Source organism: Rhizobium sp. BK538 (genome assembly GCF_014197575.1).
In the GTDB taxonomy this organism is placed as follows: Bacteria; Pseudomonadota; Alphaproteobacteria; order Rhizobiales; family Rhizobiaceae; genus Rhizobium.
In genome coordinates, this window is sequence record NZ_JACIFT010000003.1 from 113,619 (window position 1) to 327,892 (window position 214,274).

A 214,274-nucleotide genomic window follows, 5' to 3' on the forward strand; every position below is an offset into this window, starting at 1 on the left:
TCGTCATCGCATGGCTGGCGTCGTCGCCGGGCGAGATCGTCTCGTGGAACCGTCGCGCGGTCTTGGCGAGATCGGTGAGCGCCAGCCAGCCGTCCGGCGAGAAGCGGTCGCGGATATTGCTGGCGGAATAGACGGCGCTGTCGATGTTGCGCAGCAGTGTGTTTGGCACCGCGTCTTCGGTGTCGATGTCGACGGCCGCCAGATAGGCAGTCACGTCGGCCAGCAGCGGCTGGCTCGGATCGGCGGCTTCCGCAAAGCGGGCGTGCCAGGCGCGCAGGATGCGCAGCGCGCCTTCCGCGCGTTCGATGTAGCGGCCGAGCCAGAACAGGTTGTCGGCGGCGCGGCTCGGCAAACTGCCCGGCATGTTGCGGGTGAAGCTGCCTTCCGCCGGCAGCAGCGTATGGCGTTCAACCGGCTTGTCGCTAACGATCCACACGTCAGCGGCCGCACCGCCCGATTGCATGGCGATGGCTGAAACGTCGTCGCTGCCGCCGATGCGGGCAAAACCGCCCGGCATGATCTGCCAGCCATTGGCCGTGCGGGCGGCAAAGACGCGCAAGGACATCGGCCGCGGCGTCAGCTTGCCGCCGATCCAGGCCGGTGTCGTCGACAGCGTCACGACTTCCTGCCCGACGAGTCTTGCGCCGTCGGAATTCAACCAATCGCCGATCGAGTCCTTGGCGGTAGCGCGCAAGCTCGAGCCGAGCACGGATTCGCCGCTGTCGTCGAAGAAGGGTGCGCGCGAATAGGCGGGGCCGATCACCATTTTCTCGATGTTCTCGGCCACATGCTCGCGCTCATCTTTCTGACCGCACCACCAGGTCGCAATCGAGGGGAGTTTCAGTTCTTCGCCAAACAGCCGGCGACAGATCATCGGCATGAAGGCCAGCAGCGCGCGTGTTTCGATGATGCCGCTGCCGAGCGCATTGACGATTGTCACGCTTTCGGCGCGCAGCGCTTCGACGAGGCCGGGCGTACCGATATGCGAATTCTGGTTCAGTTCGAGCGGGTCGGCATAGGCTGAATCAAGGCGGCGCCATAGCACAGTGATCGGCTTGAGCCCCGAAACGGTGCGGACCATGACCTTGCCGTTGACGACGGTCAGGTCTTCCCCTTCGAGCAGCATGAAGCCGAGATAGCGGGCGATATAGGCGTGCTCGTAGTAGGTTTCGTTGGCGGGGCCGGGCGTCAGGACGGCGATACGGTCGTCGCCGCTGTGCTTCATGCCCTGCAACGAATCGCGGAACGCGCCGAAGAAGGAGGCCAGCCGGTGGACGGGCGTTTCCGCGTAGATGTCGGAGAAGGCGCGGGTCGTCGCGACGCGGTTTTCCAGCGCAAAGCCGGCGCCTGAGGGAGCCTGGGTGCGGTCGGCCAGCACCCACCAGTTGCCGTCAGGGCCGCGGCCGATCTCGAAGGCGCAGAAATGCAGATAATGGCCGCCAGCTGGAGTGACGCCAACGAGCGGACGCTGGTACTCCGGATTGGCGGCGATGAGTGCTGGCGGCAGGACGCCGTCCTCGACGAGCCGATTCTGGCCGTAGATGTCGGCAACGATCGCCTCAAGCAGGTCGGCGCGCTGAACGAGGCCGGCGGATACTGCCTCCCATTCGCGCGCATCGATCAGGACAGGCACATGCGAGAGGGGCCAGGAGCGCTCGGCGCTGCCGGTGCTGCCATAGGCGCGGTAAAAGACACCGGCATCCCGCAGGTAACGGTCGGCCCGGGTGAAGCGCTCGGTCAGATCCTTTTCGGGCATGCCGCTCAGATGCGCGAAGAAACGTTGCCAGACGGGCCGGATGGCGCCGTTTGTGTCGACCATTTCGTCGGCGACGCCAGGCAGAGGGGCATAACCGAGTACCGCATCGTTTCCGGTGCGGCTGCGTGGCTCTTCCCTCAGTTCGGCCGTCGGTTTTTTGCCCATTTTGTCCTAACGTCTAGATTCCCACCGGTCGCCGAAGATCCAGCGTCAGCGGGAATTCCGGTGAAGCTGTCTCGGCATGCGGAATGAATGCACCTGCCGTATGCCCCCACGGCTCGAATCGCGCCAGACGCCTTGCTTCCGCTTCGTTACCATTGACCGGGAAGGTGTCATAGTTACGCCCGCCCGGATGGGCAACATGATAGATGCAGCCGCCGATCGAACGCTTCGACCATGTATCATAAATGTCGAAGGTCAGCGGTGTGTTGACCGGCAAAAGCGGATGCAATCCCGACGCTGGCTGCCAGGCCTTGAAGCGGACGCCGGCGACCGAGACACCCGCGCTGCCGGTCGGCGTCAGCGGCACGGTCCGGCCGTTGCAGGTAACGGTGTAGCGGGAGGCATTGCTGGTCTCGAGGCGCACTTGAAGCCGCTCGACGGAGCTGTCGACATAGCGCACGGTGCCGCCGATTGCGCCTTCCTCGCCCATCACATTCCACGGTTCCAGCGCCTGGCGCAGCTCCAGTTTCGAGCCCTCGTATTCGACCTCGCCGCAGAAGGGGAAGCGGAATTCGAGCTGCGCCTTGAACCATTCCGGGCTGACGTCGAAGCCGTTCTGCTTGAGATCGCCGAGCACGTCGAGGAAATCGGCCCAGACGAAGTGCGGCAGCATGAAGCGGTCGTGCAGCGTCGTGCCCCAGCGGACGAAGCGGCCGTCGGCGGGGTTTTGCCAGAAGCGGGCGATGAGCGCGCGCACCAGCAATTGCTGGGCAAGCGACATGCGGGCATTCGGCGGCATTTCGAAGCCGCGGAACTCGACGAGGCCGAGGCGGCCGGTTGGGCCATCGGGGGAAAACAGCTTGTCGATGCAGATTTCGGCGCGGTGGGTGTTGCCGGTGACGTCGATCAGCGTGTTGCGGAACAGCCGGTCGGTGATCCACGGCAGCGGCGTCGGGCCGCGCCCGGGCGCGGGGATCTGGGCAAGCGCCGTTTCCAGCTCGTAGAGGCTGTCGTGGCGGGCTTCGTCGATGCGCGGCGCCTGGCTGGTCGGGCCGATGAACATGCCAGAGAACATGTAGGAGAGCGAGGGGTGGCGCTGCCAGTGCAGCACCAGGCTCTTCAGAAGATCGGGGCGGCGCAGGAACGGGCTGTCGCCGGGATTGGCGCCGCCGACGACCACGTGGTTGCCGCCGCCGGTGCCGGTGTGGCGGCCGTCGATCATGAACTTGTCGGCGCCGAGGCGGCTTTGCCGGGCTTCCTCGTAGATCGCCGTGGTGATGTCGACGCAATCCTGCCAGTTGGAGGCGGGATGGATGTTGACCTCGATGACACCGGGATCGGGGGCGACGCGGATGACATTGATGCGCTCGTCCTGCGGTGGCGAATAGCCTTCGATGTGGACGGGCAGGCCGAGTTCGGCCGCTGCGTTTTCGGCGGCGGCAATCAGCTCGAGGTAGTCCTCGATGCGCTCGACCGGCGGCATGAACACGCAGAGCCTGCCGTCGCGCGGTTCCACCGAGATCGCGGTGCGCACGGCGCCGCCGATTTCGCCGATCGTCTGCTCGACGCGGTTCTGGCTGCTGTCATCGGTCTGACGGGACGCTTCCGGCATGGCGCGGCCGCTGGGCACGAAGACTTCGGGCAGCGGCTGGCGCGGGATAGAGGGATCGGCGGGATGGATATAGGGAAAGCGGGCCGGTGGCACATAGGGCAAGGTGCCGAGCGGCAGGCGGTAGCCGACGGGGCTGTCGCCGGGCACGAGGAAGATCTTGCCGCGGCGGGTCTTCCATTTCTCGCTGACCCAGCGCCTGCCCGAAGCCCTGGCGTTCCATGCCTGGACGGGCAAGATATAGCCGGTCGGCGTCGTCAGGCCGCGCTCGAAGACGCGGGCGATGCGGCTGCGCTCTTCCGGGTCCTTCAGCTTGGAATTGGACGGATCGACGTTTTCGGGCAGGCTGCCTTCCTTGATGATCCATTCGGCCGGATCCTCGTAGGCGGGCAGCACCATATCGGTCTCGATCGCCAGTTCCCTGGCGATGGCGTTGAGCAGGTTCGAGGCGTCCTCGGCCTTGGCGCCGGTCTCCTTGCCTTCGCCGGCGATCAGATCCGGGTTCTGCCAGATCGGCCTGGCGTCCTTGCGCCAGTAGAGCGAGAAGGTCCAGCGCGGCAGGCTTTCGCCGGGGTACCACTTGCCCTGGCCGTAATGCAGGAAGCCGCCGGGGGCGAAGCGCTCGCGCAGCTTGCGGATCAGCATGTCGGCCTTGTCGCGCTTGGTCGGGCCGACGGCGGCGGTGTTCCATTCCTCGGATTCGAAGTCGTCGATGGAGACGAAGGTTGGCTCACCGCCCATCGTCAGCCGTACGTCCTCGGCTTCGAGGATGCGGTCGACCTTGGCGCCAAGTTCGTTAAGCTCGTGCCAGCTGTCGTCGGAAAAGGGCTTGGTGATACGCGGATGCTCGGCAACGCGCGCGACCTTCATGTCGAAGGCGAACTCGGTGTTGGCCTCGCCGTAGAGCGCGCCGGAGATCGGCGCGGCGTTGCGGTAGTGCGGGGTGGCGGCCAGCGGAATGTGGCTTTCGCCGGTCAGAAGACCCGAAGTCGGGTCGAGGCCAACCCACCCGGCGCCGGGGAGATAGACCTCGCACCAGGCATGCAGGTCGGTGAAGTCGACTTCGGTGCCCGAAGGGCCATCGAGCGCCTTCAGGTCGGGCGTCAGCTGGATGAGATAACCCGAGACGAAGCGGGCGGCGAGGCCGAGATTGCGCAGGATTTCGACCAGCAGCCAGCTGGAATCGCGGCAGGAGCCGAGCGCCAGCTTCAGCGTTTCCTCCGGGGTCTGGACACCCGGTTCCATGCGGATGACGTATTCGATGTCGTTCTTAAGCCGCGCATTGAGGCCGACGATGAAATCCGTGGTGCGAACCGGTGTGCGGTCGATGCCGGCGAGATAGGCGGCCAGCGCCGGCTCCACCGGCTGCGGCTGCATGTAGATCTTCAGGTCGTCCCTGATGTCTTCGGGATAGGAGAAGGGCCACATCTCGGCGCTCTCCTCGATGAAGAAATCGAAGGGATTGTAGACCGTCATGTCGGCGACGAGATCGACCTCGATCTTGAACTCAGTGACCGGGTCGGGGAAGACGTAGCGGGCGAGATAGTTGCCGTAGGGATCCTGCTGCAGGTTGACGAAATGATTGGACGGCGAGACCTTCAGCGCATGGCTGATGACCCGCGTTTTCGAATGCGAGGCGGGCTTGAGGCGGATGATCTGAGGCCCGAGGCGGACCGGCTTGTCGTATTTGTAATGCGTCAGATGATAGATGCTGGCTTTGATCGACATGTATTGCCTTGTCCGCTGCCGTATCGTTGACGGCATTTGCTATTCCCTGATGGCAGTGTGTGCAATGCAGCGAAAGAATGCAAGTCGGTAAGGCAAAGCCGGCTAACCCTTTAGGCAGCCTTCGCAAAAGTCACTGAGGCTTTGAGGCCCTTTCCGTTCGCGCCGGGCTCCAGCGTCAGCGCCGCATTGAAGAGGCCCGCGATCTCCTCGACGATCGGCAGTCCGAGCCCGGCGCCCGGCGCGCCGGAATCGCTGCCACGCGAAAAACGCTGCCGGACGGCGGCAAGCTTATCGGACGGAATGCCGGGGCCATTGTCCTCGACGTCGAGGCAGACGGTGTCATCCGTCTCGGATATCCGGACGGTCACCTCTGCGCCCTTGCCTGCATAGGCGATGGCGTTTCCAGCAAGGTTGCGTAGCAGTTCGCCGATCAGCAAAGGCTCGGCACGGACGAGCGCAGGGCGGTCACCTTCGAAGCCGAGGTCGATGCCGGCCTCGGCGGCGGCCGGGATGAGCTCCCCGGTGATTTCCTGCGCGATGGCCGTCAGGTCGATCGAGGACGCCGTCAGCGCCTCCTTGGCCGTTGCGGCATCGATCTTCGCCATCAGCAGCAATTGCGCGAGGATTCGTTCGGCATGAGCAACGGCCTGATCGCCCTTCAAGGCCGATCCTTGTGCTTCGACCAATGTGCCGGCACGGGCCGATAACGCGAGCTGCGTGCGGATGATCGCAAGCGGGGTACGCAACTGGTGGCTGGCGTTGCCGGTGAAGTTGCGAAGCGCATCGAGCGCCGATTCCAGGCGCACCATGAAGCCGTTGACCGTATCGACCAGCGGCTGCACCTCGCTTGGAACCGATTGTTCGATCGGATGGAGATCGTCGGGGCTGCGCTCGCCAATCGCGTCGCGCAGCTTGTAAAGCGGACGCAGCGCGACGGTGACCGAGATCCAGACGATGACGGCAGCCCCTGCGATCATCAAGGAGAGGCGGAGCGCCGAGCGGAAGAGGATGGCGCGGGCAAGCTGACGGCGGGCAATCGTGGTTTCGGCGACGGTAACGGCGAAGGGCACGGAGCGGATACCTGTCGAGGCCGAGCGCTTGAGCGTTGCGACACGGATCGGCTCGCCACGGAACGTATCATCAGCAAAGGCGGCGGTGTCACCCACGGTTTCGGCAAGGACCGGAAGCGCCTGGTAGCCGGTGATGAATTTTCCGGGCGGCCCGTCGACGCGGTAGAAGACGCGGTCCTGTGCTGCCGAGGTCAGCATCTCCAGCGCGACATAGGGGATATCGACCTCGAGCGTGCCATCTTCCGCGACGACCACGCGTTCGGCGATGGCGAGTGCCGAGCCGGCTAGTACCCGGTCCGATACGATGTTGGAGGTCTGCACGGCCTCGCGGTAGGTGTCCGCAAGCGCGACCATGCCGATGATGGCGGTCGAGATCAGCAGCCAGAACAAGAGCCTTCGTCTGAGCGAATAAGCTGTTGTCATGGGGCCTCGGGCAGCTTGTCGAGATAGTAGCCGATACCGCGTGCCGTCTTCACGGTGAGGCCATAGGGCGACAGCCGCTTCCTCAAACGGCTGACATATTGCTCGATCGCATTGGCCGAAATGTCGTCGTCGAAGGCGGTCAGCGACTGGATGATCGCTTCCTTGGCAACGACCTTTCCTGCGCGCATGAAGAGGATTTCAAGAAGGCCAAGCTCGCGGGCGGGAATGTCCAGCGGTGTCGAGCCGGCGGAGAAGGCGCGCGAATTGAGATCGAGCGAGAGGCCGCCGAAGCTGACGGTCGCCGAATGCAGACCGGCCTGGCGGCGCAGCAGAACGCGAACGCGGGCTTCGAATTCCGAGATGTCGAAGGGCTTGATGAGGTAATCGTCGGCCCCGAGATCAAGGCCCTTGACCCGTTCTTCCGGTGCGCCCCGCGCCGTCAGGATGAGAACGGCCGACCGGTTCTGCCGGGCGCGCATGGCGCGCAGCACCTCCAGGCCGTCCATCTCGGGCAGGTTCAGGTCGAGCACGACGAGATCGAAATTCTCGGCCGCCGTGACAGCGTTAGCAGAGGCACCGTCATGCACGACGTCGACGGCATGGCCGGTGCCGCGCAGGATGGCCGAAAGCCCGTCGGCCAGCGCGATATTGTCCTCCACCAGTAGAATGCGCACGGATGTTCCCTTGATTTTTGAAAAGGATACAGGGTGGGTGCGAAGATGTCATAGCGATTTTTCGGTTTTGGTGGGGGCGCCAAATGGGGCTGACGCGCTGGCTTGCTGGATCGTGGCCGCTCGTGCATTGTCGTGCAATGAGGAGCGTTCTTTTCCTGTTGCTGTGTCTCTGTCCCGGCTTTGCGGCTGCGGACGAGGTGTTCTATCCCGCGCGCTCCGGCAATGCGGAGGCTCCGACGCTTGTCGTTTATTCATCGCTCGACGAGCCTCTGGCGCAGCCGATGATCCATGGGTTCCAGGAGGCGAACCCTGATGTGGCGGTCAGGTACGAAGACATGCTAACGGGGGAAATCTACGACCGCATCGTGCGCGAGACGGATTCCGGCAAGCGTACGGCGGATTTCGCCTTCTCGTCGGCAATGGACCTGCAGGTGAAGCTCTCCAACGACGGCTATGCGCAGGTGAGCAACCTGCCGATGAGCGCGCGCTGGCCGAAATGGGCCAATTGGCGCAATACCGCATACGCGCTGACCTTCGAGCCGGCGGTGTTCGTCTATCACAAGCCGAGCTTCGCCAGTGAGTCGCCGCCGAGTTCGCGCGCCGAATTCGTCGATTACCTCAAGCGCAAGGGCGATGCGGTGCACGGCCGGATCGGTACTTATGACATCGAGCGCTCCGGCGTCGGTTTCCTGTTCATGGCGCGCGACCAGGAGCAGTTCGGGGATATCTGGTCGGTGATCGGTGCCATGGGCGCGGCCGGCGTCAAGCTTTATTCAACGAGCTCGGCCATTCTTGAGCGCGTCTCAGACGGTCGTTTCGTCCTAGGTTACAACATTCTCGGCTCCTACGCCGCTGATTGGGCGAAGCGTCACCCTAATGTCGGGATCGTTTTGCCAAAGGACTATACCGTCGTGATGTCGCGTATCGGCCTTGTCCCGCAGGCGGCTGGTGAGCCCGAGCTGGGACGTCGCTACCTATCCTTCTTCATGTCGAAGGAGGGGCAGACGATCATGGCGCGGGAATTGCAGATCCCGGCCGTCAGTCCTGAGGTCGCGGGGGAAAATACCGCCAATACGATGCAGGAACTCTTGGGCGCACAATTACGGCCCGTTCCCGTCAGCCCCGGATTGATGGTCTATCTGGATCAGGTGAAGCGCGCGCGACTGATCGCGCACTGGAACGAAGTGCTGCGCACGCAATAGGGAGTTCCTCGCGGAATGGGCTACCGGAACAGGCAGGGCCGCTGGGCGTTGGCCAGCAATTCCTGCTTGGTCGCGAAGGATCCGAAAAGCGCGAGGAGACGCTTCTCCTCTTCCTTGTCCAACCGATGACGGCGCGCGAAATCGCGCACGCTCCACACCTGTCGTAAGCCCTCATTTTCGATTTGCTTGGTATCGATGTGAGAACTCATGGCCCAATCCTCCTAGGCCTGCTTAACGCCTGGGCCGCGGACAAGTTCCATCGCGGCCGAATTCTGCGATGTCGCCCGGCCAGGACCAATTGCGGCAAAAAAGTGTCGCTATGGGGTGGATACTTGGCCGGTGTCAGCTAAATGACAGCTTGTTGTGGTCCGCTTTGCAGAACTTCAGCTCCGTGGAGGCGGAGAGGTGAAGTTTCGGGAGGAGCTTGCCGGCCATATCGGACCTTGAAGTCCGTCTGCGGTGTCTTTCCCGATTCCATCGAGAACAACGCGCGGTTCCTCAGCCGCGCCCACGGAGGACATACTCGTGAAGCATACTTTCCTTGCAACCATTTTTGCAGCTGCGATCGCGTTGCCGGCCCATGCGGCCGACTACACCATCATCGCCCCGGCCGCCCCCGGCGGCGGTTGGGATCAGACCGCCCGTTCGCTCCAGACCGTCATGCAGAAGGAAGGCATCTCAGGCAACGTTCAGGTTCAGAACGTTCCTGGCGCCGGCGGCACCATCGGTCTCGCCCAGTTCACCGGCCAGAACAACGGCAACCCGAACGCACTGATCGTTGGCGGCTACGTCATGGTCGGCGCGATACTGACCAACAAGTCGCCAGTCACCCTCAAGGACGTCACGCCGATTGCCCGCCTCACCGGTGAATACGAGGCGATCGTCGTCCCGGCTGCGTCCGACATCAAAACGATGGCCGATCTCGTTGCCAAGCTGAAGCAGGATCCGGGCTCGGTTTCCTGGGGCGGCGGTTCGGCAGGCGGCACCGACCATATCGCAGTCGGTCTGATCGCCAAGGCTGCCGGCGTCGACCCGACGAAGATCAACTATGTCGCCTTCTCCGGTGGTGGTGAAGCTCTGGCTGCTATTCTCGGAGGGCAGGTTACCGCGGGCATTTCCGGCTACGGAGAATTCGAATCGCAGGTGAAGGCCGGGCAGCTCCGGCTTCTGGCTGTTTCCAGCGACAAGCGCATCGAGGGCGTCGACGCGCCGACGCTGAAGGAGTCGGGCCTTGACGTCGCTGTCCAGAACTGGCGCATGGTTGCTGCAGCACCTGGTCTTTCGGCCGAGCAGACGGCTGCGATCACCGCCGATTTCGACAAGCTTTCGAAGTCCGCCGGTTGGCAGGAAATCCTGAAGACCAAGGGCTGGGCTGATACCTACCTCGCCGGCGATGCTTTCAAGGCACAGCTCGACAAGGACGTTTCGGCAACCGAAACCATCCTCAAAGAGATCGGACTTGTTCAATGAGCAGGGGTAACGAACCCTTGGCAACGAAGCGCCGCCCCGACTGGGCGGCGCTGGTCATCGCCATCTGTCTTTTCGTCGTCGCCGCCGTCATGCTTTGGGATGCCTCGCACATGCGCGCCATCGCCCAGTATGACCGTATCGGTCCGGCAACCGCACCCAAGGTCGTGGCCTTCGGGCTGATCGGTCTCGGCATCTGGACCGTTTTCGAAGCCTGGCGCAACGAGTTTCCGGAGCGGGAGCATCAGGAAGTCGCTCCTGTCATCTGGATTGTCGCCGGCCTTGCCGCGCAGATGCTGCTTCTCAAGACAGCAGGCTTTTCGATCGCAACCGGCATTCTCTTTGCGTTCACGGCGGCCGGCTTCGGACGTCGCAAACTTTGGATCTCGATCCCTGCGGGCATCGCCTTCAGCTTCGTCGTCTGGGTGATCTTCGCGAAGCTTTTGCAGCTGACCCTGCCTGCCGGGCCGTTCGAACGAATCTTTTTCTAGGATTGGATGCGATGAGCACCTTCGAATTCCTCTTCCAGGGCATCCTGGTCGCCATGCAGCCGATGAACCTGCTCTATGCGCTCGTCGGCGTTACGCTCGGCACTGCGGTTGGCGTGCTGCCGGGCATCGGCCCGGCGCTGACCGTCGCGCTTCTTCTTCCTGTCACCTACAAGCTCGATCCGGCCGGTTCGCTGATCATGTTCGCCGGCATCTACTACGGCGGCATGTATGGTGGGTCGACGACGTCCATCCTTCTCAATACACCTGGAGAAAGCGCCTCGATCGTCACCGCGCTCGAGGGCAACAAGATGGCGCGGGCGGGACGCGGTGGGCCGGCGCTCGCGACAGCCGCGATCGGCTCGTTCGTCGCGGGACTGATCGCAACGCTCGGCCTTGCTTTCATCGCTCCCTACATCGTCAAGCTTGCGCTGATTTTCGGACCGCGCGAGTATTTCGCCCTCATGGTTCTCGCCTTCGTGACCGTCTCCTCGGCTTTCGGGGATTCGGCTCTGCGGGGCCTGACGTCGCTCTTCATCGGCTTTGCGCTTGCCATGGTCGGCATTGACCAACAGACAGGACAGGCGCGTCTTACGTTTGGCGTTCCCGATCTGCTCGACGGCGTCGAGGTGACGACGCTTGCGGTCGCGATGTTTGCGATCGGCGAGACGCTTTATATCGCTGCCCAGGGCAATCGTGGTGAGGAGAAGGTCGAGGCTGTCAGGGGCTCGCTGTGGATGACGGGGCAGGATTGGGGACGCTCGTGGAAGGCTTGGCTACGCGGCACGTTGATCGGCTTCCCGATCGGCGCGATGCCGGCCGGCGGTGCCGAGATCGGTACGTTCCTCTCCTATGCTACGGAAAAGCGCCTCGCGAAGAACCCGGAAGAGTTCGGCAAGGGAGCCATCGAAGGCGTTGCCGGTCCCGAGGCTGCGAACAATGCGTCGGCGGCCGGAACGCTGGTGCCGCTGCTGACGCTCGGCCTGCCGACCACGGCGACGGCGGCGATCATGCTCGCCGGCTTCCAGCAATACGGTTTGCAGCCGGGTCCGCTGCTGTTTGCGAACAACCCGCAAATCGTCTGGGGTCTGATTGCCAGCCTTCTGATCGCCAATGCGATGCTGCTGGTGCTCAATCTGCCGCTGATCGGTCTCTGGGTTCGCCTGCTGACGATCCCGAAGCCATGGCTCTATGCCGGCATCCTGCTGTTTGCGACGCTCGGCACGATCGGCGCCAACCCATCGGTGTTCGAGCTCGGCATGCTGCTCGCCTTTGGCGTCCTCGGCTACATCATGCGGCTCTTCGGCTATCCGATTGCGCCTGCTGTCGTCGGCCTGATCCTTGGCCCGCTGGCCGAGCAGCAGCTGCGCCGCGCGCTCGCCATCAGCCAGGGCGATGTGACGACGTTGGTGATGTCGCCGATTGCCGCCGGATTGCTGATCGTTGCCGCGGCAGCCTTCATCATCCCGCTGATCCTGCGGTTGCGCGGACGCGGCGAAGTTCTGTCCCAGCTTGCGGCAAACGAGGACTAAAAGAAAAAGACTGCCCGAACCCCTCAATTGCGGCCGGCGATGGAAACATCGCCGGCCTTTTCGTCTGGTGACAAGGGGACAGGTCCTGCCTGGTTTGAGGAGCAGCTCTTTCTTCGAGCCAGCGAAGCCCGCTGATCGCGTGTTCTTGCATGGCAGGGCTGAATTTTCCGTCGCTTGTGGGGCGGCCTGCGCCTCGCCATATCTGAGCTGTCAATCATAAAGCGAAGCGAGAAAGAAAATGTCCTTCCGTAAGTCCGTTCGCGATGGTTTCCTTGGCCGCGCCTTTGCGGTGATCGGTGCCGCAAATGCCGTGAGCGCCAGCATCGAAGCTGGCCGTCGCCCGAAGGCCCGCGACCTGCGCGAGCTCGGCATCGACCCGAGCATGTTCGGCAGAATCAACCACTAAACTTATCTGCGCGTCGGCGTGGTTCTGGCGGTCCGCGATCGCCAGATACAAACAGCCCGCAACCGGATGGTCGCGGGCTTTATTTTTTGTCCAGATGAAGCCGCACCATCGGGTGCGGCCTAGCGGATTCAGGCGTGCAGTTCCTTGTGCGCCTGCGCGCGCTCCTCTGCCTGCTCCTTTCTGTTGTAGCGGATGGAGGACCACAGCGAGATGCCGATCAGGGCCGCGCCGCCAAGGCCGGTGATGACCTCGGGAATATGGAACATCGTCTGGATGTACATGATCACAGAGAGGATCAGGATCGCGTAGAAGGCACCATGCTCGAGGTAGCGGTATTCGGCAAGTGTTCCCTTTTCGACGAGCATGATCGTCATCGAGCGCACGTACATGGCGCCGATGCCGAGGCCGATGGCGATGACGAAGAGGTTCTGCGTCAGCGCGAAGGCGCCGATAACGCCGTCGAAGGAGAAGCTGGCATCCAGCACTTCGAGATAGATGAAGGCACCGAGACCACCCTTGGCGGCGGCGCTCATCGTCTGCTGCGAGGCATCGAGCAGACCGCCGATCACCTCGACCGCCAGGAAGGTCAGAAGGCCATAGATGGCGCAATGCACGAAGGTCGTGGCTTCTTCTTCGCCGAGGAACGACGAGAACACGAGAACCAGCGCCAGAACGAAGGCGATCTCGATACCCTTGATCGTCGCCGAGCGGGCCATGAGCTTTTCAAGCCCGGCGATCCAGTGGACGTCCTTCTCATGGTTGAAGAAGTAGTTGAGGCCGACCATCATCAGGAAGGTGCCACCGAAGGCGGCGATCGGCAGGTGCGCGTCGTTCATGATGCGGGCGTATTCCGCAGGCTCCCGCGCGGCGAGCACCAGGGCTTCCCATGGACCGATCTTGGCGGCGATCGCGACGATTGCCAGCGGAAAGATAATACGCATGCCGAAGACGGCGATGACGATGCCCCAGGTGAGGAAGCGATGCTGCCAGACCGGCGTCATTTCCTTCAGCTTGTTGGCGTTGACAATGGCATTGTCGAAGGAGAGCGAAATCTCTAGCACGGCGAGCACCGTGCAGATGAAGAAGACGGTCGCCATGCCGCCGATGGTGCCGGTCGCTTGCCAGCCAAGGGCTGCCCCCAGGATCAGGCCGAGGCCGGTGAAAATGAAGGCCCAGGTGAAATAGCTGAGCGCTGACTTTTGCGGGGAACTGTTGTTCATGGCCGCACCTCGCAGCCGCGACTGATGTCGAACAGAAAATATGTGCTTGAAAAACGCGACATACCACAAAAGGCATGCGCGTGAGGCATGGTGAGCTGTTTCATCGATGAAAAATCCGCCGGCTAAAGCTGCAGGCGGTACCGACATCACGAGAGCGCCGTAAAAACTCTCGCCAGAGGGGCCCGGCACCAGGTTGACCCATCGGCCGATGTCCGAGGCCGTGGGATAAGGCGAAGGTAGTGAACTTCTCGCGCCAGTCAAGATCGGCGCGATGCGCTTTGTTTTTCTTTGGAACCATCCGGCATCGCGGTCGTTAGTCCCTAGTTCACCAGTGTTATGCGCAATGAAAAAGGAGGCCGACGATGCACCCCTCGACCCACACTCCCGACAAACGTACGGAGAAATCCGACCGAATGAAGCGGGCGCGCCCCAACCGAATGCAGAAGGCGCAAGTGCTGCCTCCACATCAGGTCGACCTGACGCTGCCACACGGCGTTTTCGATGACGTCCACGTTCCCGCACACGTAACCGGCGGCGATCTTTCGAAGGGTGGGCCGAAGCCGGCTGTGGAGGACGATTCCACGGTTGCAAAGCCGACCCGCTGACGTAATTGGTAATTGCAACCCTGACATTTTTACTCGCGACAACCAGTGAGAAAAGATGAAAACAACTTCGGTGCCGCACGACATTTACATGAAGCACGAGATCGAATGGTAAGCGCTTCGGCCGCTGATATTCAGATCGATCTGGAAAGAATCGAGATCATGAATTCGCTGGGCTCTCGTTGGGATCCGCCGACGGGCTTGAGGCCGGACACGGCGTCCCCGGCGGTGTAGCTCTAATGCCTTTTGCCCGCGGTTTTCGTCGGGCGCTCCGAACCATCCTGGATCGTCACTCTGATGATCGGGATCGCTCGAACCGCGGTTCCACTTCCTGCAAGATGAACGGCCCGTAAGTCGCAGCAACGGTGGCTAGGACCGCCACCGGCCAATAGCGGAGTGCAAGCTTGCGCCGGAAAGCCACATGCTGGCCCGGATGGGCGCAGCTGCGACTGAGGGAAATGTCAGCACATCCGCTGCCCCTCGTCTTCCATACGAAAATGAAGAACTGCCAACCTTTCGGAAAGGATTGCCCGGCGATAATCCGTGCGTTCACGGGAATCGGATAGATGGCAAAGACTGCGACCCGCCGCCGCAAATCATCGGCACGATCGAAGGGAAGGGGAGGCGGAAGCGCTCTTCCCTGGACAATCATCGGCGTCATCGCCGTTGGTGGCATTGCGACCTACGACAACTGGAAGAGCGTGAAGCCGATGCTCGCCACACATGCGCCGGCCTCCCTCGTCTCCCGGCCGGCCTTGGTCGCGCGGAGCGAACCTGCACGCGATTCCAGCCCAAGGCAGACCGCCTCGATCACCGCGGCGGCACGCATCATGCCGCCTGCCGCTGTGCCTATTCCGGCCAAGGCACCTGCCGTGCCGGAAAAAGCGATCCCGGCCTCCATCTCGCCCGCGCAGGCGCAGACCGGCAAGGCCGCGTTCGGTTATTGCGGGCAGGGAGAGCACATCAACTGCGTCGCTGATGGAGGCACGTTCTGGTACAAGGGCGAGAAGATCGCCATTGCCGACGTGGTGAGCCCTGGCATTGAGACGGCCCGTTGTGACAACGAGAAGCGCCTGGGCTTCTCTGCCAAGCTGCGGCTCCTGAACATCCTGAACTCCGGATCCTTCTCGATGAACCCGGCCGGGCAGCCGGGCAAGGCCGGCGCGCCGCATGTCGTGTCACGCGACGGCCGGTCGATCGGCGTGCAGATGATCAACGAGGGCTTGGCCCGCAAACCCGGCGCGAATAGCGCCTGGTGCGCCTGAGCCTGGCCCGTAGCCGCAAACGGTGGCCTACTTCTGCTTCGGCGCCTTGCCATTGGTGCGGAAGCTGCCCGCAAAGGCCGTGTCCTTGCTTTCGGCCGTGCATTCGATGGCAACCGGCTTGCCGCCGTAGGGGTTGCCCATCGTGCAGGTGCCGGCAACTTTCACCTGACCCGTCATCTTCTGGCCGACGCCCGTCACCACAAGATTGAGTGGCATGCGGGCGTTGCCGTTGGAGGCGGGCTTGATGGCCGTGCCATCGCCTTGAAAGCCCAGCATCTTGCCGCCCGAGGTGAAGATGAAGGTGACTTGGCCATTCACAAGCGTCACGCTCGCAAGTTCGGCTTCGCAACCCTTCGTCGCGTCGACCTTGCCGACGACGAGCTTGGCGCACTTGCCGGCGAGCGTCAGGGCACCGGGCGCGCCGGGGAAATTCTGCGATGCCGCGTCCGCTGTCGTGGTCAGTGTCGCGGCGATGAGCGAAGCGGCGGCCAAAGTTGCCAGTCTCATGTCTTTACCTCGTAGTTCTTGTCTCAGCAGTGCTGTTTGTCGGCAGCGACTTGCCATTGTTCTGTGTTCGAAATTGGTCGATAGGCCCGACTTTCAATTCTGGCAATCGGCAAAGAAAACCCGAACGAGAACGCCGGATGATCTCCCGGTGTACTTCGCGCTCTATACGGACGTCCTCTGCATGCGGATGGCGCTTGGGCAAAGCGATCGCGAGCGATAGCTGCACACTCGTCTGCCAGCGAGACTGCCAGTCTAGCTAAGATTGAGGGGCTGCCGATTTGTCGGCTCGCGGAAAGCGAGTATAGTCTTTTTTCCGCCATGCACATTCGGGGGAGCGAAATGGGCGCTGCTTCTCGCATTGCCGCCAATACTGCGATCTTAGCTGCTACGCTGGTACTGCCATCGGCCGCGTTCTGCGCAGCGGCACTGAACGTCGATGCGCGCTCTTCAACCTGTAGCCAGATCTCGCAGATCATCCGCCAGAACAAGAAGGTGTTCGTCCGCTCCGGATTCGGCGGCAGCAGCTTTCGCTATCCGCCTGCCAAATGCGGCTTGGGCTATGCGCGCACCACGGCTAGTTTCCGGGATGCGGCGGGCAAACAATGCGTCCTTGACTACGCCTGCGCTTACGACAGCGGATCGTTTTACAATAACCCGTAGCGTGGCGGGAGGCCGGCGCAACGGTTGAGACGTCCATCCGTTTCTTTCCGCTCGTGGGCGCTGCACGCAGTCAATGCTTCGAGCTGCACCGGAACGAAAAAGGGCTTAGCGGTTTCCCGCTAAGCCCTTGAATTCGAATGGTGGGCGTGACAAGGATCGAACTTGTGACCCCTACGATGTCAACGTAGTGCTCTCCCGCTGAGCTACACGCCCATCCGATGGCGGCGCATAGACCACAAACCCTTTTTGCCGTCAATAGGCTTTTTTCGGTTTTGTGACATACGCTGCCGGAAGCCTTACGCGGCAAGCATTTTGTTCACTTCCTCGACGAGGTCGCGCAGGTGGAAAGGCTTGGAAAGAACCTTTGCGTCCTTCGGTGCCTTCGAATCAGGGTTCAGTGCGACAGCCGCGAATCCGGTGATGAACATCACCTTCAGGTCCGGATCGAGCTCGGTCGCGCGGCGCGCCAGTTCGATTCCGTCCATCTCGGGCATGACGATATCGGTCAGGAGCAGCGAGAAGGGTTCTTCGCGAAGCCTGTCATAGGCGCTGGCGCCGTTGTCGTAGGAGAGGACCTTGTAGCCTGCCTTTTCAAGCGCCTTCACAAGGAAGCGGCGCATGTCGTTGTCGTCTTCTGCAAGAAGTATCTTCTGAGTCATTATCCAGACCGCTTATCAGTAATTTATGCGTGGGCTCCAGCCATTTACACTAGAGTTCGGCCAGTAAACAACCAATGAAGAGGTCATCCAAGGCGTCATCCCCATGAGATAGTATGGACTTGCCGTGCGGCAACTGGCAACATGGGCGAAGCAGTGGCCTCCTGGCAGGGTAAAGAGGGAAAAAGGGTGCAGGAAATCCCCGAATACGCACTTTTCGAGGTCCGGGAGCCTTTGTCGCACACCATTCCATTCGTTTACAACTCGCCGCATAGCGGGCGCATCTATCCTCCTGAATTCATCGCTCAGTCCCGGCTCGAGGGCGTTTCGATACGTCGTTCCGAGGACCACTACGTCGATGAACTGTTCGGCGATGCGAGCGCGCTCGGCGCGCCGTTCCTGCTTGCCAACTTTCCGCGCGCCTATCTGGATGTGAACCGCGAGCCCTACGAGCTCGATCCGCGTATGTTCGACGGTCTGCTGCCGCCTTACGCGAACATCAATTCGCTGCGTGTCGCAGGCGGGCTCGGCACCATTCCGCGCATCGTTGCCGAGAACATGGAAATCTATGCGCGTCGGCTGTCGGTGCAGGAAGGGCTCGATCGCATCGAGGCCGTCTATAAGCCGTATCATGCGGCGCTGCGGCGGTTGATCGCCCGCACGCATGTCCAGTTCGGCTTTGGTGTGCTGATCGATTGCCACTCCATGCCGGGCAATGTCCGTGTCGCCGGTACAAATTCGCGGCCGGATTTCATCATCGGCGATCGCTATGGCACCAGCGCTTCGGCGGAACTGTCGCGCGCGGCCGTCGCCATCTTCGAAGAAATGGGCTTCACGGCGATCCGCAACAAGCCCTATGCCGGCGGCTTCATCACCGAGCATTACGGCCGCCCGTCACGCGGGCTGCATGCTCTGCAGATCGAAGTGAACCGGTCGATCTATGTCGACGAAATTACGCTGGAAAAGCGGGCCGACTTCGCTTCGGTTGCCGGAGCGATCACCGCCTTCATGCGCCAATTGGCGGTCTATGTGGCGCAGTTCGCGACAGACTCTGCCCTGGCTGCCGAGTAAGCCTTCAAGATTGTCAAAAAAAGACCGCCTTACGGCGGTCCAAGTCTAGGGAGGAAACACCCAAGGAGGGTATTTACAGTCAGAAGACTGTGAGCAAACGCTACTATTGCGGTGCACAATTGTCAATCAGAATTTTGCGGTGCAAAAAATTTGTGCAGCCGGCTAAATGCTGCCGCTCTCGTTTGCAACCGGCCGCAATTCCGCTATGAAAAGCGCCACTCGCGCGCCACCGATGGATTTCACCATGCTTCCTGATCGCTCGTTCTTCAACCGCCTTGCGGAGGCCGCCAAGGCCGAGACGCTGCCGCGTTTCCGTTCCGGGCTTGACGTGACCAACAAGCTGTCGAGCGGCTTTGACCCGGTCACCGAGGGCGACAGGGCTGCGGAAGTCGCCATTCGCTCGCTGATCGAGAAACACTTTCCAGATCATGGCATTCTTGGTGAAGAGCACGGCAATGTCGGCCTCGACCGCGAATATGTGTGGGTTATCGACCCGATCGATGGTACGCGCGCCTTTATTTCGGGCGTGCCTGTCTGGGGAACGCTGATCGGTCTGCAGCGCGACGGTAGGGCCATTATGGGGATGATCGAGCAGCCCTTTACCGGCGAACGCTACTTCGCGGATGCGAATGGTTCCATCTACAGCGGTCCGGAGGGAGAGCGCCGGCTGCAGGTTCGCGATTGCGGCGCCCTGACGAACGCCATCCTTTTCACCACCTCGCCGCATCTCTTTGTAGGCGTCGAAATGGAGAAATATCGGGAAATCGAAAGCCAGGTGCGGCTGTTCCGCTACGGAACGGATTGCTACGCCTACGCGCTGCTTGCCGCCGGCCACGTTGACCTGGTGATCGAAAACAGCCTGAAGCCCTACGATGTCGGCGGCATCATTCCCGTCATCGAGAATGCCGGCGGGATCATCACGACCTGGGATGGCGGGCGTCCGGAAAACGGCGGTTCGATCATTGCCGCAGGCAGCCGCGCCGTCTACGAACAGGCAATGGCTGTCCTCAATCGATAACAGCAATCGGCACTTCCAGAGGTCACTCGGATAGCGATCGGGCTACGTGCCAAACCCTTCGACTTCCTCGACCGCCTCGGCATCGCTGCCGGGAATGAAGGCGTGAAATGCCGCAAGTGCTGCCTTGCGGTAGACATCGCGCTCCTGCAGCACCTCATGCCGCCCACCATTGATCGGTACGAACTGAGCGGCGCGGAAATAGCGTGAGATTCGCTCCTGCGCGATATAGGGCACGATGGCGTCGCGCGTCGGCGCGATCACGACCGTTGGTATGGTGATCGAAAACAGATGGCTCGGAGAGGTCACGCGGTCGATCGCCCGGAAGGAGTCGTGCAGCCAGCGCGCGGTCGGCGGGCCAAGCGTCAGTTCCGGATGGGCCGCGGCAATGGCGAGGTTGCGCTCGAACCGCGTCTCGTCCGATGTTAGGGGGTTATCGCGGAACGGCTGCTCCTTGAGTTTGCGCGTTAGTGGAAAGGAGCCGAGACCGAGCGAACAGGCGACCCCGGCGAGGGCGCGGATGGTGCCTTCCGAGGCCGCCTGACCTGAGAGGCCGATAAAGGGTGCCGTCAGCACCATCCGCTCGATGCGTGTCGAAAGGTACGGGGCGGCGGACATCGCGATCAGCGCTCCGGTCGAATGCGCGAGAATGAAGAAGGGCAGGCGGGTATCCGGCAGCACGATCTTCTCGAGGAACGTGTCGAGGTCATGCTCGTAATCGATGAAGCGCCGGACATGGCCGTAGGGGCCCTTCTTCAGAAGCCGGTCGGAGCCGCCCTGGCCGCGCAGATCGAAGGTCGCGACCCAGAGCCCCTTGGCCGTCAGGTCGCGGATCGTCTCGAAATACTTCTCGATAAATTCGTTTCGGCCCTGGAGGAGGACGACGGTGCCCTTCGCTACCGGCGCATCAGAGCGGAAGACGGCATAGCGCAGCCGATGGCCATCGTGCGTCTCCAAGTAGCCTTCGGTGCGGTTTTCGGGTGCCGGATTGTCGGGGGTCGAAAAAAGGACCTGTTCCATGGTCGATCGATCGTGTCCTTCGCGGATTCGCCTCTAGAGTAAAGCGGATAGGCGGTCGCGCTGTCAAATCAAAGAAAAAAGCTTCGGTAACGGGCGATGGATGGGACGTTGAATTTGGTCGTTGCCTTGCAAATCCTTGACCCGAACGACCGGCCTTGCCTACTCCCTTTTGGGTAGGTGTTAGCGCTATTCTCCGAAGTTCAATGCAATACAACTTATTATAACATGGGCTGGCGTTACTCTTATCAAAGGAAGCCAGCATGTCATCCACGGAAGATCCGAAGCTGCCACGCAATACCGCACGAAGGCATTTTCTAGGTGTGGCCGCCGCTGCCGGTGCTCGGCTCGCCAGCGTCGCGGCCGCAGCAACGGCAGTTTCCACGTCTCCCGCGAGCGCTATGGGCCGGCGTTGGGGGAGGGGCAACTCCGGTAGAGGCGGGAACGGCTCTGGCGGAGGCGGACACGGCAGTTCCGGCGGCGGTGGTGGCGGTGGCGCGCAGTGCTTCCTGCGTGGGACGGCGATCCTCACGGATTGCGGTGAAAAGCCTGTCGAGGATCTTCGCATCGGCGATCGCGTTTCGCTTCCGGATGGGGATGCCCGCCCGATCAAGTGGGTCGGCCGCCAAGTCTTCAAGAAAAGTGGTGCACGCTGGCATGAAGGCGTGGTGCCGATCCGCGTCTCGCGCCACGCGCTGGATAGCCGAACACCACATTCCGATCTCTACCTATCGCCCGGCCATGCGCTGTTCCTGAATGGCGTTCTGATCCGTGTGAAGGATCTGGTGAACGGCACCACAATCGCACCGGTCGTTCCTGCGGCCGATAAGTCGATCGAGTACTATGCCGTCCTGCTCAATACGCATGAGGTCATCCTTGCCGAGGGCGCTGCAGCCGAAACTTTCCATCCCTCGGACAGCAACCACGAAAACTTCTCTAATTTTGCGGAGTACGAACGTCTTTATGCCGGCGAGGCGCGCACTTCGATGACATCCTATGCGACGGTCCTCGGCGAGGAAGGCGGCTGGAAGCATTTGAAAGCGCTTCTTCTGCTTGGCGCTTCGCATTTGTTGCCGATGCGCGATCCATTCCAGGATGCCTGCAAGAAGATTAACGCGCGCGCCAAAGAGCTATCGGCCTGATTTCCTCGTCTTCGAGCTCGAATCAAAAAAAGACCGGCATGCGGAACTTGAGGGGTTTCGCGATGCCGGCCGGAGATCGGGCTGAAGACGAAGGGACGATACACTCCAGCCATCGGGCCAGTGTCACCCGATGGCACGATTCCTAATCTCCCACTCATGAACGGCTTCCGAACCGGCTATTCATATGCGGTTCACGCAACGTGAGTTCGCTCCTGTGCCAGGGTCTTGAACTGCGCAAAAGCCATCCCCATCTCATTCCTGCAGGCGCCAAACGGGCCTGCAGAACCGTCCCAAAGCTGCCGAATAAGGGGTTTTAGGGGCACCTATCGCAACACGTCGCTTCCTTAAGGAGGACATCATGCGTCACGTAGACTTCTCTCCCCTTTATCGTTCCACCGTCGGTTTCGACCGTCTTTTCACCATGCTCGACAGTCTCGGTCAGCCTGACCAGGGCCAGACCTATCCGCCCTACAATATCGAGCGCACCGGTGAAAACACCTACCGCATTACTATGGCCGTTGCCGGTTTCGATGAGACCGAAATCTCCATCGAGGCACAGGCCCACGCTCTGACCGTCAAGGGTGAAAAGAGCGAAGACAATGCGGAAGGCAGTGAGTTCCTCTATCGCGGCATCGCCAAGCGCGCCTTCGAGCGCCGCTTCCAGCTTGCCGACCATGTGGAGGTTACTGCCGCTTCGCTGAAGAACGGTCTGCTCCACATCGACCTGCTTCGCAGCATTCCGGAAGCCATGAAGCCGCGCAAGATCGCGATTGCGGCTGAGCCGGTCAGCGCGCCGAAGGCCATCGAGGCGCAGGTCGCCAACTAATCGGTCCTCCCAGGCCAATGATGCCGGCGGCGCTCGTTCGAGCGCCGCCTTTTTGTTATCGAGGTCAGGCTGGGCTTGCCGCCTCCTCAACTTCCTCTTCGGTGATGCGGTGCGCGGCCTTCGCCGCATATTTCTGCGCGATCACGGCGCAGACCATCAACTGGATCTGATGGAATAGCATCAGTGGCAGCACGATCGCGCCGACCGATTGCCCGGCAAAGATGACGCTGGCCATCGGCGCGCCGCTGGCGAGGCTCTTCTTCGATCCGCAGAAGGTGATAGTGATCTCGTCGGCCTTGCTAAAGCCGAGGAGGCGGCTGCCAAACATGGTGAAGCACAAGACGAGAGCAAGCAGACTCATGTCGGCGATAATGACCGCTGCAATGTCGGCGATCGAGAACGTGTGCCATAGCCCCTCGACGACCGCCTTGCTGAAGGCAAGATAGACGACCATCAGGATCGAGCCGCGGTCAACCGGCATCAGCAGGGCCTTTTTCGCGCGGATCCAGTTGCCGATCCAGGGCTGGAGCGCCTGGCCGACGACGAAGGGCAGCAGCAGCTGCAGGAGGATCTGTCCGAGGACGTCCCATGAGAAACTGCCATGGCCGCCGACCGAGAAGAGCAGTCCGACGAGCAGCGGCGTCAGGAACATGCCGAAGATGTTCGAGGCCGATGCCGAGCATATGGCAGCCGGCACGTTGCCGCCTGCCATGGACGTGAAGGCGATCGAGGATTGCACCGTCGAAGGCAGGACGCAGAGATAAAGGATGCCGAGATAGAGGGGCTTCGGCAGGATCCATTCCGGCACGAAGCCGAGACCCAGGCCGAGGATGGGAAACAGGCCGAACGTCGTCAATAGGATCGCAAGATGCAGCCGCCAATGCAGCAGGCCGGCGATCACGACGTCACGTGACAGGCGGGCGCCGTGCAGGAAGAAGAGGAGGGCCACCGCCAGGTTTGTCGCGATCCCGAAATAGCCAACAAAGGCGCCTTTGGCGGGCAGCAGCGAGGCGAGGATGACGGTGCAGACCAACAGCATCGTAAAGTTATCGGGTAAAAAACGGCGCATGACGGATACTCATCGAGATCGGTAGATCATTTGTCTTTCTTCCATTATGATACAGGATGCAAGGAATAACAGTTATCGTATTTCTGGATTGCCATGCTTGATCTTACGCAGCTGCGCAGTTTTGTTGCCGTCGAACAGATGGGAAGCTTCACACTGGCAGCCGAAAGGCTCGGCCTCGGCCAATCGACCGTCAGCCAGCACATCCAGCGGCTTGAAAGCGCGGTCGGACGGCGGTTGCTGGCGCGCGACACCCACAAGGTGCAACTGACGACCGACGGCGAGGCGCTGCTTAGCCATGCGCGGGCGATGCTGGCGATCGAGGCACAGGTTCAGTCGCAATTCAGGGGGCAGAGGCTGCGGGGCAATCTCCGGCTCGGCGTGTCGGAAGACTTCGTGACCAGCCAGCTACCGGCAGTGCTCGAGGATTTCGTTCGCTCGCACCCATCGGTCGATTTGGAGCTGACGGTGGCGCTCTCCGGCACGCTCTACGAGATGCAGGATAATGGCGAGATCGACCTCGTGCTGGCGAAGCGCCGGCTCGGCGATGCACGCGGGCGGTTGGTCTATCGCGAGCCACTGGTCTGGCTAGCACGCGATCCCGAGCACGTCTTGAGCGGTGGGCCCCTGCCATTGATCGCCTTCCCGCCGCCGAGCGTGACGCGCAGCATTGCACTCGAAGCGTTGGGGCGCAGCCAGGTCGCGTGGCGGATCGTCTGTACCTGCGGCAGCCTCAGCGGACTGACGGCGGCAGCGCGGGCGGGGATGGGCGTACTGGTGCAGCCACGCAGCATGGCGCCATCGGGGTTGAAGGAGATCGGCAAAGGCAGGCTGCCGGTGCTTGAGGACGTCGAGTTTGTGCTGGTGCCGCGCAAGGGGGCGGACCAGGCACTGGTTTCAGCCCTATCGGACGACATCCTTGGGAAGGTGCGCAGCCTTCGCGCCAACGCATGACGTTGGCTTTCAGCCGCCGGACGAACCGCGAGCCAGTTTCCTAACCTCAGTTATCGAGAAGGCAGCCTTGTCTTTAAGACTTCAGCTTCGCTATCAAGTGGCGTTGAAGCCAGCGTGATAGCTGACTTTGCCCGCAGGCGTGTCGCCGTCGAACGCCAAGCACATGAAATATTCCGCAGGCGCAGCCTCAAAGATCAGATTGACGTCATTCTGGAAGCCGAAGCGCGTATAGTAGCCGGGATCGCCGAGAACGACGCAGCCTTTGGCTCCGATATCGGCGAGTCGCGATAGGCCGTCGCGAATGAGTTTTCCGCCAACCCCCCCTTTTTGACGGTCCGGCCTGACCGAGACCGGTCCGAGTCCATACCAGCCCTTGTCTTCGCCATCGATCGTAACGGGCGAAAACGCGACATGCCCTACAACGGCACCATCCTCGACGGCGACGAGCGAGACGATCAGGGCGTCCGCATTACGCAGAGCGTCGACGATCTCTGCTTCTGTTTGGCTGCTATAGTCCATCGGTGCGAACGCCGCCTTTGTTATCTGACGGATCGCCGCGATGTCGCTTAGCTGTTCAGGACGGATTTCCATTCGGGTCTCTTTCGCCATTTTCCGATTTCAGACCGGTGGCCCGTGACAGCGCGGCTGCGGCAGGGCGGTCAGGGATAGGTAATCAACCACGCCGATCCTGCAACAAAGCTTCATGCCGGCGCAATTCTGGTTCGCCTCTTGCCTCAAATGTTAATGGACTACTTACCATCTTAAGGCGCTTTCAACCCTATGGGTTAGGCATCTGGTTAGGTTCGGGGTCTAGGCTCCCCTGCTGGATGGTCGATCTTCGGGGCAAGGAGAACGGACCGATGACGTATGGGGTACTCTTCGTATCCGGGCTGGTTGCCTGTGTGATGCTGATTGTCGTGGCCGGACACGACGCGAAAACGACGGATAGCGGCAAGCCGCAATCCGCCGTGACGGGGCATCAGAATTGAGCCCTGCGACTCAGCCTGCAAGGCAGCCCAGGAAGCCATCGACGTCTGCCTCATCTGTCGCAAAGCTGGTGACGAGGCGGACCAGCGTCTCACCCGAGCCGACGAGTTCGGGCGTTGCCGGCGACACCGGCCATTCATAGAACTTCGCGCCCTTCTCCTCGGCGGTTTTGGCCGCGCTCTTCGCGATGACGGCAAAGACTTCGTTGGCCGAGGTCGGCCATGCGAGGCGGGCCAGGTTGCTCGCGGTGATGCCGGCGCGCAGACGATCGGACATGCCGTTCGCATGGCGAGCGAGATCGAGCCAGAGATCGTTCTCGAAATAGGCATCGAACTGGGCCGCGATGAAGCGGGACTTCGAGAACAGCTGGGCGGCGCGCTTGCGGATGAACGGCATCTCTTTCGCCTGCTCCGCATTGAAGAAGACGATCGCTTCCGCGCACCAGCAGCCGTTCTTCGTGCCACCGAAGGACAGCATGTCGATGCCGCGCTTCCAGGTCATCTCGGCCGGACTGACATCGAGGGAGACGAGGGCATTGGCAAAGCGTGCTCCGTCCATGTGGAGGGGTAGCTTGTCCCTTTGGGCGATCGCGGCGATTTCGTCGATTTCCGACAGGCTGTAGACCGTACCGGCTTCCGTCGCCTGAGTGATCGTTACAGCCGTTGCGCGTCCGTGTTGCACGGCCGTTTGCGGGTAAGCTGCGACCTTCTCCTTCAGTTTAGTCGGATCGATCTTTCCTTCCGCGCCGGGGACGCCGAGCAGGCGGGCCCCGCTGAAGAAGTCGGGCGCGCCGCATTCGTCCGCAATCACGTGCGCTTCGGAATGGCAGAAGGTGATGCCGCCCGGCCGTTGGACGCTGGCGAGCGACAAGGAGTTCGCTGCCGTCCCGGTGCCGACGAAGAGGACGGCGACCTCGCGCTCGAAGACTTCGGCAAAGCGCCGCTCGACGCGCCGGTCGAGATCGCTCGCGCCATAAGCTGCGGCAAAGCCGTCGGATTCCCGGAGCAGACGTTCGGCTATGGATCGATGGGCGCCGGCCCAGTTGTCGGATGCGAAATACATGGAAGGAAACCGCTTGGGATGGATGAGGATCGGGTTCGGGGCGGGACATTACGCGATCATTCCGGCTGGTCAAAGAGGCGGCGTGGAATCCATCACAAAAATTGACTTCGGCAATCAATAAACAAAATAGTGCGGAAAGGCGTAATTTTATGTCGCATATATGCGTTGTTTCGGCAATATTAGGTCGCAAACTGCCGATTTTTTGAATCTGCACTCTTGCGTAGACAATATGTTTCTGGCATAGATCAGGTGAATTAGGACAGTGTTGCTGTCCTATTTTGGCCGCGATGGCCGAAGAGGCGCCAAAAAACCTTACACTTGTGGGGTTTCACGCTATAGTTCTTCAAAAGCGGGCAAAAGCCCGCGTGCGGAGGCGGATGGCAGGCGCGGGAGCGCACGGTTGCTTTCCCTGGAAAGCCTGCCGCCGGCGACCGGATCTTCGATAATGCAACAGCGCTGTCACGCGCCGAACCTAGGATCAGGGACGGCGCGCGACAAGAAGCCGCCCGCAGCCCCGCGGGCTCTGACAGGAGGGAAAGATGACGAAGACGCCATCCACGGGTTTTGACCAGTTCGCAGCAGCAACGATGCGCGCGACGGCCAATACGCGTAAATTCGCCTCCGGTCTGCCGCGAAAACAGGGGCTTTACGACCCGCGCAACGAGCACGATGCCTGCGGCGTCGGCTTCGTCGCTCATATGAAGGGTCAAAAGTCGCACCAGATCGTCAAGGACGGTCTCTTCATTCTCGAGAACCTGACGCATCGCGGTGCCGTCGGCGCCGATCCGCTGATGGGCGATGGCGCCGGTATTCTCGTGCAGATTCCGGACCGCTTCTTCCGCGAGGAAATGGCCAAGCAGGGTATCACCCTGCCGAAGGTCGGCGAGTACGGCATGGGCCACATTTTCATGCCGCGCGACGAAAAGCAGATCGCGCATTTCAAGAAGGTGATCCAGGACGTCATCACCGAAGAAGGCCAGGTCTTCCTCGGCTTCCGTGACGTGCCGGTCGATAACTCCTCGCTGTCGAAGGCGCCCGATATTGCCGCCACCGAGCCGCACCACGTGCAGGTCTTCATCGGTGCCGGCAAGGACGCTGCGACGAACGACGAGTTCGAGCGTCGCCTGTTCACGCTGCGCAAGGTGATCTCCAACCGCATTTACGACGAGTTCGACGGCGAGGAGAGCAACTTCTATCCGGTCTCGCTGTCGTCGGCGACGGTTGTCTATAAGGGCATGTTCCTGGCCTACCAGGTCGGTGCCTACTACAAGGACCTGTCGGACCCGCGTTTCGAAACCGCGGTCGCCCTCGTCCATCAGCGCTTCTCCACCAACACCTTCCCGTCGTGGAAGCTGGCGCACCCCTATCGCATGGTCGCCCACAACGGCGAGATCAACACGCTGCGCTCCAACGTCAACTGGATGGCGGCGCGTCAGGCCTCTGTTTCCTCGCCGCTCTTCGGTGACGACATCTCCAAGCTCTGGCCGATCTCCTATGAAGGCCAGTCGGACACGGCCTGTTTTGACAACGCGCTCGAGTTCCTCGTGCGCGGCGGCTACTCCATGGCGCACGCCGTGATGATGCTGATCCCGGAAGCCTGGGCCGGCAACCAGTCGATGGCGGCCGAGCGCAAGGCATTCTACGAATATCATGCCGCGCTGATGGAGCCGTGGGACGGACCGGCGGCTGTCGCCTTCACCGACGGCAAGCAGATCGGCGCGACGCTCGACCGCAACGGTCTGCGTCCTGCACGTTATCTCGTCACCAGCGACGACCGCGTCATCCTCGCTTCGGAAGCCGGCACGCTGCCGGTGGCTGAAGAGGATATCGTGCAGAAGTGGCGCCTGCAGCCAGGCAAGATGCTGCTGATCGACATGGAAAGAGGCCGGATCGTTTCCGACGAGGAAGTGAAGTCCGAGCTTGCGACCAAGCATCCCTACCGCAACTGGCTGGATCGCACGCAGCTCATCCTCGAAGACCTGAAGCCGGTCGAGCCGCGCGCGCTGCGCCGCGACGTGTCGCTGCTCAACCGCCAGCAGGCCTTCGGCTACACGACCGAAGACACCAAGATCCTGATGTCGCCGATGGCGACGACGGGGCAGGAAGCCGTCGGCTCGATGGGCACGGATACGCCGATCTCGGCGATGTCGGAGAAGTCGAAGCTGCTCTACACCTACTTCAAGCAGAACTTCGCGCAGGTTACCAACCCGCCGATCGACCCGATCCGCGAAGAGCTCGTCATGAGCCTCGTCTCGTTCATCGGGCCGCGTCCGAACATTCTCGACCATACTGGCATGGCGAACGCCAAGCGCCTGGAAGTGCGCCAGCCGATCCTGACCAATGGCGATCTCGAAAAGATCCGCTCGATCGGTCACACCGAGGACCGCTTCGACACCAAGACGCTCGACTTCACCTATGACGTCGAGCGTGGCGCCGAAGGCATGCCCGAGATGCTCGACCGCCTCTGTGAGCGCGCGGAAGCGGCGGTGAAGGGCGGCTACAACATCATCGTGCTTTCCGACCGCCAGATCGGACCGGACCGAATCGCGATCCCGGCGCTGCTGGCGACCGCTGCTGTCCACCATCACCTTATCCGCAAGGGTCTTCGCACCTCGGTCGGCCTCGTTGTCGAGACCGGCGAGCCGCGCGAAGTGCATCATTTCTGCCTGCTCGCAGGCTATGGCGCCGAAGCGATCAACCCTTATCTTGCCTTCGACACGCTGCTCGACATGCATGCCAAGGGCGAATTCCCGAAGGAAGTGGACGCTAGCGAAGTCGTCTACCGCTACATCAAGGCGGTCGGCAAAGGCATCCTCAAGGTCATGTCGAAGATGGGCATCTCGACCTATCAGTCCTATTGCGGCGGTCAAATCTTCGATGCGATCGGCCTGCAGCAGGAGCTGGTCGACAAGTACTTCTTCGGTACTGCAACGATGATCGAAGGCGTCGATCTCACGGCGATCGCCGAAGAGACCGTTGCTCGTCACACCTCCGCTTTCGGCAAGGATCCGCTGCTGGCGACCACGCTGGATATCGGCGGCGAGTATGCCTTCCGCATGCGCGGCGAAAGCCACGCCTGGACGCCGGATGCGGTCGCGACACTGCAGCATGCCGTTCGCGGCAATGCCGAAGACCGCTATCGCGAGTTTGCCGAGATGGTGAACACCTCGGCGCTGCGCATGAACACGATCCGCGGCCTCTTCAACATCAAGAGCGCCGAACAGCTCGGCCGCGTGCCCGTCTCGGTCGACGAGGTCGAGCCGGCGATCGATATCGTCAAGCGCTTCTCGACCGGTGCCATGTCCTTCGGCTCGATCTCCAGAGAGGCGCATACGACGCTGGCGATCGCCATGAATAGGATCGGCGGCAAGTCCAACACCGGCGAGGGGGGCGAAGAGAGTGATCGCTACATGCCGCTGCCGGACGGTTCGTCGAACCCGGAACGCTCGGCGATCAAGCAGATCGCATCGGGACGCTTCGGTGTGACGACCGAATATCTAGTCAATGCCGACATGCTGCAGATCAAGGTCGCGCAGGGGGCAAAGCCCGGCGAAGGCGGCCAGCTGCCCGGCCACAAGGTCGATGCGACAGTTGCCAAGACCCGTCACTCGACGCCGGGCGTCGGCCTGATTTCGCCGCCACCGCACCACGACATCTACTCGATCGAAGATCTGGCGCAGCTGATCTACGACCTGAAGAACGTCAACCCGACGTCCGATGTCTCGGTAAAGCTCGTCTCGGAAGTCGGCGTCGGCACGGTTGCCGCCGGCGTTGCCAAGGCGCGCGCCGACCACATCACCGTCTCCGGCTTCGACGGCGGCACCGGCGCATCGCCGCTGACCTCGCTGAAGCATGCGGGCAGCCCGTGGGAAATCGGCCTTGCCGAAACCCAGCAGACGCTGGTGCTGAACGGCCTGCGTTCGCGCATAGCCCTGCAGGTCGATGGTGGTCTGAAGACCGGCCGCGACGTCATCATCGGTGCGCTTCTCGGCGCCGACGAGTTCGGCTTCGCGACCGCGCCGCTGATCGCCGCCGGCTGCATCATGATGCGCAAGTGTCACCTGAACACCTGTCCTGTCGGCGTTGCCACGCAGGATCCGGTTCTGCGCAAGCGCTTCAAGGGCACGCCCGAGCACGTCGTCAACTACTTCTTCTTCGTCGCCAACGAAGTGCGCGAAATCCTGGCGTCTCTCGGCTTCACCAAGCTTGATGACATCATCGGCGCTTCGGAGTTGCTCGAGAAGGACGAGATGCTGGCGCACTGGAAGTCCAAGGGTCTCGACTTCAGCCGCATCTTCCACAAGGTCGAGGCGCCGAAGGATGCGACCTACTGGACAACCCGCCAGAAGCACCCGATCGACGACATTCTCGATCGCAAGCTGATCGCGGAGGCCGAGTCGGCATTGTCTTCGAAGACGCCGGTTGCTTTCGAAGTCGATATCAAGAACGTCGACCGTTCGGCGGGCGCGATGTTGTCCGGCGAAGTCGCCAAGCGCTACAACCATCGCGGCCTCAAGGACGACACGATCAACGTGACGCTCAAGGGCACGGCAGGTCAGTCGTTTGGCGCCTTCCTGGCGCGCGGCATCACCTTCAACCTGATCGGTGACGGCAACGACTATGTCGGCAAGGGCCTTTCGGGCGGCAAGATCATCGTCCGGCCGCCGGAGAACTCGAAGATTGTCGCGGAAGAGTCGATCATCGTCGGCAACACCGTGCTCTACGGTGCGACCGAAGGCGAGTGCTACTTCCGCGGCGTCGCGGGCGAGCGCTTTGCGGTCCGTAACTCGGGTGCGATCGCCATCGTCGAAGGCGTGGGTGACCACGGCTGCGAATACATGACGGGCGGTGTCGTTGTCGTGCTCGGCTCGACGGGTCGTAACTTCGCGGCCGGCATGTCCGGCGGCGTCGCCTATGTGCTCGACGAAACGGGCGATTTCGCCAAGCGCTGCAACATGGCAATGGTCGAGCTCGAGCCGGTTCCGGAAGAGGACGACATGCTGGAGAAGCTGCATCATCACGGCGGCGACCTCATGCACAAGGGGCGCGTCGACGTCTCCGGTGACATGACGCGCCACGACGAGGAACGCCTCTACCAGTTGATTTCCAACCATCTGCACTACACGGGTTCTACCCGCGCCAAGCTGATCCTGGACAACTGGGCCGACTACCGTCCGAAGTTCCGCAAGGTCATGCCGGTCGAGTACCGCCGTGCCCTTGAAGAAATGGAACGCGCCCGCATGGGAATTGCGGCGGAGTAATGCTCTTGAATCGCTAGGTCTATAACTGCTCTGACGAGGGGCACGGAGATACCGGAAAGGACGCTGATGAGAAATCGATGGTCGCTGTTCCACCTCTTCACATCCCTGTGCCTCGCCGTCGCAGTTTGCGCCGGGACCTCATATCTCGGCGATGACCTGAGAACGGAATTTGTAGCCCTGGGTGCGGTCATGGGACACGCCTACTGGTACTGGGGACCTCTGGGTCTTGGGCTTTGAGATGATGAGGGACGAAAATATGGGTAAGGTCACAGGGTTTCTGGAAATCGACCGGCAGGTGGCGAAGTATCAGCCTGCCTCGGATCGCATCCGGCATTTCCGCGAATTCACGATCCCGATGTCGGACCAGGAGGTGCAGAAACAGGCAGCCCGCTGCATGGACTGTGGCATTCCCTATTGCCATGGGCCGACTGGTTGTCCTGTCCATAACCAGATTCCGGACTGGAACGACCTCGTCTACAACAACAACTGGGAAGCGGCGATCCAGAACCTGCATTCGACCAACAACTTCCCTGAGTTCACTGGCCGTGTCTGCCCGGCGCCCTGCGAGGAAGCCTGCACGCTGAACCTCGAAGACACGCCGGTTGCGATCAAGACCGTCGAACAGGCGATTGCCGACAAGGCCTACGAGCTCGGCTTCATCCGCCCGCAGCCGGCGACGGTCCATACCGGCAAGAAGGTCGCCATCATCGGCTCCGGCCCGGCCGGCATGGCGGCTGCGCAGCAGCTCGGCCGCGCTGGCCATGAGGTTCACCTCTATGAGCGCGAGTCGAAGCCCGGCGGGCTGCTGCGTTACGGCATCCCTGACTTCAAAATGGAGAAGAACTTCATCGATCGCCGCGTCGAGCAGATGAAGGGCGAGGGCGTCACCTTCCACTGTGGCGTCAATGTCGGGGTCGACGTGAAGGTCGAGCAGCTGCTCGCCGATTACGATGCGGTGCTCTATTGCGGCGGTTCGGAAACGCCCCGCGAAGCGGGTATCCCGGGCATCGAGCTTTCCGGCGTTCATGATGCAATGCCGTACCTCGTGCAGCAGAACAAGCGCGTCGGTCGCGAAAACATCGACAGCGTTGGCTGGGCCTCTGACCCGATCCTCGCGGGCGCCAAGCACGTGGTCGTCGTCGGCGGTGGCGATACTGCGTCTGACTGTGTCGGCACGGCGTTCCGTCAGGGTGCAGTGAAAGTGACCCAGCTCGACATTCGCCCGCAGCCGCCGGAGAAGGAAGACAAGCTCGCCGTCTGGCCGTTCTGGGCGACGAAGATGCGCACCTCGTCCTCGCAGGCGGAAGGCGCGATCCGCGAGTTCCAGGTTGCAACGCTCGAATTCGTCGGCGAAGACGGCGTGCTCACCGGCGTGAAGTGCTGCGAGGTGGACGAGCGCCGCAAGCCGATCGCCGGCACGGAGTTCATCATCAAAGCCGACCTCGCCTTCATCGCGATCGGTTTCAGCGGTCCGTTCAAGGACAGCGTGCTGAAGGAGCTCGACGGCAAGCTGACGCTCAATACCGACCGTCGCGGCTCGACCAACGTTGTTGCCAACGACCGCGACTACAAGACGTCGGTCGACAAGTTCTGGACGGCAGGCGACGTGCGCCGCGGCCAGTCGCTAGTCGTCTGGGCGATCCGCGAGGGCCGCCAGGCCGCCCGCGCCATCGATGAGGCCCTGATGGGCTCGACGGTTCTGCCGCGGTAAGCAAAGCCGTTTGATGAATGGAGTTTGGGCCGCTTCGAGCGGCCCTTTTCATTCCATAGGCTCCAGATCGAGCGTCATCGGCGGCTCTTGCAGGCTTTTCAACCATTCATGGTCGGGGTGGCATGCCGCAAGGCAGGTTTTCAGCCACAGACGTTGCGAAGCGGGCAGTTTCGGCAAGGCTTGCTCGAAGTCGATTTCATCCTTCGCGCGTCTGTATTTCGCCTTGAACAGCAGGACCGCAGCCGGCTTCAAATAGGGAATACCCTCAGCCGTCGTGCCAACCATCTCTGCACGCGGCCGGGAGATGGTCGGATCCCGTTTGTAGACCCAGGTCTCGAACGTTCCCGGCTCGATCATCATGTCGACGCGCCAGCGTCGCTCCGCCATGTCCAAACACCATCTGCGAGATTGCTGCCGGTGGCGCCTCGTCTGCTGGCAGGTACTCAACAACGCCATCTCCCGCCGTATGGAATTCCATGCCCTTCAGGGCGTCGCGAAAGATGCCGAGATCTTCGCGTAGAACCGTCAATTCCAGGTCCTCGTGCTCACGAGTCTGACAGCCATGCCAAAGGTCGAGCGCCCATCCGCCGACAATGCACCAGGGCCTTGAAATGCCACTCAACCGGCCTGCCAGTTCCGCTGGGCTCCAAGCGGACCATGCGCCGTGATCAGTCGGCATTTCTAATTGCATGACGTTTGTCTGCGTCTGCAGTGTCGAGCGGCGGTTGGGGTGAAGGTCTCCGCGCAACGGCAGAGGCAGTGCCTGAGACTGGCGACGGGTTGTCGCTGTAATTGGCCCTGCGAGGAAGCTGCTATTTGATGGAAACCTGTGCCGTGGGCTTCATCGGCGTCATGCGGTAGTCATCGACGCGGCCGGCTGGGGGAGGCGCCATCTCGCCGTCCTGAACCAGCATGTCGCGCGGTGACTTGGTTACGCTGACTGGCAGAGCTCTGCCGCCGAGAAGCTCCGCGCCGCCATCGAGGTTCGGGTCGGAGAGGCTGATCGGTTCCGTGCGGCCGGGCATTGCAACCGCGTCGATCGCCGGCGCATTGCCCGTATCGAGGCGAACGAGGTCGGGGCTTGTTTGAATGCCGAGGATGCGTCGCACGGGCTTTTCGACATAAAAGGCGAGCTTGCGCCGGCCGGCCTCGGTGAGATTGATGCCGTCGGACGTGCGCAGGCGCACCTGCTGGCCGTTGATATCAGAGCCGGTGACGATGAAGTCACCACCTTCGCTGACGAAGCCGTCCCAGATATCGACGAACTCGCCGCCGCCGCTCTCCATCTGCTTGCGGAACAGCTGGTTGAGCTGCACGGCATCGGCGGTCATCGCGGGCGAATCGAAGGCCGGCAGGCCGACCCAGAGCAGTGGGATCTTGCGGCTGGTGACCTGCTTGCCGAAGGCCACGACGCGGCGCTGATATTCTGCATACCAACCGTCGGTCCTGAATTTCTCCTTGCCTACATCCGTTACCATCTGCTGGCGATCATTCGCGCCGAGCATGACGATGACCATGGCGGGCTTTGCCTCGTCCATGAATTTCGTCAACTGTTGCGGCCAGTCATAGTAGTCGTCTCGCACCAGACCGGAGGCGACGTTGCTATGTGTTTCGACGACAATGCCGGGAGAATCCTTGAATGCGGCATCCATGCCGACGCCAAGACCGCCGGCGAGAAAGTCGCCGACGACAAGGATCTTCTGAGCGTTGGCAAGTTTTTCGACCACCTTCTCTTCAACGACCACGGGAGCGGCTGGGCGTGGCGCTGCAGCCGCCTTCGGCGCCGCCTTCCTCTTCGGCGCAGGCTGTCGTTGCGGCGCGTTCTGAGACGGTGCTTGTGGCGGATATTCCTGGATGTAACGACGACCAAGGAAGAAGTCGAGAATGGAGCGGCGATAGTAATAGCGCTCCTGCGCATCGGCCACGTGCACCGGCAGCGCGCTGAAGACAAGCACCAACGTCGCAGTGCCGATCGCACCCCAGCGGAGCGTTGCCCGGTTTACTCGTTTACGCATAGTCAGCAGCCTCGCATCAGCCGGCATTCTCGCATGGAGCGGGAAGGTGCGTCCACACCCCAAAATGCATGTCGCCGATTATTCCGTCTACTTGCGAAGCGCGTTCAAGAGCGGCAGCGATGGCTCGCCGTCCTGCTGCATTCCCATGCGTGCCTGGACCGCCGCAATGGCTGCCTTCGATCCGCTACCGAAGTTGCCGTCGACCTCGCCGTCATAATAGCCGAGCGTCTTCAGGCGGGTCTGCAGTTCGAACTTCTCTTTCATGTCGAGTGTGCCGTCTGGTCGGGGCCAGCGTTGTTTCATGCCGCCGTAGCCGGCGAGCTCGTCCGCGAGCAGCCCGACGCCGATCGCATAGCTGTCCGAGGCGTTGTATCTCTTGATCGTGAAGAAGTTGCTGGTCATCAGGAAGCCGGGGCCGTTGGGACCGGCCGGCATCTTGAGGACGGCGTTGCCGCCGCCGTCGCGGAAACCCTTGCCGTTGGGCCGTGTCAGGCCGAGGGAGGCCCACTGCGCCAGTGTGTGGGTCTTGCCGACCTGCTTGCGTGCGCTCGCCGGCACGACGACCTCATATCCCCAGGTCTTGCCCCTGTCCCAGCCGTTCTTCATCAGCAGGTTCGCGGATGTTGCCAAGGCATCGGGCACGGAGTTCCAGATGTCGCGATGGCCATTGCCGTCCGCGTCGATGGCGTAGAGAAGATAGCTTGTCGGAATGAACTGGGTGTGGCCCATGGCGCCCGCCCAGGAGCCGGTCATGCCGTTCGGGGAAATGTCGCCATTCTGAAGGATTTTCAAAGCCGCGATGAGCTGCTTCTTGGCGAACTTCGCGCGGCGTTCATCGGCATAGGCGAGTGTCGCCAGCGCCCGCGGCACGTAATGCAGGCGGTCGTCCTTGTCCAGAACTGCGCCATAATTGGATTCCATCGACCAGATCGCGAGGAGAATCGATTTGTCGACGCCGAAGCGGCGTTCGATCGCATTCAGCGTCGCGCCATGCTTGGCGGCCATCTGACGGCCGATCTGGACCGTATAGGGATTTACACGGGAATCCACATAGTCCCAAATTTTTGTCGTGAATTCAGGCTGATAGGCAGCCTTCTCGAGCACGGTCGGGTCCGGATCGCTGACGCCTGCGAAGGCTTTGCGATAGGTTGCCTTGCTGATGCCATTTTGAGCGGCAGTTTGATAGAAGTCCGCGATCCACTTCTGGAACTGCTGATCTGCTTTCGCATTGATGGGAGCCAGGCCGGCGGACGCGGTCACGACGAATGCAATAGCAAGACCACGAAGGGAATTTCTGTGATTTTGAGTCATCGGCGGTCATCCGTCCTTTTCGTTTCAGGCACAGCAGAGCGCGAAGTTCCGCTCAGGCCCGAGACTACCCGAACGGAGTCAACAAATTCTTTACCATGACGCAGGAACGCAGTCACCATTTGCAAAACGGTAGCAAATCTCATCTAGTCCAATCAGAAATGCCTTTTATTTCAAGCGGTGTAATCATCGCAGGAGGATTGTGTGGCAGAGCATAAAAAAGTTCGCAAAGCTGTATTTCCGGTTGCAGGTCTCGGGACTCGCTTTCTCCCGGCCACCAAAGCCGTGCCGAAGGAAATGCTGACTGTCGTCGACAAACCCATCATTCAGTATGTCGTCGACGAAGCCCTGGAAGCTGGCATCGAGCATTTCGTTTTCGTCACAGGTCGCAACAAGCACATCATCGAAGACTACTTCGATATTCACTTCGAACTCGAGCAGACGCTGCGCGAGCGCAGCAAGCAGGCGGAAATGACGTTGCTTGCCGGCCAGCTTCCCAAGGCTGGTACGGTCAGCTTCACCCGTCAGCAGGAGCCGCTCGGCCTCGGCCACGCCGTCTGGTGCGCCCGCGAGATCGTCGGCAACGAGCCATTCGCGCTACTGTTGCCCGACATGATCATGAAGAGCGAAGGCAAGGGTTGCATGAAGGGCATGATCGATCTCTATGCCCAGAGCGGCGGCAACATCATCGCCGTCGAGGAGTGCGCCCCCGATCAGGCCCATAAATACGGCATCGTCGGCGTCGGCGAAGCGATCGGTGATGGCTTCCGCATCACCGGCATGGTCGAGAAGCCGGCCAAGGGCACAGCGCCGTCGAACTACTTCATCAATGGCCGCTACATCCTGCAGCCTGAGGTCTTCAAGATCCTGGAAACCCAGGAACGCGGCGCCGGCAACGAAATCCAGTTGACCGACGGCATGCTGAAGCTGCTCAAGGATCAGACCTTCGCGGGCTATCATTTCCGCGGCACGACCTACGACTGCGGCGCCAAGGATGGCTTCATCCTCGCCAACGTGGCATTCGCACTGGAACGTGCGGATATCCGCCCGACGGTCGAGGAAGGCTTCAAGGCGCTGCTGAAGGGCCTCTGAGGCAAGTCTAGATAATTCTTGAATAGATTGATCCGCCTTCAAGTCTCCCACTTGGAGGCGGATTTCGTTTCAGCGCTTCAGTTTAAGGCCGACACCGGCCCGCCACTGTTCGGAGTCAGTGCTCGTCTTGCGAGACGTCAGTTCGTAGCCGATCGTGCTGGTCAGATCGAGGTAGCGGTTGATGTTCCAGGTCAGGCCGGCGCTCGTAGTGTAGACCGTCTCGTCGCTGGTCGGGCTATCGGAGGGGTAGTCGCGGTAGGTGATGCCGCCGAGGACGGTGCCTGTCAGATTGTCACGCAGCTGATGCGTGACGCCCGTCGTCAAGGCATGGGAAACATAGCCGGATTCACCGGCAGCCGTCGACGGGTTGATGCTTGTCAGCAGGCCGATATTGACGTCGGTGCCTCTGAGCGGCGACCAAAGGAGTTGAGCGTCTACCACGGCCGTGTCGATATCCGAAAGGCGCGGATCGTCGAAGGTGGCCGTCTCGTAGCCAACCCCAACCTCCCCGCGAAGCTTTTCGCCCATATCAAGCTCGACGCCGACTTTGGCGCCATAGCTATCCCCCGACCGGCGGAAGCCGGCCGAATCAACTCTCTCGTCATAGACCGTCTTGCCGACATTGGCCTCGATGAAGGGAATGAGTGCGGGAGACAGCTCGTAGCCGATGCGACCGCGGATCGTGCCGCTCGTCTGGTTGCGGTCGCCCAGCGAAACAGTCGTGCCATCAGACAACGTGGCGTCGGAATAGATCGCGCGGTTGAGATCGATGCCGGTACTGCCGCGCAGGATGCCGAAATCGCGTTCAATCGAGGCGCCGGCGCTGAATTCCTGGACATCCGATTGCTGGTCCGCGTTCTGCACGGCATTCGGATCATCAGTGTCTTCGCGGTAGAAATGATAGCCGCCGGTAATGTGCGCCGTCGTATCCTCTGGAAGATCAAGGCGCAGATCGCCGATAATCCTGAAATCCGGCTGTTCTTCACCTTCGCCGCTGACGTTTTTCTGCCAGGCACCGTCGGTCGTCACCAAGAGCTGGTGCAAAGCCCAGTCGGACGTCAGCGTCGTGTGCATGTCCGTTTCGAGAAACGCGCGTGTCTGCTTGACGCCGCCATCCTCCTGCGTCTCGGTGTTGATGCTCTGGGTGATGGTGGGGCGCAGTACGAAGGTGCCGATGTGGATGCCCGGCGTTTCCTCGGTAGCCGGATTCGGCTCCGGCTTGCGGGGCGGCAGCCGCTCGTCGAGCGGCGCCTCGCGCGTGTTGAGGCGCATCATGTCCTCATCAAGGATCGCCCCGGTGGTTTCATCGCTCGGCTTCTGATCGGGCGCTGCGATGGTGGCGGTCGTGGCTCCTTGTGCGGCATTATCGGTCGCTGACGTGGTCCTATTCGGCGTTTCGCGGATATCGCTTTCATCCTCCGGCGCCGCGAAAGCCGGCGCGTTGGATGAGCGTATCGAGGTGTTGGAGACCGGCGTCGACTGCGCAAGTGCGGCTTGGGGAACAAGGAAAGCGCCTACGGTGAGAGCCATGGACACGGCAAAGCCCACCGCGCGGAGCGGCGTGAGACTGCTCGTGTCCTTCCAATGACTCATGTCGATCCTGGCATGCTTCGAAGCGTTACCCGAACGTAAAGGCTTGTGGTTAACCATTCGTTTCCCGGGCATGCCTTGAGGATCAGCCGATGGACTCGGCCGGTGAAAACCGCTAACCCAGTGCCATGATCAAAAGAGCGGTAAATGTCATCGAAGACGGTGTCCTGGAGTCTGCGAAGCGGACGATCGGCACCGAGAGGCGGGCGCTTGAGGCCTTGGAACGTGCTTTTGGCCACGGCCTTGCTGCACCCTTCATGCGGGCGGTCGAGACGATTACCGGGATCACCGGTCGCGTCATCGTTACCGGTGTCGGCAAGAGCGGCCATATCGGGGTGAAAATCGCCGCCACATTGGCTTCGACAGGCACGCCGGCCTTCTTCGTCCACGCTGCCGAGGCGAACCACGGCGATCTCGGGATGATTGGCACGACCGATGTGGTTCTTGCCCTTTCCAAGGGCGGGGAAAGTGCTGAGCTTCGCAGCATCGTTGCCTATACGCGCCGTTTCTCGATCCCACTGATTGCCGTCACTTGTTCCGAGAAATCGTCACTCGCCACTGCCTCCGACATCATCTTGCTGATGCCAAACGAAGAGGAGGCCTGCCCGCATGGGCTTGCGCCGACGACGTCGACGTTGATGCAGCTTGCCATGGGCGATGCGCTGGCAATCGCCCTTTTGGACGCGCGCGGCTTCTCTGCCCGCGATTTTCATGTCTTCCACCCGGGTGGCAAGCTCGGTGCAAGTCTCAGCCACGTCGCCGACATCATGCATACAGGTGATCGCGTGCCATTGGTAGCGAGGGGGACGTCGGTGCCGGAAGCCATCTCGACACTCTCGCGCAAGCATTTCGGCTGCGTCGGGATCGTGGGGGAGGACGGCCGTCTCTGCGGTATCGTCACCGAAGGCGACGTGGCGCGCAACCTGGCGCGCAACCTCTCCGAACTGCTGGTTGACGATATCATGACCCGAACGCCGAAGACGGTGAAGCCGACAGTGCTGGCAACGGCCGCGCTGGCGATGCTCAACCAACACAGTATCGGGGCGTTGATCGTGATCGACGATGACAACCGCCCGATCGGGCTCGTGCACTTCCACGATCTGCTGCGGATCGGCGTCGCCTGATCAGGCCGCTTCCACGGTGAGATCGCGGCCGCTGCTTGCCACTACCTTTACCTTGGTGCCGACCGGCAGATCGGGGCCGCTGACGCGCCAGACCGTATCGTCGAGGCGAATACGGCCGCGCCCTTCGCGAATGGGCTCCGCAAGGGTTGCGGTACGCCCCACGAGGCTTTCGGCCCGCTGATTGAGGAAAGGCTGATCGGTTTCGCCGTGCCGCACGGTCAGTTTGCGGCCGATGAAGGTTGCCACGACGGCAAGCAGCGCAAACAGGATGGCTTGAACTTGCCAGAACCAGAAGCTGCTATCCCAGAACAGAAGCGACAGCATGCCGACGATCAAGGCAGCAAGGCCGATCCAGATGAGGAAGAAGCCCGGGGCGATCAATTCTGCCGCCAACAGTATCAGGCCGGCAATCCACCAGCTCCAGGGCCCGAGTTCCGCGACAAGGCTGGCAATCATGGCTCAGCGCTCCGTTGGCGGGTTGAAGGGGTTGACGGCCGGAGTGGTGCGCGGTGTTGGCTGCGGACGCGGCGCCGGCGGCGTCGGATTGTCGCCAAAGACCTCCTTGGCGATCGCGCCGATACCGCCGAGCGATCCGATGAGGGAGGAAGCCTCGACCGGCATCAGCACGACCTTCGAATTGCCGGCGGTGCCGATCGCGGTCAGTGCCTCGGTATATTTCTGGGCCACGAAATAGTTGATGGCCTGGACGTTGCCTGAGGCAATCGCCTCCGACACCATTTTTGTCGCCTTGGCTTCGGCTTCCGCGAGCCGCTCGCGGGCTTCCGCATTCCGGAATGCCGCCTCGCGCTGGCCCTCGGCCTGAAGGATTGCGGACTGTTTGGCGCCCTCGGCCCGGAGGATCTGCGCATTACGGGAGCCTTCGGCTTCGAGCACCTGCGCGCGCTTCTCGCGTTCTGCCTTCATCTGCCGTGCCATAGCGTCGACCAGGTCGCGCGGCGGCTGGATGTCCTTGATCTCGACGCGCGTCACCTTGATCCCCCACGGCTGCACCGCGTCGTCGACGACGCGCAGCAAGCGGTCGTTGATCGCGTCGCGGTTCGAGAGCAGCTCGTCGAGGTCCATCGAACCCATGACCGAACGGATGTTGGTCATCGTCAGGTTGAGGATGGCGTTTTCGAGGTTTGATACCTGATAGGCGGCCTCGGCGGCGTTGAGAATCTGGTAGAAGGAGACCGCATCGGCAGAGACGGAGGCGTTGTCCTTGGTGATGACCTCCTGTGTCGGCACGTTGAGCACCTGTTCCATGACGTTCATGCGGGCGCCGACGCGCTCGATGAATGGTGTAATCAGGTTGAGGCCGGGCTCGAGGGTGCGGGTGTAGCGGCCGAAACGCTCGATCGTGTAGCGGTAGCCCTGCGGCACCGTCTTGATCCCGGCAAACAGCACCAGGATGACGAAGACGACCAGAGCAATAACGACGATATCAAAGCCGCCCAGAACCATAAAACTCCCCCGCGATAGAATCGACCGTCACAACCTTAAACGAGCCGACCCCAAACGCCAGTAGCTTCGGCCGGCGACGCCGTTCGATCATGGATTCGATATGGGATGTCCGGAGGCTATTCACAACGGGGTCGCTTTGGCATAGAAGTCCCGCAGAAAATACCGGTCGCAGCCCACCCGGTCAAAACAAGGGATCCTCATTATGAAGACTATCGTCATCTGCTCCGGCGGATTGGACTCCATTTCGCTCGCCCATCGCGTGGCGGCGGAGCATCAACTTATCGGCCTGCTTTCCTTCGATTACGGACAGCGCCACCGCAAGGAACTGGACTTTGCCACCGCCTGCGCCAAGCGACTCGGCGTGCCGCACCAGATCATCGATATCCGCACCATCGGCCGGCACCTGACAGGATCGGCGTTGACCGACGATGTCGACGTGCCTGACGGCCACTATGCCGAGGAGACAATGAAGGCGACCGTGGTGCCGAACCGCAATGCTATCATGCTGGCAATCGCCTTCGGCCTCGCCGCGGCCCAGAAGGCGGATGCGGTGGCCGTTGCCGTGCATGGCGGCGACCACTTCATCTATCCCGATTGCCGCCCGGGCTTCATCGATGCCTTCCAGGAAATGCAGAACCAGGCGCTCGACGGCTATGCCAGCGTTTCGCTGCTGGCACCCTACGTCAACATCTCGAAGGCCGACATCGTCACGGATGGCACGAAATACGCGACGCCCTTTGCCGAGACGTGGTCCTGTTACAAGGGCGGCACACGCCACTGCGGGCGGTGCGGCACCTGTGTTGAGCGGCGTGAGGCTTTTCATCTGGCCGGCGTCGCCGATCCGACGGAATACGAGGATCCGGATTTCTGGGTGGCCGCAACGTCAGGCTATTGGGCCAGGGAGGTGAAGTGATGTTTCGCATCACCAAGGAGTTCCACTTCTCTGCATCCCATCAGCTGACGCATCTGCCCGCCGATCATCAATGCGCGCGACTGCACGGGCACAACTATATCGTCGTGGTGGAGTTAGCTGCCGCCGAGCTCGATGAGAACGGCTTTGTGCGCGACTATCACGAGCTTTCGCCGCTGAAGCGCTACATCGACGAGCGCTTCGACCATCGGCATCTGAACGAAGTGTTCGGCCATGATCGCGTGACGTCGGAATATCTCGCCAAGCACTTCTACCACTGGTGCAAGGAGCGACTGCCGGAGACATCGGCGGTGCGCGTCAGCGAGACGCCGAAGACCTGGGCGGAATACCGGCCATGAGCGCGGCTCGCGAGACGCAGATCCGCGTCAGCGAGATCTTCGGGCCGACGATCCAGGGGGAAGGCATACTGATCGGCCTGCCGACCGTCTTCGTCCGCACCGGCGGTTGCGATTATCGCTGTTCGTGGTGCGACAGCCTGCATGCTGTTGATAGCGAGTATCGCGATCAATGGCTGCCCATGACGGTCGATGGCATATGGGCAGAGGTGACGCGGCTCTCCGGCGGCAAGCCGCTCATGGTGTCGCTTTCGGGCGGCAACCCGGCGATCCAGCCGCTTGGCGGTCTCATCGCGCACGGGCATGAGCAGGGCTACAAGTTCGCGCTGGAGACGCAGGGCAGCGTCGCCAAGGAATGGTTTGCCGATCTCGATGTGCTCGTGTTGAGCCCCAAGCCGCCGTCGAGCGGCATGGCGACGGACTGGGATGCCTTCGAGGACTGTCTTCGCAAAGCGGGCAATGGGCCTGCCATCGCCTTGAAGATCGTCGTTTTCGACGATCTCGACTACGCCTATGCCCGGGAGGCGGCGGTGCGTTATCCACATCTGTCCGTCTACCTGCAGCCGGGAAACCACACGCCACCGCCACCCGACGACGACGATGCGCGCGTCGATATCGACGGTATCATGGACAGGATGTTGTGGCTGGTCGACAAGGTGACCGAGGACCGGTGGTTCGAGGCACGCGTGCTGCCCCAGTTGCATGTCCTGATCTGGGGCAACAAGCGCGGCGTCTGATCAGACCCAGCCGAGCAGTTCGCGGCGAACGACCTTTTCCAGCACCCGCATGCCGTCTTCGCTGTCGTTGAGGCAGGGAATGTGGGTGAACTTCTCGCCGCCATTCTCATGGAAAGAATGGGCAGCCTGTTCGGCAATCTCTTCCAGCGTCTCCAGACAGTCGGACACGAAGCCGGGGTTCAGCACGGCGATCCTCCTGACGCCATCCTGCGCCAGCTTCTCGACCGTCTTGTCGGTGTAGGGCTGCAGCCACTCTTCCGGGCCGAAGCGAGACTGGAAGGTCACCATGAATTTCTCCTCCGGCAGTCCCAGCCGTTCGCGCAGCAGCTGACCAGTCTTCTGGCATTGCCAGTGATAGGGGTCGCCCTGCTCGGAGTAGGAGAGCGGAATGCCGTGGAAGGACGCGAGCACCATATCCGGCTGCCAGTCGAGCGTCGCCAGATGGTCGGTCACCGAATTGGCAAGCGCCGCGATATAGGTCTCGTCGTCGTGATAATCCGGGACGGTGCGCAGCGCCGGCTGCCGGCGCATCTTGAGCAGTTGCTGGAAGGCCTTGTCGTTGACGGTCGCGGTCGTTGCGGCGGCATATTGCGGGTAGAGCGGGAAGAGAACGATGCGGTCGCAGCCTTCGTCCTTCAGCGTCAGGATGCGCGAGGGGATCGAGGGCGTCCCGTAGCGCATCGCCCAGTCCACCTTGACATTCGGCAAGTCCTTCAGGCGTTCGGCCATAAGGTCGGACTGGTTGCGCGTGTAGGTGCGCAGGTAGCTCTCATTCCTGTCCTTGTTCCAGATCGTCTCATACGCCTTGCCTACCTTCTGCGGACGGGTGTTGAGAACGATGCCGAACAGGATCGGATACCACTTCCAGGGCGACCACTCGATGACGCGCCTGTCGGTCAGGAATTCCCGGAGGTAACGGCGCATGGAGGCGTAGTCGGTGCCGTCGGGCGTGCCGAGATTGACAAGCAGGACGCCCACCTTGCCTGATTTCACGGGCGGATGGTCCGCCGGACGGTGCGCAGTATCAACAGTCGTCATTTAAACCCCGGTATCGTCTGGTCTGCCGGCTCATACGCAGCCTGGCTTCGATGGTTCACCCTATAGGAACAAAGCCGGTCCGGGAAACCCCGGGCCGGCTTTCAGGATCGAGACAAATCGTCTTACTTCGACGGAATCTGCAGGTCCTTGCCGATCGTCAGGTGGCGTGGCGCCGGCGTGCCGTTGGCCTCGGAGATCTTCTTCCAGAGCGCGCCGTCGCCGTAGAACTGCTCGGCGAGATCCCAGAGCGTATCGCCGGCGGCGATGACGTGGTTGGTCGGCGTATTCGGGGCAAGCGCTGCGGGAGCTTCCGCGGTCGGCGCTGCCGGGACCGCCGACGCTGCCGGTGCCGTCGGGGAGGCAGGCGCAGCGGGCGCGGGTTGCGTCGTCGCCGGTGCTTCGGTTCCGGAGGCCGCGACCTCGGTCACGCGACCGTCGGTGTAGGGCTTGTAGGGCGAGTGCGCGGCAATGTACTCGGCCGTCACGTCGGCTAGGTCGGGGCCGAAGTCGTAGGCGTTCTTGCCTGCTGTCTCGAAGATCGAATAGCCATCGCCACCGGCACGCATGAAGTTGTTGGTGACGACACCATAGGTTTTCGCGTCATCGAGCGGCACGAAGGCGTCGCCCTCCTTGGCCTCGACCGATACGAGACGGTTGCCGGCGGGCTTGGTCCTGTCGAAGGTGTATTTCAGGCCCGACACCTGTGGAAAGCGGCCGGCGCCCTGTTCGATCTGGCTTAGGCCGTTTTCCAAGGCCTTGCGGATTTCGGCGCCCGTCAGCTGGAAAGTCGCCAGCGTGTTCTGGAACGGCAGAACGGTGATCACTTCGCCCTGGGTGACGTCGCCGGCATCGATCGATGCGCGCAGTCCGCCGCCGTTCTGAATGGCGATGGTCATGCCCTGGCTCTTGCCGCGGTCGAGCATGGCGTCGGCAACGAGGTTGCCCATTGAGCATTCCTCGACGCGGCAGACAGTGCGGTCACCTTGGATCGGAGCTTCGCTGGAGCCGATGACCTTCTTGCGCAGTTCCTCGATCGGCTTGGCGAGCTCGGCGATCCGGGCGGTGAGTGTCGGATCGGGGGTGAAGGAAGAATCGATCAGGATCGGGTCGCCCTTGGCTTCCTTGACAACGCCATTGTCATCGAAGGTGACGACGAGGTCGCCGAGATACTTGCTGTAGGACGCGGCCTGGACCACCGGCACCTTGTAGCCGCCGGGATTGTCGACCATCGTCGGGTAGGGGCCTTCCGCTTTCGGGTCGGTATTCGACAGCAGGCTATGCGAATGACCGCCGACGACAACGTCGACATCGGGGATCTTGGCGATGGCCGCGAGGTCGCGCGGATAGCCGACATGGGTCAAAGCGATGATCTTGCTGATACCCTGCTTCTTCAGGTCTTCGACGGCCGCCGTGATGGTCTGCACGTCGTCGGCGATCATCACCTTCGGGCCGGGCGAGGACAGTTCTTCCGTGTCGTTGGTCACGGCGCCGACGATGCCGATCTTCTGGCCACCGACATCGAGCACCAGCGAAGGCTTGATACGGTCGCCGAGCTTGGAGCCGTCGCCGGCCAGGACGTTGGCCGAAATGACGGAAAACTTGACCTTGTCGAGGAAGGTTGCCAGGCCATCCTCGCTGTCGTCGAACTCGTGGTTGCCGACGGTCATCACGTCGAACTTCATCTCATTCAGCACTTCGGCTTCGACTGCGCCCTTGTAGGTGGTGTAGAAAAGCGAGCCTTGGAAATTGTCGCCGGCATTGAGCAGCAGCACGTTCTTGCCGTTCAGGGCATCGCGACGCTGGTCGATCGCGGTCTTCAGGCGGGCTGCACCGCCGAAGCATTCCTTCTTGCCCTCTTCCTCGGCAGAGCAGGTGGAGTCGAACTTGTTGATCGACTCGATGCGCGAATGGAAATCGTTGATGTGAAGAATATTGAGCTCGTAATCGGCAAAAGCGGCGCCGCTCGACAGCGTCAGCATCGACGCGGTCAGCAGACCGAATTGAAATGATTTCGTCATCCTGCTCTCCTGATTTCTGGGCGAAGCCTTTGACCCCTGCGCTCCGCCGTCCCTGCGTGATCGATGTTTTCACCTAGCACTAGCGGCGGCAAGAGAAAAAGCTGTGACAGCCTCGGTGCTTTCCAAGAGCAGTAAACAAAAAAGCTCCCCGAAGGGAGCTTTTGTCGTTCGGTGCTGGCGACCTTACATGCGGCGGGTCAAGGTGAATTGCGACCCGGCGTCCGAGGTGCAGTTTAGCTGGCTCTGGGTCACCAGCGCGCAGTTGACCTTGGATTGCGTCTTGCGCACCAGCGACGTCATATTGATCTCGACCAGCGACGGAGAGGTATTCACATAGGTGCCGGACGCCAGAAGCTGATTGCTGTCGGTCGTGCGGGTGGTGAATGTTCCCGCCTGGAAGGTGGAGATGATGCCGTTCGGATCCGCCCATGAGCCTTCGACGCCAGACGGAGCCGGATTTGCTGCAACCGGCACCGGGCGTGGCGACGACATTGTGCAAGCAGTCAAGGCCGCGGCGGCGCCGACAATGGCAACGAGGGTTCTGATTTTCATAGGCTTCTCCCGGAGATTCGGAGCAAAAACTATCCGTGTGGTTGCAGAAAACATGGCGCGAGCACCCAAGGAAGGCAAGGCTGCGTCGAGATGAGACGGCATTTATACAGCAGGCGTTACAAAAATGCCCGCCTTGCGGCGGGCACCTTGGAATGCGGGTCTGGCTAAGATCAGCGAACGAGGATGTTCTTGAACTGCCAGGGATCCTTGGTGTCGATCTCTTCCGGGAAGAGTCCCGGGCGACCGTCCAGCGGCGTCCAGTCGGTGTAGTGGCCTTCGACGGGTCCGAGGTATTGCGTCTGCACTTCGAGGCAGCGCTTGTAGTCGATCTCGTCGGCTTCGACGATGCCGGCGTCCGGGTTTTCGAGCGCCCAGACCATGCCGGCGAGAACAGCGGAGGTTACCTGTAGGCCGGTGGCGTTCTGATAAGGCGCGATGCGGCGGGTTTCTTCCAGCGACAGGCGCGAGCCGTACCAGTAGGCGTTCTTTTCGTGGCCGTAGAGCAGGACGCCGAGTTCGTCGATGCCGTCCTCCAGTTCGTCCTCATCGAGAACGTGGTGCACCGGCTGCGACGTGCCGCCATTGCCGAACATTTCGTGCAGCGACAGCACGGCGTCGTTGGCCGGATGGTAGGCGTAGTGGCAGGTTGGGCGGAAGGTTACTTCGCCGTCCTTGTCGCGAACCGTGAAGTAATCGGCGATCGAGATCGACTCGTTATGGGTGACGAGGAAGCCGTACTGCGGGCCGGGCGTCGGGCACCAGGTGCGGACGCGCGTGTTGGCGCCAGGCTGCTCCAGGTAGATCGCAGCCTTGCAGCCCTTCTTGTGTTTCTTGCCGTTCTTCGGCATCCAGTTTTCGTGGGTGCCCCAGCCGAGCTCGGCCGGCTGCAGGCCTTCCGAGATGAAGCCTTCGACAGACCAGGTGTTCCAGAAGACGTTGAGCGGCTTCGGATGCTTGGTGCGCTGCGTGTCACGCTCGGCGATGTGGACGCCCTTGACGCCGACCTTCTTCATCAGCTTTGCCCAGCCTTCGCGCTCATGCTGATCCGGCTCCTCGAACTTCAGACCGATATCGTTGGCAAGGTTGACGAGCGCCTTCTTAACGAACCACGAGACCATGCCCGGGTTAGCGCCGCAAGTCGAAACAGCAGTGGCACCGCCTGGGTTCTTCGCCTTTTCCTTGCGCAGGGTTTCGCGCAGCGCGTAGTTGGTGCGGTCGGCGTTCTTCATGCTCTTGTCGAAATAGAAGCCCAGCCAGGGTTCGACAACAGTGTCGATGTAGAGAGCGCCGAGCTTGCGGCAGAGCTTCATCAGGTCGACCGACCCGGTATCGACGGAAAGATTGACGCAGAAACCCTGGCCGCCGCCTTCGGTCAGAAGCGGCTTCAGTAGCTCCTTGTAATTTTCTTTGGTGACATGCGACTTGATGTGCCTCACGCCGTGCTTTGCCATGATTTCGGTGTGATCTGCGTCGTCGCGCGGGTCGATGACTACCATCCGGCTCTTGTCGAACTTGAAGTGGCGCTCGATCAGCGGCAGCGTGCCGCGGCCGATGGAGCCAAAGCCGATCATGACGATCGGGCCGGTAATTTCGGCATATACCGGGTGGGTCTGTTCCGTCATTCTTTTCTCCTGTGGAAGGCGACGAAGGCGATGAGCCTTAAGAATTAGAATTCATCTGAAATGGCGCAGATAATGCGAAGTGACCGGCTCTAACCATAAAACAACGTCACAATAAAGAGCGTTCGGGCCGGGAACACAAATATCAGGCGGGAAAGAGGGCGACTGCGAGTGCCCGAAGCTTGGCGGCGAGCTCCGCCTTCTGCAATGTCAGACCTTTATAGGCCGCCTGATGATCATCGAGACTGTCCAGTTGCACGGCGAAGCTTTCGGCGAGTTTGCCGGCGTTCGGATGATGGGCGATCGCCGCAATTGGATCGACGTGGACGCGGATCGTGAAAAGGATATCGCCCGACCTGGGCAGTCTGCGCAGTGTCTGCCGCTCGACCCGCGCAAAGCGCTCGGCGAGCGTAAACGGTTCGGCAGACGGCGGGCGGCGGTGTTTGGAGACCGGGAGGAAGAGATCGTCCGTGACGTTCACGGACCAATTCAGTCGTTCTACTGGCTGCGAGACCTGCAGGTTATCAAAGATGCGGGTGATGAGCGCCGCGTTGCGCGTCCCTTCGCCGAAACCGGGCACGTCGGCGTGGATCGCCTGCATCGGACGACCGAACTTTTCTTGCAGCGACCATGAGGAAGGGAAGGCGACGAAGCCGGCGACGAGATGCCAGCCGTCCTGCTTACGCCGCATGATGACAAGATCGTCCTGCACCAGCAGGCCGGCGCGCAGCAGGGGTGGCGCCTCCCGGTTGACGCCATCGGTAACGCTGTGGGCGAACTCCGGATGGCATTCTGCAAGGTGAGCCTGCAGAAGATCGAAGACCTCCTGTTGCGCCTCCGCGGTCTCCTCCTCGGCAACGAAAATCTCGTCGCGATGGCTCTCGATCAGTCGTTTCTTCTCGCCGATATAGCGTGCCCAATCGCTATCCGGTTCGATCCAGCGGGCAAGATCGAGCGGCATCAAGCCGATCGTGAACGGGCGAGTGGAGCCGTCATAGGGCGTGTGGGTCGGAAGCGTCATGACAGCACTCTATGCCGTCAACGTCCCCTGATGGAAGACCATCCGCCACTGACCGTCGGCATCATACCGCCAGACGGAACTGCGCAGCGATCTGACGGGCAGGCTGGCGGGAACGGTCCGCATCGCCCTGTAGGTGACGAGCGCCAGGTCGGGAGAGAGCAAGTGCATCTCGAAATCGGTCAAAGTGCGCGCTGTACCGTCCGGTGGCTCAGCGAGTAGGGCAGAGATGACGTCCTCATAGAGATACAGGCCACCGGAAGCGCCGATTTCCCGGAATTCGGGGGCAAGAAGGGATTCGAGCGCGGAACGCGAGCTGCGGACTTCCGACTCGAACAACAGCTGTTCCAAAGATTGAAGATGTTCACTGAGGTCGTTCATACCGCTGCCACGTTGGTCTGGCGTTTAGTTTTTCAGGGTATCCAATCCCGCCGCCGTCGTGGTGATGGCGACCTCGGTGATCTCGTATTCGGCGATGCCATTCACCGTGAACGGGTCTTGTGCGACATAGGCATCGATTTCGGCGCGCTGTCCGATCGCAAGGACCACGCCTCCGGTGCGCGGCACTTTGCGTCCGGAGGCGAGGAACCAACCTTTTGCATAGCCTTCCCTGACCCAGGCCATATGCGACTCCATGTGCTTGTCGGCTTCCTCGTTCGGCTTCACATAGGTTAGGGCGAGGATGAACATCGCAGAATTTCCTTTCAGGGTGTTGCGTTCCGACGCATGTGAATATTCAATTGGCGCGGAGCCATCCATACTCTTTTCAGAATTCTGCTCCAAAGTGCGAACCGTTAATGTCAGCACGCCCGGAACATTCGGATGAACCAGATATCTGAGCGGCTTGCCGAATTGCAGGAAGACAGTGCCGTCCTGATTGCCCTTTACGATCAGGAAGACCGACTGCGCTATGCAAATCCGGCTTTTCGTTCGACCTACGCCATCGAACCCGATGAAACGCCTTTGTGGTCGGAACTGATGCGGCGCAATACGCGCGCCGGTAAGGGGACGATCATTCGCACTGCCGATTTCGAGGTGTGGCTCGTTTCCGCGCAGTCGCGCCGCGGCAAGCTGCCATTTCGCGCTTTCGAGACGGACGTCGTCGACGGGCGCTGGTTCTGGATGACCGAGACAGTGCAGAAAGACGGTTGGATGCTCTGCATTGCCAGCGACATCACGCATCTGAAGCAGAGCGAACGCGATGTCAGGCAGGATCGCGATTTTGCGCTGCGGGCCTCGCAGACGGATGAGTTGACGAGTATTTCCAACCGTCGTTTCATGATGGCGGCGCTGGAAAGCCTGATTGCACGTCAGGGGTCCGCCAATGCAGGCGTCGTCGGCTGCATCTGCATCATGGACCTCGACTTCTTCAAGCGCATCAATGACATTTATGGCCACCAGTTCGGCGACGACGTACTGATCGATTTCTCGCGCCGCGTGCAGCCGGTCATCCGGCGACGCGACAGCTTCGGGCGGATCGGCGGCGAGGAATTCATGCTGATCCTGCCGGATACGACGCTGGCGCAGGCGGAACTGATTGTCGACCGTATCATCAGAATGGTGCGCGGCGCCCGCCCCATACCCACGGTGCCTTCGTTCTCTTACACATGCTCGGCGGGACTGGCCGAGTTGCGGCCGGGCGAGACGGCGCGCGAGGTTTATGCCCGGGCCGACGAGGCGTTGTACCACGCCAAACAGAGCGGCCGCGACCGGCTAAAGATCGTCGCCTAGTCGACGAGGCGGGCGTGGATCAGCCCCCGCAACGAATTGCCGACATAGAGTTTGCCTGCTGTGAGATCCTGTCGGGTAATGCGTCCGACGCGTGCCCTGCGCTGGCAGATCAGTTCGGTGCGCAGCACTCCGGCCAGCAGGCCGCAGGAAATCGGCGGCGTTCGCAGCATTCCCGACCCGTCGTCGAGGAAAATGGAGGTGATCGTGCCTTCGCAGACGTCGTCTCGCTCGTTCAGGAGCAACACTTCGTCGGCTTCCGACGCGGGATATTCGGCACGAGCCGCCTCATAGACGCCACGGCGCGTCGTCTTCAGTCGCAGCAATTTGTCAGTGGAATCAAGGCGTGCCTTTGCGAGCCGGACCTTCCATTCGGTGCCGGTGGGCGTGGGGACAAACGGTGTCGACATCACTTCGATATGCCCGTGCCGATCGAGTGTCAGCCGTATGCGCAGGGGCATATCAGCGCTCGCAACGGCCGCCTCGAGTTTGGCGGTGGTAGCCGCGGGACTGGGAAAGCCGATACGGCGGGCGGAGCGGGAGAGGCGTGCCAGATGCAGGCGTAGTCGGACGAAGCCAGTGTCCGGTTCCCAGCGCAGGGTTTCGATCAGCGAGAAGTCGTTCATCGCGCGATCTCCTGATCGCCGATCGCAAACCGCGCCTTCAGGAGGCACTCTTCGTATTCGGCCTCGGCGGTGGAATCGAAGACGATGCCGCCGCCGACGTTGAAGACCGCCTTGCCACCGGCAAACAGGCTGATGGTGCGGATCGCCACCGAAAAGCGCATGGCGCCGCCGGGCGCAATCATGCCGATCGCGCCGCAATAGGCGTCGCGTGGCGCGTCCTCCAGCGTGTGCAGGATCTGCATGGCGCTAAGCTTTGGCGCGCCGGTGATCGATCCGCAGGGAAAAAGTGCGGCGAAGATATCGCGGATCGTCAGATCGGGGAGGAGTTTCGCCTGCACATGGCTGACCATCTGGTGCACGGTGGGATAGGTCTCGATGTCGAAGAGCTTGGGAACGTCGAGCGTTCCGACCTCCGTGATGCGCGAGATATCGTTGCGCAGCAGGTCGACGATCATGCGGTTTTCGGCCTGGGTTTTTATGTCCTCACGCATCGCGGCAATGATCGCTGCATCTTCGGCTTCGCTCGCCCCGCGTTTTGCCGTGCCCTTCATCGGATGCGTTTCGATCCAGCCTTCCTCGTCCGTGCGGAAGAAGAGTTCGGGAGAGCGGGAAAGGAGGATCGGGCCGCCAAGATCGACAAGCGCGCCGTATTTGACCGGCTGCCGTTCGATCAGCGACCAGAAGGCGGCGCGCGGATCGCCGCGGCAGAGGGCGGTGATCGGCATGGTGAGGTTCGCTTGGTAGCAATCTCCCTGGCGTAGATGCCAATGCAGGCGCTCGAAGCGCTCCTTATAGGTAGAAAAATCCCAGCCGGCTCTGGGTTCGCTCAGGAATTCGTCGTTCTCGCTGCGGTGCTTGGGCTGGGCGAGGGGATGGGTCTCAGGCAGCGGGCCATCGAAGACGCCAAAGGCGAGCAGCGGCGTTTCGCGACCTTCCTGCAGGAAGGTCGCCAGCTTTTTCTCGAAGAGGTAGCCGGCTTCATAGGCCATGTAGCCCGCCAGCCATTTGCCGGCAGCCTTTGCCTCTTCCATGCGGGCAAGTCCAGCAAAGAACTCACCACCCGTGCGGGCAACGATGATCTCCGACGGGTCGGAAAAGAGCATCACTTGCCCGGTCGTGTCATCCCGGAACAGAACGTGGCGTTCAGCGTTGGTCATGCCTGCCTTTGGATCGAGAGCCTATGCGCTCTTAATCAAGCGCTTCCAATTCGTCGATCAGCCCTTCGATCATCGACAGCCCCTTGCTCCAGAACGACGGATCGGTGGCATCCAGGCCGAACGGTTTCAGGAGCTCCGAATGATGCTTGGTCCCGCCGGCCTTCAGAAGCTCGAAATACTTCTCCTGGAAGCCCTTGTCGGCCTTCTGGTAGACGGCATAGAGCGAGTTCACCAGGCAGTCGCCGAATGCGTAGGCGTAGACATAGAAGGGCGAATGGATGAAGTGCGGGATGTAGGCCCAATAGGTCTCATAGCCCTCTGAAATCTTGATCGCCGGCCCGAGGCTCTCCGACTGCACGGAAAGCCAGAGTTCGCCGATGTCCTCCGACGTCAGTTCACCGGCCTTGCGGGCGGTGTGAATCTTGCGTTCGAATTCGTAGAAGGCGATCTGGCGCACGACTGTATTGATCATGTCCTCGACCTTCTGGGCGAGCATGGCCTTGCGCTCACGCTTGTCCTTCGTCGTGTCGAGGAGGGCGCGGAAAGTCAGCATTTCACCGAAGACGGAGGCGGTTTCCGCCAGAGTGAGGGGCGTCTGGCACATCAGGGCGCCCTGGGCACCAGCCAGAACCTGGTGGACGCCGTGACCGAGCTCATGAGCGAGTGTCATCACGTCGCGCGGCTTGCCGAGATAGTTGACGAGCACGTAGGGATGCGCCGACGGGACCGTCGGATGTGCAAAGGCGCCCGGCGCCTTGCCGGGGCGAACCGGCGCGTCGATCCACTGTTCGTCGAAGAAGCGCTTGGCGATCGCAGCCATCTCAGGCGCGAAGTTGCCGTAGGCGGAAAGGACGGTGTCCTTCGCCTCATTCCAGGAGATGATGGCGTTGGAGGTTTCCGGCAGTGGCGCGTTGCGGTCCCAGAAGTTCATCTGGTCCATGCCGAGCCACTTTGCCTTCATCTTGTAGTAGCGGTGCGAGAGGCGCGGATAGGCTTCCTTGACGGCGGCGGCCAACGCATCGACCACTTCGCGCTCGACGCGGTTCGCAAGATGCCTGCTATCGGCGATGTCATCGAAGCCGCGCCAGCGGTCGGAGATGTCCTTGTCCTTGGCGAGCGTGTTGGTGATGAGGGTAAAGGTACGCAGGTTCTCCTTGAACGTCTGCGCGAGCGCCATCGCGCCCTTGCGACGGACTTCGGGGTCCTTTTCCTGCAGCATGTTCAGGGTGACTTCCAGCGGCAGCTTTTCGCCATCGACGTCGAAGCGCAGTTCCGTCATCGTCTCGTCGAACAGGCGATTGAAGGCCGCGGCCGAGGTCATCGACTTTTCCAGGAAGAGCTGCTCCAGCTTGTCCTCGAGCTGATATGGCTTGTCCTTGCGCAGATCGACGAGCCACGGGCGATAGTGGCCGGCATCCGGGTCATCAACCATGCAGGCATCGATGACGGCGTCGTCGATGCGATTGAGTTCGAGCGAAAAAAACAAGAGATGGCTGGAGAATTCGGTGATCTTCGCCTGGGCGTCGCCATAGAGCTTGCCGTTTACCGGGTTTGATGTGTCGGAGAAATAGGTGAGGCCGGTAAAGGAGCCGAGGCGGCCGATGATGTCATCCAGCGCCTCGTACTCCTTCAGCGCCTGGCCGATGCCCTCGGTGCCCGTCTTGGTCGCGGCGTCGGCAAGCTTGCCCTTCCACTTCTCTTCGAAGGCGATCGCCTGCTTGCCGGCCTTCTCCATGTCGCCGGTGAAGGCCGTGGACGTCGCGGAAGGGTAGAGGTCCTGCAATTTCCAGGTCGGCAGGTCGCCGAGGGCGGCATCCGTCGCGGAGGCAGCAGAACTTGCCGAAAAATTAATGGCCGTGCCGGAGAGCGTGTTTTTCATCATCGGGGTCCTGTTCCTCTTTTGCGACAGGCTTGACTGTCTAGGCGCCTAAAGGCTTGGCATCAAGGGGCTTTCGGCTGCCCATAAGCTCCGTTTCGGGTCGGATTTGGCCCCACCGCAAACGTTAAAATGCAATTGTTTCTCAAAACTGGATGTTCAAGCCTTTCTGCCACAGTGCTTCTCAGGTTTCGCATGAAGTGAGGCAGCAATGACCGGTTACAATGAGCTCAAGGGTGCAGCGCAGATTCTTGTCGTCGAGGACGACCCGATCCAGCGTCGGCTGCTCAAGAACGCGATCGAGCGTCACGGCCACGTCGTCCATCAGGCGGAAAACGGCCGGATCGGACTAGAGATGGTCAAGCGAGGCAGTGGCCTCTTCAACATCATCGTTCTCGACCTGATGATGCCTGAGATGACGGGCCTCGAATTCCTCGAGGCACTGCACGAATTCGGCACTCATGTTCCGGTGATTGTCCAGACGGGGCAAGGCGGCATCGAGACTGTGGTGCAGGCGATGCGTGCCGGCGCTTTTGATTTCGTCGTCAAGCCGGTTTCTCCCGAGCGGATCGCCAACTCGATCTCGAATGCCCTGAAGCTCGACCAGCGCGAGGTCAAGGCGCGCGCCGGTCGCCGGTCGCGTTCCGGCTCTGTCGGCTTTGACGACATCGTCTCGGCAAGCCCGGCGATGATCCGCGTCATTGATCTGGCACAACGCGCCGCGCAGTCGAATATTCCCGTCGTGCTCGAAGGCGAGTCCGGCGTCGGCAAGGAATTGGTGGCCCGCGCCATCCAGTCCGGCAGCGACCGGTCCGGCAAGCCATTTGTCACGGTCAATTGCGGCGCCATTCCGCACAATCTGGTCGAAAGCATCCTCTTCGGTCACGAGAAGGGCGCGTTCACGGGGGCAACCGAGCGCCACATCGGCAAGTTCATGGAAGCCGATGGCGGTACCATCTTCCTCGACGAAATCGGCGATCTGCCACTCGAGGTCCAGGTCAAGCTGCTGCGCGCGGTGCAACAGGGTGAAATCGAAACCGTTGGCGCGCGCACGGCCCACAAGGTCAATGTCCGCCTGATTTCGGCGACCAACAAGGACCTGATCGAAGAGGTCAAGAACGGCCACTTCCGCGAGGACCTCTACTATCGCCTGAACGTCTTTCCGATCACCATCCCGGCGCTGCGCAAGCGCAAGGAGGATATTCCGCACCTGGTGCGGGTCTTCGCCGATCGCTTCTCCAGCGAGCAGAAGGGCGGCCAACGAATGTCGGTGAGCTCCGGCGCGCTGGCCCTGCTTACCGCCTACGACTGGCCGGGCAACATCCGCCAGCTCGAGAACGCGATCTTCCGCGCGGTAGTGCTGGCCGAGGGGGGCGAACTGACCGAAGCAGACTTCCCGCAGATCGCGGCGCAGCTGCCAGAATACGAGGTCGTCGATCACCTGGCGCTGGTCGCCGACAACACGCGTCTCGACCGACAAAACAACCTCTCAACCGCCGATTACCCGGCTCACCAGGCCAGCGTCGAAGAGGCGGTCGCACGAATCACGGAGGCGCCTGATAACGCGATTGCGAGCACAAACCCTGCCGGAGACGTACGAAAGCTTGCGGATGTGGAGGAGGAACTGATCCGATTCGCCCTTAAATTCTATCGGGGGCAGATGAGTCAAGTGGCCCGAAAACTGGGCATCGGACGATCCACATTGTACCGGAAACTCAAGGATTATGGCATAGATCCGGACAATCCGCAGAAAGACGCCGCATAAATCGCCTAAATTAACGCTCCGGCAATCATCTTTTGTTACCAATCATAAACCACTTGTTAGTGGCCTGTTCATTATGTAAGGAAAAGGTTGATCACGTGTGGCATTTTTGCCATCGTGTGACCGCATTTAACAGCCAACGGTGTCAAAGAGGGACCATCGGCTGTCTGACGGGGATTGAGTTTGCCGGATCTGAATGGGAATACGAGGCCTTCGCGCTTGAACGGGCGCACTAGGTACACGGACCTTTGCGGAAAGGTGTTTAGGACGGCTATGGCCGCCCTTCTCGCACTCGTTGTTTCCTCGCCGGTTCTGGTCAGCTCGCCTTCCGAGGCGGCCGGCGAAACACGCAGTCTCAAGCTCTATTTCATTCACACCGGCGAAAAGGCCGTTATCACCTACAAGCGCAACGGCCGGTACGATCCGAAGGGTCTCCAGCAGCTGAACCGATTCCTTCGCGACTGGCGCAAGAACCAGCCGACGAGAATGGACCCCCGCCTTTTCGACCTTATCTGGGAGGTCTACCGCCAGAGCGGCTCGCGCGACTACATCAACGTTGTCTGCGGCTTCCGTTCGCCGGCCACCAACGCCATGCTGAAGGGCCGCTCACGCAATTCCGGCGTTGCCGAAAAGAGCCAGCATATGCTCGGCAAGGCGATGGATTTCTTCATTCCTGACGTCAAACTCGCCACTTTGCGCGGCATTGGGATGAAAATGCAGGTCGGCGGCGTTGGATTCTATCCGAAATCCGGCTCTCCCTTCGTTCACATGGATGTCGGCGGTGTTCGCGCCTGGCCGCGCATGAGCCGCGAAGAACTGGTCCGGCTTTTCCCGAACGGCAACACGATGCACATCCCCTCGGATGGTCGTCCGCTGCCGGGTTACGAGCAGGCCGTGGCCGATTACAAGCGCCGCGTGAGCTCGTCGCAGGTACAGATGGCAAGCTCCGGCGCTTATACGGGCTCGTCATCGAGTGGCCAGCCCAAGCACAAGACGCTGTTTGCAGCCCTGTTTGGGGGCGGCGCCGACGAGGCCGAAGACAGCTCCGATGATGATAGCAGCGCAGCAGTGGCGGTCGCCAAGGCGTCGCCGCCGAAGGTTGACATGCCAAACGCCGCCGATCCCGGCGAGCAAGCGCCCGCGCAGGCTACTGAAGTCGCAAGTGTAAGCGCGCCGGTTCCGCAGGTGCGTCCGGCGTTCGCCAATCAGCCAGGCGGTAGCGAGATGGCCAGCGCCCTCGTCGCTCCGCAATCCGCAAACGCAGCGCAACAAGCCCTTTCTACAGTGACCGAGCAAGGTCAGCAGCAGTTTGCGGATCTCAGCGCCTACAGCGTACCGGTTCCTTCTCTGCTCGGACCGCGCCGCGCTCCGGGCGACGCGGAAGTCGCTTCGGCCGATCCGTCTGCGATGACGGGGAATCTCGCAGCGGTTCCGACGCCGGCTGAACGACCGGCGCTTGCCGAAAAGCTTCTGGCAGCGGCGAATGCCGATGCTGAAGCAGAGGACGACGTAGCAGACCAGGAGGATACGCTTTCTCCGGCCGTTGCCGATGCCCTTGACCAGCAGAATGGTGATGGCGACCGTCAGGTCGCGTCCAACCAGCCGCCGGTCACGAGCATCGAGCAGGCTATCAACGCGGCAACGCCGCAAAAGGTTCCAAGCGAGAAGCCGCCGTTGCAGCTTGCCGCTCTTGCTCCCACCACGAAGTCCGCAAGCTTCGGCGATGGCTTCGATGCACCGAATCCGACCGACGCGAATGGGCTGTCGCAGGGCCTGCCCACCAAGGGCGCACGCCCGACGAAGCATGAGGCCGCAGAAGCCGACGCCAGCCGCGCGACGATTCGCACCGAGCCGAAGCTGACGCAGAAGATCATCTCGCAGTGGGCGCTTACCAACTCCCGCATGGAAATGGTCACCAAGCCGGTCAAGGCGCCGCGCTTCGTCAGTCAGACGCTTCGTGCCCAGCCGACTTCGGTCTATGCCGAAGGCTTCACCAAAACGGCCTCCATCGATCCGGGCCGCTTCAGCGGCAGCGCAGTCAACTTCATGGAAGTGCGGAAGTTCGACTCGAACTGAGGCGGACAAGGAAGAGTTTGAAAGAGCCGCCGGAGCGATCCGGCGGCTCTTTTGCTTTGCGGACTGTGGCGGAAAGTCGCGCGGTGAGGTGCGGTTTCGGGACAGGCGTGGGGTTGATTTTCATTTCCATATCGAGAATATGGCGCCTCCTGTATTCTCTGTAAGTGAAGATATGGATCTGTCGTCAATCGAAATTTTTAAGGCAGTCGCATCGCATTGCAGCGTCACGAAGGCTGCGGCGGCGCTAGGCCGTGTGCCGTCGAATGTCACGACGCGCATCCAGCAGCTCGAAGAGGATCTCGGAGTGGCGCTGTTTTGTCGCGACGGCAAGAAGATGTCGCTGACGCGCGAAGGCTCGATCTTCCTGTCCTATGCAACGCGTCTTGCTGACCTGGCAGAGGAAGCAAAGCAGGCTGTGCGGCCGCTGGCGGCATCGGGAATGCTGCGTGTCGGAACGATGGAAAGCACCGCCGCAAGTCGGCTTCCTGACGTCATCAGGCGGTTCGGATCGCTGTGGCCTGACGTCTCCTTGCAATTGACGATGGGTGCGACACGGGAGCTCATGCTGGGCGTGCTGGCCGAAGAGCTGGACTGCGCATTGGTCGCCCGGCCGCCGCAGGCGTCGCTCGACGAGACGCGCTATGCCGATCTCGACCTCGGCAGCTTCGATGCACGGCGCATCTATGTCGAGGACCTCATTCTCGTCCTTCCTCCGAAACACCCCGACGTCAAAGCCGCGGCCGACCTGCGTGTTGGGACACTTGCCGTGATGGAGCCAGGGTGCACCTATCGCCGCATGGCCGAGGAGTGGGCACAGGACGCCGCCTCACTGCGCACGCTGGAGCTCGGTTCTTATCATGCGATCCTCGCGAGCATTGTCGCCGGCAATGCCTTTGGTGTCATGCCGCGCTCGGTGTTCGATCTGCTGCGCTGGCCCGTCGATATCGTCACCGGCGAGATCGGCGCGGTGGAAACATTTCTCGTGCGTCGAAAGGGCGACCGATCGGATTCGTTCGAGGCCTTTCACGATGTCCTTATTGCCTCGCGGGGCAGGGACGGCCTCTCACTTCCAAGCGGCTAACCTTGCATCCTCCTCTCAATCAAGACGCTTCGTTTCACAAACTGCCGGTTCGTCATGTCAAATTCCAGCAATCCCAACACCGATCCTGGAAGGCGGCTCCGTCTCCGCCTGTTTTCGCCGATCCTCGCCGGCGCCACGCTGCGCGAGCGCATGCTTGCGTGCCTTGGTGCGCTGATCGCGATCGCGCTGACTGGCATGGTCTGCGGTTACTTCGTCGGGCAGGGCTCGCACCTGCCGCTAATCGTTGCGCCGATGGGCGCTTCGGCCGTGCTGCTTTTCGCCGTGCCGGCTAGTCCGCTTGCGCAGCCGTGGTCGATCATTGGTGGCAACACGATCTCCGCCATGATGGGCATCAGCGCCGCACACTTCATCCATGAGCCGATCATCGCGATCGGCGTCGGCGTCTCGCTGGCGATCGGCGCTATGTCGTTCACCCGCTGCCTGCATCCGCCCGGCGGCGCTGCGGCGCTGACCGCTGTGCTGGGTGGTCCGGCTGTTGCAAGCTGGGGCCTGCTCTTCCCCTTCGTGCCGGTAGCCCTGAATTCCTGCATCCTGGTGGCGCTCGGCATTCTCTTTCACAAGCTCGGGCGGCGAAACTATCCGCATGTCGCCGCGCCGGCGCCGGTCAATACGCATCAGACGATCGATCCGCCGTCCGCTGTGCGGATTGGTTTGCGTGAAGAAGATGTCGATGCGGCGCTGGCGAAGTTCGAGGAAACCTTCGATATCGATCGCGGCGACCTGAGCCGCTTGCTGAGGCAGGTCGAGGTTGAGGCTGCCGTTCGTTCGCACGGCACCGTCAGGTGCGCCGACATCATGTCGCGCGACGTGATCGCGGTGGGCGAGAACGCCACGGCGGAAGAGGCGCGCGCGCTGCTGCTGAAACACAATGTCCGTACGTTGCCCGTAAAGGATAGCAGCGGGCGATTGGTCGGCACGGTGGGGCTGCGGGAATTGATGCAGGCCGAGCGGCTTGCCGATCACATTGCGACGGCCGCGACCACTTCCCCGGATGCGCCCGCCATTAGCCTGTTGCCTGACCTGACCGACGGGCGCACGCACGCAGTCGTCATTGTCGATGACGGCGACCACGTGCTCGGGCTCATCTCGCAGACGGATCTGCTGAACGCCATGGCTCACCTGCTGCCGGAACAGACGACGCGAAGCGCCGCGTGAAATGCCAGCTTAGCTAGAAGATAGTGGCCAAGCCGAACTGCAGGTAGGCGGCCAGGCTGAGCGTGGACAGCGACACGGCGAGCGGCGGCGCTGGCGTCCGCACCGTCCAACCGAGAAGCGGGCCAAGCGCCGCGATCAGCATGCCGAGCCATGGCCCGTTGCCGGCGAAGGCCAATCCGAGGGCGGAGAGACTGACCGCGCTGGCGATCATGGTGAGCGGGGCGGTTGCCACGGCAGCATCCGTTCTGGGGCTGAAGATGCTGATGAAGCGCGGCCAGCTGAGGGCGATGGTGAGAACCAGGAAGACGGGAGCGATCGTCTGGAGTTGCATCAGCGCGCTCCGACGGCCAAGCGGAAATAGCCATCGAGATGGCCGGCCTCGCCGGTGCCGCTCTGGCGTGCCGCAAGGGCGCTGCCGACAGCGATCAGGACAGGATTGTCATAGCCGATTTCCGCGATCCCACAGGCGACGGTTGAGAGTGTGCCGCGCCAATCGCGTTGTGTCGACCGGCTGACGTCGCTGATGATGATGGCCGGCGTTTCAGGCGACAGGCCTTCTTCGATCAACCGATCGGCGATAAGCGGCGCCGTCCTGCCGCCCATGTAAAAGACGGTCGTCGCATGCGGATCGGCGACGGTGGCCCAATCGACATTGGCCGGCAGCCCGCCATGCCGAGAATGGCCGGTGATGAAGCGGACGGATTGCGCATGGTCGCGGTGCGTCAGCGAGATCCCGAGGCGGGAGGCCATGGCGCTTGCGGCGGTGATGCCGGGGATGACATCGACCGGAATGTTCTCGCGATCAAGATGGGCAATTTCCTCGCCGGCGCGGCCGAAGATCATCGGATCGCCGGACTTCAGCCGCACGACACGCTTGCCTGCCTTGGCGAGCTTCACCATCATGTCGTTGATGTCTTCCTGGCGGCAGCTCGTGCGGCCGCCGCGCTTTCCCACCAGCATGCGCTTTGCCTCGCGCCGGGCAAGCTCCAACACCTCCGATGAAACCAGATCATCGAAGAGGATCACGTCGGCTCCCTGCAGGGCGCGAACGGCCTTCAACGTCAGAAGCTCCGCATCGCCGGGGCCGGCGCCGACCAGCGTCACACGACCCTTGGAGTGGGCGGGCGCTTCCCGAAGCCTTTCGGCTTCTTTGAGAAGCTGCCCGCCGACGCCCTCCTCCGGCGTGTCCGAACTTGAAAAGGCGCGCTCAACGAATCTCTCCCAAAAAGCGCGGCGCAAGGGGCCGGGCGCCAGCCGCTCGTTGATCCGGTCGCGTAGCGAGTGTGCCAATTCCGCCCAGCCTTTCAACGCCCGCGGCAGTAACGTCTCGATCCGCCGGCGGATTGCCTGGGCAAGGATCGGGGCGGCACCATCCGTTGAGATGGACACGACGACAGGCGAGCGGTTGACGATCGAACCGAACTGGAACTGGCAGAAGGCGGGCTTGTCTATGACATTGACCGGCACCCCGGCCATACGGGCGGCGGCGAATAAGGCTTCCGCCTCGTCATTCCCCTCGCAATCGGCGATGGCGATGGCAGCGCCGGTGAAGATCGTTTCATTCCATGCTTCGGCGTGATGGATGAAACTGCCCTGAGGGTGTTCGGCGCCTCGCAGGATCAGTTTCTCGAAGGTGTCGGAAAGCTCGTGCGCATAGATATGGACTTCCGCGCCGCATGCGGCGAGAAGCTCGGCCTTCCAGGCGGCGGCATCGGATCCGCCGGCGATGATCACGCGCTTGCCTTCGAGCGCCCAGAACACCGGCAGCTTGGCAAGCGGCTCCATGCGGGCGGGTGTTTCACTCCGCCGCGGCTGCAAGACATCCATCGATGATCCCCCTGATCTCGGCGCGGCAGGAGCCGCAGTTGGTTCCGGCGTTGAGTTCCTTGCCGACGGCTTCGACGCTGTGGCAGCCGCCACGAACGGCTGCGACGATCTGGTTGACGCCGACGCCAAAGCAGGAGCAGACGGTAGCGCCCGGATCAGGCTTGTCGGCACCCGGGCGACCGGCGACCAGAGCGAAGCGCTTGCGCAGATTGGTGTGCTCGGCGGTGAGCTGGGAGATCGCCCAGTTGCGGGCGACGGCCACCGGTTCGCGCGCCAGGAACAGGGCCGCAAGCAGTCGCTTGCCGTCGAAGAAGGCGAGCCTCAGATCGCCGGATTGCTGGTCGGCGTAGCCGAGTGGCTCGACATCGTCAGGGATAGCGAAAGTGGTGCGGCACCAGGCGCACCAGTCCTCGACCGGCCGGTCGAAGGCGAGCTCCACCCGCCACCCGCCTTCGGCCTTTGCCAACGCCCAATACGCGGCATCGAGATTGTCCGGCTTGACTTGGGAGACCGCAAAGCCGTAGCGCGCCGCTTTGAAGCGTTGGGCAGCGACTGCGACATTTTTCGAGGCGGGTTGGCCCGAGAGCGCATCGGTCAAAGGCGCGACGACGGCGTCGATGCGCGCCTTGGCGGCAAACTGATCGTTCCAGTGCATCGGCACGAAAATGCTGCCGCGGGCCTGCCGCTCCGTGATCAGGGCGCGAACCACGGCCGTGCCGTGTGGGCTTTCGATCTCGACAAGACCGGCATTGCCGACGCCGATCTCGATCGCGTCACGTGGATGAAGCTCGGCGAAGGGCTCGGCGATGTGGGATGAAAGCCGCGCACTTTTACCAGTGCGCGTCATCGTATGCCACTGGTCGCGGATACGGCCGGTGTTCAACGTGAAGGGATAGTCGGCGTTGGTGCGATCCGAGGCGACCGGTTTGACGGCGATGAAGCGTGCCTTGCCGTCGGCGTGGTAGAAGCCGCCATTGGCGAAGAAGCGGGTCTCACCATTCTCTTGACCCGCCGGCTGTGGCCACTGGAAGGGAGGCAGTTCGTCATAGGCCTGTAGATCCATGCCGACATATGCGCCGATGTCGAAGTCGCGATTGCCGTTGTTCTCGAAGGCGGAGAGGGTGGCGTGTTCGTCGAAGATCTCTGCGTTGGAGGCGAAGTCGAAGGCCTGGGAAAAGCCCATCCGTTTGGCCACCTCGGCAAGCTGCCACCAGTCGGCCCGGGCTTCTCCGGGCGCATCGAGGAAGGAGCGCTGGCGGGAGATGCGACGCTCGGAATTGGTCACCGTACCGCTCTTTTCGCCCCAGCCGAGCGAGGGCAGAAGGACGTGCGCGTGACGCGCGGTATCGGTGTCCTTCAGGACGTCGGAGACGACGACGAAGGGACAGGCCTTGATGGCGGCCTCGACGGCGTCGGCATCCGGCATGGAAACGACCGGGTTGGTCGCCATGATCCAGAGCGCCTTGATCCGTCCGTCCGCAACGGCCCTGAACATATCGACCGCCTTCAGGCCCGGCTTTTCGGCAATCGTCGGCCCACCCCAGAAGCGCTGGACGCGGTCGCGATCCTCGGCGCTTTCGATTGCCATGTGGGCGGCCAGCATGTTGGCAAGCCCGCCGACCTCGCGCCCGCCCATGGCGTTCGGCTGGCCGGTGAGCGAGAAGGGTCCCATGCCGGGCCGGCCGATCCGGCCGGTGGCGAGATGACAGTTGAGGATGGCGTTGACCTTGTCGGTGCCCGACGAGGACTGGTTGACGCCCTGGCTGTAGCAGGTGACGGCCTTCTCAGTCGTGGCAAAGAGGCGGTAGAATTCGCGAAGCTGCATGGCTGGCAGGCCGGTCAGTTCCAGCACCTCGTTGAAGGAGATCCCGGAGGCAGCCGTAAAGGCCTCGGCAAAGCCGTTGGTATGTTCGGCAACGTAGTTCTGGTCGATGGCGTTGCTTGCGATCAGATGCTCGAAAAGGCCGACAAAAAGAGCGACGTCGCTGTCCGGGCGGATGGCAAGGTGCAGATCGGCGATATCGGCGGTCATCGTGCGCCGTGGATCGATGACGACGACTTTCATGCCGGGGCGTGCTGCTTTGGCGGCGGCCAGTCGCTGATAGATGACCGGGTGGCACCAGGCGAGGTTCGAGCCGGTGAGGATCACCAGATCGGCGAGCTCCAGGTCCTCATAGGTTCCCGGCACGGTATCCGAGCCGAAGGCGCGGCGGTGGCCGGCGACGGAGGATGACATGCAGAGCCGCGAATTGGTGTCGATGTTGGCCGAGCCGATGAAGCCTTTCATCAGCTTGTTGGCAACATAGTAGTCCTCGGTCAGCAGCTGGCCGGAGACGTAGAAGGCAACGGAATCGGGACCGTGCTTCGCGATGGCATCCGAAAATCGTTGCGCGAGGAGGTCAAGCGCCTGTCCCCATTCCGCCCGCTCCCCCGAAACCTCCGGGTGGAGGATGCGCCCGTCGAGATCGACGGTTTCGCCAAGCGCCGAGCCCTTCGAGCACAGCCGCCCGAAATTGGAGGGGTGGTCTGGGTCGCCCTTGACGGAAACCTTGCCGTCGTCTGCGACCTTGGCGATGACGCCGCAGCCGACACCGCAATAGGGACAGGTTGTCTTGACCTCTGTTTCCATCATTCGGCCGCCATCATCAGGCTTTCGAGCGCGATGAAGAGGGCGCCGTTTTCGTTGCGCACCGGGATGGTCCGCACTTCGCCCTCATCGGCGCCCAGCGCCTTGCCGGTTTCGAGCGAGATCACCCAGTTATGCAGCGGGCAGGTGACGGCCTTGGCATGGACGATGCCTTGGGAGAGCGGCCCGCCCTTATGCGGGCAGTGGTCCTCGATGGCGAAGATCTCGTTTTCGGCCGTGCGGAAGACGGCGATCTTGCCCTGGGGTGTCTTCACGCAGCGGGCCCCCCGCAGCGGAATTTCGGAGATGTCGCCGATTGCAATCCAATTCATGTCCATCTCCTTACTCAGCGGCCTGCGGGTAGCCGATCGTCGCCATCGGCTTGAACTCATGCTTGTCCTTGCCGGAGACGCGCTCCGACCAGGGGTCGACCTGGGCGAATTTTTGCGAGAAGACGAAGCGGTCGTAATAGGCTTGGCGCTTTTCGGCATCGCCCATGATCTGGCGGCGGATTTCCTCCAGGCCGACACGCTTCGCCCATTTGTAGATGCGCTCGAGATAGCGGGCCTGCTCGCGGTACATCTGCGTCAGCGCCACGATATGCTCCAGCGCTTCGTCCTCGGTCTTCAGGAGGCCGAGAACCTCGGTGCCCTTGATGTCGAGGCCCGCAGCACCGGCGAAATGGATCTCGAAACCGCTGTCGACGCAGATCACGCCGATGTCCTTGCAGGTCGCTTCGGCGCAATTGCGCGGGCAGCCCGAGACCGCCATCTTCAGCTTGGCCGGCGTCCAAGACCCCCACATGAACTTCTCGATGCGGATGCCGAGGCCGGTGGAATCCTGCGTGCCGAAGCGGCACCAGTCGGAACCGACGCAGGTCTTCACCGTGCGCAACCCCTTGGCGTAAGCCTGTCCGGAAACGAAGCCGGCCTTGCCGAGATCGGCCCACACCGCCGGCAGGTCTTCCTTCTCGATGCCCAGCAGGTCGATGCGCTGGCCGCCCGTCACCTTCACCATCGGGATTTCGAACTTGTCGACGACATCGGCGATGGCGCGCAGTTCGTTGGAGTTCGTCACGCCGCCCCACATGCGTGGAACGACGGAATAGGTACCGTCCTTCTGGATATTGGCGTGGACACGCTCGTTGATGAAGCGCGACTGGTAGTCGTCGGCATACTCATCCGGCCAGTCGCAGACGAGGTAGTAGTTGAGAGCCGGACGACACTTGGCGCAGCCGCACGAGGTCTTCCATTCGAGTTCCTGCATGACGGCAGGGATGCTCTTGAGGCCCTTGGCCTTGATCAGGCGGCGCACGTCGTCGTGGCCGAGTTCGGTGCAGGTGCACATGGGCTGGACGGCGGCCGGGTTGTAGCTGTCGCCGAGGGTCAGCGTCATCAGCTTTTCTACGAGGCCGGTGCAGGAGCCGCAGGACGCGGAAGCCTTTGTGTGGGCACGCACGTCGTCGAGCGACGTCAGGCCCCTAGCTGTGATCGTCGAGGTGATCTTGCCCTTGCAGACGCCGTTGCAGCCACAGATTTCCGCGTCATCCGGCAAGGCTGCAACGGCCGCCATAGGGTCCAGCGGCGACCCTCCCTGATAGGCTTGACCGAAGATCAGCGTTTCGCGCATCTCCTTGATATCGGTCTGTTTCTTTTTCAAATCGTTGAACCAGGCGCCGTCGGCGGTTTCGCCGTAAAGGACGGTGCCGATGATCTTGTTGTCCTTCAGCACGAGGCGTTTGTAGACGCCGGCCGAGGCATCCCGCAGCACGATTTCCTCACGGTCGTCGCCATCGGCAAAGTCGCCGAGCGAGAACAGTTCGATGCCGGTGACCTTGAGCTTGGTCGGGGTGTCGGAATGCACGAAGGCGGCAGAGCGGTCGCCCGACAGATGCGAGGCGGCGACGCGGGCCATCTCGTAGAGCGGTGCGACAAGGCCGTAGACCATGCCGCCAACTTCCGCGCACTCGCCAAGCGCCATGATGCTGCCGTCCGAGGTCTGCATGCCATCATCGACGACGATGCCGCGGTTGACGGCAATGCCGGCATCCTTTGCGAGCCCGACGCTCGGGCGGATACCGACCGCCATGACGACCAGGGTTGCCGGAATGATGCGGCCGTCGTCGAGCTCGATGCCCTCGACTTTGCCGTTGCCGACGATCGCCTTGGTATTGGCCTTGGTGATGACCTTGATGCCGCGTTCTTCAACGGCCTTCTGCAGGAGATAACCGGCCGCCGGATCGAGCTGGCGCTCCATCAGTGTCGGCATGACGTGCAGGACGGTGACGTCCATGCCGCGCGACGCAAGGCCGGCCGCCGCTTCGAGGCCGAGCAGGCCGCCGCCGATGACGATCGCTTTCTCGCGCGACTGGGCGGCAAGCAGCATCGCCTGCACGTCGTCGAGGTCGCGGTAGGTAATGACGCCGGGCAGATCCTTGCCGGGCACAGGGATGATGAAGGGCACCGAGCCGGTGGCAATCACCAGCTTGTCGTAGCTTTCAACGACGCCGTGATCGGAGGTGACCGTCTTGGCGGCACGGTCGATCGCAACGATCTTGTGGCCCTTGTAGAGCGTAATGCCGTGCTTGATGTACCATCCATCGCCGTGGATGATGATCTCTTCATACTCCTTCTCGCCGGACAGAACCGGCGAAAGCATGATGCGGTCGTAGTTGACGCGCGGCTCGGCGTTGAAGATCGTGACCTGATATTGGCCCGGTGCCTTTTCGAAGAGGTGCTCGAGCATGCGCCCGGGCGCCATGCCGTTGCCGATGATGACAAGCTTCTTGGTCATAGTTTTCAGGTCCTCAAAATCAGGTGGCAGCGACGGCTTGTGCGGAGAGGCCCCGGCGGTCGAGCTGCCTGACCGACAGGTGCATCCAGACCAGCGAGATGACGACGATCGCGAAGAGCAGCATGAAACAGCTCGACCACAGGCCGGTCATGTCCTTCAGGAGGCCAAAGGCGATCGGCAGGATGAAGCCGCCAAGGCCGCCCATCATGCCGACGATGCCGCCGACCGCGCCGACGCTTTCGGGGTAGTAGGCGGGGATGTGCTTGTAGACGGCAGCCTTGCCAAGGCTCATGACGAAGCCGAGGGCAAAGATGACGACGATGAAGACGACAGGCGTGATCCCGAGTGCGGAGCCGGTGCCGGCGGCCGGGAGCGAAAGGATCAGGGTTGCCACAGCCGACACGGCAAACATGACGTACATGACGCTGCGAGCGCCCTTCTTGTCGGAGAGAACGCCGCCGAAGGCGCGGAAAATGCTGCCCGGAATGGAATAGGCGGCGGCGACCATGCCGGCGACGCCCAGATTGAAGCCGTAGACACCAACCAGATAGCGGGGCAGCCACAGCGACAGGGCAACGAAGCCGCCGAAGGCGAAGAAGTAATAAAGCGAGAAGCGCCAGACCTGGGCGTTCTTCAGCGGTGCGAACTCCTGCAGGAGGCTCTTGGAGGCGACGCCGCGCTCGCGGCGGAGGCGGAAGGCCGGATCATCCGTCGTGGTGAACCAGAAGACGATCGCCATCAGCGCCAGGCCGATGGCCCAGATCTGCGCAACAGCCTGCCAACCCCATGCAATCAGGATGAACGGGGCGGCGAACTTGGTCACAGCAGCGCCGACATTGCCGGCGCCGAAGATGCCAAGTGCTGTTCCCTGCTTTGCCGCCGGAAAGAATGGCGAAACGTAGGCGACGCCGACCGCGAAGGAACCGCCGGCAAGCCCGACGCCGAGGCCGGCAATCAGCATCTGCGTATAGGTGTGGGCATAGGAGAGGAGGAAGGTCGCCACGGCGGCGGCCAGCATGGTGAGCGTGTAGACGAGGCGGCCACCGTAACGGCCGGTCCAGATGCCAAGCACGATGCGAACCAGCGAACCGGTCAGGACTGGCGTGCCGACCAGCAATCCGAACTCGGCCTCATTCAGGCCAAGCTCCTGTTTGATGCGGATGCCAATGATCGCGAAGATCGTCCACACGGCAAAACAGAGGGTGAAGGCAATCGTGGACATCCACAATGCTTTGGCTGGTTCGCCGGCGGACATCGACTGCGTACTCTTGATAACAGACATGGCTTCTCCGGGGCCCGACAAGGTCGTGCCGATCCATCGCTAGGGGTTAAAAACAAAAAGCCGCTGGTCAGGGCGCATGCACCTGAGGTGCGCGAAATATCCTGATCAGCGGCTTTGCTGTGAGCGCCCGTCGTTGGACGCCGAATTCGTGGCCTCGTGGCCTGCCCATAGCAAAGCAAGAGCCGTGCCAGTTTATTCAAGTGTTTGTTTTTTAAAGATTAAAATCGATACCGCAAATCGGGACGGCATCTCGGCATCAGCGCATATGCAGCAGCGGATCTAAAAATTGTGCAATGCGCATAAAATAAGCGCGCGGTTAGGATCGGCTCTGAGCCGCAATGTAGCCATCCACGTCATCGGGATCGAACAGGTTACCGTCGAAGAAGCCATCCGGCCCGAGCGTCAGCGCGCCGCTGGATCCGACGGGCGTTTCGGTGCGAAGCGCGCCTTCCACCTTGGAGCTTGCGGCCGGCATGGCGACGTTCAACGTCCGCAGCGCGTTTCGGTAGATATCCGGCCTGTAGGTGTCATTGGCGATCTGCTGATGCTGCGCCGTATGTTCGATGTGCCCCCAGCGAACCATCTGCGTGTAAAACCACAGGGCGTGGCTTTTCCATGGGAATGTCGCGGCCTTGGCATTGGGGACGAAGAAGTCCTTTACGTTCCGGATCTCGCCCCCGCCGGTATGCAGAAGGCCGGTCAATGCGGGCAGCAGGTCTTCAGCAGGCCGGTTCACATAGGCGGGCCTCGCCAGCAGATCGGCAAGCTCCAGGTGGTTGGCGGCGTCCGCGCACCAGAGGGAGGCCTTGTAGAGCGCTTGCAGAAGGGCAGCCAAGGCCTTGGGATGGCCATCGGCCCAACGGCTGTTGACGCCGAGCACCTTTTCCGGGCTCGATTTCCAGATGGCCGCCTTGGCCGTCGCCAGATGCGCGCCATTGTTGAGCACGCCAAGTGTATTCCAAGGTTCGCCTGCGCAATAGCCGTCGATGAGGCCGGCCGTCAGGGCATCCGCCATGTCAGGGGGAGGCAAGATGCCGATCTCCACTTGCCGATCGGGATCGATGCCGCTCGCAGACAGCCAGTAGCGCAGTTCGTAGTTATGGCCCGAGTAGGGGTGGACGACGCCGAAGCGGAGCCGGTCTCCTTTGCGGCGATCGATGACCTGCTTCAAGGCAAGGCCGCTGGAGCGCGCATCGAGATCGGGCGAGGCGCCGCATTCGGCCATCTCGCTCCATAGACCGGCAGAGACAGTCACGGCATTGCCGCCAAGTCCAAGGGCCATCGGTACGATCATGCGCGGGGCCGGTGCGGTCAGTCCCAGATTGCAGGCGATCGGCATGGGGGCGAGAATATGCGCCACGTCGAAATGGCTGACCGCAAGTCGGTCGCGAATCGTCGCCCAAGAGCGTTCACGCACGAGCGCCAGCTCGATTTCCTGTGCCTGTGCAAAGCCCTTTTCCTTGGCCGCGACCAGTATGGCGCTGTCGAGAAGCGGCAGAAAGCCGGCGGTAATCTGATGTGTGCTCGTCATGCGTCGGTTCCCGGATCCAGAAGGCTTGCAGCGGTAATCAGGCTTTGGGCGATCTCGACGATCTTCCTGTTCTGGTTCATGGCCGTTCGCCGCATGAGCGCATAAGCTTCGTCCTCCGTCAGGCCGCGGGATCGCATCAGCAATCCCTTCGCCCGGTCGATAAGCTTGCGGTTTTCCAGTTCGCCGCGCGTCTCCTCCAGCTCGCGGTTCAGGCGCGAGAAGGCATTGAAGCGGCTGATCGCCATCTTCAGGATCGGGCGCACCCGTTCCTGCTTGAGGCCATCGACGATATAGGCGGAAACACCAGCCTCGACCGCCGCCTCGATGGAGGCTTCGTCCGACTTGTCGACGAACATCGCAATGGGGCGTTTTACCGCGCGCGAAATCTGGAAGATGCTTTCCAGCATGTCGCGGTTCGGGTTCTCGATGTCGATGACGATGACATCGGGGTTGATCTCCATGATGCGCCTCGCAAGGCCATTCATGTCGTCGATGATGGTGACATTGTCATAGCCCGCTTCGCGCAGGCCGACCTCGATGATCGACGCGCGGATGCTGTTCTCGTCGATGACGAGGACGTTGAGGTCGCTGGGCTTGGAAGAACGGTTGGCCACAGGTCTACCGCCGTTCACTGAGATCCGGGACGCGCGTTAGTTCAGATAGCGCCGGTGTCGGTATCGGGGAAGGTGCCATGCTGTCGTTGCGCTGCCCTGTGGCTCTGAGGCTTCTGGTGTGCCCGTCGTGCGGCCATTGAATGCGCGAATGGCGCCTCAAAATCAAGCAGTTTTTAGTATGCCTATTTAATGGGCTTCGTTCTGGCGTCGCCGAATTGCCTTCGGCGCCCAAAACAAGAAAGCCGCCGATGGATCGGCGGCTTTTGAGAAAGTGCGCAGAAATCAGCCTTCCGGCGGCGCCTCGATCATGCCGAGCGCGTGCAGATAAGTGTCGAGGATTGCGTCCTCTTCCATGCGTTCCTGCTCGTCCTTCTTGCGGAGCGCAACGACCTTCTTGAGGATCTTGGTATCGAAGCCCATGCCTTTTGCTTCGCCGTAGACGTCCTTGATGTCGTCGGCGATGGTCTTCTTTTCTTCTTCCAAGCGTTCAATGCGCTCCACAAAAGCGCGGAGCTGGTCGCGGGCGACGCCATGAGCATCAGACATCGTGTTCTCCTGATAGAGGGTGGGAAATTCGGATGGCGTTGACTGCCGCGAAGCGTGTCCGGGGTCAAGCCGATTCAGCCGCCAGAGATTTATTTGTGCGGCTTGTTCAGTTCAAAAGCGGCTTTTTGCTCCGCCGAGGCGTCGTTCTGGTGAAGGTTCTTCCAATCTTCATATGGCATGCCATAGACGATTTCGCGCGATTCGTCCTTTGACAGCGGAACCCCTTCGGCCTCGGCCGCCTCGCGGTACCAGTTGGACAGGCAGTTGCGGCAGAAGCCGGCCAGATTCATCAGATCGATGTTCTGCACATCGCCTCGTTCGCGCAGATGCGCCACGAGGCGGCGAAAGGCTGCAGCCTCGAATTCGGTCTGTTGTTGCTTGGTCAGGGCGGCCATTTTGGTCTCCTTCATTCGTACGGACCGGTGCGCGACATGTGGACATTATACTCGTGCAGTGCTGGATTGGCGTTCATTGTCTCGAAAATCGGCGCGAGACGCTTTGCCCATGCGGCAATGCCGGGCTCGTCGCCGATCAGATCCTGGCGCACCTCGAGCAGCGCGTGCGGGATGCCGGTCAGCATGCAATGCCGATACATCGTGTCACCCTTCAGTGCGCCATCGTAAGGTTCGTTGTCACCCACCACGAGATCGGGATCGCTGCGCAGCATATCAAGCAGGGGAGCGACTGCGCGATGATCGGTATCCCACAGAACCGCTGCGTGCCAGGGGCGGGGAAAGATTTTCCAGACCGGCGTATAGGAGTGAAGAGACAGAACGAGCGGGGCCTTGCCTGTCTTGTTCGCTACCCTGTCGATCGTTTCGCTGACGGCTTTGTGATAAGGCCGGTGGAACGTTTCGACCCGGTAATTCCACTCCTCAGCGGTGATCGGATGATTGCCCGGAACGATCGCGCCGTCTGATATCTTCATGATCAGTGTCGGGTCGTCCTCGCCACGATTGGGATCAATCAGCAACCGTGAAAAGCCGCCCAGCACGGCCGGCACGCCGAGCTTCGCCGACAAGTTCCTTACGAGTCCTTCAATGCCGATGTCATAGGCAATATGGCGCTCGAATGCACTGTCCGGCAAGCCAAGCCTGCCATAGCGCTCGGGCAATCGGTTCCTCGCGTGATCGCCGAGCAGCACCATGCCTTTGTGATGATCGCCGGCTAATAGTTCGAATGCTTTGAAAGTGCTCATGAAGGAAATGGCCGATCGCAGATTGTGGGGCTGCCTCTGATCGCACGGGCCATGGGCTGGTTCAAGCGCGCTCGACAAGCAAAGGCTGCAGCCCGGTCCAAGTACGGTTGAAGATCCGGAATATAATCGATTAGCATTGCGTTGACATTCGCCGGGAGGCAGCGCAAGAAGGCACACCTAAAGAAATAACCGGGAGCCCATTGGAAGTCGTGTTGATTCAGACCGCGCCAAGTTTCCTTACGCGTTCCGGGCCGCTTGCCCGTTTTGCATTGTTTGTTCTCGCGGCTTTCTCGCCGTTTTTTATTGCTGATGTAGCCCGCGCCGATTTCCGCGTGTGCAACGGAACGCAGAATCTGGTGGGCGTGGCGATCGGGTATCGAGCCAAGGATGGCTGGATGACGGAAGGCTGGTGGCAGGTGCCGGCGACGACTTGCGCGACGCTGATCGAAGGCGAGTTGCAGTCGCGATATTACTATCTCTACGCCGAAGACGCCGCTCGGGGAGGCCGATGGACGGGTGACGTGCAGATGTGCGTGGCGGAAAACGAGTTCAAGATCACGGGTGTCAATGATTGTTATGCCCGTGGCTATCAGAAGATGGGGTTCAAGGAATATGACACGGGCCGCCAGGGCAGCTGGATGGTTCAACTTTCCGATACCCCCGGCACGCAAGAAAGCCCGAATTGATGAAGCGTAACCGCAAAATTAAAATCCTCGCCACGCTCGGACCCGCCTCGTCCGAGGAATCGATGATCGAGAAGCTGCACCAGGCCGGTGCGGATGTCTTCCGCATCAACATGAGCCACGCCAGCCATGACGTTATGCGCACACTGATCAAGCGCATCCGCGCCGTCGAGGCGCGTTCGGGCCGGCCGATCGGCATTCTCGCCGATCTGCAGGGTCCGAAGCTGCGCGTCGGCAAGTTTGCCGAAGGCAAGGTCGATTTGAAGCCGGGCGACACGTTTACGCTCGACAACAAGGATGTTCCCGGCGACGCCAGCCGTGTATTCCTGCCGCACCCGGAAATCCTGGAATCGGTGCAGCCCGGCCACCGGCTGCTGATCGATGACGGCAAGCTCGCACTGCGCGCTGAAAAGTGCGACGGCAAGAGCATCGTCACGACGGTTATTTCAGGCACGAAGATCTCCGACCGAAAGGGCGTCAGCCTTCCCGACACGCTGCTCACCGTCGGCGTTCTGACGGACAAGGATCGTACTGACCTCGCAGCCGTTCTCGAAACCGACGACGTCGACTGGGTCGCGCTTTCCTTCGTGCAGCGCCCGGAAGATCTGGCCGAAGTGCGCAAGATCGCACGCGGCCGCGTCGGCATCATGTCGAAGATCGAAAAGCCGCAGGCGATCGAGCGCATCGAGGAAATCATCGAGCTTTCCGACGCGCTGATGGTTGCTCGTGGCGATCTTGGCGTCGAAATGCCGCTCGAATCCGTGCCGGGCATCCAGAAGCAGCTGATCCGCGCCTGCCGTCGCTCCGGTAAGCCGGTTGTCGTCGCGACGCAGATGCTGGAATCGATGATCTCCGCGCCGGTTCCGACGCGCGCCGAAGTGTCCGACGTTGCGACCGCCGTCTTCGAAGGCGCCGATGCGGTCATGCTGTCGGCCGAATCCGCGTCCGGTGACTATCCTGTCGAAGCGGTCGCGACGATGGCGTCGATCGCCAGCGCCATCGAGCGCGAGCCGCACTATCCGGGCATCATCTATGCGCAGCGCGCCCAGCCCGAGGCAACCGGCGCCGACGCGATTTCGCTCGCCGCCCGCCAGATCGCCGAGACGCTGCGTCTGTCGGCCATCGTCTGTTACACCTCATCAGGCACAACGGGTCTGCGCGCCTCCCGCGAGCGCCCGCAGGTGCCGATCCTGGCGCTGTCGCCCGTTATCCAGACCGCACGCCGGCTGGCCATCGTCTGGGGCCTGCACTGCGTTGTCACGCATGACGCAACCGACCTCGACGACATGGTCAACCGCGCCTGCCGTATCGTCGCCGATGAAGGCTTCGGCAAGCCGGGCGACCGGATCATCATCTCGGCCGGCGTGCCGCTCGGAACGCCTGGCGCGACCAACATGCTGCGTATCGCCTATATCGGCTCCGACGGCCAGAGCGGCGTCTGAGACTTTCCCTAGGGGTTGAACGAAAGCCCGTCGCCGGACACAAGCGGCGGGCTTTCTGTTTTTGGTCCACGCGATGCTCCCTTGCGTGTGGCGCATGCGCATGCAAGTCTCCCGTGCCGAGATTGGGAGGGCATCATGCAGACAGTCACGCTTCTTGCGTTCGCAGCCGTTTCCTTCGTTGGCATCGCCACGCCGGGACCAACGGTGCTTCTGGCGATGACCAATGGTTCGCGTTACGGCGTCAGGCGTGCCGCCGCCGGCATGGTTGGAGCGGTGCTCTCGGATTTTGTACTGATCGGGGCCGTTGCGATCGGTCTCGGCGCGCTGTTGGCGGCGTCGGAATTCTGGTTCTCGGCGCTCAAATATGTCGGCGCCGCCTATCTGGCTTTTCTCGGCATCATGATGCTGCGGTCGAAAGGTACGATCGATGCCGCCTCGAAGCAGGGGGCGGTGGCGGCGGGCGGAACGCCGGCTTCGATCGCCCTGAAGAGCTTCATGGTCGCGGTCACCAATCCGAAGGGCTACCTCTTCTTTTCGGCCTTCCTGCCACAGTTCATCGATCCGACCAGCCCGCAGGCGGCGCAATATGCCGTGCTCGCACTGGTGTTCGCCTCCCTCGATTTCATCATCATGCTTGCCTATGCCGTGTTCGGCGCGCAGGCCGTCCGCTTCCTCAAGACGAAGGCAGCGCTTTGGCTTGAACGTGCCTGTGGCGGCGCGCTGCTTGCGCTGGCTGGTTCGCTCGCGCTCTATCGTCGGGCGACGGTGTGACTTAGGGCAGGGAAACGTGCCCGACCCGATAGATCTGGCTTGAGCCTGCAATGAGCGGAGCCGATCGCTGCAGGCTGAAGCGCACCAGCGTCCACCTGGTCGGCTCGAAGGCTGAAACCGAGGCGAGGACGTCAGCCTGTCGTGCTTGGCGTTGCGCCCGTCTGGCTTCCTCGTCTCTGATGTCGGCGAGCGCGGAATAGGGCTCGATGGCGATCACCTCCTCGGCAGCGAATTTAGCATCTGCCAACGCGGGTGCGGTTTCGGCGTGCCATATGATCCAAGTCTTCACGCGGGGCCAGCCGAAGGACTGTGTCAGTCCTTCGAAGCCGGGTCCGGTGAGAAAGTCGCTAGCACCATACGGCTGCTGCCAGAGATAGAAGGGTGCATAGAGGTTTTCGCGGGATCCGAACTCGCCCTTGCGAGCGCTGAGATAGGCCTTGAAACCGAGGCCGGGAGATCCGTCCAGCATCGGCCCCTTGTCGCGGATGCGCCGGTCGATGATCGACATGTCATAATCGGCCGGCAGGGTGAACCTGTATTGCATCGCCATCATGGGAGAACCTACACCGGCTCAAGCCAGTCGACGAAGCGGCCGGCTTCGGCGGCCTGGATGCTGAGATAGCTGAACGGGCTGTCGGGTCCGGCACCGTGCCGGTGCTTCTCGCCGGCGGCGAACCAGACGGCGTCTGCGGTCCGCAACTCCTCGATCGCGCCGCCATCGCGCTGCGCCAGGCCCTTGCCGGATAGAATATAGAGCAGCTGCCCGCGCGGATGCGCGTGCCAGCGGGTGATCGTACCGGTATCGAGGCTCGCCCGCATCGCCGTGTTCTCGCCATCGGCTGCTCCCTCCAGCAGCATCTCCACCCAGAACGGCGCAGTGGCGCTGCCGACAGGCGAGCGAACGGCATTCCCTGGCCGGCGGATCGTCATGCGTTCGGGATTGCCCGTCATGCTGCACTCCCGAATGCGCTGGCTTCCCGGCCCGGTTCGCTCATCTGCGCCTTTCCATCGCCGAACGACCACTCATCCGGCGATGTGGTGGTGACGACGATCATGACGTCTTCCGGCCGGATGCCGGGCGACTGTCCGAGAAGCTCGGCGGCGCGCTTGAAGAACGTCTGGCGGGCCTCCGTCGAGCGAGGCTTCCCCGCGGTGATTGCGAAAAGCACGAAGTCGTCGGAGCGAGGCCCGGCGAGATAGTTGCGATCGAAGATCAGTTCGCCCTCTTCATGCTGATGAATAGCCTGGAAGCGGTCGGTCGCCGGCACGTTGAACGTCTCGACCATGGCGCGATGTATGCTGTCCGAAACGGCGCGAAGGTACTCCGGCGACTTGCCACGCAGGAGAGAGATACGAACGAAAGGCATGACAGCCTCCTCTCAGTGAGTTCTTGACAGGAGGAGCATCGCACGTCACGATAATGCATAAAATCGGAATTTTATGGATCAGTTATCCACAAATACGGGACTGTTTAGTTGCGACGGACGATCTTCGATCTCGATGTGCTGAGGACCTTTGCGACCGGAATGGAGCTTGGCAACTTCGCGAGAGCGGCCGACCGGCTCGGCCGCTCGACCTCGGCCGTCAGCGCCCAGTTGAAGAAGCTGGAGGAACAGGCAGGAACGCCGATCTTCCGCAAGGCCGGGCGCGGCCTTGCGCTCACAGATGCCGGCGAGACGATGCTGGCCTATGCGCGTCGGCTGCTCGAGCTCAATGACGAGGCGGCTGCCGCCGTACAGAGCATAGAGCTCGAGGGCTGGGTGCGGCTCGGATTGCAGGAGGATTTTGGCGAGACCCTGCTGCCCGATGTACTCGGCCGTTTCGCACGTGCGCATCCGAAGGTCCGCATCGAGGCACGGGTTGTGCGCAATGTCGAACTGATCGAGCGCGTCACCTCGGGAAAGCTCGATCTGGCGCTGGCATGGAGCGATGGCACGCTGACGCCACATTGCGACAAGATCGCCGACGTCCCGATGCGTTGGATCGGACCGGCGGAAGGGACGATCGACTGGAGCCTCGGCAGCGGCGAGCCGCTGCCGCTTGCCTCGCTGGAGGCCCCGTGCCTGTTGCGCACCGCGGCAACGAAGGCGCTCGATGAAGCTGGCATTTCCTGGCGCCTTTCCTTCGTCAGCCCGAGCCTTGGTGGATTGTGGGCGGCGACGGCCGCAGGCCTCGGCATTACCATCCGGACGCCGATCGGACTGCCCCGGAAGGTCAGGCCACTTGTTGCGAAGGAGGCCAGCTTGCCGGAGCTCCCGTCGCTCGGTCTTGTCCTGCATCGTGCCGAGGCGGAGCCCGGGCCAGCGGCGGCCCGGCTTGCGTCAATCATGCTTCAATCAGTCGGCGAGGCCGTCGCCGATGTCGTGCCGCAGGCCGTCCGCCCGGCCGCGCGAGCCTACGCCTGATATTCGCGCCGCGCGTTGCGGCGGATCGCCTGCGGCGGCTGACCGAAGGCGCGCAGGAAGGCGCGGCGCATCCTCTCGCGGTCGGCAAAGCCCGTTTCGGCGGCAACGACATCGATCGGATGCCGGCCCTGTTCCATCATCAGCCGCGCGGCCTCGAGGCGCAGGTTCTCCACCGCCTTTGCCGGCGATTGCCCGGTCTCGGCCCGGAACGTTCGGCTGAACTGGCGGGGGCTGAGGTGCGCCGCTTCCGCCAGCTCCTCGACGGAGAGCGCGTTCTTCAGGTTGCTGCGCGCGTGGACAAGCGCCTTCTGAATCCGGTCCGATTTCGGTTCCAGTTCCAACAACGCAGAGAATTGCGACTGGCCGCCGGCGCGGCGGTGGTAGACGACGAGCTTGCGGGCAACAGCGCGGGCAACCTCGGCGCCATGATCCTTCTCGACCATGGCAAGCGCCAGATCCACTCCGGCCGTCATGCCGGCCGAACTCCAGACGGAGCCGTCGATGATGAAGATGCGGTCTTCCTCGATCTTGATCCTGGGATAGCGCGATTGCAACTCGCGGGCGAGAAGCCAATGCGTCGTGGCGCGGCGACCGTCCAGAACACCCGCCTCGGCCAGCAGGAAGGCGCCGGTGCAGATCGATGCCACGCGGCGGGAGGCGGCAAGCGCGCTGCGGATGAAGTCGCTTTCGCCGGGGGTCGGCAGTTTGATGCCGACGGCACCTGACACCAGCAGCGTATCGAAGGCAGGATCGTCGAAGCGCGTCGTCTCGACAGTCACCCCGAAGGAGCCCGGCACCGGTCCTCCTGTCTGCGAGAGGTAGGAGATGTCGTAGACCTGTTCGTCGAGTTCGAGGTTGGTGAACTCGAAAGCCGAGATCGCCGCAAGGCTCATCATCTGGAAGCCGGGGAAGAGAAGGACCGCGATGCGCTGCATGCTCAAAACTCCGTTTGTCCTAAAAGGAGGTCTATATGACATTCAAGACATTGGCAATCGGGCGTATGACTCCTTGCAAGCAGACAGCAGGTGCTGTTGCTCGACATGGAGAACGACTATGACCGATCATCACAAGGGCACGGCTCTCGTTACAGGCGCATCGTCAGGAATCGGCGCCATCTATGCCCATCGACTTGCGACGCGTGGTTATGACCTCATTCTTGTTGCCCGCAACGCCGAACGCCTGTCCGACCTTGCAACGAAATTGACCAATGAAACGGGTAGGACGGTCGAGACGCTCCCCGCCGATCTCGGCAACCAAGTCGATCTGGCGCGTGTCGAGGGCGTGCTGAAGACGGACCGCAGCATCACGCTTCTCATCAACAATGCCGGTTTCGGCGGCACCGCGCCGCTGCTGGCCTCCGATGTCGACAAGATGCAGGCGATGGTCGATCTCAACGTCACAGCGTTGATGCGGCTGACCTATGCAGCCGTGCCTGGTTTTGTGGCGCGTGGCGGCGGTGCGATCATCAACATCGCCTCGATCGTCGCGATCGCGCCCGAAATCCTGAACGGCGTCTATGGGGCCAGCAAGGCCTTCGTTCTTACCTTCAGCCAGTCGCTGAAGCATGAGTTGGCGGACAAGAACATCCGCATCCAGGCCGTGCTGCCGGGAGCAACGGCGACCGAATTCTGGGGCATCGCCGGCACGCCGGTCGAGCACCTGCCGACCGAGATCGTCATGCAGGCGGAAGACATGGTGGATGCGGCTCTTATCGGCTTCGACCAAGGCGAATTCGCGACCATCCCAGCCCTCGAAGATGCCGGACTGCTGAAGGCCTACGAGGATGCACGCCGGGCGCTGATGCCGAACCTGTCACGGTCGGCACCGGCTACGCGCTACAAGGCTGCGTGAGGAAAGCGGTGAGGCAGGCTTGTCCTGCCTCTATCCATGCCGCGCCAGCGCGTCCGCGAATATCTCGGCATCGACGTTGCCGCCCGAGGTAACCACGATCACGTTGTCTTCTTCCAGCTGATCGCCATGGAACAGGGCTGCGGCAAGCGCCACCGCGCCGCCCGGTTCAACGACGATCTTCAGTCGTACAAAGGCGAGCGCCATGGCACGGAGCGCCTCCTCGTCAGTGACGACGACGCCGGCGCCCGCGAGGCGCTGCAGGATCGGGAAGGTGATGTTGCCGGGCTGCGGGGTGATGATCGCATCGCAGATGGAGCCGGTCATCGCTGCGTTGCGCTCGATCTTGCCCGAGGCAAGCGACCGCGTGAAATCGTCGAAGCCATCTGGCTCGCAGGGGCGCACGCGAAACGCAGGCGCGCTTGCCTCGAGCGCAAGCGCGATCCCCGATGACAGGCCACCGCCGCCGCAGGGGATCAACACCTCGGCCGACTTGATGCCTTCCTCTTCCGCCTGTTCTGCAATCTCGAGACCCGCCGTGCCTTGGCCGGCGATCACCTGGGGCTCGTCGAAGGGCTTGATCAGAGTCAGTCCACGTGCGGCCGAAAGCTCTGCGCCAATCGCGTCGCGGTCCTGTGTGGCGCGATCGTAGAGCACGACTTCGGCACCGAGCGCACGGGTGTTGGCGATCTTCAGTTTCGGCGCATCGGAGGGCATGACGATCACTGAAGGGATGCCATGCAGCTTCGCGGCGAGCGCAACACCCTGCGCGTGATTTCCTGACGAAAAAGCGATGACGCCGCGTGCGCGCACGGCAGGATCGAGCGCGGAAACGGCCGACCAGCCGCCGCGGAATTTGAAGGAGCCGGTATGCTGCAGGCACTCGGCCTTCACGAACACTCGCCGTCCGGCAAGCTCGTCGATGAAGGGAGAGGAGAGTAGCGGCGTGCGGCGCGCATGTCCGCGCAGGCGGGCGCGGGCGGCAACGATCATTTCAATGCTGGTCATGGAGACTCTTTCGAATGATGGTACGCCCATGCATAGGACCACACGCGACGCTTGTGAACGGTGACTTTGTCACCGTGACACGAAAAGTGTAGGCCGTGTATCGCGCTACGACACGATCCGGCAGGACGAGACGATCAGCATCAATGCTCAGTCGTTGCAGGCGGAGCTGGATTTCGGAGGTGGCGTCCATGCGCGTATCCGGTGATCAGTAGCCGCTGGCGGAACCCTCGGTGGCGCGGCTGTCCATCGCGCCATAATAGCGCGCGCCGCCGCCTTTCTCGATATCGGCGAGGCTTTTGCCCCCGACAAGGATACCGGCGGCCTGTCCCCATTGCGGCGGGCCGCTGCCGTCATCCAGCGTATGGCCCATCGCGATCAATGCCCGGATCGTATCGGGCGAGAGCGTGTAGGGCTCGAGATAGATCTTGTCCGGCTGCCACTGGTGATGGATGCGCGGAGCGTTGACCGCCTGGCTGATGTCCATGCCGAAATCGATGACGTTCAAAATCGCCTCGAGGGTGATGGTGATGATGCGTGAGCCGCCGGGGCTGCCGATCACCATGAAGGGCTTGCCGTTCTTGGTGACGATCGTCGGGCTCATGGAGGAGAGCGGCGTCTTCTTCGGTGCGATCGCGTTGGCTTCGCCCTGCACGAGCCCATAGAGGTTCGGAACGCCGGGCTTTGAGGTGAAGTCGTCCATCTCGTTGTTGAGAAGGATGCCGGTGCCGGGAGCCACAACGCCGGCGCCGAAGGATCCGTTCAGCGTGTAGGTGACGGCGACGGCGTTTCCTTCATCGTCTATGATCGAATAATGCGTGGTCTCGACGCTTTCCTTGGCGCCCAGCGGCCTCAAGTTGGCTGAAGCGCCTGATTTGTAGGGATCGATCTTGGCACGGATCGCCTTGGCGTAGCTCTTGTCGAGCAATGCCGACACCGGGTTCTCGACGAAATCGGGATCACCAAGCGCGGCGTTGCGGTCGACATAGGCATAGCGCATGGCCTCGACCATCAGGTGAACTGTCTCTGCCGAGCCGTAACCCAGGAAGGACAGCGGGTAGTCTTCCAGCACATTGAGGATTTCGCAGATAATGACGCCGCCCGACGAGGGGGGAGGCGAGGAGATGATGTCGTAGCCGCGGTAGCTGCATTCGACCGGTTTCAATTCACGCACCGCGTACTGCTCGAAATCCTCCTTTGCGAGAATGCCGCCTTTCGCCTGGCTCGCCTTGACGATCGCGTCGGCCGGCATGCCCTTGTAGAAGGCGTCAGGTCCTTTGTCGGCGATGTTGGAAAGAACGGCGGCAAGGTCGGGTTGCGCGAGCTTTTCGCCGATGGCATAGGGCTTTCCCTCCGCCTTCAGGAAGATTTTTGCTGCCGCCTCGTCCTTACCGAGCCGCTTGGCGCTGCCGGCGATGCTGGCCACGTCGCCCTGTTCCAGCGTGAAGCCTTCCTTGGCGTAGCGAATCGCCGGCGCCAAGAGATCCTGCCGCGACTTCGTGCCGTATTTCTCGCGCGCCATTTCGAAGCCCATCACGGAGCCGGGTACGCCGACGGCGAGATAGCCGTCGAGGCTGGCACGAGGGACGATATCGCCCTTGGCATCGAGATACATCGTCTTGGTGGCTGCCAGCGGCGCGCGCTCGCGGAAATCAAGAAATGTCGTCTTGCCGTCTTTCAGGCGGATTGTCATGAAGCCACCGCCGCCGATATTGCCGGCCGTCGGATAAACGACGGCGAGCGCGTAGCCGACGGCGACTGCGGCATCGACAGCATTGCCGCCGCTCTTCAGCACATCGACGCCGACATCGGTTGCCAGGTGCTGGGCGGTTACAACCATGCCGTGCTCGGCCTCAACGGGCGTGGGCGAGGCAGCGAGCGTCGGCGGTGCAAGAGCGAGTGACAGCGCGGCGACGACGGCAAATAGTCTGATGTGGGGGTGATCCATGGCTTCCCTCAAAGCATGACGGTGCGATGGATATGGGACGCGGCGAGCGCTAGGCAATGCACGGCCGTCTGCTAAAGTGTGTTCGGTCCGGGTTTCGCGGAAACGTCAGTTTCCCGTTGCCATGGGTGGCGTCAGTCCGCCGAAGGGTGCGGCAAGGTCTGGCGGCAATGCGGGCCCTTCATGCGCCAGGCGACGTTCGGCCTGGCGTGCGGCAGCTTGGAGATCGCAAACCGCCCCGCCGATCTTCTCCATCGCGGCAATGGCGACATCGGTGACGACATAGTCCGGCTTGTGGCCGAGGCCACGGATCCTCACCAACTCGGAGCCGGCGATGTCACGGGCCAGTCCTTGCGAATGAAGGTGCTCCCAAACGATGGCATCGCTGTCGCCGGTGATGATGACGGTCGGGGCGGTGATCTTAGAATATTGCGGGGAATGTGCCTTGAGATAGTCGAGCAGGCGTATGCAATCGATGGCGTTATTGTAAAAAGCTTGCGGGCGCAGCACGAGCGTGGGGCCTGTTCTGGCTATATAGTCTTCAGGGCGCGGATTAGGACGGAAGACATTCATCGTCGCCTGCTCCAACCGTCGCAAGCCGAGCGGCACGACAACGGCGTGATTGAAGAGCCAACCGAGGATGGGCATCACCGCGAGATGATAGTACCAGTCGATGCCGCCAGGCCAAGGATGCGTCGCCGGGGCGAGAAAGAGCAGCCCCTCGGTCATATCTGGATGCCGGACTCCGAAGGCGGCCGCAATGGCGCCGCCGAAGGAATGGCCGACGACAATCGCCCGCTTGATCCCGCGCTGTTCCATGAGTTTTGCGATCGCATCCGCCTGCCCGGAGGGCAGGGCATTCTCCGGGCCGCCGCGCTCCGAGTAGCCGTGCCCCGGCCGGTCGACGAACAGCATTTCCGCACGGCCTTCCAGGGGCTGCAGGAAGGCGCCGACCTGATCAAGCAGATTGCCGGCCGCGCCATGGATGAACACGAGCGGGGGCAGATCGGCGGTCTTGGGGCGAGGGACGTGAACGGCGTTCAGCCGGTAGCCGCCGATATCCGTGAGTTGGCCGATGTTCGGGTAGCTGGCCTCAAATTGCCGCCTCTTATAGGAGGAGTAGCCGATGGCGGCGACGACAGGGGCAAGAAAAGCGGAAGCTTCGGCAAGCATGGCAATATCTGCTGAAATCACGTAACCGATACGTAAGATTGGGCCGCGTGGTTCACCGTCAAGATCAGGTGCGGCTGCCGGCCAGCTTTTCGGAGAGTGTGTTCATCTGTTCCTGGGCGCTTCGATTGGCCGGATAGATCTCCAGGAAACGCTCCCAGGCCTTCAGGGCCAACTGGTCATTTCCCGTTTCGGTTAGAATGGCCGCCATGCCGGAGAGTGCGCCGAAGTGCCGTGGCTCGAGGTCGAGCACATGCTCGATGTCGGACATCGACTTGCGATAGCTGTCATTGGCGTAGTTGAGCGTGGCCCGGCGATTCCAGCTTTCGGCGTAGTCCGGCTTGAGGGCGATAGCCTGATCGAGAAAGTCGAGGGCGGCAGCGGTGCGCTTCTCCTGGATCGCTTTGTCGGCCCATTGCATCAGGAGGTTGACGGTAGCACTCCCCGAGTCGTTCCAGACGGTGCGGATTTCGTCGGCGATACTGCTTGCCTTGTCCGGATCGCGTTCGCGCTTCAGCTGCGCATGGAGCTGATCCAGATGCTGCTTGGGTGTAAGGTTTGCGTCCGGCTGCTCGACGATGACTTCCTTTTCCGCGGCGGCGGCGGGAAAAACGGTAGCGAGCAGGGCAAGGGACAGCGGCAGCGCCGCGCAAGTCATAGCAAAAAAGCGCATGGCGCGCATACTAGCCCGCCATCGCCGAAGATCAAAGCAATTTGATTTGATTGCCGCGGCAATCCCTGGGCAGTCATGGGCAAATGCCACGAAGCCGTCCAGGCGCGCTATATCAGCCCTGGCGAGCCTTGAAGCGCGGGTTCAGCTTGTTGATGATGTAGATGCGGCCCTTGCGGCGAACCAGGCGGTTGTCACGATGACGAGCCTTGAGCGACTTGAGCGAATTCTTGATCTTCATTGTTTTGATCCGCGATGTTTGAGGGGGAATTCACATTCGCCCGTATCTATTACATTCAAAAGCGCGCTCGGGGCGCGCTCTTCAGGTTGGGCGTGCAGATAACCCGGCGACTTGCCTGTGTCAACCACATGACGGTGTTTTTCCCATGGCCGAAGCGGCTTTTGTCAGGGAAAAGCCGGCAATTTTGCGGTCAATGTGGTGACGTGCCCCATCTTGCGGCCGGGACGCGATTCCGTCTTGCCGTAGAGGTGAACCAGCGTGTCCGTCCGCCGCAGCCAGTCCGGGAGCGCCAGAATATCGTCGCCGATCAGGTTCTGCATCACGCAGTCCGAGTGGCGGTCGGTATTGCCGAGGGGCAGGCCTGCAACCGCGCGGATATGCTGCTCGAATTGCGAGATGACGCAGGCGGCTTCCGTCCAGTGACCGGAGTTGTGGACACGGGGCGCCATTTCATTGGCGATCGGGCTGCCGTCGGCGAGTACGAAGAATTCGATGCCGATGACACCGACATAGCCGAGCGCCGCCAGAATCTTCTCAGCGGCTTCGCGAGCGGAAGCTGCAGTTTCCGCCGAGATGGACGCGGGCACCGTCGAGGAATGCAGGATGCCATCGCGGTGAACATTTTCGGCAGGGTCGTAGCAGACAACGGTGCCGTCGGTTGCGCGCGCCGCGATGATCGAGATCTCGCGTTCGAAGTGGACGAAGCTCTCGAGAATGAGCGGTACGCCGCCGAGCGCTGCAAAGGCGCCGTCCGGCGTATCGGCTGCGGAGCGAAACACTTTCTGTCCCTTGCCGTCATAGCCAAGGCGGCGGGTCTTGAGGACGCCCTGGCCGCCGAAGTCCGCCAGAGCAGCCTCGAGATTGGCCTGACTGTCGACGGCGTGAAATCTTGCGGTGAGGATGCCGCAATCATTGATGAAGCGCTTCTCGACGAGTCGGTCCTGCGCGGCTTCCAATGCTTTCGGGGGCGGGTAGACTGGGACATTGTTCGCCAGCGTCTCGGCAGCCGAAACGGGGACGTTCTCGAACTCGTATGTGACGACGTCGCAAGCCTTTGCCAGTTCTGCGAGCGCTGCAGCGTCGTCATAGGCCGCTGTGATCTGTTCGTTGGCAACCTGTGCGGCCGGACAGCCGGCCTGCGGTTCCAGGACGACGGTGCGGAAGTTCAGTCGTGCTGCGGCCATGGCAAGCATGCGACCGAGCTGACCGCCGCCGATGATGCCAATCGTTCTTACGGTCATAGGTCGTCCATCGGATATTCGGCAACGGCCGCGCTCTGGCGCTCGCGCCAGTCGTCGAGCCGCTCGGCAATGTCCTCGTCCGACAATGCCAGAACTGCAGCGGCCAGAAGGGCGGCGTTGATTGCGCCGGCCTTGCCGATGGCAAGTGTCCCGACCGGGATGCCGCCCGGCATCTGAACGATGGAAAGAAGACTGTCCTGACCGGACAGCGCCTTGGATTGAACCGGGACGCCGAAAACGGGAAGCGGTGTCATGGCCGCGGCCATGCCGGGCAGGTGGGCCGCGCCGCCGGCGCCTGCAATGATCACCTTGAAACCTTCGTCGCGGGCGGTCTTGGCGAAGTTCACCAGGCGATCCGGCGTGCGATGGGCTGATATGATGCGCGCGTCATAGGGAATTTCGAGCGCCTCCAGCGTATCGGCGGCGTTTTTCATGGTCTCCCAATCGGACTGGCTTCCCATGATGATGGCAACGGGTGGTCTGTCTGTCATCGTCACGGCATTCCCTTCAGGCGATGATGTCAGGGATGATCTGGTCCTCAAGCTTCGTCAGCTTGTCCTTGATGACCAGTTTCTTCTTCTTCATGCGCTGGATGCGCAATGCGTCGCATCCGGTGGCAATCATGGCGTTGATGGCCGCATCGTAGTCCTCGTGCTCCTGGCGCAGTCTTGCGACCATGAGCCTGATTTCCGCCTGTTCCTGATCGGCCATATGCATTCCCCATAACCGTCTTCGGACATCGTCCGTTCTGCCGATGATTTCCGCAAGCTCCTATCACCAAATCGAGGTAACGGCTAGCGGCTGTTCGTCATGATTTTGCCACGTGTTCTCCTTGTTTTCACCTTCGACAAGGCTTCAAAAATATGTCACAGTCGAAAGGTTGACGCCTTGGATCTCCGGCGGTGTTGGCCGGGGAGAGGTAAGAGGAAGGAAGGGTCAAATGACTGTTCAAGCTCATCTTGAGTCACTCCAGAAAAAGCATGTTGCTCTCGAGGAGGAGTTGCATTCGCTTATGATATCCCCCTCCCGAAACGATAATGAAGTAGCTGAGTGCAAACGCAGAAAATTGCGGATCAAGGACGAGATTGAGCGCCTTAAATCATCCTTCCATTGAGTAGGATGCAATAAATCATCGAGCGCGGCCCTAGGCGAGGAGGGCGAAACTCCAATTTCATCAAAAGCTTAGAGTAGTTCGTGTTCGACAGGCGATTATGACGCCGGTTCCGACGGAAAGTCGCGAGCCGGCGTCTTTCATTTGAGCGGTCGGGCTAAGCCCAGAACTGGTCGAGCCAGAGATTGAGCCTGTCGAAGCCGCGATTGTTGACCGCGTAGATGCGTCGCGTGCCCTCTGCGGTGACCGAAACCAGATTGCAATCCAGCAGCGCCTTGAGGTGCTGGGAGACGGCTGGGCGGCTGATGGGGAGCCCTTCGGCCAGCTCGTTCACGGTCTTTGGCGCACGTCGAAGTTCTTCCAGCAGGAAGCGCCGGTGGGGATCGGCTATCGCAGTGAAGGGATCCGTGTTCGACATGGCGAAAAGCTACGTCAATCGGCGCAATCGGGCAAGGAAATTGTGCGGCGCAACGAAACCCAAAATTGTCAGAATCCCAAGCCTTCCTTGGCTATCAGCACGGCGGCAATCAGGGCCATGGCATACATGAAAGGATAGAAGATGGCGGGCCTCATGCGACGTACGCACCAGGCACCGGCGATCGTCGCAAGCGGTGCAAACGGCAGAAGCGTGGCCGAGGTGGCAAGGTTCTGTGTGTCGAGCTGGCCGAGCGCGAAGTAGGGGACGAGCTTGACGGCGTTGAGGATTGCGAAGAAGCGGACGCTGGTGCCGGTATATTCGCGCGGTTGCATCTGCAGCGGCAGGGCGTAGATTTGGAAGGGTGCCCCGCCTGCGTGCGCGACGAAACTGCCATAGCCGGACAGGCTTCCCCAGATTGTCGCAAGCAGCGGCCGTTGCTCGTGGGGCGGCGTGTGCTTTCCGGCACCGGGGCCGTAGTTGTTCCAGAAATAGCGAAGGCAAAAGAGGACGGTGACGACGCCGATGACGACGCGAAGCACGTTGCCGGGAACGAGCGCCGACGTCGCCCAGCCGAGCGCGATGCCGAACAATGCTCCCGGCAGCATTATCTTCAGGGTTGTCCAGTCGCCGTGCTTGCGCCAGATCATCAGCGAGATCATGTCCATGAAGATGAGGATCGGCAGCAGGATCGCTGCCGCCTGGACGGGCGAGACGACGAGAGCGAGAAAGGGCAGCCCGATCAGCGACAGTGCGTCGCCCATTCCGCCTTTCGCAAGTCCGACCAAGATGACAGCGGGAACGGCGGCGTAGTAAAATGACAGTTCCATCGGCATGCTTTTGAAAATCCTCCCCTTGCCAGCCCCGTCTAACGGAACTACTCACACAAGACGAGTGCAAAAGGGCCGCGAAACGGCCTGTTCCGCTGTAAATGGAAAGAGTTGATGACCGAACCGGAAAACCGCTGCCGCCTAGTTCTGATCGTCCCCGATATCGCTGGTGCCGATGAGCAGGCAAAGATTGTCGGGGATGCGTTAAAGGGCGGTGACGTCGCCTCGGTGATTGTGCCGCAATACGGTCTCAACGATGGCGAATTCCAAAAGCACGCCGAGAAGCTGGTTCCAATTATTCAGGATGCGGGCGCAGCCGCCCTGCTTGCAGGCGACAGCCGCGTCGTCGGGCGGACCAAAGCGGATGGCCTGCATCTGACCGGACCGGCCAGCGAAATCTCCGAGGCGATCGACAAGTATGCCGACAAGCTGATCGTCGGCGGCGGCAATGCCGCCGACCGGCACCATGCGCTGGAGATCGGCGAGGAGCGGCCGGACTATATCTTCTTCGGCAAGCTCGACGGCGACATCAAGCCGGAGGCGCACCCCAAGAACCTGGCACTCGGTGAGTGGTGGGCCTCGATGATTGAGATTCCCTGCATTGTGATGGGCGGCACGGATCCGGCTTCCGCATTGGCGGTGGCAGAGACCGGTGCGGAGTTCGTGGCGCTGCGGCTTGCGGTTTTCGAGGACGCTGGTCGTGCGCCCTCCGTCGTCGCCGAGGTCAATGCGCTCTTGGACGAAAAAGCGCCACGGTTTGAGGATTGATATCGCGCTCATGCCGATCCTGTCCCGCTATTTGCGCCTTTCCGCTGCCTTGGCCGCCGTCATTCTGGCGGGGCTGACGCATGGCGTTTCGGCCCAGACGGTTGACAACATCGTGACCCGGCCGCTCGCGACCGCTCCCGAGTCGCTGAAAACTGGGCGGCCGCAGACAGACGGCACCGGACCGTCGACGGGCGTCGGGGTTTTCGACCGCATGGGTGCGAAGCTGCCCGACCTACCCCCGGAAAAAGACTACAAGGGGCCGGTCGACGACGCCTACGGCGCCTATCAGCGTGGCTACTATCTGACCGCGATGGAAAGGGCTCTGCCGCGGGCGCAGCTCGGTGATCCGGCCGCGCAGACGCTTATGGGTGAACTTCTGGCGGATGGGCTGGGCGTCAAGCGCGACATGAAGAACGCGGCCTTCTGGTACAGCAAGGGCGCGGAGGGCGGCGACGCCGCTGCGATGTTCAAATATTCGCTGATGCTGATCGAGGGCCGGTTCGTCAAGCGCGACAAGGCTAAGGCCGACGAATATATGCACAAGGCGGCTGACGCCGGAAATGCCTCGGCGCAGTTCAATTGGGGCCAGATCCTGACAGCTGACAATCCGGGCGACAAGGGATTGAAGCTCGCCTTGCCTTACTATGAGAAGGCTGCCGAACAGGGCATCGCGGACGCGCAATATGCAGTGGCGGAGATTTACTCCTCGCTGCCTGATCTGCCGGAGGAAAAGAAGCAGCTGGCGCGCGAATGGATGGCGCGCGCAGCGCATGCCGGCTACGACACGGCCCAGGTCGATCTTGGTACCTGGTTGATCAACGGTCAGAATGGACCGCGCGATTTCGTCAAGGGTTTCCAGTGGTTGCGGCTTGCCGCCAATCGCGGAAACGTGGTTGCGCAAAACAAGCTGGCGCATCTCTACATCAATGCACTTGGAACCAAGCCAGATCCTGTCGAAGCCGCAAAATGGTATGTCCTGTCGCGTCGGGCGGGCCTGCCTGACCCGGCCCTCGAAGACTTCTACCTCGGCATCGAGGAAGATCAGCAGAAGGCGGCGATCGAGGCCGCCAACAAGTTCCGCCGGATCCAGTGATTTAAAAGAGCGCGTCGGCGAAGCGGTCTTCGTCGTCCTCGACTTTCGTCTCGACAACCGTCGCAGCCGTTTCTTCCATGGCGGGAATGATGTCGCCGTGGACGTTGCGCTCCTGCACCATCGTATAGAGCTTGAAGATCTTCCGATCGAGCGGTGCCACCACGTCGGCAATGTCCGAAATGTCAGCGATTTCGGCGCCGGCGGCATCCTCAAGCACCTCGGCGCAGCGCGCCAGCACATCGCCGAGATCACGCTCGAAATCCAGCTTGCCGATCAACAAGCTGATCTTGTTCGCCACTTCGCGGCCGTGCTCGGAGAGAACCTTGAGCTCGTCTTCCATCGTGTCGGCGGCAGCACGGATGTTGCCAACGGCTGATGTCAGGTTGTCGCCGAGACCGACGGCGTTGTCTGTACCGGCGGGCGCAATCCGGCCGGCTGCCGCTTCCAGTGTCGGCAGTCCGTTGACGATCCCATCGGCGGATTCGTCGAGTTTGGCCGCAAAGATGCGCAGCTCCGCCGTGACAACATTGATTGATTTTCCTTCTTCGCCCAAACGGCTGCAGCGCAGGTTTGTATTCAACGCCATGTAGTGGATGTCGGTCTTGACCACACGGATGTTGCCGATGGATTCCAGGAGTTTGGCGGCGGTGCCGAGCGTCGATTGGCTTACCTGATCGGCCTGCTGGGCCGCTTGGTCCACCTGCTTGACGATCTCGTGCGCGGCGCAGACGCTCGACTCTAGCGCGCGCATGAAATTCCCGTGACCGCCGCCGCTCATCTGATCGCGCAGGCGCAGGATCTCCTGAGTATCCTGACCAAAGCTCGCGATCGTCTTGACGACATTCTGTGAGTCGCGATGAAAATCCTTGCACATATCGTTCATCTGCGCGGCCGTCAGATGATGAACGACATTCTCCAGGCGCCGGCGTGCATCCGCACCAAGCTTGCGTCCGTCTTCTCCATCGAGGAACTCGTCGAGGAGTGCAAAAGTGCCCTGGACATGTTCGATCCGTTGGCGGGTGATGTCTCCAACCTGCAGCGCAGACAGCGTGGAGGCCACCTTGCTCTGAATACCACGGGCAATTGCCGAGACATCGTGGGCGATAGCCGCGAGGTTTTTTCGGTGTTCGGCAATCTTCCGGGCGTCGTCCTGCAACGCTCGTGCAACGTCGGGCACTGTCTCGGAATAGCTGCGCGCGGTCGCTGCGCCAAAGCTCAGCGCGACTTTGACTTCCTTCTCGAGCCTGTCGAGATGGGCGGCAAAACCGTTGACTTCAGCCGTTCCGGAGTAGATGCGCTCGAGGATTTCCTGTGCGAAGCCGGCGAATTCGGGAAGACCGGCGCCGGTGATCTTGGCAGTCACTGCAAAGGTGCGCAGATAGCGCATCGTCTCCTGCATATCAGCGACATGTTTGCGCAACGAATTGCCCGTGTCGGCAAGCGAGGAGAGGGCATTCTGGCGCGCCTTTTCGGCGATCTGCAGACCGGTCAGGCTCTTGACCGTCGAGCGCAGATCCGCACCCGTATCGCTCGACTCGTTGGCGTCCAGCGCCTTTGTGACATTGTCGAGTGAGCTCAACAAACGGTTGAGACCATCCATGACCGAAAGCAACGCCGTGCCGCCTTCGAGGAAACGTTCCTCGACCTGGCTGCGGGCCGCTTCGAGCGTCTCGCTGATGCCCGATCCTGAAGCCTGAAATGCCAGAAGTGCCGATGTCGCCCCGTTCGTCACGTTATTTCCTTTACTTATAACACTGGCAAATTTTGACTCCATTTTTAGGGGCCGGAGGGAAACAGCGGGTAAACGTCCCGGACTCGTCAATGTTGTGCTTAACAGCGTGTAAAAAAAATGACGCCACGACCGAAGCGATAATAAAGACTTTCATATTTTTTATGTAAAACAAATAGTTACACAAAACGAGTGAGCCTCATTATAATTTATACCAGGTAATAATTCAGGGAGTCTGGACACGCCTTAATTGCATGTTCCGACAACCAAACTTTACCCGCTGTTAAGCCTGCCATGAGATTCCTTTTGGGGCTTGGAAGTATTTCTCCATCCCAGGAGGCTGAGTTGAGTACATTTAGCCAATATAACGAGACAGTATCATTTAATGATGCTTTGCTTGTTAGGAATATATCTGAGATATTCTCAAAAATTACTACAAGTATCGATAGTAATAATTCACTTGTCATCGACATTTCCGAACATGCCGAAGCGGATCTGAGTTTCATCCAGCTCATCGAGTCCGCTCGTCGGCAGGCAAAGGCGCAGAACAAGTCGATCACACTTTCCTCGCCCGCCAAGGGGCACGTTCTGAAGGTGCTCGAGCGCGCAGGGTTCCTCGACGCTTTCAACCCTGACGACGCTAAATTCTGGTTGCATAAAGAGGTGACGCCATGAGCGCAAACATTCTGACTGTAGACGATTCCGCAAGCATCCGCCTCACCACGAAGGTCACGCTGACCAACGCCGGCTACTCGGTGACCGAGGCCGTCAATGGAGCCGAAGGGCTGGCGACCGCGAAGTCGACGCATTTCGATCTGATCGTCACGGACCTGAATATGCCCGTCATGGACGGCCTGACCATGATCGAGGAGCTTCGCAAGCTTCCGACCCATACGGGCGTGCCGATCATCTTCCTCACGACAGAGTCCGATACTGATCTGAAGGCACGTGCCAAGGCGGCCGGCGCGACGGGCTGGCTGACCAAGCCCTTCGATCCGGAGAACCTGGTGAAGATCATCAGAAAGGTGCTCGGCAAATGAGTACGCTCGACCCAGTCGCGGTCTTTCGGACGGAGGCGGCCGAATGCCTTGAGACGATCGAGGCCGGTCTCCTGGACCTGACGCATCAGCTTGACGACAAGGATCTGGTGGACGCGGTCTTCCGCGGCCTGCACACCCTCAAGGGCTCAGGCGCGATGTTCGGCTTCGAGGCGCTGGCTGCCTTTACCCACCATTGCGAAACGGCCTTCGATAGGGTTCGAAAAGGCGAAGTGCCGGCGACGGCCGAACTGGTCGCGGCGGTTTTGGCCGCACAAGATCACATGCGAGCGCTCGTCGATCAGCCCGATGCTGATCACGGCGATACGGGCCAGAAGCTGCTTGCCCAGCTGCACACAGCGGTCGGCGGCCAAGGCAGTGCGACGACGAGCGCAACGGCTGCAGCCATCGCCCTTGCATCGGCGCCAGCGAGCCCGGCAAAGAAGACAACCACATGGCGCATCCGCTTCAGCCTTCCATCGAATGCGATGGCAAACGGCACCAACCCTCTTGGCCTTCTCGATGAGCTGCGCGATCTCGGTGAGTGCACGATACGCGCCAACATTGCTGCCATTCCGCCGCTCGGCGAGTTGGTGCCAACCGAGCTTTACGTCTCCTGGGACGTGGTGCTGACGAGCAAGCAGGATCGCTCTGCCATCGACGACGTGTTCATCTTCGTGATGGACGACATGGAACTGGACGTTGAGGAAATCGACGGTCCCGTTGAAGCCCAGATTGCCAGCGAGCCGCCCGCCGTCTCTGTCGTTGCCTTGCCGGTCGAGCCAGTTGCGGTTCCGCCCATGGTCACGCCGGACTTCAAGCCCGTCGAAGCCGTTCCCGCGAAGCGAGATGCGGGAACGGCTTCCGATCATCGCCAGGCGAAGGCTGCGGAAAACGTTCGCGTTCCGGCCGAACGTCTCGACGAACTGATGGACCGTGTCGGCGAGCTTGTCATTGCGCAGTCGCGCCTCAGTCAGCTTGCCAGTGCCAGCGCGGATATTGAGCTGCGCTCCGTTTCCGAAGAGATCGAGCGCCTCTCCGGCGAGCTGCGTGACACAATGATGGTGCTGCGCATGGTGCCGGTCGCCACTCTGTTTTCGCGCTTTCGTCGCCTCGTTCACGATCTGGCGCGGGAGACCGGTAAGGTCATCGAACTGGTGACGGAAGGCGAAAGCACGGAGGTCGACAAGACAGTCATTGAACGGTTGGCCGATCCGCTGGTGCATCTGGTGCGCAACTCTATCGATCACGGGCTGGAAACGCCGCAGGACCGTCTCGCCGCCGGCAAGGCCGAAGCCGGAACCGTCACCTTGTCAGCCCGCCAGGCGGGCGGCGAGGTGATCATCTCAATCAAGGACGATGGCCGTGGTATCAATCGCGAGCGCGTCCGCGCCAGAGCGGAGGCCTCCGGTCTGATCGCGCCCGGCCAGCCGCTTTCGGACTCCGAGCTGCTGCAGCTGATCTTCGCACCCGGCTTCTCTACCGCCGCGCAGATCACCAATCTTTCAGGCCGCGGGGTCGGCATGGATGTGGTGAAGAAAACCGTCGAAGCGCTTCGCGGCGCGATCGATGTCGAAAGTATGCCGGGGCAGGGATCCGAGGTTTCGCTTCGTATTCCGCTGACGCTCGCCATCATCGATGGCTTGCTCGTGCGCGTCGGCTCGGGCCGCTACGTGATCCCGCTCTCGGCGGTCGAGGAATGCCTCGAACTCTCGCTCGAAGACGACCTGCGTTCGCGCGGACGCAGCTTTATCTCGCTGCGCGATAGCCTGGTTCCATTCCTCCGGCTGCGCGATCTCTTCCGCACCGGTACCAAGCCGGATGTGCATCAGAAGGTCGTTGTGATCTCGACCGGCACGGAGCGCGTCGGCCTCGTCGTTGATCAGATCATCGGCGACCACCAGACGGTGATCAAGTCGATGTCCAAGCTCCACAACGACGTGCAGACCTTCTCGGGGGCGACGATCCTCGGTGACGGCAGCGTCGCTCTAATTCTCGACGTCGGCCATCTCGTGGCCGCCGGTCAGCAGCAGGAAGCGCAAAAGAGGGCGGCGGGATGAACGCGGCAGCAGAAAAGTTCGATAGCCATTGGGACTATGCCGACGAAGTCGAGGTTCTCACCTTTGACATGAATGGCGAGACATTCGCGCTGGAGGCGGTGATCGTGCAGGAGATTCTTGATCTCCTGCCCGAAACCGGGGTGCCAGGCGCTCAGCCCTTCGTTGCCAGCGTCATCAACTTCCGCGGCAAGGTCATTCCGCTTGCCGACCTGCGCCTTGCCTTCGGTATGGAGGCGACGGAAGCGACGATCGACAGCCGGATCATCGTGATTGAAATCGACCTGCAGGGAGAGGCGACGCTCGTCGGCCTGCGAACCGACAAGGTCAACGAGGTCACGACGCTGAACAAGGCGGCCAGCGAGCCCCCGCCAAGCGTCGGTATGCGCTGGCGCGCCGACTACATCAACTGCCTCGTCAAGCGTGGGGGCGAGTTCATCATCCTCCCCAATCTGCGGGCGATCTTCTCATCGCGACACGACACATCAGGAGCGGCCAACTAGGCACGGTCATCTAAGGGGTTAAAAGATGCGACTGACGATCAAGACAAAGCTGGTGACAGCGTTCACCTTCATTATCCTTATGTTATTGGGCACATCAGCCTACTCCATCATGAGCCTGAGCGGGCTGAACGACTCGATTGGCGCCGTGTTGAACGGCCCTGCGGCGCGCCTTGAGCTGGCGCAGGAAATCAATATCGGCCAATTGCAGGCGATCCGGCAGCAGAAGAACCTGCTGATGGCCAAGGACGCTGACGAAATCGAGGGCGCGATTGCGAAGGGTGATGCAGGGCGCAAGGAATTCGCGGACTCGCTCGCTGCCGTTTTGAAGATTGCAACGGAACAGGGCAGGCCGCGCTGGGAGCACATCTCTGCGCTCTCCAAAAAGTTCTTCGAGGCTGACGATCAGATCCGCGGCTATATGAAGGCAGGCAATATCGACGCGGCGACCAATATTTCCGTGACCACCGCACGCAGCTCGGCAAACGAGATCGACGCCGTTCTGGCGGAGATCCTCTCCCTCGAAAAGCAACGGATGGAAACGGCCGACGACGATGCCGAGGCGAAGTATCAGGAAACGCTCCTGACGATGATCATCTCGGTGGTCGTCGCCTTGCTGGTTGGGGCGGCGACGGCGTTCTGGATTGCCAGCAGCATCGCCAAGGGGCTCGCCCGTGCGAACACGATCGTCCGCGAGGTTTCCGAAGGCGATCTAACGAAGACCGCAGAAGTCACCAATCGCGACGAAATCGGCGAACTGCTTGGCAACGTCAATGTCATGATAGAGCGCCTTCGCGGCGTGGTTGCCGATGCGCTTTCGGCATCGGAGAACGTCTCGGCCGGCAGCCAGGAGCTGTCTGCGAGCTCAGAACAGGTCTCCCAGGGTGCCACCGAACAGGCTGCTTCCGCTGAAGAAGCCTCGGCCTCGATGGAGGAGATGGCGGCCAACATCAAGCAGAATGCCGACAATGCCGCCCAGACGGAGAAGATCGCTCGCCAGTCCGCCAAAGACGCGGAAGAGAGCGGTGCAGCTGTCACCCGCGCCGTCGATGCCATGCGGACGATTGCCGAGAAAATCGGCATCGTCCAGGAAATCGCCCGGCAGACGGACCTCCTTGCCCTCAACGCGGCTGTCGAGGCAGCGCGTGCCGGCGAGCATGGCAAGGGCTTTGCGGTCGTTGCTTCTGAGGTGCGCAAGCTTGCAGAGCGCAGCCAGTCGGCCGCCGCCGAGATCAGCGCCATGTCGAGCGACACCGTCAAGGCAGCGAGCAATGCCGGCGATATGCTGAGCCGCCTGGTGCCTGATATCAGGAAGACCGCTGAACTCGTCTCCGAAATCAGCGCGGCATGCCGCGAACAGGATATCGGCGCTTCGCAGATCAACGAAGCGATCCAGCAGCTCGACAAGGTGACGCAGCAGAATGCCGGCGCATCCGAAGAGATGTCGGCAACCTCCGAAGAACTGGCGGCACAGGCCGAAGAGCTGCAGGCTTCGATCGCCTTCTTCAAGGTTGACACGGCAGGCGCGAGGCTCAGCGCCAAGAATCCACGGCCCAAGGCATCTGCCAAGCCCGCCCCGGTCGCAACGGCGCGTAACGCGTCCGTGGCCCCCGCCGCCAACCGAACCGTTGCCGCCCAGCAGGCGCGGGTGAAGGGCTTTGCACTCGACATGTCGATGGGCGGTCCTGACGCCGGCGACGACGATTTTCGCCAAAGCGCATGATCCCGTGAACGTTGCGGCCGGGCGACTGGCCGCAACACCGCCGATGCACAACGGATGCCATCGTTGGAAGCGTGGTTGGCTCCGTCACCCATTCACGCAAGAGTAGAGGCAAGACTCTTCATCGCATCGCAATAGCCGCACGCGTCATCAGGATACCGGTCGAGGTGACAGTGGAATTTTCCTCAAAATATCAAGTCTCTGGAGTCTATCCATGCGTCTGACGATAAAGCTCAAGCTGGCTTTAGTCTTCGCCGCTGTCATTCTGCTCAGCGGAGCGATGGCCGGCCTCGCCATCTTCAATCTCTCCTCATTGAATTCGGCAATCACACAGATGGTCGCTGAACCGATCAATGACCTGCAAAACGTGTCGGTCCTCAGCGACACGGTCAACGGCGCAGTTCGCGCCGAAAAGAATGCGATCATGAATACCAATCCAGCCGAGATCGCCGATTTCGTGAAATTGATGCTCGACCGACAGAGCACGATCAGGGAACTGTCGGCAAAACTCGAAGTCTCTGCCGATCCCGACGTGCGCGCGCAGGCTGCCCAGTTCGCGGCGATCTACGACCAATACATGCCTATACAAAAGCGAATTGCCGATCTGGCAACGCAAAATACGACAGAATCGAATACCGAGGCCGCCGGTCTGACGATGAAGGAAGGCCGCGAGCTGATGAATAAGGCGCTCAAGGTCATGCAAGACATGCGGGATACCATCGCCGGCAATGTCAATGAAACGGATCAGGAAACCAACGTCCAATATACGAATTCGCGGCGACTTCTTGTCTCGATGACAGTCGCGTTGATTCTCTTCTCGCTGGGCTGCGCCACCTGGATCTCGCTCAACATCTCTCGTGGCCTGAAGCGTGCAGTCGATCTCGTCGATGCCGTAAGCATCGGGGACCTGGACCAGAGTATCGAGCACAAGAGCAATGACGAAATCCGCGATCTCGTTACCTCGATGACGAAAATGACCGACAACCTTCGCGTCACTGCAGGCATCGCCAATCAGATCGCCAATGGCGACCTGACAGTGTCGCCGAAGCCGCTCTCCGACAAGGACACCCTCGGTATCGCACTCGAGCAGATGGTCGAGCGCCTGCGTGGCGTTGTCGCCGACGCAATCTCCGCAGCAGAGAATGTTTCGGCCGGCAGCCAGGAACTGTCCGCGAGTTCGGAGCAGGTCTCCCAGGGCGCGACGGAGCAGGCGGCCTCGGCCGAGGAAGCCTCCGCCGCGATGGAAGAGATGGCCGCAAACATCAAGCAGAATGCCGACAACGCCGCCCAGACCGAGAAGATCGCGCGCCAGTCTGCCAAGGACGCCGAGGCCAGCGGCGATGCTGTTTCCCGCGCCGTCAATGCGATGCGCACGATTGCTGAGAAGATCGGCATCGTTCAGGAAATCGCGCGGCAAACCGATCTGCTCGCCCTTAACGCGGCTGTCGAGGCGGCGCGTGCTGGTGAACATGGCAAAGGCTTTGCGGTCGTTGCTTCCGAGGTGCGCAAGCTTGCCGAGCGCAGCCAGTCCGCTGCCGCCGAGATCAGCGCCATGTCGAGTGACACGGTAAAGGCGGCGAGCGACGCCGGTGACATGCTGGGTAGTCTTGTTCCCGATATCCGCAAGACGGCGGAACTTGTCTCGGAGATCAGCGCCGCGTGCCGCGAGCAGGATGTCGGCGCCTCGCAGATCAATGAGGCGATCCAGCAGCTCGACAAGGTGACACAGCAGAATGCCGGTGCCTCCGAACAGATGTCGGCGACCTCGGAGGAGCTTGCAAGCCAGGCTGAAGAGCTGCAGACCTCGATCGCCTTCTTCAAGGTCGATATGGCCGGCAGCCGTCAGAGCCGCACTCCGTCCGCTCGCATCAGCGTTCGCAGCCCGGTTGCCGCCGCACCGCGCAAGCCGGCCGCAAAGGCAGCATCGCCGGCAAATTCCGTCGCAGCCCAGCAGGCCCGCGCGAAGGGTTTCGCACTCGACATGTCCATGGGCGGGCCGGATGACGGCGACGCCGAGTTCAAGGAAAGCGCATAATATGGCAACGGCATCCCTGGAAGCGCAGTTTGTAACCTTCAGCCTTGGCGAGGAAACCTTCGCCGTGCCGGTGGAGGTGGTGCGGGAAATCCTCGACTATGCGGAAGCCTTCAAGATTCCGAACGGTCCAGATTATCTCCTTGGCCTTCGCGAAGTGCGTGGCCAGGGAGTGCCGACCATCGACCTCCGGCTGAAGCTCGGCATGTCGAAGACGATCCCGACGCCGCACACGCGCGTTCTGGTCCTCGACATTGCGATGGAGAACAGGACGCTGACCCTCGGCCTCGTTGCCGACCGCGTCTTCGAAGTCACACCATTCCGGCGTGACCAGATCGAAGCGGCGCCTGACATCGGCGTGCGCTGGCGCTCCGACTACATCGCCGGCGTGGTGCGCCGGGAAGGCGGCTTTGTCGTCATCGTCGATCTCGGGCGGCTTTTGTCGCGCGAAGACGCCTCTGTCTTGCAATCGGCCGCCTGAGAGGCGGCCCAGCCGGAGTTTTGCGCATCATGGGTATGGCCGTTGCAGAGGCCCAGTTTGCGGGCGACAGGATCAGCAAGCGTAATTTCGATAAGCTTGCCCGGTTCATTTACGATTACAGCGGCATCAAGATGCCGCCGACGAAGGTCACGATGCTGGAGGGCCGGCTTCGTCGCCGGTTGCGGGCGACAAATCATGTGACCTTCGATGACTACTGTGACTTCCTGTTTCACGAAGGCGGTCTGGAGCAGGAGTCGGTCTATCTGATCGATGCCGTGACCACGAACAAAACGGACTTCTTCCGCGAGGCGCGGCACTTCGACTACATGCAGCAGGTCGCTCTGCCGGCTCTTGCCGCAAGCGGCGTTCGCACGATCCGCACCTGGAGCTCGGCCTGCTCCACAGGTGCGGAGCCTTATACGATGGCGATGGTGCTCGAGGAGTTCACAGAAGCCCGCGGCGACGGAAACTACAGCATACTCGCCACCGATCTCAGCACCGAAGTGCTGCAAACGGCACAGCGCGGCATTTATGCCGAGGATCTCATCCAGCCTGTGCCACGCGACCTGCAGCGAAAGTACATCATGGTCGCTAAGCAGCCCGGACGACGCGAGATCCGTATCTCGCCCTTGTTGCGCAGCAGGGTTGGATTTTCCCGGATGAACCTGATGGACGACAAATATCCGGTCGGCGATGTGATGCACATGATCTTCTGCCGCAACGTGCTGATCTATTTCGACAAGCCGACGCAATCGGCCGTGCTGACGAGGCTCTGCAATTGCCTGGCGAAGGGCGGTTACATGTTTATCGGCCACTCGGAATCGATCGCCGGCTTCGATCTGCCGCTGAAGCAGGTCTCCAACACTGTCTTCCAGCGCGTTTGAGTAAGGCCGCCATGGGCAAGAAGATCCGCGTTCTCATCATCGATGATTCAGCCAGCGTCCGTCAGACGCTCGTGCGCCTGTTGCAGGAAGACCCCGACATCGAAGTTATGGGGGTTGCGACCGATCCCTTCATGGCGGCCAAGAAGATCCAGGAAGAGATTCCCGACGTCATCACGCTCGATGTCGAAATGCCGCGGATGGACGGGATCACCTTCCTGCGTAAGTTGATGGCGCAGCGGCCGATCCCTGTCGTGATGTGTTCGTCACTCACCGAGGCCGGCTCGGAGACGCTTCTGCAGGCGCTGGAATCCGGCGCCGTCGACGTCATTCTGAAATCGAAGATCGGTGCGGCGGACAGTCTTGCGGATGATGCGGTTCGCATCCGCGAGGTGGTCAAGAGCGCCTCACATGCACGCCTCGCCAATGTTTGTCGCGCCGCAGGCGCCCTGCGCCCCGGCAGCGAAGCACCGGCACGGAAATTGACAGCCGACGCCATGCTGCCGCCGCCGACCGGCCGTGCGATGGCGAAGACGACTGAGATGGTCGTCTGCGTCGGAGCCTCGACAGGCGGGACAGAAGCATTGCGCGAATTTCTCGAGGCGCTTCCTGCCAACGCGCCCGGCATCGTCGTCGTGCAGCACATGCCGGAAAAATTCACGGCGGCATTTGCCAAGCGGCTGAACGGTCTTTGCGAAGTCGAAGTCAAGGAAGCCTTGGACGGCGATCCTGTCCTGCGCGGCCATGTGCTGATTGCGCCCGGCGATAAGCATATGCTGCTTGAGCGGCAAGGCGCGCGTTACCACGTCTCCGTCAAGCAGGGTCCGCTGGTGTCGCGCCATCGCCCGTCCGTCGACGTGTTGTTCCGCTCGGCTGCGCGCAGCGCCGGCTCGAACGCGATGGGCATCATCATGACAGGCATGGGCGATGACGGCGCAAAGGGCATGCTGGAGATGCATCAGGCCGGCGCCTATACGGTGGCACAAGACGAGGCGACATCGGTCGTCTTCGGGATGCCCAAGGAAGCGATCGCCAAGGGCGGCGTCAATCGCATTCTTCCGCTCGACCAGATTGCGCGTGAGGTGCTGATGGCGCAGCAGAAATTCTAGATACTGTCGACGAGCCTTGAGGGCTGTGCGGCTCTCCTCTTGAAATTTTCCCGATTTTGTGGTCTTGAGGCCGCCAATCTTATCGAGCGCTGCCTTCTCCGGCGATCAGGGACCTTTCCCGCCCTGACAGCGCGTACCGTATTATCGCTCAAGGAAAAGTGCTCACATGGCTCGTTCAGCTCTCCTCAATGTCATGGTTCAGGCTGCCATCAAGGCAGGAAAATCGCTGGGGCGTGATTTCGGAGAAGTCCAGAACCTGCAGGTTTCAGTGAAGGGCCCGGGCGACTTCGTGTCGAATGCCGATCGCAAGGCGGAGAAGATCGTCAAGGACGAACTCCTGAAGGCTCGCCCGACTTACGGCTTCCTCGGCGAGGAGAGCGAGGAAATCAAGGGTACGGACGGTGCGCACCGTTGGATCGTCGACCCGCTCGACGGCACCACGAACTTCCTGCACGGCATTCCGATGTTTGCGGTATCGATCGCGCTTGAGCGCAACAATGAGATCGTCGCCGGCGTCGTCTTCAATCCGGCAACGGACGAGCTCTACACCGCCGAACGTGGCGGCGGCGCCTTTCTGAACGATCGCCGTCTGCGCGTCGGCGCCCGCCGTGTGCTTTCGGATTCCGTCGTTGCCTGCGGCGTACCGCACCTCGGCCGCGGCAATCACGGCAAGTTCCTCGTCGAGCTCCGTCACGTGATGGGCGAAGTTGCCGGCATTCGCCGCATGGGCGCGGCTTCTCTCGATCTCGCGTATGTGGCCGCCGGTCGCTTCGACGGCTACTGGGAAACTGCGTTGTCGGCCTGGGATATTGCGGCGGGTATCCTGCTCATCCGCGAAGCCGGCGGCTATGTGTCCGACTGGGACGGCGGTACGTCCATTCTCGAGACGGGCTCGGTGGTTGCCGGCAACGAGTATATCCAGAGGGCGTTGCTCGAAGTCGCCAAGCGCCCCGTCCCGACCCGGTAAATCGCTGTTGTAAAGACACGGTTTTCGTTTCCGCATACTTCAATTCGGCACAATGTTGCTCTAGTCTCCGGCTGAAATGAATCCGGAGGCTGCGGAACCTATGGAAAATGTGAATGTGGCGGAGTTCGGCTCGACCGAAAAAACCACGGGCAACTACAGCTATAAACTTTCCAGTCCGATGCCGTTTCTTTGGACGATGGTGCTGTTTCTGACCATCGTCGGGTTCATTGCCGCCATCCTCTTCCGGCAGACGCAGACTGCCTTCATGCACAATCCGGGCCTCAACGGCTTGATCCTTGGCATCCTGGCCGTTGGCATCATCCTCGTCTTCAGCCACGTGCTGTCGCTCAGACCGGAAGTGCGGTGGTTCAACTCGTTCCAGGCAGCGGGCAGCGCCGACAAAGTCGGCCGCAACCCCAAGCTGCTTGCTCCGATGCGGACGCTGATTGGCAGCCGCAATGCCTCGGCAGGAATTTCGACGGCGGCGTTCCGCTCAATTCTCGACTCGATTGCCAACCGGCTCGATGAGTCACGCGATGTGTCGCGCTATCTCATCGGCCTTCTGATCTTTCTCGGCCTGCTCGGAACATTCTGGGGCCTCATCGGCACAATCGGCTCGATCAGTGCGGTCATTCAGTCGCTCGATGCGGGAGCGAACGGTTCCAGCGATGTTCTCAGCGCTCTGAAGGAGGGGCTTTCCATGCCGCTTTCGGGCATGGGACAGGCCTTCTCGTCATCCCTCCTTGGTTTGTCCGGCTCGCTTATCCTCGGCTTTCTCGATCTGCAGGCAGGCCGTGCTCAAAACCGGTTCTACATGGAACTGGAAAACTGGCTTTCCTCGGTAACCGACGTCGGGCACGATGTAGCCATGCCTGCCATCGGCGCGAATTCCGCAGTCTCTCCGGATGACGTTCGCGCGCTATCCGATTACATGCGCCGGATTTCGGAAGAGGGCAGCGGCGGCACCCAGAGATCGGTTGCGGCGATGGCGAACCTTGCCGAAGGCATTCAGGGCCTCGTCAAGAATATGCGCAATGAGCAGCAGATGCTGCGCGACTGGATCGATGCGCAGCAGGACGAGACGAAGGCGATGCGCCGCACGCTCGATCGCCTGGCCGAACGGATCGGTTCTCAGGAAAGGCACGGTTCAAGCGAACGCTCGCAGCGGATGCCGCAAACCGAAAAGACCGAGGGCAAGTAAGCCATGGCTCTCGCCCGCAATCGTCGCCCCCAACGCGCGGTGGACTACTGGCCAGGATTTGTCGATGCGCTGTCGACGCTGCTGATCTCCATCATGTTCATTCTGACCGTCTTCGTCGTCGGTCAATACATCCTGAGCCGGGAAATTACGGGCCGGGATGAGGTGCTCAACCGTCTGAACAGCCAGATCAACGAGCTGACGCAGCTTCTGGCCCTGGAGAAGGGGAGCAAGCAGGACCTCGAGGACAGCGTTGCCAATCTGCAGGCCTCCTTGGCGTCGGCTGAGAGCGAGCGATCGCGGCTGAAAGCGCTTCTTGATGCCGGCTCGGGGGGGCAGAGTGCTGCGCAGGCGCGTATCGGCAGCCTCACGAAGGAACTGGACGAACAGAAGCAGATGAGTGACCGGGCGATGAGCCAGGTCGAGCTATTGAACCAGCAGATCGCCGCATTGCGCAGCCAGATTGCTGCCGTGGAAGCGGCTCTGCAGGCCTCCGAGCAGAAGGATCAGACCTCGCAGACAAAGATCGCCGATCTGGGCCGCCGTCTGAACGTTGCGCTGGCGCAGCGCGTCCAGGAGCTCAACCGCTACCGGTCCGATTTCTTCGGCCGCCTGCGCGAAATCCTGTCCGATCGCGAGAACATCAGGATTGTCGGCGACCGCTTCGTCTTCCAGTCGGAAGTGCTGTTCCCCTCTGGCGGCGCGGATCTCAATCCAGATGGGCAGGGCGAGATGGCAAAGCTTGCGACGGCCCTTCTCGACGTTGCCAAGGAAATCCCGCCGGAGATCAACTGGGTTCTGCGTGTGGACGGCCATACGGATAACGTGCCGCTCACCGGCACCGGCAGGTATGGCGACAATTGGCAGCTGTCTTCAGCGCGCGCGATTTCGGTCGTCAAGTTCCTGATCTCGCGCGGTGTCCCTGCCGACCGTCTCGTCGCCGCCGGCTTCGGCGAGTTCCAGCCGATTGCGCCGGGAGACACCCCGGAGGCGCGCGCCACGAACCGTCGAATCGAACTCAAGCTGACCGAGAAGTAGGCGTTCGGCCTGGCGCATCATCAATGCCGTCAGTCTAGCCAGTATCCGAAAGATCGGCTGCTTCGGCACGGCCGGCTGGACGTGGCGTAAGGCGTCTCTCCGCGTCCGGTTGCAAAGAATGTCATCGAGGAAAAAGTGGCGTTGTCGCTGAGCGGGCTCCGCGTGGGCTCGCGGAGATTTTGGGGGAGAATGCTTTGATCGAATGCGATGTGCTGGTCATCGGCGCGGGTCTTGCCGGGCTTGTGGCGGCGGCGGAGGCGGCGGATCGCGGGCGGAATGTCTGCATCGTCGAGCAGGAGGGCGAACAAAGCCTCGGTGGGCAGACATTCTGGTCGCTGGGCGGACTGTTCTTCGTCGACAGCCCGGAACAGCGCCTGCTGGGCATCCGTGACACCCTTAGCCTGGCACGGCAGGACTGGATGGGGTCTGCGTCGTTCGACCGGCCGGAAGACTATTGGCCGCGTCGCTGGGCGGAGGCCTATCTCGAATTTGCCGCAGGCGAAAAGCGCTCGTGGCTTCATCAGCAGGGAATGCGCTGGTTCCCCGTAGTCGGCTGGGCCGAGCGGGGAGGCGGCCTGGCGCACGGCCACGGAAATTCCGTGCCACGCTTCCATGTGACGTGGGGAACCGGGCCGGCTGTGCTTGCGCCATTCATTCGCCGTGTGCGCGAGGCGGAGGCGAAGGGACTTGTCACGCTTCTGTTCCGGCATCAGGTGGATGACCTTCTCGTGCAAGACGGCATCGTCTGCGGCGCTCGTGGCACGGTCCTCCAGCCGGACGCTTCCGTTCGAGGGCGGGAGACGAACCGCATTTTTTCGGCACTTTTCGAGATAAGGGCCGACGCGACGATCGTCACGTCCGGAGGCATCGGGGGCAATCACGAGGCGGTGCGCAGGAGATGGCCGATCGATCGGCTCGGACGGCCCCCCGCTGATATGGTCGCGGGTGTGCCTGCCCATGTCGACGGGCGCATGATCGAGATTACCGAGCGCGCGGGCGGGCGAGAGATCAATTCGGATCGGATGTGGCACTATACGGAGGGGTTGAAGAACTGGGATCCGATCTGGCGCAATCACGGCATACGTATCCTGCCCGGTCCGTCCTCCTTCTGGTGCGATGCCGATGGTAATCGCTTTGCCGCGCCTGCGATGCCCGGTTTCGATACGCTGGCGACGCTGAAGGCAATCTGCGCCACGGGGCATGACTACAGCTGGTTCATCCTGACGAAGGCAATCATCAAGAAGGAGTTTGCCCTTTCCGGCTCCGAGCAGAATCCGGATATCACGGGCAAGGATCTTCACCTGCTTCTCAAGCGATTGGGCAAGGAGCCGCCAGGCCCCGTTCAGGCCTTCATGGATAAGGGAGAGGATTTCATCGTTCGCGAGACGCTGGAAGCACTTGTCGACGGCATGAACGGTCTGACGGGCGAAGGCCGCGTGGATGCAAGCCGTCTCAGGACGCAGATCGAGGCGCGCGACAGGGAGATCGGCAACGCCTTTTCGAAGGACGCGCAGGTTATCGCCATTCGCGGCGCCCGACGCTACCTCGGGGACCGGCTGATGCGTACGGCAAAGCCGCATGTGCTGCTTGACCCACGGGCCGGGCCATTGATTGCGGTGCGGTTGCATATCCTGACACGCAAGTCTTTAGGTGGTCTGGAGACGGACCTTTCCGCACGTGTGATTGGCCATAGTGGGGATCCGCTGCCGGGGCTCTATGCGGCGGGCGAGGTGGCCGGCTTTGGCGGTGGCGGTGTGCACGGTTATAACGCGCTCGAGGGAACATTCCTCGGCGGCTGCATCTTCTCCGGCAGGGTTGCCGGTCGGGCAGTGTAAAGGCGGCGCTTTTGGCGCCGCCTGATTTGATCAGGCTTCAGCCTTCGTCGTGTCAACGACTTCTGCGCCGGAAGAATTCTTTTTGATGGATTCGATGGCGCTCAGCGCCGACGCCTTGGCCTTATAGCCTTCTGAGGCGAACATGGATTCACCATTCGGCGCCTTGAAACGGAAACGGAACTCGCCAGCCTTGTCCTTGTAAACTTCGAATTTATACATCGATTTTTCTCCCGGAATCAGGATGTTGTCCTATCTACAGGTGCAGCCTAGAACAAAAGACGCAACTATTCCATCGGGATATTTTTGCGCGTTACAACCAGCACAAGCGAGGCCTCTCGCAGGGCGGAATGCGCCCGAAGTCGAACTCCCTCAGGCTTGAAGATCGAGAAGACCGACGAGAACTTGTTGATCAGGTATGGCGCGAGGAGTTGTCCTGTTGGAAGGGTGTGCCTGCGGCGTCAATGGGGCTCCGGCCGCTTCGGTCTTCGACCAATCGCGGGCCTCCCGAAGCGAGCGATAGCACAGCAGCATCGATATGACGACGGCCACGGCGACGCGTGCGATCAGCGGATCGGCAAAGTCTATCGAGTTCACCAGAGCCTCCCTCACAGCGCGGAGACCTTAAAATCCGTCCATAAACCGAGTGTAATCTCTGCGTGTATAATGGAATATGTACGCAAAGATTACACGTCGATGCAACTGGCGGAGGCTGGCGGCGGAGGAGGAACGTGTAATCTTACGATCACTTTACGGCGGCGAGAAAGTCTCCGGCGCCTGTCTCGAACTGCAGCTTGGCGAGCTTGGCATATATGCCGCCGTCTCGAATAAGGGTTTGATGTGTTCCCTCTTCGACGACGCGACCCTGATCCATCACGAGGATCCGGTCGGCCTTCAGCACGGTCGCGAGGCGATGGGCGATGACGAGGGTCGTGCGGCCGGTCATGAGCCCATCGAGGGCCTTTTGCACAAGGGTTTCACTTTCGGCGTCCAGCGCTGACGTCGCCTCGTCGAGGAGCAACACCGGTGCGTTCTTCAGGATGGCACGGGCGATGGCGATACGCTGGCGCTGGCCGCCCGACAGGGTGATGCCGCGCTCGCCTGCCTGTGTGTCGTATCCCTTGTCCAGGCGAGCAATGAATTCGTCGGCCTGCGCGGCGATTGCGGCGGCACGGACCTCTTCGCGGGTCGCCTCGGGGCGGCCGAAGGCGATGTTGTCGTGAATGGAGGCCGCAAAGATCGTGACATCCTGCGGCACGATCGCGAGGCGCTTGCGCAGCTCGTGGGGATCGGTGCTGTGTGCATCGACGCCGTCGATGATCACCGCGCCCTGCTGCGGATCATAAAAGCGGAGCAGCAGCGAGAAGACCGTGCTCTTGCCGGCCCCGGAGGGGCCAACGATCGCCACGGTCTCGCCGGGGGAGACATCGAAGCTCAGGCCATGCAGAGCGGATCGTTCGGGACGCGAGGGATAGGCAAAGTGTACGTCGGTGAACAGGACACGACCTTGCGCCGGAGCGGGCAGAGCAACCGGCGTGGTGGGCGCTGCAATCGGGGAGACTTCATCGAGCAGTTCCGTCAGCCTCTCGGCCGCACCAGCGGCTTGTGAAAGTTCGCCCCAAACTTCGGAGAGAGCGCCGAGAGAGCCGGCGGCGATGACGGCGTAGAGAAGGAACTGGCCGAGCGTGCCCGGTGAAAGCGTGCCGGCCAGGACGTTGTGGGCTCCAACCCAGAGAACGGCGACGACGCTGCCGAAGATAAGGGTGATGGCGATGCCCGTCAGCAGGGCGCGCGAGCGAATTGCGGCGCGGGCAGCGCCATAGGCGGTTTCGACGGCCGTCCCATAACGCGAGGCGGCGGCGTCCTCGCCGCCAAAGGCCTGGACGGTGCGGCTGGCGGCAATCGTTTCGTTGGCGAAAGCAGATGCGTCCGCCAGCGTATCCTGGGCTGAGCGCGAGCGCTTTCGGACAGAGCGACCGAAGCCGACGAGCGGAAAGACGATCAACGGAATCGCACCGATCACCAGGCTGGACAACTTTGGCGAGGTCACGATCATCATGCCCATTGCACCGAGGCAGAGAATGAGGTTGCGCAAGGCGACGGAGGCGGTCGCGCCTACCGCCGACTTGATCTGCGTCGTGTCCGCTGTGAGGCGTGAGACGATCTCGCCCGACTGGTTGACGTCGAAGAAGGCAGGCGACAGCCGTGTCACGTGGCTGAAAACATCGCGGCGAAGGTCGGAGACCACACGTTCGCCGAGCGTGATAACGAAGTAGTAGCGAAGGGCGCTGGCAATCGCGAGCACGATCGCCATGATCATCAGCATGACAAAATAGCTGTTGATGAAGCTGCCGTCGGCCTGTGTGAAGCCATGGTCGATCATGCGGCGGACGGCGAGGGGCAGCGTGAGCGAGGTGACGGCGGCAAGCGCAAGTGAAGCGAGGGCGCCGGCGACCATGCCGCGGTAGCGCGCGACATAGGGCGTCAGCCGGCCGAGCGGCTTCAGCGATCTCGACTTCTTTTCTCCTGCTTGCCCTGGGTATGCCAATTCGTCTCCGATCGCCTACAACACCGCTCGTCCGCGGCTGATGGCTCTTGTTATCCTGCCGCCCTTCATGTATAGGCAGCCCATCCTAATGGGAAGCCGTAGCCTTTGCGTCTGCGGCTTCATTTATTCAATCGGTCCTCTTGTCGCAACGAGTATGCGCCAAATTGGACGTTGCATGGCAGGAAGATTGTTATGAAGGCAGATATCCATCCCGACTATCACACGATCAAGGTAGTCATGACTGACGGCACCGAATACGAAACCCGCTCGACCTGGGGTTCTGAAGGCGCAGTCATGAACCTCGAAATCGACTCCAAGTCGCATCCGGCATGGACTGGTGGTAACCAGCAGCTCATGGACCGTGGCGGCCGCGTTTCCAAGTTCAACAAGCGTTTCGGCGGCCTCGGCCTCTAATCGCTGCCACTTGGTGGAATTTGAAAGAGCCCCGCTTCGGCGGGGTTTTTTGTGGAACTATGTGGCAAATGCCACCCAGCGGATTTCGAACATCCGCCAAGGCAGGTTTGCGCGCCAATTGCGGTCATGCGGCGATAGAAGGCAAATTCTAAACCCCAGCAAACTTACGCGGCAGATGACACTCCCGTGTCTTTTTCCGACAGGTGGTCGTCGCGGGCAACCAGGTTGCGGCGGGTCAACGATCCGTGTCCCCAATCGCGCAAGCCGAGCAGGATCGGTGCCAACGTCCGGCCCTCTTCGCTGATCGAATACTCTACCTTGGGCGGGAATGACGGCGAAGACCTTGCGCTCGACAAGGCCATCCTCTTCGAGCTCCCTGAGCTGCTTGATCAGAAGGCGCTGAGAGCAGTCGCCAAGCTCTCTTTTCAACGCGTTGGTTCGCAAGGTGCCCTTGAGCAGATGGTAGAGGATCATGCCTTTCCATTTGCCGCTGATAAGATTGAGTGCCGCCTACATCGTGCAGCCGGGTACCTCGTCGTCGTTCCTGTCTTTGTTCATTCAAAACTTTGCGGCTCCTACTGGACTCGTGAAGCGGCATCCATCCTGGCGGTGAGGATTACCAGCGTTGGCGGTAATATGTCCGGTGACCGTAGAATATTGGCGACGTTCGAACCGGGACCGGATTTTCCGCTGAGGAAACCGGAGGTGAGAATGAGGCGGTCGGGACGTGCGCCCGTGAGAAGCCCTTCGGCGGCACGCGATGTTCGGGAGCTCGTTGCGACAATTGTTTACAGGACGTTTCAACGCTGCCATGTAGCACGGCGTCGGCAAGATTGGTTCCCTTTTCCACCAGCAGCACGTCAAATCCGCTTGCTGGTTGTGGGCACAACAAAAAACGGCTGCACGGATGCAGCCGTTTTCATGAAATCCGACCCAGGCGTTTCAGTTGTTGCCGAAGGCCGTTTGCAGCAGGCTCAGTTGAGCCTGAACGCTGTTCTGGTTATCGGGAACGATCGGGGCCTCGGCCGGGCGATAGATTTCGCGATCGAGCAGGGCAACGCGGTTCTGCAGGCGCAACGAGCGTTCGATCAGGTCGCGGAAGGATTCCGGCAGATCGCCCCAGCCCGGTGCGTTGCGATCGACGTTAAAGCCGTCGAGGCGAACCTTGTTCTTCTCCGCCAGAACCTGATCGCGCGACATCTCGCCATTGTTGACGGCTCGCTGCAGCAGCAGCCAGGAGGCCATCTGCATGAGGCGGGTGGTCAGGCGCATCGATTCTGCAGCATAAAGAACGGACGCCATGCGTGGCAGAACCTTCGAGGCTGCGCGGCCCTGGCCATCGAGGTAGGCGGCGGTTTCTTCAACCAGCGACATGCCTTCCGAATACAGTGCCTTGAACTGCGAGGATGCGGCAGCGCGACCTGCAAAACTGATTGTGTTCAATCCAAGCTCTGACATTTAAACAGTCCCTGTTGCACGCATCTACTTATGGTCAGGTAACATCAGCCGAAGGGAAAAGGGTTCTCCGGCCGCTCTTTATGCTTTTAAGATGGTAGCTTTAGCCGAATTGCGCAAGGCGTTTCTTAAGAAAGGGTTAACTTCCACAGTTTCATGGAAATGGTCCCCAGCGCAATAAAAAAGAAGAGCCGCAAAAGCGGCTCTCAAGGTAAAACAGGGAGAAAAATCAGACCAATTCACCGCATGGAAAACTGTCTGAGATCCAGAGAAGATCTGGATGAGTACAGTAATACCTTATAAGGCTTAATAGCCGCTTAAACCTGTCCCGGATTAACACTTTTCAAGCGCCAGTTTGCTGTAATAGCCCGCTGGCGAATTACGAGCGGAAGAGGCTTTCTGCCGCCGATCTTGTCGATGTCTTGCTGGTGGCCTCTGCTTCGATTCTCACGATCTCGGCTTTGAGCAGCTCGACGCGCGCTCGCAACTCGTCGACCGATAGGGTGGAGAGGTCGCAACCGATCTCGTGCGCAACCTTCTTCTGCGGCCGGCCTTCGTCGATAAAGCTCATCTGTAATCCTCCCTTGTCTGCCTCAGCTATATTTTAGGGCAGGATCGCCAGTTTCGGGAGTCTTGCTAGGTCCGGGGTTGGCAAGCGACATACTTTCGGGTGTCAGCGTTTGCGATGTGGCCGTCGGGATGGTCGTGTAGGCGTCGCGGTCGCCGACCGGAACGGCGGCACGCATGCGGCTGCGAATGATGGCATAGGCGGTGATCAGAACATGGGCGACCGCCGTCACCAGGAAGAGGGCGTGCGGGTTGATCATCGACATGACCGGGCCGCCGATGGTCGGGCCGATGATGGTGCCGATGCCGTAGAGGAGCAGCAATCCGCCTGATACCTTCACGAAGTCCTCGGCGGAAGCATAGTCGTTGGCATGTGCAACGGCGATGGGATAAAGCGTGTTGGCGACGGCGCCGTAGAGCACCACCAGACCGATGATGAAGTAGGGCGAGGAGGGCTGCAGGATCGCCAGCAGCAGCCCAGCGAGAGCAGCAATGGCAGACATTGCCGCAAGTACGTGGCGGCGGTCGATGCGATCGGAGAGGCGACCTGCCGGCAACTGCATCAGGGCACCGGCGAAAATGGTGGCGCTCATCATGATGGCGATGCTGGTATCGGAAAGGCCGGAGCCTGCGCCGAAGACCGCGCCCAGCGTACCATAGGCACCGTTGGCGATGCCGACGAGGAGAATGCCAAGGCAGGAGACGGGGGAGTTGCGGTAGAGGGCCGGCAGATCGAGCTTCACGGCCTTCAGCGGCTGCGGCGAAGCGGCGGTGGAGAGCGTCGTCGGAAGCATCGCGATGCAGTAGAAGATGCCGCAGATCATGAACAGGACAGGCGTGCGTACATCCTCCAGCGGGATCATCATCTGGCCCGCCACGACGCCGAAGAGCGTGATGGCGATATAGAGCGAGAAGATCGCGCCGCGGCTCTCGTTGGTGGCGCGCTCGTTCAGCCAGCTCTCGATGATCATCGACGTGCCGGCGGTCGCAAAGCCGGTGACGGCGCGCAACAGCACCCACCAGACCGGGTGGATGATGATGCCGCTGACGAGCGAGATAATTGCGATAATGGCAATGAAACCCGAAAAGGCGCGGACGTGGCCGACACGGCGCACCAGCTTCGGCGCGACGAGGCAGCCGATGACGAAGCCGGCTGCCCAGGACGTGCCGAGCAGGCCGAGAGTCGTCGTCGCATAGCCTTCCAGGTTGCCGCGCACAGGAAGCAGGATGCCCTGCAACCCGTTGCCCATGAAGAGAAAGAGCGTCCCGAAGAGAAGCGAGGCGACGGACAGCAGATTTCTTTTCATATAACCAGACTCTACGCGTTGAATGTCAAAGGTCATGTGGCGACACGCAGTGTCGCCCAGCCTCGAGAAGATTGATTGTGCCCCCAAATGCCGTTACGGCATGAATAAATGCAGTCGTGACGCGAAAAAATGTCCGTCCTGTGACATTCAGAAAAGATGGAAAAATAAAGACATGACGAAGCTGATCGCGCTGCTGCTCATCCTGGCGATGGCGATTCAGCTGATCAAGCCGCTGGGTGTTCCCGGGCTGCGACGACGCATGGATTTCTGGAAGATCGCGTTGATTGCCTTCGCCATTTGGGCGGTGGCGCTGATCGGGCGCGACCTTTTCGTCTAATACGAGACTTCGCCGCGCATGGCGGGCGTGCAACTGCCCGAGATCGTCACGTCTGTAACAATGCCGTTCTTCTTGATGACATCGATACCGATGCTGCTGCGGCGTCCCATCTCGACGCCTTGCTCGATGGTCAGCGAAACGTTCATGTTCGCATCCGGCTCGAGCGAAACGAGATAGGCGCCAAGTGCCGCCGAGGCGCTGCCGGTCGCCGGATCCTCCGGCACGTTATCGAGCGGCGCAAACATTCGTGCGCGGATCGTCCATGGTTCTTCTTGAGAGCGAACGTAGACGAACAGCGAGAAGTCGTGGTTGCCTTCGGCCGTCTGTCTGGCTGCATCCTGAAAATATGCAAGGTTTGGGCGGGCACGGCCGAGGGCGGCAAGATCTGCAAGTTCGGCAACGACGAAGCTCAGACCTACCGATGCGAGAACCGGTCGATGCTTTGCTAAGCGGATTTCTTGTGGCTCGATCGCGATGCAGCGGGCAACTGTCTGCTCAGGTATCGCGTTGCCGATGGCGAGCCGCTTCGGTGCGCGAATGGATGCCGACAGCACCTCATTGCCGCTGCGTTTCAAATCGACTTCGACGAGGCCGGCCTTCTCTTCGAAGCGCAGGCTATCGCCGACCGGTCGCCCGAAGACCTGACCCTGCTGGCCGAGCACATAGGCTGTTCCGACGTTCGGATGGCCTGCAAAGGGAACCTCCATGGTGGGCGTGAAGATGCGGACACGGGCGGTGTTTGCCGGATCTTCCGGCGGCAGCACGAAGGTCACCTCCGAATAGCCGAACTCGGCGGCGATGTTCTGCATGTCAGTATCGGCAAGCCCGCGTGCATCCGCCATCACAGCTAGCGGGTTGCCCTCGAAGCGGGTGGAGGTGAAGACATCGACGGTCGTGAAGGCAACGGTTTTCATTGTGGCTCCAAACTGGCTGATGCCACGATCTCTACCGACGATCCGCCGGCTGAAGAAGCGGAAAACTTGTCGCGGTTACAATGGAAAAAACCGGCCGCCTTGGCGACCGGTCTCTTCTGTTTCATCAGTCGAGAAGAGGCTTACGCGGCCTGCTCAAGGTCCTTCTTCCAGCTGCCCTTGGCGGCGAGGCTGTTCATTTCGGCGCGATGGGCAAAGGCGCGCTGGCCGGCGGCGACGTTTTCCGGCTTGCCGCCCCAGGCTTTCAGAGCCGTATCCTGCAGCGCGCGGCCGTAGGAGAAGGTGACAGCCCACGGCAGGTCGTAGCCGGAGTTGATTGCGGAAAGATGCGCCGTCGCTTCTTCGCTGGACTGGCCGCCGGAGAGGAAGGCAATGCCAGGGACGGCGGACGGAACGGTGCGCTTCAGCACCTCGACCGTGCGCTCGGCGACCTCGGCTACCGATGCCTTGCGAGCGTTCTTGCCATCAATGACCATGTTCGGCTTCAGGATCATGCCTTCGAGGCTGACGCGGGCGTCGGCCAGCTCTTCGAAGACAGTGCGCAGTGTCCACTCGGTGACTTCGGCGCAGCGATCAATGTTATGGTCGCCCGGCTTGCCGTCCATCAGGCATTCCGGCTCGACGATCGGCACGATGTTGGCCTGCTGGCACAGTGCTGCGTAGCGGGCGAGCGCGTGGGCATTGGCCTTCATGGAGCCCCAAGTCGGAAGCGTGGAGGAGATTGCGATCACGCCGCGCCACTTGGCGAAGCGGGCGCCTGCTTCATGGTACTTCGCCAGGCGGTCCGCCAGGCCGTCGAGGCCTTCGGTGATGGTTTCGCCCGGATAAGCCGCCATCGCCTTTGCGCCAATATCGACCTTGATGCCAGGAATGCTGTCAGCCGCGCGGATGATATCGACGAAGGGCGTGCCGTCTGCTGCCTTCTGGTGGAGGGTCTCTTCGTAGAGGATCACGCCGGAAATATACTGACGCATCGCGTCGTCCGTGCGGAACAGCATTTCGCGGTAGTCGCGACGGCTCGTTTCCGTCGATTCAAGTCCGATCGTATCGAACCGCTTACCGATCGTGGCTGTCGATTCATCTGCTGCAAGCAGCCCGCGGCCGCCAGCTACCATACGCACGGCAATGTCTTCCAAACGTTCGCTCATATCGTTCTCTCCACAGCAAAAAAATCGTCAACCAATAGATATAGGTCGCGGATAACAGAAGTTTATGGGTGGGAAAACGGCGGCAAAATTGTTTGAAACGTTTGAATTTTTTTTAATCGTTTGAAAGTTTGGGCTTTTGTATTCGTTGTGAGCAAAAGACCACGACGCTTTCGCGCCGCGGTCTATCTACATGTAAAATTTGTTAAATCTGCTTGTGCCGATTACTTGGCTTTGGCCAGGACGGCAACGCCGGGAAGTACTTTGCCCTCCATCCATTCGAGGAAGGCGCCGCCTGCAGTCGACACATAGCTGAAATCGTCGGCAACGCCGGCATGGTTCAGAGCCGAGACCGTGTCGCCGCCCCCGGCAACCGAGGTAAGCTTGCCGGCCTTGGTGCGCTCGGCCGCATATTTCGCTGCTGCAACTGTTGCCTTGTCGAACGGTTTGATTTCGAAAGCGCCGAGCGGGCCGTTCCAGACAAGCGTATTAGCGCGCTCGATCCAGGCCTTGATCGCCTCGATCGATTTTGGGCCGACGTCAAGCACCATCGCATCACTGGGGATTGCATCGATCGCGACCGTTTCATTGGCGGCGTTTGCCTTGAATTCGCGGGCAACGACGCCGTCTTCGGGAAGAATGATGGCGCAGCCGGCCGTGGCCGCTTCGATCATGATCTGCTTTGCGGTCTCTGCCAAATCATGCTCGCAGAGCGACTTGCCGACATTGGTGCCACGCGCGGCAATGAAGGTGTTCGCCATGCCGCCACCAATGACCAGTGCATCGACCTTCTTGACGAGGTTCATCAAGAGGTCGATCTTGGTCGAGACCTTGGCACCACCGACGATGGCGACGACGGGGCGGGCCGGGTTGCCGAGACCGCTTTCCAGCGCCTCAAGCTCGGCCTGCATCGTGCGGCCGGCATGGGCAGGAAGGTGATGCGCGAGACCTTCCGTCGAGGCATGCGCGCGGTGGGCGGCGGAGAACGCATCGTTGACGTAGATATCCCCATTTGCCGCAAGCGCCTTCACGAAGTCCGGGTCGTTCTTTTCCTCGCCCTTGTGGAAGCGGGTGTTCTCGAGAAGCAGGATGTCGCCGTCCTTCATCGATGCGACCGCGGCCGCCGCTGCATCGCCGATGACGTCGCTTGCGGTGGACACGGGGTGATCAAGCACCTCTTCGACCGACGGAGCGATCAGCGACAGCGAGAGGTCCGGCGACGGGCCGTCCTTGGGGCGACCGAAATGCGCGAGCAGGATGACCTTGGCGCCCTTCTGCGAGAGTTCCAAGATCGTCGGGGCAACGCGCTCGATGCGCGTGGTGTCGGTCACTTTGCCGTCTTTGACCGGAACATTGAGGTCAACGCGAACGAGGATACGCTTGCCGGCAATGTCGTTGAGGTCGTCGAGGGTCTTGAAGGAAGGCATGGAAAAGTCCGTTCGTTATTGCCCAAAGATGCGGGGACCATAGCAAGGATGACCGCAGACGCAAGGCGGTCATTGCGGGTTTTCATCGGCCCTGGCTGACGTCGCAGCGGCGGCTGCTTCCCGGTTCCTGCGACCCTTGAGACGGTCGCGGATACGGTCGATGATGTCGTGGAGATTGAGGAAGATCGGCAAGGCGGTGGCAGGCTCCAGAGCCTCGAGCGACATGCCGACCGAGGTAATGTGATCCTGGTCGTCGAGGTCGCGGACGATGAGGATGATGGAGCCGAGGCGCACCCTGTCGGCATAGTCGGCTTTGCCGCCCAGACGGTGTTTCATCAGCTCGGCGATCGTCAGGCCCTTCTCGGATTCGTTCAGCAGGCCTGGGCCATAGGCGGCGTCGAGATCGGCGGCCGGCCGGGCCGGAGACAGCGCGAAGGCGCCGAAGAAATCGGCATCGTCCTCCTCGACCGGCGCGCGGCTGGCAAAGAGCTTGTCGAGAAGCCGCGAATAGGAAGGAACGACGAAGAGATAGACGAGATCATTCTCGCGCAACCGGCCGGCATATTGGTAGCGCATTGACTTGCCGTCGCGGATGACGAGCGACGGCGTTGCCCAGCGCGGGATGCGCTCGCCGCGCAGCACCGGGCTGTCCTTGACGACGCGGTAGGATAGAAGCTCGTGGTTTGCTGCGCCAGGCAGATCGACTTCCACCTTGTCGACGGCGCCCATGCGCGGTGGGATGATGAGCCCAAGCTTCTTGGCGACCGGCTTGATGGTCCAGCCCTGCACCAGAAGCGAGACGAGCACGATGATGAAGGCGGTATTGAAATAGACCGGACCATTCTCCAGGCCGCCGAGAATAGGCATGATGGCGAGCAGGATCGAAACAGCACCGCGCAGACCGACCCACGCGACAAAGCCGATCTCCTGCTGCGTGTAGTCGAAAGGCAGCAGCGAGAGCCAGATGGCGAGCGGGCGCGCGATGAAGATCAGGAACAGGGCGAGCAGCACGGCGGGGATGGCGATCGCCGGAAACTGCGACGGGGTCGCCAGCAGGCCAAGGACGAGGAACATGATGATCTGGGCAAGCCAGGTCATGCCATCCTGGAAGCGCTTGATGGAGGCATAGCCCTGCAGCTTGCGATTGCCCGCGTAGATGCCGGCGACATAGACAGCGAGGAAGCCGCTACCGCCGACCGCGCCGGTAGCCGAGAAGACCAGCAGCGCCAGGGCCAGCACGAAGATCGGGGTCAGGCCACGATCGGTTTCCAGCTGGCTGACGATTAGCGAGATCATCATGCCGCCGAGCAGGCCGAGAATCACGCCGAGGCCCATTTGCTGCACGAACATGGCGAGCATGCCGATGTTGATGCCGTGGTAGCGTTCGCCGCTGGCCAGAATCTCGACGAGGGCGATGGTCAGGAAGATCGCCATCGGGTCGTTGGTTCCGGATTCCACTTCCAGCGTCGAGCGGACCTTGTCGCGAATGTTGATGCCGCCGATGCGCAGCAAGAAGAAGACGGCGGCTGCATCGGTCGAGGCGACGATTGAGCCAAGCAGCAGGCCCTCTAGCCAAGTGAAATTCAGCAGCCACATGGCTGCGACGCCAATGAGTGCCGCCGTCATCAGGACGCCGACCGAGGCGAGCGTCAGAGAGGGCACCGCGGCAAGCTTAAAAGCTTGCACCGGCGTTCCGAAGCCGGAGTCGAACAAGATGACAGCAAGCGCGATGGAGCCGAGGATATAGGCGAGATAATTGTTGGTGAACTCGATCCCGAGACCATCCGTTCCCGCAAGCAGGCCGATCGCCAGAAAGAGCAGCAGCAGGGGAGCGCCGAAGCGGAAGGCGAGCAGGCTGGAGAATGCGGCCAGAAGCACGAGCGTCGTCGATACCAGTACGACGATGTAGAACGCTTCCATGCCTGTCCCCTTACCCACAATTCAATGCAGACCGCCCCCGGTCCCGCAGCCCATTTCTGATCGCCCTTTCGTGGTCACTCAAGCCCGCTATGAGTAAACGGCAAAACAAGCAGGATGGGTAGACCTTGCGGTCAAACCCGTGCTGTTTTGCGGCTTCATGCTGCTGTTTTGGCGTGCCGGACGGCAAAGCCGGATGAGCGCTCGCGAAGGAGCTATGAATCGAGTGTATGAGCAAATCGGGCGATAGCAGGGCAGAAGCCGCGCTCTAGCGCTTTTCCTCGCAATCAGTGATGGCCACAAGAGCCGCGCCGGGCTTCAGCAGGCGCGCTTCTAGAGCGCTCGCTTATCTGATCGCTACGGCTCAGGCGTCGTCGCCCTCATCGTCCCGGTCTTCGGCGATGTCGGAAATCGGGACCAGAAAGACGACAAATTCATCGTCGATGGTGCGCTCCGGATCGTCGTCGAACTCGTAGGCGTGTTCGACTTCGCTTGCCTCTTCGGCAGTCGCCTTGCGCAGCGTGAGCATGGTGGCCCCATCCCAAACCGGCTTGCCCTGCGATTGCAGGACCGTCAGGTCCTCGCGAAAATCCTCGGCCTCGAAGAAATTCTTGGCATCATCGGCATTCTCGGAGCGAAAACTTGCGATCGCTTGTCCGCCGATCTCGATCGTAAAGTAGTCCATCAAATTCTCTTTCGCTTCTGTGCAGTCTGCCTTCGATGGACAGTACGGTGATCGGCCGGGCCGCGCCAGTCCTATCGTTCTCAGGGAGCGGATTATCGAGGCCCCATGACGCGTGTGGACGCCATCAGCGGCTGCCCTTCGGCGATCTGCTTCGAACTGCGCCCGCCAACGACGCTCAAGCTCAACACGCTCGCGACCATAAGGAAAACGATGATCGTCATGAGAATTTTCATGGGTAAATCCGCCAGCCATTCATCCGGCATTTTCTTGTGGCTATGACGCTAGTCAGTTTGGCGCCAAAAGAAAAGCGGCCCGGTTACCCGAGCCGCTTTCGACGATTTATCTCGCGATGCTTTTAGATGAGCTTTGCGAAAGCAACGGCGGTGTCGGACATGCGGCTGGAGAAGCCCCACTCGTTGTCGTACCAGGACAGGACACGCACGAAGTTGCCTTCCATGACCTTCGTCTGATCAGTTGCGAAGATCGAGGAGTGGCTGTCGTGGTTGAAGTCGCGGGAAACGAGCGGCTCGTCGGTGTAGCCGAGGATGCCCTTGAGCTTGCCGTTTGCTGCAGCCTTGATCGCTTCGTTGATTTCGCCGACGGTCGTTGCCTTCTTGGCGACGAACTTGAAGTCGACGACCGAGACGTTCGGGGTCGGAACGCGGATCGAGGTGCCGTCGAGCTTGCCCTTCAGATGCGGCAGGACGAGGCCAACGGCCTTCGCAGCGCCCGTCGACGTCGGGATCATCGACAAAGCCGCAGCGCGGGCGCGATAAAGATCCTTGTGCATCGTGTCGAGCGTCGGCTGGTCGCCGGTGTAGGAGTGGATGGTGGTCATGAAGCCGTGATCGATGCCGACAGCGTCATCGAGAACCTTCACGACCGGCACGAGGCAATTCGTCGTGCAGGACGCGTTGGAGATGACCAGGTGGTCCTTGGTCAGCTGGTCGTGGTTGACGCCGAAAACGACGGTCAGGTCGGCACCGTCGGCAGGAGCCGAGACGATGACGCGCTTGGCGCCGGCCGCCAGATGGAGGGCCGCCTTGTCGCGAGCGGTAAAGATGCCGGTGCACTCCATCGCGATGTCGACGCCGAGTTCCTTGTGCGGCAGCGTTGCCGGGTCCTTGATCGCCGTCACCTTTATCGGCTTGCCACCGCCTACAGTGATCGTGTCGCCCTCAACCTTTACCTCGGCCGGGAACTTGCCGTGGATTGAATCGTAGCGCAGTAGGTGGGCGTTGGTCTCGACCGGGCCGAGGTCGTTGATGGCAACGACTTCGATGTCGGTGCGGCCGGACTCAACGATAGCGCGGAGAACGTTACGGCCGATGCGGCCGAAGCCGTTGATGGCAACCTTTACAGTCATGTGCATTCACTCCCTAGAGATGGGGCTTGCGGATTGAGATGGAGAGCGCCTGAGCGCTCCCTTTAGCGCTCAGGCGCATATGACGCGCGATGGACGCTATAGTACTTGGAAACTGCGCATAATCCTTTCTTCAAATCGGAGCCGATTTGAAGGGTTATGCGCTGAGTTTTGCTTCTGCGGCAGCGACCACGGCGTCCGCGGTGATGCCGAAATGCTTGAAGACGTCCTTGGCCGGGCCGGACGCGCCGAAGCCCTTCATGCCGACGAAAGTGCCTTCCGGCCCGATGAAGGCATCCCAGCCTTCGCGGACGGCAGCTTCGACGGCGATCTTGACCGGCGAGTTGCCGATGACTTCCTTGCGGTAAGCGTCCGGCTGCTCGAAGAATAGTTCCGTGCAGGGGACTGAGACGACACGGACGCTGACGCCCTTGGCTTCGAGCGTTGCACGGGCGGCAACGGCGAGCTCAACCTCGGAGCCCGAAGCGAAGATCGTCACCTTTGCGTCGGCCTTGCCGGCGAGCGTGTAGGCGCCCAGTTCGCAAAGATTCTTCTCGCTGTACTCGGTGCGCACCGTCGTCAGGTTCTGGCGGGTGAGTGCGAGTGCGGACGGATGGTTCTTCGCCTTGATGGCAATCTGCCAGCACTCGGCCGTTTCGGTGGCGTCGGCCGGGCGGAAGACCTGCAGGTTCGGAACTGCGCGCAGGCCGGCGATCTGTTCGACCGGCTGGTGGGTCGGGCCGTCTTCGCCGACGCCGATCGAGTCATGCGTCAGGACGTGTACCACGCGGATGCCCATGAGAGCTGCCAGACGGATCGGGGGGCGGCAATAGTCCGAGAAGATCAGGAAACCGCCACCATAAGGAATAAGACCGCCATGCAGCGCGATGCCGTTCATGGCCGAAGCCATGCCGTGCTCGCGGATGCCCCAGTGCATGTAGCGACCGGCAAAATCCGTCGGCGTGATCGAATGCATCTGGCTGGTCTTGGTGTTGTTGGACGGCGTCAGGTCGGCCGAGCCGCCAAGCGTTTCCGGCAGGAGGCCGTTGATGACCTCAAGCGCGTCTTCCGAAGCCTTGCGGGTGGCGATCGTCGGCTTGGTTTCGACGAGCTTCTTCTTGTAGGCGCTGATCGCGGCATCGAAGCCTTCCGGCAGGTTGCCGGCGAAGCGGCGGCTGAACTCAGCCTTGTGCGCGGACTTGGCGAGCCCGTCTTCCCACGACTTGACGAGGTCAACAGAACGGCTGCCGGCAGTGCGCCATGCATCGAGAACGTCGGAGGGAACGACGAAGGGCTCGTATTCCCAGTTCAGCGCCTTGCGGGTGGCTGCGATTTCTTCGGCGCCGAGCGGGTTGCCGTGGACCTTGTGGGTGCCCTGTTTGTTCGGGGCGCCGAAGCCGATGATCGTCTTGCAGGCGATGAAGGTCGGACGGTCGGACTTGTGGGCGGCTTCGATGGCAGCGGCGATGGCAGCCTGGTCGTGACCGTCGACCTCGATCGTGTTCCAGTGGACGGCCTTGAACCGGGCAATCTGGTCGGTCGAGTCCGACAGCGAGACGGCGCCGTCGATGGTGATCGAGTTATTATCCCAGAAGAGAACGAGCTTGTTCAGCTTCAGGTGGCCGGCGAGCGCGATCGCTTCATGGCTGATGCCTTCCATCAGGCAGCCGTCACCGCAGATGGCGTAGGTGTAATGGTCCTGAAGCTCAGAGCCGAATTCATCGCGTAGCTTGCGCTCGGCGATCGCCATGCCAACGGCGTTTGCAATGCCCTGGCCGAGCGGGCCGGTGGTCGTTTCGATGCCGGTCGCGTGGCCGTATTCCGGATGGCCGGCGGTCTTGGAGCCAATCTGACGGAACTGCTTCAGGTCCTCGATCGTCATGTCGGGGTAGCCGGTCAAATAGAGCAGCGAGTACAGCAGCATCGAGCCGTGGCCGGCCGACAGTACGAAGCGGTCACGGTTCGGCCAATGCGGCTTCTTCGGGTCAAACCGCAGATACTTGGTAAACAGAATCGTCGCCACGTCGGCCATGCCCATCGGCATGCCGGGATGCCCGGAATTGGCCTTTTCGACTGCATCCATGGCGAGGAAACGGATTGCATTTGCCATCCGGTCGTTTTGTTCAGGGGAGGTCATGGCTATTCCACGGGTTCCGTTGTCGGGGGATGGCCTCAAGCCTGTGGAGACCATCAATGAGAGCGGGTGACACATAGCAGTTGGAACGGCCAAGTCAACAAATGGAAGGCGCCCCAAAGGCCTCTCCAATCGATTTTAGACATTTGACCATCAGTTTTTACAAAAGTTGAACGGTGCCGCTGCCGGTAGTTTGATTTTCGTCATCCACAGAATAGGTCGGCAGCCGCGGCGCCGGCTTTATTGACGCACCGTTGGCGAGGTGCGTATCCTTTTGGAAATACTGGATCGGTCTCGGGCGCCGATTCGCGGGTCTTGTGCGGGGAACCGGAAGAGACATGACGCCTACAGGCAAAATCATGGAAGCAGCACTTAACGAGCTGCGGCAAGCAATCTCGGGGCTCGAGAACGCAGTTGAGATGCGTATCGAGCACCAACGAGAGCAAGGCGAGATCGAAGGCGAGGTTCGCCGTATTCATGCCGATCGCTCGAAGCTTGCCCAGGAGCTGGATCAGGCCGAGTTCCGCGCGAACCGGCTCGAGGAAGTCAATCGCGAGGTCTCGCGGCGGTTGGTAACGGCCATGGAGACGATCCGCGCGGTTCTGGACCGATAGAAAGGCGCGGCACATGGCGCAGGTAACTGTTACGATCGACGGCAAGGCCTATCGCATGGCCTGCGAGGAAGGGCAGGAAGATCACCTGACAGACCTCGCGACGCGCTTCGACAACTACGTCGGCCATCTCAAGGGCCAGTTCGGCGAAATCGGCGACCTTCGCATTACCGTGATGGCAGGCATCATGGTCATGGACGAAATTTCGGAGCTGAACCGCCGCGTCGCGGATCTCGAATCCGAACTGGGCACCCTGCGCAATACCAGCGACACTGTGTTGGCGGCGAATGCCCGCACTGAAGAGAGTCTTGCCGCGGCGCTTGGAGAGGTGACGAGCCGTATCCGCGGCATTACCGACAAGCTGAACGGCAGGGCGCCCGCCGAGCTCAATTAAATAAGGGCGGCCTCCCAGGCCCTCTGGCGCGCCGCGGAATTCGGCCTTATATATCGGAATGCGGTCTGCGCCTCTCGACAGGAACCACAATCCCTGGGGCCATACTCGATCCAAAGGGAGCTGTCCCTGACCAGGCTCGTGGGCCTGGACACACGGTGCCCACCTACGTTTGTAGGCGCCCAGGATCGTAAACATCCATCGGTTGCCGTGGATCGCACTTTGCTTTCTACCCCCTTTCGTGCTGTGCTGCTGGCGCAACGCAGATGTGACGCACACTTCACTTGCTTGCAGCGATCCGAATGCTAATTTCCGGAATTATATCGATTTAGTTTCCAGGAGATTTCAGATGCAGCTTGGCATGGTGGGTTTGGGCCGCATGGGCAACTACATGGTCCAGCGATTGATGCGCGATGGCCATGAATGCGTCGTCTACGACGCCAAGCCGGAAAGCGTTGCCGATCTCGTCGGCAAGGGGGCCGTCGGCAGTGCCTCGCTTGAAGAGTTCGTCTCGAAGCTGTCGCGGCCACGCGCTGTCTGGCTGATGTTGCCGGCAGCCATCACCGATAAGGTCATTGCCCAGCTTCTGCCGCTGCTGCACGACGATGATATCATCATCGACGGCGGCAACTCATACTATCATGACGATATCCGGCGTGGTGCCGAACTGATCACCAAGGGCATCCACTATGTTGATGTTGGTACCAGTGGCGGTGTCTTCGGCCTGGAACGTGGCTATTGCCTGATGATCGGTGGCGAGAAAGGGATCGTTCAGTCTCTGTCGCCGATCTTTGCGTCTCTGGCGCCGGGGCAGGGGGACATCGCTCCTTCCGCGGGTCGTAGTGCGCATCCAGATAGCACTGCGGAGCAGGGCTATCTTCATTGCGGTCCGCACGGCGCCGGGCACTTCGTCAAGATGGTGCACAATGGCATCGAGTATGGCCTAATGGCCGCCTATGCCGAGGGGCTGAATATCCTGAAGCATGCCAATGTCGGTGCGGTCACGCACGAGGTCGACGCCGAAACCGCACCTTTGGCGCATCCCGAATACTATCGCTACGATCTCAATTTGCCTGATATTGCCGAAGTGTGGCGCCGCGGCAGCGTCATTACGTCGTGGCTGCTCGATCTGACGGCCGACGCGCTGCATGCGGATCCCGTCCTCACGAAGTATACCGGCCGCGTTTCCGATTCCGGCGAGGGCCGCTGGACGATCATGGCTGCGATCGATGAAAGTGTGCCGACGCCGGTACTGAGCGCCGCGCTCCACGGCCGATTCTCGTCGCGCGACAATGACGAGTTCGCCAACAAGGTGCTCTCGGCGATGCGTGCGGGCTTCGGCGGCCACGTCGAGAAGCCAAAGGCATAGAGCCGCGATCCCTTGCTATTAATTAAGCCCGCGCAGCGTCATCTGCGCGGGCTTTTCTTTCATACAGCACGATATATTGTTGAGAGATCGTATCGGGGGCAAGGAAGATGGGTTTCGCAATTGGGGCACGTGGGATGTTGCAGCGGCTGATATCGGCGGTGTTCCTGCTTGCCGTCGCGGGGGCTGCTGTCGCCCAAACTGCCACTCCTCCTTCGGTCCCCCCTGCAACCACCGCAGCTCAACCACCGGCGGAAGTTCGGCAGATGCTCGAGCTGATGCAAACGCGGCAGGTGAAAGAGTGGATGGCGACCCAAATGAAGGCGGCGCCGACTGCCACCCAGACAGAAGCTGGCGAAATGTCGGCGCTCTCGGAACTCGTCGGTCACGCCCGCCGCCATGTCGAAATGGTCTCCGATGCCGCAATGGAGCTTCCCGGTGAAGTCGAGTCCGCTTCTGATATCGTCGAGCGTGAGGTTGCGCCGACCGGTTGGGTGCTGATAACGACGAAAGTCATTGCCCTCTTTCTGACCGGAGCGGTTGTCGAGCTGCTGTTCCGTCTGGTCGTGCCGAAGCCGCGAATCCGACGGACCGACGACGAAGTCGTCACCGTTGCCCATCACGCTACAGCAAACCTGCTTTATCGCATTGTCCCGGCAATCGTCTTTTCCATGGCGACATTGGTACCTTTGCTTGCTTTCAACTGGCCGCCTGTCACGCGATCCATGGCCATCGCGATTGCGATCGCGCTCGTGGTTGCCCGCTTTACCATCGCGTTCGGACGGCTCCTAGTCGCCCTTGCCACCTTGCCGCGCGCGGATGGCGAGCGCCAGATTTCGCGAGCCCAGGCCCTTTTCTGGTTCCGGCGTTGCGCGCTCTTCGTGATTTACTTCGCGTTCGGCTGGGCAGCGATCCAATTGATGGTGCCGCTTGGCTTTTCCGAAGGCGCGCGCTACTTCGTCGCCTACATCCTCGGTATCGGACTGTTTGCCATCGCGGTCGAGGCAGTCTGGTCCCGCCCGGTTGAGGAGGGACAGCATCGTAGCATCGGCGTTTCCTGGGGACTGACGCTCTATTTCGCTCTGCTCTGGATTCTCTGGGTTTCGGGGTTCAACCTACTGCTGTGGCTCGGGATTTATGCCGTGCTTTTGCCGCGCGCACTTTCCGTCGCAACGCTGGCGGTTCGTTCCTTGCATCAGGCGGAGGCAGGCTTTCTCGCCGGGCGCCGGATCGCTACCGTGCTGCTTGACCGCGGTGTTCGCGCGCTCATCATCACAGCTGCAGCCTTCTGGTTCGGTCGCATGATCGGGCTCGTGGCCGACCGGATGGCTGCGGGAGAGACCATGATCGACCGCCTTGCCCGTGGTGCGATCGGCGGCATCGTCATCCTGCTGGCTGCCGATTTGTTGTGGCACCTGGCGCGTGCCTACATCAACGGCAAGCTCGATGACTCTCGTATCGAAGGCGCGATGACGGACGAGGAGAGGGCCAGCCGCGCCCGCCTGCAAACCTTGTTGCCGATTTTCCGCAATATTCTCGCCGTCGTTATCGCGGTTATTGCTGTTCTCATGGTGCTCTCGGGCCTGGGTGTCCAGATCGGTCCGCTGATTGCGGGCGCCGGCGTGGTCGGCGTTGCCGTCGGTTTCGGGGCGCAGACCATCGTGAAGGACGTCATCAGCGGCATGTTCTATCTTTGGGACGATGCCTTTCGCGTCGGCGAGTATATCGAGAGCGGCAGCCACAAGGGCGTCGTCGAGGCCTTCAGCCTGCGTTCGGTGCGGCTGCGGCATCACCGTGGGCCGCTGACGACGGTGCCCTTCGGCGAACTCGGCGCGGTCAAGAACCTCAACCGTGACTGGACCATCGATAAGATCACCCTCAACGTGACCTACGACACCGACCTTGTGAAGGCGAAGAAGGTGATCAAGCAGATCGGGCAGCAGTTGCTGGATAATCCCGATTACAGCCCGCACATCATCGAAACACTGAAGATGAAGGGCGTTGAACAGTTCGGCGAGTTTGCGATCGTCATCCGGCTGGCAATGATGACCAAGCCCGGCGAACAGTTCGTCATCCGCCGCAATGCGTTGGCCATGATCCGCAATGCCTTCAAGGAAAACGGCATCGAATTTGCTGTGCCGACGGTGCAGGTTTCCAGCGAAGGGCACGAGGCTGAGGCACACGCCGCCGCCGCCCGTCACCTTTCGCAACGCCCAAGTTCGGATGAGCCTGCAGTGTAGCGTCCGACGTGCTTGCTGTCGGATCAAGCCGACCTCGCGCAATCCTCCTATTGCCGCCCCAGCCTTGTCAACGTTACGAAATTGCAATGTGCGCGGGCGCGCCCTGCGCCAAATTTGCCCCAATTGGAGATGAAGCAGGCGACAACGGTGGGTCAGGGCGGGGCAGGCTACGCATTCATAGAGCTTGCGGGCCGCCCATGTTACGTGTTTCGAACATGATTCCCACCAAACTGGAATATTGCGACGGTACGAGATGTCGGGACACGGCAAGTTGGAAGAAATCGAAGACGCCGACGAATCTTCGGTGCGTGGATTGTTCAGACGCTATCGCGCGCTCCTGACGGCATTGGCGACACTCGCGCTGTTCTGTCTCGTTGGCTTTGCGATTGTGCAGCTGACGAACGAGGTGCGTTACGACGATGTGGTTCAGGCGCTGGCTGACACCAAGGTCAGCTCGATCGTGCTTGCGCTGGTCTTCACGGGCCTGAGCTTCCTCGCCCTTGTCTTCTATGACGTGAACGCCATCGAATATGTTGGCCGCAAGCTGCCGTTTCCACAGGTGGCGCTGACCGGCTTCAGTGCCTATGCGGTCGGCAACACGGCAGGTTTTGGCGCACTGAGCGGCGGTGCAATCCGATATCGCGCCTATTCGCGCCTCGGCTTGACGCCTGAGGAGATCGGCCGGGTCATTGCATTCGTGACGCTGTCGTTCGGGCTCGGGCTTGCAGGGGTCGCGGCAATCGCGCTCCTGATCATTGCTGATGAAATCGCGCCACTGATCAATGTCGGTAGCCTCACTCTCAGGCTGTTGGCCGGTGCCGTCATCGCGGGCCTTGGCGTCATCATGTTCATGGGGCGCGACGGGCGGGCGATCCACCTTGGGCCGATCGAGATCCGACTGCCGGACTCGCGTACTTGGTCGCGGCAGTTTCTGGTCACCGCCTTCGACATCGCCGCCTCGGCGACCGTCCTCTATGTGCTGCTGCCGCAGGCGGCGATCAGCTGGCCGGTGTTCCTGGCCGTCTATGCGATTGCTGTCGGCCTTGGCGTCTTGAGTCACGTGCCAGCCGGTCTCGGCGTGTTCGAGACCGTTATCATCGCCTCGCTCGGCAGTGCTGTGAACATCGATGCGGTGCTTGGCTCGCTGGTGCTCTATCGCCTGATCTATCATGTTCTGCCGCTGTTGATCGCCGTCCTTGCGGTGTCGGCGACCGAGCTTCGCCGATTTGCGGATCACCCGGTTGCGTCAGGCATCCGGCGGATTGGCATCCGGTTGATGCCGCAGTTGCTCTCGACGCTGTCGCTGCTCCTCGGCGTCATGCTGGTCTTCTCGAGCGTGACGCCGACGCCGGACCAGAACCTCGAGTTTCTTGCGAACTATCTGCCGCTGCCGATCGTCGAAGGCGCGCATTTCCTGTCGAGCATTCTGGGGCTGGCGTTGGTCGTTGCCGCACGAGGCCTCGGCCAGAAGCTCGACGGCGCCTGGTGGGTATCCATCCTGTCGGCCGCAGCGGCGTTGACGCTATCTCTGCTGAAGGCGATTGCGCTGGTCGAGGCATGTTTCCTCGGCTTCCTGATTTTCGGCCTCTTCGTCAGCCGTCGACTGTTCCGCAGACATGCGTCCCTTCTCAACCAGACGCTGACGGCATCGTGGCTAACGGCCATCGCCGTCATCTGCGTCGGTGCGATCGTGATCCTGCTCTTCGTCTACCGCGACGTCGAGTACAGCAGCGAGCTCTGGTGGCAGTTCGAATTCGCCGATGAAGCGCCACGTGGTCTGCGTGCTGTGCTCGGCATCTCCATCATTTCCTCGGCGATTGCGATCTTCAGCCTCCTTCGTCCGGTGGCGGTCAAACCGGAGCCCGCGTCAACGGATGCCTTGCAGCGGGCGGTGGACATCGTCGAGAAGCAGCGCTTCGCCGACGCCAATCTGGTGCGCATGGGCGACAAGAGCATCATGTTTTCCGAGAAAGGCGACGCCTTCATCATGTACGGCAGGCAGGGGCGATCGTGGATCGCTCTTTTCGATCCGATCGGCGAGCGCAGCGCCATTCCAGAGCTGGTCTGGCGTTTCGTGGAGTCCGCGCGAGCCGCCGGCTGCCGCGCGGTCTTTTACCAGATCTCGCCGGCGCTTCTTTCCCACTGTGCCGATGCGGGCCTGCGCGCGTTCAAACTGGGTGAGCTTGCCGTCGCCGATCTGAAGACTTTCGAGATGAAGGGCGGCAAGTGGGCAAACCTGCGGCAAACCGCGAGCCGCGCGCAGCGTGACGGCCTTGAATTCGAGGTGATCGCGCCGGAAAACGTTCCCGCTGCGATGGATGCGCTTGCCGCGGTCTCGAATGCCTGGCTCGAGGATCACAATGCCAAGGAGAAGGGCTTCTCCCTCGGTGCGTTCGATCCTGACTATATCGTTGCCCAGCCGGTTGGCATCCTGAAGCGTGAAGGCAGGATTGTCGCCTTCGCCAATATCCTGATAACGGCAGCGAAGGACGAGGGGACCATCGACTTGATGCGGTTCTCACCGGATGCGCCGAAGGGGGCGATGGACTTCCTCTTCGTCCAGATCATGGAATACCTGCGCGACCAGGGATTTTCGCATTTCAATCTCGGCATGGCGCCGCTCTCGGGCATGTCGAAGCGCGAGATGGCACCGGTATGGGACCGCATCGGCAGCACTGTCTTCGAGCACGGCGAGCGGTTTTATAACTTCAAGGGCCTCAGGGCTTTCAAATCAAAGTTTCATCCGCAATGGCATCCGCGATATCTTGCGGTTTCGGGTGGAGGCAATCCGATGCTCGCTCTGATGGACGCAACATTCCTGATCGGCGGCGGATTGAGAGGGGTAGTGAGGAAATGATGAAAAGACACCTTCTTGCAGCCGTCTGCGCCCTGTCACTGTCCGTTCCGGCTGCAATGGCGGCGACCGAGACGACGCAGAGCTTTGAGACCGGGCTTATCCCTTCTCCGCATATCTTCCTGCCCGATGGCGACGTGAAAGGGGCCGTCGTGCTGATATCGGATGACGCCGGCTGGGGCGACAACGAAAAGGCGGAGGCCGACCGGCTCGTCGAACAAGGGGCCGTCGTCATCGGCATCGACTTCGCCTCCTACATGGAAGCGCTGAGGAACTACGACGTCAGCCAGAATGATGGCTGCATCTACATGGTGTCCGATATTGAATCGCTGAGCCAGCAGGTCCAGCGCGCGGCTGGTAACAGCGCATACCATCTGCCGATCGTGGCCGGCGTCGGCGAGGGCGGCGCGCTGGCACTTGCGATTGCTGCGCAGACCCCCGATGCGACCATCGGCCAAACGCTGGTGATCGATCCGGTTGCGGGCATCCCGCTTACCAAGGAGCTCTGCACGCCGGCGAAGAAGCAGACGGTCGGCGATCGCATGATCTATGGGCTTAGCGACACATCGTTGCCGGACCCGATCATCGCGTCGTTCACGGCATCAGCAAACAAGGACGGTCGCGCGCATGTCGAGGAGCTCAAGAAGCAGCATTCCGACATCGAGATTCGCGACTCCGGCGATGATGCGCAGACCACGCTTGGCGACACGCTCTCGGACCTGATCGACGCCTCCGGCAGTGCCGACAATCCGCTCGGCCTGCCGCTCACCATTCTGGATGCCAAGCCGGCCTTCGATACGATGGCGATCATTTACTCCGGTGACGGCGGCTGGCGCGACATCGATAAGGAGGTCGGTGCGGCGCTGCAGAAGCAGGGCGTCCCTGTGGTCGGCGTCGACTCGCTTCATTATTTCTGGTCGGAACGGGAGCCGCAGCAAACGGCAGACGATCTCAGCAAGATTATCGAGCTTTATCGCAAGCAGTGGAAGGTGAAGCACGTTTTGCTCATCGGCTATTCCTTCGGCGCCGACGTCGTGCCTGCCGCCTATTCACGTCTGAAGCCTGCCGCCAAGGCGGCTATCGCGCAGATGTCGCTGCTGTCCCTCTCGCACGAGGTGGATTACCAGATCTCCGTCATGGGATGGCTCGGCCAGAAGACCGAAGGTGCCGGTGGCGACCCGGTTGATGACCTGAAGAAGGTCGATCCGAAGATCGTCCAGTGCATCTACGGAAAGGAAGATGACGACGAGGTGGCTTGCCCTGATCTGAAGGACAGCGGTGTGGATGTGATCGCCCTTGCCGGCGACCACCACTTTGATGAGAACTATGAGCTCCTAAGCAAGACGATCATCGACGGGCTGAAGGCGCGACTGCAGGACTAGAGCGCATCGTTCCCTTCACAGGTTAGCGCATCAAATAGTCTTCACTCCAGCCGAGAGCGGCGAGATCGCCGCTCCGGAAGCGACCATCGTCTGCAACGATGAATTCGTCGAGCTGTGGCGGCGGCACGCTCGTTCCCGCCAGCATCGCGTGAACCTGGCCGCGATGATGCGTCTGATGCTGGAACAGATGGTTCAAAACGTCTTCCATCCGCTCGCGCTGGATGCGTTCGCTGCGATGGATCTCGGTCACCGACGCCAGCTTTTCCGGGGTGGCGGCTTCGCAGAGCGCGACCAGCCGACGATCGACTTTGGCCTGCTCGGCTGCAAGCTTTGCGATATCGTCGAACGGTTCCTCGACGTCCCAGGCGGCAGGCCCAAGCCTGCCGCCTTCGAGCGCATCGATGTAAAACCAGTCGACCGTCAGAATATGGTTGAGTGTCGCCTTGATCGACGGAAAGAAGCTTACCCGCGCAGCCTCGAACTCTCCCGGCAGCAACCGGCCGCAAGCCTCATGCAGCCGGTGGTTCGCAAGCGCATTGTTAAAGGCAAGTTTGCGGGCGGTCCTGCAGGGGTCGAACGTCGGCATCAGATAACTCCCTTCTTGACCGGGCCACCCGCAAGCGTCAGTCGTCTTCCTGGAACAAACGAAACTGCGCCGCTTCGAGATCCTTCGGGGGCTGCATGCCGAGATGCTTCCAGGCGGTCGCCGTCAGAACGCGGCCGCGTGGGGTACGCTGGATGAAGCCCTGCTGAATCATGTAAGGCTCGATGATGTCCTCGATCGCATCGCGCGGTTCGGAGAGCCCCGCGGCGATGGTCTCGATTCCAACGGGGCCGCCGCCGAAATTGACCGCGATCATGTTGAGATAACGCTTGTCGAGCTGGTCGAGGCCCATATTGTCGACGAGCAGCCGCGTCAACGCCTCGTCGGCAATCTCGCGGGTGACGGCCTCGGCCTTCGCCACTTCGGCGAAATCGCGCACGCGGCGTAACAGGCGACCGGCAATACGCGGCGTGCCGCGGGCGCGACGGGCGATTTCCCGCGCACCCTCATCGGTCATGGGAAGGTTCATCAGGCGCGCGCCGCGCCGCACGATCAGCTCCAGTTCCTCGACGGTGTAGAAGCTAAGACGGACGGGAATGCCGAAACGGTCGCGCAGCGGCGTGGTCAAAAGGCCGAGACGCGTCGTTGCCGCGACGAGGGTGAATTTCGACAGGTCGATCTTGACCGAGCGCGCGGCAGGGCCTTCGCCGATGATGAGATCGAGCTGGAAATCCTCCATCGCGGGATAAAGGATTTCCTCGACAGCCGGGTTGAGGCGGTGGATTTCGTCGATGAAGAGCACGTCGCGCTCCTCGAGATTGGTCAGAAGGGCAGCAAGATCACCTGCCTTGGCGATAACCGGGCCGGAGGTGGAGCGGAAATTGACGCCGAGTTCCTTCGCCATGATCTGCGCAAGCGTTGTCTTGCCGAGGCCGGGCGGGCCGACGAAAAGCACATGGTCGAGTGCTTCGCCGCGATTCTTCGCCGCCTCTATGAAGACCTTCAGATTCGCACGCGCCTCCGCCTGGCCGGTGAACTCATCAAGCGATTGCGGCCGCAGCGTCACATCCAGGTCCTCTCCTCGCTTTTCCGAGGATATCAGGCGCGCGGCTTCACTCATGCTGACATTTCCCAATCTTCAAACGCTCGTGACCAATACACCAAGCCAGCGGCTTTGACACCCGCCTGGGCAGAGGGATCAGCGAGCCAATTCCTTCAACCCGAGCCGGATGAGCTTCGCGCTGTCAGCGCCTTCACCGGCGGTTTTCATCGCTGCGGCAACGGCGTTGGCCGCCTGATCACGCGAATAACCGAGGTTTGTCAGCGCGGAAACCGCGTCCGCGACCGGGGCGGCGGCGACGCCTTCGCCGAGCTCCTGCTTGAGGCCGATGGTGCCGGAGGCTTCGCCTGCGAAGGCCGGCGCCTTATTCTTAAGTTCGGTGACGATGCGCACGGCAACCTTGGGGCCAACACCCTGGGCGCGCGAGACGGCCGTACGATCCTGCAGCGCGATGGCGTTGGCAAGTTCGCTCGGGGGCAGCGTCGACAGCACGGCGAGAGCCACCTTCGCACCAACCCCCTGAACGCTTTGCAGAAGATTGAACCATTCCCTCTCCAGGGCGGTCATGAAACCGAAGAGTTTCAATTGGTCTTCGCGAACGTAGGTCTCAATGAAGAGCACGCAGGCCTCGCCCACCGAACCGAGGCGGGACAGGGTGCGCGCCGAGCAGAAGGCGACGTAGCAGACGCCGTGGACATCAACGAGGACATAGTCGTCGCCGATTTCTTCGATGGTGCCTTTAAGCTTGCCGATCATGCATTTGGTCCGTGTGGGTTCTCAGTGAAGATTAGCCGGCAAGCGCTGCCTGCCGCATGCGGCTGCTACCGCGGTTGTGAGCATGGCAGATGGCGATCGCCAGCGCGTCGGCCGCGTCGTCGCCTTTGAATTCGACCTTCGGCATCAGGATCTTCAGCATCATGTGGATCTGTTTCTTCTCGCCGTGGCCGACGCCGATGACCGCCTTCTTGACGGCGTTCGGGGCATATTCGGCAACCGGCAGGCCGGCGCGAGCGGGGACGAGCATTGCAATGCCACGGGCCTGGCCGAGCTTCAGCGTCGCAACGGCATCCTTGTTGACGAAAGTTTGTTCGACGGCAGCCTCATCCGGCTGGTAGCTATGCACGACATCCGCCAATCCATCGTGCAGTTGGCAAAGGCGCGAGGCTAGATCCATGTCTCCGTCCGAGGTCACCGTGCCGGATGCGACAAAGCGCAAGGAGTTGCCGAGCGTGTCGATAATTCCCCAGCCCGTGCGGCGCAGGCCCGGATCGACGCCGATGATGCGAATCGTATTTTGCATGCTTCACCCTATTGCAGTCACGAAATAACTGCCATCGATAAGTGAACAAAACAAAAACATTCGTTGTTTTTCAGGGCGGCTGTTTACGGCAATTTAAGCTCCATAGCCGACTTTGAACCATAAAATGTCAGAGGAGCTCCCTTCCACAGAAGGCAAGGCTCCCGTGTTCTGTTTACAGGTCAACCGGTCGGACGTTCCGCGTTCTGCCGGCATGTGCCGTTCCGGAAGGGTTCATCGTTCATGGTTCAGAGATTTCAATCCCTGTCCTTCAAGGTCATCGCTACCTTCATTCTGCTCACCGCGCTCTCGATTGCGGTCATCAACGTTCTCGCTTACTTCGCCAGCAGCCGTATTTCCGGCGAACAGGCCCTCAAGGCAAAGGAGAGCGTCCTGATCTTCCGCGGCGACATGCTGCAGGATCAGCTGAAGCAACTGGAAAACCAGGCAAACTCGATTGCGCGCATCGAAGCGCTGCAGATGTCGATCACGAGCCTGAAGAGCGGCTGGAAGACCATCGAGAAGACGTCGGGCGATACCCGCGCCGAATTGAAGAAGGTGTTCATTACCAACAATCCGAACCCGGCCGACCAGCGCGAGAAGCTGATGAAGCCGGAGGCGCCAAGCGGCTTCTACTATTCCAACCATGAGACGACGCAGAGCGAAGTGGCTCGGGACCTCGAAAACACCGCCTTCAGCGACCTGCTGATTGCCGATCTCGACGGGAACGTCCTCTACTCCTACAAGAAGAACGACGATTTCGCCGAAAACCTGAAGACCGATGCCTGGAAGTCGACCGGCGCCGGTCTCGCCTTCGCCAAGGCGATCGAGAACACCGCGAAGGCGACGGATGATTCCGCCCCCACGGGCTTCTCCGGTCTTCGCGTCGATGCCGCAAGCGGCAGGTCGGCAATCTTCTATGCCGTGCCGATCGTCAAGCTCGGCGCCGCGAAGGGCGTGATGCTCTTCAAGGTGCGCGAAGACATCATTACCAGCATTCTCGCCAAGGGCATCGTGGCCGACAGCACGGCGCAGGCGGCAATCATCTCGGATGACGGCTCGGCGATTGGCGTCAACGCGACCGGCCAGCTCGTGACGCTCGATACCGCGCCTTTCACATTCGCGAAGGACGCGTTGTCGGCAAAGGGCATGACGGTCGACGACTTCGATCGCGCCGATGGCTCGGCGCGAGCCTATGTCCGCGGCATCGATTATAAGGGTTCGCGCTTCCTCGTCGTGGAAAGCGTGCGCCTCAGCGAGCTTAACGCCGGCTCCTTGGAAATCGCCACTCTGCTGACGATGATCGCGTTCGGTGTCCTCGTCGTCATGGCCGTTGCGACGTGGGCAATCACCAAATTGCTCTTCTCGCCGCTTGCTCGCCTTGCCGGCGCCACCCGCGATGTTGCCGATGGCAATCTGGAAGTCGAGATCGGTAGCCAGAACCGCGGCGACGAAATCGGCACGATGGCCAAGGCCTTGGCGCGGTTCAAGCAGTCGCTGGTCGAAAGCCGCGAGCTCGAAGCTGCCAGCAACGAAACGCGAGCGCGCGCGGAACGGGATCGCCAGCAACATATGGCCGAGCGCGAGGCTGAGGCCCGGACACTGCAGGAGGTCGTTCAAGCGATCGACGAGGGTCTGCACCATCTTGCCAATGGCGATCTTGCCTATCAGATCGAGACGCGCTTCCCGAACGAACTCGAAAGCCTTCGCGTCAATTTCAATGAAGCCTTGGCGGTGCTCAGCGAAACGATGACGGCAATCGGCGGCAACTCCATGGCGGTGCGTGCGGGCTCCGAGGAAATGCGCACCGGTGCCGATGAGCTGGCCGGCCGCACCGAGCGCCAGGCCGCCTCGATCACCGAGACTGCAAACGCCATCGATGCAATCACCCAGTCGGTCCGCGTTCAGATCGAGCGTGCCGAACAGGCCGAACGGATCGCCCGTGACGCCAAGCGGGAGACGACCGGCTCCAGCCAGATCATGCGCGAGACGGTTGCCGCGATGGAGGCGATCCAGGCCTCGTCGCGCCAGATCAATTCGATCATCGCCGTTATCGATGCGATTGCCTTCCAGACCAACCTTTTGGCGCTCAATGCCGGCGTCGAGGCAGCGCGCGCAGGCGAATCCGGCAAGGGCTTTGCAGTCGTCGCCATGGAAGTGCGTGAACTGGCGCAGCGTTCATCGAGCGCTGCAAAGGAGATCGCGAGCCTGCTGCAAAAGTCCACGCATGAGGTGGAAATGGGCGTATCCCTCGTCGAGCGTGCCGGCGACGCGCTGACCGGGATCGGCAGCCATGTCGAGGCGATCAACGGCCAGATCAGCGAGATCATGGAAACGACCCGCGAGGAAGCCGACACGCTGCGCCAGATCAACACGGCGGTATCCGAACTGGAGGCGATGACGCAGCAGAACGCTGCCATGGTCGAGGAAACAACGGCAGCGATTCACCGGCTAGCCACCGAAGCGGTCGAAATGGACCGTCAGCTGGCGAATTTTACGCTGACGCAGGCGCACCAGAGTGCTGCGGTGCACGTCCTTAGACGTCGGGCCTGAGCAGGTCGATTGGCAGAGTGAACGAAAGGGCCGGGAGACCGGCCCTCTTTCTTTTCCGAGTTGTTTGGAATGGGCGGCATCCAGACCTACATAAACCTGTCCTTTCAACGACCGACAGGCTTCGCCATGGTTCCCTTTTCCATTCTTGATCTCTCTCCCGTTCCAGAAGGCGGGACGATCCGCCAGTCGCTCGAGAGTTCGGCGCGCATGGCGCAGAAGGCCGAAGAATTCGGATACAGCCGTTTCTGGCTGGCGGAACATCATGGCATGCCGGGGATTGCCAGCGCGGCGACGGCTGTCGTGATCGGCCATGTCGGCGCCGCGACCAAGCGCATTCGTATCGGCTCGGGCGGCATCATGCTACCGAACCATTCGCCGTTGGTCATTGCCGAGCAATTCGGGACGCTGGAGGCGCTGTTCCCGGGCCGGGTCGATCTCGGTCTTGGCCGGGCGCCCGGCACCGACATGCGTACCGCACAGGCGCTGCGGCGCAATCTCGACGCCGGGGCGCAGAGCTTCCCGAACGATGTCGTCGAGTTGCAGCAGCTGCTTGGCGCGCCGATTGAGAACCAGGCGACCCTCGCTGTTCCAGGCATGAATTCCAACGTGCCGATCTGGCTGCTTGGCTCCAGCCTCTATAGCGCACAGCTCGCCGCGATGCTCGGGCTGCCCTATGCCTTCGCCTCGCACTTCGCGCCGGATTCGCTGCTCGATGCCATCGACATCTACCGCAGCCGATTCAAGCCGTCTGCCGTACTCGACAAGCCCTATGTCATGGTCGGCGTCATGGGTTCAGTCGCCGCGACGGATGAGGAGGCGCAGTATCATTTCACCTCCGCCCAGCAGCAGTTCGTCAACCTGCGTCGCAACGTGCGCGGTCAGTTCCCGCGCCCGGTCGAGGATATGGAGAGCTTCTGGTCGCCGATGGAAAAGCTGACCGTGGAGCATACGCTTCGCTACGCCGTCGTCGGTTCGCAGAAGACGGCTGAAGCAAAGCTCACACAGTTCCTGGCCGAGACGGAAGCCGACGAGGTCATCATTTCGATGCCGATCCATGACGTCGAGGCAAGATTGAAATCGGTCGAGCTTTTTGCTGGGCTCGGAAACTTCCTCCGCGCTGCGGCCTAATGTCGCGCATCCCGGGCGGTTCAGATCCCACAGCCATTTGTGTGAATTGACTTAACGCCGCCGGACCATAGCTTTGCTTGATCACACATGTCGTTTGCACGACATTGCGGCGATACAAATGTGATGGACGGCGCACGCCGCAAATCGCGCGCGGTCGGTTTCGAGCAACCTTTGGAGGATCAGGCTTGCTATGCGTTACCGTGGTCTTGCTGTTTTGATTTCACTGATCTGTCTTCCCGCTTCGGCCGCCATTGCCCAAGAAGGCGATGCGGCGGCCGGGGAAACGGTATTCAAGAAGTGCGCGGTCTGTCATGTGGCGGATACCGACAAGAACAAGGTGGGTCCGTCGTTGAACCACCTGTTCGGCCGAACCGCCGGCACGCATCCGAATTTTGCCTATTCGCCCGCGATGAAGGCCGCAGGCACAGCCGGGTTGGTCTGGGATGAAAATTCGTTACGCGATTATCTTCACAACCCAAAGCTGAAGGTTAAGGGCACAAAGATGGTGTTCATCGGTCTGAAGGACGACGGCGAGATTCTCAATCTGATCGCCTATCTCAAGCAATTCTCGAAATAAAATCAGCTTATTGAAGCTTCGTCGACAGTCTGGCGAGGTTCCTCTCGTGCCATTGCCGTGATGTCCTGTTTATGAGATAGTCCTAACGTAAGTGCCGACGGATTGCGGGTATTTTCCGCGGCCGGCAGGGGCTTGGGAGGAACGCATGGTTGTCGTGCTGGTTCTCGTTCTGATCGTTGTCGGGTCGGTGGCATTCCACTTGTTCAGCCCGTGGTGGTGGACTCCGATCGCCTCGAACTGGAACTACATCGACAATACCATCATCATCACGTTCTGGATCACCGGTATCGTCTTCGTCGCCGTGATCTCTTTCATGGCCTATTGCATCTATCGTTTTCGGCATAGGCCCGGTAACCGGGCGGCCTACGAGCCGGAGAACAAGCGCCTGGAATGGTGGCTTGCCGGCAGCACGGCCCTTGGCGTGGGAGCGATGCTCGCGCCGGGCCTCGTCGTCTGGAACCAGTTCATCACCGTCCCGGCGGGAGCGGCAGAAGTCGAAGTCATCGGTCAGCAATGGCTGTGGAATTTCCGGTTGCCGGGCGCCGACGGTCAGCTGGGCAGGGCGGACAATCGTGCCGTTTCCGCCGAAAACCCTCTCGGCGTGATCAGGAACGATCCGGCCGGCCTGGACGACATCATCATCGCAGGCGGCGAACTGCATCTCCCGATCGGCAAGCCGATCCGTGTCCACCTGCGCTCGATCGACGTGCTGCATGATTTCTATGTTCCGGAGTTCCGCGCCAAGATGGACATGATCCCAGGCTCGGTCACCTATTTCTGGTTCACGCCGACGCGAACGGGCACCTTCGAGGTGTTGTGCGCGGAGCTTTGCGGCGTTGCACATGCGCAGATGCGAGGAACGGTCGTCGTCGACGAGGCGGACGCCTATCAGGAGTGGCTGGCGCAGCAACAGACATTCTCGCAGCTGATGGCAGCGGTTGAACCGGCCGAGTAGGCCGGCGTCGCGGCCGAGGAGCGGCCGTGACGGGAGGAGGAAGGAAGGCATGCGATGGTTGATATTCCGACCAGTGCCGGCGACGTCATCCCGCCCGCCGAGGTCGCGGACGTCGAGCTCTATCATCCGAAGAGCTGGTGGACGAAGTATGTCTTCAGCCAGGATGCCAAGGTCATCGCCATCCAGTATTCCCTGACGGCGTTCGCCATTGGCTTCGTAGCGCTCGTTCTTTCCTGGCTGATACGCCTGCAGCTCGGCTTTCCCGGCTATTTTTCCTTCATCGACGCGGATCATTATTACCAGTTCATCACCATGCACGGCATGATCATGGTGATCTATCTGCTGACGGCGCTCTTTCTCGGCGGCTTCGGGAACTACCTCATTCCGCTGATGGTCGGCGCGCGCGACATGGTGTTCCCCTATGCGAACATGCTGAGCTATTGGCTCTACCTGCTCGCCGTCATCGTGCTCGTCACGGGCTTTTTCGCGCCGGGCGGTCCAACGGGTGCGGGCTGGACGCTCTATCCGCCGCAGGCATTGACATCAGGCACGCCGGGTGGGCGCGACTGGGGCATCATCCTGATGCTGTCGTCGCTCATCATCTTCATCATCGGCTTCACGATGGGCGGGCTGAACTACGTCGTCACCGTACTGCAGGGGCGCGCGCGCGGCATGACACTGATGCGGATGCCATTGACCGTCTGGGGCATTTTCACCGCGACCGTGATGGCGTTGCTTGCCTTTCCGGCGCTCTTCGTCGCGGCGGTCATGATGCTGTTTGACCGGCTGCTCGGCACCAGCTTCTTCATGCCGGCAATTGTCGAAATGGGCGAGCAACTCCCGTCGGACGGTGGAAGCCCGATCCTCTTCCAGCACCTCTTCTGGTTCTTCGGGCACCCCGAGGTCTATATCGTGGCGCTTCCCGCCTTCGGCATCGTCTCCGATCTTATCAGTACGCACGCGCGCAAGAATATTTTCGGCTACCGGATGATGGTCTGGGCGATCGTGATCATCGGAGCCCTGAGCTTCGTTGTCTGGGCGCACCACATGTATGTCAGCGGCATGAACCCGAACTTCGGATTCTTCTTTGCCACGACGACCCTGATCATAGCCGTGCCGACTGCGATCAAGGTCTACAACTGGGTGCTCACGCTGTGGCGAGGCGACATCCACCTGACACTGCCGATGCTGTTTGCCATCGCGTTCATTGTGACATTCGTCAATGGCGGTTTGACGGGACTGTTCCTTGGCAACGTCGTGGTCGACGTGCCGTTGTCCGATACGATGTTCGTGGTCGCGCATTTCCACATGGTGATGGGAGTGGCTCCCATCATGGTGGTCTTTGGCGCGATCTATCACTGGTATCCGAAGATCACCGGGCGGATGCTGGACGAGGTTCTCGGGAGGATCCATTTCTGGGTCACCTTCGTCGGCGCCTACGCGATCTTCTTCCCCATGCACTACGTTGGTCTCGTGGGTGTGCCGCGCCGCTATTTCGAGCTTGGCGACACGGTCTTCATTCCGCCGTCAGTGCATACGCTGAGCATGTTCATTTCGGTCGCCGCGCTTGTTGTCGGCGCGGCGCAGATCGTGTTCCTGTTCAATCTTGTTTGGAGCCTGTTCCATGGTCGCGAGGCCGGCGGCAACCCGTGGCGCGCGACGACGCTCGAATGGCAGACGCCTGAGACGCCGCCTGCTCATGGCAACTGGGGCAAGGATCTTCCGATCGTCTATCGCTGGGCCTACGATTACAGCGTACCCGGCGCTCCCGAAGACTTCATACCCCAGAACCAGCCGCCCATGGTCGGACTGTCGAGGGCGCCGGCATGACCGTCATCCTCGTCTTTCTCGCGGGAGTAGCCGCGATCATCATCTGGTGGCTCTCCGGGCAAAGGTTGATGTCGAAGCCATGGGCGGAGATCGGGACGCTTGACGACATCCAGGGCGCGGCGAGGCCGCCGATTCCCGTCGCCAAGTTCGGTCTCGGTATTTTTCTCGCGGTTGTCGGTGCACTCTTTTCTCTGTTGGCCAGCGCGTATCTTTCGCGAATGAGCGGCTCCGATTGGTGGGCGATCCCCATTCCGCGGCTTCTATGGGCAAACACAGCCATGCTGATCGGCAGCTGTGCAGCTCTGCAATGGGCTGTCGTCGAAGCGCGCCGCGGCGCCGACGAAGGCGTGCGACTGGGGCTCGACGTGGCGCTCGCCACCACGGTTCTTTTCCTCGCCGGGCAGATCGTGGCCTGGCTGCAGCTCGTCGCGGCGGGCTATCTGCTCGTCGACAATCCGGCGAACAGCTTCTTCTACATGCTGACCGGGCTGCATGGCCTCCACATTGTCGGCGGGTTGGCAGTGCTGGCGCGGACCAGAGGGAGATCGCGCGGAGCGGGCACCGCGACATCAGCCAGGCTGCGCCTCGGCATCGAGCTCTGCGCCACCTACTGGCATTTCATGCTCGTCGTTTGGCTGCTTCTCTTCGCACTCTTCACTGGCTTGGCGAACGACTTCGTCGATCTTTGCCGCCAACTCGTTTCCTAAGGGGTAGACGATGGCCGAATTGACCCGAATGGACACTGAAGATGTAGCCCTTCATCCCCCCGCAGGTCTGCGAGGGGTCGCGGCCGATTTTGCCTCGGACCAGCGGGCATTCAAGAACGTTTCCTGGGGTAAGGCCATGATGTGGATCTTTCTCCTCAGCGACACCTTCATCTTCGGCTGCTTCCTGCTCGCCTACATGACCGCGCGAATGTCGACTCCGGTGCCGTGGCCCAATCCAAGCGAAGTCTTTGCGCTTCATATCGGCGGGCAGGACGTTCCGCTGATCCTGATCGCGATCATGACCTTCGTTCTGATCAGCAGCAGTGGCACGATGGCCATGGCCGTCAACTTCGGTTATCGCCGTGAGCGCGGAAAAACGGCTGCCCTGATGCTTCTGACTGCAATACTTGGCGCCACATTTGTCGGAATGCAGGCCTTCGAATGGACGAAGCTCATCACCGAAGGCGTGCGCCCCTGGGAAAACCCATGGGGGGCGGCACAATTCGGATCATCCTTCTTCATGATCACCGGCTTTCACGGGACGCACGTGACCTTCGGCGTGATCTTCTTGCTGATTACCGCGCGCAAAGTCTTGCGCGGGGACTTCGATACCGGTCGGCGCGGCTTCTTCACCAGCCGCAAGGGCAATTATGAGATCGTCGAGATCATGGGCCTCTATTGGCACTTCGTCGACCTCGTCTGGGTCTTCATCTTCGCGTTTTTCTATCTGTGGTGAGGTCGCAATATGGCACAGGCACAAGCGCATTCCGGCCAACAGCATCCGATCCGGCTCTACCTCGTCGTCTGGGGATTGCTTTTCGTCCTCAGCACCTTTTCCTATCTCGTCGATTATCTCGGCATTCAGGGCTATCTGCGCTGGACGCTCATCATCGTCTTCATGATGCTGAAAGCGGGGCTGATCGTTGCCATCTTCATGCACATGGCATGGGAGCGGCTGGCGCTCGTCTACGCGATAATGTTGCCGCCGCTGCTCGTTCTGGTCTTCGTGGCGATGATGGCGTCCGAGTCGCACTACACGATCTTCACCCGGCTTGCCTTCCTCGGCGGCGCCGGTTCCTGACCGGCGCGCCCTGGCTAGGGATAACCAAGCTGTCACCGATCCATCGGATGTGAATGGACGGCCGAAAACAACAAAGCCGGCCACGTTTCCGTGACCGGCTTGCAGAAAAAATGGTGATTGGTCAAGCCGAAAGCTTGGCCAGAACTTCTTCGTCGACTTCGAAGTTCGAGTAGACGTTCTGGACGTCGTCATCGTCTTCGAGGCTGTCGATGAGCTTCAGCAGCGATTGCGCCTTTTCCTCGTCGACCGGCACGTTGTTCTGCGCACGCCAGACGGCCTTGACGGTCTCGGCTTCACCGAGAGAGCCTTCGAGGGCCTTGGCGACTTCACCGAGAGATTCGAAGGCGGTCGTGATGTAGTGGCCTTCTTCATCGGTTTCGACGTCGTCGGCACCGGCTTCGATGGCAGCTTCCATCACCCTGTCGGCATCGCCAGCGGCAAGCTTGTAGGTGATCTCGCCGACGTGATCGAAAGAGAAGGAAACCGAGCCGGTTTCGCCGAGTGCGCCGCCGGCCTTCGTAAAGATCGAACGGACGTTCGACGCGGTACGGTTGCGGTTGTCGGTCAGGGCTTCGACGATGATCGCCGTTCCGCCCGGGCCGTAACCTTCGTAGCGGACCTCATCGTAATTCTCGCTGTCGGCACCGGCTGCCTTTTTGATGGCGCGGTCGATATTGTCCTTCGGCATGGACTGGGCCTTGGCGTTCTGGATAGCCAGGCGCAGGCGGGCGTTCATCGTCGGGTCGGGCAGGCCGGCCTTGGCGGCAACGGTGATTTCGCGCGCGAGTTTGGAGAACATTTTCGACCGCACGGCATCCTGACGGCCCTTGCGATGCATGATGTTTTTAAACTGTGAATGGCCAGCCATGGCACCCCTGTTCACGTCCTATTGTCGGAATGGGCCGCCTTATAAGAGCGAAATGGGCGGTATTCAAGGGAAAACGGCTTCATTCTCTCGGGACTCGCTCGTCCGGAATTACGGAACAAAGCCCCGAAGTTGGCGTTTCAAAACACGGACCCTTGAAACGGAAGGAAGTGCTATGGCTAGTTTCAACGAGGCGCGGAAACACCCAGCACGTCAGCTCTGGGATCAGGTCAACGACATTCATGCCGGCATGCTCGGCGTGGACGGAGTGGACATGCACATGCAGCCAATGGCGCCACATGCCGATCCGAAGACCAATACGATCTGGTTCTACTCGAAATCGGACGCAGAAATCGCCCGTGCCATCAAGCCGGGCACCAGGGCACATTTCTGCGTCGTCGGAAAGCATCACGACTATCACGCTTGCCTTGCCGGCAAGATCGAGGTGCGGTCCGATCCGTCGAAGATCAATGAGTATTGGAATTCCGTCGTCGCCGCCTGGTATGAGGACGGCAAGAAGGATCCGAAGCTGACGATGCTTGTGATGCATGTTGACGACGCGGAGATCTGGGTCTCTACCGGCAGTAAGCTCAAATTCGGTTGGGAGATTGCCAAGGCCAATCTCGATGATGACAAGATGCCCGATGTCGGCATCCGGCAGCACTTGCAGTTCGCTTGAGAATACTAGACCCGGCGTGATCCCTAGCCCTAACTGGAATATGGAATACTTTCAGTCGCAAATATCTGTCGCGAAATTGGCGAAACAAATTCGGACATGATGGGGAACAGCTAGAAGTCGATTTGCTTTGCTCTAACAGGCGCTGTCCTTTACGGCAGATGGAAGCCATACCTTGATCTGTTGATCCGTGAGGTTAGCACCACACAACATGGTCGCTACACGGCAGCCTTTCAGGGCAGATGCCTGCACAAGAATGGCCGCGAGCCCCGCCGCCCCGGCCGGCTCGACGAGACGCTCCCAAGCATCATGAGCAAACCGCATTGCGTCCAGAAGTTGATCATCATCAACGAGAACGATGTCATCGATAGTATCTTTGAGCCATTCGATCGCGGACGGCACGGGATTCCGGACGGCAATTCCATCGGCAATCGTGCGTGCCTCCGACGTCGAGATCACGTCACCCGCATTGTAGGACAGAGCCATGCATGGCGCACCCTTTGCGGCGACGGCGATGACCCTTGTTCGCGGTGATCGCGATTTGAACCAGCATCCTATTCCGGCCGCCAAAGCACCGTTTCCAAGCGGGATGAAAACGGCGTCGATGTTTTCGACGTTTTCAGTCAGTTCCGCCGCAATCGTTCCAGCCCCTTCCGCAATGGCTGCACTCGCGCCGTCCTCGACGAACTGCAGCTTCCGTTCGAGGGCGTAGATTTTGGCAGCCTCCTTCGCAGCGTCAAAATCCTCCCCGGCGAGAAAGACCACTGCCCCAAACCTGCGCATGGCCTCGATCTTCAGCGGATTGGCGTTTAGACTGGCAAAGACAATCAGAGGTCGCCCATGCCGCGCGGCATTATAAGCAAGCCCCTGACCGAAGTTCCCGGCCGATGCCGAGACCAGAGGAGTTCTCTCGTCGGCGAGATCGGCGAGAAAATATCCCGTACCTCGCCCCTTGAAGCTGCGGATCGGATTTTCCGTTTCGTCTTTGACGACTAGCGACAGCGCGAGCCTATCGGAACACAGCAAATTGGTGTTCAGAAAAATCGGATCGATGCGCTTGCGTGCGTCTTCGATGTTGATGGCTGAGAGAGGTGCTTGTTTTGTCATGGAGCGATGGTATGAATTTATGACGCGTGAAAATCGCGCCAATAACAAATTTATAGCGGATTTTCCGCGTGGAAGCTTGGTTATGCGCTGTGGACGATATTGACCGAACTATTCTTTCGATGCTGCAGGAGAATGCCGACATTCCCGGCAAGGTCATTGCTGATGCGGTCAATCTTTCTACCTCGGCCATCGAACGCCGAATCAGCAAATTGAAGCAGGATGGGATCATCGAGAGGATCGTGGCGGTGGTCAGTCCGAAGGCCGTCGATCGCACCCTGTCCGTTCTGGTCGAGCTTGAAATCCAGAACGAACATCGACACACACTGCAACAATTGCAGCGATGGTTGGACCGTGCGCCTGAAGTTCAGTCATGCTGGTATGTGACCGGCGATATGGATTATATGCTGCTTGTAGCCGTCCGCAACCTTGAGGAATATAACAACTTCATTGAGCGACTTATGAGTGAACAACAAGCGCTCGTGCGAAAATACAAGAGCCTGATTGCACTCAAAACGGTCAAGCACGGCCTGGGACTTCCCGTCATTGAATGAAAAGGCCCTTTGCTGGCGTGGCCTATGTAGCGATCCAGTCGAAAGGGGTTGGGGCGATCCAGGTCTTTTAATGCATGCCTTTCGCGACATAGATCAGCGGCTTTTTCGGCAACGTGCGCAGCGACACGGTGATCGTGTTCGTCGGTGCGTAGCTGATATCGAAATCGGGTCCGAACATCGACAGGAAGCTTTGCAGCGGCCTCGGCTGGTGCATCGGCAGGATGAGAGAGGCGCGCAGCCGCTTGATGACCCGGCTCATGCTGTCCGAACCCATCGTCAGGCCACCATCCACCGGAACCATCACGACATCCAGTCTGCCGATCTCCGTGTAGTGGGTTTCCGTCAGTTCGTAGTGCAGATGGCCGAGATGACCGATGCAGAGACCGGCCACCTCGAAGATGAAGATCGAGTTCCCATCCTGCTGCGGCGCGCCGAAACCGCCCCTGATATCGGTAGTGACGTTGCGGATGTAGGTGTCGCCGACCACGAGGTTTACCTTCGCCTTTTCCCCTGGCACGTCGCTCCATCCATGAAGCACGTATTTAATGGCCGGGTCGGTCACCAAACTGTAATGCGAGGAATGGGCGCGATTCATGGTGACGACCATCGGAACGTGCGGCGGCGAATACCAGCCGCTGTAGTCGGTCGCGATCGTTACGCCGCCCGGCGTTTCGATCAGGAAGGTGGAATGTCCGATGTAGGTCAGCGTGACCGATTGGTCGGCAGCGCCGGCGCCAGCAATCGGTGCTGGGCCCGCGAAACTGGCAAAAGTCGCTTGCGGGATCGATTGGGCGATGGCCTGGCACTGGCTGACGTTTCTTCGTTCCTCCTGGGCCGCGGCTGCCTCCGCGGCGACCAAGACCATCAGGCAGGCGATTGCGAAGACAAGAAAACGCGGCGTCATGCCACTTCCTCCAGCGCTCTCACGGTAAGCTCGGGAGGATGCGGCAAGGCGCCGCAGCGGTCCAGTTGAAATCCCGAGCCACTGCTCACTTTTGCGTCATGGCGCGAGGCTGCCTGAACTAACGCCAAAACTCCGGAATGGTTTCGGCGAGCCGAGGACCGAGGCGCAGCGGCGCGATCTTTTCCGCGAGGCCGGTCGCATCCGATATCTCGACGCCGACGCCACAGATGGTGGCCGGGCCGGTCGCCGCCTCCATGCGGCCTTTCGGCATTTTGGAGATGAAACGGTTCAGCGGCTCCTCCTTGTCCATGCCGAGGGAGGAATCGTAGTCACCACACATGCCTGCGTCGGACATGTAGGCGGTGCCGCCGTTCAGGATCTGATGATCGGCCGTCGGGACATGGGTGTGCGTACCGACGACGAAGCTGGCGCGGCCGTCGACGAAATGGCCGAAGCACTGCTTCTCGCTGGTCGCTTCGGCGTGAAAGTCGAAGATGATTGCATCCGCCTGCTCCTTGAGAGGGCAGGCATCCAGGATCGTCTCGGCGGATTTGAAGGGATCGTCGAGTTCGGGATGCATGAAAACGCGGCCCATGACATTTGCGACAAGCACGCGTGCACCGTTGCGGGCATAAAAAAGCCCCGAGCCGCGCCCCGGCGTGCCCTGCGGGTAGTTGGCCGGTCGCAGGAACTGGTCATGACGTCCGGCAAAGGCGACGGCTTCCTTCTGATCCCAGACGTGGTTGCCCGTCGTGACGACATCGGCGCCCGCGTTGATCGTCTCGAGGAAGATATCCTCGGTGATGCCGAAACCGCCTGCAGCGTTCTCGCCGTTGACGACGACGAAATCGAGCTTCAGGTCAGAAATGAGGCCGGGGAGGCGGTTCCAGACGGCGGTGCGTCCGGTCTTACCCACCATGTCACCCAGAAAAAGCAGTCGCATTGCTATCCAATCCAAGAGGCAAAAAAGCGCAGCCCGCTTTCTGTCAGGAGGGCGTCCAGGCTGACGTCGTGCGGCTCGTCGGGCACATGTGCCACTTCCTGGCAGTCGAATGCAATGCCGATCAGTTTCGGATGCAGGCCTTTTTGCCGCAAACGCTCGATGGCGCGGTCATAATGGCCGGCGCCATAGCCGATGCGGTGGCCGCGATTGTCGAAAGCGGAGAGAGGCACCAGCATGATCTCGGGATCGAGCACGGCGGCGTCCGCGGGCGGACCCGAGGTACCGAAGCCGGTGCTGACCAGTGGGACGCCGCGCACCAGCTCGCGAAAGACAATCGTCTGCTTGTCGAGGATGGCGGGTACGCAAAGCCGTGCTCCACGCGTCTGGAACCGTGCCATAAGCGGCCGGATATCCGCTTCGGAGCGGATCGGCAGGAAGCCGGACACGGTCGTCCCGGGCTCGAATGCGACGGCCTCGCCGGCATGCTCGGCCATGGCAAGGCTCATCTCGATGCGAGTATCTTCCGGGATCGCGTCGCGCAGTGCGAGCCGGCCGGTACGCATTTCAGTTTTCAATTCTCTCGGGGTCATGCGGTCCATCGCGCTGTTTTCAGCAGACGATAAAGGTCTTGCCGATCATTTCAACGGGTCAATGCGACCTTTGACCGCCTGCCTGAGTCGATCAGGTCAAATCGTGATACTGGTTGGTCTGACTGAGGCGCCGGCCTGTGCCTCAAGCGGATAGGCGTCCGTGCCCGATCCCTGCTGGCCGGTTCTTGCGCGCAGTTCGCGCATCGCCTTGTCCATCAGCTGCCGGACTTCCTGCAGGATGGCCTTGAACTCTTCCATCGTCTTGCGATCTTCGGTCGAGATACCGGCAGATGCCTGCCTTCCATCTTCGATCACGCTTTGGTAGGCATTGCGTGCGGCGGTTGCGCCATCGGGTATGTCTGTCTGCTCCGCGCTACCGTCGGAGCTATCCGAAGAAGCCGTTTCGGTTGTCGCCGAGGCATAGGTCGTAGCGTCTGTCGCGCTCGCGCCGGTATCGGCGGTTGCAACGGTGGCATTGGCTGCAGATGCAGGGGGCGTTGCGCTGGCAGCGACAGCCGAGGCAAACTCCGCCGCAGCGGCGCTGATCTTGTGAGCAAGTTCGGCCGCAAGCCGGGCGACGACCTCTGGCGGGTAGCCGCCGCTCTTCAGCATTTCGAGCTGCTGCTTGGCTTCCTCAAGCTTGCGTGCGGCACGGGCTTTCGCGGCTTCGGCCGATGTCGTCATGCTTTCGCGCAGGCTTTCCTGTGCCTTTGCCGAATTCTGCAATATCTTCAGTCGCGCGCTGGTGCCGTCGGCCGGCGTATTGAGATTATCGGCCGAGTAGGTGTTGCGCAGGATGTTGAGCGCTGATGCGGAACCGACTTGCATACTATCCTCCGGATTGCACTATCCGTGGCAGTCTGCAACTTCAGGCTTGCGTGGGCCTGTGTGCCGTTACCTGCCGCCTATGTGCCCGTGGCCAGCGCATGGATCGTTTCATTAAACAGGGGCATGCCCCCAGGCAACCAACCGAGCGCGCGGATTTTCGCCGTGTCCATCGGTGTGAGCAGCGATTTGTCGGCGGGGAGGGGCAGCCTGTTCAGGCAATCGTGCTCCCATCGAATGGGTTCCAGGATGTCCCAGGTATCCAGCGCCACGTCGGACACGTTGAAGGTCTCGCCGGAGATACGCGGGGGGTCTGTTTCCAACATGAGCCGCACCGCTTTGCCGACGTCTTTTCCGTGGACCTCGGTGCCGGCACGTGAAGGCAAGGGACGACCAGCGAGGTAATCTCCGATCAGCTTGTCCCATTTGCCGGGTCGAAGGTCGCCGTAGACGCCGGTCAATCGGAGACTGGCCGTTGCGAAACCCGGCGCTGCAAGATGTGCCAGACTGCGTTCGGCATCCAGTTTGACCTGACCATAAAGGGTCTCCGGCTTGTCAAGCATCCCTTCTTTCAGCGTGGTTCCAGGCGCGTGCTCTCCATAGGCGGCACGGCTGGAAATGAAGATGCAACGCCGCGTGCCGGCGCGTTTTGCCGTTTCGAAAAGCCGGACGCTGCCGTCCAGATTGAAGCGCCTGAACGTCTCCGGGTCGTTACCCTCCCCACCGCGGTATTTGCCGGGCACGTGGTGGAAGGCGGCGTGAACGAAGAAATAGGCGTCGTCGAAGGCTTCGATATGATCGTGGGCCGGATCGAGCGAGAGCGGGGCGAACTCGACCGGGCGCGAAAAGAAGCGTGGCAGCGGCGCGTGGCGGCCGCCGATGATCACGGTATAGCCGCCGGCGAGCAGTTCTTCGACGATGTAGCGTCCGACGAAACCCGTTCCGCCCGATACCAGTACCTTCATGCCGCCTCTTTGGGGTTGGCCATTGCCGAGATATCCGGCGGATCATCGCCGGCATAGAACGCGTCCCACAGGTCGATCAGCGGCCGCAGTTTCTCGGCCTTCGGATGATTCGCCTCCCATGGCTTCTCGTACTGGTAGTGCAGGACGGAAATGCTCTGCCAGTCCCAAAGCCGAGGCATGGTGAACCATACATATTGGAGCATGTTGAAATAGACCGGCAGGCCGTGCCAATCCGGGAAAAAATCCTGCAGGAAGGTCTGGTCCGTCCGCTTCCAGAACATGCCTGGCTTATCCAGTCGCTCCAGCATGCGCTGAAACGTGGCTTCGGACGGTTGCGCGACGAAGACGCCGGAATTCAGTCGGTGGAAGTCTGCAAGAGATTCGTAGACATTCGGGGCGGCCGAAAACTCCGGATAGCGAAAGAGCTTGTCGATGTTGCGCAGCACGATCGCATCGGCATCGATGAAGACGCAGCTGGTGTACTCGGTCAGCTGCCAGAGGCGCAGCTTGCAGAAGTTGTCGAGCGGCGAGTGAAACGCCGGCTTGCGTCCCTTCGTGAAGGGGGCCGCGGCGTGCAGATTGGATCGAGCATGGCGCTCATTGAACGCGGCTGACAGCGGCATATGCTTGACCGGCACCAGGCGGCAGTCGAGCTGCAGGAGCGGGGCAAGGCTGGCCAGCTCAGCGCCTGGCGTATGGAGGATGACGATGTCGGCAGGGGTGTCGGTTCGGCGCAACGACGCCGCGAGCGCCTTGGCACCCATGGCGTAGTCGTTGTTGGTGACGAGGGTGACGTAGGCGTGCCGCAGGGACTCACTCATGAAACGGACTTCAGCCTCTTGCCTTCCGGATCGTGGTTGATCGTGGCGGCAATGTCTTTCGTCCAGGCGGAAACGGCGGGCACGCGCGACCGATCGACGCGATAGCTAAACTTCTTGGCGACGTCGACGATTTCACTGAGAAGCCCCGCCCGCAGGGTGATCGGATCGAGGCCAAGATTACGGAACTTCTCGTTCTTGACGATAAGCTCATTCTCCGGCGCCTCCTTGCGCGGGTTCGGCAGCCAGGCGATCTCGGCACCACTCATCTTGGCGATCATTTCCGCCAGATCGCGCACGCGATGCGTCTCCGTCATCTGGTTGAAGATGTCGACACGGGCGCCGCGGGCTGGCGGATTGTTCAACGCCAGCTCGATGCAGCGTACGGAATCCTGGATGTGGATGAAGGCGCGGGTCTGGCCGCCGGTGCCGTGAACGGTCAGCGGGTATCCAATCGCCGCCTGGATCAGGAACCGGTTCAGCACGGTGCCGTAGTCGCCATCATAGTCGAAGCGATTGATGAGTTGGGCGTGCCGGCGCGTCTGCTCGGTGTGCGTGCCCCAGACAATCCCCTGGTGCAGGTCCGTGATGCGCAGACCGTCGTTCTTGGCGTAGAAATGGAAAAGCAACTGATCCAGGCACTTGGTCATGTGATAGATCGAGCCGGGATTGGAAGGATAGAGGATTTCCTGGCTGACGGTCTCGCCATGCGCCGTCTCGATGCCAACGGGCAGATAGCCCTCGGGGATCGCCGCCCCGACCGTCGAATAGCCGTAGACGCCCATCGTGCCGAGGTGGATCAGATGCGCGTCGAGCTGGAGTTCGACGAGCGCATTCAGGAGGTTATGGGTGGCGTTGACGTTGTTGTTGACGGTGTAGTTCTTGTGGCGGTCGCTCTTCATGGAGTAGGGGGCGGCACGCTGCTCAGCGAAATGAATGACGGCATCCGGACGGTTTTCGGCCAGCCACGTCTTCAGGAGCTCGTAGTCCTTGGCGAGATCGATCAGGTTGAAGTGAACGCGCCGGCCAGTTTCGGCGTGCCAAATGCGCGTGCGCTCCTGGATCGAGTCCATCGGCGTCAGCGACTGGACCCCGAGTTCGGTGTCGATCCACCGTCGCGAGAGATTGTCGAGGATATGGATGTCGTGTCCCGCGTCGGAGAGATGCAATGATGTCGGCCAGCCGATGAATCCGTCTCCGCCCATCACTGCAATCTTCATCGGCTCGTCTCCTGCTTGATTGTCTCTGTCAAAAAATACTTAGGAAGCGTGACAATTGTTCAATGCTTGCAAGGCGGAAAGTCTTCCGCCAAAGAGGGCGCGTGACTTTGGAGAAAATTATGGCGGACAACGGTTTTTCGATTTCGGGTGAACTCACGGAAACGGGTCACCGGCTCCTGCAGCGCGTCTATTACGAGGACACGGATTTTTCCGGTCTCGTCTACCATGCTCGCTATCTGCACTTCCTCGAGCGCGGCCGCACCGATTACCTCCGTTGTCTCGGCGTCGAGCAGCGCGAACTCATCAATGCGGACGAGGAGGGGCTTGTCTTCGTCGTCCACCGCATGGAGATCGACTTCAAGCAACCGGCGCGGATGGATGACATCCTGATGGTGCTGACCCACACCGAAAAAGCAGGTGGCGCCAAGATGGTCCTCAATCAGGAAATCCGGCGCGGCGAAACGCTGCTGATCGCCGCCAAGGTGATCATCGCCGTCATCAACGCCAATGCGAGGCCGCGACGACTGCCCGAAGCGCTTGCAGAGAGATTTCTGGAAGGCAGCAAGCCGCTCCGTGGACCGTGAGCCTTTGCGGCCGCAGCGCGATCCCGCCGTTTCAACATCGTTTGCCTGCGGCGATTCGCGCAGGTTGATCGCGAAGCGATGAAAAGACGCTGGATTCCGGCCTTGCATAAACATGAGTTTTGTGTGAAGGAATTCGCGCGCTGGAAGTTAAGCGCTGTTGTGGTCATCGACCTAGATCTGACCAAGTAATCCAAGGGATAACTCTTTCGCCGATAGTTTCGCTGTCATGATCTGGCGCTAACGAACTGTTAACCATAATAGTGTCTTACTCGGATTGTCGGAGTTTGTGCGGTGCACGCCTTCCTTTGACCAAATTTGACGGCAAGGAAGGCGGATAAGAGCTTGGAAGCTTGACCAGGGCTTTGGGCGGCCGCCAGACACTTCTTGCGAGATCACTTTGTGCCGCCCGGTCAAGTACCGGGCGTTTGGATTCGGGGATTTTGGATCAATGGAACAAGTAGGATTGGCAGCAGCAACGGCCGACGTCAGCCTCTGGTCGCTGTTTATGCAGGCAGGTCTCGTCGTCAAGCTGGTCATGCTCGGGCTCATCGCAGCCTCGGTCTGGACCTGGGCGATTGTCATCGACAAGTATCTGGCTTACGGCCGCGCGCGGCGCCAGTTCGACAAGTTCGAGCAGGTGTTCTGGTCGGGTCAGTCGCTGGAAGAGCTTTATCGGACGCTGTCGGAACGCAACAACACCGGCCTTGCCTCGATCTTCGTCTCTGCCATGCGCGAATGGAAGAAGTCGTTCGAGCGCGGCGCGCGCTCCCCGATCGGTCTGCAGATGCGTATCGACCGCGCCATGGACGTCACGCTCGCTCGTGAATCCGAATTCCTCTCAGCCCGTCTCGGCTCGCTGGCGACAATCGGTTCTGCCGGTCCGTTCATCGGCCTCTTCGGTACGGTCGTCGGTATCATGACCTCGTTCCAGGCGATCGCCGGCTCGAAGTCGACGAACCTCGCGGTCGTTGCCCCTGGTATCGCGGAAGCGCTGCTCGCAACCGCAATCGGCCTTGTTGCCGCTATCCCAGCCGTTATCGCCTACAACAAGTTCACTGCCGATGCCGGCAAGCTCTCTGCTCGCATGGAAGGCTTCGCGGATGAATTTTCTGCCATCCTTTCGCGCCAGATCGACGAGAAACTGCAGCCGCGTCAGGCCGCGCAGTAATCGACGGGAACGGAGTCAACGATATGGGTATGGGTGCTCCAAGCGGTGGCGGTAGCGGCAGTGGCCGCGGTGGTCGTCGTCGCGGTGGCCACAGAGGTGGTGCCATCTCCGAAATCAACGTGACGCCGCTCGTCGACGTTATGCTCGTGCTTTTGATCATCTTCATGGTCGCCGCACCGATGATGACCGTCGGCGTGCCGGTCGATCTGCCGGAAACGCAGGCGAAGGCGCTGAATTCCGAAACGCAGCCGATCACGATCTCGGTCAAGAATGACGGCCAGGTCTTCCTGCAGGAAACGCCGATCCCGGCCGAGGAGATTGCCGCGAAGCTCGAGGCGATCGCAACGACCGGCTACAATGAGCGCATCTTCGTTCGCGGCGACGCGACCGCGCCTTATGGCGTGATCGCCGACGTCATGGCCCGCATCCAGGGTGCCGGCTACAAGAACATCGGTCTCGTGACGCAGCAAAAGAAGGACCAATAGCAAACGCTATGAAGGCCAGTATCGTCACATCTGCGGCTCTGCACTGTGCACTGCTTGCCTGGGCACTGATCTCGATCGGCTCCCCGGAGCAGTTCAAAGTCGAGGATTTCGAGGCGATGCCCGTCGATCTCGTGCCTGTCGAAGAGATGTCGCAGCTGCAGCAGGGTGACAAGACGGCGCCCCCGAAGGAAAAGGCGGCGCCGAAGCCGACGACCAAGCCGGCGACAGTCGATAACGCGGAAAACATGGGCGATAACAATATCGACCTCAAGACGCCGCCGGTCCCGAACGCCAAGCCCAGCAACAATGAGAGCGCCGCTGCCCCGAAGGCGGCCGAAAAGCCTCTTCCGCAGAACGATCCCGTGCCCAACGAGGTGAAGGAGATCGTGAAGGAGGAGACGGACGTCGAGCCGAAGCAGGTCGCTTCCATCACGCCGCCGAAGCCGGAAATCACCCCGCCGACCCCGACGCCGCCGAAGGCTGAGGAACCGCCGCAGGAACAGGCCGAGCCGCCGAAGCCGGACGCTGAGGCGCTGCCGGACAAGGTTCCGACTCCGGTCGTGAAGCCGCAGCCAAAACCACCGGAACAGAAGCCAGCCGAAAAGCCCCCGGAAAAGAAAACCGAGGACCAGGCGACGGCCGACGACAAGCCGACGGACAAGAAGAAGGCTGAGAAGAAGCAGGAGAAGGCCAAGTCTGCCTCTTCCAAGCAGAGCGATTTCAACGCTGACGATATTGCGGCTCTGCTGAACAAGCAGGATCCTTCTTCCGGCGGTGCCAAGCGCTCGACAGAAGTTGCGTCACTCGGTGCGAAGAAGACCACGAGCGGCTCCAAGCTCTCGATGAGTGAGATGGACGCGCTGCGCAGCGCGATTGCCGGCAACTGGTCGGTTATCCCCGGGATGGAAGGCGCAAGCGAAGTTCGCATCAAGGTCCACATGAAGCTAGACCCTGATGGCAACATCATCGGCTCACCCGATGTTGAAGCGACCGGCGGCACAAACGAGGCGACGCGGATGGCGTTGGCAAGCGGTGCCAAGCGCGCCGTCATGAAGTCGTCGCCCTTCACGAACCTTCCGAAAGACAAATATGACGCCTGGGGCGAAGTTATCGTCAACTTCGATCCTAGCGATCTAGCCCTTTAAAATGCTGAAAGGCTTGTCCTCCATGACCAAGTGTTCCCTCATCCGCGCCTTGATGGTCGCCGTCGGCATGATAACCACTGCGGTTGTCGCCACGCCGGCGAACGCGCTTGTCGAAATCAACATCAACAAGGGTAACGTCGAGCCGCTGCCGATCGCGATCACTGACTTCCTGCAGGGTGACATGGGCGCGCAGGTATCGCAGGTTATCGCTGCCGATCTCCAGCGCTCCGGCCTCTTCGCGCCGATCAACAAGAACGCCTTCATCGAGAAGATCTCCAACCCGGATGCCGCTCCGCGCTTCGAGGACTGGAAGGTCATTAATGCACAGGCCCTCGTCACCGGTCGCGTGACGCAGGAAAGCGACGGCCGCCTCCGCGCCGAATTCCGCCTTTGGGATACGTTTGCCGGCACGCAGATGACCGGTCAGCAGTTCTATACGCAGCCGGAGAACTGGCGCCGCGTAGCCCATATTATCGCCGATGCGATCTACAAGCAGATCACCGGCGAGGAGGGCTACTTCGATACCCGCGTCGTCTTCGTGTCCGAATCCGGCACCAAGCAGGATCGCAAGCGTCAGCTCGCCATCATGGACCAGGATGGCTTCAACGTCCGCATGTTGACGAACGGCAGCGACCTCGTTCTGACGCCGCGCTTCTCGCCGAACCGTCAGGAAGTCACATACATGTCCTTCGCCAACCAGCAGCCGCGGGTCTACCTGCTGCAGCTTGAGACGGGACAGCGCGAGGTCGTCGGCAACTTTCCGGGCATGACCTTCTCGCCGCGCTTCTCGCCCGATGGCCAGAAGGTCGTGATGAGCCTGCAGCAGGAAGGCAACGCCAATATCTACACGATGGACCTGCGTTCGCGCACCACGACGCGCCTGACCTCGACAGCCGCGATCGATACGTCGCCGTCCTATTCGCCGGATGGCGGGCGCATCGTGTTCGAAAGCGACCGCGGCGGCAAGCAGCAGATCTACGTCATGAACGCCGACGGCTCCGGCCAGACGCGCATCTCCTTCGGTGACGGCAACTACTCCACACCGGTCTGGTCTCCGCGCGGCGATCTGATTGCCTTCACCAAGCAGTCGGGTGGCAAGTTCTCGATCGGTGTGATGAAGCCGGACGGTTCGGGTGAGCGCATCCTGACGACGGGCTTCCACAACGAAGGCCCGACCTGGGCGCCGAATGGCCGCGTCATCATGTTCTTCCGCCAGGCGGCGGGTGCCGGTGGTCCGCAGCTCTACTCGATCGATCTGACAGGCTACAACGAGCAACTCATCAAGACCCCGACCTACGCTTCGGACCCAGCCTGGTCGCCGCTTCTCGAGTAGTAAAGCTTGTGAACGTGCCTTTTTGTCGCCGCAAAAATCCCTGATTGGGGCGGCTGAGGGACAAATCAACCATCTGTTAACCATAATTCTTGAATGCCGATTAACCCAACGAGGTTACAGTCCGGCAACCTTAATCAAGTCGCAAGGAGACCGGCCATGAGCCGAATTCACACCCCGGCAATGAGCCGCATGCAGAATTTTGCCCGTAACCCCGTCATGATCGCGCTTGTCGCCGGTCTTGCTCTGGCCGGTTGCGCCAACAAGAAGAACATGGCGAACAGTGCAGGCGACCTCGGCCTTGGCGCCGGCGCCGCAACGCCTGGTTCCGCCCAGGACTTTACCGTCAACGTCGGCGACCGCATCTTCTTCGACACTGACTCCACCTCGATCCGCGCGGACGCTTCCCAGACGCTCGATCGTCAGGCTCAGTGGCTCGCCCGCTATCCGAAGTACGCGATCACCATCGAAGGCCACGCCGACGAACGCGGTACGCGCGAATACAACCTCGCTCTCGGTGCTCGCCGTGCAGCCGCCACCAAGGATTACCTTGCTTCGCGTGGTGTTCCGGCTCAGCGCATGAAGACGATCTCCTACGGCAAGGAACGTCCGGTTGCCGTCTGCGACGATATTTCCTGCTGGTCGCAGAACCGCCGTGCCGTTACCGTTCTCGGTGGCGCCGGTATGTAATTGCCGGGAAATATTACAATTTCGAAAGGCGGCTCCATCGCGGGCCGCCTTTTCTTTTTGAACACACTTTGGCCAGTTTCCGTTGCTTTTTGAAAGCAATTGGAAAAATCTCCTGTTCGCGCCAATGGGCGCGAAGAATCACAGGGACAGGACAAACCATATGAAAAAACTTGTCGTTGCGGGCATGCTGTGCCTCGCGGCCGTGGCCGGGGCGGGCCAATCGGCGAATGCGACGTCGCTCTTTGGGTGGCAGATCGGCGGCAAGGCTGCGGATCGGCGGCCGCAGGCACCGGTTGTAGACGTGCAGGCCGCCGGCGGCGCCGAAGTTCGCGTCCAGCAGTTGGAAGAGCAGCTGCGTCAGCTGAACGGCCGCATCGAGGAGATGAGCTTCCAGCTCCTGCAGATGCAGGAAACGATCCGCAAGGCGCAGGAAGACAATGAATTCCGTTTCCAGGAACTGGAAAAGGGCGGCGGCGGTAGTGCCGGCAGCAGCTCCAAGACGATGAAAAAGAGCGAGGCCAATGTGCCTCCTCCGGTTCAAGGTCAGGGCGGTGGTGACGATGTCGCCCGCGTTATCCAAGCACCGCAGGGAGCCGAGACGGCTCCCTCGACCGATGTTCCGGCAAACGATGGCCTCGGCCAGCCGCCGAAGCAGCTCGGTTCGATGGAGTTCGACCAGAACGGCAATCCGATCGGTGGCTCGGTCAACGAGGGTGCCACAGTTGGATCCGGCCCGCTTCCGGGCGTCGATTCCGGCCGCTCGTCGCAGACTGCCTCGCTCGGCAGCGAAGCCGACCAGTACAAGGCTGCCTATGGCCACGTCCTTTCGGGTGACTACTCGACGGCCGAGCAGGAGTTCACTCAGTACATCGCTCAATACCCGAGCAGTGCTCGAGCAGCCGATGCCAATTTCTGGCTTGGCGAGGCGCTCTACTCGCAGGGCAAGTATAACGAGGCCGCCAAGACGTTCCTCGATGCTCACAAGAAGTATGGCAGCTCTGAAAAGGCGCCGGAAATGCTGCTGAAGCTCGGCATGTCGCTTGCCGCGCTCGACAATACGGAAACCGCATGCGCCACGCTGCGCGAAGTTTCGAAGCGTTATCCCAAGGCTTCTCGTGCCGTGATAACCAAGGTTGCCAGCGAGCAAAAGCGTCTCGCCTGCTAAGGACTTCCGGTTTGCGCCCGGACGGCCCCCTTCTACCCGAGACGGCAGCACGCCGTTTTCTTGACTCGCTGATCAAGCCCTCGCGCATCCTTGTCGCGATTTCGGGTGGAAGCGATTCAACCGGCCTGCTTCTGGCGCTCGCCGAAGCACTCGAGGCCGCGCCCAACTCGAAAATATCCCTTTGTGCCGCAACCGTCGACCATGCGTTGCGCACAGACTCGGCCGAGGAGGCGCACCAGGTTGCAGCCTTCTGTCGGTCGCTCGATATTCCGCACCTCACCAAGACATGGCGCGGTGAAAAGCCCAAGACTGGTACGATGCTGGCGGCACGCGAAGCCCGTTACGCTCTGCTTGCCGATGCCGCTGAAAGCCTGAACGCAGATATTGTCGTGACCGCGCATACAGCCGACGATCAGCGCGAGACACTCGCCATGCGGAGGGAGCGTTCAGAACAGCCAAGCACCGGCATTGCCGATCTCGTTCTCTTTGATCGCCGCTTGTGGGTAGCTCGACCGTTGCTTGGTTGCCAGCGGGAGGCGATCCGCGATTACCTTCGCGCGCGGCAGGTCGCCTGGATCGACGACCCAAGCAATGAGGACCCGAAGTACGAACGTGTGCGGATACGGTCGCGCCTTGCTGAAGAGGCTGATGTTGTTCCGGCTCCGGACGAAGTGGGCGATTTACGAGCGGGCGTCGCCGTTTTGGCGGCTCGATGGTTGGATCAGTATTTCGTTTTACATTCTCCCTTGATCGGCCACGTGATCCCGGCCGGGCTCGTCGCCGAAAGGCAGATCCTTAGCTACGCCGTCGCCCGCCTTGCAGCGGTATTTGGTGGGCAAGCGTTCGCGCTCGGTCGCAAGCAGATAGACGATGTGCTGGCGTTTATCGAAAAAGGTGGGGTGGGCCGGATGACGGCGGGGAGGGTGGTTTTCGACCTTCGGCGCGACGGGCTCTTTCTCGTTCGCGAGAACCGCGGCATCCTGCCGTTGACGCTAGCACCCGCCACGCGCGCTGTCTGGGACGGCCGATTCCTGGTTGAAAACGCAGCTCATACGGAAATCGGCATCGTTGCTGGCAAAACAGTGGCACAGAGCGGTCAGCTACCTAGGGGCGTCGTCAGGCGGGCCCTGGTGGCCATCCCACGTATCGTCGACGTGGCAGGGCACGAGGCTCCTGGCAGTATTGCGGAGAAAGTCCGGATCACAGCCTATTTTTCGCCCTTCGACCGTTTTTTGACACGATTTGATTTCATCTTTGCACAGAGCCTTGCGGCTACCTTTGGAACACGCCCCTATCCAAAACCGCCTTTAGGTCGTATTGACGGAAAATCTATCTAACAGTCCAGTTTGCCTTGGCAATCACCTGCGGCAATCCTATGTTAGAGGCCAAATAAGACGGTCGCCATGAGGCGGTTGTTCCAGTGCTGGGGAGTTCGATGAACCCTAACTTACGTAATTTCGCCTTGTGGGCAATCATAGCGCTTCTGCTGATTGCTCTGTTCAGCATGTTCCAGACGTCGCCGGCGCAGACCAGCTCCCGCGAAATCCCTTACTCGCAGTTCCTGCGTGAAGTGGATGCGGGCCGCGTCAAGGAAGTCGTCGTCACGGGCAACCGCGTTTCCGGCAGCTATGTTGAAAACGGCACCACCTTCCAGACCTATACGCCAGTCGTTGACGACAACCTGCTCGATCGTCTGCAGCAGAAGAATGTTCTCGTTTCCGCGCGCCCGGAAACCGATGGTTCGTCGGGCTTCCTGAGCTATATCGGCACGCTGTTGCCGATGCTTCTGATCCTTGGCGTCTGGCTGTTCTTCATGCGGCAGATGCAGGGCGGTTCGCGCGGCGCGATGGGCTTCGGCAAGTCCAAGGCTAAGCTTTTGACCGAAGCGCATGGCCGCGTGACCTTCGATGACGTCGCAGGCGTGGACGAAGCCAAGCAAGACCTCGAGGAAATCGTCGAATTCCTGCGCGATCCGCAGAAGTTCCAGCGTCTCGGCGGCAAGATTCCGCGCGGTGTTCTGCTGGTTGGCCCTCCCGGTACCGGTAAGACACTGCTCGCCCGCTCTGTCGCCGGTGAAGCAAACGTTCCGTTCTTCACGATCTCGGGCTCCGACTTCGTCGAAATGTTCGTCGGCGTCGGCGCGAGCCGTGTCCGCGACATGTTCGAACAGGCCAAGAAGAATGCGCCTTGCATCATCTTTATCGACGAAATCGATGCCGTCGGTCGCCACCGTGGCGCCGGTCTCGGCGGCGGTAACGACGAACGCGAGCAGACGTTGAACCAGCTGCTGGTCGAAATGGACGGCTTCGAGGCAAACGAAGGCATCATCTTGATCGCGGCGACCAACCGGCCCGACGTTCTCGATCCGGCGCTTTTGCGTCCGGGCCGTTTCGACCGTCAGGTCGTCGTTCCGAACCCCGACATCGTCGGCCGCGAGCGTATCCTCAAGGTGCATGCCCGCAACGTGCCGCTGGCACCGAATGTCGATCTCAAGGTTCTGGCGCGCGGTACGCCCGGCTTCTCCGGTGCCGATCTGATGAACCTCGTCAACGAAGCTGCCCTGATGGCTGCGCGCCGCAATAAGCGCGTCGTCACCATGCAGGAGTTCGAAGACGCCAAAGACAAGATCATGATGGGCGCCGAGCGCCGCTCTTCGGCGATGACCGAAGCGGAGAAGAAGCTCACGGCCTATCACGAAGCTGGTCATGCGATCACAGCGCTCAACGTTGCCGTCGCCGATCCGTTGCACAAGGCAACGATCATCCCGCGCGGCCGCGCGCTTGGCATGGTCATGCAGCTCCCCGAGGGCGATCGCTACTCGATGAGCTACAAGTGGATGGTCTCGCGCCTCTGCATCATGATGGGCGGCCGCGTCGCCGAAGAGCTGACGTTCGGTAAGGAGAATATCACTTCGGGTGCATCCTCGGACATCGAGCAGGCCACCAAGCTTGCCCGTGCGATGGTGACCCAGTGGGGCTTCTCCGACGAACTCGGCCAGGTCGCCTACGGGGAGAACCAGCAGGAGGTCTTCCTCGGCCATTCTGTTTCGCAGTCGAAGAATGTCTCCGAAGCGACAGCCCAGAAGATCGACAATGAAGTGCGCCGCCTGATCGACGAAGCCTACACTCAGGCTCGCGACATCTTGACGGACAAGCACGACGAGTTCGTTGCGCTTGCCGAAGGCCTGCTCGAATACGAGACGCTGACTGGCGAGGAAATCAAGGCGCTGATTCGTGGCGAGAAGCCGTCGCGCGATCTCGGTGACGATGCACCGCCCAGCCGCGGCTCTGCTGTGCCGAAGACCGGTACGCGGCCGGTGGCAAAGGGTGACGAGCCGGAAGCCGGCTTGGAGCCGCAGCCACATTGATTTCTCTTGAAGAATGACGGCAAGGCCGGGGTCCATTCTGGACGCCGGCCTTTTGCGTCGGTAACGCGATGTAATGGGTTTTCTTGCTAATTTACGTGATGGTCACCGCGATTTGTGTCATGCCGGTGACATAGCGAGGCCTCATTTGGGGCTCTTGTAGCGATATTCCGCCTGTGGCGGCTGATTTTTTGCAAGTGATGATGCGCAGCCTGAAGGCGCGCCAAGGCACAGGGGTGCATATGAAAAGACGCTATTTCGGTACGGATGGCATTCGCGGTCAATCCAACGTGTTCCCGATGACACCGGATCTTGCGATGCGGGTCGGCATTGCAGTTGGGACGATCTTTCGCCGAGGCAACCATCGTCACCGCGTCGTCATAGGTAAGGACACGCGCCTTTCAGGCTACATGTTGGAAAACGCGATGGTTGCCGGCTTCACCGCCGCCGGCGTCGATGCGTTCGTTCTCGGTCCTATCCCGACACCGGCCGTTGCGATGCTGACGCGTTCGCTGCGCGCCGACATTGGTGTCATGATCTCTGCCTCCCACAATCCCTATCAGGACAATGGCATCAAGCTCTTCGGGCCTGATGGCTACAAGCTTTCCGACGATCTGGAATCGCAGATCGAAGACCTGCTTGAAAAGGATCTCTCCACGCAGCTTGCGAAGGCCGATGATATCGGCCGCGCCAAGCGCGTTGACGGCGTTCACGACCGCTATATCGAGCATGCCAAGCGTACGCTGCCGCGCGACGTCACATTGCAGGGCTTGAGGATCGCGATCGACTGCGCAAACGGGGCCGCCTACAAGGTGGCGCCTGCCGTGCTCTGGGAGCTCGGTGCTGATGTCGTGACCATCGGCAACGAGCCGAACGGCACGAACATCAACCTCAATTGTGGCTCCACGAGCCCGGTCGCGCTGCAGAAGAAGGTCGACGAAGTGCGCGCCGATATTGGCATTGCGCTCGATGGCGACGCCGACCGTGTCATCATCGTCGACGAGAACGGTGCGGTCGTCGACGGTGACCAGCTGATGGCCGTAATCGCCGAAAGCTATGCCGAGAGCCAGCAGCTTCGCGGCGGCGGTATCGTCGCGACGGTCATGTCGAATCTCGGGTTGGAGCGCTTCCTCGGCGATAAGGGACTTGGTCTTGTGCGTACGATGGTCGGTGACCGTTACGTTGTCGAACACATGCGCCAGCACAACTACAATGTCGGCGGCGAGCAGTCCGGCCACATCGTGCTGTCCGACTATGGCACGACAGGCGACGGTCTCGTGGCGGCCCTGCAGATTCTTGCTGCGGTCAAGCGGACCGGCAAGACGGTGAGCGAAGTTTGCCGTCGCTTCGATCCGGTGCCCCAACTGCTACGCAACGTCCGCATCTCCGGCGGCAAGCCGCTGGAGGATATCCTGGTGCAGAAGGCGATCGCCGATGCAGAGGCCGAGCTTGCCAAGAACGGCCGCCTCGTCATCCGTCCGTCCGGCACCGAGCCACTGATCCGTGTCATGGCCGAGGGCGACGACCGCGCCCAGATTGAACGCATCGTCAATGATCTGACCGGCGTGATCGGTGGGGTGCGCGACGCGGCGTGAAGGCGGCCGCGCATGCGGATGTCGATTCGACCCCGCTATGCACTTTTTTGCCTAAGGTCATGATGAATATCTTGTAAACTTAATCGGACATTAACTCTGATTTGTAAGACTTCGGGACGAATAAGAGCCGTATGCGGTCGATTGGCACGCGGACTATTTGTGTTCCTGGAGAATTATTATGAAGAGATTTTTGATTGCCGTGGCTACGGTGCTGGTGGGAACTACCCCAGTTCTCGCGGCCGATCTCTATGTTGACCCGCCGGCACCGGCGCCTGTCTTCGGCGGATGGTATTTGCGCGGCGAACTGGGCATGAGCAACCAGCGTCTTGGCGGGTTGCAACAAGAATTGTTTGACGAAGTCGAGCTCCATCCATTTCTGGACGATGGCGGCTTCGACAGCGCGCCGTTGGGTGGCCTGGGTGTAGGCTATCAATTCAACCAGTGGCTACGCGCTGACGCGATCGTCCAGTATCGCGGCAAGGCCGACTTCTCCGCACTCGATCGTTATGGACACACCGATGCATCCGGGACGGCTGTTTGGGATGGCACCAATGACTATGACGGTGCCAAGTCGGAATGGCTGCTGATGGCCAACGCCTATGTCGATCTGGGCACCTGGTACGGCATCACGCCATATGTCGGAGCCGGTATCGGTACCTCTCGCAACACCATCTCCGGTTTCAGGGACATTAACGTCCCGACGCAAGGCGTCGCTTATGCCGATAGCGACTCCACCTGGAACTTTGCCTGGGCGCTGCATGCGGGCCTCGGCTATCAAGTGACAGACCGTCTTACCGTCGATTTCGGTTATACCTACCTTGATCTAGGCGATGCAAAGACCGGCCGGATCCACTCCTACGACAACACGGTGGACACCGGGCCGATGCATTTCAACAACATTACCTCGCACGATTTCAAACTCGCCTTGCGCTACTCATTGCAATAACCAGCCACGTTCTTTGTTGCATGAGTTCTCACTTACAAGGCTGCCTTCACGGCAGCCTTTTTCGCGTGGGTCGAACGCTGATCGCAGTTAACGAATATGGTTAACCGCGCGTTAGCATCTCGCTGGAATAATGTCCGCGTAGTCAGTCATGCGGGCGTTCTATTGCCCGGCCGGGAATTTGCAATGAAATCGTCCAAAGTGATCCCCGCCACTGTCGCAAGCCTTATGCTGCTCGGCAGTCCGGTGGCGGCGGAAGAACCACTGATTACGGACGTACCGGAGGTTAGCATTGCCGGCAGCTCAATGACGACCGGATGGTATCTTCGGGGTGATCTCGGCTATGCGCCGTGGACGGGCAACGAAAAACCGACTTATCACGTCGGTGGTGCCGGCGACGGCGAGTTCGATCCGGCGCGCTTCTCCCAGCCCGTTTCCGGTGGCGTCGGGATCGGTTATCAATTCACCGACATCTGGCGCGCCGATTTAACGACGGATTTCTTCAAGAGCGATTTTTCCGGTACAGCACGCCTCGATCTGCCTTGTGCGGCCTCTGCTCCCGCCGGAACCGGTTGCGCCTACGGCACACGTGCCGATGTTCGGGCGTATGGCATCATGACAAACGGCTACGCCGACCTTGCGACCGTTGCCGGCTTCACCCCCTATGTCGGTGCCGGCTTGGGGATAACGAACGTCAGATGGGGCAGCGTGAGATCCCAACCGGAGTGCGTCGACGGCGCCTCGACATGCGCGGCAGCCACGTTCGCCCCACAGAATTTGAATGGCGAAAACAGCTGGCGCTTCACCTATGCCCTGATGGTTGGCGTCAGCTATGAAGTCGCCGATAACATCAAGGTCGATTTTGGCTATCGCTTTTCCGATATTGCCGGCGGCAGCATGTTTACAGGTCCCTACCCGGAAAGCGGGCGCGATCACGGGATGACCCGGCACGAGGTCCGTGTCGGCCTGCGCGTTGCTGGCTGGTAGGCCGGCCGATCCGCGACGCAATGACGCGTATAGACCAAAAATTTCTCTCGTTGCGCCGCCGACTGCTTGACTTCGATCTCACCGCCCTATAACGACGGCGGCGGGACACTCCTCCCCAACGAGGAGCTATCTATCTGGAAGGATAGCACATGGCGAAGACCGCAAAGCCGGACGTACGTCCGCAAAACACCCATTTTTCTTCTGGCCCTTGCTCGAAGCGCCCCGGTTGGTCGCTCGAAGCCCTTTCCGACGCGCCGCTTGGCCGTTCGCACCGCGCGAAGATCGGAAAGACGAAGCTCAAGCAGGCCATCGATCTCACACGTGAAGTGCTTGAAGTGCCCGCGGATTACCGCATCGGCATCGTTCCTGCCTCCGATACCGGCGCCGTTGAAATGGCGCTCTGGTCGCTGCTCGGCGAGCGTGGCGTCGATATGGTCGCCTGGGAAAGCTTTGGCGCCGGTTGGGTCACCGACGTCGTCAAGCAGCTGAAGCTGAAGGACGTTCGCAAGATCGAAGCCGGTTACGGCGAGTTGCCTGATCTTTCGACCATAGATTTCGACCGGGACGTCGTCTTCACATGGAACGGCACCACCTCGGGCGTTCGCGTTCCGAACGGCGATTTCATTCCCGCCGACCGCAAGGGTCTGACGATCTGCGATGCGACCTCGGCCGCCTTCGCGCAGAACCTCGATTTCGCCAAGCTCGATGTCGTCACCTTCTCCTGGCAGAAGGTTCTCGGCGGCGAGGGCGCCCATGGCGTCATCATCCTGTCGCCGCGCGCCGTCGAGCGCCTGACGACCTATGCACCGGCTTGGCCGCTGCCGAAGATCTTCCGCATGACCTCGGGCGGCAAGCTGATCGAGGGCATCTTCACCGGCGAAACCATCAACACGCCGTCGATGCTTTGCGTCGAAGACTATATCGATGCGCTGCTGTGGTCGAAGCAGGTCGGCGGTCTCAAGGGCCTGATGGCCCGCGCTGATGCCAATGCCAAGGTCATCGCCGACTTCGTCGCTGCCAACGACTGGATCGCCAACCTTGCGGTGAAGGCTGAGACGGCTTCGAACACCTCCGTCTGCCTGAAGATCACCGACAAGGACGTTCTGGCACTCGACGCCGACGGCCAGGCGAACTTCGCCAAGGGCATCGTCAGCCTGCTCGACAAGGAAGGTGTCGCCTATGACATCGGCCACTATCGCGATGCGCCGTCCGGCCTTCGCATCTGGGCAGGTGCGACCATCGAAACTGCTGACATGCAGAAGCTGATGCCGTGGTTGACCTGGGCGTTCGAGACCCAGAAGGCTACGCTTTCCCAGGTCGCTGCCTGAGTTGATCGCATCCGGCTCCGCCGAATGGGCGGAGCCTCGCATCCTGATTTCATCCATCGTTGAACTTTTTGAAGGAAGCCCCCAATGGCACCTCGCGTTCTCGTATCCGACGAACTGTCGGAAACCGCCGTCCAGATCTTCCGTGATCGCGGCGTCGAAGTCGATTTCCAGCCGCAGCTCGGCAAGGACAAGGACAAGCTCGCCGAAATAATCGGCAATTACGACGGTCTCGCCATCCGCTCCGCTACCAAGGCGACGGAAAAGCTGATCGCCTCCGCGACCAACCTCAAGGTCATCGGCCGCGCCGGCATCGGCGTCGATAACGTCGACATTCCGGCCGCATCGCGCCGCGGCATCATCGTCATGAACACGCCGTTCGGCAATTCGATCACCACCGCCGAGCACGCCATCGCGCTGATGTTCGCGGTCGCCCGCCAGCTGCCGCAGGCCGATGCCTCGACGCAGGCCGGCAAGTGGGAAAAGTCGAAGTTCATGGGTGTCGAAATCACCGGCAAGACGCTTGGCGTCATCGGCGCCGGCAATATCGGCGGCATCGTGTGCAAGAAGGCCATTGGCCTCGGCATGCATGTTCTCGCCTATGATCCTTTCCTGTCGGCCGAACGCGCGCAGGAAATGGGCGTCACCAAGGTCGAACTCGACGAGCTGCTGGCCAAGGCCGATTTCATCACCCTGCACGTGCCGATGACCGACAAGACTCGCGGCATTCTCGGCAAGGAAAACCTCGCCAAGACCAAGCCCGGCGTTCGTATCATCAACTGCGCCCGTGGCGGCCTGGTTGACGAAGCGGCACTCGCCGAAGCCATCAAGTCCGGTCATGTCGCCGGTGCAGGCTTCGACGTCTTCGAAGTCGAGCCCGCCAAGGAAAGCCCGCTCTTCGGCCTGCCAAACGTCGTCTGCACGCCGCATCTCGGCGCCTCGACCACGGAAGCCCAGGAAAACGTTGCGCTGCAGGTTGCCGAGCAGATGTCGGACTACCTGGTGAAGGGTGCCGTTTCCAACGCCATCAACATGCCGTCGATCACGGCTGAGGAAGCGCCGATCCTGAAGCCGTTCATCCGGCTCGCCGACGTTCTCGGCGCCTTCGTCGGCCAGGTCACGGAAGAGCCGATCAAGGAAATCGAAATTCTCTTCGATGGTGCGACCGCCACGATGAACACGCGCGCCCTGACGAGCGCGCTGCTTGCCGGCTTGATCCGCACGCAGGTTGCCGACGTCAACATGGTTTCGGCCCCCGTTATGATCAAGGAAAAGGGTATCGTTCTCTCCGAGGTCAAGCGCGACAAGACGGGCGTCTTCGACGGTTACATCAAACTGACTGTCAAAACCGACTCGATGACCCGCTCGATCGCCGGCACGGTGTTCTCGGACGGCAAGCCGCGCTTCATCCAGATCAAGGGCATCAACCTCGATGCCGACGTCGGTTCGCACATGGTCTACATAACCAACACCGACGTCCCCGGCATGATCGGTTTCATCGGTACGACGCTTGGTTCTGCTGGCGTCAACATCGCGAACTTCCAGCTCGGCCGTGACAAGCAGGGCGGTGATGCTATCGCACTGCTTTATGTCGATGGCCCGATCGGCGACGAGGTGCTTGCCAAGCTTACGGCGAATCCGGCGATCCGCCAGGCAAAGCCGCTGGTCTTTGCGGTCGATTAAGTGTTGCTCCCAAGGCAATGAGAAAGCCCGGCGCGGGAACCGGCGCCGGGCTTTTTCTTTTGTCTCTCGGTCGACCAAGTTGATCACTGTCACGCGGGCGACTATCGTTATCTTTTAGCGGTTTGTTCCAATATCAATTTCAGGAGCTTCCATGACAAAGTCAGCCGTCGCTATTGCCATTGCGCTCACATCGCTTATTGGGCTCTCTTCATGCGCAAACACCGCGAACGGACTTGCCAAGGATGGCAGGGAGGCGGGCAATGCGCTGGATGCCAGCACGCATCGCATTCTCAAGGCCGGCGCGAACTAAATCGCACTGCCGGCCCTCTGCCTGCGCGTAGCGTAGCCCGCCAGACCAAGCGGGCTCGCGATCACTGCGGCGTTGCCGGAGCCGGAGTAGCCGGGGCCGGAGCGGCGGGAGCTGCAGGGGTTGCCGGAGCTTCAGCGGGTGGGTTCGCTGCTGGTGGCGTTGCTGGTGTTGCCGGTGCAGTCGATGCAGGCGGTGGCGAAGCCGGCTCGGAAGCCGTCGGCGCTGGCGCAGCAGGTGCAGTCGTGGTCGATGTACTCTGTGATCTCGGCCAGTAGGTGGCTGCGAGGGCCACGATGACGACGATCGCTGCCAGCACAATCCATATGGTCTTGCTCTTCGACGCCGACGTGTTCATCGGGTTTGGTTTGTTGAAATCATTTGTCATGTTACTCCTCCTCTAAACGTTAACTCCCTGGCGCGTAAAATGTTCCAATACGCGCAAATCTCCGTGAATGCTCTATGAAGGCTGCCGGCGTGATGCGCTCGTATCGGCGGAAGCTCACAAGGGCTTGCAGGCGCCATCTTAGCGATTTTACAGTAACGAACCTCCAATTTAACTTGCTCGTGTCTCGCTTCGCACCGCCGCTTCGCGTGTATCTGGACCTTGACGGTGGGCGGGAGGCCAGGCTCGACAGCCTTGCTGCGGAGAATCTTTTCGATGTTGGAGGCCGGGTGCGAAGAGTATGACGGCAATCCTCTTTGCGGCTCTCTTCGCGAGCAATGCAGGCATGGCTGAAGCGGTAAGCGAACGAGCGGTGCCTGCGTGATCGGATTTCGCAGAGGACGGATCGCCGGTAACGGCGACCCTCACTCGACCGGTTTCAGCAGTCTCAGCGCATTGATGGTGACCAGCACCGTGGCGCCGGTATCGGCCAGAATGGCGGGCCAGAGGCCGGTAATGCCTGCAATCGTTGTCACCAGGAACACGGCCTTCAGGCCGAGTGCGATGGTGATGTTTTCGACGATGTTTCGCATGGTGCGCTTGGAGAGCGCAATCATTGCCGCAATGTCGCTGACGCGGCCATGCAGGATCGCAGCGTCAGCGGTTTCGAGCGCCACATCGGTGCCGCTGCCCATAGCGATGCCGACATCCGCGGTCGCAAGGGCGGGGGCGTCGTTGATGCCGTCACCGACCTTGGCAACGATCAAGCCGTCACGCTTCAACTCGTTCACGATGCGCTGCTTGTCCTCGGGCATCAGCTCGGCGCGTACCTCGATGCCGAGCTGCCTGCCAATGGCCTCCGCCGTGCGGTGATTGTCGCCGGTGAGCATCACGATCTTGACGCCTGCCTCAGTCAATTCCTCAAGGCCGGACTTGGCGTCATCGCGCGGTTCGTCGCGCATGGCGATGGCTCCCGCCAGCGTGTCGCCGACGATGAGCACGGACACAGTCTTTCCATCGTCATTGAGCGCGCTGATGCGGGTGGTCTGATCGGACGAAAGAGGAATTCGTTCGCCGGCAGCCTTGGGAGATCCGAAGAACACCGGCTGGCCCGCGACCGCCCCGGTGATACCTTTTCCTCCTAGAGCCTTGGCGTCGGTCGCTGCGGGGAGGGTGACCCCCGCCGCTGTTGCCCTTGCCAGGATCGCGAGCGCCAGCGGATGGCTAGATCCTGTCTCAAGCGCAGCCGCATACTTCAGGACTTCCGCTTCGTCTTTTCCAAAAGCGATCACATCGGTCACCTGCGGCTTGCCTTCCGTCAGCGTGCCTGTCTTGTCGAGGGCAACGGCGGTGACTTTGCCAAGGGTCTCAAGGACCGCGCCGCCTTTCAGCAGCAGTCCACGGCGCGCGCCCGAAGAAAGCGAGGCGGCAATTGCGGCCGGGGTCGAAATCACCAGGGCGCAGGGGCAACCGATCAGCAATATGGCGAGGCCCTTGTAGATCCACTCGTCCCAAGCGCCACCGGCAAGAAGCGGTGGCAGGATTGCGACAAGAGCAGCGGCGACGACCACACCGGGTGTATAGTAGCGAGAGAAACGATCGATGAAGCGCTCCGTCGGCGCCTTGGATTCCTGCGCCTCCTCCACCAGCCGGACGACGCGGGCTATCGTGTTGTCGGCGGCCGCCGCCGTCACCTTGACCCGAAGTGCCGCGTCACCGTTGACGGTGCCGGCAAAAACCATGTCGCCTTCGCCTTTGCGCACCGGCGTGCTTTCGCCGGTGACTGGCGCTTCGTCGATTGCGCTCTCGCCGGAAAGGACGGTGCCATCCGCTGCGACGCGGTCGCCCGGACGAACCAGAATAGTCGAACCGACAGCGAGGCTTTCGGCTGGCACTTCCCGGGTCGTACCGCCCTCTTCAAGGAAGGCACGCTTCGGTACCAGCGTCGTCAGAGATTGGATGCTCGCGCGCGCCTTGCCGGCGGCGACGCCTTCCAGCAGTTCGCCGACCAGGAACAGGAAGACCACTGCGGCGGCTTCCTCGCCGGCATCGATGACCACTGCGCCGACCGCCGCGATCGTCATCAGCATCTCAATCGAGAAAGGGGTGCCCGCGAAGGCGGCGACGACCGCGCGCCGAGCGATCGGAACAAGCCCGACGAGCATTGCCACGTTGAATGCATAGGGTGCAATTGCCGGCACAAGGTGACCAATAGCGTAGGCCACAACGAGCGCTGCGCCGGAAAGGATTGTCAGGCGGCCTTCCTTGCTTTGCCACCAAGGTCCGGCCATCGGGGCGTCGTGACCGTGCAGACCTTCAAGTGCGTCCGTCGCCTTTTTCCCTGCGGGTTCGTGGTCGGCATGATCATGATCAGTGTGGACATGATGGTGGTGGGCATGGCTCGTCGGTGGGGTTTCCGCCGGCGACCTTCCGACGAGTTGCGAGACGGAATAGCCAAGGCTCGTCACTTTCCGCTCGATGGCGACAAGGTCGCTGTTGCCATTGTGGCGTACGGTCATCGCTCCTGCCGTCACGGAGACCGAAACGTCTTCGACGCCTGGCATACGCCGCACGGCCGTATCGATCTTGGCTGCGCAGCCGGCGCAATCCATGCCGTCAACCCTGTAACGTTTCTCGACCGTTTCACCCATGATCCGCTTCCTTGTCACAAAGAAGCATCCTTCCTACATCCTCTAGCGACTAGAGGTGCAAGAGGAAAATCATGAAAAAGATTACGATCGGCGAAGCCTCCCGGAAAAGCGGCGTCAAGGTACCGACGATCCGCTATTACGAGAGCATCGGCCTCTTGCCAGAGCCGAACCGCAGCGAGGGCAATCAGCGCTCGTACGAGCTGGCAGATCTACGCAGGCTCGCCTTCATCCGTCATGCCCGAGAGCTTGGGTTCGAAGTGGAAGCAATCCGCACACTGCTGACCCTGCAGGACGATCCACATCAGTCCTGCGCTTCCGCCGACGCGATCGCCAAGGCCCGTCTGATCGAAGTCGAGCAGAGAATCCGCAGCCTGATGGCGCTGAAGGCGGAGCTGGAGCTAATGGTGGAAGGCTGCGGTCACGGTCGCGTCGATCAGTGCCGCGTCATCGAGGTTCTGGCGGATCACGGTCAATGTAGTCACCCGCACGACTGACGGTCGGATACCAGATCGGTAAGCTCCAACGAGACGACAATAGGCTGGAAGATATACTCCGTTGCACAATACAAAGGCGTTGCGCCTAAAGTTTGTGCGAACTATGATTCTGATTTTATTTAGCTTTTTTGTCTATAACCTGTCGATCCGCTGCCATTATTTTATGTGATTTCCTCATGACCGGTCTCCAGAAAGCATTTGTTCCGATCGATGCGCCGAATGATGATTTTCAGTCGCTGTTTGCAACCCATCCGTCGCCGATGTGGGTCTACGATCCCGGCAGCCTTCGCTTCCTGATCGTCAACAACGCTGCCGTCGATCTCTACGGCTATTCGCGCCAGGACTATGCGCGCATGACGGTCCTCGACATTAGGCCGGAGCAGGAGCGCAAGCGAATGCTCGATGCCGTGCAGCGTCGAACCGACATGGAACGCGCCGAGCGTTGGACGCATCTGAAGGCCAACGGCGAAACCCTTGAAGTGCTCACCTATGGACGGGCGGTTCGTTTTGACGGGCGGGATGCGATCCTGGCGATTGTTCAGGACCGGACCGAGGTCAACGCAGCCCAGAGGCAGGTGAGCGATACGCGCTCGATGCTCGACAGCATCGTCGACAACCTGCCCGTCGGCGTCTTCGTGAAGGATATGGAAGAAGACGGACGCTATGTCCTTTTCAACGAGGCGTGCGGTGGCATCGTCGGCTATGATCCGAAGGACATTGTCGGCAAGAGCGATCGCATCATATTCGACGACAGGCAAACGGACATCTTTCGCGAGCAGGACTCCAGGGCTCTTGGGGCCGGAACAACCATCAGCTTCGAGGAGACGATGCAGCGTGCCGATGGGACACCGCGGATTCTGCGGACGATCAAGCGTGCACTCCCTGCGCTGGATGGCGGAGCGCCGCGCTATGTACTCGGCATTTCCCACGACGTGACCGAGGAGCGATCGGTCGAGGCCCGCCTCGCTTATATGGCAATGCATGATGCACTGACCGGCCTGCCGAACCGCGCATTCTTCGCCGATCATATCCAACGGGAAGCACGGATTGCCACCGCGGAAAATCCGCTCGCGCTGCTTTACCTCGATGTCGACCATTTCAAGCACATCAATGACAGCAAGGGCCATGCGGCGGGCGATGCACTGCTCTGCCAGGTCGCCGCGCGTCTGATGCAACTGGTGGCGGACGGCGACCTCGTCGCTCGTCTCGGCGGCGATGAATTCGCGCTTCTTCTGTCTTCGGAGCAACGCGAGAGCATCGAACGCTTTGCCGAACGCCTGCTCAGGTCGTTATCGGCCCCGTTTGATCTCGACGGCGTCAACGAGCACGTCACCTGTAGCATCGGCATTGCGCTTGCGCCTGAGCATGCCGAGGACGACGATGTCCTGATGCGGAACGCGGACCTTGCGCTCTACGCAGCCAAGGAAAGCGGCCGCTCGACTTACCGCTTCTATCTGCCGGAAATGCGCCTGGAAGCAGAGCGCCGGCACATGCTCACGGCCGAACTTCACGAGGCGCTGCTTAAAGGTCAGTTCGAACTTCACTACCAGCCGATCGTGCAACTTGATGACGATGGCCTTGCGGGCTTCGAGGCCTTGATCCGCTGGCGCCATCCCGTTCGAGGACTGGTCCCGCCGATGGAATTCATTCCTCTCGCCGAGGAGACCGGCCTCATCGTTCAGATCGGTGAATGGGTGCTGCGCGAAGCCTGCCGCGCGGCGGCCGCCTGGCCTAGCCATTTGAAGATCGCGGTCAATCTCTCCGTGTGCCAGTTCCGGCACAACAGCCTGCTTGCGACGGTCGTCTGCGCACTCGACGAGACCGGCCTTCGTCCGGAACGCCTCGAGATCGAGATTACCGAATCCGTCTTCCTTGCCGACGTCGAGCAAAGCCTGCCGCTGCTGCGGGCATTGAAGGAACTTGGCATCCGCATCGCCATTGACGATTTCGGCACCGGCTATTCGTCCTTCAGCTACTTGCGGGCCTTTGCCTTTGATAAGATCAAGCTCGACCGCAGCTTCGTCTCTGGCATTGAAACGGATCCGGGCAATCTGGCGATCGTACGTGCGGTCGTCGGTATCGGCTCCGGCTTCAATGCGACGACGCTTGCGGAAGGGATCGAAACCGAGGAGCAACTGCAGAAATTGCGCGCCGAAGGCTTCAGCGAGGTGCAAGGCTTCCTGCTCGGCAGGCCGATGCTAGAGGCCGAGGCGCAGGCTCTGATCGAAGGCGGCGCCTCGCCCTTGCCAATCGGAGCTCGTGGCTGAAATCGATCGCATCGAAGGTGTCGGCAGTCATGCTGCGATAGCATTCCTGATGGCGCAGCAGAAAGAATGGCCGGGCGGTGATGCAACGTGGGCCTGCGTGAGACTTCCTGCCGGCAGCAACGGTGCGACGATGCTGCACGACATCAGTGTTGCTCTCAACGCTCAGTTAATCTCGGTTTCATCGGCGGAAGCGACTGACCTCGATGCCGCTGCCGACGGGCAAAAGCACACTGGTAATGCCCGGCTTAGCCCGGATAGCTTTGCCGTATTGCCTGACGTTCTCGTCGCCCGGGCGCAGCATGTTGTCGGCAACGACGATCGCGCCCGGATTGAGCTTGGGATAAAAAGCCTCAAGGCAAGGCAGGTACAAGTCTTTCCAGAGATCCACCAGGACAAAGTCGATGCCATCCATGAGTTCGCCGATCAGCTGGACTGCGTCGCCGATCCTGAAATCGATCCAATCGGCAAGCCCGGCCCTTGTCGCCATCTCCTTGGCATGTGTCGACTTGTACTCGTGCAACTCCATGGTGATCAGTTTGCCGCCTGCGGCCCGGGCAGCTTCCGCCAGCCAGATGCCGGAATAGCCGAAGGATGTGCCGAGCTCGAGCATGACCGGCTGCTTGAGGCTCTTGGCGAGAATGTTGATGAACTGCCCGGTTTCGCGGCCGACCGCGCGCAAGCGCATGTCCTGCCCTCCGTCGCGACCGCCGGGCGGAAGCTCGCGTGGGCAGTTTTGCTCCTCGCGGATCATGGCATGATAGGTGTCAAGCACGTCCTGGATCTTGCTATCCATGGTTCGTTCCTCGTTCGGGCGGCGTCCTGAGGTAAACCGCTCCAGAGCGGCCTGTCGGTTGGCGAGTTTTGACCGGCTGGAACTCCCGCGAAAGTTAAACTTTCGCAACAATCGACATTTGCTGGCGGCTGTTGTTGCAGAGCTTTGAGATGTCGACTACATCGGGTTCGTCAATGGCCCGGATATCCTGGCCACGTAAGCGTTAACGTCACTCAACGCGTATGATCGAACGGCTCTGCGGCTTCGATCTGCGCGACTGTGTCCTGCGGATCGAGGTGAAGAGCCTCTGAAGGACACAATGGATAACAATCAAAACCCAACTCACAGCCTGCCAGCTCCCCTGGTCGAACGGGTTCGTCACGAACTGCGTCGCCGCTCTCTGACGGTCGCCGAAGTCACCGACCTCACGCCGGGCATGCGCCGCATCGTCCTCACGGGTGAAGATCTTGCGGACTTCGTCAGCCTGGCGCCCGATGACCACGTGAAGATTTTCGTTCCCGCGGCCGAGGGCGAAGCGCGCCGCGACTACACGCCACGGCGGTACGACAGCAATGCCCGCACATTGACCATCGACTTTGCCTTGCATGAGGCGGGTCCAGTGACCCAATGGGCGATCGATGCGTCTGCGGGCGATACGCTCTCAATCGGTGGGCCGCGCGGCTCAGCGGTGGTCTCCGCAAGTGTGACAAGGTGGCTGCTGGTCGGCGATGAAACTGCCCTACCAGCCATGGGACGTCGGATCGAGGAAAGCGACACCGATACAGTGATCACCGCGATCGCGGCGGTGACCGGTCCGGCACAGAGACAGATCTTCGAAACAAAGGCGGACCTGTATATGCATTGGGCGGACCGTCCCCTTTCGGACGCGACGGACGCCCGGCCGCTCCTGAACATCTTGCGCAGTATAGACATCGAGCGCGGGACGTTCGTTTGGGTCGCGGCAGAGGCTTCGGTCACGCGTGCCGTCCGCGAGTATCTTGTGACCGAACGAAGCCATCCGCTGCACTGGATCAAGGCGTCCGGCTATTGGGTGAAGGGGAAGGCAGATACGACTGAGAAGTTCGACTAGAAGCGGGCTTTGAGGCAGGCGACGGCTCGCTGTTCCTTTGCCCTGTCGATTGACAGACTCTGTAAGCCGCAATAACCAGAGCGGGCCGAAAAATGATCGACCGGCTGGTTATTCGGGCCCTCGCACCAGCGGGAATTAGTCGCCAGAAGCGAACCCACGGCACCTGACCTTATCAAGAGGCGGTGCTGTGTCTTCGAAGAAAGCTTCTGGCGCAGTCCACGTCAGCGTGGAGAACAATAATGACCGATACAAAGACCCTGCTGATCGCCCAACTGCTGATCGCCTGCATGATGCCTTTTGCATGACGGGATTGTTTAGCTTCCTGAAACTTCAACTGACAGCCGAATGGTTGCACGAATGGCTGAAAGCTTTCTTCACCGCCTGGCCGCGTGTTCGCTACCGGGCACGCGGATTTTCGTTGTGAGGTTCGTCATTCATTCAATACGCCGGATCACCTGCTTCTGGCTTTACGAAGCACTTCTTAGTCGCTTCCTCAGCGGCAGCAGCGAAAGGCCGGCGAGCAGCGCGAAGGCCGCGCCGGCGAGGAAGGTCATCTGGTGTCCGCCCCAATCCCAAAGCGCACCGGCAAGTACGCTCGCGGCGAGAAGCGCGACACCGGCAATCAGGTTGAAGATGCCGAAGGCGGTTCCGCGCAGCTCGGCGGGTGCGGCATCCGCAACGAGGGTGGCTAACAACCCTTGCGTAAATCCCATGTGGAGACCCCACAGCAATACCCCGATCCCGAGGCCCGCCAACCCGGGAAGAAGCGCAAGGCTGAGGTCGGCGAGAACGAGAAGCACGAGCCCGACAATCAACAGTGTTATTCGGTCGACACGATCCGCCATGACGCCTGCGGGGTAAGCCGAGAACCCATAGGCAATATTCATGACGATCAGGACGATCGGCACGAACATGACGGGAAGTCCCATCTGTTGGGCGTCGAGGATGAGGAAGGCTTCGCTGAAACGTGCGAGCGTGAAGACTGCGGAGACGGCAACGACCAGCCAGTAGATCGCAGGCAACCGGACGAGTTCCGAGCCTCTAAGCGGCACCCGGGCGCGCCGTTGGTCAGCATGTGGCGGTTCCTTAACGACAAAGAGGATGATCGCGACGGAGCAGAACGCTGGGATGACCGCGATCCAGAAGACTGTCGAATAGTGCTCGGCGGTCCACCACATCAAAACAAGAGCCAGCGCTGGCCCAAGGAATGCGCCGACCGTGTCGAGCGACTGGCGCAGACCAAAACTTGCGCCGCGGATTTCCTTCGGGCTGATATCGGCGATCAGGGCGTCGCGCGGCGCCCCCCTGACGCCTTTCCCGATGCGATCTATGAAGCGGGCCGCCACCAGCCAGCCCAGCGACGGCGCCAGGGGAAACACGGGCTTTGTCAACGCAGCCATGCCGTAGCCCAGGGCGACAAGCAGCTTTCGCTTGCCAAGCCAATCGCTCAGTGCTCCGGAAAACACCTTGGTGATGGCGGCGGTCGCCTCGGCAATACCCTCGATCAGCCCGACTGCAAATGCCGAGGTGCCGAGGACGGCAACCATGTAGACCGGCAGCAGCGCGTGGATCATCTCCGAGGAGATGTCCATGAACAGGGAGACGAAGCCAAGAGCCCAGACGCCTTTCGGGATCGCCCGCAGGACCGCGGGTCTTGAACCGGCAACGTCGACCATGCGAACTACCTTTCACAAACTAACCCGCCATGGGTTTTTTGCTTTTGAAATCTGACGGCGACCTGAAGACCCTTCAGCTTGGCTGCTGCGGCATCGCCCCAGTTCAGTCGTTACATCTCAATTGCCCGGCAGCGCAAGCGGATGGAAAGTGTTGACATAGCCCATCCACCGTGGATCATATGGCTCATGGGGTCGCGATCACCCCACGAGGCGCCAGCCGAAGAGTCGCGTCCAACGAAACCGCTAAAACGGAGGGACGCGCCATGCCGTCATTCACCGAAATCTCGAGCGATAAACTGAACCGCCTCATCGGCACGCCGGGTGCGCCTGTCTTGATCGATGTGCGCAATGACGAGGACTTTTCCGCCGATCCCCGTCTCATCCCCGGATCAGTCCGCAGGCCATTCAAGGATGTGGTCCAATGGGGCGCTGAAATTCAAAGCCCGGCCGTCATCGTCTGCCACCATGGCGCCAAGCTCAGCCACGGCGTTGCCGCGCATCTTCGCGTCATGGGAGTGCAAGCCGAAACACTCGAAGGCGGGTTCGAGGCATGGATCAAGGCAGGCGGTCTCGCGGTGCCCGAGGATAAGCTGCCGTCTCGCAACGCGAAGGGGCGGACGGTTTGGGTCACGCGTGCCCGCCCGAAGATCGACCGTATCGCGTGCCCCTGGTTGATCCGCCGCTTCGTGGATCCCTTGGCCGTCTTCCTGTTCGTTCCCACCGCGGAAGTGCTGATGGTCGCCGATCGGTTTGGGGCAACACCCTTCGATATCGAGGACGTCTTCTGGAGCCACCGTGGCGATCGATGCTCGTTCGATATCATGGTGGAGGAGTTCGCCCTTCAATCCGGGCCGCTGCTTAGGCTTGCTACAATCGTCAGGGCTGCAGATACCGCAAGGCTTGATCTCGCGCCCGAAGCGGCAGGATTGCTGGCAGCCTCACTCGGGCTTTCGCGGATGTTTGCCGACGACCTCGAGCAATTGGAGGCAGGCATGACCTTGTACGATGCCTTCTATCGATGGTGCCGGGACGCGACCGAAGAGACCCACAATTGGCCCTCCGTGAAGAAGGGAAGCTGAGATGGCCAACCCTGTCACCGAGCCGCACGCGGAGGGCACGGCGGACAACACGAGCCACGGCATCTCGTTCGGCGAGGCGCTTCGCGTCTGGTTGCGCGTGGCGGCGCTGAGCTTCGGCGGCCCGGCCGGGCAGATCGCCGTCATGCACAGGATCGTCGTCGACGAAAAGAAGTGGATCGGCGAACAGCGCTTTCTGCACGCCCTGAATTACTGCATGCTGTTGCCTGGGCCAGAGGCGCAACAACTCGCGATCTACATCGGCTGGCTTATGCACAGGACGGCAGGAGGGCTTGTGGCCGGCATCCTGTTCGTTTTGCCCGGCTTCCTGTCCATCCTGGCCCTCAGCTACGTCTACGTGCTGTTTGGAAGCGTCGACGCCATCGAAGGCATGTTCTTCGGTCTCAAGGCCGCGGTGCTTGCGGTCGTCGTGCAAGCCGTCATTCGGATCGGGGGCAGGGCGCTCAAGAATCCTGCCATGGTCGCCATCGCCGCCGCCGCATTCATAGGGATCTTTGTTCTTCATGTCCCATTCCCGCTGATCATTCTGGCTGCGGCGATGATAGGTTTCGTGGGTTCCAAATCCGGCTCGAGCCTTTTCCAGGCAGGCAATGGCCACAAGGCAGCCTCCGGCCGTGTCCTGGCTGACGCCGACTCCGCTCTTGGCGAGGAAACGCCGGTCCATGCGCGGCCGAACCTGGTGTGGTCGCTGAATATCTCGGCTGTCTTGCTCACGCTTTGGCTCGGGCCGCTTCTGCTGCTTTATGCCTTCCGCGGCGGAGATGATGTGTTCACGCAGATTGGCGTCTTTTTCAGCAAGATGGCCGTGGTGACCTTCGGTGGCGCATACGCCGTGCTTGCCTATGTCGCGCAGGAGGCGGTTCAGCACTATGGCTGGCTGCGGCCGACGGAGATGCTCGACGGGCTGGGCATGGCCGAGACGACGCCAGGACCGCTGATCATGGTGCTCCAGTTCGTCGGGTTCATGGGCGCCTATCGCGATCCGGGCAGTCTCGATCCGATCACGGCCGCCACGCTGGCTGCGATCCTCGCGACGTGGGTGACGTTCGTACCGTGCTTCCTGTGGATCTTTCTCGGCGCGCCATTCATCGAAAAGCTCAGGGGCAATGCGGCGCTCGCGAGCGCGATGTCGGCCATCACCGCTGCCGTGGTCGGCGTCATACTGAACCTTGCCATCTGGTTCGGTCTGCACTTCCTGTTCACCGAGGCGCGCATCCATCGGTTCGGCCCCATATGGATCGAACTGCCCGCCTGGTCGTCGCTGGCCCTGCCTTCGCTCGTTCTCAGCGTCGCCGCAGCCATTGCGATCTTTCGGCTTAGACTGTCGGTTATTCCCACACTGCTCGGATGTGCTGTGGCTGGGATGGCTTGGAGGCTGTTCGGGATACTCTGAAACAATTGCGTAAGGGTTGAAATCTATCTCCGAGATCTCAGCAAATTCCCCGCCTCTTGCGCCGGAACCCAATCCTTTCTATATCCTCGCCAACGAAAGTCCGGCGGCCGATCCCGCGGACATGAAATCCGCCGGCTCTGATGGGCGGATCGCAGCAAGCTTAGAATTGGCAGCCACCCGTGAACACACTGGATTTTGACAAGAAGCCGGAAGATACCCGTGTTGTCGTCGCCATGTCCGGCGGCGTTGATAGCTCCGTGGTCGCAGGCATTCTCAAACGCCAAGGCTACGACGTGCTCGGCATTACGCTGCAGCTTTATGATCACGGCGCGGCCGTTCACCGCGCCGGTTCCTGCTGTGCCGGCCAGGATATCGACGATGCCCGTCGCGTTTGCGAGACGCTCGGCATCCCGCACTACGTGCTGGATTACGAGAAGCGGTTTCGTGACACGGTGATCAATCCGTTCATGGAAAGCTATGTCGCGGGCGAGACGCCGATCCCCTGCGTCTCGTGCAATCAGACCGTCAAGTTTGCCGACCTGCTCGCGACCGCGAAGGAACTCGGCGCCGACGCGCTGGCGACCGGCCACTACATCCGCTCGCGGCCCAATCCGGTGCCTGGTAATCCCGGCCGCCGCGCCCTTTATCGTCCTGCTGACGCCGACCGCGACCAGAGCTACTTCCTGTTCGCGACGACGCAGGAGCAGATCGACTATCTGCGCTTCCCGCTTGGCGGCCTGCCAAAGGCCGAAACCCGCAAGCTTGCTGAAGAGATGGGCCTTGTGGTCGCCAAGAAGGCTGACAGCCAGGACATCTGTTTCGTGCCGCAGGGCAAATATTCCGACATCATCAACAAGCTGAAGCCGAATTCGGCGCTTGCAGGCGAGATCGTCCATCTCGACGGCCGCGTGCTGGGGCAGCATGAAGGCATCCTGCACTACACCATCGGTCAGCGCCGCGGTATCGGCATCGCTACGGGCGAGCCGCTCTATGTCGTCTACCTCGATGCCCGGTCCCGCCGGGTCATCGTCGGGCCCAAGGAAGCGCTGGAGACACACCGCGTCTATCTGCGCGATGTCAACTGGCTCGGCGACGAGCCGCTTGCTGAGGCTGCCTCGGACGAAGGCTTCGCATGCTTTGCCAAGGTCCGCTCGACGCGTGCCCCGACACCGGCCGTCCTGCACGCCGATGCAAGCGGCATCTATGTCGATCTAGCGATCGGCGAAGCCGGCGTTGCACCAGGCCAGGCCTGTGCGCTTTATTCAGCGCCCGGCGACAACGCCCGCGTCTACGGCGGTGGTTTCATCGAGCGCTCCGAGCGGGAACCGGCAGCGGAAGCCTCGCTGAAGGCGCTGCTGGCCAGCCCCGTCGCCGCCTGAAAATGCCTGTGGCATTTTCTCGATCATGTGCTTGACACAAAGCCGAAGCGCACCTTATAAGCCGCTCATCCCACGGGCCACCGCATTGCGAACGGTACCGTTGACCAGTGGCGGAGTAGCTCAGTAGGTCAGAGCAGAGGAATCATAATCCTTGTGTCGGGGGTTCAAATCCCTCCTCCGCTACCATCTTTATTACAGATAGTTCTGTGTTTGACCGAGCCGGAAAGCTAAGCCTTTGTAGCCGGTCGCTTCATTGCGGAATTCTTCGAGATCATGATCAACGGACTTGACGTGTTGCCGCTTGTTGCGGCCGAATAGCGGTGGGCAATAGTCGTAAACTCGGCGCGACCAAGGTCCAATGCCGACCTTGTATTTCCGTTGCCAGGGTACTCCCGGTGGCTCGGGCCGGATGTTGAGGGGGATCGCGTCGGTTCGAACCAAAGGGAACTCGCAGTTCGGCTACCGCAGGCTGCGAGGCTTCCCTTTGAGACATCAAGAAAAGAAGTCGGACCTATTAGCGGGCCCCTGAGGCTGGTTCACAGGGTCTGGTCCATTCCTGAGGGTCACACGCCAAGTTGCTCGAAGAACGTGCACGCTTTACCTGCGACGGGCAGCCCGATCAATATACGCTCACGCCGTCTTACTCGCCACTGATGCTCAAGGCATCGGGCGCTAACGCATTGGCAAGCGCGATCGACAGGCCCTCACGCGTCCGGAAACCGGCTTCGATCAGGTCAAGTGCCGTGGCAATTACCGCCCGAGCGCACTCGCTTTCCGGGTCTATTTGGTTTGTTTGGCACCAGGCTTGGATGACGGACGCGAGGACTTCAACCTCTCCATTGTCCAGTGTGAATGTAGGGAATTGCATGGTGGCGTTCCCCCATAACGACAAGAGCGCTAGACCCTTGATCGAACCGTGCCGTGCATCTGGTCCAACACGATAGCCTACGCCTCATTCGCAAGACCGTCATTAAAAAAGCCTCGCGATCTTGGCGGGCCGAGCCCGTCGACGGAAAGGTCGCGCTCTCGCCCGGGTAGATGAAGAAACGGCGGTATTCGCCAGCACGGAAACTCTGCTGCCGCCGCATTTGTAAGAGCTGCTTCTTGCGCAATATCCAACGCGCCACTAGCATCGCATCGGGTGCAAGAGGGAGGCTGCGCGCTGAGGCGGGATCTACTGCTTCTTCTTGCGAGGGCATTGTATTTCGCGATCGTGATCATCGTCGAATTTTATTAGACCGGGAAAAGCGCCGAGGAGGGACAGCAGAGCATGTCGTACTTCGAAGAGCTGATACGCGCTAAGCGCTATTTTAATCGCTGGCTAAGGTATCGGTTGGCTGCTCCGCGAGTTCCAAAGTTGGAGCGCCTCTTTCTTGGAAAAGCCGTCGTGGTCGCTGGCTCCGCACCCTTTTCCACGAGGCCTCAGGGCTGGAACGATTCATTTCGCGTATTGACGATAAATGCCTCCCAGGTGGCGGCCCAAGGTTGGTTAACCCAGCCGCCTGACGCGACATTGATGCAGTTCAATCAGATTGAAGGGCTCAATGCGGCCGCGGTCGAGGTTCGCAAAGTGCTCCAACATAAGAAAACAGGACTACTTTGCGTTCTCAATTGGCGGCACGAGCTCGATCGGCTCGTGAGAGGACTTGATACATTCGACTACCGTTACAACGAATTGATGCTGATCAGCCGCCATGAGCGCATCGCCCTGATGCATCGGATGACGGGAAGACTGAATCTTGAATTGGAGGGTGAGGCCAAGTGGTCAAACGGCATCGTTGGCGCGGCTCTGGCACTCGCAAGTGGCGCGGCGAATGTGATTCTCACCGGCATCGATCCGCTCTCGAAGGGCCACCAATACAATTCGCTAAATCTTTCCCGCATGCATCGAGAAACCGACCTGCAAGCGCTTCAGATATTCCGTGAGCAGAGGCTCCCGGTCTTTACCGCCGACCCGCACGTCGCTCAGTCTACGAAACTGGCACTTTGGCCTCCTCGAGGGATCTAGCACTTCAACGTCCACGCAGTCTGACGAGCCGAGCCGGCGCGCCGACATAGATGCCGCCAGGAACCGTGGTTCCCTTGACGACGCTATTGGCTCCGATCACGCAACCGCGACCGATATGGGCGCCGGCCAATATCTTAGCGCCGGCTCCGATCCAGACGTCGTCCTCAATCACGACCGGTGCTTTCCGTAGCGGTTGGTCCTTTATGGGGGCAACCGGATCGTCGAAACCATGCTCGAAAGAAACAATGGCGGTTTGAGCAGCGATCCGTACGCCATTCCCGATGCGGATACCCCCGTGGCCGAGCAGTACCGCAAAGTCGTTGAGTGAAACATTGTTGCCGATCTCGACGCGTCCGCTCTGGGCGTCGATCACGACGCCGTAGCGCATCGAGACGCGATCGCCAATTGCTATCGTTCCTTTTCGCCATCTGAAACGTGGCCAATACAGCATTTTGGGTTTCGCTCCGATCGTGAGGCGCCCACCGGAGAAAACCGAGTAAAATTTGACGAGCGCGCCAAAGTTCACTGCTTATACCGGGGCCAACTGCAGCTCGATCGCGAGCGCCTTGTCGAGCCACTTTTGGGCATACTCGACATCCTGCCAGTTCTTGAACCAAGGGCCGCCTTTGGTGTAGTGCCCTTAACTTCGTCGGCAATATCTTCGCGGGAATTCCGTCCAATACAGACCGAAAGTTCTGCCACCAGCCCTCTCCCTTGAATTAGCCTCTGCTGAGGGTGGACGACGAACGTTTGCAAAGTCAAGGCCGCGCCGAGTCGGAATCGGCAGCGACCGGATCAAAGGGCGCTAAAACAACGGTTCCCACGCGGTCGATTGGCGTCTTCGTGGAACGACCTGTCCCGATGCTCCGTGTTGCGCCGTTCACGCTCAGGCCAGCTCAGTTCCGACGATGGTTGAACTACGTCCAAAGACGAACTTGGCGAAGAGCGCGCGAACCGCAAGGATTGCACTTGAAGAGGTGCTTGGCTTGCATCTTGAGGGCCAGCATCTTGAGGGTCGAGAGTGGCGCACGATTTCAATTGGGAACCGGGCATTGGTGACCCTACGATCGGGGGATGGATTACCGTCATCCTGTACCTGCTGGCCTGTGCGAGCTGCTGGAAGACGACCGGGGTCGTCGCTCGGCAATGTTGGAACGAACGATCCGACGGCTATATCTGGCGTGCCATCTCCGTGGTGTTTTTCTTTCTCGGCATAAACAAGCAGCTCGATCTCCAGTCTGCGATGACGGAACTGGGCCGCATGGTCGCTTTCTCTGGCGGGTGGTATGAGCAACGCCGGGCAATGCAAGTCGATTTTATTATCGGTGTAGCCGTCATGTGCGCGGCCACCGTACCGGCTTTTCTCTTCTGGGCCAGAAAATCCCCGATCCAGACTTGGCTAGCGCTCGTCGGTTCAACGTTTGTATTGGGGTATGTGCTAATTCGAGCGGCATCCTTTCATCATTTTGACCGCTTCATCAGTAGCCATTTCCTAGGCTTCAAGTGGAATTGGATTCTGGAAATGACTGGGATCGCGATGGTGTTGCTTGCGAGCGAGTCGCGACGAGCAAAAGTCTTTCAGCAAATGGGTCGGCGGGTCGCCCGCTGACAGCCGCTTGCGATCGCCAGCAGGCGCGGCTCGGGTCCTTCATTTCTCCGGTGCGGACTGAATTTCAACCTGTCGCCTTGGCACTAGCGCGCTACGGTTTGCTCCAAACTATGATGATAATCGTAAACTGGGCCCTTCTATAGTTCACCAAAACGCCGCAGCAGTCGCCACTGAAGCCGCAATCGATAGTATCCACCAGAAAATTCCGTTCCGTTCCGGTCCGTGCACTGCCACCCATAGCATTCTCTTCGCGGGCAAATGCGCAATCACGATCATTCATTTCCAGGAGCGGGCGCTTAAAGCTGTAAATAAGACGTAGGTACTCCGCGGGAGTCCCTTGGAGGACCCCAAAAATGCGCCAACGATCGCACAACGAAAGTCGCTTTTGACTACAGCGATGGTGCTATGGCGACAACGGACGCTGGCGGTCGGCGTCGCGTCAACCATTGAAGACGATCGAAAAAAGGGGCGGCGTCACGTAGCATCGACACGGCTTAGCGTGATCCCGGAGATGGGTTGAAACGGGCTTCCCTACCAGTCGAATGACGCATTTTCTTCTGTGGAACTTCTCGTAAACTTCGACTTTGGGTCTTTCTCTGCTGCTTACGCTATGCACGATGGTGGCCTACAAGGCGTGTCATCATTGCCGCTTAAACTGCTCGTCGAAATCACGGATCGGATTTGAGAATGGCGAAGAAGCCGAAGCTGGAGCATTCCGACCTTGCTGGTGAGTTTACCGATGATGGCGTGACGGTGCTCGTCGACATCTTCCGCCCGGCAGGCACGAATGGCGACTGGAAAATGGAAGTCGTGACCCAGCACGAGGACCTCATCGAATGGGAGGAGCCTTTTGCCACCGATCGCGAGGCGTTTGACGAGTTTCTGGCGACGGTCGCACGCGAGGGAATCAGAACATTTCTGGAAGAAGAGGACCCGTCGGTCCACTAACCCTTGTCTGGTCGCGTGACGGCACGCGGCTGGCTGGATAAATCCCGCCCCTCACGTTCCGGAAAATTGGCCCGCTCTCGGGCCGGCCAGCGTTACTTGCCAGGCGCTCCTGTTGCTGAAGTCCTGGCTCGCCAAAAAAGTATATCCTGTGCTTTCCCAAGGTTTTACTTTGCCTGCGAGATTGTCGAGGACATCGTCGCCGGACCTCAGTCGCGCCAGCAGGACGACATGGTTGTTGCCGCCGCGGTCGATGACGACCGAAAGCACCAGCTTGTTCGACGCAAAGCCGGCGCAGAGGAGCGTTTTCAGTTTCAGCAGAGCGTAGTCTTCGCAGTCGCCTTTGTTGTTAATGGGCAGCGACCAGTATTCCGGTTTTCCTGATGTCTGTGCGTCCGCTGCCGGCGCGACACCGGCATTGACCTGCCGATTGACCTTTTGAAGCAAAGGCATAGCCTCTTCGTCAGTCATCTCGCGACCGCCGCTTCCACGGCAAAGCCAAGCGTAGCGCGCGCATGCCGAGGGAAAGCCAATCGGCGCTCCGATCGCGCGTGATGCGCGCAGAGCCAGCGGCTCAATTGTCAGGTGGTGCGGCCAGGCACGATTGAGGAACGATTGTGTGGGCCGGTAGCGTCCATCAATCTTAACCCTTTTGCCGATCCTGATCATCACGGTGACCGACTGCTGGGAGGCAGGCGGACCGCAAGCAATTCCTCTGGGGGAGGGAATGGCGGCGGCTCCAACGCCGGTAGCGGCGACGCCGACAGTGGCGGCAGCAACGGAAGCGGCAGTAACGGAAGCGGCGGCAACGGAAATGGCGGCAGCGGCAACACGGGCGAAGGTCCGGTGACGCCGGCGATGACGATAGCGGCCGCAGCAGCGGCAATGGCAATGGGAATGGTGACGACGGCGGTAATGGCAGCAGCAGCGGTGATCGTCATGGCGGAGCACACCATCACCATGGTCCGAAAGACCACCACGGTCTCAAGGATCATCGCCTGCGCGGTGACGGTCCTAAAGGTCACCACGGTCCGAATGGTGACGGCCCGAGAGATCATCACGGCTCTAAGGGGGCGGTCCCCAGGGCGATGGTCCAAAAAACCAGCACGCCTCCAAGGGCGACAGTCAGCATGGTGGTCGTAACCAGGGCGGTGAGAACCGGGCGGCGGTAGCGAGGGTGGCGGCAACCAAGGGGGCGGCAACCAGGGTGGCGGCAACCAAAGTGGCAACCAGGGTGGTGGCCGCGGCGGAAACCACCAAGAGGCTACCTTACGCGACGACCATCATGTCAGAGAAACGCAACGGTTGAGCGGTCTCAGAATTTGAAACCAACGCCGACGGTGACGATGTTCTGATTGAAGTCGGTGTCTACACCGAGCAGGTCCTTGCTGCCGTAATCGTTGTAGCGATATTCGACCCGCCCGAAGATGTTATCGGTGAAGGCGTAGTCCAGGCCGGCTCCAACGGTCCAGCCCGAGAACGTGGTGTCGTCGTCGCCGACGGGCGTGCTTACATGGCCTCTCGCACCGGTCCAGCCGGCGGCTCCATAGAACAGAGCGTGATCGAGAGCGTAACCGACGCGAGCGCGGACGGAGCCGGTCGTGTCGAATTTATATTCATTGCCGCCAACTGTTTCCTCGTTCCAATTGTAGGAAACGTCGCCTTCGACACCGAGCACGATATTGTTGTCGAGTTGCCAGTTGTATCCGGTGAAGCCGCTGATGAGGCCGCTGTTGAGATTGGCGTCGCCGATGCCGGAGAAGTTACCGTTGCCCCAGGCGCCCCCACCTTGCAGGCCGACATAGAAGCCGTTCCAGGTGAAGACGGGTGCAGCTTGTGCAACCGGAACCGTTGGCGGCTCATTCACAAGGTCAGCGGCCGACGCAGCCCCCGCAAGACCAATAAAGGCCGCAGAAGCCGCAACTATACGAAAATACATGATAAATCCCTCTCCTATGACAAGGGTCCACTCAGTCTGCGCACCAATCGAGCCAGGCCCGATCGATGATCGCGGCCCATGCGGCATGCAGACACACTTTTCAGTGGAAATGTCCGCCCACAGGACCAACGAGCTAACGTTGGCCCGTCTGAAAGGGTTCCATCACGAATTTCTGATGTGCGGAGGTGCGGATTTCGTGGCGGTCAGCCACCAGCCAGCACCTCGTCGCGATTGAAAATGAAGGAGCGCGTCTCTTCGGCAGGCATCGCTTTGCCGAAGAGATAGCCTTGGCCGACGTCGCAGCCGAGCTGAAGCAGGTGGCCGAGTTGGCGATGCTCTTCGATGCCTTCGGCAGTCGTCTGTATATTGAGGCTGCGGCCGAGCCCAAGCATGGCACGGATGATTTTTTCCTGGCGCTCATCATCGCGGCAAGTCGCGATGAAGCTCTTGTCGATCTTGATCTTGTCGAAACGATACCGGGCGAGTTGGGCGAGGCTGGAGTAGCCCGTGCCGAAATCGTCGAGGGCGATCTGGACGCCAGCGTCGTGGAGCTCATCCAGAATGATGGCGGCAACTGCCGGATCCTGAATCAGGGCATTTTCGGTGATCTCGATCTCCAGGCGGCGCGGTGGCAGGCCGTTTGCCGACAGCACCTTGAAGATGCGCGAGGCCAGCAGCTTGTCTTCCATCTGCACTGGAGAGACGTTGAAGGACAGCATGACGTGGTCGTCCCAAGCCAAGGCATCCTGGCAGGCCTGCGCGAGCAGATCTTCGAAGAGCTCGGTGATCATTCCGGTTTCTTCGGCAATGCCGATGAAGACGGGCGGCGGAATGGCAACACCCTCCTCATCCGTCCAGCGCGCCAGCGCCTCGAAGCCGCAGACCGTGCCGCTCTTCAGGTCGACTAAGGGTTGATAGAATGGCCGGATCGCCTTTTTCTGGATCGCGATACGGAGCTTCGATTCCAGCGTGGCGCGTTTTGCCACCTTGTCCTGCATCGAGGCTTCAAACGCCATGTGCTGGTTGGGGCCGCGTGACTTGGCCTCGTACATGGCGAGGTCGGCACGGTGGGCGGCGTCCTCCAGCGGTTCGCGACCCTGTTCCCAGCGATCGTAACCGACGCTGGCGCCGACTTCGACGGCAAACCCATTGATATGGATAGGGCGTGTTACCGCCTGGATGAGCAAGCGCGCGAAGCGCTCTTCGTGCCGCGGCGAGAGGCCGAGCGCAACGACGACGAACTCGTCGCCGCCAAAACGATAGACGCAGTCGGCATTGCCGATCGCGCAGATGCGCTTTGCCACTTCGATCAGCAGCGCGTCGCCGCCATTGTGGCCGACAAGGTCATTGACCTTCTTGAAGCCGTCGAGGTCGATACAGAAGATCGTAACGTTCTGCTCCCATTCGTCGCCCTCGACGTCGGTCTTCGTCCTTCGCGGAAGGACCTTGCGCTCGAATGCATAGCGGTTTGGAAGCTTGGTCAGGTGATCGTGGGTTGCCGTCCAGTCGGCCTTGGCCTGGGCGCTGGCTCGCAATTCCATCTCTTTGCGCAGGTCGACGATGCGCAGCATCGAATAGACGAAGCTCATGGCGCCGCCGATGCCAACCCCGAGGACGAGCTTGTCTGCTCCATAGTTCTCGTAGGCGCCGACGAAGGCGACCAGCCAGTTATCCAATTCGAGGATCGCACCGACGAGCCACAGCGTTACCCCCAACGCCATGACCAACAGGCATTGCCTTCCGGCCCTGCTCTGGAAGAATACCGGCATGCCTCGCTCCATCTCCACCCGGGCGCCGGTGTATCATTGAAGTCTGAAGCGTTTGTTGAAACCAAAGGGCGAATTCTTGGGATCTGCGGCTAACCTGGAGCATGCGCCGCTCGAAAGGTGCCCGGCAGACCAGGCGAGCGGCGTGGCCGCCCGCCTGTTGTCTTCAAAGTCTGATCAGCAAAGATGCGCCGATGACAATCAAGAGAAGGGTCAATGCGCTGGTCATGCGCAGCAGGCGCGCGCGTCGCATCCGCGCGCCGCTCCAATCATATGGCATGCTTGTTCCTCCTTGGGGCGAGGATTGACGGCCCGACCGTGCCGGGTCGGAAAGCTATGCCATGGCTTGCTTGCGTAAGGCTTGCCTAAATTATCACCTTGAGTATTAGGCGGTCGTGCCTTCCACGCGCAGCGACCACCGGCTTCCATTGCTGGTCATGTGGACGATCGCGAGTGGTTCGATATCGGCGATCCAGAAGGACGATACGGGTGCGTTCAGCGTAGTTATGATGGCAGCCCTGACAACCGCAGCATGGGTGATGGCGACGATGTGGCCGCCCGTCTGCAAATGCTCGTTCATCCAGGCTTTCACGCGCGCGCATACGGCGGCGATAGCCTCGCCGCCATGCGGGGCTTCCTCCGGCCGCGCCATCCAGGCCGCCAGATTGTCAGGCTCGGCTTGCTGGATCTCGGCGATCGATCGTCCCGCCCAGCGGCCGAAATCGCAATCGCCAAGCGCATCGGAGAATATGGGCTCCAGGCCAAGCGCATCAGCCGTCTGCCGGGCGCGCAAAGTCGGGCTGGCGAATACGCCGTCGGCATGCTGGAGGCGAGGCGCGATTGCCCGCGTGGCACCGATTGCCTTCTCGTTCAGCGGCTCGTCCAGTGGAAAGCGTGCCTCGCGGTTGGCCGCAGTCGAGCCGTGGCAGATCCAGGTGAGGCGCGTCATCACGATGGTCGTCTCCGCAAACGGGGATGATGGGCCTGTCGCTGCATGAAGTTTCGTTGACAGGTTCGAAGTCGCAGATATAACGATGATGTTGTGGGTTTGGAAACCGGTGAAATTCCGGTGCGGTCGCGCCACTGTGATCAGGATGGGGATACCTCGGACTGGAAGTCAGACCCTACCACGCAACAATTCTCGACTGAACGCGTCATTCCAGGAGGAATTCATGTCTGACATCACTTTCGCGTCCGTTGCCGCACCGGCTCCGATTCCGGTTGGTGAGCTTTTGCCCTGGGCGATCTTCGGCGGCCTGCTGATGCTCATCGTCATCTACTTCGTCGGTACCGAAGAAGGCGCAATGTCGCTTCTCAACAGCATGTACGTGCACGAGTTCGTGCATGACGGTCGGCATCTCCTCGGCTTCCCCTGCCACTAAGGGAGTTTCGGACATGGTTGGAAATCTCTTACTTCGCGGAATGCTCGCGGGGCTGATCGCTGGTGTCCTCGTTTTCGCCTTTGCCCATATCTTCGGCGAGCCACTTGTCGACCAGGCGATCGCGTTTGAGGAAGCTGCTGCCCAGGCGGCGGGCGAAGCTGGCGAACCTGAAATCGTCAGCCGTGCCACACAGGCGGGGATCGGCCTCTTCACCGGCGTGATGGCCTACAGCATCGCCGTCGGCGGCCTGTTTTCGCTCGTCTTCGCTTTCGTCCAGGGGCGCTTCAGCAATCTCGGCGCACGGGGAACATCTGCCGTCATCGCGCTTGCCGCCTTTGTCGCCGTCGTCATCGTACCCAGCATCAAATATCCCGCCAATCCGCCGGCGGTCGGCAATCCTGACACTATAGGCATCAGGACCGAGCTGTTCTTCCTGATGATCGTTGTTTCGATCGCCGCGCTCGTTGCGGCAATTGCTTTTGCACGCCGCCTGACTCCGCGGTTCGGCGTGTGGAATTCAGCAATCGCAGCAGGCCTCGCCTATGTCGCCTTTGTCGGGCTCGTGCAGTATCTGCTGCCGCCGATCAACGAGGTGCCGGAGAATTATTCGGCTATGGTCCTCTGGCGTTTCCGCACGACTTCGATCGGCATGCACGTGGTCCTCTGGGGCGTCCTTGGCATGGCTTTCGGTGCACTCGCCGAGCGCAAACTTGGTGTCGGTGCGAAGCTGCGTAGTCGCGCGCCGGCTTTCCATTGATCGGAGAAGGCTCCGGAGCAATCCGGAGCCTGCACCAAGTGATGACCTGTCGACGTTCCATTTTCCTTACAGCCATGATCGCGTTGCTGCAGCTTTGGCCTCTTGCGGCCAGCGCGCACCTGCGGAGCAGCAGCGGTCCCCATACCGGAATTGCAATTGCCGAGATCTCACATGGCGAAATGATCATGATTGCGGAGTATCGCGATCGGATCATCGATCTCGCTGCACGCGCCACGGACACGAACGAGCCGTTTCGACGCGTGCTCAACTATGCACAAATCCAGCATGCCTATTGCCTCTGGGGCAAAATGCCCGGCGGCGTGACGGACGAGGCGAGCCCGTTCAACGAGTGCTCGCACGCCTATCTCGCGGCAACAAAGGCCGTGCTGCTATCGATGCGGAGCATGGGCGGCGAGGCGGTCGAAGCCGAGACGATCGTCTCGGCGATCGATGCCGGCATGGTGCTGCGCGGCCTGGCACTGATCACTTGCCAATTCAGCGGTGAGGCGTTCAATACTGCAGATGTCATTCGTCCGTCGTGGAAGGACGTTCCGCTGCATCCCGCCAGTTTGGCGACGTTGACGGCGCTCGCGGCGGCAATCCTGGCTCTCGTCTATTGCGGGTGGCGCCTGCTTCGGTGGATCACGCCCTAGCTCTTCTCCACATCGCGGTCGAAGTGCGTCGCAACCAGCATGGCTGCGAGGTGGACGGTATTCTTCGCGCCGTAACGCTCCTTCATGCGCTCCAGGCGGTGCTCGACTGTCCGATGCGAGATTCCGAGATCAGCAGCGATCTCCTTGGCCGTCGCGCCTTCGGTCAAGAGCTGGATCACCGCTTCGTCGGTCGCATCCATGCGGGCCTGCTGTTGCGGCGGATTGAACATGAAGCGGCCGTTCGAGACGGTCAAAAGCCAGGATGGGCGCCGCGCCGTTGTCTTTTGCGGAAGGATCAGCCGCTCATATCCGAGGTTGACGCCAAGCACCCTCGTCTTGACCAGTTCCATGGACGGCTTCTGGGTGGCGATCACCTCGCGATAACGCGGGATGACGGCCGTCTCCATGTAGGCGCGATCCTTGAATTCGCCGATGCGTTGATCGGCGAAGAGCTTGTTGATGTTGAGAAGACGCGAACTGAAGCCGGAGGGGCGCACGACCTTCAGTTGCCATTGTAGTGGATCCTCACCGTCGAGAACGACAAGCGTCATCCTCATCCTGATCGTCAGAAGGTCGAGGACGTCCCGATAGATGTCTTCCGGCGCGGCAGGCGACTGTGATGTGGTATGCAACCACGCATCCAGCAGCTTCTGCGTGACAGTGTGAAATGAAGTGTCCTTATTCATCAACCCATACGCGATATCTGGAATCGATGTGCCACAACAACCCAAAATGGCTAACGGTTCAATAGCCGACAATGCTCAATTCGTCGTAAGGCTTTAATTTGAAAAATATATTGCTTTCCATATCTATCCTGAGGTGAATTTGCACTTGTACGAATTACTCGTTAAACGGGTTCGTGGTCGCGGGTATCGAGAGGCAGCGGCAAGGCATCTGGCAAAACTATAGCGCGTAGATTGCAGTAACGGCTCTGTCATCTGGCGCCCGGTGAACCGTCACTGGTATCAATCCCCGAAGTAGCGCTGTTCACGCCAGGGATCGCCATACATGTGATAGCCGTTCTTTTCCCAGAAGCCTGCAGCATCGCCCGTCAGCAGCTCGATACGCCGCAACCATTTTGCGCTTTTCCAGAAATAGAGATGCGGAACGACGAGCCGCATCGGGCCGCCATGATCTCGCGTCAACGGCAAGCCTTCCCAGGAGATTGCGAGGATCGCATCCTCGGCAGCGAAATCGGAAAGCGGCAGGTTGGTCGTATAGCCATCATAGCTTGTCAGCATGACATAGTGCGCTTCCGGCTTCGGCATTGCCTGATCGAGCAGGTCGCGGGTCGATACACCCTTCCATTTGTTGTCGTAGCGCGACCACGTCGTCACGCAATGAATGTCGGTGACCTTGGTGCGCTGCTCGAGGGCCTGGAAGGCCGTCCAAGTGAGATCAAGCGGGGTTTCGACAAGTCCGCGGACTTCCAGACGCCAGGTATCGGTCGAGATGATCGGCTGCTGGCCGAGATCGAGGACCGGCCAATTCTTAACGAGGTGCTGACCGGGTGGCAGGCGCTCGGTTTCCGGGCGACTGATACGGCCCGTCAGGAATTTTCCTTCGGATGCCCACCTGCGCTTCGACGTGGTGAGCTTGCTGTCTGTCGGGGTTTGATCGTCGCTCATCGGTGGGCCCTTTCGCGTTGCGGCGATTAGGGCATTCGCCTTCAAGCACTGTCAAGCGCGACATTGGATGGCAAATGCCGCGAGCGCAGGGCCGCCCTAAGCGGCACTTTCTCAGCCGGCGGAAGCGGCGGTGAAAACCGCCAACTGAGCGGCGAAGGCACGCTTGTATGCGGGCCGCGCTTCACCGCGCGCGACATAGGCGGAAAGATTAGGATAATCGTCGAGCATGCCCGATCCTTTCACCCTCAGCAGCACCGACACCATCTCGAGGTCACCAGCACTGAATTCGCCGTCGAGCCAGTCGGCATCGCCAAGCCGGGCGGAAAGTTCCTTTAGCCGCTTTCGGATGCGTTCCTCGATCATCGACCGGCGCTGCTCGTACCAGGGCTGGTCGCCTTCCAGGTACCTGGCGATTTCGCGATCAACGATCGGCGGCTCGATCGTGGTGAGCGCGGCGAACATCCATGTGATCGCTCGCGCTCGGGCATTCGCGTCGTCCGGCAGCAGGCCAGCATGGTGCTGTGCGATATGGAGCACGATTGCCCCCGATTCGAATATGGCGAGATCGCCTTCTTCATAGGTCGGAATCTGCCCGAAAGGTTGAAACGCGAGGTGCGCGGGTTCCTTCATGGCCTTGAACGAAAGAAGACGAACGTCGTAAGGCTGCCTCACTTCTTCAAGGGCCCAGCGAACGCGCATGTCGCGCGCCAGGCCCTTGCCGCGATCGGGCGACCTTTCAAAGGCGGTGATTGTGATCGTCATAGCTGCTCTCCATAGCTTGTCTGTCTTGAAGACGACTGACTAAACGGGATTCCGACACTTCATGCTCGAGATAATCCTCGCGGTCAGTTCAACCACCGCTGAAAGGATACATTCCCGGTTTTCTCGCCAGCGCAGGCTCATCTGTGCAGCGCATGGGAACTGTGGCATAACTAAGCCATGGCGATACATGTCTTGGCAGTCCATCGCGAGACGGTCGGGACGGAACAGGCGGCGGGCGGTTCGCTTGCAACCGCCTATTCCGTGGGTGTTCTCTGCTGGCTGCTATCGGCCGGCGTCTATATTGCCGCCAAATGGGTTTCTTCTGAAATGCCACCCTGGGCGCTTTGCTTTTGGCGTGTGTTGATCGCCTGGGCGATCCTGATGCCGATCGTGCACAAGCACTTTGGCGACATGGTCGCACTGGTGCGGGCGCGCGTCCTTGAACTGCTTGTGATTGGCGGCATGGGGCTTGCGATTTGTCAGGGTCTGATCTTCGTCGGCCTCGAACATGCCGACGCCACCACCGCCGGCATCATCATCGCCCTGATCCCGATCATCACCATGATCCTTGCCCGGTTAATACTGGCCGAGCCGATGGGAAGCTGGCAGGTGATCGGATCGATCCTGGCTTTTCTCGGGATCGTCGTCATCATCATCAAGGGCAGTCCGGCCGCGCTGATGCGTCTCGACCTCAATCCCGGTGAACTATGGATCGTCGCTGGCGCGTTCTGTTTCAGCCTCTATACCGTGCTGCTTCGCCGGGCGAAATTCGATGGGAACCGGCTTGCGCTTCTTGTCCTGCTTCTCGGTGCGGCGGTGCTGACGGCGCTGCCGTTCTATCTCTTCGAGCTTGTTTCCGACGAACGTTCGACGCTCAACAGCAGCGGGCTCATTGCGCTCGCTTATGTCGCCATCCCCGGCGGGGCGATTATGTATTACCTCTTCAATCGAAGCATCGAGGCCCTGGGTGCTGCCCGGGCTGGTGTCCTCCTCTACATCCAGACGATCTTCATCGCCGTGCTCGCCTACCTAATCCTCGGCGAGCAATTGCAGCGCTACCACCTCGAGGGGGCGGCACTCATCGTTGCCGGCTTGCTTCTGATAATCCTGTTGAAGCCGAAGACGAAGGCTGGGGCTGTCAAGGCCTGACGGGCGAGTGCTGTGATGTCAGTCGCCAGCAGGAAGGCGCGCAGATGGTAGTGGTCCACAATTGGCCGAGCGCGTCTCACGAAAGATTCTTTAGATACAGCGATAGCAGTTGTGTCTGTGAGGAGATCCCGAGCTTGCGATAGACATTGCGCCGGTGAACCTTCACGGTTCCTGTCGAGATGTTGAGCTTCAGGCCGATCGACTCCGAGGAGTGGCCCTGAAGAACGAGATCGACGATCGCGGTCTCGCGGCTGGTGAGATTAAGATCGCGCCACACTGCTTCGGCAGGTTGCAAGGAGCTTCCACTGGCGTCGCGCTTGCGATTGCCACGAACTCGAGAATGCAGTTGTGCGTCAAAGCGGGCCGCGAGCCCGGCCCAGTAGTGGCGGACCATGTTTGCGATCAAGGGTTCGGCTTTCTTCAGCAAGGCAAATTCCGCGGGCGGGAAGGGGCCGGTCTTTTCCCGGCGCATGAGAGAAAGAACGATGGTGATATCGTCATCGGCCGTGACGAAAAAGCCGATTTCCTCGGCAAGCCCTGTCTGGACATAATAAGTCCGGTAGTACTCGCTGGAGAAGAACCGGTCGGGCGCCAGCTCTCGCATGCGAAACACGCCGGCGCGGCGCTCGTTGGCGGTGTGATAGAAAGGATCGAGCAGATATGGGCCGGCCTGATAGAGGGTCACGAAAATGATGTGCTCCTTCGGGTCGAAGGTGCTGTAGAGGTCGATCGGCCGCTCCTTGCCGCGATAGGCAAAGACAACGACATAGTCGAAGCGCACAAGCGCCGCCATCATCTGCCGAAAGATCTCGCCGAACTCCGGATCGTCCATCGTCTGCACGCCGATGGTGGAATTGAAGGCTTGAAACAGCGCCTCCAAGTCAGTGCTCATTCCCGGGACCTCCTGATCGCCTCGCGCGGAAATTTGCGCTCCTTCGTGTATATACCTTCCACGAAGGCTTTATGGCTAAAATACCCCTCTCGGGGTATATACCGTGAGGGAAGGCCGAGCTTAGTCTTTCCTCAACGACGGTGGCAAAAGGCAGCGCTAGACTGCCCAATCCAAACCAACCGCAGGGAACAGACGTGGCATCCGCTTCGACGAACGATATCGAATTCCGTTCGGTCACAAAGAACTATGGCGCCGTGACCGCCGTAACGGACATCAACCTCAATGTGCCGAAGGGCGCCTTTCTGGCGTTGCTCGGTCCTTCCGGCTGCGGCAAGACCACTTGCCTGCGCATGATCGGCGGCTTCGAGCAGCCAAGCGAAGGCACGGTGCTGATCGACGGGCGCGAGATGAACGGTGTGCCTGCCTATCGGCGCCCAGTGAACATGGTCTTCCAGCACTATGCATTGTTTCCGCATTTCGACGTCCGACAGAACGTCGCCTATGGTCTGAAACAGATGCGGCCCAAGCTTGCGGCGACCGAAATCGACCGGCGCGTCAGCGAGGCGCTTGAAATGGTTCGGCTCGGCGGCTTTGCCAAGCGCCGCATTCACGAAATGTCCGGCGGGCAGCAGCAGCGCGTGGCGCTGGCGCGCGCGATCGTCAATCGTCCGTCGGTACTACTGCTAGACGAACCGTTGGCCGCGCTCGACAAGAAGCTGCGCTCGGCCATGCAGATCGAACTGCAGACATTGCAACGCGAGCTCGGCATTACCTTTGTTCTGGTCACCCACGATCAGGAGGAAGCGCTCTCGATGGCGGATATCGTCTGCGTGATGAGCGCAGGGCGCATTCGCCAGCTGGGCTCGCCGCAGGAGGTCTATGACCGCCCGGCCGATCTGTTCGTGGCCGATTTCGTCGGCAAGACCAATCGGGTGAGGGCGACGATGGAGGCGGATGGCGCGACGCTGCGTCTGGCGGACGGTTCAGCAATCGCCGCGGGGAGCCGGGCGCGTGTTTCGACGGGTGAGGCAATCGTCGCGATCCGCCCGGAATCGATCCGCCTGACACGGACGCAGGCGCCTGATGCGACGAGCTTCAGGGGGACGGTCACTCACCGCATCTTCTTGGGTTCGTCGGCAGAATACGCCGTCACGGTGCCGGGGCTGGGCGATTTTCTGGTGACCGCCGACCGTCGCAGCATGAATGAAAACGATCTCGTCGAGCCCGGCGAGGCCGTCTACCTCGGCTTCGATCCTGGCGCGGCCCATGTCTTCTCAGCATCAAGTGCAGCCTAAAATCAAAACAAGGGAACAGCATCATGAGCAAAGACTACAAGGATAATCTTCCCATTTCCGCCGAAGGCTTCATGGACGAGTTCATGCGCCTGAAGCGCGGCTCCGTCAGTCGCCGCCATTTCCTCGGCATCACCGGCCTTGGTCTTGCCACCGCCGTTTTGTCGCGCTTCCCAGGCGCCTTGTCGACACCAGCCCATGCTGCTGAAGACCTCGGCACGCAGATGTCGATCGCGACCTGGCCGAACTACCACGATCCGGCGACCTTCGAGAACTTCAAGGTGGCAACCGGCGTTGCCGTCGAAGTAAACGTCTTCGGCTCGAACGAGGAAATGCTGGCAAAGTTGCAGGCGGGCGCGTCCGGCTGGTCGCTGTTCGTGCCGACCAACTACACCATCTCCACCTACCACAAGCTCGGCCTGATTGACGAACTCGACCTTGCCAAGATCACCAATTTCAGCCAGTCGACGGAGAGCCCGCGCTTCACCAAGGAAGGCCAGATCGACGGCAAGGCCTATGCCCTGCCAAAGAACTGGGGCACGACCGGTTTTTCGGTCAACACCTCCAAGATCAAGACAAAGCTGACGAGCTGGAAGGACTTCTTCGAGATCGCTCAGACGGAGGCTGATGGTCGCGCCATGGTACACGACTATCAGTTGACGACGATCGGCAGCGCGCTGGTGTCGCTGGGCTACGGTTTCAATTCGATCAAGCCGGAGGAACTGGCGAAGGCCGAGGAGCTGTTGATCAAGGTGAAGCCGCATCTCTTCGCCATCAACAGCGACTATCAGCCGGCCATGCGCGCAACCGATGCATGGATGACGATGTGCTGGACCAATGACGGGGCGCAGCTCAACCGCGATATCCCCGAGATCGACTTTGTGCTCGGCAAGGACGGCGGCGAAATCTGGACGGATTACTACGCGATCCCGAAGGACGCGCCGAACAAGGCTGCCGGCTATGCGCTGCTGAACTACCTGATGGACCCGGCCAACGCCGTGAAGGAGCACATCGCCAACGGCGCGCCGGCCACCGACAGCCGTGTCATCTCGCTGCTGCCGAAGGAGATTACCTCGAACAAGATCGTCTATCCGGACGAGGCATCGCTGACACCGCTGGAGTTCGGCGCCGCCGTGACGCTGACGGATCCGGGGCGTGCCGAGTTGATGGCACGGTTCAAGTCGGCGTGAGCTTGCCTTCATGCAACGCCTCTCCCCGGTTTTGGGAAGAGGCAGCCGCCTCGTGAACTCCAAACAGCGAACCTTCGGAATGGCCCTGTCACCGGATAGCACAAAACGCCTGATCACTGCGGCTCTCGTCGCGCCGGCAAGCGCATGGCTGTTCGTGTTCCTGGTCTTGCCGTTCATCGCCATCGTTGTTTTCTCCTTCGGCGAGCGGGCGCCGGAGGGTGGTTACCAGGCGGCATTTACACTTGCCCAATTCGCCAATCTCGGATCCCGTGCCGCCGCTTTCAAGAATACGTTGGTGCTTGCGCCGATCGGGGCGTTCACCTGCCTGCTGGTGGCCTATCCGGTCGCCTACTATCTGGCGGTTAAGGCAAGTCCACAGCATCGGTTGTTGCTGGTGTCGCTCGTTGTGGTGCCGTTCTGGACCAGCCTGCTCGTTCGCACTTATGCATGGATGTATATTCTCGGTGCGCGCGGCATCCCGCATCTGCTGGAATTTGTCGGTATCGAGAACGTGCGACTTCTGAACACGCCGGGCGCAGTCCTTCTCGGCATCGTCTACGGCTATCTGCCGCTGATGATCATGCCTATCTATGTCAGCCTGGAAAAGCTGGACCGGCGGTTGCTGGAAGCTTCTGCGGACCTCGGAGCAAGACCGCTCTCGACTTTCTTCGGCATAACGCTGCCGCTGTCGCTGCCGGGCGTGATGACGGGCGTGGCGCTGGTCACCATCCTGTTGCTCGGCGAGTACCTGATCCCGCAGTTGCTGGGCGGCGGCAAGGTATTCTTCATCGGCAACGCGCTGGTCGACCTCTTCCTGCAATCGCGCAACTGGCCGTTCGGCTCCGCGATCGCCGTCACCCTCGTTGTCGTCGTCGTCATCGTGCTTCTCGTCGCCATGCGGATTGCGTGGCGCGTCGCGGGCACCCGCCAGGTGGACCTTGTCTGATGCGTGGGCTCGTTACGGCAGTCTATCTGTTTCTCTATGCGCCGATTGCGCTGGTGGTGCTGTTCTCGTTCAACGCGGGCCGCAACGCCTCGGATTTCACGGGATTTTCCACGCAATGGTACGGTAAGGCGCTGTCCAACACGTTCCTCATGGAAGCTCTTCAGAACAGCCTTATCATCGCGCTTACCAGCGCAGTCCTCGCGGCCATCTTCGGCACCATGGCTGCACTCGGCATGGAGCGGCTCGGCGCCCGGACACGGGCCGTGTTCGATGGTCTGTTTGCCGCGGCAATCGTCGTTCCGGGCGTCGTGATCGGCATCGCGACGCTGGTCGCCCTCGTTGAAGTCTTCGGTTTCATCAACCCATTGCTGGCAGCCGTCTGGCCTGGCGACCAACCGCCGAAGCTGTCGCTCGGTTACGGTTCGATCATCGCCGCGCACGGACTTTTCACCATGGCGCTGGTAACGATGATCGTCAAAGCCCGTATCGCCAGCCTCGGGCGCGATATCGTCGAAGCGTCGAGCGATCTTTACGCGACGCCGCTGACGACCTTTCGCCAGATCGTGCTGCCGCAGATCCTGCCGTCGATCCTGGCGGGCTTCCTGCTCGCTTTCACCTTCTCCTTCGACGATTTCATCATCGCGTTCTTCGTCGCGGGATCGAACACGACGCTGCCAATCTACGTCTTTGCCTCGATCCGTCGCGGCGTGACGCCGGAGATCAACGCGATCGCCACCATGGTGCTCGTCGCATCGCTTGCCCTCATTCTCATCGCGCGTTTCCTGATGCGCGAAAGGATAACAACAACCTAAGTGGGAAACACCATGATCCTCAAGAACCGTGTTGCAATCGTCACCGGCGCCGGGTCCGGTATCGGACAGGCCGGCGCGCTCGTCATGGCGAAAGAGGCCGCCCATGTCGTCGTTGCCGACATCGACTTCATGAATGCCGAGGAGACAGTCAGCCAGATTCGCGCGTTTGGCGGCAGCGCCGAGAGCATGGTGCTTGACGTGACCGACGACAAGGCGCTGGAGGCGGGCATTGCCGCAGTGGCAGAGCATCACGGCCGCATCGACATCCTGCACAACCATGCCGGTGCGCAGGTCGCCGGCGACCTGGAGCAAGTCGCGATCGACGGCTTCGACAAGTCCTGGAGCCTGAATGTCAGGGCCCATTTCATGGCGGCGCGCTTTGTCATGCCAGTTATGAAGAAGGCGGGCAAAGGCGTGATCCTCAACACCTCGTCCTCATCAGGCGTGCTCTATGATCGCGAGATGATTGCCTATACCACCACCAAGCATGCCGTCATCGCCCTGACACGACAGATGGCGGGCGACTATGCCAGGTTCGGCATCCGCGTGAACGCGCTTTGCCCGGGCTGGGTGGACACACCCTTCAACGAACCCTTCATTGCCCAGATGGGCGGACGTGACGCGATCGAGGCCTATATTGCGGAAAAGGTGCCGCTTGGGCGCTGGGCCGATGTGTCGGAGATCGCTGAGCCGATCCTCTTCCTCGTGTCGGACCGCTCCTCTTACATGACCGGGCAGATCCTGGTCGTCGACGGTGGCGAGACCGTGGTCTAACCCGGTTCAGGCGGTTGAATTCTCAGGCCAATTGCTAAATAACGGATGGACTATGACGGGCGTCGTTCTGGCGCCCGCCTGCATTTACAGGACATCCAGGCCCATGCCCATTCCCGCCCGGATCGAGACCGATCTGCCCTTCCTCACCGAGTTGCGTCGCGACCTGCACGCACATCCCGAGCTTGGCTTCGAGGAGGAGCGCACGAGCGGCATCGTTGTGAGATTGCTAGATGAGGCCGGCATCAAGGTTCATCGAGGGCTCGGCGGTACGGGCGTCGTCGGCACGCTGCGGGTCGGCAATGGCACGCGGACGATTGGATTGCGGGCGGATATGGACGCGCTTGCGATGCCGGAGATGGCGGATCGCCCTCATAAATCCAGATTTGATGGCAAGATGCATGCCTGCGGGCATGATGGGCATACAACGATGCTGGTCGGCGCGGCGCGGCATCTGGCGGCAACACGTGACTTTTCCGGAACCGTGCATTTCATCTTTCAGCCGGCCGAGGAGGGCAGGGGCGGCGCCCGCAAGATGGTCGAGGACGGACTGTTCGAGCTGTTCCCGTGCGACGCCGTCTACGGCCTCCACAATATGCCGGGCCTGGCCGTCGATGAAATAGCCGTCGTCGAAGGGCCGCAACTTGCCTCGTCCGATAGTTGGCGCGTGACCTTTCGAGGCACCGGAACGCATGGCGCCAAGCCGCACCTCGGCAAGGATCCGATTACGGCCGCCGGCACGTTCCTCACGTCGTTGCAGACGATCGTCGGGCGCGTCGTCGATCCACTGCAGCCGGCCGTCGTCAGCGCCTGCTCGCTGCAGGCCGGTGACCCGAAGGCGTTGAATGTCATACCTGATATTGTTGAGATCGGCGGCACCGCCCGGGCCTATTCGCCGGAGGTTCGCGATCAGCTTGAGGAAGAAATCGGCCGGCTTGCGAATGGCACGGCGGCAATGTTCGGCATTGCGGTCGACTGTCAGTTCGAACGGCGTATCCCGCCTGTGGTCAACGACAGCGACGCGACCGCGCGTGCGCTCGGGGCAGCCGGCGCAGTTTTCGCAGAGAGGGTGCGAACGCGTTTTCCTCCCTCGACGGCGGGGGATGATTTCGCGTTCTTCGGCCAGAATGCTCCGGGCTGTTATGTCTGGCTCGGCAACGGTCCTGCTGTCGATGGCGCCCTGCACCACAATACAGCTTATGACTTCAATGACGGTGCAATCGGCTACGGCGTGGCCTTTTGGACGACGCTGGTCGAGCGCGAGCTGAAGGCGGCGCTTTAGCGCGTTCGCTTACTGGGCTTGATGAACACTCCTCGCCGTGGCGGCAAAAGACGTCCGGATGCGGCTATGCCCCGCGATCGAGAATCTCGATCACTGGGTTTTGGAGTACCTTGCCGGTCAGGACGTCAGCGGTCCCGCGATCCGTCTGGTGCGGACCGGTATTGCAGGCAAGCGTTGCGCCGAAGCAGGCCTTGAACACAAGGTAGGGCGGCTTCCAGTCGACGATCTTCTCCATCGCCTTTCGGATCGCCCGGAAGGAAGCGGCCGCCTCTTCCAACGGCGCCTCGGTGACAAGGCCCGATACTGGAAGAGGCAGAAGGACTTCAACCTTGCTATCCCTGGCCACGGCCATGCCGCCGCCTGCGGCAATCACGGCGTTGGCAGCGACCGCCATGTCGCGCGCATTGCCGCCGAAAACGGTGAGGTTATGGCTGTCATGCGAAACCGTCGTACAGAAGGCTCCGCGCCATGTTCCCCAACCGGTGAGGAAGCCGACACGCGGCCGTCCGTCCACCGTTCCGTGCCGATGTGCGACCGCAATCTTGGTGCTGCCGGCAGGAGGCACGACGACACCGTCCTCTACGACGGTTTCTGCCTCGCCCCATTGTGTAAATCGGGGACGATCGATTGTGGCTACCCGAACGCGCTTGCCCGCTGACGGAACCCGGAAGTCGCTCTCCGTTAGCGGCGGCAGCTTGACCGAGTTTTGCAGGGCTGCGGTCTCGAAGGAAGGCATCCGGGCTTTGATCTCGCCGCCCGTCGATACGATCTCTCCATTTGCGATGACCGCCCTCGTGGCGAAGCCGATCAGATCCTCGAACAGCACGATATCGGCGCGCCGGCCGGCAGCGATGAGGCCAAGATCCGAGCGCTTCAATCGCTGGGCTGCGTTGAAGGTCGCTGCCCTCAGCGCCCACTCCGGCTTCATTCCATAGCGGACAAGCCGGCGGATCACGTCATCGAGACCGCCGCCGTCCTTCAGTTCGTCGGGGAAAACGTCGTCGGTGCAGAGCGTAACTGTCGACGGCAGATGGCCGATGCCGTTGAGGGCGGTTACGAACTCCTGCAGCAGGTGATCATGCGAGCCGCGGAGTTCGATGGTCATGCCGGCGGCCAGCTTTTGCAGCAGATCGGCGCTGGAGGTCAGCTCGTGATCGGAGGTGACGCCGGCAGCCATGAAGGCGTTCAGGTCGGCACCTTCAAGCCCACGCGCATGGCCGCAGACCAGTTTTCCGGAGGCGAGCGCGGCGTTGACGATATCAGTCATGCGTGGATCGCCGTCGATGACGCCGCGCATGTTCATCACTTCGGCAACGCCGCCGATGCCAGGCCATCGGAGCATTTCGGCGACTACCGACGCGTCGAAATCGGCGCCGGCGACTTCAAGCCCTGGGGCGGAGGGAACGCAGGAAGGAGCGAGCACGATCGTGCGCAGAGGCAGGCCGCGGGAAGCTTCGATCGCCCAGCGCACACCATCGAGGCCATGCACATTGCCAAACTCGTGCGGATCCCAGACGATCGTCGTGACGCCACGCGGAACGACGGCTGCAGCATACTCGGCCGGCGTCACCATCGAGCTTTCGATGTGCATATGCGTATCGATGAGGCCGGGCGAAATGATGCTGCCTGCGGCATCGATAGTTTCTGCGGCATCCATGCGGCTACCCGGTGCGTGGACGCTTGAGATCAACGGTCCGACGATGCCGATGTCGGCTTCGCGGATCAGGCCGGTGACGACATCGAGCAGGCAGCCGCCCGATATCAGGATGTCGAAGGCCGCATCGCCACGCGCGGCGACGACGGCACGCGCGCGAAGCGTGGGATCGTTGAGGTCCTTCGGTTCCGGGCTGCTCATCGGCGGGCCTCATCGATCAGTGCGCCGAGGATAAGAGCGCGCGCTTTCTCTACATCGATGTCAGCAGCATATTCGGCATTGAATGCGGCGTGCGTCACCCTCGTCTCGACGACGGTGCGGCCGCGTGTATGCTGGCCCTGCAATTCAGCGTCGATGCGGGCAGGACCGAAGCTGACGATGTCGGGCGCGACGAAGGCTGCGGCGGCGGAGGGGTCGTAGATCGCCATGCCTGATCTGCCGCGGCTCGTGCCGATGCCGATGTAGCCGTCGAGCATATCGGCCAGCAGCGTCGCATTGCTGCCGCCGGCGCCTCGTACTGGCACGACATCGTCAGGCGTTGCGATGACCTTGCGGCAGAGATCGAGATCGACCATGCGCAGCGGCAGGCGGTGGGCGAGAACGATGGCGAGCGCTTCCGGATCCGCCAGTGCGTTGAACTCGGCCGATGCCGTGTGATTGCCTGACGTTACGCCGCCGCCCATCCAGGTTAGTTCGGTGATGCGAGCTGCGAGGTCGGGACGTGCCAATGCAAGGGCGGCTAGATTGGTCAATGGGCCGAGCGCCAGGATGCGGTGCGGGCCGTCCGCCTCCAGCCAGCGGCAAAGGGCGGTAAACGCGTCGCTTTCCGCCAAGGGCGAGGCGTCGGGCAGGCCTTTTCCGGTGGTAGCAATTCCCGTCTCGCCGAGGATCGCCTGTGCCGTTTTAAGCGCGCCGAGAACCGGCATCGCGCGGCCGGTGTGGATCGGGAAGGTCCAGCCGAAGGCCTTGGCAGCGCCAGCGGCGTTGACGCGCACCTGCAGCAGTGGCGTGTTGCCGAAGACGAGCGAGACGCCTGCTATGTCGAGCTTTGCGTGCGTCACCACGAGGATCGCGGCGATATCGTCGAAGCCCATGTCGGTGTCGATCCAGACGCCCATGATGTTACCTGTAGCGTGAGAGGGGCGCTGCTGCCGCAAGCGGCAGGTCGAAGGGAAGCGTGGAGCCAATCGCGTACGTCGGCAGCTCTGCGTCGATCTCGGCCTTGATGGGGCCAAGCGGTGTGTCGAGCAGATATTCGCGGGTGTTTCCGGCAAACGAGGTGCCGCGCACGGTGCCCTGGTAAGGACCTGAACCAAGGTTGACCATGCGGGGACGCCAGGCCAGGCCCTTTGCGGCCTGCGGCGCTCGACCGGAAAGTTCGACGAGGTTGTTGGATGTCGCGAGCTTGCCGTTGTCCAGCGCAAAGACGTTTTCGAAGCCGACGAAATCGGCGACGAAGGCCGAGACGGGTTTGTTGTAGATTTCTTCAGGTGTGCCGATCTGTTCGATGCCGCCGTTCAGCATCACCACGATCCGGTCGGCGAGAGCGAGCGCCTCGATCTGGTCGTGGGTCACGAAGATCATGGTGACGCCGGTTTCCTTCTGGACGCGCTGCAGCTCGGCGCGCATTTCGAGGCGCAGGCGGGCATCGAGGTTGGAGAGCGGTTCATCGAGCAACAGGACCTTCGGCTCCATCACCATGGAGCGGGCAAGCGCCACGCGCTGTTGCTGGCCGCCCGAAAGCTCGGCGGGCTTGCGATCGGCAAACTCGGCAAGGCCGACAGACTTGATGCCGGCGTTGACCTTGGCGTCGAGATCCTTGCCGCCGATGCCCTTCAGACGCAAACCGAAGGCGATGTTCTCATAGACAGTCAGATGCGGGAAAAGCGCATAGGACTGGAAGACGAGGCCCACATTGCGCTTGTTGGCAGAAACGCGGGTGATCTCGTCGCCGTCGAGCGTGATACGGCCCGAAGCCGGGGCAAGCAGGCCGGCAATCGAGCGCATTGTCGTCGTCTTGCCGCATCCGGAGGGGCCGAGCAGCGCAACGAGCTCGCCCTTGGCGATCGTGAGATCCAGATCCTTCACCGCGACCGTATCGCCGTAGGCAAGCGTCAGCTTGTCGAGTTTCAGATAGGCGTCAGACATAACGAGAAAATCCCAGGAAGCGTTCGGCAAGGAAGACGATGCCGATGGAAAGGAAGGCGAGCAGCGAGGAGAGTGCCGCAATCGACGGATCGTAGGTGGTTTCCATGTAGCCCAGCATGTCGATCGGCAGCGTGCGTACGCCCGGACCGGAGAGGAAAAGCGAGACTGGAACCTGGTTGAAGCTCGTCACGAAGCCGAGAATGAAGGCCGCCAGGATGCCGCCGCGGATATTCGGCATAACGACGCGGAAGAAGGCGCCGACGCGCGAAGAGCCGAGCAGGACGGCGGCCTCTTCCATATCGGAGCGCAGGTTGTTGAGGCTGGCTGAAACGACGCGCACGGCATAGGGAAGGACGAGCGCCGTGTGGGCCATGAACAGGGCCAGCGTGATGTTGAAGCCGAACGGCACGACGAGATAGCGCAGCAGCGCCAGACCGACGATGATGCCGGGAACGATGATCGGCAGCGAGACGATCGTGCGGACCGTTTCGCCGAAGGGCAGCTTGTAGCGCGAGAGCGCGTAAGCAGCGGGGATGCCGAGGATCAGTGCGGCCAGCGTTCCGAAGACGGCAAGGAACATCGACATGGCGAAGCTCTCGCGGAAGCTGTCGATGGTGAAGACCTTGGCGACCCACTTTAGGGAAAGACCCTGAGGTGGGAAGGCAAGCGTGTCGCCGGCCGAGAGCGATGCAGCGATGATGATCAGGAACGGGCCGATCAGGAATATCATCAGCAGGCCGAGTACGAGCGGCGAGAGAATACGGGCGGTCATCGCTTGTTCCTCGCCGTGGCAAGGCGCTTGAGCAGGATGTTGGCAGCAAAGCTCATGACGATCAGCATGAAGGCGATCACGCTCGCAGAGACGAAATTGTTGGCCACCGACACCTGCTGATAGAGCAGCGTTTCCAGCATCAGCACCTTCGATCCGCCAAGCACTGCAGGCGTGATGTAGGCGGTCAGCGATCCGGTGAAGACGAGCGTGCCGCCGACGACGAGGCCCTCACGTGTCAGTGGCAGGATCACCTTCCAGAATACCTGGAACCAGTTGGCGCCGAGCACGCGGGCAGCGAGAATGGCATCCTTCGGCATGTTTTCGAGCGCACCGATCAGCGACAGGATCATCAGCGGCAGGAAAAGCTGCAGCAGGCCGATGAAGACGGCCGTTTCGGTAAACAGCAGACGCAGCGGCGTATCGCTGAGGCCAAGGCCGGTGATGGCCTCGTTGACGATGCCGGTGCGGCCGAGAATGACGATCCAGGCGTAGGTACGGGCGACCGGCGAGATCATCAGCGGCAAGGTGACGAGGCCGATCATCCGGCCCTTGCCCGAAGATGGCAGGTTGACGATCGCAAAGGCGGCGGCATAGCCGATCACGGCAGAGACCGCGGTCACCTCAAGCCCGAGCCGGAACGTCCGCAGGAAGACGGTACGGTTCAACGACTCGGAAAAGAAACCGGTATAGGCGCCAAGCGTCCAGCCGCCGTCGATACGGAAGCCCTCGGAGAGCAGAACGACGACGGGGAGCAGGAAGACCAGCGCGGCAAAAACTGCTGCGGGCAGGGCAAGCACCAGGGCTTCTGCGCGGTTCTGAAACATGAATCGACCTTCAACGGGTGAAAGATCCGGCTCCTGCAAGCGTCGGAGCCGGCGGTGAAGATTACTGGCCGACCTTCTCGTTCCATTCCTTCAGCCAGGTGGCGCGGTTGTCGAGCGCGGCTGCGGAGGGGATGAGCTTCAGGCTCTTGGCGGTCTCTTCGCCATAGGTCAGGTTGTTGGCGGCTGCCTCGGAGAGCTTGACCTCCTTGTTCGCCGGGCTGTCGACCAGCTTTTCGGCGAGCTTCGTCTGGATTTCGGTGGAGAGCCAGAAATCCATGAACTGAAGGGCCAGATCGCGGTTCTTAGAGCCCCTTGTGACGACCATGACGTTCATGCCGCCGGTCTGGCCTTCCTTCGGGGTCGCCCATGCGACGGGAACATCGAGCTTGGTGAAGCCGGCCCAGGAGAAGCGGCCGATCGGAGCGGCCCAGATCTCTTCCTGCTGCATCAGCTGCACCAGCTGTGAGGACTTCTCATAGAAGGTGACGATCTCATCCTTCTTCTCGCCCAGCGCCTCGATCGGTGCCTTCAGATCCGGGTTGTCCTTGCCGAGTGCCTGGCCGAGCATGTAGAGCGCTGGTGGACCCTGATTGGTGGTGACGTTCGGGAAGGCGACGTGGCCGATATATTCCGGCTTCAGCAAGTCTGCCCAGGACTCGATCTTCATCTTGTCGGAGCGGTAGGCGATCGAGGTGGCGTAGAAGGTGTAGCCGACACTCATGCCGTCGGCGTTCGGATCCCTGGCGAGGTCGTAGAGCTTGCCGAAATTGGAGAGCTTCGAGGTATCGATCTTGTCGATGAGATCCTTTCGCGAGGCGGACAGGGCATCGGCCATGGAGACGACGGCCATGTCGATGACGGGGTTCGCCTTGTTGGCGTCCATCTTGGCAAGACGCTCGACGCTGTTGCCGGTCTCGACGACCAGCTTGCAGCCGCACTTCGCCTCGAAGGGATCGTAGACGATCGTCTTGAAGTCGTCCTGAGCGAAGGCGTAGACGGAAATCGTCAGCGTCTTGTCCTGCGCTTTCGCGGCGAGGGGCGACAGCGCCAGTAGCGCGGCGGAAGCGATGAGGGCATTCTTCATGTCAGCTGTTCTCCGTCTGTCAGGATATTCTCGTCGGGTCCGCCGGCCCAGAGGACTGGCGAACGATCAGTTGCATCGGAACGCGGTCGGTCTCGGACGTGACAAGTACGCCTTCGCGGCTGCCGCGGGTCTGTATGGTGCGCAGCAGAGACGAGATGGCGATCTCCGCGATCGTGTGCATGTCCATCGCCACCGTCGTCAGCGATGGGGTGACGACGGGCGACCAGATGAGGTCGTCGAAGCCGGTAACGCTCGCCATGCTGGGCACGTCGATGCCGTCACGCTGCAGTTCGGTGAGCGCCCGCAGCGCCTGCAGGTCCGAGAGCGCGGCAAACGCCGTATAGCCCTCACGCACCTTTTCAGCGAGGCCGAGGCTGCATCCTCTGCCGCCCTGCCGTTCCAGCGCCTCGATCCAGAGAGTTGCCGAACTCATCCCGGGACGGAGACCTGAACGGATACCGCCTGCGCGGTCGTTCTGTACGTTCGAACCGGGATTGTTGCCGATGATGAGGATACGCCGATGTCCAAGCTCGGCCAAATGGTTGGCGATCGCCCAGCCGCCCTGCATGTGATCGGCAGCAACGGTGTTGCCAGGTGTGGAGGTCGTATCGATGACGGCAACCGGACAAGCTGCTGCAGAAATTCGCGTCGCCCGGCGCGGTACGATTACCATGCCTTCGACGCCACGCTCTACCAGTCGGTTGATCGCCTCGGTCTGGGTGGCAACGTCTCCCCGGGAGTCGGCAATCAGCACGCCGTAGCCGGCAGCGCTGGCGGCGAATTCGATGGCTTGCGCGAGCTTGGGGAAAAGCGGGTTAGCAATATCCGGCAGCACAAGGCCAAGGACGCCGCTACGACCGGTGCGCAGCGCGCGTCCAGCCTGGCTCGGAACATAGCCGAGTTCGGCTGCATGTTCCTTGATCCTCTCCGCCAGCTGCTCGGAAACACGGCCCTTGCCTGAGAGCGCATTGGAAACCGTCGCGACGGAGACGCCTAGCGACGTTGCAATCCTGCTCAGATTCGGTCCAGGTCGCGTTGCAGGCATGGTTTCCGATGTACGTAGATTAATCGTTTAATCACCGCGTACATCACGCCACTGGCCTTGTCGAATCCAAAATTGCCGACGCGGTCAATTATCCGCATGGAAGCGAGTGACAATAATAGAAAAGCCCCGCGATTGCGGGGCTTTTTGTCTGCTGTCGTTCAGCTTGCCTTTGGCGGCGCGGTGGTCCTGGGTGCGCCGGGATTGTAGCCGCCGCCGATGG

At 61.0% G+C, this 214,274-nt stretch carries 202 protein-coding genes, 2 tRNA genes, 1 other RNA gene, 2 pseudogenes and 1 riboswitch (1 of these 208 only partly in view); of the genes and pseudogenes, 102 read left to right on the forward strand and 105 right to left on the reverse strand.

What is annotated here, in order from left to right; genetic code table 11:
* From FHX09_RS04665 to FHX09_RS04680, 4 genes are all read right to left on the reverse strand, one after another.
* Positions 1-1,921: the 5' portion of a circularly permuted type 2 ATP-grasp protein gene (locus FHX09_RS04665; protein ID WP_132589143.1), read on the reverse strand. The gene continues 497 nt to the left of window position 1, outside the view; only the first 1,921 of its 2,418 coding nucleotides appear in the window; its start codon is at positions 1,919-1,921; its stop codon lies beyond the left edge, outside the window.
* 13 nt (positions 1,922-1,934) lie between these two features.
* A complete protein-coding gene (locus tag FHX09_RS04670; RefSeq protein ID WP_132589144.1) occupies positions 1,935-5,255 on the reverse strand; it encodes a transglutaminase family protein in 3,321 nt (1,106 codons plus the stop codon).
* A 110-nt stretch (positions 5,256-5,365) separates the two neighbouring features.
* Entirely contained in the window at positions 5,366-6,748 is a 1,383-nt protein-coding gene (locus tag FHX09_RS04675; protein ID WP_132589145.1) for a sensor histidine kinase, read from the reverse strand.
* The gene (locus FHX09_RS04680; protein WP_007797751.1) at positions 6,745-7,422 is read right to left on the reverse strand and encodes a response regulator transcription factor; all 678 of its coding nucleotides are present in this window, start codon (positions 7,420-7,422) and stop codon (positions 6,745-6,747) included. Before FHX09_RS04680 ends, FHX09_RS04675 begins: the two co-directional genes overlap by 4 nt.
* A 137-nt stretch (positions 7,423-7,559) precedes the next feature.
* Here FHX09_RS04680 and FHX09_RS04685 point away from each other — a divergent pair, with 137 nt between their 5' ends.
* On the forward strand, positions 7,560-8,624 hold the full coding sequence (locus tag FHX09_RS04685; protein ID WP_132589146.1) for an ABC transporter substrate-binding protein: 1,065 nt from the start codon (positions 7,560-7,562) through the stop codon (positions 8,622-8,624).
* A 20-nt stretch (positions 8,625-8,644) separates the two neighbouring features.
* Here FHX09_RS04685 and FHX09_RS04690 read toward each other — a convergent pair whose 3' ends face one another.
* Positions 8,645-8,833 (reverse strand): hypothetical protein, encoded by a 189-nt coding sequence (locus tag FHX09_RS04690; RefSeq protein ID WP_007797757.1) that lies wholly within the window; start codon positions 8,831-8,833, stop codon positions 8,645-8,647.
* Positions 8,834-9,149: 316 nt separating this feature from the next.
* On the opposite strand from FHX09_RS04690, the gene FHX09_RS04695 reads away from it, so the two are divergent.
* The 4 genes from FHX09_RS04695 to FHX09_RS04710 all read left to right on the forward strand — a co-directional run bounded on the left by FHX09_RS04695 (position 9,150) and on the right by FHX09_RS04710 (position 12,517).
* A complete protein-coding gene (locus FHX09_RS04695; RefSeq protein WP_007797763.1) occupies positions 9,150-10,094 on the forward strand; it encodes a tripartite tricarboxylate transporter substrate binding protein in 945 nt (314 codons plus the stop codon).
* Positions 10,091-10,582 carry a tripartite tricarboxylate transporter TctB family protein gene (locus FHX09_RS04700; RefSeq protein WP_007797765.1) on the forward strand — a complete coding sequence of 164 codons (492 nt, stop codon included), beginning with the start codon at positions 10,091-10,093 and terminating at the stop codon, positions 10,580-10,582. Before FHX09_RS04695 ends, FHX09_RS04700 begins: the two co-directional genes overlap by 4 nt.
* 11 nt (positions 10,583-10,593) lie before the next feature.
* Positions 10,594-12,111, forward strand: a complete 1,518-nt coding sequence (locus FHX09_RS04705) for a tripartite tricarboxylate transporter permease (RefSeq protein WP_132589148.1) — start codon at positions 10,594-10,596, stop codon at positions 12,109-12,111.
* Between the two features lie 238 nt (positions 12,112-12,349).
* Positions 12,350-12,517 carry a hypothetical protein gene (locus FHX09_RS04710; RefSeq protein WP_007797771.1) on the forward strand — a complete coding sequence of 56 codons (168 nt, stop codon included), beginning with the start codon at positions 12,350-12,352 and terminating at the stop codon, positions 12,515-12,517.
* A gap of 128 nt (positions 12,518-12,645) precedes the next feature.
* Here FHX09_RS04710 and FHX09_RS04715 read toward each other — a convergent pair whose 3' ends face one another.
* On the reverse strand, positions 12,646-13,737 hold the full coding sequence (locus tag FHX09_RS04715) for a DUF475 domain-containing protein (protein ID WP_007797775.1): 1,092 nt from the start codon (positions 13,735-13,737) through the stop codon (positions 12,646-12,648).
* A 362-nt stretch (positions 13,738-14,099) separates the two neighbouring features.
* Between FHX09_RS04715 and FHX09_RS04720 the strand changes: the two genes are divergently transcribed.
* Together FHX09_RS04720 and FHX09_RS04725 are read left to right on the forward strand one after the other, a co-directional pair.
* On the forward strand, positions 14,100-14,342 hold the full coding sequence (locus FHX09_RS04720) for a hypothetical protein (RefSeq protein WP_007797778.1): 243 nt from the start codon (positions 14,100-14,102) through the stop codon (positions 14,340-14,342).
* Between the two features lie 563 nt (positions 14,343-14,905).
* On the forward strand, positions 14,906-15,604 hold the full coding sequence (locus FHX09_RS04725) for a hypothetical protein (RefSeq protein ID WP_184449345.1): 699 nt from the start codon (positions 14,906-14,908) through the stop codon (positions 15,602-15,604).
* A 27-nt stretch (positions 15,605-15,631) separates the two neighbouring features.
* Here FHX09_RS04725 and FHX09_RS04730 read toward each other — a convergent pair whose 3' ends face one another.
* Complete coding sequence (locus tag FHX09_RS04730) at positions 15,632-16,111, reverse strand: hypothetical protein (RefSeq protein WP_007797784.1); 480 nt, start codon at positions 16,109-16,111, stop codon at positions 15,632-15,634.
* Between the two features lie 339 nt (positions 16,112-16,450).
* Here FHX09_RS04730 and FHX09_RS04735 point away from each other — a divergent pair, with 339 nt between their 5' ends.
* On the forward strand, positions 16,451-16,771 hold the full coding sequence (locus tag FHX09_RS04735) for a hypothetical protein (RefSeq protein ID WP_132589151.1): 321 nt from the start codon (positions 16,451-16,453) through the stop codon (positions 16,769-16,771).
* A 138-nt stretch (positions 16,772-16,909) separates the two neighbouring features.
* Here FHX09_RS04735 and FHX09_RS04740 read toward each other — a convergent pair.
* Positions 16,910-16,984 (reverse strand) — tRNA-Val (locus FHX09_RS04740).
* Between the two features lie 83 nt (positions 16,985-17,067).
* On the reverse strand, positions 17,068-17,430 hold the full coding sequence (gene cpdR1, locus FHX09_RS04745) for a response regulator CpdR1 (protein WP_007527565.1): 363 nt from the start codon (positions 17,428-17,430) through the stop codon (positions 17,068-17,070).
* 186 nt (positions 17,431-17,616) lie between these two features.
* Between cpdR1 and FHX09_RS04750 the strand changes: the two genes are divergently transcribed.
* Together FHX09_RS04750 and hisN are read left to right on the forward strand one after the other, a co-directional pair.
* Positions 17,617-18,498, forward strand: a complete 882-nt coding sequence (locus FHX09_RS04750) for an N-formylglutamate amidohydrolase (protein ID WP_132589228.1) — start codon at positions 17,617-17,619, stop codon at positions 18,496-18,498.
* A 244-nt stretch (positions 18,499-18,742) separates the two neighbouring features.
* A complete protein-coding gene (hisN, locus tag FHX09_RS04755) occupies positions 18,743-19,516 on the forward strand; it encodes a histidinol-phosphatase (RefSeq protein ID WP_037083526.1) in 774 nt (257 codons plus the stop codon).
* Positions 19,517-19,558: 42 nt separating this feature from the next.
* On the opposite strand, the gene FHX09_RS04760 is transcribed toward hisN, so the two are convergent.
* Positions 19,559-20,533 (reverse strand): alpha/beta hydrolase, encoded by a 975-nt coding sequence (locus tag FHX09_RS04760; protein ID WP_132589152.1) that lies wholly within the window; start codon positions 20,531-20,533, stop codon positions 19,559-19,561.
* Positions 20,534-20,793: 260 nt separating this feature from the next.
* Here FHX09_RS04760 and FHX09_RS04765 point away from each other — a divergent pair, with 260 nt between their 5' ends.
* Both FHX09_RS04765 and FHX09_RS04770 read left to right on the forward strand, forming a co-directional pair.
* Complete coding sequence (locus FHX09_RS04765) at positions 20,794-21,672, forward strand: Hint domain-containing protein (RefSeq protein ID WP_132589153.1); 879 nt, start codon at positions 20,794-20,796, stop codon at positions 21,670-21,672.
* Between the two features lie 358 nt (positions 21,673-22,030).
* The gene (locus tag FHX09_RS04770) at positions 22,031-22,498 is read left to right on the forward strand and encodes an Hsp20 family protein (protein WP_007797803.1); all 468 of its coding nucleotides are present in this window, start codon (positions 22,031-22,033) and stop codon (positions 22,496-22,498) included.
* A 64-nt stretch (positions 22,499-22,562) separates the two neighbouring features.
* On the opposite strand, the gene FHX09_RS04775 is transcribed toward FHX09_RS04770, so the two are convergent.
* A complete protein-coding gene (locus FHX09_RS04775) occupies positions 22,563-23,567 on the reverse strand; it encodes a bile acid:sodium symporter family protein (protein ID WP_184449347.1) in 1,005 nt (334 codons plus the stop codon).
* 93 nt (positions 23,568-23,660) lie between these two features.
* On the opposite strand from FHX09_RS04775, the gene FHX09_RS04780 reads away from it, so the two are divergent.
* The gene (locus FHX09_RS04780; RefSeq protein ID WP_132589155.1) at positions 23,661-24,518 is read left to right on the forward strand and encodes a LysR substrate-binding domain-containing protein; all 858 of its coding nucleotides are present in this window, start codon (positions 23,661-23,663) and stop codon (positions 24,516-24,518) included.
* A 93-nt stretch (positions 24,519-24,611) separates the two neighbouring features.
* On the opposite strand, the gene FHX09_RS04785 is transcribed toward FHX09_RS04780, so the two are convergent.
* Entirely contained in the window at positions 24,612-25,109 is a 498-nt protein-coding gene (locus FHX09_RS04785; protein WP_132589156.1) for an N-acetyltransferase, read from the reverse strand.
* Positions 25,110-25,378: 269 nt separating this feature from the next.
* Between FHX09_RS04785 and FHX09_RS30290 the strand changes: the two genes are divergently transcribed.
* On the forward strand, positions 25,379-25,507 hold the full coding sequence (locus tag FHX09_RS30290) for a hypothetical protein (protein WP_259128832.1): 129 nt from the start codon (positions 25,379-25,381) through the stop codon (positions 25,505-25,507).
* 10 nt (positions 25,508-25,517) lie between these two features.
* Here the strand turns inward: FHX09_RS30290 and FHX09_RS04790 are convergent, their stop codons facing one another.
* On the reverse strand, positions 25,518-26,567 hold the full coding sequence (locus tag FHX09_RS04790) for a low specificity L-threonine aldolase (RefSeq protein WP_183719509.1): 1,050 nt from the start codon (positions 26,565-26,567) through the stop codon (positions 25,518-25,520).
* A gap of 539 nt (positions 26,568-27,106) precedes the next feature.
* Between FHX09_RS04790 and gltB the strand changes: the two genes are divergently transcribed.
* Together gltB and FHX09_RS04800 are read left to right on the forward strand one after the other, a co-directional pair.
* Positions 27,107-31,828, forward strand: a complete 4,722-nt coding sequence (gltB, locus tag FHX09_RS04795; RefSeq protein ID WP_132589158.1) for a glutamate synthase large subunit — start codon at positions 27,107-27,109, stop codon at positions 31,826-31,828.
* 256 nt (positions 31,829-32,084) lie between these two features.
* Entirely contained in the window at positions 32,085-33,539 is a 1,455-nt protein-coding gene (locus tag FHX09_RS04800) for a glutamate synthase subunit beta (protein ID WP_132589159.1), read from the forward strand.
* Between the two features lie 48 nt (positions 33,540-33,587).
* Here the strand turns inward: FHX09_RS04800 and FHX09_RS04805 are convergent.
* From FHX09_RS04805 to FHX09_RS04815, 3 genes and pseudogenes are all read right to left on the reverse strand, one after another.
* A pseudogene (locus FHX09_RS04805) lies at positions 33,588-34,230 on the reverse strand (amino acid transporter).
* Between the two features lie 121 nt (positions 34,231-34,351).
* On the reverse strand, positions 34,352-35,581 hold the full coding sequence (locus tag FHX09_RS04810; protein ID WP_037083508.1) for a DUF459 domain-containing protein: 1,230 nt from the start codon (positions 35,579-35,581) through the stop codon (positions 34,352-34,354).
* A gap of 60 nt (positions 35,582-35,641) precedes the next feature.
* Positions 35,642-36,865 (reverse strand): lytic murein transglycosylase, encoded by a 1,224-nt coding sequence (locus FHX09_RS04815; protein ID WP_132589162.1) that lies wholly within the window; start codon positions 36,863-36,865, stop codon positions 35,642-35,644.
* 201 nt (positions 36,866-37,066) lie between these two features.
* Here FHX09_RS04815 and galU point away from each other — a divergent pair, with 201 nt between their 5' ends.
* A complete protein-coding gene (gene galU / locus FHX09_RS04820; RefSeq protein ID WP_007797839.1) occupies positions 37,067-37,954 on the forward strand; it encodes a UTP--glucose-1-phosphate uridylyltransferase GalU in 888 nt (295 codons plus the stop codon).
* A gap of 69 nt (positions 37,955-38,023) precedes the next feature.
* Here galU and FHX09_RS04825 read toward each other — a convergent pair whose 3' ends face one another.
* Positions 38,024-39,547 carry an outer membrane beta-barrel protein gene (locus FHX09_RS04825; RefSeq protein ID WP_184449349.1) on the reverse strand — a complete coding sequence of 508 codons (1,524 nt, stop codon included), beginning with the start codon at positions 39,545-39,547 and terminating at the stop codon, positions 38,024-38,026.
* A 125-nt stretch (positions 39,548-39,672) separates the two neighbouring features.
* Here FHX09_RS04825 and FHX09_RS04830 point away from each other — a divergent pair, with 125 nt between their 5' ends.
* Complete coding sequence (locus FHX09_RS04830) at positions 39,673-40,668, forward strand: KpsF/GutQ family sugar-phosphate isomerase (protein ID WP_132589164.1); 996 nt, start codon at positions 39,673-39,675, stop codon at positions 40,666-40,668.
* Here FHX09_RS04830 and FHX09_RS04835 read toward each other — a convergent pair whose 3' ends face one another.
* Entirely contained in the window at positions 40,669-41,124 is a 456-nt protein-coding gene (locus FHX09_RS04835; RefSeq protein ID WP_007797846.1) for an NfeD family protein, read from the reverse strand.
* 3 nt (positions 41,125-41,127) lie between these two features.
* Positions 41,128-42,132: an SPFH domain-containing protein gene (locus tag FHX09_RS04840; protein WP_007797849.1), complete on the reverse strand. Its 1,005-nt coding sequence runs from the start codon at positions 42,130-42,132 to the stop codon at positions 41,128-41,130.
* Between the two features lie 202 nt (positions 42,133-42,334).
* Between FHX09_RS04840 and queC the strand changes: the two genes are divergently transcribed.
* The 3 genes from queC to queE are packed head-to-tail and all read left to right on the forward strand — an operon-like array spanning position 42,335 to position 44,135.
* Complete coding sequence (gene queC / locus FHX09_RS04845; RefSeq protein ID WP_132589165.1) at positions 42,335-43,045, forward strand: 7-cyano-7-deazaguanine synthase QueC; 711 nt, start codon at positions 42,335-42,337, stop codon at positions 43,043-43,045.
* Entirely contained in the window at positions 43,045-43,401 is a 357-nt protein-coding gene (queD, locus tag FHX09_RS04850) for a 6-carboxytetrahydropterin synthase QueD (RefSeq protein WP_007797855.1), read from the forward strand. The genes queC and queD overlap by 1 nt, the downstream gene beginning before the upstream one ends.
* A complete protein-coding gene (gene queE / locus FHX09_RS04855) occupies positions 43,398-44,135 on the forward strand; it encodes a 7-carboxy-7-deazaguanine synthase QueE (RefSeq protein ID WP_007797858.1) in 738 nt (245 codons plus the stop codon). Before queD ends, queE begins: the two co-directional genes overlap by 4 nt.
* Here the strand turns inward: queE and hemH are convergent, their stop codons facing one another.
* The 7 genes from hemH to FHX09_RS04890 all read right to left on the reverse strand — a co-directional run bounded on the left by hemH (position 44,136) and on the right by FHX09_RS04890 (position 51,070).
* Entirely contained in the window at positions 44,136-45,173 is a 1,038-nt protein-coding gene (hemH, locus tag FHX09_RS04860) for a ferrochelatase (protein WP_184449351.1), read from the reverse strand.
* A gap of 122 nt (positions 45,174-45,295) precedes the next feature.
* Positions 45,296-47,191, reverse strand: a complete 1,896-nt coding sequence (locus FHX09_RS04865; protein ID WP_184449353.1) for a bifunctional UDP-sugar hydrolase/5'-nucleotidase — start codon at positions 47,189-47,191, stop codon at positions 45,296-45,298.
* 183 nt (positions 47,192-47,374) lie between these two features.
* Positions 47,375-47,743 (reverse strand): outer membrane lipoprotein Omp10, encoded by a 369-nt coding sequence (omp10, locus tag FHX09_RS04870; RefSeq protein ID WP_007797867.1) that lies wholly within the window; start codon positions 47,741-47,743, stop codon positions 47,375-47,377.
* 170 nt (positions 47,744-47,913) lie between these two features.
* A complete protein-coding gene (locus FHX09_RS04875; RefSeq protein WP_132589168.1) occupies positions 47,914-49,365 on the reverse strand; it encodes a homospermidine synthase in 1,452 nt (483 codons plus the stop codon).
* Between the two features lie 142 nt (positions 49,366-49,507).
* The gene (locus FHX09_RS04880) at positions 49,508-50,383 is read right to left on the reverse strand and encodes a DUF3445 domain-containing protein (protein WP_183719505.1); all 876 of its coding nucleotides are present in this window, start codon (positions 50,381-50,383) and stop codon (positions 49,508-49,510) included.
* Positions 50,384-50,392: 9 nt separating this feature from the next.
* Positions 50,393-50,761 carry a DUF4440 domain-containing protein gene (locus tag FHX09_RS04885; protein ID WP_132589170.1) on the reverse strand — a complete coding sequence of 123 codons (369 nt, stop codon included), beginning with the start codon at positions 50,759-50,761 and terminating at the stop codon, positions 50,393-50,395.
* Between the two features lie 24 nt (positions 50,762-50,785).
* A complete protein-coding gene (locus tag FHX09_RS04890) occupies positions 50,786-51,070 on the reverse strand; it encodes a YciI family protein (RefSeq protein ID WP_132589171.1) in 285 nt (94 codons plus the stop codon).
* Positions 51,071-51,202: 132 nt separating this feature from the next.
* Between FHX09_RS04890 and FHX09_RS04895 the strand changes: the two genes are divergently transcribed.
* Complete coding sequence (locus tag FHX09_RS04895) at positions 51,203-52,111, forward strand: sensor domain-containing diguanylate cyclase (protein ID WP_183719501.1); 909 nt, start codon at positions 51,203-51,205, stop codon at positions 52,109-52,111.
* On the opposite strand, the gene FHX09_RS04900 is transcribed toward FHX09_RS04895, so the two are convergent.
* Genes FHX09_RS04900 through FHX09_RS04910 form a run of 3 tightly spaced genes read right to left on the reverse strand, consistent with a single transcriptional unit; the run spans position 52,108 to position 55,773 of the window.
* Positions 52,108-52,734 carry an aminotransferase class IV family protein gene (locus FHX09_RS04900; RefSeq protein ID WP_132589173.1) on the reverse strand — a complete coding sequence of 209 codons (627 nt, stop codon included), beginning with the start codon at positions 52,732-52,734 and terminating at the stop codon, positions 52,108-52,110. The genes FHX09_RS04895 and FHX09_RS04900 overlap by 4 nt on opposite strands.
* The gene (locus FHX09_RS04905) at positions 52,731-53,891 is read right to left on the reverse strand and encodes an aminodeoxychorismate synthase component I (protein WP_183719499.1); all 1,161 of its coding nucleotides are present in this window, start codon (positions 53,889-53,891) and stop codon (positions 52,731-52,733) included. The genes FHX09_RS04900 and FHX09_RS04905 overlap by 4 nt, the downstream gene beginning before the upstream one ends.
* A gap of 31 nt (positions 53,892-53,922) precedes the next feature.
* Positions 53,923-55,773 (reverse strand): M3 family oligoendopeptidase, encoded by a 1,851-nt coding sequence (locus FHX09_RS04910; RefSeq protein WP_183719497.1) that lies wholly within the window; start codon positions 55,771-55,773, stop codon positions 53,923-53,925.
* A 205-nt stretch (positions 55,774-55,978) separates the two neighbouring features.
* On the opposite strand from FHX09_RS04910, the gene FHX09_RS04915 reads away from it, so the two are divergent.
* The 4 genes from FHX09_RS04915 to FHX09_RS04930 all read left to right on the forward strand — a co-directional run bounded on the left by FHX09_RS04915 (position 55,979) and on the right by FHX09_RS04930 (position 61,862).
* The gene (locus FHX09_RS04915) at positions 55,979-57,532 is read left to right on the forward strand and encodes a sigma-54 dependent transcriptional regulator (RefSeq protein WP_132589176.1); all 1,554 of its coding nucleotides are present in this window, start codon (positions 55,979-55,981) and stop codon (positions 57,530-57,532) included.
* A gap of 180 nt (positions 57,533-57,712) precedes the next feature.
* The gene (locus tag FHX09_RS04920) at positions 57,713-59,605 is read left to right on the forward strand and encodes a DUF882 domain-containing protein (RefSeq protein ID WP_184449355.1); all 1,893 of its coding nucleotides are present in this window, start codon (positions 57,713-57,715) and stop codon (positions 59,603-59,605) included.
* A gap of 172 nt (positions 59,606-59,777) precedes the next feature.
* Positions 59,778-60,686, forward strand: coding sequence for a LysR family transcriptional regulator (locus FHX09_RS04925; protein ID WP_132589178.1), 909 nt, complete (start codon positions 59,778-59,780; stop codon positions 60,684-60,686).
* A gap of 54 nt (positions 60,687-60,740) precedes the next feature.
* Positions 60,741-61,862, forward strand: coding sequence for an HPP family protein (locus tag FHX09_RS04930; RefSeq protein ID WP_183719492.1), 1,122 nt, complete (start codon positions 60,741-60,743; stop codon positions 61,860-61,862).
* 13 nt (positions 61,863-61,875) lie between these two features.
* Here FHX09_RS04930 and FHX09_RS04935 read toward each other — a convergent pair whose 3' ends face one another.
* The 11 genes from FHX09_RS04935 to FHX09_RS04985 form a co-directional block, all read right to left on the reverse strand.
* Entirely contained in the window at positions 61,876-62,193 is a 318-nt protein-coding gene (locus FHX09_RS04935; RefSeq protein WP_132589180.1) for a hypothetical protein, read from the reverse strand.
* Positions 62,193-63,689, reverse strand: a complete 1,497-nt coding sequence (cysG, locus tag FHX09_RS04940) for a siroheme synthase CysG (RefSeq protein ID WP_132589181.1) — start codon at positions 63,687-63,689, stop codon at positions 62,193-62,195. Before cysG ends, FHX09_RS04935 begins: the two co-directional genes overlap by 1 nt.
* Positions 63,661-66,318: a nitrate reductase gene (locus FHX09_RS04945; RefSeq protein WP_132589229.1), complete on the reverse strand. Its 2,658-nt coding sequence runs from the start codon at positions 66,316-66,318 to the stop codon at positions 63,661-63,663. Before FHX09_RS04945 ends, cysG begins: the two co-directional genes overlap by 29 nt.
* Entirely contained in the window at positions 66,318-66,653 is a 336-nt protein-coding gene (nirD, locus tag FHX09_RS04950) for a nitrite reductase small subunit NirD (protein ID WP_085990691.1), read from the reverse strand. The genes FHX09_RS04945 and nirD overlap by 1 nt, the downstream gene beginning before the upstream one ends.
* A gap of 4 nt (positions 66,654-66,657) precedes the next feature.
* Entirely contained in the window at positions 66,658-69,108 is a 2,451-nt protein-coding gene (gene nirB, locus FHX09_RS04955; protein WP_184449357.1) for a nitrite reductase large subunit NirB, read from the reverse strand.
* A gap of 19 nt (positions 69,109-69,127) precedes the next feature.
* Complete coding sequence (locus FHX09_RS04960; RefSeq protein WP_132589183.1) at positions 69,128-70,390, reverse strand: nitrate/nitrite transporter; 1,263 nt, start codon at positions 70,388-70,390, stop codon at positions 69,128-69,130.
* A gap of 316 nt (positions 70,391-70,706) precedes the next feature.
* Positions 70,707-71,921: a CmpA/NrtA family ABC transporter substrate-binding protein gene (locus FHX09_RS04965; RefSeq protein WP_132589184.1), complete on the reverse strand. Its 1,215-nt coding sequence runs from the start codon at positions 71,919-71,921 to the stop codon at positions 70,707-70,709.
* Complete coding sequence (locus tag FHX09_RS04970) at positions 71,918-72,535, reverse strand: ANTAR domain-containing response regulator (RefSeq protein WP_037084447.1); 618 nt, start codon at positions 72,533-72,535, stop codon at positions 71,918-71,920. The genes FHX09_RS04965 and FHX09_RS04970 overlap by 4 nt, the downstream gene beginning before the upstream one ends.
* A 282-nt stretch (positions 72,536-72,817) precedes the next feature.
* Positions 72,818-73,081, reverse strand: coding sequence for a DUF2312 domain-containing protein (locus FHX09_RS04975; RefSeq protein WP_007527482.1), 264 nt, complete (start codon positions 73,079-73,081; stop codon positions 72,818-72,820).
* A gap of 89 nt (positions 73,082-73,170) precedes the next feature.
* The gene (locus tag FHX09_RS04980; protein WP_132589185.1) at positions 73,171-73,476 is read right to left on the reverse strand and encodes a DUF1244 domain-containing protein; all 306 of its coding nucleotides are present in this window, start codon (positions 73,474-73,476) and stop codon (positions 73,171-73,173) included.
* 11 nt (positions 73,477-73,487) lie between these two features.
* The gene (locus tag FHX09_RS04985; protein WP_184449359.1) at positions 73,488-74,279 is read right to left on the reverse strand and encodes an N-formylglutamate amidohydrolase; all 792 of its coding nucleotides are present in this window, start codon (positions 74,277-74,279) and stop codon (positions 73,488-73,490) included.
* 200 nt (positions 74,280-74,479) lie between these two features.
* Here FHX09_RS04985 and FHX09_RS04990 point away from each other — a divergent pair, with 200 nt between their 5' ends.
* From FHX09_RS04990 to FHX09_RS05000, 3 genes are all read left to right on the forward strand, one after another.
* Positions 74,480-74,965, forward strand: coding sequence for a DUF1036 domain-containing protein (locus FHX09_RS04990; RefSeq protein WP_007802470.1), 486 nt, complete (start codon positions 74,480-74,482; stop codon positions 74,963-74,965).
* The gene (pyk, locus tag FHX09_RS04995; protein WP_132589187.1) at positions 74,965-76,404 is read left to right on the forward strand and encodes a pyruvate kinase; all 1,440 of its coding nucleotides are present in this window, start codon (positions 74,965-74,967) and stop codon (positions 76,402-76,404) included. The genes FHX09_RS04990 and pyk overlap by 1 nt, the downstream gene beginning before the upstream one ends.
* Positions 76,405-76,539: 135 nt before the next feature.
* Entirely contained in the window at positions 76,540-77,175 is a 636-nt protein-coding gene (locus FHX09_RS05000; protein ID WP_132589188.1) for a LysE family translocator, read from the forward strand.
* A 1-nt stretch (position 77,176) separates the two neighbouring features.
* On the opposite strand, the gene FHX09_RS05005 is transcribed toward FHX09_RS05000, so the two are convergent.
* Genes FHX09_RS05005 through FHX09_RS05015 form a run of 3 tightly spaced genes read right to left on the reverse strand, consistent with a single transcriptional unit; the run spans position 77,177 to position 78,542 of the window.
* Entirely contained in the window at positions 77,177-77,728 is a 552-nt protein-coding gene (locus FHX09_RS05005; protein WP_184449361.1) for a DUF4865 family protein, read from the reverse strand.
* An 8-nt stretch (positions 77,729-77,736) separates the two neighbouring features.
* Positions 77,737-78,126, reverse strand: a complete 390-nt coding sequence (locus tag FHX09_RS05010) for a cupin domain-containing protein (protein WP_132589190.1) — start codon at positions 78,124-78,126, stop codon at positions 77,737-77,739.
* Positions 78,123-78,542: a tautomerase family protein gene (locus tag FHX09_RS05015; protein WP_132589191.1), complete on the reverse strand. Its 420-nt coding sequence runs from the start codon at positions 78,540-78,542 to the stop codon at positions 78,123-78,125. Before FHX09_RS05015 ends, FHX09_RS05010 begins: the two co-directional genes overlap by 4 nt.
* Positions 78,543-78,650: 108 nt before the next feature.
* On the opposite strand from FHX09_RS05015, the gene FHX09_RS05020 reads away from it, so the two are divergent.
* Positions 78,651-79,580 (forward strand): LysR substrate-binding domain-containing protein, encoded by a 930-nt coding sequence (locus FHX09_RS05020; RefSeq protein WP_132589192.1) that lies wholly within the window; start codon positions 78,651-78,653, stop codon positions 79,578-79,580.
* Here FHX09_RS05020 and FHX09_RS05025 read toward each other — a convergent pair.
* On the reverse strand, positions 79,571-80,515 hold the full coding sequence (locus FHX09_RS05025) for a GlxA family transcriptional regulator (RefSeq protein WP_183719480.1): 945 nt from the start codon (positions 80,513-80,515) through the stop codon (positions 79,571-79,573). The two genes, FHX09_RS05020 and FHX09_RS05025, sit on opposite strands and share 10 nt — an antisense overlap.
* 118 nt (positions 80,516-80,633) lie before the next feature.
* Between FHX09_RS05025 and FHX09_RS05030 the strand changes: the two genes are divergently transcribed.
* Positions 80,634-81,431 (forward strand): SDR family oxidoreductase, encoded by a 798-nt coding sequence (locus tag FHX09_RS05030; RefSeq protein ID WP_184449363.1) that lies wholly within the window; start codon positions 80,634-80,636, stop codon positions 81,429-81,431.
* A 30-nt stretch (positions 81,432-81,461) separates the two neighbouring features.
* Here the strand turns inward: FHX09_RS05030 and FHX09_RS05035 are convergent, their stop codons facing one another.
* The 8 genes from FHX09_RS05035 to FHX09_RS05070 form a co-directional block, all read right to left on the reverse strand.
* Positions 81,462-82,436, reverse strand: coding sequence for a threonine/serine dehydratase (locus FHX09_RS05035; RefSeq protein WP_132589195.1), 975 nt, complete (start codon positions 82,434-82,436; stop codon positions 81,462-81,464).
* Positions 82,437-82,641: 205 nt separating this feature from the next.
* On the reverse strand, positions 82,642-84,381 hold the full coding sequence (ggt, locus tag FHX09_RS05040; RefSeq protein WP_184449365.1) for a gamma-glutamyltransferase: 1,740 nt from the start codon (positions 84,379-84,381) through the stop codon (positions 82,642-82,644).
* 105 nt (positions 84,382-84,486) lie between these two features.
* A complete protein-coding gene (locus FHX09_RS05045) occupies positions 84,487-85,551 on the reverse strand; it encodes an alpha/beta hydrolase (RefSeq protein ID WP_184449367.1) in 1,065 nt (354 codons plus the stop codon).
* A gap of 64 nt (positions 85,552-85,615) precedes the next feature.
* A complete protein-coding gene (locus FHX09_RS05050) occupies positions 85,616-86,230 on the reverse strand; it encodes a hypothetical protein (protein ID WP_184449368.1) in 615 nt (204 codons plus the stop codon).
* A gap of 103 nt (positions 86,231-86,333) precedes the next feature.
* Positions 86,334-86,459 (reverse strand): type B 50S ribosomal protein L36, encoded by a 126-nt coding sequence (ykgO, locus tag FHX09_RS05055; RefSeq protein ID WP_003566454.1) that lies wholly within the window; start codon positions 86,457-86,459, stop codon positions 86,334-86,336.
* A 164-nt stretch (positions 86,460-86,623) separates the two neighbouring features.
* Positions 86,624-87,700 (reverse strand): 5-(carboxyamino)imidazole ribonucleotide synthase, encoded by a 1,077-nt coding sequence (locus FHX09_RS05060; protein WP_132589198.1) that lies wholly within the window; start codon positions 87,698-87,700, stop codon positions 86,624-86,626.
* A complete protein-coding gene (gene purE / locus FHX09_RS05065) occupies positions 87,697-88,191 on the reverse strand; it encodes a 5-(carboxyamino)imidazole ribonucleotide mutase (protein WP_007802503.1) in 495 nt (164 codons plus the stop codon). The genes FHX09_RS05060 and purE overlap by 4 nt, the downstream gene beginning before the upstream one ends.
* Positions 88,192-88,207: 16 nt before the next feature.
* Positions 88,208-88,411: a DUF465 domain-containing protein gene (locus FHX09_RS05070; protein WP_007527435.1), complete on the reverse strand. Its 204-nt coding sequence runs from the start codon at positions 88,409-88,411 to the stop codon at positions 88,208-88,210.
* A gap of 229 nt (positions 88,412-88,640) precedes the next feature.
* On the opposite strand from FHX09_RS05070, the gene FHX09_RS05075 reads away from it, so the two are divergent.
* Positions 88,641-88,814 carry a DUF465 domain-containing protein gene (locus FHX09_RS05075; RefSeq protein WP_007802505.1) on the forward strand — a complete coding sequence of 58 codons (174 nt, stop codon included), beginning with the start codon at positions 88,641-88,643 and terminating at the stop codon, positions 88,812-88,814.
* A gap of 154 nt (positions 88,815-88,968) precedes the next feature.
* On the opposite strand, the gene FHX09_RS05080 is transcribed toward FHX09_RS05075, so the two are convergent.
* Entirely contained in the window at positions 88,969-89,229 is a 261-nt protein-coding gene (locus FHX09_RS05080; protein ID WP_007802507.1) for a metalloregulator ArsR/SmtB family transcription factor, read from the reverse strand.
* A 68-nt stretch (positions 89,230-89,297) separates the two neighbouring features.
* Positions 89,298-90,062 (reverse strand): sulfite exporter TauE/SafE family protein, encoded by a 765-nt coding sequence (locus FHX09_RS05085; RefSeq protein ID WP_184449370.1) that lies wholly within the window; start codon positions 90,060-90,062, stop codon positions 89,298-89,300.
* A gap of 108 nt (positions 90,063-90,170) precedes the next feature.
* Between FHX09_RS05085 and FHX09_RS05090 the strand changes: the two genes are divergently transcribed.
* Both FHX09_RS05090 and FHX09_RS05095 read left to right on the forward strand, forming a co-directional pair.
* The gene (locus tag FHX09_RS05090) at positions 90,171-90,824 is read left to right on the forward strand and encodes a thiamine phosphate synthase (protein WP_007802511.1); all 654 of its coding nucleotides are present in this window, start codon (positions 90,171-90,173) and stop codon (positions 90,822-90,824) included.
* 10 nt (positions 90,825-90,834) lie between these two features.
* Positions 90,835-91,917, forward strand: coding sequence for a tetratricopeptide repeat protein (locus FHX09_RS05095; RefSeq protein WP_132589201.1), 1,083 nt, complete (start codon positions 90,835-90,837; stop codon positions 91,915-91,917).
* A gap of 1 nt (position 91,918) precedes the next feature.
* Here FHX09_RS05095 and FHX09_RS05100 read toward each other — a convergent pair whose 3' ends face one another.
* Positions 91,919-93,649, reverse strand: coding sequence for a chemotaxis protein (locus FHX09_RS05100; protein WP_184449372.1), 1,731 nt, complete (start codon positions 93,647-93,649; stop codon positions 91,919-91,921).
* Between the two features lie 342 nt (positions 93,650-93,991).
* Between FHX09_RS05100 and FHX09_RS05105 the strand changes: the two genes are divergently transcribed.
* From FHX09_RS05105 to FHX09_RS05165, 13 genes are all read left to right on the forward strand, one after another.
* Complete coding sequence (locus tag FHX09_RS05105; protein WP_132589203.1) at positions 93,992-94,321, forward strand: STAS domain-containing protein; 330 nt, start codon at positions 93,992-93,994, stop codon at positions 94,319-94,321.
* On the forward strand, positions 94,318-94,686 hold the full coding sequence (locus tag FHX09_RS05110; RefSeq protein ID WP_132589204.1) for a response regulator: 369 nt from the start codon (positions 94,318-94,320) through the stop codon (positions 94,684-94,686). Before FHX09_RS05105 ends, FHX09_RS05110 begins: the two co-directional genes overlap by 4 nt.
* Positions 94,683-96,743, forward strand: coding sequence for a chemotaxis protein CheA (locus tag FHX09_RS05115; protein ID WP_132589205.1), 2,061 nt, complete (start codon positions 94,683-94,685; stop codon positions 96,741-96,743). Before FHX09_RS05110 ends, FHX09_RS05115 begins: the two co-directional genes overlap by 4 nt.
* Positions 96,740-97,243: a chemotaxis protein CheW gene (locus tag FHX09_RS05120; protein WP_132589206.1), complete on the forward strand. Its 504-nt coding sequence runs from the start codon at positions 96,740-96,742 to the stop codon at positions 97,241-97,243. The genes FHX09_RS05115 and FHX09_RS05120 overlap by 4 nt, the downstream gene beginning before the upstream one ends.
* Positions 97,244-97,268: 25 nt before the next feature.
* Positions 97,269-98,963: a methyl-accepting chemotaxis protein gene (locus FHX09_RS05125; protein WP_132589207.1), complete on the forward strand. Its 1,695-nt coding sequence runs from the start codon at positions 97,269-97,271 to the stop codon at positions 98,961-98,963.
* 211 nt (positions 98,964-99,174) lie between these two features.
* Positions 99,175-100,995 carry a methyl-accepting chemotaxis protein gene (locus FHX09_RS05130; RefSeq protein ID WP_184449374.1) on the forward strand — a complete coding sequence of 607 codons (1,821 nt, stop codon included), beginning with the start codon at positions 99,175-99,177 and terminating at the stop codon, positions 100,993-100,995.
* A 1-nt stretch (position 100,996) separates the two neighbouring features.
* On the forward strand, positions 100,997-101,473 hold the full coding sequence (locus tag FHX09_RS05135) for a chemotaxis protein CheW (protein ID WP_132589209.1): 477 nt from the start codon (positions 100,997-100,999) through the stop codon (positions 101,471-101,473).
* 29 nt (positions 101,474-101,502) lie between these two features.
* Positions 101,503-102,357 (forward strand): CheR family methyltransferase, encoded by an 855-nt coding sequence (locus tag FHX09_RS05140; protein WP_132589210.1) that lies wholly within the window; start codon positions 101,503-101,505, stop codon positions 102,355-102,357.
* Positions 102,358-102,368: 11 nt separating this feature from the next.
* Positions 102,369-103,463, forward strand: coding sequence for a chemotaxis response regulator protein-glutamate methylesterase (locus FHX09_RS05145; protein ID WP_132589211.1), 1,095 nt, complete (start codon positions 102,369-102,371; stop codon positions 103,461-103,463).
* Positions 103,464-103,629: 166 nt separating this feature from the next.
* Positions 103,630-104,430 (forward strand): inositol monophosphatase family protein, encoded by an 801-nt coding sequence (locus tag FHX09_RS05150; RefSeq protein ID WP_132589212.1) that lies wholly within the window; start codon positions 103,630-103,632, stop codon positions 104,428-104,430.
* Between the two features lie 100 nt (positions 104,431-104,530).
* Entirely contained in the window at positions 104,531-105,631 is a 1,101-nt protein-coding gene (locus FHX09_RS05155) for a flagellar motor protein MotA (protein WP_132589213.1), read from the forward strand.
* A gap of 3 nt (positions 105,632-105,634) precedes the next feature.
* A complete protein-coding gene (locus tag FHX09_RS05160; RefSeq protein ID WP_132589214.1) occupies positions 105,635-106,666 on the forward strand; it encodes a peptidoglycan -binding protein in 1,032 nt (343 codons plus the stop codon).
* A 194-nt stretch (positions 106,667-106,860) separates the two neighbouring features.
* On the forward strand, positions 106,861-108,501 hold the full coding sequence (locus FHX09_RS05165; RefSeq protein WP_165933071.1) for an FAD-binding dehydrogenase: 1,641 nt from the start codon (positions 106,861-106,863) through the stop codon (positions 108,499-108,501).
* A 30-nt stretch (positions 108,502-108,531) separates the two neighbouring features.
* Here the strand turns inward: FHX09_RS05165 and FHX09_RS05170 are convergent, their stop codons facing one another.
* The 3 genes from FHX09_RS05170 to FHX09_RS05180 form a co-directional block, all read right to left on the reverse strand.
* A complete protein-coding gene (locus FHX09_RS05170; RefSeq protein ID WP_007802528.1) occupies positions 108,532-108,720 on the reverse strand; it encodes a YegP family protein in 189 nt (62 codons plus the stop codon).
* A 150-nt stretch (positions 108,721-108,870) separates the two neighbouring features.
* Positions 108,871-109,095 (reverse strand): hypothetical protein, encoded by a 225-nt coding sequence (locus tag FHX09_RS05175; RefSeq protein ID WP_184449376.1) that lies wholly within the window; start codon positions 109,093-109,095, stop codon positions 108,871-108,873.
* A gap of 148 nt (positions 109,096-109,243) precedes the next feature.
* Complete coding sequence (locus FHX09_RS05180; RefSeq protein WP_184449378.1) at positions 109,244-111,046, reverse strand: ABC transporter transmembrane domain-containing protein; 1,803 nt, start codon at positions 111,044-111,046, stop codon at positions 109,244-109,246.
* A 192-nt stretch (positions 111,047-111,238) separates the two neighbouring features.
* Here FHX09_RS05180 and rpmE point away from each other — a divergent pair, with 192 nt between their 5' ends.
* Positions 111,239-111,460: a 50S ribosomal protein L31 gene (gene rpmE, locus FHX09_RS05185; protein WP_007527409.1), complete on the forward strand. Its 222-nt coding sequence runs from the start codon at positions 111,239-111,241 to the stop codon at positions 111,458-111,460.
* A gap of 164 nt (positions 111,461-111,624) precedes the next feature.
* Here the strand turns inward: rpmE and FHX09_RS30405 are convergent, their stop codons facing one another.
* The 5 genes and pseudogenes from FHX09_RS30405 to FHX09_RS05205 all read right to left on the reverse strand — a co-directional run bounded on the left by FHX09_RS30405 (position 111,625) and on the right by FHX09_RS05205 (position 114,789).
* Positions 111,625-111,816, reverse strand: a complete 192-nt coding sequence (locus FHX09_RS30405) for a winged helix-turn-helix transcriptional regulator (protein WP_348649157.1) — start codon at positions 111,814-111,816, stop codon at positions 111,625-111,627.
* Positions 111,817-111,838: 22 nt separating this feature from the next.
* Positions 111,839-111,934 (reverse strand): annotated as a pseudogene (locus FHX09_RS30410) (winged helix-turn-helix transcriptional regulator); the annotation flags it as partial.
* A gap of 468 nt (positions 111,935-112,402) precedes the next feature.
* On the reverse strand, positions 112,403-112,918 hold the full coding sequence (locus FHX09_RS05195) for a DUF1465 family protein (protein WP_007802538.1): 516 nt from the start codon (positions 112,916-112,918) through the stop codon (positions 112,403-112,405).
* Positions 112,919-113,294: 376 nt separating this feature from the next.
* Positions 113,295-113,486, reverse strand: a complete 192-nt coding sequence (locus FHX09_RS05200; protein ID WP_007802539.1) for a DUF1192 domain-containing protein — start codon at positions 113,484-113,486, stop codon at positions 113,295-113,297.
* A 22-nt stretch (positions 113,487-113,508) separates the two neighbouring features.
* Positions 113,509-114,789 carry an MFS transporter gene (locus FHX09_RS05205; RefSeq protein ID WP_007802542.1) on the reverse strand — a complete coding sequence of 427 codons (1,281 nt, stop codon included), beginning with the start codon at positions 114,787-114,789 and terminating at the stop codon, positions 113,509-113,511.
* Positions 114,790-114,961: 172 nt separating this feature from the next.
* On the opposite strand from FHX09_RS05205, the gene FHX09_RS05210 reads away from it, so the two are divergent.
* Entirely contained in the window at positions 114,962-115,126 is a 165-nt protein-coding gene (locus FHX09_RS05210; protein ID WP_007802544.1) for a hypothetical protein, read from the forward strand.
* Here FHX09_RS05210 and FHX09_RS05215 read toward each other — a convergent pair.
* From FHX09_RS05215 to tkt, 8 genes are all read right to left on the reverse strand, one after another.
* Positions 115,123-116,040: a PhzF family phenazine biosynthesis protein gene (locus FHX09_RS05215; protein WP_132589217.1), complete on the reverse strand. Its 918-nt coding sequence runs from the start codon at positions 116,038-116,040 to the stop codon at positions 115,123-115,125. The two genes, FHX09_RS05210 and FHX09_RS05215, sit on opposite strands and share 4 nt — an antisense overlap.
* Before the next feature lie 140 nt (positions 116,041-116,180).
* Complete coding sequence (locus tag FHX09_RS05220) at positions 116,181-117,206, reverse strand: class I fructose-bisphosphate aldolase (RefSeq protein WP_132589218.1); 1,026 nt, start codon at positions 117,204-117,206, stop codon at positions 116,181-116,183.
* Between the two features lie 221 nt (positions 117,207-117,427).
* A complete protein-coding gene (locus FHX09_RS05225; protein ID WP_183719470.1) occupies positions 117,428-118,630 on the reverse strand; it encodes a phosphoglycerate kinase in 1,203 nt (400 codons plus the stop codon).
* 69 nt (positions 118,631-118,699) lie between these two features.
* Positions 118,700-120,550, reverse strand: coding sequence for a potassium/proton antiporter (locus FHX09_RS05230; RefSeq protein WP_132589220.1), 1,851 nt, complete (start codon positions 120,548-120,550; stop codon positions 118,700-118,702).
* 361 nt (positions 120,551-120,911) lie between these two features.
* Positions 120,912-121,232, reverse strand: coding sequence for a hypothetical protein (locus FHX09_RS05235; protein ID WP_007802556.1), 321 nt, complete (start codon positions 121,230-121,232; stop codon positions 120,912-120,914).
* Between the two features lie 92 nt (positions 121,233-121,324).
* Positions 121,325-121,465: a hypothetical protein gene (locus FHX09_RS05240; protein ID WP_007802558.1), complete on the reverse strand. Its 141-nt coding sequence runs from the start codon at positions 121,463-121,465 to the stop codon at positions 121,325-121,327.
* 122 nt (positions 121,466-121,587) lie between these two features.
* Positions 121,588-122,598: a type I glyceraldehyde-3-phosphate dehydrogenase gene (gap, locus tag FHX09_RS05245; protein WP_007802560.1), complete on the reverse strand. Its 1,011-nt coding sequence runs from the start codon at positions 122,596-122,598 to the stop codon at positions 121,588-121,590.
* A 154-nt stretch (positions 122,599-122,752) separates the two neighbouring features.
* Positions 122,753-124,732: a transketolase gene (gene tkt, locus FHX09_RS05250; protein ID WP_183719468.1), complete on the reverse strand. Its 1,980-nt coding sequence runs from the start codon at positions 124,730-124,732 to the stop codon at positions 122,753-122,755.
* A gap of 335 nt (positions 124,733-125,067) precedes the next feature.
* Between tkt and FHX09_RS05255 the strand changes: the two genes are divergently transcribed.
* The 7 genes from FHX09_RS05255 to FHX09_RS05285 all read left to right on the forward strand — a co-directional run bounded on the left by FHX09_RS05255 (position 125,068) and on the right by FHX09_RS05285 (position 133,573).
* Positions 125,068-125,343 carry a DUF4164 domain-containing protein gene (locus FHX09_RS05255; protein WP_024315384.1) on the forward strand — a complete coding sequence of 92 codons (276 nt, stop codon included), beginning with the start codon at positions 125,068-125,070 and terminating at the stop codon, positions 125,341-125,343.
* Positions 125,344-125,356: 13 nt separating this feature from the next.
* Positions 125,357-125,734 (forward strand): cell division protein ZapA, encoded by a 378-nt coding sequence (locus FHX09_RS05260; protein ID WP_007802567.1) that lies wholly within the window; start codon positions 125,357-125,359, stop codon positions 125,732-125,734.
* 59 nt (positions 125,735-125,793) lie between these two features.
* Positions 125,794-125,952, forward strand: a non-coding RNA gene (gene ssrS / locus FHX09_RS05265) — 6S RNA.
* 128 nt (positions 125,953-126,080) lie between these two features.
* A complete protein-coding gene (gene gnd, locus FHX09_RS05270; RefSeq protein ID WP_007802569.1) occupies positions 126,081-127,100 on the forward strand; it encodes a phosphogluconate dehydrogenase (NAD(+)-dependent, decarboxylating) in 1,020 nt (339 codons plus the stop codon).
* 107 nt (positions 127,101-127,207) lie between these two features.
* Positions 127,208-129,337, forward strand: coding sequence for a mechanosensitive ion channel family protein (locus FHX09_RS05275; protein ID WP_183719466.1), 2,130 nt, complete (start codon positions 127,208-127,210; stop codon positions 129,335-129,337).
* A 253-nt stretch (positions 129,338-129,590) separates the two neighbouring features.
* Positions 129,591-132,194, forward strand: a complete 2,604-nt coding sequence (gene mprF, locus FHX09_RS05280) for a bifunctional lysylphosphatidylglycerol flippase/synthetase MprF (RefSeq protein ID WP_184449380.1) — start codon at positions 129,591-129,593, stop codon at positions 132,192-132,194.
* Entirely contained in the window at positions 132,191-133,573 is a 1,383-nt protein-coding gene (locus tag FHX09_RS05285) for a virulence factor family protein (protein WP_165933072.1), read from the forward strand. Before mprF ends, FHX09_RS05285 begins: the two co-directional genes overlap by 4 nt.
* A 22-nt stretch (positions 133,574-133,595) precedes the next feature.
* Here the strand turns inward: FHX09_RS05285 and FHX09_RS05290 are convergent, their stop codons facing one another.
* From FHX09_RS05290 to ruvC, 4 genes are all read right to left on the reverse strand, one after another.
* Positions 133,596-134,159 carry a DinB family protein gene (locus FHX09_RS05290; RefSeq protein ID WP_184449382.1) on the reverse strand — a complete coding sequence of 188 codons (564 nt, stop codon included), beginning with the start codon at positions 134,157-134,159 and terminating at the stop codon, positions 133,596-133,598.
* 37 nt (positions 134,160-134,196) lie between these two features.
* A complete protein-coding gene (ruvB, locus tag FHX09_RS05295) occupies positions 134,197-135,237 on the reverse strand; it encodes a Holliday junction branch migration DNA helicase RuvB (protein ID WP_007802580.1) in 1,041 nt (346 codons plus the stop codon).
* Positions 135,238-135,315: 78 nt separating this feature from the next.
* A complete protein-coding gene (gene ruvA, locus FHX09_RS05300; protein WP_007802582.1) occupies positions 135,316-135,933 on the reverse strand; it encodes a Holliday junction branch migration protein RuvA in 618 nt (205 codons plus the stop codon).
* Positions 135,934-135,964: 31 nt separating this feature from the next.
* The gene (gene ruvC / locus FHX09_RS05305) at positions 135,965-136,477 is read right to left on the reverse strand and encodes a crossover junction endodeoxyribonuclease RuvC (RefSeq protein ID WP_007802584.1); all 513 of its coding nucleotides are present in this window, start codon (positions 136,475-136,477) and stop codon (positions 135,965-135,967) included.
* A gap of 240 nt (positions 136,478-136,717) precedes the next feature.
* Between ruvC and FHX09_RS05310 the strand changes: the two genes are divergently transcribed.
* The 8 genes from FHX09_RS05310 (at position 136,718) to FHX09_RS05345 (ending at position 145,305) form a co-directional block, all read left to right on the forward strand.
* Positions 136,718-139,027: a methyl-accepting chemotaxis protein gene (locus tag FHX09_RS05310; RefSeq protein ID WP_132594195.1), complete on the forward strand. Its 2,310-nt coding sequence runs from the start codon at positions 136,718-136,720 to the stop codon at positions 139,025-139,027.
* A gap of 126 nt (positions 139,028-139,153) precedes the next feature.
* Entirely contained in the window at positions 139,154-140,155 is a 1,002-nt protein-coding gene (locus tag FHX09_RS05315; RefSeq protein WP_037084471.1) for an LLM class flavin-dependent oxidoreductase, read from the forward strand.
* 190 nt (positions 140,156-140,345) lie between these two features.
* Positions 140,346-140,732: a cytochrome c family protein gene (locus FHX09_RS05320; protein ID WP_007802591.1), complete on the forward strand. Its 387-nt coding sequence runs from the start codon at positions 140,346-140,348 to the stop codon at positions 140,730-140,732.
* A gap of 145 nt (positions 140,733-140,877) precedes the next feature.
* Positions 140,878-141,687, forward strand: coding sequence for a cytochrome c oxidase subunit II (locus FHX09_RS05325; protein WP_132594191.1), 810 nt, complete (start codon positions 140,878-140,880; stop codon positions 141,685-141,687).
* A 54-nt stretch (positions 141,688-141,741) separates the two neighbouring features.
* A complete protein-coding gene (locus tag FHX09_RS05330) occupies positions 141,742-143,517 on the forward strand; it encodes a cbb3-type cytochrome c oxidase subunit I (protein ID WP_183719460.1) in 1,776 nt (591 codons plus the stop codon).
* Positions 143,514-144,224, forward strand: coding sequence for a cytochrome c oxidase subunit 3 (locus FHX09_RS05335; RefSeq protein WP_132594187.1), 711 nt, complete (start codon positions 143,514-143,516; stop codon positions 144,222-144,224). Before FHX09_RS05330 ends, FHX09_RS05335 begins: the two co-directional genes overlap by 4 nt.
* A gap of 10 nt (positions 144,225-144,234) precedes the next feature.
* Positions 144,235-144,960: a heme-copper oxidase subunit III family protein gene (locus FHX09_RS05340; RefSeq protein ID WP_007802601.1), complete on the forward strand. Its 726-nt coding sequence runs from the start codon at positions 144,235-144,237 to the stop codon at positions 144,958-144,960.
* A 9-nt stretch (positions 144,961-144,969) separates the two neighbouring features.
* Complete coding sequence (locus FHX09_RS05345; protein ID WP_007802603.1) at positions 144,970-145,305, forward strand: cytochrome C oxidase subunit IV family protein; 336 nt, start codon at positions 144,970-144,972, stop codon at positions 145,303-145,305.
* Positions 145,306-145,426: 121 nt separating this feature from the next.
* Here the strand turns inward: FHX09_RS05345 and FHX09_RS05350 are convergent, their stop codons facing one another.
* Positions 145,427-146,173 (reverse strand): YebC/PmpR family DNA-binding transcriptional regulator, encoded by a 747-nt coding sequence (locus FHX09_RS05350; protein ID WP_007802605.1) that lies wholly within the window; start codon positions 146,171-146,173, stop codon positions 145,427-145,429.
* Positions 146,174-146,345: 172 nt separating this feature from the next.
* Between FHX09_RS05350 and FHX09_RS05355 the strand changes: the two genes are divergently transcribed.
* Positions 146,346-146,849, forward strand: a complete 504-nt coding sequence (locus FHX09_RS05355) for a pyridoxamine 5'-phosphate oxidase family protein (protein WP_007802607.1) — start codon at positions 146,346-146,348, stop codon at positions 146,847-146,849.
* A gap of 132 nt (positions 146,850-146,981) precedes the next feature.
* Here the strand turns inward: FHX09_RS05355 and FHX09_RS05360 are convergent, their stop codons facing one another.
* Positions 146,982-147,953 carry a pyridoxal-phosphate dependent enzyme gene (locus FHX09_RS05360; protein ID WP_132594185.1) on the reverse strand — a complete coding sequence of 324 codons (972 nt, stop codon included), beginning with the start codon at positions 147,951-147,953 and terminating at the stop codon, positions 146,982-146,984.
* An 89-nt stretch (positions 147,954-148,042) separates the two neighbouring features.
* Here FHX09_RS05360 and FHX09_RS05365 point away from each other — a divergent pair, with 89 nt between their 5' ends.
* A complete protein-coding gene (locus tag FHX09_RS05365) occupies positions 148,043-148,504 on the forward strand; it encodes an Lrp/AsnC family transcriptional regulator (protein WP_184449384.1) in 462 nt (153 codons plus the stop codon).
* A gap of 67 nt (positions 148,505-148,571) precedes the next feature.
* On the opposite strand, the gene FHX09_RS05370 is transcribed toward FHX09_RS05365, so the two are convergent.
* From FHX09_RS05370 to FHX09_RS05400, 7 genes are all read right to left on the reverse strand, one after another.
* Entirely contained in the window at positions 148,572-149,408 is an 837-nt protein-coding gene (locus FHX09_RS05370) for an MBL fold metallo-hydrolase (RefSeq protein WP_132594181.1), read from the reverse strand.
* A 118-nt stretch (positions 149,409-149,526) separates the two neighbouring features.
* Positions 149,527-150,351 (reverse strand): TIGR00282 family metallophosphoesterase, encoded by an 825-nt coding sequence (locus FHX09_RS05375; protein WP_007802617.1) that lies wholly within the window; start codon positions 150,349-150,351, stop codon positions 149,527-149,529.
* A gap of 2 nt (positions 150,352-150,353) precedes the next feature.
* Positions 150,354-150,941, reverse strand: a complete 588-nt coding sequence (locus FHX09_RS05380) for a 5-formyltetrahydrofolate cyclo-ligase (protein ID WP_037084472.1) — start codon at positions 150,939-150,941, stop codon at positions 150,354-150,356.
* 96 nt (positions 150,942-151,037) lie between these two features.
* Positions 151,038-151,769, reverse strand: a complete 732-nt coding sequence (locus tag FHX09_RS05385) for a hypothetical protein (RefSeq protein ID WP_132594177.1) — start codon at positions 151,767-151,769, stop codon at positions 151,038-151,040.
* Between the two features lie 77 nt (positions 151,770-151,846).
* On the reverse strand, positions 151,847-152,731 hold the full coding sequence (locus FHX09_RS05390; RefSeq protein ID WP_132594176.1) for an NAD(P)-dependent oxidoreductase: 885 nt from the start codon (positions 152,729-152,731) through the stop codon (positions 151,847-151,849).
* On the reverse strand, positions 152,728-153,552 hold the full coding sequence (locus FHX09_RS05395; protein ID WP_184449386.1) for a glycosyltransferase: 825 nt from the start codon (positions 153,550-153,552) through the stop codon (positions 152,728-152,730). Before FHX09_RS05395 ends, FHX09_RS05390 begins: the two co-directional genes overlap by 4 nt.
* On the reverse strand, positions 153,549-154,769 hold the full coding sequence (locus tag FHX09_RS05400) for an NAD-dependent epimerase/dehydratase family protein (RefSeq protein ID WP_184449388.1): 1,221 nt from the start codon (positions 154,767-154,769) through the stop codon (positions 153,549-153,551). The genes FHX09_RS05395 and FHX09_RS05400 overlap by 4 nt, the downstream gene beginning before the upstream one ends.
* A 119-nt stretch (positions 154,770-154,888) precedes the next feature.
* Between FHX09_RS05400 and ybgC the strand changes: the two genes are divergently transcribed.
* The 15 genes from ybgC to FHX09_RS05475 all read left to right on the forward strand — a co-directional run bounded on the left by ybgC (position 154,889) and on the right by FHX09_RS05475 (position 171,543).
* The gene (gene ybgC, locus FHX09_RS05405) at positions 154,889-155,353 is read left to right on the forward strand and encodes a tol-pal system-associated acyl-CoA thioesterase (RefSeq protein WP_132594170.1); all 465 of its coding nucleotides are present in this window, start codon (positions 154,889-154,891) and stop codon (positions 155,351-155,353) included.
* Positions 155,354-155,801: 448 nt separating this feature from the next.
* Positions 155,802-156,521: a protein TolQ gene (tolQ, locus tag FHX09_RS05410; RefSeq protein ID WP_007802632.1), complete on the forward strand. Its 720-nt coding sequence runs from the start codon at positions 155,802-155,804 to the stop codon at positions 156,519-156,521.
* Positions 156,522-156,544: 23 nt separating this feature from the next.
* Entirely contained in the window at positions 156,545-157,006 is a 462-nt protein-coding gene (gene tolR / locus FHX09_RS05415; RefSeq protein WP_007802633.1) for a protein TolR, read from the forward strand.
* Positions 157,007-157,014: 8 nt separating this feature from the next.
* Positions 157,015-158,151 carry a hypothetical protein gene (locus tag FHX09_RS05420; RefSeq protein ID WP_132594168.1) on the forward strand — a complete coding sequence of 379 codons (1,137 nt, stop codon included), beginning with the start codon at positions 157,015-157,017 and terminating at the stop codon, positions 158,149-158,151.
* A gap of 22 nt (positions 158,152-158,173) precedes the next feature.
* On the forward strand, positions 158,174-159,484 hold the full coding sequence (gene tolB, locus FHX09_RS05425; protein ID WP_007802637.1) for a Tol-Pal system beta propeller repeat protein TolB: 1,311 nt from the start codon (positions 158,174-158,176) through the stop codon (positions 159,482-159,484).
* A 156-nt stretch (positions 159,485-159,640) separates the two neighbouring features.
* Complete coding sequence (gene pal, locus FHX09_RS05430) at positions 159,641-160,171, forward strand: peptidoglycan-associated lipoprotein Pal (RefSeq protein ID WP_007802639.1); 531 nt, start codon at positions 159,641-159,643, stop codon at positions 160,169-160,171.
* A 160-nt stretch (positions 160,172-160,331) separates the two neighbouring features.
* The gene (gene ybgF, locus FHX09_RS05435; protein ID WP_184449390.1) at positions 160,332-161,336 is read left to right on the forward strand and encodes a tol-pal system protein YbgF; all 1,005 of its coding nucleotides are present in this window, start codon (positions 160,332-160,334) and stop codon (positions 161,334-161,336) included.
* An 11-nt stretch (positions 161,337-161,347) separates the two neighbouring features.
* Positions 161,348-162,673 (forward strand): tRNA lysidine(34) synthetase TilS, encoded by a 1,326-nt coding sequence (tilS, locus tag FHX09_RS05440; RefSeq protein ID WP_132594164.1) that lies wholly within the window; start codon positions 161,348-161,350, stop codon positions 162,671-162,673.
* Positions 162,674-162,771: 98 nt separating this feature from the next.
* The gene (ftsH, locus tag FHX09_RS05445) at positions 162,772-164,703 is read left to right on the forward strand and encodes an ATP-dependent zinc metalloprotease FtsH (protein WP_007802644.1); all 1,932 of its coding nucleotides are present in this window, start codon (positions 162,772-162,774) and stop codon (positions 164,701-164,703) included.
* A gap of 239 nt (positions 164,704-164,942) precedes the next feature.
* Positions 164,943-166,295: a phosphoglucosamine mutase gene (gene glmM / locus FHX09_RS05450; protein ID WP_007802648.1), complete on the forward strand. Its 1,353-nt coding sequence runs from the start codon at positions 164,943-164,945 to the stop codon at positions 166,293-166,295.
* A 178-nt stretch (positions 166,296-166,473) separates the two neighbouring features.
* Positions 166,474-167,241 carry an outer membrane protein gene (locus FHX09_RS05455; RefSeq protein WP_183719456.1) on the forward strand — a complete coding sequence of 256 codons (768 nt, stop codon included), beginning with the start codon at positions 166,474-166,476 and terminating at the stop codon, positions 167,239-167,241.
* Between the two features lie 183 nt (positions 167,242-167,424).
* On the forward strand, positions 167,425-168,225 hold the full coding sequence (locus FHX09_RS05460; RefSeq protein ID WP_132594160.1) for an outer membrane protein: 801 nt from the start codon (positions 167,425-167,427) through the stop codon (positions 168,223-168,225).
* A 149-nt stretch (positions 168,226-168,374) separates the two neighbouring features.
* Complete coding sequence (locus FHX09_RS05465; protein ID WP_007802654.1) at positions 168,375-169,553, forward strand: phosphoserine transaminase; 1,179 nt, start codon at positions 168,375-168,377, stop codon at positions 169,551-169,553.
* An 84-nt stretch (positions 169,554-169,637) separates the two neighbouring features.
* A complete protein-coding gene (gene serA, locus FHX09_RS05470; RefSeq protein ID WP_007802656.1) occupies positions 169,638-171,233 on the forward strand; it encodes a phosphoglycerate dehydrogenase in 1,596 nt (531 codons plus the stop codon).
* Between the two features lie 151 nt (positions 171,234-171,384).
* Positions 171,385-171,543 carry a hypothetical protein gene (locus tag FHX09_RS05475; RefSeq protein ID WP_007802658.1) on the forward strand — a complete coding sequence of 53 codons (159 nt, stop codon included), beginning with the start codon at positions 171,385-171,387 and terminating at the stop codon, positions 171,541-171,543.
* A 61-nt stretch (positions 171,544-171,604) separates the two neighbouring features.
* On the opposite strand, the gene FHX09_RS05480 is transcribed toward FHX09_RS05475, so the two are convergent.
* Positions 171,605-171,928 (reverse strand): hypothetical protein, encoded by a 324-nt coding sequence (locus FHX09_RS05480; protein WP_132594158.1) that lies wholly within the window; start codon positions 171,926-171,928, stop codon positions 171,605-171,607.
* Between the two features lie 422 nt (positions 171,929-172,350).
* Positions 172,351-174,576, reverse strand: a complete 2,226-nt coding sequence (locus FHX09_RS05485; RefSeq protein ID WP_184449392.1) for a heavy metal translocating P-type ATPase — start codon at positions 174,574-174,576, stop codon at positions 172,351-172,353.
* A 71-nt stretch (positions 174,577-174,647) separates the two neighbouring features.
* Here FHX09_RS05485 and FHX09_RS05490 point away from each other — a divergent pair, with 71 nt between their 5' ends.
* Both FHX09_RS05490 and FHX09_RS05495 read left to right on the forward strand, forming a co-directional pair.
* The gene (locus FHX09_RS05490; protein WP_132594154.1) at positions 174,648-175,070 is read left to right on the forward strand and encodes a helix-turn-helix domain-containing protein; all 423 of its coding nucleotides are present in this window, start codon (positions 174,648-174,650) and stop codon (positions 175,068-175,070) included.
* 176 nt (positions 175,071-175,246) lie between these two features.
* A complete protein-coding gene (locus FHX09_RS05495; RefSeq protein ID WP_183719452.1) occupies positions 175,247-177,337 on the forward strand; it encodes a bifunctional diguanylate cyclase/phosphodiesterase in 2,091 nt (696 codons plus the stop codon).
* Positions 177,338-177,515: 178 nt separating this feature from the next.
* Here FHX09_RS05495 and FHX09_RS05500 read toward each other — a convergent pair whose 3' ends face one another.
* Positions 177,516-178,130, reverse strand: a complete 615-nt coding sequence (locus FHX09_RS05500) for a DUF1442 domain-containing protein (protein WP_184449393.1) — start codon at positions 178,128-178,130, stop codon at positions 177,516-177,518.
* Positions 178,131-178,428: 298 nt separating this feature from the next.
* Here FHX09_RS05500 and FHX09_RS05505 point away from each other — a divergent pair, with 298 nt between their 5' ends.
* Together FHX09_RS05505 and FHX09_RS30415 are read left to right on the forward strand one after the other, a co-directional pair.
* The gene (locus FHX09_RS05505) at positions 178,429-179,199 is read left to right on the forward strand and encodes a siderophore-interacting protein (RefSeq protein ID WP_184449395.1); all 771 of its coding nucleotides are present in this window, start codon (positions 178,429-178,431) and stop codon (positions 179,197-179,199) included.
* A gap of 187 nt (positions 179,200-179,386) precedes the next feature.
* Positions 179,387-179,623 (forward strand): DUF2798 domain-containing protein, encoded by a 237-nt coding sequence (locus FHX09_RS30415; RefSeq protein WP_132594148.1) that lies wholly within the window; start codon positions 179,387-179,389, stop codon positions 179,621-179,623.
* Positions 179,624-179,666: 43 nt separating this feature from the next.
* Here the strand turns inward: FHX09_RS30415 and FHX09_RS05515 are convergent, their stop codons facing one another.
* Positions 179,667-180,875, reverse strand: a complete 1,209-nt coding sequence (locus FHX09_RS05515; protein ID WP_183719446.1) for an MFS transporter — start codon at positions 180,873-180,875, stop codon at positions 179,667-179,669.
* Between the two features lie 263 nt (positions 180,876-181,138).
* Here FHX09_RS05515 and FHX09_RS05520 point away from each other — a divergent pair, with 263 nt between their 5' ends.
* From FHX09_RS05520 to FHX09_RS05540, 5 genes are all read left to right on the forward strand, one after another.
* On the forward strand, positions 181,139-181,954 hold the full coding sequence (locus FHX09_RS05520) for a sulfurtransferase/chromate resistance protein (protein WP_132594144.1): 816 nt from the start codon (positions 181,139-181,141) through the stop codon (positions 181,952-181,954).
* A gap of 1 nt (position 181,955) precedes the next feature.
* On the forward strand, positions 181,956-183,365 hold the full coding sequence (gene chrA, locus FHX09_RS05525) for a chromate efflux transporter (RefSeq protein ID WP_184449397.1): 1,410 nt from the start codon (positions 181,956-181,958) through the stop codon (positions 183,363-183,365).
* 179 nt (positions 183,366-183,544) lie between these two features.
* On the forward strand, positions 183,545-184,744 hold the full coding sequence (gene mnmA, locus FHX09_RS05530; protein ID WP_132594140.1) for a tRNA 2-thiouridine(34) synthase MnmA: 1,200 nt from the start codon (positions 183,545-183,547) through the stop codon (positions 184,742-184,744).
* A gap of 109 nt (positions 184,745-184,853) precedes the next feature.
* A tRNA-Met gene (locus FHX09_RS05535) sits at positions 184,854-184,930 on the forward strand.
* Positions 184,931-186,014: 1,084 nt separating this feature from the next.
* Entirely contained in the window at positions 186,015-186,752 is a 738-nt protein-coding gene (locus FHX09_RS05540) for a hypothetical protein (protein WP_007802684.1), read from the forward strand.
* Positions 186,753-186,756: 4 nt separating this feature from the next.
* On the opposite strand, the gene FHX09_RS05545 is transcribed toward FHX09_RS05540, so the two are convergent.
* A complete protein-coding gene (locus FHX09_RS05545; RefSeq protein WP_224563311.1) occupies positions 186,757-187,140 on the reverse strand; it encodes an acyltransferase in 384 nt (127 codons plus the stop codon).
* 633 nt (positions 187,141-187,773) lie between these two features.
* Here FHX09_RS05545 and FHX09_RS05550 point away from each other — a divergent pair.
* The gene (locus tag FHX09_RS05550; RefSeq protein ID WP_183719444.1) at positions 187,774-188,361 is read left to right on the forward strand and encodes a hypothetical protein; all 588 of its coding nucleotides are present in this window, start codon (positions 187,774-187,776) and stop codon (positions 188,359-188,361) included.
* A gap of 687 nt (positions 188,362-189,048) precedes the next feature.
* Complete coding sequence (locus FHX09_RS05555; protein ID WP_007802691.1) at positions 189,049-189,309, forward strand: hypothetical protein; 261 nt, start codon at positions 189,049-189,051, stop codon at positions 189,307-189,309.
* A 51-nt stretch (positions 189,310-189,360) separates the two neighbouring features.
* On the opposite strand, the gene FHX09_RS05560 is transcribed toward FHX09_RS05555, so the two are convergent.
* The 5 genes from FHX09_RS05560 to FHX09_RS05580 all read right to left on the reverse strand — a co-directional run bounded on the left by FHX09_RS05560 (position 189,361) and on the right by FHX09_RS05580 (position 193,960).
* Positions 189,361-189,975, reverse strand: coding sequence for a transglutaminase-like cysteine peptidase (locus FHX09_RS05560; RefSeq protein WP_246699389.1), 615 nt, complete (start codon positions 189,973-189,975; stop codon positions 189,361-189,363).
* Positions 189,975-190,364 (reverse strand): hypothetical protein, encoded by a 390-nt coding sequence (locus tag FHX09_RS05565; protein ID WP_165933218.1) that lies wholly within the window; start codon positions 190,362-190,364, stop codon positions 189,975-189,977. The genes FHX09_RS05560 and FHX09_RS05565 overlap by 1 nt, the downstream gene beginning before the upstream one ends.
* 257 nt (positions 190,365-190,621) lie before the next feature.
* A complete protein-coding gene (locus FHX09_RS05570; protein ID WP_184449399.1) occupies positions 190,622-191,245 on the reverse strand; it encodes an outer membrane protein in 624 nt (207 codons plus the stop codon).
* Between the two features lie 203 nt (positions 191,246-191,448).
* On the reverse strand, positions 191,449-193,014 hold the full coding sequence (locus FHX09_RS05575; protein ID WP_132594924.1) for an EAL domain-containing protein: 1,566 nt from the start codon (positions 193,012-193,014) through the stop codon (positions 191,449-191,451).
* Between the two features lie 382 nt (positions 193,015-193,396).
* Positions 193,397-193,960, reverse strand: coding sequence for a histidine phosphatase family protein (locus FHX09_RS05580; protein WP_132594932.1), 564 nt, complete (start codon positions 193,958-193,960; stop codon positions 193,397-193,399).
* A gap of 101 nt (positions 193,961-194,061) precedes the next feature.
* A riboswitch (cobalamin riboswitch) is annotated at positions 194,062-194,134 on the forward strand.
* Positions 194,135-194,183: 49 nt separating this feature from the next.
* Here FHX09_RS05580 and FHX09_RS05585 point away from each other — a divergent pair.
* The 3 genes from FHX09_RS05585 to FHX09_RS05595 are packed head-to-tail and all read left to right on the forward strand — an operon-like array spanning position 194,184 to position 195,803.
* Entirely contained in the window at positions 194,184-194,393 is a 210-nt protein-coding gene (locus tag FHX09_RS05585) for a CbtB domain-containing protein (protein WP_132594922.1), read from the forward strand.
* 13 nt (positions 194,394-194,406) lie between these two features.
* The gene (locus tag FHX09_RS05590) at positions 194,407-195,150 is read left to right on the forward strand and encodes a CbtA family protein (RefSeq protein ID WP_007801798.1); all 744 of its coding nucleotides are present in this window, start codon (positions 194,407-194,409) and stop codon (positions 195,148-195,150) included.
* A gap of 41 nt (positions 195,151-195,191) precedes the next feature.
* Positions 195,192-195,803: a hypothetical protein gene (locus FHX09_RS05595; RefSeq protein ID WP_183719440.1), complete on the forward strand. Its 612-nt coding sequence runs from the start codon at positions 195,192-195,194 to the stop codon at positions 195,801-195,803.
* Here FHX09_RS05595 and FHX09_RS05600 read toward each other — a convergent pair.
* The 3 genes from FHX09_RS05600 to FHX09_RS05610 all read right to left on the reverse strand — a co-directional run bounded on the left by FHX09_RS05600 (position 195,800) and on the right by FHX09_RS05610 (position 198,193).
* Positions 195,800-196,435 carry a helix-turn-helix transcriptional regulator gene (locus FHX09_RS05600; RefSeq protein ID WP_244423834.1) on the reverse strand — a complete coding sequence of 212 codons (636 nt, stop codon included), beginning with the start codon at positions 196,433-196,435 and terminating at the stop codon, positions 195,800-195,802. The two genes, FHX09_RS05595 and FHX09_RS05600, sit on opposite strands and share 4 nt — an antisense overlap.
* Before the next feature lie 333 nt (positions 196,436-196,768).
* A complete protein-coding gene (locus tag FHX09_RS05605) occupies positions 196,769-197,431 on the reverse strand; it encodes a sulfite oxidase-like oxidoreductase (protein WP_184449401.1) in 663 nt (220 codons plus the stop codon).
* A gap of 111 nt (positions 197,432-197,542) precedes the next feature.
* A complete protein-coding gene (locus tag FHX09_RS05610) occupies positions 197,543-198,193 on the reverse strand; it encodes a glutathione S-transferase family protein (protein WP_007801790.1) in 651 nt (216 codons plus the stop codon).
* 177 nt (positions 198,194-198,370) lie between these two features.
* On the opposite strand from FHX09_RS05610, the gene FHX09_RS05615 reads away from it, so the two are divergent.
* Entirely contained in the window at positions 198,371-199,342 is a 972-nt protein-coding gene (locus FHX09_RS05615) for a DMT family transporter (protein WP_132594916.1), read from the forward strand.
* 76 nt (positions 199,343-199,418) lie between these two features.
* Here the strand turns inward: FHX09_RS05615 and FHX09_RS05620 are convergent, their stop codons facing one another.
* On the reverse strand, positions 199,419-200,234 hold the full coding sequence (locus FHX09_RS05620) for a LuxR C-terminal-related transcriptional regulator (protein ID WP_007801786.1): 816 nt from the start codon (positions 200,232-200,234) through the stop codon (positions 199,419-199,421).
* Between the two features lie 194 nt (positions 200,235-200,428).
* On the opposite strand from FHX09_RS05620, the gene FHX09_RS05625 reads away from it, so the two are divergent.
* The 6 genes from FHX09_RS05625 (at position 200,429) to FHX09_RS05650 (ending at position 206,527) form a co-directional block, all read left to right on the forward strand.
* Positions 200,429-201,529 (forward strand): ABC transporter ATP-binding protein, encoded by a 1,101-nt coding sequence (locus FHX09_RS05625; RefSeq protein ID WP_132594914.1) that lies wholly within the window; start codon positions 200,429-200,431, stop codon positions 201,527-201,529.
* A 23-nt stretch (positions 201,530-201,552) separates the two neighbouring features.
* Positions 201,553-202,716 (forward strand): spermidine/putrescine ABC transporter substrate-binding protein, encoded by a 1,164-nt coding sequence (locus FHX09_RS05630; RefSeq protein WP_132594912.1) that lies wholly within the window; start codon positions 201,553-201,555, stop codon positions 202,714-202,716.
* Positions 202,717-202,795: 79 nt separating this feature from the next.
* Positions 202,796-203,662, forward strand: a complete 867-nt coding sequence (locus FHX09_RS05635; RefSeq protein WP_132594930.1) for an ABC transporter permease — start codon at positions 202,796-202,798, stop codon at positions 203,660-203,662.
* Complete coding sequence (locus FHX09_RS05640) at positions 203,662-204,474, forward strand: ABC transporter permease (protein ID WP_132594910.1); 813 nt, start codon at positions 203,662-203,664, stop codon at positions 204,472-204,474. The genes FHX09_RS05635 and FHX09_RS05640 overlap by 1 nt, the downstream gene beginning before the upstream one ends.
* Before the next feature lie 12 nt (positions 204,475-204,486).
* Entirely contained in the window at positions 204,487-205,248 is a 762-nt protein-coding gene (locus FHX09_RS05645) for an SDR family oxidoreductase (RefSeq protein ID WP_007801777.1), read from the forward strand.
* A gap of 103 nt (positions 205,249-205,351) precedes the next feature.
* Complete coding sequence (locus FHX09_RS05650) at positions 205,352-206,527, forward strand: M20 aminoacylase family protein (protein WP_132594906.1); 1,176 nt, start codon at positions 205,352-205,354, stop codon at positions 206,525-206,527.
* A gap of 64 nt (positions 206,528-206,591) precedes the next feature.
* Here the strand turns inward: FHX09_RS05650 and FHX09_RS05655 are convergent, their stop codons facing one another.
* The 7 genes from FHX09_RS05655 to FHX09_RS05685 all read right to left on the reverse strand — a co-directional run bounded on the left by FHX09_RS05655 (position 206,592) and on the right by FHX09_RS05685 (position 214,054).
* The gene (locus FHX09_RS05655; protein WP_184449403.1) at positions 206,592-208,382 is read right to left on the reverse strand and encodes an adenine deaminase C-terminal domain-containing protein; all 1,791 of its coding nucleotides are present in this window, start codon (positions 208,380-208,382) and stop codon (positions 206,592-206,594) included.
* Positions 208,379-209,299: a nucleoside hydrolase gene (locus FHX09_RS05660; protein ID WP_184449405.1), complete on the reverse strand. Its 921-nt coding sequence runs from the start codon at positions 209,297-209,299 to the stop codon at positions 208,379-208,381. Before FHX09_RS05660 ends, FHX09_RS05655 begins: the two co-directional genes overlap by 4 nt.
* A 4-nt stretch (positions 209,300-209,303) precedes the next feature.
* Positions 209,304-210,329, reverse strand: a complete 1,026-nt coding sequence (locus tag FHX09_RS05665) for an ABC transporter ATP-binding protein (RefSeq protein ID WP_132594900.1) — start codon at positions 210,327-210,329, stop codon at positions 209,304-209,306.
* Positions 210,322-211,101, reverse strand: coding sequence for an ABC transporter permease (locus tag FHX09_RS05670; protein ID WP_132594898.1), 780 nt, complete (start codon positions 211,099-211,101; stop codon positions 210,322-210,324). The genes FHX09_RS05665 and FHX09_RS05670 overlap by 8 nt, the downstream gene beginning before the upstream one ends.
* Positions 211,098-211,925, reverse strand: coding sequence for an ABC transporter permease (locus tag FHX09_RS05675; protein ID WP_183719434.1), 828 nt, complete (start codon positions 211,923-211,925; stop codon positions 211,098-211,100). Before FHX09_RS05675 ends, FHX09_RS05670 begins: the two co-directional genes overlap by 4 nt.
* Before the next feature lie 61 nt (positions 211,926-211,986).
* Positions 211,987-213,009 (reverse strand): ABC transporter substrate-binding protein, encoded by a 1,023-nt coding sequence (locus FHX09_RS05680; RefSeq protein WP_183719432.1) that lies wholly within the window; start codon positions 213,007-213,009, stop codon positions 211,987-211,989.
* Between the two features lie 19 nt (positions 213,010-213,028).
* Complete coding sequence (locus tag FHX09_RS05685; RefSeq protein WP_132594892.1) at positions 213,029-214,054, reverse strand: LacI family DNA-binding transcriptional regulator; 1,026 nt, start codon at positions 214,052-214,054, stop codon at positions 213,029-213,031.
* Between the last annotated feature and the right edge of the window lie 220 nt (positions 214,055-214,274).

What these genes read in the sequence shown, in the direction of transcription:
- FHX09_RS04670 (WP_132589144.1), bottom strand. Translation starts at nt 5,255, where the DNA reads ATGTCGATCAAAGCCAGCATCTATCATCTGACGCATTACAAATACGAC.
- FHX09_RS04675 (WP_132589145.1), bottom strand. Translation starts at nt 6,748, where the DNA reads ATGACAACAGCTTATTCGCTCAGACGAAGGCTCTTGTTCTGGCTGCTG.
- FHX09_RS04685 (WP_132589146.1), top strand. Translation starts at nt 7,560, where the DNA reads ATGAGGAGCGTTCTTTTCCTGTTGCTGTGTCTCTGTCCCGGCTTTGCG.
- FHX09_RS04690 (WP_007797757.1), bottom strand. Translation starts at nt 8,833, where the DNA reads ATGAGTTCTCACATCGATACCAAGCAAATCGAAAATGAGGGCTTACGA.
- FHX09_RS04700 (WP_007797765.1), top strand. Translation starts at nt 10,091, where the DNA reads ATGAGCAGGGGTAACGAACCCTTGGCAACGAAGCGCCGCCCCGACTGG.
- FHX09_RS04705 (WP_132589148.1), top strand. Translation starts at nt 10,594, where the DNA reads ATGAGCACCTTCGAATTCCTCTTCCAGGGCATCCTGGTCGCCATGCAG.
- FHX09_RS04710 (WP_007797771.1), top strand. Translation starts at nt 12,350, where the DNA reads ATGTCCTTCCGTAAGTCCGTTCGCGATGGTTTCCTTGGCCGCGCCTTT.
- FHX09_RS04715 (WP_007797775.1), bottom strand. Translation starts at nt 13,737, where the DNA reads ATGAACAACAGTTCCCCGCAAAAGTCAGCGCTCAGCTATTTCACCTGG.
- FHX09_RS04720 (WP_007797778.1), top strand. Translation starts at nt 14,100, where the DNA reads ATGCACCCCTCGACCCACACTCCCGACAAACGTACGGAGAAATCCGAC.
- FHX09_RS04725 (WP_184449345.1), top strand. Translation starts at nt 14,906, where the DNA reads ATGGCAAAGACTGCGACCCGCCGCCGCAAATCATCGGCACGATCGAAG.
- FHX09_RS04730 (WP_007797784.1), bottom strand. Translation starts at nt 16,111, where the DNA reads ATGAGACTGGCAACTTTGGCCGCCGCTTCGCTCATCGCCGCGACACTG.
- FHX09_RS04735 (WP_132589151.1), top strand. Translation starts at nt 16,451, where the DNA reads ATGGGCGCTGCTTCTCGCATTGCCGCCAATACTGCGATCTTAGCTGCT.
- cpdR1 (WP_007527565.1), bottom strand. Translation starts at nt 17,430, where the DNA reads ATGACTCAGAAGATACTTCTTGCAGAAGACGACAACGACATGCGCCGC.
- hisN (WP_037083526.1), top strand. Translation starts at nt 18,743, where the DNA reads ATGCTTCCTGATCGCTCGTTCTTCAACCGCCTTGCGGAGGCCGCCAAG.
- FHX09_RS04760 (WP_132589152.1), bottom strand. Translation starts at nt 20,533, where the DNA reads ATGGAACAGGTCCTTTTTTCGACCCCCGACAATCCGGCACCCGAAAAC.
- FHX09_RS04765 (WP_132589153.1), top strand. Translation starts at nt 20,794, where the DNA reads ATGTCATCCACGGAAGATCCGAAGCTGCCACGCAATACCGCACGAAGG.
- FHX09_RS04770 (WP_007797803.1), top strand. Translation starts at nt 22,031, where the DNA reads ATGCGTCACGTAGACTTCTCTCCCCTTTATCGTTCCACCGTCGGTTTC.
- FHX09_RS04775 (WP_184449347.1), bottom strand. Translation starts at nt 23,567, where the DNA reads ATGCGCCGTTTTTTACCCGATAACTTTACGATGCTGTTGGTCTGCACC.
- FHX09_RS04780 (WP_132589155.1), top strand. Translation starts at nt 23,661, where the DNA reads ATGCTTGATCTTACGCAGCTGCGCAGTTTTGTTGCCGTCGAACAGATG.
- FHX09_RS04785 (WP_132589156.1), bottom strand. Translation starts at nt 25,109, where the DNA reads ATGGAAATCCGTCCTGAACAGCTAAGCGACATCGCGGCGATCCGTCAG.
- FHX09_RS30290 (WP_259128832.1), top strand. Translation starts at nt 25,379, where the DNA reads ATGACGTATGGGGTACTCTTCGTATCCGGGCTGGTTGCCTGTGTGATG.
- FHX09_RS04790 (WP_183719509.1), bottom strand. Translation starts at nt 26,567, where the DNA reads ATGTATTTCGCATCCGACAACTGGGCCGGCGCCCATCGATCCATAGCC.
- gltB (WP_132589158.1), top strand. Translation starts at nt 27,107, where the DNA reads ATGACGAAGACGCCATCCACGGGTTTTGACCAGTTCGCAGCAGCAACG.
- FHX09_RS04800 (WP_132589159.1), top strand. Translation starts at nt 32,085, where the DNA reads ATGGGTAAGGTCACAGGGTTTCTGGAAATCGACCGGCAGGTGGCGAAG.
- FHX09_RS04810 (WP_037083508.1), bottom strand. Translation starts at nt 35,581, where the DNA reads ATGCCGGCTGATGCGAGGCTGCTGACTATGCGTAAACGAGTAAACCGG.
- FHX09_RS04815 (WP_132589162.1), bottom strand. Translation starts at nt 36,865, where the DNA reads ATGACTCAAAATCACAGAAATTCCCTTCGTGGTCTTGCTATTGCATTC.
- FHX09_RS04825 (WP_184449349.1), bottom strand. Translation starts at nt 39,547, where the DNA reads ATGAGTCATTGGAAGGACACGAGCAGTCTCACGCCGCTCCGCGCGGTG.
- FHX09_RS04830 (WP_132589164.1), top strand. Translation starts at nt 39,673, where the DNA reads ATGATCAAAAGAGCGGTAAATGTCATCGAAGACGGTGTCCTGGAGTCT.
- FHX09_RS04835 (WP_007797846.1), bottom strand. Translation starts at nt 41,124, where the DNA reads ATGATTGCCAGCCTTGTCGCGGAACTCGGGCCCTGGAGCTGGTGGATT.
- FHX09_RS04840 (WP_007797849.1), bottom strand. Translation starts at nt 42,132, where the DNA reads ATGGTTCTGGGCGGCTTTGATATCGTCGTTATTGCTCTGGTCGTCTTC.
- queC (WP_132589165.1), top strand. Translation starts at nt 42,335, where the DNA reads ATGAAGACTATCGTCATCTGCTCCGGCGGATTGGACTCCATTTCGCTC.
- queD (WP_007797855.1), top strand. Translation starts at nt 43,045, where the DNA reads ATGTTTCGCATCACCAAGGAGTTCCACTTCTCTGCATCCCATCAGCTG.
- queE (WP_007797858.1), top strand. Translation starts at nt 43,398, where the DNA reads ATGAGCGCGGCTCGCGAGACGCAGATCCGCGTCAGCGAGATCTTCGGG.
- hemH (WP_184449351.1), bottom strand. Translation starts at nt 45,173, where the DNA reads ATGACGACTGTTGATACTGCGCACCGTCCGGCGGACCATCCGCCCGTG.
- FHX09_RS04865 (WP_184449353.1), bottom strand. Translation starts at nt 47,191, where the DNA reads ATGACGAAATCATTTCAATTCGGTCTGCTGACCGCGTCGATGCTGACG.
- omp10 (WP_007797867.1), bottom strand. Translation starts at nt 47,743, where the DNA reads ATGAAAATCAGAACCCTCGTTGCCATTGTCGGCGCCGCCGCGGCCTTG.
- FHX09_RS04875 (WP_132589168.1), bottom strand. Translation starts at nt 49,365, where the DNA reads ATGACGGAACAGACCCACCCGGTATATGCCGAAATTACCGGCCCGATC.
- FHX09_RS04880 (WP_183719505.1), bottom strand. Translation starts at nt 50,383, where the DNA reads ATGACGCTTCCGACCCACACGCCCTATGACGGCTCCACTCGCCCGTTC.
- FHX09_RS04885 (WP_132589170.1), bottom strand. Translation starts at nt 50,761, where the DNA reads ATGAACGACCTCAGTGAACATCTTCAATCTTTGGAACAGCTGTTGTTC.
- FHX09_RS04890 (WP_132589171.1), bottom strand. Translation starts at nt 51,070, where the DNA reads ATGTTCATCCTCGCCCTAACCTATGTGAAGCCGAACGAGGAAGCCGAC.
- FHX09_RS04895 (WP_183719501.1), top strand. Translation starts at nt 51,203, where the DNA reads ATGAACCAGATATCTGAGCGGCTTGCCGAATTGCAGGAAGACAGTGCC.
- FHX09_RS04900 (WP_132589173.1), bottom strand. Translation starts at nt 52,734, where the DNA reads ATGAACGACTTCTCGCTGATCGAAACCCTGCGCTGGGAACCGGACACT.
- FHX09_RS04905 (WP_183719499.1), bottom strand. Translation starts at nt 53,891, where the DNA reads ATGACCAACGCTGAACGCCACGTTCTGTTCCGGGATGACACGACCGGG.
- FHX09_RS04910 (WP_183719497.1), bottom strand. Translation starts at nt 55,773, where the DNA reads ATGATGAAAAACACGCTCTCCGGCACGGCCATTAATTTTTCGGCAAGT.
- FHX09_RS04915 (WP_132589176.1), top strand. Translation starts at nt 55,979, where the DNA reads ATGACCGGTTACAATGAGCTCAAGGGTGCAGCGCAGATTCTTGTCGTC.
- FHX09_RS04925 (WP_132589178.1), top strand. Translation starts at nt 59,778, where the DNA reads ATGGATCTGTCGTCAATCGAAATTTTTAAGGCAGTCGCATCGCATTGC.
- FHX09_RS04930 (WP_183719492.1), top strand. Translation starts at nt 60,741, where the DNA reads ATGTCAAATTCCAGCAATCCCAACACCGATCCTGGAAGGCGGCTCCGT.
- FHX09_RS04935 (WP_132589180.1), bottom strand. Translation starts at nt 62,193, where the DNA reads ATGCAACTCCAGACGATCGCTCCCGTCTTCCTGGTTCTCACCATCGCC.
- cysG (WP_132589181.1), bottom strand. Translation starts at nt 63,689, where the DNA reads ATGGATGTCTTGCAGCCGCGGCGGAGTGAAACACCCGCCCGCATGGAG.
- FHX09_RS04945 (WP_132589229.1), bottom strand. Translation starts at nt 66,318, where the DNA reads ATGGAAACAGAGGTCAAGACAACCTGTCCCTATTGCGGTGTCGGCTGC.
- nirD (WP_085990691.1), bottom strand. Translation starts at nt 66,653, where the DNA reads ATGGACATGAATTGGATTGCAATCGGCGACATCTCCGAAATTCCGCTG.
- nirB (WP_184449357.1), bottom strand. Translation starts at nt 69,108, where the DNA reads ATGACCAAGAAGCTTGTCATCATCGGCAACGGCATGGCGCCCGGGCGC.
- FHX09_RS04960 (WP_132589183.1), bottom strand. Translation starts at nt 70,390, where the DNA reads ATGTCTGTTATCAAGAGTACGCAGTCGATGTCCGCCGGCGAACCAGCC.
- FHX09_RS04965 (WP_132589184.1), bottom strand. Translation starts at nt 71,921, where the DNA reads ATGACGAGCACACATCAGATTACCGCCGGCTTTCTGCCGCTTCTCGAC.
- FHX09_RS04975 (WP_007527482.1), bottom strand. Translation starts at nt 73,081, where the DNA reads ATGTCTGATGCTCATGGCGTCGCCCGCGACCAGCTCCGCGCTTTTGTG.
- FHX09_RS04980 (WP_132589185.1), bottom strand. Translation starts at nt 73,476, where the DNA reads ATGGCCGCCCTGACCAAGCAACAACAGACCGAATTCGAGGCTGCAGCC.
- FHX09_RS04985 (WP_184449359.1), bottom strand. Translation starts at nt 74,279, where the DNA reads ATGAGCACTTTCAAAGCATTCGAACTATTAGCCGGCGATCATCACAAA.
- pyk (WP_132589187.1), top strand. Translation starts at nt 74,965, where the DNA reads ATGAAGCGTAACCGCAAAATTAAAATCCTCGCCACGCTCGGACCCGCC.
- FHX09_RS05000 (WP_132589188.1), top strand. Translation starts at nt 76,540, where the DNA reads ATGCAGACAGTCACGCTTCTTGCGTTCGCAGCCGTTTCCTTCGTTGGC.
- FHX09_RS05005 (WP_184449361.1), bottom strand. Translation starts at nt 77,728, where the DNA reads ATGATGGCGATGCAATACAGGTTCACCCTGCCGGCCGATTATGACATG.
- FHX09_RS05010 (WP_132589190.1), bottom strand. Translation starts at nt 78,126, where the DNA reads ATGACGGGCAATCCCGAACGCATGACGATCCGCCGGCCAGGGAATGCC.
- FHX09_RS05015 (WP_132589191.1), bottom strand. Translation starts at nt 78,542, where the DNA reads ATGCCTTTCGTTCGTATCTCTCTCCTGCGTGGCAAGTCGCCGGAGTAC.
- FHX09_RS05025 (WP_183719480.1), bottom strand. Translation starts at nt 80,515, where the DNA reads ATGCAGCGCATCGCGGTCCTTCTCTTCCCCGGCTTCCAGATGATGAGC.
- FHX09_RS05030 (WP_184449363.1), top strand. Translation starts at nt 80,634, where the DNA reads ATGACCGATCATCACAAGGGCACGGCTCTCGTTACAGGCGCATCGTCA.
- FHX09_RS05035 (WP_132589195.1), bottom strand. Translation starts at nt 82,436, where the DNA reads ATGACCAGCATTGAAATGATCGTTGCCGCCCGCGCCCGCCTGCGCGGA.
- ggt (WP_184449365.1), bottom strand. Translation starts at nt 84,381, where the DNA reads ATGGATCACCCCCACATCAGACTATTTGCCGTCGTCGCCGCGCTGTCA.
- FHX09_RS05045 (WP_184449367.1), bottom strand. Translation starts at nt 85,551, where the DNA reads ATGCTTGCCGAAGCTTCCGCTTTTCTTGCCCCTGTCGTCGCCGCCATC.
- FHX09_RS05050 (WP_184449368.1), bottom strand. Translation starts at nt 86,230, where the DNA reads ATGCGCGCCATGCGCTTTTTTGCTATGACTTGCGCGGCGCTGCCGCTG.
- ykgO (WP_003566454.1), bottom strand. Translation starts at nt 86,459, where the DNA reads ATGAAGATCAAGAATTCGCTCAAGTCGCTCAAGGCTCGTCATCGTGAC.
- FHX09_RS05060 (WP_132589198.1), bottom strand. Translation starts at nt 87,700, where the DNA reads ATGACCGTAAGAACGATTGGCATCATCGGCGGCGGTCAGCTCGGTCGC.
- purE (WP_007802503.1), bottom strand. Translation starts at nt 88,191, where the DNA reads ATGACAGACAGACCACCCGTTGCCATCATCATGGGAAGCCAGTCCGAT.
- FHX09_RS05070 (WP_007527435.1), bottom strand. Translation starts at nt 88,411, where the DNA reads ATGGCCGATCAGGAACAGGCGGAAATCAGGCTCATGGTCGCAAGACTG.
- FHX09_RS05075 (WP_007802505.1), top strand. Translation starts at nt 88,641, where the DNA reads ATGACTGTTCAAGCTCATCTTGAGTCACTCCAGAAAAAGCATGTTGCT.
- FHX09_RS05080 (WP_007802507.1), bottom strand. Translation starts at nt 89,229, where the DNA reads ATGTCGAACACGGATCCCTTCACTGCGATAGCCGATCCCCACCGGCGC.
- FHX09_RS05085 (WP_184449370.1), bottom strand. Translation starts at nt 90,062, where the DNA reads ATGCCGATGGAACTGTCATTTTACTACGCCGCCGTTCCCGCTGTCATC.
- FHX09_RS05090 (WP_007802511.1), top strand. Translation starts at nt 90,171, where the DNA reads ATGACCGAACCGGAAAACCGCTGCCGCCTAGTTCTGATCGTCCCCGAT.
- FHX09_RS05095 (WP_132589201.1), top strand. Translation starts at nt 90,835, where the DNA reads ATGCCGATCCTGTCCCGCTATTTGCGCCTTTCCGCTGCCTTGGCCGCC.
- FHX09_RS05110 (WP_132589204.1), top strand. Translation starts at nt 94,318, where the DNA reads ATGAGCGCAAACATTCTGACTGTAGACGATTCCGCAAGCATCCGCCTC.
- FHX09_RS05115 (WP_132589205.1), top strand. Translation starts at nt 94,683, where the DNA reads ATGAGTACGCTCGACCCAGTCGCGGTCTTTCGGACGGAGGCGGCCGAA.
- FHX09_RS05120 (WP_132589206.1), top strand. Translation starts at nt 96,740, where the DNA reads ATGAACGCGGCAGCAGAAAAGTTCGATAGCCATTGGGACTATGCCGAC.
- FHX09_RS05125 (WP_132589207.1), top strand. Translation starts at nt 97,269, where the DNA reads ATGCGACTGACGATCAAGACAAAGCTGGTGACAGCGTTCACCTTCATT.
- FHX09_RS05130 (WP_184449374.1), top strand. Translation starts at nt 99,175, where the DNA reads ATGCGTCTGACGATAAAGCTCAAGCTGGCTTTAGTCTTCGCCGCTGTC.
- FHX09_RS05135 (WP_132589209.1), top strand. Translation starts at nt 100,997, where the DNA reads ATGGCAACGGCATCCCTGGAAGCGCAGTTTGTAACCTTCAGCCTTGGC.
- FHX09_RS05140 (WP_132589210.1), top strand. Translation starts at nt 101,503, where the DNA reads ATGGGTATGGCCGTTGCAGAGGCCCAGTTTGCGGGCGACAGGATCAGC.
- FHX09_RS05145 (WP_132589211.1), top strand. Translation starts at nt 102,369, where the DNA reads ATGGGCAAGAAGATCCGCGTTCTCATCATCGATGATTCAGCCAGCGTC.
- FHX09_RS05150 (WP_132589212.1), top strand. Translation starts at nt 103,630, where the DNA reads ATGGCTCGTTCAGCTCTCCTCAATGTCATGGTTCAGGCTGCCATCAAG.
- FHX09_RS05155 (WP_132589213.1), top strand. Translation starts at nt 104,531, where the DNA reads ATGGAAAATGTGAATGTGGCGGAGTTCGGCTCGACCGAAAAAACCACG.
- FHX09_RS05160 (WP_132589214.1), top strand. Translation starts at nt 105,635, where the DNA reads ATGGCTCTCGCCCGCAATCGTCGCCCCCAACGCGCGGTGGACTACTGG.
- FHX09_RS05170 (WP_007802528.1), bottom strand. Translation starts at nt 108,720, where the DNA reads ATGTATAAATTCGAAGTTTACAAGGACAAGGCTGGCGAGTTCCGTTTC.
- rpmE (WP_007527409.1), top strand. Translation starts at nt 111,239, where the DNA reads ATGAAGGCAGATATCCATCCCGACTATCACACGATCAAGGTAGTCATG.
- FHX09_RS05195 (WP_007802538.1), bottom strand. Translation starts at nt 112,918, where the DNA reads ATGTCAGAGCTTGGATTGAACACAATCAGTTTTGCAGGTCGCGCTGCC.
- FHX09_RS05200 (WP_007802539.1), bottom strand. Translation starts at nt 113,486, where the DNA reads ATGAGCTTTATCGACGAAGGCCGGCCGCAGAAGAAGGTTGCGCACGAG.
- FHX09_RS05205 (WP_007802542.1), bottom strand. Translation starts at nt 114,789, where the DNA reads ATGAAAAGAAATCTGCTGTCCGTCGCCTCGCTTCTCTTCGGGACGCTC.
- FHX09_RS05210 (WP_007802544.1), top strand. Translation starts at nt 114,962, where the DNA reads ATGACGAAGCTGATCGCGCTGCTGCTCATCCTGGCGATGGCGATTCAG.
- FHX09_RS05215 (WP_132589217.1), bottom strand. Translation starts at nt 116,040, where the DNA reads ATGAAAACCGTTGCCTTCACGACCGTCGATGTCTTCACCTCCACCCGC.
- FHX09_RS05220 (WP_132589218.1), bottom strand. Translation starts at nt 117,206, where the DNA reads ATGAGCGAACGTTTGGAAGACATTGCCGTGCGTATGGTAGCTGGCGGC.
- FHX09_RS05225 (WP_183719470.1), bottom strand. Translation starts at nt 118,630, where the DNA reads ATGCCTTCCTTCAAGACCCTCGACGACCTCAACGACATTGCCGGCAAG.
- FHX09_RS05230 (WP_132589220.1), bottom strand. Translation starts at nt 120,550, where the DNA reads ATGGAAGCGTTCTACATCGTCGTACTGGTATCGACGACGCTCGTGCTT.
- FHX09_RS05235 (WP_007802556.1), bottom strand. Translation starts at nt 121,232, where the DNA reads ATGGACTACTTTACGATCGAGATCGGCGGACAAGCGATCGCAAGTTTT.
- FHX09_RS05240 (WP_007802558.1), bottom strand. Translation starts at nt 121,465, where the DNA reads ATGAAAATTCTCATGACGATCATCGTTTTCCTTATGGTCGCGAGCGTG.
- gap (WP_007802560.1), bottom strand. Translation starts at nt 122,598, where the DNA reads ATGACTGTAAAGGTTGCCATCAACGGCTTCGGCCGCATCGGCCGTAAC.
- tkt (WP_183719468.1), bottom strand. Translation starts at nt 124,732, where the DNA reads ATGACCTCCCCTGAACAAAACGACCGGATGGCAAATGCAATCCGTTTC.
- FHX09_RS05255 (WP_024315384.1), top strand. Translation starts at nt 125,068, where the DNA reads ATGACGCCTACAGGCAAAATCATGGAAGCAGCACTTAACGAGCTGCGG.
- FHX09_RS05260 (WP_007802567.1), top strand. Translation starts at nt 125,357, where the DNA reads ATGGCGCAGGTAACTGTTACGATCGACGGCAAGGCCTATCGCATGGCC.
- gnd (WP_007802569.1), top strand. Translation starts at nt 126,081, where the DNA reads ATGCAGCTTGGCATGGTGGGTTTGGGCCGCATGGGCAACTACATGGTC.
- FHX09_RS05275 (WP_183719466.1), top strand. Translation starts at nt 127,208, where the DNA reads ATGGGTTTCGCAATTGGGGCACGTGGGATGTTGCAGCGGCTGATATCG.
- mprF (WP_184449380.1), top strand. Translation starts at nt 129,591, where the DNA reads ATGTCGGGACACGGCAAGTTGGAAGAAATCGAAGACGCCGACGAATCT.
- FHX09_RS05285 (WP_165933072.1), top strand. Translation starts at nt 132,191, where the DNA reads ATGATGAAAAGACACCTTCTTGCAGCCGTCTGCGCCCTGTCACTGTCC.
- FHX09_RS05290 (WP_184449382.1), bottom strand. Translation starts at nt 134,159, where the DNA reads ATGCCGACGTTCGACCCCTGCAGGACCGCCCGCAAACTTGCCTTTAAC.
- ruvB (WP_007802580.1), bottom strand. Translation starts at nt 135,237, where the DNA reads ATGAGTGAAGCCGCGCGCCTGATATCCTCGGAAAAGCGAGGAGAGGAC.
- ruvA (WP_007802582.1), bottom strand. Translation starts at nt 135,933, where the DNA reads ATGATCGGCAAGCTTAAAGGCACCATCGAAGAAATCGGCGACGACTAT.
- ruvC (WP_007802584.1), bottom strand. Translation starts at nt 136,477, where the DNA reads ATGCAAAATACGATTCGCATCATCGGCGTCGATCCGGGCCTGCGCCGC.
- FHX09_RS05310 (WP_132594195.1), top strand. Translation starts at nt 136,718, where the DNA reads ATGGTTCAGAGATTTCAATCCCTGTCCTTCAAGGTCATCGCTACCTTC.
- FHX09_RS05315 (WP_037084471.1), top strand. Translation starts at nt 139,154, where the DNA reads ATGGTTCCCTTTTCCATTCTTGATCTCTCTCCCGTTCCAGAAGGCGGG.
- FHX09_RS05320 (WP_007802591.1), top strand. Translation starts at nt 140,346, where the DNA reads ATGCGTTACCGTGGTCTTGCTGTTTTGATTTCACTGATCTGTCTTCCC.
- FHX09_RS05325 (WP_132594191.1), top strand. Translation starts at nt 140,878, where the DNA reads ATGGTTGTCGTGCTGGTTCTCGTTCTGATCGTTGTCGGGTCGGTGGCA.
- FHX09_RS05330 (WP_183719460.1), top strand. Translation starts at nt 141,742, where the DNA reads ATGGTTGATATTCCGACCAGTGCCGGCGACGTCATCCCGCCCGCCGAG.
- FHX09_RS05335 (WP_132594187.1), top strand. Translation starts at nt 143,514, where the DNA reads ATGACCGTCATCCTCGTCTTTCTCGCGGGAGTAGCCGCGATCATCATC.
- FHX09_RS05340 (WP_007802601.1), top strand. Translation starts at nt 144,235, where the DNA reads ATGGCCGAATTGACCCGAATGGACACTGAAGATGTAGCCCTTCATCCC.
- FHX09_RS05345 (WP_007802603.1), top strand. Translation starts at nt 144,970, where the DNA reads ATGGCACAGGCACAAGCGCATTCCGGCCAACAGCATCCGATCCGGCTC.
- FHX09_RS05350 (WP_007802605.1), bottom strand. Translation starts at nt 146,173, where the DNA reads ATGGCTGGCCATTCACAGTTTAAAAACATCATGCATCGCAAGGGCCGT.
- FHX09_RS05355 (WP_007802607.1), top strand. Translation starts at nt 146,346, where the DNA reads ATGGCTAGTTTCAACGAGGCGCGGAAACACCCAGCACGTCAGCTCTGG.
- FHX09_RS05360 (WP_132594185.1), bottom strand. Translation starts at nt 147,953, where the DNA reads ATGACAAAACAAGCACCTCTCTCAGCCATCAACATCGAAGACGCACGC.
- FHX09_RS05370 (WP_132594181.1), bottom strand. Translation starts at nt 149,408, where the DNA reads ATGACGCCGCGTTTTCTTGTCTTCGCAATCGCCTGCCTGATGGTCTTG.
- FHX09_RS05375 (WP_007802617.1), bottom strand. Translation starts at nt 150,351, where the DNA reads ATGCGACTGCTTTTTCTGGGTGACATGGTGGGTAAGACCGGACGCACC.
- FHX09_RS05380 (WP_037084472.1), bottom strand. Translation starts at nt 150,941, where the DNA reads ATGACCCCGAGAGAATTGAAAACTGAAATGCGTACCGGCCGGCTCGCA.
- FHX09_RS05385 (WP_132594177.1), bottom strand. Translation starts at nt 151,769, where the DNA reads ATGCAAGTCGGTTCCGCATCAGCGCTCAACATCCTGCGCAACACCTAC.
- FHX09_RS05390 (WP_132594176.1), bottom strand. Translation starts at nt 152,731, where the DNA reads ATGAAGGTACTGGTATCGGGCGGAACGGGTTTCGTCGGACGCTACATC.
- FHX09_RS05395 (WP_184449386.1), bottom strand. Translation starts at nt 153,552, where the DNA reads ATGAGTGAGTCCCTGCGGCACGCCTACGTCACCCTCGTCACCAACAAC.
- FHX09_RS05400 (WP_184449388.1), bottom strand. Translation starts at nt 154,769, where the DNA reads ATGAAGATTGCAGTGATGGGCGGAGACGGATTCATCGGCTGGCCGACA.
- ybgC (WP_132594170.1), top strand. Translation starts at nt 154,889, where the DNA reads ATGGCGGACAACGGTTTTTCGATTTCGGGTGAACTCACGGAAACGGGT.
- tolQ (WP_007802632.1), top strand. Translation starts at nt 155,802, where the DNA reads ATGGAACAAGTAGGATTGGCAGCAGCAACGGCCGACGTCAGCCTCTGG.
- tolR (WP_007802633.1), top strand. Translation starts at nt 156,545, where the DNA reads ATGGGTATGGGTGCTCCAAGCGGTGGCGGTAGCGGCAGTGGCCGCGGT.
- FHX09_RS05420 (WP_132594168.1), top strand. Translation starts at nt 157,015, where the DNA reads ATGAAGGCCAGTATCGTCACATCTGCGGCTCTGCACTGTGCACTGCTT.
- tolB (WP_007802637.1), top strand. Translation starts at nt 158,174, where the DNA reads ATGACCAAGTGTTCCCTCATCCGCGCCTTGATGGTCGCCGTCGGCATG.
- pal (WP_007802639.1), top strand. Translation starts at nt 159,641, where the DNA reads ATGAGCCGAATTCACACCCCGGCAATGAGCCGCATGCAGAATTTTGCC.
- ybgF (WP_184449390.1), top strand. Translation starts at nt 160,332, where the DNA reads ATGAAAAAACTTGTCGTTGCGGGCATGCTGTGCCTCGCGGCCGTGGCC.
- ftsH (WP_007802644.1), top strand. Translation starts at nt 162,772, where the DNA reads ATGAACCCTAACTTACGTAATTTCGCCTTGTGGGCAATCATAGCGCTT.
- glmM (WP_007802648.1), top strand. Translation starts at nt 164,943, where the DNA reads ATGAAAAGACGCTATTTCGGTACGGATGGCATTCGCGGTCAATCCAAC.
- FHX09_RS05455 (WP_183719456.1), top strand. Translation starts at nt 166,474, where the DNA reads ATGAAGAGATTTTTGATTGCCGTGGCTACGGTGCTGGTGGGAACTACC.
- FHX09_RS05460 (WP_132594160.1), top strand. Translation starts at nt 167,425, where the DNA reads ATGAAATCGTCCAAAGTGATCCCCGCCACTGTCGCAAGCCTTATGCTG.
- FHX09_RS05465 (WP_007802654.1), top strand. Translation starts at nt 168,375, where the DNA reads ATGGCGAAGACCGCAAAGCCGGACGTACGTCCGCAAAACACCCATTTT.
- serA (WP_007802656.1), top strand. Translation starts at nt 169,638, where the DNA reads ATGGCACCTCGCGTTCTCGTATCCGACGAACTGTCGGAAACCGCCGTC.
- FHX09_RS05475 (WP_007802658.1), top strand. Translation starts at nt 171,385, where the DNA reads ATGACAAAGTCAGCCGTCGCTATTGCCATTGCGCTCACATCGCTTATT.
- FHX09_RS05480 (WP_132594158.1), bottom strand. Translation starts at nt 171,928, where the DNA reads ATGACAAATGATTTCAACAAACCAAACCCGATGAACACGTCGGCGTCG.
- FHX09_RS05485 (WP_184449392.1), bottom strand. Translation starts at nt 174,576, where the DNA reads ATGGGTGAAACGGTCGAGAAACGTTACAGGGTTGACGGCATGGATTGC.
- FHX09_RS05490 (WP_132594154.1), top strand. Translation starts at nt 174,648, where the DNA reads ATGAAAAAGATTACGATCGGCGAAGCCTCCCGGAAAAGCGGCGTCAAG.
- FHX09_RS05495 (WP_183719452.1), top strand. Translation starts at nt 175,247, where the DNA reads ATGACCGGTCTCCAGAAAGCATTTGTTCCGATCGATGCGCCGAATGAT.
- FHX09_RS05500 (WP_184449393.1), bottom strand. Translation starts at nt 178,130, where the DNA reads ATGGATAGCAAGATCCAGGACGTGCTTGACACCTATCATGCCATGATC.
- FHX09_RS05505 (WP_184449395.1), top strand. Translation starts at nt 178,429, where the DNA reads ATGGATAACAATCAAAACCCAACTCACAGCCTGCCAGCTCCCCTGGTC.
- FHX09_RS05515 (WP_183719446.1), bottom strand. Translation starts at nt 180,875, where the DNA reads ATGGTCGACGTTGCCGGTTCAAGACCCGCGGTCCTGCGGGCGATCCCG.
- FHX09_RS05520 (WP_132594144.1), top strand. Translation starts at nt 181,139, where the DNA reads ATGCCGTCATTCACCGAAATCTCGAGCGATAAACTGAACCGCCTCATC.
- chrA (WP_184449397.1), top strand. Translation starts at nt 181,956, where the DNA reads ATGGCCAACCCTGTCACCGAGCCGCACGCGGAGGGCACGGCGGACAAC.
- FHX09_RS05540 (WP_007802684.1), top strand. Translation starts at nt 186,015, where the DNA reads ATGTCGTACTTCGAAGAGCTGATACGCGCTAAGCGCTATTTTAATCGC.
- FHX09_RS05545 (WP_224563311.1), bottom strand. Translation starts at nt 187,140, where the DNA reads ATGCGCTACGGCGTCGTGATCGACGCCCAGAGCGGACGCGTCGAGATC.
- FHX09_RS05555 (WP_007802691.1), top strand. Translation starts at nt 189,049, where the DNA reads ATGGCGAAGAAGCCGAAGCTGGAGCATTCCGACCTTGCTGGTGAGTTT.
- FHX09_RS05560 (WP_246699389.1), bottom strand. Translation starts at nt 189,975, where the DNA reads ATGATCAGGATCGGCAAAAGGGTTAAGATTGATGGACGCTACCGGCCC.
- FHX09_RS05565 (WP_165933218.1), bottom strand. Translation starts at nt 190,364, where the DNA reads ATGATCTCTCGGGCCGTCACCATTCGGACCGTGGTGACCTTTAGGACC.
- FHX09_RS05570 (WP_184449399.1), bottom strand. Translation starts at nt 191,245, where the DNA reads ATGTATTTTCGTATAGTTGCGGCTTCTGCGGCCTTTATTGGTCTTGCG.
- FHX09_RS05575 (WP_132594924.1), bottom strand. Translation starts at nt 193,014, where the DNA reads ATGCCGGTATTCTTCCAGAGCAGGGCCGGAAGGCAATGCCTGTTGGTC.
- FHX09_RS05580 (WP_132594932.1), bottom strand. Translation starts at nt 193,960, where the DNA reads ATGACGCGCCTCACCTGGATCTGCCACGGCTCGACTGCGGCCAACCGC.
- FHX09_RS05585 (WP_132594922.1), top strand. Translation starts at nt 194,184, where the DNA reads ATGTCTGACATCACTTTCGCGTCCGTTGCCGCACCGGCTCCGATTCCG.
- FHX09_RS05590 (WP_007801798.1), top strand. Translation starts at nt 194,407, where the DNA reads ATGGTTGGAAATCTCTTACTTCGCGGAATGCTCGCGGGGCTGATCGCT.
- FHX09_RS05595 (WP_183719440.1), top strand. Translation starts at nt 195,192, where the DNA reads ATGACCTGTCGACGTTCCATTTTCCTTACAGCCATGATCGCGTTGCTG.
- FHX09_RS05605 (WP_184449401.1), bottom strand. Translation starts at nt 197,431, where the DNA reads ATGAGCGACGATCAAACCCCGACAGACAGCAAGCTCACCACGTCGAAG.
- FHX09_RS05610 (WP_007801790.1), bottom strand. Translation starts at nt 198,193, where the DNA reads ATGACGATCACAATCACCGCCTTTGAAAGGTCGCCCGATCGCGGCAAG.
- FHX09_RS05615 (WP_132594916.1), top strand. Translation starts at nt 198,371, where the DNA reads ATGGCGATACATGTCTTGGCAGTCCATCGCGAGACGGTCGGGACGGAA.
- FHX09_RS05620 (WP_007801786.1), bottom strand. Translation starts at nt 200,234, where the DNA reads ATGAGCACTGACTTGGAGGCGCTGTTTCAAGCCTTCAATTCCACCATC.
- FHX09_RS05630 (WP_132594912.1), top strand. Translation starts at nt 201,553, where the DNA reads ATGAGCAAAGACTACAAGGATAATCTTCCCATTTCCGCCGAAGGCTTC.
- FHX09_RS05635 (WP_132594930.1), top strand. Translation starts at nt 202,796, where the DNA reads ATGGCCCTGTCACCGGATAGCACAAAACGCCTGATCACTGCGGCTCTC.
- FHX09_RS05640 (WP_132594910.1), top strand. Translation starts at nt 203,662, where the DNA reads ATGCGTGGGCTCGTTACGGCAGTCTATCTGTTTCTCTATGCGCCGATT.
- FHX09_RS05645 (WP_007801777.1), top strand. Translation starts at nt 204,487, where the DNA reads ATGATCCTCAAGAACCGTGTTGCAATCGTCACCGGCGCCGGGTCCGGT.
- FHX09_RS05650 (WP_132594906.1), top strand. Translation starts at nt 205,352, where the DNA reads ATGCCCATTCCCGCCCGGATCGAGACCGATCTGCCCTTCCTCACCGAG.
- FHX09_RS05655 (WP_184449403.1), bottom strand. Translation starts at nt 208,382, where the DNA reads ATGAGCAGCCCGGAACCGAAGGACCTCAACGATCCCACGCTTCGCGCG.
- FHX09_RS05660 (WP_184449405.1), bottom strand. Translation starts at nt 209,299, where the DNA reads ATGGGCGTCTGGATCGACACCGACATGGGCTTCGACGATATCGCCGCG.
- FHX09_RS05665 (WP_132594900.1), bottom strand. Translation starts at nt 210,329, where the DNA reads ATGTCTGACGCCTATCTGAAACTCGACAAGCTGACGCTTGCCTACGGC.
- FHX09_RS05670 (WP_132594898.1), bottom strand. Translation starts at nt 211,101, where the DNA reads ATGACCGCCCGTATTCTCTCGCCGCTCGTACTCGGCCTGCTGATGATA.
- FHX09_RS05675 (WP_183719434.1), bottom strand. Translation starts at nt 211,925, where the DNA reads ATGTTTCAGAACCGCGCAGAAGCCCTGGTGCTTGCCCTGCCCGCAGCA.
- FHX09_RS05680 (WP_183719432.1), bottom strand. Translation starts at nt 213,009, where the DNA reads ATGAAGAATGCCCTCATCGCTTCCGCCGCGCTACTGGCGCTGTCGCCC.
- FHX09_RS05685 (WP_132594892.1), bottom strand. Translation starts at nt 214,054, where the DNA reads ATGCCTGCAACGCGACCTGGACCGAATCTGAGCAGGATTGCAACGTCG.